The 167433-nt window shown below is 66.3% G+C and carries 147 protein-coding genes, 2 tRNA genes and 3 riboswitches (1 of these 152 cut by a window edge); of the genes, 97 read left to right on the top strand and 52 right to left on the bottom strand.

Annotation, left to right across the window (positions count from 1 at the left end; genetic code table 11):
• Positions 1-290: 290 nt before the first annotated feature.
• Complete coding sequence (locus tag DFO47_RS18335; RefSeq protein ID WP_133832549.1) at positions 291-794, top strand: hypothetical protein; 504 nt, start codon at positions 291-293, stop codon at positions 792-794.
• On the opposite strand, the gene DFO47_RS18330 is transcribed toward DFO47_RS18335, so the two are convergent.
• Positions 791-1831, bottom strand: coding sequence for a LacI family DNA-binding transcriptional regulator (locus DFO47_RS18330; RefSeq protein WP_133832548.1), 1041 nt, complete (start codon positions 1829-1831; stop codon positions 791-793). The two genes, DFO47_RS18335 and DFO47_RS18330, sit on opposite strands and share 4 nt — an antisense overlap.
• 2 nt (positions 1832-1833) lie before the next feature.
• Positions 1834-3564: a glycoside hydrolase family 13 protein gene (locus DFO47_RS18325; RefSeq protein WP_231369876.1), complete on the bottom strand. Its 1731-nt coding sequence runs from the start codon at positions 3562-3564 to the stop codon at positions 1834-1836.
• A gap of 190 nt (positions 3565-3754) precedes the next feature.
• On the opposite strand from DFO47_RS18325, the gene DFO47_RS18320 reads away from it, so the two are divergent.
• The gene (locus DFO47_RS18320; protein ID WP_133832547.1) at positions 3755-5125 is read left to right on the top strand and encodes an FAD-linked oxidase C-terminal domain-containing protein; all 1371 of its coding nucleotides are present in this window, start codon (positions 3755-3757) and stop codon (positions 5123-5125) included.
• Between the two features lie 2 nt (positions 5126-5127).
• On the opposite strand, the gene DFO47_RS18315 is transcribed toward DFO47_RS18320, so the two are convergent.
• The 4 genes from DFO47_RS18315 to DFO47_RS18300 all read right to left on the bottom strand — a co-directional run bounded on the left by DFO47_RS18315 (position 5128) and on the right by DFO47_RS18300 (position 10307).
• Positions 5128-6546: a DUF4032 domain-containing protein gene (locus tag DFO47_RS18315; RefSeq protein WP_109863920.1), complete on the bottom strand. Its 1419-nt coding sequence runs from the start codon at positions 6544-6546 to the stop codon at positions 5128-5130.
• Positions 6547-6676: 130 nt separating this feature from the next.
• Positions 6677-7759: a sn-glycerol-3-phosphate ABC transporter ATP-binding protein UgpC gene (ugpC, locus tag DFO47_RS18310; RefSeq protein ID WP_018762103.1), complete on the bottom strand. Its 1083-nt coding sequence runs from the start codon at positions 7757-7759 to the stop codon at positions 6677-6679.
• 219 nt (positions 7760-7978) lie between these two features.
• Entirely contained in the window at positions 7979-8815 is an 837-nt protein-coding gene (gene otsB / locus DFO47_RS18305; protein WP_018762104.1) for a trehalose-phosphatase, read from the bottom strand.
• Positions 8805-10307: a trehalose-6-phosphate synthase gene (locus DFO47_RS18300; protein ID WP_133832546.1), complete on the bottom strand. Its 1503-nt coding sequence runs from the start codon at positions 10305-10307 to the stop codon at positions 8805-8807. Before DFO47_RS18300 ends, otsB begins: the two co-directional genes overlap by 11 nt.
• 178 nt (positions 10308-10485) lie before the next feature.
• Between DFO47_RS18300 and DFO47_RS18295 the strand changes: the two genes are divergently transcribed.
• From DFO47_RS18295 to DFO47_RS18275, 5 genes are all read left to right on the top strand, one after another.
• Positions 10486-11373 carry a thioredoxin domain-containing protein gene (locus DFO47_RS18295; RefSeq protein ID WP_109863919.1) on the top strand — a complete coding sequence of 296 codons (888 nt, stop codon included), beginning with the start codon at positions 10486-10488 and terminating at the stop codon, positions 11371-11373.
• 150 nt (positions 11374-11523) lie between these two features.
• Positions 11524-11597: transfer RNA gene (locus DFO47_RS18290), tRNA-Thr, on the top strand.
• 118 nt (positions 11598-11715) lie between these two features.
• Positions 11716-12141, top strand: coding sequence for a ChaB family protein (locus DFO47_RS18285; RefSeq protein WP_133832545.1), 426 nt, complete (start codon positions 11716-11718; stop codon positions 12139-12141).
• Positions 12142-12225: 84 nt separating this feature from the next.
• Positions 12226-14397 carry an elongation factor G-like protein EF-G2 gene (locus tag DFO47_RS18280; protein WP_133832544.1) on the top strand — a complete coding sequence of 724 codons (2172 nt, stop codon included), beginning with the start codon at positions 12226-12228 and terminating at the stop codon, positions 14395-14397.
• Positions 14398-14439: 42 nt separating this feature from the next.
• Positions 14440-15693, top strand: coding sequence for an MFS transporter (locus DFO47_RS18275; protein ID WP_133832543.1), 1254 nt, complete (start codon positions 14440-14442; stop codon positions 15691-15693).
• A 114-nt stretch (positions 15694-15807) separates the two neighbouring features.
• Here the strand turns inward: DFO47_RS18275 and mmsB are convergent, their stop codons facing one another.
• From mmsB to chvE, 3 genes are all read right to left on the bottom strand, one after another.
• Positions 15808-17088: a multiple monosaccharide ABC transporter permease gene (mmsB, locus tag DFO47_RS18270; protein ID WP_133832542.1), complete on the bottom strand. Its 1281-nt coding sequence runs from the start codon at positions 17086-17088 to the stop codon at positions 15808-15810.
• A 4-nt stretch (positions 17089-17092) separates the two neighbouring features.
• The gene (mmsA, locus tag DFO47_RS18265) at positions 17093-18622 is read right to left on the bottom strand and encodes a multiple monosaccharide ABC transporter ATP-binding protein (RefSeq protein ID WP_133832541.1); all 1530 of its coding nucleotides are present in this window, start codon (positions 18620-18622) and stop codon (positions 17093-17095) included.
• Between the two features lie 99 nt (positions 18623-18721).
• Positions 18722-19849, bottom strand: a complete 1128-nt coding sequence (gene chvE / locus DFO47_RS18260; RefSeq protein WP_206073960.1) for a multiple monosaccharide ABC transporter substrate-binding protein — start codon at positions 19847-19849, stop codon at positions 18722-18724.
• 269 nt (positions 19850-20118) lie between these two features.
• Between chvE and araB the strand changes: the two genes are divergently transcribed.
• The 6 genes from araB (at position 20119) to DFO47_RS18230 (ending at position 25845) form a co-directional block, all read left to right on the top strand.
• Positions 20119-21867 carry a ribulokinase gene (gene araB / locus DFO47_RS18255; protein WP_133832540.1) on the top strand — a complete coding sequence of 583 codons (1749 nt, stop codon included), beginning with the start codon at positions 20119-20121 and terminating at the stop codon, positions 21865-21867.
• The gene (locus tag DFO47_RS18250) at positions 21864-22592 is read left to right on the top strand and encodes an L-ribulose-5-phosphate 4-epimerase (protein WP_133832539.1); all 729 of its coding nucleotides are present in this window, start codon (positions 21864-21866) and stop codon (positions 22590-22592) included. The genes araB and DFO47_RS18250 overlap by 4 nt, the downstream gene beginning before the upstream one ends.
• Before the next feature lie 26 nt (positions 22593-22618).
• Complete coding sequence (araA, locus tag DFO47_RS18245) at positions 22619-24139, top strand: L-arabinose isomerase (protein WP_133832538.1); 1521 nt, start codon at positions 22619-22621, stop codon at positions 24137-24139.
• Positions 24140-24143: 4 nt separating this feature from the next.
• A complete protein-coding gene (locus DFO47_RS18240) occupies positions 24144-25166 on the top strand; it encodes a LacI family DNA-binding transcriptional regulator (RefSeq protein WP_243835534.1) in 1023 nt (340 codons plus the stop codon).
• A 79-nt stretch (positions 25167-25245) separates the two neighbouring features.
• Complete coding sequence (locus tag DFO47_RS18235; RefSeq protein WP_109863891.1) at positions 25246-25437, top strand: hypothetical protein; 192 nt, start codon at positions 25246-25248, stop codon at positions 25435-25437.
• Positions 25438-25542: 105 nt separating this feature from the next.
• Positions 25543-25845: a DUF4193 domain-containing protein gene (locus DFO47_RS18230; protein ID WP_018762118.1), complete on the top strand. Its 303-nt coding sequence runs from the start codon at positions 25543-25545 to the stop codon at positions 25843-25845.
• Positions 25846-25999: 154 nt separating this feature from the next.
• On the opposite strand, the gene DFO47_RS18225 is transcribed toward DFO47_RS18230, so the two are convergent.
• The gene (locus DFO47_RS18225; protein WP_018762119.1) at positions 26000-27556 is read right to left on the bottom strand and encodes an APC family permease; all 1557 of its coding nucleotides are present in this window, start codon (positions 27554-27556) and stop codon (positions 26000-26002) included.
• A gap of 221 nt (positions 27557-27777) precedes the next feature.
• On the opposite strand from DFO47_RS18225, the gene DFO47_RS18220 reads away from it, so the two are divergent.
• Positions 27778-28257 (top strand): DNA starvation/stationary phase protection protein, encoded by a 480-nt coding sequence (locus tag DFO47_RS18220; protein ID WP_018762120.1) that lies wholly within the window; start codon positions 27778-27780, stop codon positions 28255-28257.
• Positions 28258-28332: 75 nt separating this feature from the next.
• On the opposite strand, the gene DFO47_RS18215 is transcribed toward DFO47_RS18220, so the two are convergent.
• Entirely contained in the window at positions 28333-29892 is a 1560-nt protein-coding gene (locus DFO47_RS18215; protein WP_133832537.1) for an MFS transporter, read from the bottom strand.
• An 83-nt stretch (positions 29893-29975) separates the two neighbouring features.
• Between DFO47_RS18215 and DFO47_RS18210 the strand changes: the two genes are divergently transcribed.
• The 4 genes from DFO47_RS18210 to DFO47_RS18195 all read left to right on the top strand — a co-directional run bounded on the left by DFO47_RS18210 (position 29976) and on the right by DFO47_RS18195 (position 36517).
• A complete protein-coding gene (locus DFO47_RS18210; RefSeq protein ID WP_109863889.1) occupies positions 29976-30512 on the top strand; it encodes a TetR/AcrR family transcriptional regulator in 537 nt (178 codons plus the stop codon).
• Between the two features lie 109 nt (positions 30513-30621).
• Positions 30622-30718, top strand: a riboswitch (glycine riboswitch).
• Between the two features lie 189 nt (positions 30719-30907).
• Positions 30908-33787 (top strand): aminomethyl-transferring glycine dehydrogenase, encoded by a 2880-nt coding sequence (gene gcvP / locus DFO47_RS18205; RefSeq protein WP_133832536.1) that lies wholly within the window; start codon positions 30908-30910, stop codon positions 33785-33787.
• A 71-nt stretch (positions 33788-33858) separates the two neighbouring features.
• Positions 33859-35007, top strand: coding sequence for a glycine cleavage system aminomethyltransferase GcvT (gene gcvT / locus DFO47_RS18200; RefSeq protein ID WP_133832535.1), 1149 nt, complete (start codon positions 33859-33861; stop codon positions 35005-35007).
• Positions 35008-35077: 70 nt separating this feature from the next.
• Positions 35078-36517 carry an L-serine ammonia-lyase gene (locus DFO47_RS18195; protein ID WP_133832534.1) on the top strand — a complete coding sequence of 480 codons (1440 nt, stop codon included), beginning with the start codon at positions 35078-35080 and terminating at the stop codon, positions 36515-36517.
• A 37-nt stretch (positions 36518-36554) separates the two neighbouring features.
• Here the strand turns inward: DFO47_RS18195 and DFO47_RS18190 are convergent, their stop codons facing one another.
• Positions 36555-37097: a TspO/MBR family protein gene (locus DFO47_RS18190; protein ID WP_133832533.1), complete on the bottom strand. Its 543-nt coding sequence runs from the start codon at positions 37095-37097 to the stop codon at positions 36555-36557.
• A gap of 121 nt (positions 37098-37218) precedes the next feature.
• Between DFO47_RS18190 and DFO47_RS18185 the strand changes: the two genes are divergently transcribed.
• The 3 genes from DFO47_RS18185 to DFO47_RS18175 all read left to right on the top strand — a co-directional run bounded on the left by DFO47_RS18185 (position 37219) and on the right by DFO47_RS18175 (position 41319).
• A complete protein-coding gene (locus tag DFO47_RS18185) occupies positions 37219-38352 on the top strand; it encodes a peptidoglycan bridge formation glycyltransferase FemA/FemB family protein (protein WP_133832532.1) in 1134 nt (377 codons plus the stop codon).
• Between the two features lie 128 nt (positions 38353-38480).
• On the top strand, positions 38481-39797 hold the full coding sequence (locus DFO47_RS18180) for a peptidoglycan bridge formation glycyltransferase FemA/FemB family protein (protein WP_133832531.1): 1317 nt from the start codon (positions 38481-38483) through the stop codon (positions 39795-39797).
• A 34-nt stretch (positions 39798-39831) separates the two neighbouring features.
• Complete coding sequence (locus tag DFO47_RS18175) at positions 39832-41319, top strand: threonine/serine exporter family protein (protein WP_018762129.1); 1488 nt, start codon at positions 39832-39834, stop codon at positions 41317-41319.
• Here DFO47_RS18175 and DFO47_RS18170 read toward each other — a convergent pair.
• Positions 41316-42155, bottom strand: a complete 840-nt coding sequence (locus DFO47_RS18170; RefSeq protein ID WP_018762130.1) for a siderophore-interacting protein — start codon at positions 42153-42155, stop codon at positions 41316-41318. The two genes, DFO47_RS18175 and DFO47_RS18170, sit on opposite strands and share 4 nt — an antisense overlap.
• A gap of 9 nt (positions 42156-42164) precedes the next feature.
• Positions 42165-42941, bottom strand: coding sequence for a uracil-DNA glycosylase (locus DFO47_RS18165; protein ID WP_133832530.1), 777 nt, complete (start codon positions 42939-42941; stop codon positions 42165-42167).
• Positions 42942-43070: 129 nt separating this feature from the next.
• On the opposite strand from DFO47_RS18165, the gene DFO47_RS18160 reads away from it, so the two are divergent.
• The 5 genes from DFO47_RS18160 (at position 43071) to groL (ending at position 47636) form a co-directional block, all read left to right on the top strand.
• A complete protein-coding gene (locus DFO47_RS18160) occupies positions 43071-43400 on the top strand; it encodes a DUF3263 domain-containing protein (protein ID WP_018762132.1) in 330 nt (109 codons plus the stop codon).
• 51 nt (positions 43401-43451) lie between these two features.
• A complete protein-coding gene (locus DFO47_RS18155; protein ID WP_018762133.1) occupies positions 43452-44084 on the top strand; it encodes a LytR C-terminal domain-containing protein in 633 nt (210 codons plus the stop codon).
• 162 nt (positions 44085-44246) lie between these two features.
• On the top strand, positions 44247-44453 hold the full coding sequence (locus DFO47_RS18150; RefSeq protein ID WP_123059240.1) for a cold-shock protein: 207 nt from the start codon (positions 44247-44249) through the stop codon (positions 44451-44453).
• Positions 44450-45712: an ABC transporter substrate-binding protein gene (locus DFO47_RS18145; protein WP_133832529.1), complete on the top strand. Its 1263-nt coding sequence runs from the start codon at positions 44450-44452 to the stop codon at positions 45710-45712. Before DFO47_RS18150 ends, DFO47_RS18145 begins: the two co-directional genes overlap by 4 nt.
• Before the next feature lie 289 nt (positions 45713-46001).
• Positions 46002-47636, top strand: coding sequence for a chaperonin GroEL (gene groL, locus DFO47_RS18140; protein ID WP_018762136.1), 1635 nt, complete (start codon positions 46002-46004; stop codon positions 47634-47636).
• A gap of 80 nt (positions 47637-47716) precedes the next feature.
• On the opposite strand, the gene DFO47_RS18135 is transcribed toward groL, so the two are convergent.
• Positions 47717-49027 carry a sugar ABC transporter substrate-binding protein gene (locus tag DFO47_RS18135; protein WP_133832528.1) on the bottom strand — a complete coding sequence of 437 codons (1311 nt, stop codon included), beginning with the start codon at positions 49025-49027 and terminating at the stop codon, positions 47717-47719.
• Positions 49028-49300: 273 nt separating this feature from the next.
• On the opposite strand from DFO47_RS18135, the gene DFO47_RS18130 reads away from it, so the two are divergent.
• The gene (locus DFO47_RS18130) at positions 49301-50416 is read left to right on the top strand and encodes a ribonuclease HI family protein (RefSeq protein WP_133832527.1); all 1116 of its coding nucleotides are present in this window, start codon (positions 49301-49303) and stop codon (positions 50414-50416) included.
• 4 nt (positions 50417-50420) lie between these two features.
• Here DFO47_RS18130 and DFO47_RS18125 read toward each other — a convergent pair whose 3' ends face one another.
• The 4 genes from DFO47_RS18125 to DFO47_RS18110 form a co-directional block, all read right to left on the bottom strand.
• Positions 50421-50708: a WXG100 family type VII secretion target gene (locus DFO47_RS18125; protein ID WP_018762139.1), complete on the bottom strand. Its 288-nt coding sequence runs from the start codon at positions 50706-50708 to the stop codon at positions 50421-50423.
• A 102-nt stretch (positions 50709-50810) separates the two neighbouring features.
• On the bottom strand, positions 50811-52325 hold the full coding sequence (locus tag DFO47_RS18120; protein ID WP_026264691.1) for a HAMP domain-containing sensor histidine kinase: 1515 nt from the start codon (positions 52323-52325) through the stop codon (positions 50811-50813).
• Positions 52326-52327: 2 nt separating this feature from the next.
• The gene (locus DFO47_RS18115) at positions 52328-53038 is read right to left on the bottom strand and encodes a response regulator transcription factor (RefSeq protein ID WP_018762141.1); all 711 of its coding nucleotides are present in this window, start codon (positions 53036-53038) and stop codon (positions 52328-52330) included.
• A 73-nt stretch (positions 53039-53111) separates the two neighbouring features.
• Positions 53112-53612 carry a DUF427 domain-containing protein gene (locus DFO47_RS18110; protein ID WP_133832526.1) on the bottom strand — a complete coding sequence of 167 codons (501 nt, stop codon included), beginning with the start codon at positions 53610-53612 and terminating at the stop codon, positions 53112-53114.
• A gap of 166 nt (positions 53613-53778) precedes the next feature.
• Here DFO47_RS18110 and DFO47_RS18105 point away from each other — a divergent pair, with 166 nt between their 5' ends.
• Positions 53779-54036, top strand: a complete 258-nt coding sequence (locus DFO47_RS18105; RefSeq protein ID WP_026264693.1) for a hypothetical protein — start codon at positions 53779-53781, stop codon at positions 54034-54036.
• A gap of 5 nt (positions 54037-54041) precedes the next feature.
• A complete protein-coding gene (locus DFO47_RS18100) occupies positions 54042-54911 on the top strand; it encodes an FHA domain-containing protein (protein ID WP_109863863.1) in 870 nt (289 codons plus the stop codon).
• Positions 54912-54932: 21 nt separating this feature from the next.
• On the opposite strand, the gene DFO47_RS18095 is transcribed toward DFO47_RS18100, so the two are convergent.
• From DFO47_RS18095 to DFO47_RS18085, 3 genes are read right to left on the bottom strand one after another with little or no spacing between them, the layout of a single operon-like run.
• Positions 54933-56579: a DNA repair helicase XPB gene (locus tag DFO47_RS18095; RefSeq protein ID WP_018762145.1), complete on the bottom strand. Its 1647-nt coding sequence runs from the start codon at positions 56577-56579 to the stop codon at positions 54933-54935.
• Between the two features lie 13 nt (positions 56580-56592).
• Positions 56593-59070 (bottom strand): helicase-associated domain-containing protein, encoded by a 2478-nt coding sequence (locus DFO47_RS18090; RefSeq protein ID WP_133832525.1) that lies wholly within the window; start codon positions 59068-59070, stop codon positions 56593-56595.
• Positions 59071-59080: 10 nt separating this feature from the next.
• Positions 59081-59314, bottom strand: a complete 234-nt coding sequence (locus DFO47_RS18085; protein WP_026264694.1) for a hypothetical protein — start codon at positions 59312-59314, stop codon at positions 59081-59083.
• 223 nt (positions 59315-59537) lie between these two features.
• Here DFO47_RS18085 and DFO47_RS18080 point away from each other — a divergent pair, with 223 nt between their 5' ends.
• Together DFO47_RS18080 and DFO47_RS18075 are read left to right on the top strand one after the other, a co-directional pair.
• Positions 59538-59921, top strand: coding sequence for a cold shock domain-containing protein (locus tag DFO47_RS18080; protein WP_018762148.1), 384 nt, complete (start codon positions 59538-59540; stop codon positions 59919-59921).
• Between the two features lie 6 nt (positions 59922-59927).
• On the top strand, positions 59928-60452 hold the full coding sequence (locus tag DFO47_RS18075; RefSeq protein WP_133832524.1) for a DUF3027 domain-containing protein: 525 nt from the start codon (positions 59928-59930) through the stop codon (positions 60450-60452).
• 75 nt (positions 60453-60527) lie between these two features.
• On the opposite strand, the gene serC is transcribed toward DFO47_RS18075, so the two are convergent.
• Complete coding sequence (serC, locus tag DFO47_RS18070) at positions 60528-61658, bottom strand: phosphoserine transaminase (protein ID WP_109863861.1); 1131 nt, start codon at positions 61656-61658, stop codon at positions 60528-60530.
• A gap of 272 nt (positions 61659-61930) precedes the next feature.
• On the opposite strand from serC, the gene DFO47_RS18065 reads away from it, so the two are divergent.
• The 9 genes from DFO47_RS18065 (at position 61931) to DFO47_RS18025 (ending at position 73124) form a co-directional block, all read left to right on the top strand.
• Complete coding sequence (locus DFO47_RS18065) at positions 61931-62632, top strand: metal-dependent transcriptional regulator (RefSeq protein ID WP_133832523.1); 702 nt, start codon at positions 61931-61933, stop codon at positions 62630-62632.
• Positions 62633-62740: 108 nt separating this feature from the next.
• A riboswitch (cyclic di-AMP (ydaO/yuaA leader) is annotated at positions 62741-62983 on the top strand.
• 10 nt (positions 62984-62993) lie between these two features.
• A complete protein-coding gene (locus DFO47_RS18060; protein ID WP_109863882.1) occupies positions 62994-63815 on the top strand; it encodes a M23 family metallopeptidase in 822 nt (273 codons plus the stop codon).
• A gap of 112 nt (positions 63816-63927) precedes the next feature.
• A riboswitch (cyclic di-AMP (ydaO/yuaA leader) is annotated at positions 63928-64125 on the top strand.
• Positions 64126-64195: 70 nt separating this feature from the next.
• The gene (locus DFO47_RS18055) at positions 64196-64873 is read left to right on the top strand and encodes a C40 family peptidase (RefSeq protein ID WP_109863860.1); all 678 of its coding nucleotides are present in this window, start codon (positions 64196-64198) and stop codon (positions 64871-64873) included.
• Between the two features lie 162 nt (positions 64874-65035).
• The gene (locus DFO47_RS18050) at positions 65036-65803 is read left to right on the top strand and encodes an NlpC/P60 family protein (RefSeq protein WP_133832522.1); all 768 of its coding nucleotides are present in this window, start codon (positions 65036-65038) and stop codon (positions 65801-65803) included.
• A gap of 268 nt (positions 65804-66071) precedes the next feature.
• Positions 66072-66572, top strand: a complete 501-nt coding sequence (locus DFO47_RS18045) for an HNH endonuclease (protein WP_018762155.1) — start codon at positions 66072-66074, stop codon at positions 66570-66572.
• Positions 66573-66614: 42 nt separating this feature from the next.
• Entirely contained in the window at positions 66615-67619 is a 1005-nt protein-coding gene (locus tag DFO47_RS18040) for an NTP transferase domain-containing protein (protein WP_243835532.1), read from the top strand.
• Positions 67616-69058, top strand: a complete 1443-nt coding sequence (locus tag DFO47_RS18035; protein WP_133832521.1) for a molybdopterin molybdotransferase MoeA — start codon at positions 67616-67618, stop codon at positions 69056-69058. The genes DFO47_RS18040 and DFO47_RS18035 overlap by 4 nt, the downstream gene beginning before the upstream one ends.
• Before the next feature lie 50 nt (positions 69059-69108).
• Complete coding sequence (gene fdhD / locus DFO47_RS18030; protein WP_026264696.1) at positions 69109-69993, top strand: formate dehydrogenase accessory sulfurtransferase FdhD; 885 nt, start codon at positions 69109-69111, stop codon at positions 69991-69993.
• A gap of 98 nt (positions 69994-70091) precedes the next feature.
• Positions 70092-73124, top strand: a complete 3033-nt coding sequence (locus DFO47_RS18025) for a glycoside hydrolase family 38 C-terminal domain-containing protein (protein ID WP_133832520.1) — start codon at positions 70092-70094, stop codon at positions 73122-73124.
• A gap of 210 nt (positions 73125-73334) precedes the next feature.
• On the opposite strand, the gene DFO47_RS18020 is transcribed toward DFO47_RS18025, so the two are convergent.
• Complete coding sequence (locus DFO47_RS18020; RefSeq protein ID WP_018762160.1) at positions 73335-74069, bottom strand: hypothetical protein; 735 nt, start codon at positions 74067-74069, stop codon at positions 73335-73337.
• The gene (locus DFO47_RS18015) at positions 74066-74797 is read right to left on the bottom strand and encodes a hypothetical protein (RefSeq protein WP_018762161.1); all 732 of its coding nucleotides are present in this window, start codon (positions 74795-74797) and stop codon (positions 74066-74068) included. The genes DFO47_RS18020 and DFO47_RS18015 overlap by 4 nt, the downstream gene beginning before the upstream one ends.
• A 253-nt stretch (positions 74798-75050) precedes the next feature.
• On the opposite strand from DFO47_RS18015, the gene DFO47_RS18010 reads away from it, so the two are divergent.
• Together DFO47_RS18010 and DFO47_RS18005 are read left to right on the top strand one after the other, a co-directional pair.
• Entirely contained in the window at positions 75051-76712 is a 1662-nt protein-coding gene (locus DFO47_RS18010) for an ABC-F family ATP-binding cassette domain-containing protein (RefSeq protein WP_018762162.1), read from the top strand.
• A gap of 2 nt (positions 76713-76714) precedes the next feature.
• A complete protein-coding gene (locus tag DFO47_RS18005; RefSeq protein ID WP_133832519.1) occupies positions 76715-78628 on the top strand; it encodes an ABC transporter ATP-binding protein in 1914 nt (637 codons plus the stop codon).
• On the opposite strand, the gene DFO47_RS18000 is transcribed toward DFO47_RS18005, so the two are convergent.
• The 3 genes from DFO47_RS18000 to DFO47_RS17990 all read right to left on the bottom strand — a co-directional run bounded on the left by DFO47_RS18000 (position 78625) and on the right by DFO47_RS17990 (position 79603).
• A complete protein-coding gene (locus tag DFO47_RS18000) occupies positions 78625-79047 on the bottom strand; it encodes an NUDIX domain-containing protein (RefSeq protein ID WP_133832518.1) in 423 nt (140 codons plus the stop codon). The two genes, DFO47_RS18005 and DFO47_RS18000, sit on opposite strands and share 4 nt — an antisense overlap.
• Positions 79044-79487, bottom strand: a complete 444-nt coding sequence (locus DFO47_RS17995) for a DUF6314 family protein (RefSeq protein ID WP_133832561.1) — start codon at positions 79485-79487, stop codon at positions 79044-79046. Before DFO47_RS17995 ends, DFO47_RS18000 begins: the two co-directional genes overlap by 4 nt.
• 43 nt (positions 79488-79530) lie before the next feature.
• Positions 79531-79603 (bottom strand) — tRNA-Arg (locus tag DFO47_RS17990).
• An 82-nt stretch (positions 79604-79685) separates the two neighbouring features.
• Between DFO47_RS17990 and DFO47_RS17985 the strand changes: the two genes are divergently transcribed.
• A complete protein-coding gene (locus DFO47_RS17985) occupies positions 79686-80453 on the top strand; it encodes a DUF998 domain-containing protein (RefSeq protein ID WP_133832517.1) in 768 nt (255 codons plus the stop codon).
• On the opposite strand, the gene DFO47_RS17980 is transcribed toward DFO47_RS17985, so the two are convergent.
• Positions 80450-81076 (bottom strand): hypothetical protein, encoded by a 627-nt coding sequence (locus DFO47_RS17980; RefSeq protein ID WP_133832516.1) that lies wholly within the window; start codon positions 81074-81076, stop codon positions 80450-80452. The genes DFO47_RS17985 and DFO47_RS17980 overlap by 4 nt on opposite strands.
• A 32-nt stretch (positions 81077-81108) precedes the next feature.
• On the opposite strand from DFO47_RS17980, the gene DFO47_RS17975 reads away from it, so the two are divergent.
• Both DFO47_RS17975 and pcrA read left to right on the top strand, forming a co-directional pair.
• Entirely contained in the window at positions 81109-81939 is an 831-nt protein-coding gene (locus DFO47_RS17975; RefSeq protein ID WP_133832515.1) for an inositol monophosphatase family protein, read from the top strand.
• A gap of 77 nt (positions 81940-82016) precedes the next feature.
• Positions 82017-84509, top strand: a complete 2493-nt coding sequence (gene pcrA / locus DFO47_RS17970; protein WP_109863849.1) for a DNA helicase PcrA — start codon at positions 82017-82019, stop codon at positions 84507-84509.
• A gap of 57 nt (positions 84510-84566) precedes the next feature.
• Here pcrA and DFO47_RS17965 read toward each other — a convergent pair whose 3' ends face one another.
• Positions 84567-85148: a TetR/AcrR family transcriptional regulator gene (locus tag DFO47_RS17965; protein WP_240617838.1), complete on the bottom strand. Its 582-nt coding sequence runs from the start codon at positions 85146-85148 to the stop codon at positions 84567-84569.
• A gap of 121 nt (positions 85149-85269) precedes the next feature.
• Between DFO47_RS17965 and DFO47_RS17960 the strand changes: the two genes are divergently transcribed.
• From DFO47_RS17960 to DFO47_RS17880, 17 genes are all read left to right on the top strand, one after another.
• On the top strand, positions 85270-85947 hold the full coding sequence (locus tag DFO47_RS17960; RefSeq protein WP_133832514.1) for an NAD(P)-binding domain-containing protein: 678 nt from the start codon (positions 85270-85272) through the stop codon (positions 85945-85947).
• A gap of 13 nt (positions 85948-85960) precedes the next feature.
• The gene (locus DFO47_RS17955) at positions 85961-86962 is read left to right on the top strand and encodes an alcohol dehydrogenase catalytic domain-containing protein (RefSeq protein WP_133832513.1); all 1002 of its coding nucleotides are present in this window, start codon (positions 85961-85963) and stop codon (positions 86960-86962) included.
• A 51-nt stretch (positions 86963-87013) separates the two neighbouring features.
• Positions 87014-87562: an NAD(P)H-dependent oxidoreductase gene (locus DFO47_RS17950; RefSeq protein ID WP_018762173.1), complete on the top strand. Its 549-nt coding sequence runs from the start codon at positions 87014-87016 to the stop codon at positions 87560-87562.
• Positions 87563-87622: 60 nt separating this feature from the next.
• Positions 87623-88300: a hypothetical protein gene (locus DFO47_RS17945; RefSeq protein ID WP_133832560.1), complete on the top strand. Its 678-nt coding sequence runs from the start codon at positions 87623-87625 to the stop codon at positions 88298-88300.
• Between the two features lie 224 nt (positions 88301-88524).
• Positions 88525-89694, top strand: a complete 1170-nt coding sequence (sucC, locus tag DFO47_RS17940; protein WP_018762175.1) for an ADP-forming succinate--CoA ligase subunit beta — start codon at positions 88525-88527, stop codon at positions 89692-89694.
• A 10-nt stretch (positions 89695-89704) separates the two neighbouring features.
• Positions 89705-90607, top strand: coding sequence for a succinate--CoA ligase subunit alpha (gene sucD / locus DFO47_RS17935; protein ID WP_133832512.1), 903 nt, complete (start codon positions 89705-89707; stop codon positions 90605-90607).
• Positions 90608-90780: 173 nt separating this feature from the next.
• The gene (locus tag DFO47_RS17930) at positions 90781-91512 is read left to right on the top strand and encodes a FadR/GntR family transcriptional regulator (protein ID WP_109863845.1); all 732 of its coding nucleotides are present in this window, start codon (positions 90781-90783) and stop codon (positions 91510-91512) included.
• Positions 91513-91725: 213 nt separating this feature from the next.
• Entirely contained in the window at positions 91726-93075 is a 1350-nt protein-coding gene (locus tag DFO47_RS17925) for an MFS transporter (protein ID WP_133832511.1), read from the top strand.
• Positions 93076-93084: 9 nt separating this feature from the next.
• The gene (locus tag DFO47_RS17920) at positions 93085-93861 is read left to right on the top strand and encodes an SDR family NAD(P)-dependent oxidoreductase (protein ID WP_133832510.1); all 777 of its coding nucleotides are present in this window, start codon (positions 93085-93087) and stop codon (positions 93859-93861) included.
• A 118-nt stretch (positions 93862-93979) separates the two neighbouring features.
• A complete protein-coding gene (locus DFO47_RS17915) occupies positions 93980-94669 on the top strand; it encodes a GntR family transcriptional regulator (RefSeq protein ID WP_109863842.1) in 690 nt (229 codons plus the stop codon).
• A 141-nt stretch (positions 94670-94810) separates the two neighbouring features.
• Entirely contained in the window at positions 94811-95809 is a 999-nt protein-coding gene (locus DFO47_RS17910) for a sugar phosphate isomerase/epimerase family protein (protein ID WP_133832509.1), read from the top strand.
• Between the two features lie 42 nt (positions 95810-95851).
• Positions 95852-97573 carry a dihydroxyacetone kinase family protein gene (locus tag DFO47_RS17905; protein ID WP_133832508.1) on the top strand — a complete coding sequence of 574 codons (1722 nt, stop codon included), beginning with the start codon at positions 95852-95854 and terminating at the stop codon, positions 97571-97573.
• Between the two features lie 12 nt (positions 97574-97585).
• Complete coding sequence (locus DFO47_RS17900; RefSeq protein ID WP_133832507.1) at positions 97586-98080, top strand: ribose-5-phosphate isomerase; 495 nt, start codon at positions 97586-97588, stop codon at positions 98078-98080.
• On the top strand, positions 98077-99030 hold the full coding sequence (locus tag DFO47_RS17895; protein WP_133832506.1) for a 3-hydroxyacyl-CoA dehydrogenase family protein: 954 nt from the start codon (positions 98077-98079) through the stop codon (positions 99028-99030). Before DFO47_RS17900 ends, DFO47_RS17895 begins: the two co-directional genes overlap by 4 nt.
• A 28-nt stretch (positions 99031-99058) precedes the next feature.
• Positions 99059-99826, top strand: coding sequence for an SDR family NAD(P)-dependent oxidoreductase (locus DFO47_RS17890; protein ID WP_133832505.1), 768 nt, complete (start codon positions 99059-99061; stop codon positions 99824-99826).
• A 97-nt stretch (positions 99827-99923) separates the two neighbouring features.
• On the top strand, positions 99924-101270 hold the full coding sequence (locus tag DFO47_RS17885) for an MFS transporter (RefSeq protein WP_133832504.1): 1347 nt from the start codon (positions 99924-99926) through the stop codon (positions 101268-101270).
• Between the two features lie 29 nt (positions 101271-101299).
• Positions 101300-102115: a triose-phosphate isomerase family protein gene (locus DFO47_RS17880; protein WP_133832503.1), complete on the top strand. Its 816-nt coding sequence runs from the start codon at positions 101300-101302 to the stop codon at positions 102113-102115.
• Here the strand turns inward: DFO47_RS17880 and DFO47_RS17875 are convergent.
• Both DFO47_RS17875 and DFO47_RS17870 read right to left on the bottom strand, forming a co-directional pair.
• The gene (locus DFO47_RS17875; protein ID WP_018762188.1) at positions 102067-102555 is read right to left on the bottom strand and encodes an SRPBCC family protein; all 489 of its coding nucleotides are present in this window, start codon (positions 102553-102555) and stop codon (positions 102067-102069) included. The two genes, DFO47_RS17880 and DFO47_RS17875, sit on opposite strands and share 49 nt — an antisense overlap.
• On the bottom strand, positions 102552-102932 hold the full coding sequence (locus DFO47_RS17870; protein WP_243835537.1) for a metalloregulator ArsR/SmtB family transcription factor: 381 nt from the start codon (positions 102930-102932) through the stop codon (positions 102552-102554). Before DFO47_RS17870 ends, DFO47_RS17875 begins: the two co-directional genes overlap by 4 nt.
• 142 nt (positions 102933-103074) lie before the next feature.
• Here DFO47_RS17870 and DFO47_RS17865 point away from each other — a divergent pair, with 142 nt between their 5' ends.
• From DFO47_RS17865 to DFO47_RS17830, 8 genes are all read left to right on the top strand, one after another.
• Entirely contained in the window at positions 103075-103479 is a 405-nt protein-coding gene (locus DFO47_RS17865) for a tautomerase family protein (RefSeq protein WP_133832558.1), read from the top strand.
• A gap of 186 nt (positions 103480-103665) precedes the next feature.
• Positions 103666-104685 (top strand): 5-dehydro-2-deoxygluconokinase, encoded by a 1020-nt coding sequence (gene iolC, locus DFO47_RS17860; RefSeq protein WP_018762191.1) that lies wholly within the window; start codon positions 103666-103668, stop codon positions 104683-104685.
• A gap of 11 nt (positions 104686-104696) precedes the next feature.
• Positions 104697-105617 (top strand): deoxyribose-phosphate aldolase, encoded by a 921-nt coding sequence (locus tag DFO47_RS17855; RefSeq protein WP_166651750.1) that lies wholly within the window; start codon positions 104697-104699, stop codon positions 105615-105617.
• 5 nt (positions 105618-105622) lie between these two features.
• Complete coding sequence (iolD, locus tag DFO47_RS17850; RefSeq protein WP_208294430.1) at positions 105623-107596, top strand: 3D-(3,5/4)-trihydroxycyclohexane-1,2-dione acylhydrolase (decyclizing); 1974 nt, start codon at positions 105623-105625, stop codon at positions 107594-107596.
• A 30-nt stretch (positions 107597-107626) separates the two neighbouring features.
• The gene (locus DFO47_RS17845; RefSeq protein ID WP_018762194.1) at positions 107627-109141 is read left to right on the top strand and encodes a CoA-acylating methylmalonate-semialdehyde dehydrogenase; all 1515 of its coding nucleotides are present in this window, start codon (positions 107627-107629) and stop codon (positions 109139-109141) included.
• A gap of 71 nt (positions 109142-109212) precedes the next feature.
• Positions 109213-110124 (top strand): sugar phosphate isomerase/epimerase, encoded by a 912-nt coding sequence (locus DFO47_RS17840; protein WP_133832501.1) that lies wholly within the window; start codon positions 109213-109215, stop codon positions 110122-110124.
• Between the two features lie 57 nt (positions 110125-110181).
• Entirely contained in the window at positions 110182-111195 is a 1014-nt protein-coding gene (locus DFO47_RS17835; RefSeq protein ID WP_133832500.1) for a Gfo/Idh/MocA family oxidoreductase, read from the top strand.
• A 76-nt stretch (positions 111196-111271) separates the two neighbouring features.
• Positions 111272-112729 (top strand): sugar porter family MFS transporter, encoded by a 1458-nt coding sequence (locus DFO47_RS17830; protein WP_133832499.1) that lies wholly within the window; start codon positions 111272-111274, stop codon positions 112727-112729.
• Between the two features lie 63 nt (positions 112730-112792).
• Here the strand turns inward: DFO47_RS17830 and DFO47_RS17825 are convergent, their stop codons facing one another.
• A complete protein-coding gene (locus tag DFO47_RS17825; protein ID WP_018762198.1) occupies positions 112793-113242 on the bottom strand; it encodes a MarR family transcriptional regulator in 450 nt (149 codons plus the stop codon).
• A 172-nt stretch (positions 113243-113414) separates the two neighbouring features.
• Here DFO47_RS17825 and DFO47_RS17820 point away from each other — a divergent pair, with 172 nt between their 5' ends.
• A complete protein-coding gene (locus DFO47_RS17820) occupies positions 113415-114617 on the top strand; it encodes an MFS transporter (protein ID WP_133832498.1) in 1203 nt (400 codons plus the stop codon).
• 36 nt (positions 114618-114653) lie between these two features.
• Here DFO47_RS17820 and iolB read toward each other — a convergent pair whose 3' ends face one another.
• Positions 114654-115547, bottom strand: coding sequence for a 5-deoxy-glucuronate isomerase (iolB, locus tag DFO47_RS17815; RefSeq protein ID WP_133832497.1), 894 nt, complete (start codon positions 115545-115547; stop codon positions 114654-114656).
• Positions 115548-115564: 17 nt separating this feature from the next.
• Positions 115565-116305 carry a GntR family transcriptional regulator gene (locus DFO47_RS17810; RefSeq protein WP_018762201.1) on the bottom strand — a complete coding sequence of 247 codons (741 nt, stop codon included), beginning with the start codon at positions 116303-116305 and terminating at the stop codon, positions 115565-115567.
• Between the two features lie 257 nt (positions 116306-116562).
• Between DFO47_RS17810 and DFO47_RS17805 the strand changes: the two genes are divergently transcribed.
• Positions 116563-117699: an LOG family protein gene (locus tag DFO47_RS17805; protein ID WP_133832496.1), complete on the top strand. Its 1137-nt coding sequence runs from the start codon at positions 116563-116565 to the stop codon at positions 117697-117699.
• Between the two features lie 41 nt (positions 117700-117740).
• On the opposite strand, the gene DFO47_RS17800 is transcribed toward DFO47_RS17805, so the two are convergent.
• Complete coding sequence (locus DFO47_RS17800) at positions 117741-118883, bottom strand: VIT1/CCC1 transporter family protein (protein ID WP_133832495.1); 1143 nt, start codon at positions 118881-118883, stop codon at positions 117741-117743.
• 265 nt (positions 118884-119148) lie between these two features.
• Here DFO47_RS17800 and DFO47_RS17795 point away from each other — a divergent pair, with 265 nt between their 5' ends.
• Positions 119149-119376: a hypothetical protein gene (locus tag DFO47_RS17795; protein ID WP_018762204.1), complete on the top strand. Its 228-nt coding sequence runs from the start codon at positions 119149-119151 to the stop codon at positions 119374-119376.
• A gap of 77 nt (positions 119377-119453) precedes the next feature.
• Here DFO47_RS17795 and DFO47_RS17790 read toward each other — a convergent pair whose 3' ends face one another.
• A complete protein-coding gene (locus DFO47_RS17790) occupies positions 119454-120974 on the bottom strand; it encodes a sodium:solute symporter (protein ID WP_133832494.1) in 1521 nt (506 codons plus the stop codon).
• Between the two features lie 275 nt (positions 120975-121249).
• Between DFO47_RS17790 and DFO47_RS17785 the strand changes: the two genes are divergently transcribed.
• The 11 genes from DFO47_RS17785 to DFO47_RS17735 all read left to right on the top strand — a co-directional run bounded on the left by DFO47_RS17785 (position 121250) and on the right by DFO47_RS17735 (position 135887).
• Positions 121250-121825, top strand: coding sequence for a cupin domain-containing protein (locus DFO47_RS17785; RefSeq protein WP_018762206.1), 576 nt, complete (start codon positions 121250-121252; stop codon positions 121823-121825).
• Between the two features lie 113 nt (positions 121826-121938).
• Positions 121939-123003: an agmatinase gene (gene speB / locus DFO47_RS17780; protein WP_109863824.1), complete on the top strand. Its 1065-nt coding sequence runs from the start codon at positions 121939-121941 to the stop codon at positions 123001-123003.
• Positions 123004-123007: 4 nt separating this feature from the next.
• Entirely contained in the window at positions 123008-124711 is a 1704-nt protein-coding gene (locus tag DFO47_RS17775; RefSeq protein WP_133832493.1) for a thiamine pyrophosphate-binding protein, read from the top strand.
• A 156-nt stretch (positions 124712-124867) separates the two neighbouring features.
• A complete protein-coding gene (locus DFO47_RS17770) occupies positions 124868-125350 on the top strand; it encodes a MarR family transcriptional regulator (protein ID WP_018762209.1) in 483 nt (160 codons plus the stop codon).
• On the top strand, positions 125350-127557 hold the full coding sequence (locus DFO47_RS17765; RefSeq protein WP_133832492.1) for an MDR family MFS transporter: 2208 nt from the start codon (positions 125350-125352) through the stop codon (positions 127555-127557). Before DFO47_RS17770 ends, DFO47_RS17765 begins: the two co-directional genes overlap by 1 nt.
• Before the next feature lie 190 nt (positions 127558-127747).
• A complete protein-coding gene (locus tag DFO47_RS17760) occupies positions 127748-129481 on the top strand; it encodes an ABC transporter ATP-binding protein (protein WP_133832491.1) in 1734 nt (577 codons plus the stop codon).
• Positions 129478-131559: an ABC transporter ATP-binding protein gene (locus tag DFO47_RS17755; RefSeq protein WP_133832490.1), complete on the top strand. Its 2082-nt coding sequence runs from the start codon at positions 129478-129480 to the stop codon at positions 131557-131559. The genes DFO47_RS17760 and DFO47_RS17755 overlap by 4 nt, the downstream gene beginning before the upstream one ends.
• 38 nt (positions 131560-131597) lie before the next feature.
• On the top strand, positions 131598-132014 hold the full coding sequence (locus tag DFO47_RS17750; protein ID WP_018762213.1) for a thioesterase family protein: 417 nt from the start codon (positions 131598-131600) through the stop codon (positions 132012-132014).
• A 66-nt stretch (positions 132015-132080) separates the two neighbouring features.
• Positions 132081-132338 (top strand): PLD nuclease N-terminal domain-containing protein, encoded by a 258-nt coding sequence (locus DFO47_RS17745; protein ID WP_133832489.1) that lies wholly within the window; start codon positions 132081-132083, stop codon positions 132336-132338.
• An 83-nt stretch (positions 132339-132421) separates the two neighbouring features.
• Positions 132422-134653, top strand: a complete 2232-nt coding sequence (locus DFO47_RS17740) for an AAA family ATPase (RefSeq protein ID WP_133832488.1) — start codon at positions 132422-132424, stop codon at positions 134651-134653.
• Positions 134640-135887 carry an McrC family protein gene (locus tag DFO47_RS17735; RefSeq protein WP_243835531.1) on the top strand — a complete coding sequence of 416 codons (1248 nt, stop codon included), beginning with the start codon at positions 134640-134642 and terminating at the stop codon, positions 135885-135887. The genes DFO47_RS17740 and DFO47_RS17735 overlap by 14 nt, the downstream gene beginning before the upstream one ends.
• 11 nt (positions 135888-135898) lie before the next feature.
• Here the strand turns inward: DFO47_RS17735 and DFO47_RS17730 are convergent, their stop codons facing one another.
• Positions 135899-137554: a PAS domain-containing sensor histidine kinase gene (locus tag DFO47_RS17730; protein ID WP_133832487.1), complete on the bottom strand. Its 1656-nt coding sequence runs from the start codon at positions 137552-137554 to the stop codon at positions 135899-135901.
• Positions 137555-137648: 94 nt separating this feature from the next.
• Here DFO47_RS17730 and DFO47_RS17725 point away from each other — a divergent pair, with 94 nt between their 5' ends.
• The gene (locus DFO47_RS17725) at positions 137649-138413 is read left to right on the top strand and encodes a response regulator transcription factor (RefSeq protein WP_208294429.1); all 765 of its coding nucleotides are present in this window, start codon (positions 137649-137651) and stop codon (positions 138411-138413) included.
• Here DFO47_RS17725 and DFO47_RS17720 read toward each other — a convergent pair.
• Positions 138386-138796: an Hpt domain-containing protein gene (locus DFO47_RS17720; protein WP_018762219.1), complete on the bottom strand. Its 411-nt coding sequence runs from the start codon at positions 138794-138796 to the stop codon at positions 138386-138388. The two genes, DFO47_RS17725 and DFO47_RS17720, sit on opposite strands and share 28 nt — an antisense overlap.
• 247 nt (positions 138797-139043) lie before the next feature.
• Here DFO47_RS17720 and DFO47_RS17715 point away from each other — a divergent pair, with 247 nt between their 5' ends.
• Complete coding sequence (locus DFO47_RS17715; protein WP_133832486.1) at positions 139044-140261, top strand: glycosyl hydrolase; 1218 nt, start codon at positions 139044-139046, stop codon at positions 140259-140261.
• A gap of 126 nt (positions 140262-140387) precedes the next feature.
• On the opposite strand, the gene DFO47_RS17710 is transcribed toward DFO47_RS17715, so the two are convergent.
• From DFO47_RS17710 to bioB, 3 genes are read right to left on the bottom strand one after another with little or no spacing between them, the layout of a single operon-like run.
• Positions 140388-140846: a very short patch repair endonuclease gene (locus DFO47_RS17710; RefSeq protein WP_133832485.1), complete on the bottom strand. Its 459-nt coding sequence runs from the start codon at positions 140844-140846 to the stop codon at positions 140388-140390.
• Positions 140847-140864: 18 nt separating this feature from the next.
• Positions 140865-141299 carry a pyridoxamine 5'-phosphate oxidase family protein gene (locus DFO47_RS17705; RefSeq protein WP_026264709.1) on the bottom strand — a complete coding sequence of 145 codons (435 nt, stop codon included), beginning with the start codon at positions 141297-141299 and terminating at the stop codon, positions 140865-140867.
• Entirely contained in the window at positions 141296-142456 is a 1161-nt protein-coding gene (bioB, locus tag DFO47_RS17695; protein ID WP_243835529.1) for a biotin synthase BioB, read from the bottom strand. Before bioB ends, DFO47_RS17705 begins: the two co-directional genes overlap by 4 nt.
• 217 nt (positions 142457-142673) lie before the next feature.
• Here bioB and DFO47_RS17690 point away from each other — a divergent pair, with 217 nt between their 5' ends.
• The 4 genes from DFO47_RS17690 (at position 142674) to DFO47_RS17675 (ending at position 147410) form a co-directional block, all read left to right on the top strand.
• On the top strand, positions 142674-144401 hold the full coding sequence (locus DFO47_RS17690) for a hypothetical protein (protein ID WP_133832484.1): 1728 nt from the start codon (positions 142674-142676) through the stop codon (positions 144399-144401).
• A gap of 200 nt (positions 144402-144601) precedes the next feature.
• Positions 144602-145279, top strand: a complete 678-nt coding sequence (locus DFO47_RS21230; protein ID WP_208294428.1) for a DUF6318 family protein — start codon at positions 144602-144604, stop codon at positions 145277-145279.
• A gap of 470 nt (positions 145280-145749) precedes the next feature.
• On the top strand, positions 145750-146217 hold the full coding sequence (locus DFO47_RS17680) for a hypothetical protein (protein ID WP_133832483.1): 468 nt from the start codon (positions 145750-145752) through the stop codon (positions 146215-146217).
• 122 nt (positions 146218-146339) lie between these two features.
• Positions 146340-147410: an alkene reductase gene (locus DFO47_RS17675; RefSeq protein ID WP_109863813.1), complete on the top strand. Its 1071-nt coding sequence runs from the start codon at positions 146340-146342 to the stop codon at positions 147408-147410.
• 231 nt (positions 147411-147641) lie between these two features.
• Here the strand turns inward: DFO47_RS17675 and DFO47_RS17670 are convergent, their stop codons facing one another.
• The gene (locus DFO47_RS17670; RefSeq protein ID WP_133832553.1) at positions 147642-147959 is read right to left on the bottom strand and encodes a hypothetical protein; all 318 of its coding nucleotides are present in this window, start codon (positions 147957-147959) and stop codon (positions 147642-147644) included.
• A gap of 129 nt (positions 147960-148088) precedes the next feature.
• Here DFO47_RS17670 and DFO47_RS17665 point away from each other — a divergent pair, with 129 nt between their 5' ends.
• Positions 148089-150539, top strand: a complete 2451-nt coding sequence (locus tag DFO47_RS17665; RefSeq protein ID WP_133832482.1) for a Tex family protein — start codon at positions 148089-148091, stop codon at positions 150537-150539.
• A gap of 28 nt (positions 150540-150567) precedes the next feature.
• Here the strand turns inward: DFO47_RS17665 and DFO47_RS17660 are convergent, their stop codons facing one another.
• The 5 genes from DFO47_RS17660 to DFO47_RS17640 all read right to left on the bottom strand — a co-directional run bounded on the left by DFO47_RS17660 (position 150568) and on the right by DFO47_RS17640 (position 154544).
• Positions 150568-151311 carry a DUF2071 domain-containing protein gene (locus DFO47_RS17660; RefSeq protein WP_133832552.1) on the bottom strand — a complete coding sequence of 248 codons (744 nt, stop codon included), beginning with the start codon at positions 151309-151311 and terminating at the stop codon, positions 150568-150570.
• A gap of 100 nt (positions 151312-151411) precedes the next feature.
• The gene (locus DFO47_RS17655) at positions 151412-152191 is read right to left on the bottom strand and encodes an isocitrate lyase/phosphoenolpyruvate mutase family protein (protein ID WP_133832481.1); all 780 of its coding nucleotides are present in this window, start codon (positions 152189-152191) and stop codon (positions 151412-151414) included.
• Between the two features lie 116 nt (positions 152192-152307).
• Entirely contained in the window at positions 152308-152703 is a 396-nt protein-coding gene (locus DFO47_RS17650; RefSeq protein ID WP_018762233.1) for a DUF1622 domain-containing protein, read from the bottom strand.
• A 66-nt stretch (positions 152704-152769) separates the two neighbouring features.
• Positions 152770-153627 (bottom strand): SDR family oxidoreductase, encoded by an 858-nt coding sequence (locus DFO47_RS17645; protein WP_133832480.1) that lies wholly within the window; start codon positions 153625-153627, stop codon positions 152770-152772.
• 2 nt (positions 153628-153629) lie between these two features.
• The gene (locus DFO47_RS17640) at positions 153630-154544 is read right to left on the bottom strand and encodes an MSMEG_6728 family protein (RefSeq protein WP_018762235.1); all 915 of its coding nucleotides are present in this window, start codon (positions 154542-154544) and stop codon (positions 153630-153632) included.
• A gap of 181 nt (positions 154545-154725) precedes the next feature.
• On the opposite strand from DFO47_RS17640, the gene DFO47_RS17635 reads away from it, so the two are divergent.
• On the top strand, positions 154726-155313 hold the full coding sequence (locus DFO47_RS17635; RefSeq protein ID WP_133832479.1) for a hypothetical protein: 588 nt from the start codon (positions 154726-154728) through the stop codon (positions 155311-155313).
• A 164-nt stretch (positions 155314-155477) separates the two neighbouring features.
• On the opposite strand, the gene DFO47_RS17630 is transcribed toward DFO47_RS17635, so the two are convergent.
• Together DFO47_RS17630 and DFO47_RS17625 are read right to left on the bottom strand one after the other, a co-directional pair.
• On the bottom strand, positions 155478-156101 hold the full coding sequence (locus DFO47_RS17630) for a transglycosylase family protein (protein WP_018762237.1): 624 nt from the start codon (positions 156099-156101) through the stop codon (positions 155478-155480).
• 168 nt (positions 156102-156269) lie between these two features.
• On the bottom strand, positions 156270-158885 hold the full coding sequence (locus DFO47_RS17625) for an excinuclease ABC subunit UvrA (protein WP_133832478.1): 2616 nt from the start codon (positions 158883-158885) through the stop codon (positions 156270-156272).
• A 48-nt stretch (positions 158886-158933) separates the two neighbouring features.
• On the opposite strand from DFO47_RS17625, the gene DFO47_RS17620 reads away from it, so the two are divergent.
• The 3 genes from DFO47_RS17620 (at position 158934) to DFO47_RS17610 (ending at position 161600) form a co-directional block, all read left to right on the top strand.
• Positions 158934-159995, top strand: coding sequence for an adenosine deaminase (locus DFO47_RS17620; protein WP_208294427.1), 1062 nt, complete (start codon positions 158934-158936; stop codon positions 159993-159995).
• A gap of 262 nt (positions 159996-160257) precedes the next feature.
• Positions 160258-161190: a glycosidase gene (locus tag DFO47_RS17615; protein ID WP_133832477.1), complete on the top strand. Its 933-nt coding sequence runs from the start codon at positions 160258-160260 to the stop codon at positions 161188-161190.
• 95 nt (positions 161191-161285) lie between these two features.
• A complete protein-coding gene (locus DFO47_RS17610; RefSeq protein ID WP_133832476.1) occupies positions 161286-161600 on the top strand; it encodes an acylphosphatase in 315 nt (104 codons plus the stop codon).
• 39 nt (positions 161601-161639) lie between these two features.
• Here DFO47_RS17610 and DFO47_RS17605 read toward each other — a convergent pair whose 3' ends face one another.
• Complete coding sequence (locus DFO47_RS17605) at positions 161640-165314, bottom strand: TM0106 family RecB-like putative nuclease (protein WP_133832475.1); 3675 nt, start codon at positions 165312-165314, stop codon at positions 161640-161642.
• A 240-nt stretch (positions 165315-165554) separates the two neighbouring features.
• On the opposite strand from DFO47_RS17605, the gene DFO47_RS17600 reads away from it, so the two are divergent.
• Both DFO47_RS17600 and eda read left to right on the top strand, forming a co-directional pair.
• Positions 165555-166574: a PfkB family carbohydrate kinase gene (locus tag DFO47_RS17600; RefSeq protein ID WP_133832474.1), complete on the top strand. Its 1020-nt coding sequence runs from the start codon at positions 165555-165557 to the stop codon at positions 166572-166574.
• The gene (gene eda / locus DFO47_RS17595) at positions 166567-167193 is read left to right on the top strand and encodes a bifunctional 4-hydroxy-2-oxoglutarate aldolase/2-dehydro-3-deoxy-phosphogluconate aldolase (protein ID WP_133832473.1); all 627 of its coding nucleotides are present in this window, start codon (positions 166567-166569) and stop codon (positions 167191-167193) included. The genes DFO47_RS17600 and eda overlap by 8 nt, the downstream gene beginning before the upstream one ends.
• A gap of 25 nt (positions 167194-167218) precedes the next feature.
• Here eda and DFO47_RS17590 read toward each other — a convergent pair whose 3' ends face one another.
• Positions 167219-167433: the end of a TerC family protein gene (locus DFO47_RS17590; RefSeq protein ID WP_133832472.1), read on the bottom strand. 988 nt of this gene lie beyond the right edge of the window; the window shows 215 of its 1203 coding nt (coding positions 989-1203); its start codon lies off the right edge, out of view; its stop codon occupies positions 167219-167221.

Genomic DNA, 167433 nt, shown 5'->3' with positions numbered 1-167433 from the left:
AAGCTAAGACCCACAGCGCCGATGGTACTGCACCCGGGAGGGTGTGGGAGAGTAGGACACCGCCGGACACACACATTGGTCGAGGCCCCAACCAAACGGTTGGGGCCTCCCACATTTAAAACACCACCCCACCCCACCACGCCCGCTCACACCCGACACGTAACCCCGCAACCCCCGCTCACACCTTGCAGAAAATCGATCAGCGTCCGCTCACCCCGGCCATCCAAAGATGCAGCCCGCGCTAATACCGATCGATAACGATCGGGTGCCCGCGGGTAGAGTTGTTGCCCATGAGCAGCATCTTCAGCCATGCCCAGGACCCCTTCGAGGCGGATGGAAAGCCCGGTGCCGATTCCCTGGACCCGGTGGTCAACGCGGTGGTGGTGCCCGGACCCGTCGCCCGGGCATTCGCCGGTTTCACAGACCACACCCACCTCTGGTGGCCGCTGGAGCCGTACGGAGTCTACGGGGCAGGGTCCTATGTCGAATTCGAAGAGAACCTGATTCTCGAGACGTCAGACGACGGACGGACCAGCATCTGGGGAACCCTTGATGACTGGCAGCCGCCGCTCTCCTTCCACGCCACATGGCACCCCGGTACCACTGCAATGTGGTCCACCGAGCTTCTGGTGGCCTTCCGCGCGGTTGACGGGGGCACGGAGGTCCGGGTCGTCCATGACGGCTGGGAGGGCGCCGAGGACCCTGCTGCCGTCAGGGGACATTACCTGCAGGCCTGGCCCGTAATCCTCGACAAGTACGCCCGCTTCATGGGCGCCGCAGACCCAGCAAACTAGTTCAGGGCTGGCGGTACCGCCGTGCTGGTTCGGATCAGGAACTCGGTCGGGTACTCCTGGTCCTGGACCGGTGAAGGCGGCTGGCCGCCGTCGGAATCCTTGCCTGCGTTCAGCAACGCCAGGGCGGTTGTGGCCGCCAGGTTACCTTGCCCGCGCGGATCCTGCTTGATGGTGGTGAGTCCAAACGTCTCGCTGAGATCGTGACCGTCCATACCCACGACCGAGAGATCTTGCGGGATCTGCAGGCCGAAGTCGCGCGCCGCAAGCATAATCCCGATGGCCATCTCGTCAGACGCGGCGAACACAGCGGTGGGTCGTTCCGCCGCTGTCCCCAGGAGCCGGCGTCCCACGGCGTACGCGCCCTGGATGGTGAAGTCCGCATTGACCACCCACTCGTCCCGGACAGGCAGGCGTGCCCCGGCCATGGCTGCGGCAAAGCCTTTCTGCCGGAGTTTGGGAAGCTTGAAGTCCCGGTTCAGCCCCGCGTCCCCGGTGATGTGCGCAATCCGGGTATGGCCAAGCCGGATCAGGTGGCCGGCCGCGTCCCTGGCAAGGCCTTCGTCATCGATGCGGATGGTGGAGGCGCCCCTCAAGACGCCGCCGATGCCCACAATGGGACGATGCACCGCCAGCAGCTGGCCTATTTCATCCTCGCGAAGGACCAACGCCACTGCGATGACGGCGTCCAGGCGCTTGCGGAGCAGGAAGTCGTTCAGGATGCTGCTGCGTCGCTCAGGTTGCTCCCCCACGTTGTACAGGGTGAGGTCGTACCCGGCGTCCAGCAGGGTCTCCGAAACCCCTTCCAGCACGGAAGAGAAATACCAGCGCTGTACGTTGGGCACCACCAGGCCAATATTGCGGTTGCGGCCCGACGCCAGGCTTGATGCGTGGTAAGACGGAACGAACCCCAGCTCCTTGGCCGCCTCCTGCGCCAGCCGGCGGCTCCTTGAGGACACATTGGACTTGCCACTCAGCGCCCTCGAAACGGTGGCCACGGACAGGCCGGCACGGCTGGCAACTTCTTTGATGCCTGCCAACGTCAGTCTGCCGTGGTGGCAGGTCCAAGCTGCAACCAGGCAGTCTCGCCGGATGCGAGGGCATGGCCCGTGGACCCCGGCAGGCTGCGAAGGAGGACGTGGCCGGACGGCATCTCCAGCGGCTCATGGTTCAGGTTCATAAGCACCAGCGTAGTGCCGTTCACATAGCCGAGGGAGGATCCGGTGCACCAGTCCTCTGCCCAGGACAGGGATCCCCGGCCCAGATCGAGCTCCCGGCGCCGCGCCAGGGCTTCACGGTACAGGGCCAGGTGCGACGACGGTGATTCCGCCTGCACGTCACGGGCAAGTTCCGCGAAGGACGACGGAATCGGCAGCCAGGGATCGCTCCCGGAGCCGAATCCCAGGTGCCGGTCGTCGGCCCGCCAGGGCAGCGGAACGCGGCAGCCGTCGCGGCCAAGGCGCTGGCCGTTGGTCCGGGCGAAGGTCGGATCCTGCCGCAGATGGCCGGGGATGTCGATGCCGTCAGGCAGCCCCAACTCTTCTCCCTGGTAGAGGTAGGCGGCCCCGGGAAGCCCCAGCATGAAGAGTGAAGCGGCCGCTGCTCGACGCCGTCCGAGGTCCTCGTCCGGCTGGGGATCGCCGGTACCGATGCCGTCGCCGTCGCGCGGGCCGTGGCCGTTGTAGCCAAACCGGCTGGCATGCCGGACTACGTCGTGGTTTGAGAGGACCCACGTGCTCGGGGCGCCGACGCCGTCCAGGACGGTCAGTGAGTCCGTGATAACCGACCGCAGCCGGTAGACATCCAGTCCGGCGTGGAGGTAGGGAAAGTTGAACGCCTGGTGCATCTCGTCCGGCCGGACCCAGTGGGCCAGCCGGTGGAGGTCAACACTCGCCTCGGCGCACAGAATCCGGTCCGGGCCGTATTGGTCCAGGATCTGCCGCCATCTCCGGTAGATGTCGTGGACGGCGGGTTGACCGAACATGGGTGCCTCATGGCCCGGGTAGCCGTCGCTGCTGCCGCCGTCGGCACGTCCGCCCCATGCCGGCAGGCCCGGTGCTTTGACCAGCGCGTGGGCCACGTCCACCCGGAAGCCGGAGACGCCGCGGTCCAGCCAGAACCGGAGCACCCGTTCGAATTCTGCATGGACCGCCGGGTTGTCCCAGTTGAAGTCCGGCTGGGAGGAGTCGAAGAGGTGCAGGTACCACTGGCCGGGCTCGCCGTCAGGTTCCACCACGCGCGTCCAGGCCGGACCGCCGAAGTGGGACTGCCAGTTGTTCGGAGGCTCCTGGCCTTCCGGGCCGGTCCCGTCCCGGAAGATGAACATGTCCCGCTCGGGGCTTCCGGCTGGCGCTGCAAGGGCTGCCTGGAAAGCCGGGTGCTGGTCCGAGCAGTGGTTGGGTACCAGGTCAACGATGACCCGCAGCCCGAGCCGGTGCGATTCTGCCATCATGACGTCGAAGTCGCCCAGGGTGCCGAAGATCGGGTCCACGTCGCAGTAGTCGCTGACGTCGTAGCCAGCATCGCGCTGCGGTGACCGGTAGAAGGGCGAGAGCCAGACGGCGTCCACGCCCAGGCTTGCCAGATGCGGCAGTTCCTCGGTGATCCCGGCCAGGTCGCCCACGCCGTCGCCGTTCAAGTCACGGAACGAACGGGGATAGACCTGGTAGATCACGGCGGACCGCCACCAGCCGGGAATGGCGTCAGCGGCGTGGATAAGCGTCAATGGACCGGCAACGCTTGCAGTGTCCTGGGTCACAGTTTCGACAGACATGACAGTCAGCATAACGGCTGGAAGCGATTTAAATGAAAACGCTTCCATAACGTCCAGGCGCGCAGTTTAGGGGCTGAAGAGCGCGTAACACGCCATGGTCTGGAAGCGATTTCAAAGCCCGGAATACCGGACCGGTCCGGCGGACGGCGCCTAGACTTGGTGGATGTGTCCGACGACGGGTGGAGGGTTTGTGGGAAGCATTGTTGAGGATCTGGAAGCCGTCTTGGCGCCCGGGCAGCTGGATCGCGGCGAGGCTGCGCTCCACCGCTACGCCATTGACCAGGCACCGGTCTTGGACTTCCAGCTACCCCTGGCCGTCGTGTTCCCCGAGTCAGTGGCCGATGTCCAGGCGGTAGTGCGGGCGTGCGCGGCCGGGGGAGTGGCGATCGTACCGCGCGGTGCCGGTACAGGAGTGTCCGGCGGGGCGCACGCCACCAGGAACTGCATTGTCCTCTCGCTGGAGCGGATGAACCGGATCCTTGCCCTGAGCCCGGACGACGAAACGGCCGTGGTGGAGCCCGGCGTCGTCAATGCCGTCCTCAACGAGGCCGCCGCGGTGCACGGCCTCATGTACGCCCCGGACCCCGCAAGTTTCCGCAGCTCCACCATTGGCGGCAACGTAGCCACCAATGCCGGCGGCCTTCGCTGCGCCAAGTACGGGGTCACCAGGGACTCGGTCCTGGCCTTGGACGTCGTGCTGGCTGACGGCTCCCTGATCCACACCGGCCACCAAACCTTCAAGGGCGTGGCGGGCTACGACCTCACGGGCCTCTTCGTGGGGTCCGAAGGAACACTTGGCATCGTCGTCGGAGTCACGGTGCGATTGAAGTACCTGCCCCGGGAAGTCCACACCGTTGCTGCGTTCTACCCGGACTTCCGGCTTGCCGCCGCAGGGGTCCTGGCCGTGGGCAAGGCGCGCGTCCAGCCCGCCATCATGGAATTGCTCGACGGCGGCACCCTGGCCCAGCTCGATGACATCCACGGATCGGACCTCACGGCACGCGGAAAGTCCCTGCTCCTGGTTCAGACAGACGGGTTTGGAGCTGCCGCCGAAGCAGACGTTGTGCGCCAGGTCCTCAAGGCAGGCGGTGCCACGGTCACCACCGAGGCCAGCGCCGAAGCGGAACGGCTGGTGGAGCTCCGGCGTCACAGCCGGGGCACCGAGGTGGACGATGAATTCCGGGTGGGTGAAGACGTTGCCGTGCCGCGGTCCCGGCTGGTGGACTACGTGGCGGCGCTCGAGGCCCTCGCAGCCACCCAGCGGGTGCACCTCAAAGTGGTGGCGCATGCCGGTGACGGCAACCTGCACCCCACCTTCTGGATCGACCGGCAGGGGGACACTGTTGACGCCGATGCGATGAAACGCCTCCAGGCTGCCTTGGATGAGTCGATCACGGCGGCGTTGGCCATGGGCGGCACCATCACCGGGGAGCATGGCATAGGCCAGTACAAGCTGCGCTGGCTGGGCCAGGAGCAGCCCGAGCCGGTCCGGGAACTGCAGCGCCGGATCAAGGACTTGTTCGATCCTGCGGGAATCCTCAATCCGGGGAAGGCGATCTAGGGTCAGTCGTCCGAGTCCGGGTATTCCTCGTCGGACTCATCGGCACCGTACCGGGATTCCTCGCTTTCCACCTCAAGGATTTTCAACATCTCGGTGTCGGGGTTCAGCATGATGGCGGCCTCGTCCCGCCGGTGCCGGAGGATCGAGTCGATGTAGGACTGTACGGCCTCGGCCAGCGGGATGTGGCGTTCCTGCTTTTCCGACATGTACCAGCGGTGTTCCAGTACTTCGTGGACCACCTCGGCGTGCTCCAGCTTGCCGGAAAGATCGCGCGGGATGGAGCGGACAATGGGCTCGAAGATCTGGCTCACCCACAGGTGGGCGCTGTATTCCTCGTCCATCTCCGGATTGTTGTCCGCCCGGAAGGAGTCCATGTCGTTGAGGAGCCGGCGGGCCTGGTTTTCCTGTGCGTCCAGGCCGGTGAGCCGCAACAGCCGGCGCTGGTGATGCCCGGCATCAACCACTTTGGGCTGCAGTTGGATGGTCGAGCCGTTCTGCGTGGTCTTGATGGCGTATTCCTCGACGTCGAAGCCGAGTTCGTTCAGGCGCCGGATCCGGGCTCCCACCCGCCAGCGTTCGCCGAGTTCGAAGGATTCCTTCTCCGTCAGTTCCGCCCACAGCCGCCGGTAGCTGTCCATGATCAGCTCACTGGTGGCGACCGGGTCCACTTTCTCCTCGATCAACCCGCCATCGAGCAGGTCCATGAGCTCACCAGCGATGTTCACCCGGGCAATCTCAAGGTCGTATTCGCGCTGGCCCGTGGACAGGTCCGGGTAGAGCTCGCCCGTTTCAGCGTCCACCAGGTAGGCGGCGAAAGCGCCGGCGTCACGGCGGAACAGGGTATTGGAAAGGGAGACATCGCCCCAATAGAAGCCGATGAGGTGCAGCCGGACCAGCAGGAGGGCCTGGGCGTCGATGAGGCGGGTCAGCGTGTCCTTGCGCAGCATCTGGGAAAACAGTGCCCGGTAGGGCATGGAGAACTTCAAGTGGCGGGTCACCAGCACCGGATTGAGCGGGCGCCCGTCCGGGGTGGTGCGTCCGGTGATCACGGCCACGGGCTCCACGCAGGGGACGTCCAGCCGGGCCAGCTTGCGGAGCATGTGGTACTCGTGGCGGGCCACATGCTCGGATGTTTCCTTAATGGCGATGACCGAGCCGCCCAGGTGGGCGAAGCGCACGATATGCCTGGAGATACCGCGGGGGAGTGCGGCCAGGTACTGTGCGGGCCACTCCTCCAAGGCAATGTGCCACGGCAGGTCCAGCAGTTCCGGATCGGCCGCTGCGGCCGTGATGTTCAGCGACGACGCTACCGAGGCCGCCTTGTTGTCGTCGGCGCTGGCCGCCACGAACCGCGGCAGTTTACCGATCTGCGCGTAGTCGGTGGGTTCGTCGTGCCACTGGGCGCTGTTTTCCTCGGTCATGGGTCAATTCTTCCGTACGCAGGGCAGGGACGATAAATCTTCGTTAAAGGCCGACGGCGGCCCGCACCTTGATGAAAGGGTGCGGGCCGCCGTCGGTTCCGTGGCTCAGGCCGCTGGGTGCCGGTGGGGACTAGTCGCCCAGGCGCAGGCCGGTCTTGGTGTCGAACAGGTGCACGTGGCCGGACTGCGGACGGACGTAGATGACCTCGCCCTTCATCGGAGGACGGCGGCCGTCGACGCGGGCCACGATGTCGTGGTCCTTGCCGTCGAGCGTGGTGTGTCCGTAGACGTAGGCGTCGGCGCCGAGTTCTTCGACGACGTCGACCTCAACCTTCAGGCCCTCACCCTGCGGAGCGGTTTCAAGGTCTTCGGGACGGGAGCCCAAGGTGACCGTGGAGCCGTGCGCCTCTTCGAGGACGTCGCGCGGCACGGGGTACACGGTGCCGCCGAACTGCACGCCGCCGTCGACGACCGGGAGTTCCAGCAGGTTCATGGCGGGGGAGCCGATGAAGCCGGCAACGAAGACGTTCTTGGGACGGTCGTAGAGGTTGCGCGGGGTGTCAACCTGCTGCAGCAGGCCGTCCTTCAGCACTGCCACGCGGTCGCCCATGGTCATGGCCTCGACCTGGTCGTGGGTCACGTAGACGGTGGTGACGCCCAGGCGGCGGGTCAGCGATGCGATCTGGGTACGGGTCTGGACGCGGAGCTTCGCATCCAGGTTGGACAGCGGCTCATCCATGAGGAAGACCTGCGGGTTACGGACGATTGCGCGGCCCATGGCAACGCGCTGGCGCTGGCCACCGGAGAGGGCCTTCGGCTTGCGGTCCAGGTACTGCTCAAGGTCGAGGAGCTTGGCGGCTTCACGGACTCGCTCAGCGCGCTCTTCTTTGGAGACGCCGGCGATCTTGAGGGCGAAGCCCATGTTGTCCGCAACAGTCATGTGCGGGTACAGGGCGTAGTTCTGGAAGACCATGGCGATGTCGCGGTCCTTCGGCGGCACATCGGTGACGTCGCGGTCGCCAATGAGAATGCGGCCTGCGTTGACGTCCTCAAGGCCTGCGAGCATGCGCAGCGAGGTGGACTTACCGCAACCGGAGGGTCCAACGAGGACCAGGAATTCGCCATCGGCGATGTCGATGTTGAGCTTGTCGACGGCGGGCTTATCTGTGCCCGGGTACAGACGCGTAGCGTTATCAAAAGTAACTGTAGCCACAGTTATCAATCCCTTCACCGGCAGGTACGTGCCGGACGATCCGTTGTGAATGGTTCATGTTTATTCAGTTGTGTTCCAGCAAAGTGCTCCGGGTCATTGCCCGGAGCACCCAATGACGCCGCACGGTGTTTGTGCGCCACATCACATCAAAGAGTATGCCAGAGTGGGCCGTCTTTTGCGTAAATGTTACGAACGTCACATGCGGCGTTGGTCACTGCCCTAGCCGGAGGCGGCTTCGGGGTCTTCTTCAGCCACGGCGATGCTCCGCTCCTGCAGCAGCACCTCCAGCAGTTCGGCGATGTGAACAGGTGCTTCCACCCGGTACTGGGCCTGGGTGAAATCAAGGCCCACCTTGACCCCCACGTCGCCCGGCTCCAACCGGCCGAAAGCGTCCTCGTCCGTCACGTCGTCGCCGGCGAACAGGACGGCTGTGGCCCCGGTGGCCTGCCGAAGGAAGGCGACGCCTTCGCCCTTGGATGCGTTCACCACCGAGGTTTCCAGGACACGCTTGCCCTCCTTCAGGAACACCCCCTTGCGGTCCTGCAGCGACGCCCGGGCGGCCGCAACGGCGTCCTCGGCGACGTCGTCGTCAGCCTGGCGGGTGTGCAGGACGACGCCGGCGGGCTTGTCCTCCAGGGACGTTCCGGGAGCCTCTGCCACGATCTCGGCCAGCACCGACCGGACGTCGGCGAGAAGCGCTTTCTGGTCCTCCTCCAGCGCCAGCTCAGTGGAGCCGGGTCCCAGCCACGCTTCGGCGCCGTGGCTTCCGATGAGAAGGGTGTCCACCGGCGGCGACGCAACCTGCCGCAGGCTGGCGAGGGCACGGCCCGAGATGAGTGCCGTCGTCGTCCGTGGAAGCACCGCAAGGCCGGCGAAGGCTGCTGCCGAGCGTGGCAGCGGCCGCGCGTCCTGTGCGCTGTCCACGATGGGCGCCATGGTGCCGTCGAAATCCATGGCCACCAGCAGGTGTGCGGTTCCGGCGATCCGGCGCAACGCTTCCCTCAACTCGGGGGTCAATGCCAGCTGCCGCTTGGTGGGGCGGCCTTCAGGAGTCATCGCGAACCACCTTTTCGTTCAGCGCGCGCAGGAAGTCCGCGGACCAGTGGTCGACGTCGTGGTCCAGGATCTGGCGGCGCATGGACCGCATGCGGCGCGAGGCTTCCCGGGGCGTCAGTTCCACCGCGTTCATGATCGTGTTCTTGAGCCCTGCGATATCGTGCGGGTTGACCAGGAGCGCCTGCTTGAGCTGGTCCGCTGCACCCGCGAATTCGCTCAGGACCAGGGCGCCGTCGTTATTGTTCCGGGCGGTGACGTACTCTTTGGCCACCAGGTTCATCCCGTCCCGGAGGGCGGTGACGAGCATGACGTCCGCGGCCAGGTAGAGGGCCACCATTTCCTCCACCGGGTAGCTGTGGTGCAGGTAGCGGACCGCGGTGTTCTCAAGGGTGTCGTAGGTGCCGTTGATGTGGCCCACGGTCCCTTCCACCTCCTCGCGGAGCAGCCGGTACTGTTCCACCCGCTCCCGGCTGGGCGATGCCACCTGGATCAGCGTGGCCTCGCCAACGGTGAGCCGGCCGTCCGCCAGAAGCTCTTCGAAGGCCTTCAGCCGGTGGCGGATGCCCTTGGTGTAGTCGAGCCGGTCCACACCCAGCAGGATCGTTTTCGGGTTGCCCAGGTCCTGCCGGATCTGCCGGGCCCGTTCGATGATTTCTGGCCTGGCGGCTAGCTCGGTGATCTGCTTGACGTCGATGGAGATCGGGAAGGCCTGCGCCCGCGCAATGTGCGTGATCAGGCCATCCTGGCCCTTGACGTGCACCTGCTGCTGCTTGACGCTGGCACCGAGGAACCGGCGGGCGGACCGCATGAAGTTTCCGGCGTCGCTGACGCGCTGGAAGCCCACCAGGTCGGCACCGAGCAACCCGTCGATGATGGCCTGCCGCCACGGGAGCTGGGCAAAGATTTCCGGCGGCGGGAACGGGATGTGGTTGAAGAACCCGATCCGGAGATCGGGCCGCGCTTCGCGGAGCATCCGCGGAACCAGCTGCAACTGGTAGTCCTGGACCCAGACGGTGGCGCCGTGGTCCGCGTACCGCACCACGGCGTCGGCGAACCGCCGGTTGACCTTGCGGTAGGCATCCCACCAGGCCCGGTGGAATTCCGGCGGGGCGATGACGTCGTGGTAGAGCGGCCAGAGGGTGGCGTTGGAGAAGCCTTCGTAGTACAGCTCCACGTCGTCCGTGCTGAGCTGTACCGGGACGAGGTCCATCCCGCCATGGCTGAACGGCTTGACGGTTTCGTCAGGTGCTCCGTGCCAGCCAACCCAAGCGCCGTCCGTCTTGGTCATCATCGGTGCGAGGGCAGTCACCAGTCCGCCGGGGGACCGCCGCCAGCCGGATCCGTCGTCACCTCCGTCGGCGGGCGCCATGCGGTCAACCGGCAGCCGGTTCGAGACCACCATGAAGTCGTACTTCGTGTGCGCGGCATGGCTGGAATCCGTACCTGCGGCCTGTGCCGTGCCGGCGGGTTTTTCCTGGACGGGTGTTTGCATTGCGGCCCCCTGGGGTTGCTTGTGCCTCTAAGCCACACTAGCCGGACGGAATCATCGGGGCTATTCGTCCGTTGGTCAACCCGGAGGAATGGTTGAAACCGCAAGCTCCCAGATTTCTCCCCTAAAATGTGGGGGTGCCACCTAGTGGTCCCCCTTCGTCGACCGACCCAAGGAATTCATGAGCCCCGCAAACGAAGTACGTAAGTCCAAGGCTGAGCGAACCGCGGAGGCGCGGGAAAAGGCGCGCCTGATCCGTGAAGCACAGGCAAAAAAGGACAAGCGCAACAAGCTGCTGATCGGCTGGGGCATTGTCGCGGCTGTGGTGGCCATCCTGGTAGTGGTGGCCCTGGTGGTCACCAGCAGTTTGAAGCAGAATGCCCCGATTGCGGATCAGGGGCCCACACCGGCCAACGCCAACATCCATGGCGGCGTTACCCTGCTTGCCAACTCGGATGTGGCCAAGAGCGACCCGGCAACGGTGGACGCCAATTCCGTGGGGGATGCACCGAAGACTCCGCCGGCGGAAGTCGTTGCACCCGGCGCGGAAGCGGAGGCCGGCAAGCCGGTCAAGGTGGTCCTCTACGTCGACTTCATCTGCCCCATCTGCAAGAACTTCGAAACGCAGTACAACGACCAGCTCACGTCCTTGCGCAACGACGGCAAGATCACCGTGGAGTACCGGCCGCTCGGCTTCCTGGACAGCCGGTCCACCACCAACTACTCATCACGTGCGGCGAATGCGGCGGCCTGCGTTGCCAACACGGCTCCGCAGAAGTACGCCGACTACTTCAGTGCCTTGTACGCCCAGCAACCGGCTGAAGGCAGTGCCGGCCTCTCGGACAACGACCTCAAGAAGATGGCCTCAGACATGGGCGTGGACATCGGTTCCTGCGTAGATGACAAGACCTACCGCCCGTACGTGAAGTACGCGACGAAGGAGGCCTCGGCCATCGGTGTCACGGGGACGCCGACCGTCTTCGTTGACGGCAAGCAGTGGGGCAAGGGAGACAGCGCCCAGACGCCGTTCCCGGACTTCCTGCAGGCAGCCATCGCCGCCAAGGGCTAAACGCCGGGAATCCTCGCAAGGGCCCGTTTCGGAACGTATTCGGGGCGGGCCCTTTCGCTGTCCGCTGCCGGTGTGGCGGCGTTTTTACCCCCGGCGGGAGTTGGGCTAACCTTATCTAGCGCCTTGACGGCGCAGGCCCCCAGGGGCCACGCCTCCTTAGCTCAGTTGGCCAGAGCACCGCTCTTGTAAAGCGGGGGTCGTCGGTTCGAATCCGACAGGGGGCTCCGGTGCGACGGCCCCGGTTCGAGGTTCCAGGAACTTCGGCCGGGGCCTTGTCTTTCCCGGGGATTATGCTGGACCCATCCCAATAATCAGCCTGCTGACTAAAGGAGGATGGGTGCCATGCCCAAGACCGGAAAGAATGACCACGCCCGCAAGGAAGAACTCCCTTCGACCCTGCAGCGGTCCGGGCGAAAAGCCCAGGACACGTTCGCCAAGACCTACGATTCGGCCCTCGAGTCCTACGACCATGACGAGGAACGGGCAGCCCGCACGGCGTACGCGGCAGTGAAACACAGTTACGAAAAGGTGGGCGACCACTGGGAGCCCAAGGAAAAACGCGGCCCGTCGGATAATCACGCCGAGGAGGGCGTGCGCTCAACCGAACCCACAGCCGGAGGCGTTGATGCCAACGCGTCCAAGGAACACCTCTACAAACTGGCAAGGGAACTGAACGTCACGGGCCGCTCGACGATGGACAAGGCCCAACTGGTGGAGGCACTCCAAAAGGCGAACACCAAGGCAACCCGCAAAGCCCGCAGCAAATAGTCTCTGCTCTTGCCGTCCCGCCGCCCAAGGTGTCGAATCAGAGGATACGTCCAGTCCGGCCGGCAATGATGCCAGGAGGTTCCCATGTCGGTGAAGAGCACCAAGGAGTCAGTGCGGGCGGCCGGCTTCAAAAGCGGCCCCGATGCACGCCGGGCAGATCAAAACGCCGGCATTGCCGCCTCGGACCCCGGCCGGATCCGCAACGTGGCCCTGGTGGGGCACTCCGGCGCCGGAAAGACGATGCTGATCGAGGCCTTGCTCGCCGCAAACGGCATGATCACCCGCAAGGGCTCCATCGTGGACGGAACAACCGTCAGCGACTCCGACCCGGCGGCTGTGCACCAGCAGCGCTCGGTCACGCTGTCCTTGGTGCCGCTGATGGTGGAGGACGTCAAAGTGAACCTGATGGATACCCCGGGCTACCCGGACTTCATCGGGGAGCTGCGGGCCGGGCTGCGCGCCTCCGATGCTGCCCTGTTCGTGGTCTCCGCGGTGGATGGTATCGACGCCACCACCACCGCGCTGTGGGGCGAGTGCGAACACGTGAGGCTCCCGCGCGCCGTCGTGATCACCCGGATGGACCATCCGCGCGCAGACTACGGGCGGACCCTGGCAGCCTGCCAACAAGCCTTCGGCGACGCCGTTTTGCCACTGTGCGTGCCAGTGCAGGGGGAGGGGGCGGACGCCTCTTTGCTGGGCCTGCTGTCCCGCGAGGTCACCGATTACTCGTCGGGTGACCCATCGCCAGCCACCCGCCCTGCTGACCCTGCCGAGCTCGAGGCAGCAGGGCCGGCCCGCGGAACCCTGATCGAGGGAATCATCGCCGAAAGCGAAGACGAGACGCTCATGGACCGCTACCTGGACGGTGAGGACGTCGACCCGGCAGCGCTCGCAAGCGACCTGGAAACCGCCGTCGCCCGCGGCTCGTTCTTCCCGGTGCTGCCCACATCCGCCGTCACCGGCCTCGGTACCGCCGAGCTCCTGGAACTGTTGGTCAGTGCTTTCCCGCCGCCGGGGGAGCGGAGCCTGCCGGACCTGACCGACCTCGCGGGAGAGCCTGCCGGAACCCTGTCCTGCGATCCGTCCGGTCCGCTTGCCGCGGAGGTGGTGCGGACATCCAATGATCCCTTCCTGGGCCGCATCTGCCTGGTGCGGGTCTTTTCCGGAACCCTGCGTGAGGATTCGCCCGTGCACGTGGGCGGCCACGGCCTGGCCGACCGGGGCCACCAGGACCACGACACCGACGAACGCGTGACCCATATCTACTCGCCACTGGGGGCCAGCCTGCGTCCCGTGCCTTACTGCGTGGCGGGGGACCTCTGCGCCCTGGCCAAGCTGGGGAGCGCCGAAACAGGAGACACCATTTCCGCACGGGACATGCCGCTGCTGCTCGCCACCTGGGAAATGCCGGAGCCGCTGCTGCCGGTCGCCGTGGAAGCGGACTCCCGCAGCGACGAGGATGCGCTGGCCCGCAGCCTGGGCAGGATTGCGGCGGGCGATCCCACCCTGCGGGTGGACCGGAATGCCGAAACGCACCAGCTGGTGCTGTGGTGCATGGGTGAGGCGCATGCGGAGGTAGTGCTCGACAGGTTGCGCGAACAAGGCGTGAAACTTCACACCGTTGACGTGGTGACGCCGCTGCGGGAAACCTTCGCCGCGCCCGCCACAGGCCATGGCCGCCATGTCAAACAATCCGGCGGTCACGGCCAGTACGCCGTATGCGACATCGAAGTGGAACCCCTGGAACGCGGTGCGGGGTTCGAATTCGTGGATAAAACCGTGGGTGGCGTCATTCCGGGAACGTTCATCCCGTCGATCGAGAAGGGCGTCCGGGCACAGATGGAGCGGGGCGTCTCCGCAGGCTTCCCTGTGGTGGACCTGCGCGTGACCGTCGTGGGCGGCAAGGCCCACAGCGTGGATTCATCCGACGCCGCATTCCAGTCGGCGGGGGCCCTGGCGCTCCGCGAAGCTGCGGCCGCGGGAAAGATCCAACTCCTCGAACCCGTGTCCGCGGTGGCCATCACTGTGTCGGACGAGCACGTGGGGACGGTTATGAGCGACTTGTCCGGCCGGCGCGGGCGCCTGACCGGCACCAATTCCTCCGGCCAGGGCCTCACCGAGATCAGTGCCGAAGTTCCGGACCAGGAACTCCTGAGGTACGCGGTGGAACTGCGCGCCTTGACCGCCGGCACCGGCAGGTTCCGCCGGCACTACCTGCGCCATGAACCGGTGCCATCGAATTTCAGCCCCTCCTGATCCCGCCCGGGCAGGAACTTCGCCAAGGAACGCCGGCCGCCCGTGAACGCCGCTACACGAAAAATCCAAAACATCTACCTGACGTTGACGCTGGGCAACACCCTCGCGGCGTCCTTTATCTGGGGCATCAACACACTGTTCCTGCTCGATGCGGGCTTGAACAACTTTGAGGCCTTCGCCGCGAACGCCTTCTTCACGGCAGGCATGGTGCTCTTCGAAGTACCCACCGGGGTGGTCGCGGACAGCTGGGGGCGGCGGGTGTCGTTCCTGCTGGGCACTGTCACCCTGGCCGGGTCCACCTTCCTTTACTACCTGCTCTGGCAGTTGCACGCGCCGTTCTGGTGGTGGGCGGCCGTTTCGGCGCTGCTGGGGCTCGGTTTTACCTTCTTCTCCGGCGCGGTGGAGGCCTGGCTGGTGGATGCCCTGCACTTCACCGGCTACGAGGGCACCCTCGAAGCGGTCCTGGGCCGCGGCCAGATGGTTTCCGGCATCGCCATGCTGGGCGGTTCGGTGGCAGGCGGGGTGATTGCGCAGGCCACCAACCTGGGGGTGCCGTTCCTGCTGCGCGTCGCGGTCCTGGTGGCCATGTTTGCCGCTGCATTCCTTCTCATGCACGACGTCGGCTTCACGCCCGAGCGCTCGGCCCACCCGTTGCAAGCCACCCGGGCAGTCCTCCGGGCTTCGCTCGACGGCGGGCTGAGGAATCCGCCCGTGAGGTACATGATGCTGGCCGCGCCCTTTACCGAAGGCGTGGGCTTTTACGTCTTCTATGCCCTCCAGCCCTACCTGCTGCAACTGTTCGGCGATCCGAGGGCCTACGCCATTGCGGGCCTGGCCGCAGCCATTGTGGCCGGGGCCGACATTGTGGGCGGCTGGCTGGCGCCGCAGGTCCGGAAGCTGGTGCACCGGCGCACCACCGTGCTGATCGGCTCCAACATCATCAGCTCGGTGGTTTTGGTGGTGCTGCTGGCAACCAACGTCTTTTGGCTGGCGCTGGTGCTTCTGGCCCTCTGGGCAGTGGTGGCTTCCGCCGGCACCCCGGTCCGCCAGGCCTACCTCAATGACATGATCGCCTCCCAGCAGCGGGCCACCGTCCTCAGCTTCGCTTCGCTCATGGGCTCAAGTGGCGGGGTGGTGGTGCAACCGCTGCTTGGCAGGGCGGCGGACCTTTACGGCTACCCTGCCTCCTTGGCCATGAGTGGCGTTGTGCAGTTGCTGGCGGCACCATTCATCCTGCTGAGCCGGCGGCGGCGCTCGCCGGCCGATGCCGGGGCGGGCCTGCCGGCCGCGCCCTGACCAGGTTGGGAGGCACACACCGGACGACATGCAGCGAAGGCCCCTGGCCACGGACGGTATGCGTCCGGGGCCAGGGGCCTTCGAAGAACTGCCTGCCGGTGGCAGAAGCCGGTATTACTTGACGCCGGCCTCCACCGGTTCGCTGGCCGCCGGCGTCAGTTTCTCCGCGGTGGGCGGAGGAGTGGTCTTCAGCCTGAACCGTCTTCCAAGGTCGCTGCCGCCGCCGCTGCGGTTCTTGTTGAAGATGTCGAACCCGACGGCGATCAAGAGCACCAGGCCCTTGATCAGCTGCTGGTAGTCCGTGCCCAGGCCCAGGATGGACATGCCGTTATTGAGCACACCCATGATGAGTCCGCCGATCATGGCCCCGGCAACGGTGCCGATGCCGCCGGTGACGGCCGCACCGCCAATGAACGCCGCCGCGATCGAATCGAGTTCGAATCCGGTTCCGCCTGCCGGTTGGGCCGAGTTGAGCCGGGCCGTGAAGACCAGGCCCGCCAAAGCTGCGAGGACGCCCATGTTCACGAAGAGGCGGAACGTCACGGCCTTGGTCTTGATTCCGGACAGCTCAGCTGCATGCAGGTTGCCGCCGATTGCATAGGTGTGCCGGCCAAACACGCTGTTGTTCATCAGTGCCGTGTACGCGATCACCAGGACAGCGAGGACCACCAGGACGATCGGCGTGCCCCGGTAGGACGCCAGCAGGAAGGTGATGATGAGCATCAGCAACGCGGTGAAAGCGGTTTTGATGACGAACCAGACCAGAGGCTCGCTTTCGAGATCGAACTTCTTGCGGATGCGGCGTTCCTTTAGGGCCTGGATCAGGAGTGCCACGGTGGCGCCCACGCCAAGGATGACCGTGAGCCATTCCAGTACTGACGTGCCGCCGGAGATGTCCGGGAGAAAGCCTCCGCCCAGGGCACGCAGCTCCGCAGGGAACGGCGTGATCTGCTGGTTCTTCAGGGTGATGAGCGTCAGGCCGCGGAAGATCAGCATGCCTGCGAGCGTGACGATGAAGGCCGGGATTCCCACGTATGCGATCCAGTACCCTTGCCAGGCCCCGACGAGCGCGCCGACCAGCAGGCACGCAGGGATTGCGGCCCACCATGGCCAGCCCCAGTGCACGATCATGACGCCGGCGACGGCACCGATGAATCCCGCCACGGAGCCGACGGACAGGTCGATGTGGCCTGCGATGATCACCATCACCATGCCGATGGCCAGGATGAGGATGTAACTGTTTTGGACCACCAGGTTGGTGACATTCTGCGGCTCGAGCAGGATCCCGCCCGTCAGTCCTTGGAACAGGAGGACGATCAGGATCAGGGCGACGAAGATGCCAACTTGGCGGAGGCGGCTTGTGAGGAATCCGAGCGACTCTCTTAGGGCTGACATTTCGCTATTCCTTCTCTTTGGTCATGTAATGCATCAGCGATTCCTGGGTGGCCTCGGCGATGGGCACTTCACCGGTGACATGGCCGGCGGCGAGGGTGTAGATGCGGTCGCAGATACCCAGAAGCTCGGGAAGTTCCGATGAAATGACGATGACGGCCTTTCCTTCGGCCGCGAGCCTGGCAATGATCGTGTAGATCTCATACTTGGCGCCGACGTCGATCCCTCGGGTGGGTTCATCAAGGATGAGGACGTCCGGGTCGGAGAACATCCACTTGCTCAGGACCACCTTCTGCTGGTTGCCGCCGGAGAGCTTCCCGGTGATGGCGGCGACGGAGGGTGCCTTGATGTTCATGCTGGTGCGGTAGCCGTTAGCTACCACGGTCTCCTGGTTTTTGTCGACGAATCCGCGCTTCGCGAGCTTGCGCAGCGATGCCAGCGAGATATTGCGCTTGATGTCCTCGATCAGGTTCAGGCCGTAGTGCTTGCGGTCCTCCGTGGCGTAGGCAATGCCGTGCCTGATCGCGTCCGAGACGGTGGACGTATTGATCTCCTCGCCGTACTTGTAAACCTTGCCTGAGGTGGCCGTGCCGTAAGTGCGGCCAAACACGCTCATGGCCAGTTCCGTCCGGCCGGCGCCCATGAGCCCGGCAAGGCCCACGACTTCGCCCTTCCTGACGTGCAGGTTGGCGTTGCTGACTACCATGCGGGCGTGGTCCTGCGGGTGGCGGACGGACCAGTCTTCGATCCGGAGGACTTCCGCGCCGATGTTCGGCTCGCGTTCCGGGTAGAGGCTCTCAAGGTCGCGGCCCACCATGCCACGGATGATCCGCTCCTGGGTGATCTGGCCTTCATCGAGCCGAAGGGTCTCAATGGTCTTGCCATCGCGGATGATGGTGACAGCGTCTGCCACCTTGCGGATCTCGTTGAGCTTATGGCTGATGATGATGCTGGTGACGCCTTGGCCCTTCAAGTGGAGGATCAGGTCCAGCAGGTGGCCGGAGTCCTCATCGTTGAGGGCGGCCGTGGGCTCGTCCAGGATGAGCAGCTTCACTTCCTTGGACAGCGCTTTGGCGATTTCCACGAGTTGCTGCTTGCCCACGCTGATGTGCTGTACCGGGGTGACGGGGTTCTCATCGAGTCCCACGCGGGCCAGCAGTTTTGCTGCCTCCAGGTTGGTCTTCCGCCAGTCCACCCATCCCTTGGTGGCCTGTTCGTTGCCGAGGTAGATGTTCTCGGCGATGGAAAGGTACGGGCTCAGCGCGAGTTCCTGGTGGATGATCACGATGCCCCGCTTCTCGCTGTCCGAGATGCTGGCGAAATTGCAGGGTTCGTTTTCGAACAGGATTTCCCCGTCGAACGTGTTGTGCGCGTATACGCCGGACAACACCTTCATGAGCGTTGATTTGCCGGCGCCGTTCTCACCGCAGATGGCATGGACTTCTCCACGGTTCACATCAAGGGTGACATCCTGCAGCGCCTTCACGCCCGGGAACGTCTTGGTGATTGCTCGCATTTGAAGAATGGGTGTGTTCATCGTCAATTCCCACTGACTGGTCGAATCTTGGCCTTCCTGCTGCTGCAGGAGGTTGCGGGAGGGGCTGCGGCCGGACGGCCGGCCGCAGCCCCCGGCTGTCTACTTGACGTCGGCGTCGGTGTAGTAACCCGAGTCGATCAGTTCCTTCTTGTAGTTGTCCTTGGTGATGATCACGGACTTCAGCAGGTAAGCCGGGACAACCTTGACCTTGTTGTTGTAGGTCTTGGTGTCATTGGTTTCCGGTTCCTGGCCCTTGAGGACGGCGTCCACCATCTTGACCGCCTGGGCGCCGAGCTGCCGGGTGTCCTTGAAGATGGTGGAGTACTGCTCGCCAGCAACGATGGACTTCACGGAGCCCTTCTCGGCATCCTGGCCCGTGACGACCGGCAGGCTTCCCTTGGCGTAGCCGCCGGTGCTGGTGAGGGCCGAGATGATGCCGATGGACAGTCCGTCATAGGGGGACAGGACGCCGTTCAGCTTGGTACCTGAGCTGTAGGCGGACGTGAGGATATCCTCCATGCGCTTCTGCGCCACGGGTGCTTGCCAGCGGAGGATCGCGGCCTGTTCAAACTTGGTCTGGCCGCTGGGGACCTTCAAGGTGCCGGCATCCATGTACGGCTTGAGGGTGTCCATGGCGCCGGTCCAGAAGAAGTTGGCGTTGTTGTCGTCAGGGCTTCCGGCGAAGAGTTCGACGTTGAACGGACCCTTGCCGTCCACTTTCTTGCCACTGGCGTCAAGGAGTCCCAAGCCGGTCAGCAGCGAGGTGGCCTGCTGGACGCCGACCGTGTAGTTGTCGAACGTGGTGTAGTAGTCCACGTTCGGGGTGCCGTTGATGAGGCGGTCGTACGCGATCACTTTGACGTTCTGCTCCTTGGCCTTGGCCAGGACATCGGTCAGGGTGGTGCCGTCAATGGCGGCGATGATCAGCGCCTTGGCGCCCTTGGTCAGCATGTTTTCGATCTGCGAGACCTGGGTTGGGATGTCGTCATTGGCGAACTGGAGGTCTGTCTTGTAGCCAAGGTCCTTGAGCGACTTCTCGACGTTGGCGCCATCGGCAATCCAACGCTCGGATGTCTGCGTGGGCATCGAGATCCCAACCAGCGAGTCGGCGGGCTTCGCCGCGCCGCTGGATTCGGTTGCCGCGCCACGTGAGCCGCAACCGGTGGCGCCCACCGTCAGCGCGAGGACAAGGGCCACCGCGCCCACGATTTTTTTGATTCTCACCATTTTCTCCTTCCGCGGCAGCACTGCCGCGAAGTGTTATTGGACGAGGCAGCAGCGATGCTCCCTGGTCCTGGCCACATTGTTGATGTGTCGGTTCAATATAGACTGATTTGTGAACGCTAACAAGAGGCGGCTATCAAGTGCATGAACCTGCTTCAATTTCATTGACTTCTGCTTTGTTAGCGTTCACACTTGCTGCAGCGCTTAGCTAGACCGTGACCCCTAGACAACCCCGGCAATGAGGCCCCTGCCTCCCGGGCGGAGGCAACCGAATGCCAGATACATCCTTCAGTTCCAACCCTGACCACTGCGTCGTCGGCGTGGATTACGGAACACTTTCCGGCCGTGCCGTGGTGGTGCGTGTCCGCGACGGGAAGGAGCTCGGCAGCGCGGTCCATGCGTATCCGCACGCCGTGGTCACCGACGTCCTGCCACGTGACACAGCGGGCGACGACGGGGCCCGGCTTCCCGGGGAATGGGCGCTCCAGGTGCCCAACGACTACCGGGAGGTGCTTCGCACTGCCGTCCCGGCAGCGGTGGCCGACGCCGGGATCGACCCGGCGGCCGTCGTCGGTATTGCCACGGACTTCACCGCCTGCACCATGGTGCCTGTCATGGCCGACGGCACCCCACTGAACGAACTGCCGGGCTATGCCAACCGGCCGCACGCGTACGTGAAGTTGTGGCGCCACCACGCGGCGCAGGGGCAGGCCGACCGGATCAACCGGCTCGCCGCCGAACGTGGCGAGGACTGGCTTCCCAGGTATGGGGGGCTGATTTCCTCGGAGTGGGAATTCGCCAAGGGGCTGCAGCTGCTGGAAGAGGACCCCGAAGCCTACGCCGCAATGGACCGCTGGGTGGAGGCGGCGGACTGGATCGTCTGGCAGCTGTGCGGCAGGTATGTCCGCAATGCCTGCACGGCCGGCTACAAGGGCATCTACCAGGACGGGCGCTACCCCTCGGAGGACTTCCTGGCCGCCCTGAACCCGGAGTTCAAGGACTTCGTCAGCTCCAAACTCGAGCACACCATCGGTCGGCTGGGTGACGCCGCCGGCACACTGACCGCGGAGGCCGCAGCCTGGACCGGGCTGCCGGAGGGCATTGCCGTGGCCGTGGGAAACGTTGACGCCCATGTGACGGCCCCGGCAGCGAAGGCGGTGGAACCGGGCCAACTGGTGGCCATCATGGGCACCTCCACCTGCCACGTCATGAACGGCACGGAACTGCGTGAAGTACCGGGAATGTGCGGGGCCGTTGACGGCGGCATCGTTCCCGGCCTGTGGGGCTACGAGGCGGGCCAGTCGGGCGTGGGAGACATCTTCGGCTGGTTCACGAAATACGGAGTTCCGCCCGAATACCACCAGGCGGCCGAAGCTGCCGGTCTGGGGATCCACGAATACCTCACCGAACTGGCCTCGCGGCAGGCCATCGGGGAGCACGGGCTGATAGCCCTGGACTGGCATTCCGGCAACCGCTCGGTCCTGGTGGACCACGAGCTCTCCGGCATCGTGGTGGGCCAGACGCTCGCCACCAGGCCCGAGGACACCTACCGGGCGCTTCTGGAAGCCACAGCCTTTGGAACCCGCACCATCGTGGACGCCTTCCGCGACGCCGGGGTTCCGGTCAAGGAATTCATCGTGGCCGGCGGCCTGCTCAAGAACAGGCTCCTGATGCAGATCTACGCAGATGCCACCGGCCTGCAGCTTTCCACTATCGGCTCGGAACAGGGCCCGGCCCTGGGGTCGGCGATTCACGCCGCCGTCGCGGCCGGCCACTATGCGGATATCCGCCAGGCCGCAGCGGCCATGGGCGCCGAACCCGGGGAGGTCTACACTCCAATCCCGGAAAACGTGGCCGCATACGAGGAACTCTTCACGGAGTACAAAACCCTCCATGATTACTTTGGCCGGGGCAGCAACGACGTGATGCACCGGCTTAAGGCTATCCAGCGACGGGCCGCCCAAGTGGCCCGGCCCGGAGCAGGCGTCGCCGCCAAAGCAACCCTGGGGGTGTCCGCATGACCGCCGAAACAGGCGCCGGAACCGGCCTCCTGGAAACCATCGCCCGGATCCGGGAAGACGTATGCGCCCTGCACGCTGAGTTGACGCGGTACGAACTGGTGGTGTGGACTGCGGGCAACGTCTCGGCCCGGGTGCCCGGCACCGACCTGATGGTCATCAAGCCGTCCGGCGTCAGCTACCAGGACCTGACCCCGGAGCAAATGGTCGTGACCGACCTGCACGGCACGCCGGTGAGGGGCACCAATGTTGGTGGCGGCGGCACGGTCGATTGGGGCAACCCGCCGCTCTCGCCGTCGTCCGACACCGCCGCGCACGCCTATGTGTACCGGCACATGCCCGAGGTGGGCGGGGTGGTGCACACGCACTCCACCTATGCCACCGCGTGGGCCGCACGGGGTGAGGCCATCCCCTGTGTGCTCACCATGATGGGGGATGAGTTCGGCGGTTCCATCCCGGTGGGCCCGTTCGCGCTGATCGGCGACGATTCGATCGGCCACGGCATTGTGGAGACCCTGAAAAACTCGAACTCACCGGCGGTCCTGATGCAGAACCACGGCCCTTTCACCATCGGCAAGGATGCCCGTTCCGCCGTGAAGGCCGCCGTGATGTGCGAGGAAGTGGCCCGCACTGTCCATATCTCGCGGCAGCTCGGTGAACCCCTCCCGATCGACGCAGGCCATATCGACTCGCTCTACGCCCGCTACCAAAACGTCTACGGGCAGTAATCCCCAAACCTTTAACAGGAGTACGCATGAACACCGCCGCAAACACCACCCTGGACGGCCACGAGGTCTGGTTCCTCACCGGCAGCCAGCACCTCTACGGGGAGGAAGTCCTCAAACAGGTGGCCGCCCAGTCCCAGGAGATCGCGAACCAGCTGAACGCCAATTCCGCCGTCCCGGTAAAGATCGTCTGGAAGCCGGTCCTGACCGACTCGGATGCCATCCGCCGGACCGCGCTGGAAGCGAACGCCGATGACTCAGTCATCGGCGTGACGGCCTGGATGCACACCTTCAGCCCGGCCAAGATGTGGATCTCCGGCCTGGACCTCCTGCGCAAGCCACTGCTGCACCTGCACACCCAGGCCAACCGCGACCTGCCCTGGGCGGACATCGACTTCGACTTCATGAACCTGAACCAAGCCGCGCACGGCGACCGGGAGTTCGGGTACATCCAGTCCCGCCTTGGCATCGCCCGGAAGACCGTCGTCGGGCACGTCTCCAACCCCGAGGTGGCACGCCAGGTGGGGTCTTGGCAGCGCGCGGCCGCCGGCTGGGCCGCCGTCCGAACCCTGAAGCTGACCCGCTTCGGCGACAACATGCGCAACGTCGCCGTCACCGAAGGCGACAAGACCGAGGCCGAGCTGCGCTTCGGCGTCGCGGTGAACACGTGGTCCGTCAATGAGCTCGCGGACGCCGTGCACGGCGCGGCGGAGGCCGACGTCGACGCCCTGGTGGCCGAGTACGAGGACCTGTACGACGTGGTGCCGGAGCTCCGCGCAGGCGCGGCCAGGCATGAATCGCTGCGGTACGGCGCCCGGATCGAGCTGGGCCTGCGCAGCTTCCTCGAAGCCAATGGCTCCGCCGCGTTTACCACCTCCTTCGAAGACCTGGGGGCCCTCCGCCAACTGCCCGGCCTCGCCGTGCAGCGGCTCATGGCCGCCGGGTACGGCTTTGGCGCCGAAGGCGACTGGAAGACCGCCATCCTGGTGCGCGCCGCGAAGGTGATGGGTGCCGGCCTGCCCGGCGGCGCCTCCCTGATGGAGGACTACACGTACCACCTGGAACCGGGCGCGGAGAAGATCCTGGGCGCCCACATGCTGGAGGTCTGCCCCTCGCTCACGGCGTCGAAGCCGCGCCTGGAAATCCACCCGCTGGGCATCGGCGGCAAAGAGGACCCGGTCCGGCTGGTGTTCGACGCCGATGCCTCCCCGGGCGTCGTCGTCGCCCTGTCCGACATGCGGGACCGCTTCCGCCTGGTGGCCAACGCCGTCGACGTGGTTCCCCTGGACCAGCCGCTGCCCAACCTCCCCGTGGCCCGCGCGCTCTGGCAGCCGAAGCCGGACTTCGCCACGTCCGCCGCCGCCTGGCTCACGGCCGGCGCCGCCCACCACACCGTGCTCTCCACCCAGGTGGGCATGGAGGTGTTCGAGGACTTCGCCGAGATCGCCAAGACCGAACTCCTGACCATCGACGAGGGCACCACCATCCGCCAGTTCAAGAAGGACCTGAACTGGAACGCCGCCTACTACAAACTCGCCGGCGGGATCTGATTCCGTGGCGCAGCCCGGCTACCGGCCCCGGCGGCGGCTGCCAAGGCTTGAGGACGTGGCGGGGCTGGCCGGGGTCTCGCACCAAACCGTCTCGCGGGTGGTCAACAAGCACCCCAACGTCAGCAAGGAGACCCGGCACAAGGTGGAAGCGGCGATTGCCGAACTCGGCTACCGCCGCAATACAGCAGCACGCAGCCTGGTCACCCGGCGCTCGCAGACCATCGGCGTCCTGGGCAGCGAGTTGTCGCAGTACGGCCCGGCCAACACCTTGCTGGGAGTTGAACGGGCCGCGCGGGACGCGGGATATTTTGTCAGCGTCGCTGCGCTGCGGGAAGTCACCAGGGACACCATCCTGGACGCGGTCAGGCACTTCCTGGACCAAGCGGTGGACGGGATCGTCGTGATTGTTCCGCACCTGGCCACGTTGGCGGCCTTGGCGGAACTCGCTATCGGAGTGCCGGTAGTGGCCGTGGGGTCCGACGGGAATGACGCCGTTGGCGGTGTCCGGGTGGACCAGCGCAAGGGAGCCAAACTGGCCGTCCGGCACCTCATAGCGCAGGGCCACCGCCGGATCGGGCATGTCGCCGGGCCACAGGACTGGATTGACGCCGTGGCGCGGTCCGACGGCTGGCGTTCCGCCCTGGAAGCCGCCGGGCTCGAGGCGGATCTCCTGGTCGAGGGAGACTGGAGTGCGGGCAGCGGCTACGCCATTGGCCGTCGGCTGGCTGCTGACCGGCGCGCCACGGCCCTCTTCGTGGGCAACGACCAGATGGCATTGGGGATCCTGCGCGCCCTGAACGAAGCAGGCTTGGAGGTGCCGACGGACGTTTCCCTGGTGGGCTTCGACGACCAGCCCGAATCGGCATACTTCAGCCCTCCGCTGACCGTGGTCCGGCAGGACTTCGAAGAGCTGGGCCGTCGCTGCATGGACATGATGCTCGGGGTACTCGGCGGTGCGGAAGGGCCCAGGACGCTGGTGGTGGAACCTGAGCTCATCCTGCGCAGCAGCACGGCCCCGCCCTGCTGAAGCAGCAGGAAGGCTGGAATTAATCCGGGGGAGACCGCCGCGAAACGTGGCCACAACAATTGCTGCGTAGGTTTCAGGCATGACGGCTACCTTGCTCACCCGGCTCCGCGACTGGGCCATTGCTACCTTTACCTGCGAATCAGAGTCCGAGGCCGCCGGCGCCATGGCCGATGCCACCCGGTGGGGGTGGCTTCCCGCCTTGAGTGGAGTCTCCGTCGGCGCCGACCATGCCCGCTCCGAACACCTGGGAAGGGTGTCCGGCGGCAACTGAATGTCTGCTTGGCCACACTATTGCGCCGGGGCCCGGATGATGCCCTAAACTGCTTCACTGAGGTGCCTGAAATGGCGCTGTGCAGCAACGAAAGTGAACATGCTAATGGCTACCGATTACGATGCTCCACGCAAGCAGGAAGAGGAGTCTCCCGCTGACTCCCTGGAGGCCCTCCAGGCGTCCCGGAGCGGCAACGCGCAGACCGCAGTCATCGATGTCGACGAGAATGACACCGCTGAAGGCATCGACCTCCCCGGCGCCGATCTGTCCAACGAGGAACTCACCGTCATTGTGGTTCCCGAGCAGTCCGACGAGTTCACCTGCTCGTCCTGCTTCCTGGTCCGCCACCGGTCACAGGTGGCCCGCGAAAAGGACGGCCTGAAGTACTGCCGCGACTGCGAAGGCTGAGCCCCACCCGTTCTTCCCGGCGCCGGTTGCCCCTCCGGGGCGGCCGGCGCTGCTGTGTCTCCGGCCGCCGTCGTTACCAAAATACCCCTCCGTGACAACGGAAAAGGTGCCGTGCCCGGTTGGGGGCACGGCACCTTTTCGTGAACGCTTCGCCCTATTCCGGGACTACCAGGGCGGGCGTATCCTTCTTGAGCGTTTCGCCGCGGAAGAAGCCCGGGTGCGTGCGGGACATGACCAGCATGACGACGGCGCCCAGGGCCAGGATGCCTACGCCCAGGATGAACACCAGGCCCACGCCGAAGACCTCGGAACCGCTGCCGAACTCGGGCGCCAGGCTGTCCACGGCGGTCTGGACGAAGACCACGAACAACCCCACGCCGCCCACCACCGGGCAGACCAGCCTGAACACGAAGTGGCGCACGCTGTTGAACAGGCTGTGCCGGAAATACCAGGTGCAGGCCAGTGCGGTGAGGCCGTAGTAGAAGCAGATCATCAGGCCCAGCGCCAGGATGGTGTCGTTCAGGACGTTGTCGCTGACCACATGCATCACCGCGTAGAACCCGGCGGAGACGACGCCGGCAGCAATGGTGGCGAAGCCCGGCGTTGCGAACTTCCGGCTGATCCGGCTGAAGGGTTCCGGCAGGGCGCCGTAGTGGGCCATCGCCAGCAGGCTGCGGGACGGTGACATGAACGTGGACTGCAGGGAAGCAGCCGAGCTGGAGAGCACCGCCAGGGACATCAGGATGGCGAACGGGCCCATGATGGGGGAGGCCAGCGCCGTGAAGATGTTCTCGTGGTTCTCGGCGTTGTTCAAGCCGTTGCCGGTATCTCCCACGCCGGCGAACATCATGGTGGCGATGCTGACCAGGAGGTAGATGGCCAGGACGATGACCGCGGTGAGGGTGCCTGCCACGCCGGCGGTCTTTTTGCCGTTGGCGGTTTCCTCATTAACCGTCAGGCAGACGTCCCAGCCCCAGTACACGAAGATCGACAGGGAGATGCCGGCGGCAACCTGGCCGAAGGTCTCGATTTTGGTGACGTCGAACCAGTCCCAGCTGAACGGGATGGCGGTCTCCGAGGTGGACCAGTTGGCGAATGCCATGGCGACGAAGAGGCCCAGCACCAGCAGCTGGAATCCCACCAGGCTGTACTGCACCATTTTGGTGGTGTGCATGCCGCGGTAGCTGACCCAGACGGCCAGTGCCACGAACACGAAGCACGTGACGACGTTGAGCGCCTTGTTGTCCGCCAGGTCTGCCAGCTCGGCGGAGCCTGTGACCTGGGACAGGAAGAGATAGAAGAAGTCGACGGCGACGCCGGCCAGGTTGGACAGCACGATGATGTTGGCGGCCAGCAGGCCCCAGCCGCCCATCCAGCCGATCCAGGGGCCGAACGCTTTGGTGACCCAGGTAAAGGTGGTGCCGCTGTCCGGGGAATCGGCGTTGAGTTCCCGGTAGGCGAGCGAGACCAGGATCATGGGGATGAAACCGATCAGGAAGATCACTGGCAGTTGGAGCCCGGCTTCGTTGACGGTGGGTCCAAGCGCGCTGGTAAGCGTGTAGGCGGGGGCAATGGTTGAGATGCCCAGGACGACGACGGCCAGCAGGCCGAGCTGCCCGCCCTTGAGTCCCTTGGCGCTGACGCCGCCCGTGGACGGTGCGTGGGCGTGGGGGCCGGATTTGGAGGTACTGGTGCGGATTGTCTCTGTCATGGCACCACTTTCTGAAAGGCTGTGAGACGGAGGTCACTATATGAATGGCGTTCATTTAGTATGAGGGTGCCGGCCCTGTGATGCAAGACGCAATATGAACCACATTCGTTTATGACTGATTTCCACAATTAGTAAGCTCACTGAGAAATTTCCGGATTGCCGGCCGCGGGGCAGCCCACGGCTGGTAGCGTCAGCCATATTGGACCACTTGAGGAGGATGCATGAAAGCTTCACCGACACTGACCAACAATCTGCAGGCAGTCCTGGCCGACCTGATCGAACTCCACATCCAGGGCAAGCAGGCGCACTGGAACATCGTGGGCACCAACTTCCGCGACCTGCACCTGCAGCTCGATGAGATTGTTGACGCTGCCCGCCAGTTCGCCGACGATACTGCCGAGCGGATGCGCGCCCTGCACGCCCTCCCGGACGGCCGCAGCTCCACCGTTGCCGAAACCACCAGCCTGGCCCAGTTCCCTGACGGGCTGATCAGCACTGCGGACGCCATTGAGCGGATCGTTGCCGCTATGGAAGCCGCTGTGGGCACCATGCGCAAGGTCCACGACGAGGTGGATGAGGAAGATCCCACCTCCGCGGACCTTTTGCACGAGTTCATCGCCCGGCTCGAGCAGTTTGCCTGGATGGTGCAGGCTGAAAACATGAAGCCAACCGCCAAGGTGACCACTGCCGACTCCAAGTAGGCCGAGCGTCCCGCACGAGGGCGCCCGGTACCGGAACTCATCCGGCACCGGGCGCCCTTTGCGGTCCCCGTGCGGTCAGGTGGCCTTGGGTACCTTCCGCAGCACGACGGCGGCGAGGACTGCCGCCGTCGCCATCAGTACCAGCCCAATTGCCGCCGTGACGTGCACGCCGGAATCGAACGCCGCCGCCGCGGCGTCCCGGACCGCGTCCGCCAGCGGACCGGGCAGGACGGCGGCCGCTTCCATGGCGCCGGCCAGCGTTTCCCCCGCGTTGTGCAGCGAGGCGCCCGGGAGCATGCCATCCAATCCGGCCGGGAGGCGCAGGTTGTGCTGGTAGGAGGCCGTCAGGATGGAGCCAAGGACGGCCGTCCCCAGCAGTGAGCCCACCTCGTAGCCGGTTTCGGAGATCGCCGCGGCGGCCCCTGACTTTTCCGGCGGCGCGGAGCCGAGGATGAGGTCATTCGAAATGGTCTCCGCCGTCCCCACGCCCAGCGCCAGGACCAGGAGCGCTGCCAGCAGCAGCGCGGGTCCGCCGTCGTGGTTTCCAAACGCCACCAGGGTGTATCCCGTGGCGCTGAACGCCAGCCCCGCCGCCACCACGTAGCCAGGGCGGACCTTGCGAACCAGCGGCACCACCACCAAGCCGGCCGCCACCGTGGCTGCCAGCGCCGGAATCATCGCCACGCCCGCCGCTGACGGGCTCAGGCCCTCAAGGAGCTGGAGGTGCTGGGCAAGGAACAGGATGAAGCCGTTGAAGGAAAACAGGGCCAGGATGTTGGCGCTGATGGCCATGCTGAACACCCGGTTCCGGAACAGCGACATATCCAGCAGGGGGTGTTCCAGGCGGTGCTGGCGCCGCACGAACACCACGCCCATCGCCAGGCCGAACGCCATGCTGCCAAGGCCCGTTAGGCCCGGACCTTCGGTGGCAACATCCTTGATGCCGTAGACCATGGGGACCATCACCAGCATGGACAACAGGATGCTCGGGACGTCCACTCTTCCCGGCGACGGGTCCTTGGATTCCGGGATGAAAGTTCGGCCCAGTGCCAGCAGGGGAACCATCAGGGGCACCGCCACCAGGAACACGGCGCCCCACCAGAAATGCTCCACCAGCCAGCCGCCGAAGATCGGCCCCAAGGCTGCGCCGCCGGAGAATCCGGCAGCCCAGATGGCGACGGCCATCCGTCGGCGGTTGGGCTCCGGGAAGATGTTGCGGATCAGCGACAAGGTGGAGGGCATCAGCATCGCCCCGAAGAACCCCAGTGCGGCCCTTCCGGCGATCAGCCACTCCGCGGAGGGCGCAAAAGCCGTTGCGGCGGACAATCCGGCAAAGCCCGTGCTGCCGATAATGAGCAACCGGCGCCGCCCAATCCTGTCGCCAAGGCTTCCCATCGATACCAGGAGACCGGCCAATACCAGTGGATAAGCGTCAATAATCCACAACACGTGCACGCCGGAGGGTTCCAGGGCGCGGGTGATGGCGGGCAGGGCGAATGTCAGGGCGGTATTGTCCACGGCGACGAGCAGTACCGGGAACATCAGCAGCCCCAGTGCGAGCCAGTCGCGCCGCGGGGACCGCCCGGCCGCTCCGCCGCTGCGTGCAGGCGCCGAGGTCGAAGGGGAAGTCGTCATAAAATAACTATACCGTCCAGACGGTACAGTTTAAAACCTTGCCGTTTCCCTTTTCGACGCCGGCGGAAGGCATGATGGGAAGCATGCCCCGAAAGCCTGTAGCCCGTGATGCGGTCCTTGACGCCTTCGAAACCCTCTTGATCGACGTGGGGGAGCGGGCGGCCACGCTCGACGCGGTGGCCAAAAAGGCAGGCGTGTCCAAGGGGGGACTGCTGTACCACTTCCCCAACAAGGAAGCGCTCATCGAAGTGCTGCTGGACCGCCTGGACGGGCTGGCCAAAGAGGACGCCGACGCCATGGCCGCGGCCGCCGAGGGGGCGGCGGCCTACTTCATCCGCTCCTCCGTCTGGGCGGACACTCCGCTGGACCGGGCCATCGTTGCCGCCACCAGGCTGGCGGAAGTGGCGCACCAGGAAACGCGGCGCCGTTTCGCGGCCATCCAGCAGCGGTGGCTGGACGAGATCGCGGCCGACGTGGGGCCGGGGCTGGCCAAAGCGGTCTTGTATATGGGGGACGGGCTGTATTTCAACGCCATGTTGTCCGTGGGTCCGGCGCCGCAAGGGGGAGCGGCGGCTGACGTGGAGGAACTCCTGGCGGCCCTTGAGCGGCTTCGCAGGTAGCCTCCGCCATTTGCCGGGAAGGGTTGCGGCATAGGACAATGGAATGTTGTGAGGGCTGTCACCGGCCCGCATGATCCAGCACATGGCTGGTTTACAAGTGAATAGCCTTTGATCTGCGGCGGGAGAGTTCTGCCGGTGTACAGGCAGGCGCCGTAGGAGCAAATCCTCCCCAGGAATCTCGCAGGCCCCCGTACCGCCGCGGCGAGGCGCCTCTGGAAAGCAGCAGGCGGTTCCCATGACCCCCAATCGGGGATTCGGAGCCGGTGTGCTCACCGACGGTGCAAGCGGGTCCTGCCAGGCAGGCACCGCGGAAACTCTCAGGTCCAATACAGAGCGGGGAGGAACCCGAATCGCTGTGGCGTACCCTGCGCCGCCTGAGTAAATGGAGTTCCTTCGTGCCGGTTAGCCCAGCCTCCACCACTTTCGTCGACCGCCATATCGGTGCGCGCCGCCAGGCCGACGTCGATACCATGCTCAAAGCCGTTGGCTACGACACTGTCGACTCACTGGTTGACACCGCCGTCCCCAAGGTCATCCGTCAGGAATCTGCCCTTCGTCTGCAGGACGCCCTCAGCGAGGTTGAAGTCCTCACGGAACTGCGGAAGCTTGCCGCCAAGAACAAGACGGCAGTCCAGATGATCGGCCAGGGCTACTACGACACCGTGACGCCGCCGGTGATCCGCCGCAACATCCTGGAATCCCCGGCCTGGTACACCGCCTACACCCCGTACCAGCCGGAAATCTCGCAGGGCCGGCTCGAGGCACTGCTGAACTTCCAGACCATGGTGCAGGACCTGGTGGGACTGCCCATCGCCAACGCCTCGCTGCTGGATGAAGCCACCGCCGTGGCCGAGGCCGTGCTCCTGATGCGCCGCGCCAACAAGTCCGCGGCAGCGAAGGACGGCAAGACGGTCCTGGACATCGACGTTCTTCCGCAGACCATCGCCATCGTGCAGGGTCGCGCCGAGGCGCTGGGCTTCGAGGTGGAGGTCGCGGACCTGTCCAAGGGCCTGCCGGAGGGTGCCATCAATGGCGTCGTGCTGCAGCAGCCCGGCGCCTCCGGCCGGGTGTGGGACCAGTCCGCCGTCATTACCGCTGCCAAGGACCGCGGCGCGCTGGTTACGGTGGCTGCGGACCTGCTGGCCCTGACACTGATCACACCTCCGGGCGAGCAGGGCGCGGACATTGCCGTTGGCTCGGCCCAGCGCTTTGGTGTGCCGTTGTTCTTTGGGGGGCCGCACGCCGCCTACATGGCTGTCCGCAAGGGCCTGGAACGTTCCCTGCCCGGCCGCCTGGTTGGGGTGTCCAAGGACGACGCCGGCGTTCCCGCTTACCGCCTGGCTTTGCAGACCCGCGAGCAGCACATCCGCCGCGAGAAGGCCACGTCCAACATCTGCACCGCCCAGGCGCTGCTGGCCATCGTTGCGTCCATGTACGCGGTGTACCACGGCCCGGACGGGCTGAAGGCGATCGCGGAAACGACGCATGGCCACGCCCGTACCCTCGCCGCGGCGCTCAAGGCCGCCGGCCTGGATGTCCTGCACACTTCCTTCTTCGACACCCTGACGGTCCGTGTTGCCGGCCGTGCGTCAGCAGTGATTTCCGACGCCGAGGCCCGCGGCATCAACCTGCGGCCCATCGACGCCGACACCGTAGGCATCTCCCTCGACGAAACCACGACGCCGGCCATCGTCGCGCAGGTCGCCGACGTCTTCGGCGCCCCGGTTGCCGAGGGACACAGCGAGGGCCAGGGCTTTGGGCTGGAGGCCGGCGTCGAGCGTTCCTCGGCCTACCTGCAGCATCCGGTGTTCAACACGCACCGGTCTGAAACCCAGCTGCTGCGTTACATCCGGAAGCTCTCGGACCGTGACCTGGCGCTGGACCGCACCATGATCCCGTTGGGTTCGTGCACGATGAAGTTGAACGCGACGGCTGAGATGGAGGCCATTTCCTGGCCGGAGTTCGCCTCGATCCACCCGTTCGCCCCGGACTCCCAGACCGAAGGCTGGCGCGAACTCATCGCCGGCCTGGAAGCGGACCTCGCCGAGATCACCGGGTATGACCAGGTGTCCATCCAGCCCAACGCCGGCTCGCAGGGCGAACTCGCCGGGCTGCTCGCGATCCGCGGCTACCACCACTCCCGCGGCGAGCAGCAGCGCACCGTCTGCCTGATCCCAGCCTCGGCGCACGGCACCAACGCCGCCTCCGCCGTCCTCGCGGGCATGAAGGTGGTCGTGGTTGCCACGGCTGCCGACGGCACCATCGACCACGACGACCTGACGGCCAAGATCGAGGCCAACAAGGACGTCCTCTCGGCCATCATGATCACCTACCCCTCCACCCACGGCGTGTTCGATGGGGATGTCCGCGAAGTCTGTGACGCTGTGCATGCTGCCGGCGGCCAGGTCTACATCGACGGGGCCAACCTGAACGCACTGGTGGGGCTGGCCCAGCCGGGCCGGTTCGGCGGGGACGTCTCGCACCTGAACCTGCATAAGACCTTCTGCATCCCGCACGGCGGCGGGGGACCCGGCGTCGGGCCCGTTGCCGCCAAGGCGCACCTGGCACCGTTCATGCCGGGCGATGCGAACAAGGCCGCGCACGAGCCCGGGCACGGGGTGGCGATTTCGGCGTCCAGGTTCGGTTCGGCCGGTGTGCTGCCGATTTCCTGGGCGTACGTGAAGCTCATGGGCGGGCAGGGCCTGACCGAGGCCACCAAGTCCGCGCTGCTGGCCGCGAACTATGTCGCGTCCCGCCTGAACGAGTACTTCCCGGTCCTCTACACCGGCGAAGGCGGGCTGGTGGCGCACGAGTGCATCCTGGACCTGCGCGAACTCACCGCGAAGACCGGAGTCACGGCCGAGGACGTGGCCAAGCGGCTGATCGACTTCGGGTTCCACGCCCCCACCCTGTCCTTCCCCGTCGCGGGCACGCTGATGGTGGAGCCCACCGAGTCCGAGGACCTGGCCGAGATCGACCGCTTCATCGAGGCCATGATCACCATCCGCAAGGAAATTGACCAGGTGGCCAACGGCGACTTCGCCGTCACCGACTCACCGCTGCGGCACGCACCCCACACGGCCGCCGCCGTCGTCTCCTCTGACTGGGACCGCGCCTACCCGCGGGAGCAGGCAGCGTTCCCGGCCCACCACAAGCAGGACAAGTACTTCCCGCCCGTCGGCCGGATCGACGGCGCCGCCGGCGACCGCAACCTCATCTGCTCCTGCCCGCCCCTCGAAGCGTTCGAGGACAGCACAGCCGGGTTCGAGAACTAGACCGCTCCGGTGGTTGAGCCGGCCGGCACCCGGTTTCGACCAGCTCAACCACCGCTCCCAAAGGACTTTCAATGACTGAGAAGTACACCGCGCTCTACGACGAGCATAAAAAGCTCGGCGCCTCCTTCACGGACTTTGGCGGCTGGCAGATGCCGCTGAAGTACAGCTCCGAACTGGCCGAACACCACGCGGTCCGCAAGGCCGCCGGGCTGTTCGACCTCTCCCACATGGGAGAAGTTTGGGTGACCGGCCCCGAGGCCGCCGCGTTCCTGGACTACGCCCTGGCGGGCAAGATCTCCGCCATGGCCGTGGGCAAGGCAAAGTACTCGCTGATCTGCAACGCCGATGGCGGCATCATCGACGACCTCATCACCTACCGCCGGCCGGCAGCGCCGGACGGCACCGACGTCTTCCTGGTGGTCCCCAACGCAGGAAACGCAGACACCGTCGCGGCAGCATTGCAGGAACGTGCCGCCCGGTTCGACGTGAAGGTGGAGGACGCCTCAGCCCGCACGTCACTGATCGCCGTCCAAGGCCCGGCAGCAGAATCGATCCTGCTGCGGCTGGTTCCGGCAGCCCGGCATTCCCTGGTGACAGGGCTGAAGTACTACGCCGCCGTCGAGGTCCCCTTCCTGGTGGGCGGTGCGGGCCTGGACCTGCTGCTGGCCCGGACCGGGTACACCGGCGAGGACGGCTTCGAGATCTTCGTGGACAACGGGGACGCCCCGGGCCTCTGGCAGGCGCTGATCGCCATTGCCGACGAGGGCCAGCTCACCCCCGCAGGGCTCGCGTCCCGCGACTCCCTCCGCCTCGAAGCGGGAATGCCGCTCTACGGCAACGAACTCTCGCTGGACGGCGACCCGTTCGCCGCCGGCCTGGGCGCCGTCGTCGCGCTGTCCAAGGAAGGCGACTTTGTCGGGAAGGCCGCGCTGGCAGCCAAGAAGGAAGCCGGTGCAGGCAGCACCTCCGGCCGCCGCCTCGTGGGGCTCAAGGGCCGGGGACGCCGGGCCGGCCGCGCGCACTACCCGGTCCTGAAAGACGGCGCCACCGTCGGTGAGGTCACCTCCGGCCAGCCTTCGCCCACTCTGGGCTACCCCATCGCCATGGCCTACGTCGACGTGGAGCATTCGGCGCCGGGAACTTCCCTCGAAGTCGACCTTCGCGGTAAGGCCGAACCCTTCGAAGTCGTCGGCCTCCCGTTCTACAAGCGCCAAAAATAGCGCCGGACAGCCGGGAGTTTCGCTTGTCGAAACCCCGCCCCACCACCCGTTTTAGTTAGGAACCAATCGCATGGCTGTTGGCGTTTTTGATCTGTTTTCGATCGGGATCGGGCCTTCGTCGTCTCATACTGTGGGGCCGATGCGGGCTGCTGCCGTTTTTGCGGAGGAACTCAAGGCCTCGGGGGTGCTGGCTCACGTGGCGTCGTTGCGGGTGGATTTGTATGGCTCGTTGGCGGCCACCGGTCATGGGCACGGGACGATGACCGCGATCCTGCTGGGCTTGGAGGGGTTTCATCCGGAGTTGATCCTCCCGGCGGAGGTGGAGGAGCGGCTGGCCGGCATTGCCGGGACCGGGACCTTGAACCTCGCCGGCGCCGTCCCGCTGCCCTATGGGGTGAAGGACATGGTGTTGCGGCCGTTAACCGTCCTGCCGCGGCACACGAACGGGATGACGTTCACCGTCACGGACGTTGACGGTGCCGTGGTGCATACCGCGACCTTCTTCTCGGTCGGTGGCGGGTTCATCGTCCGGGAGGGTGAGGAAGACGCGGCCCGGCAGGAACTGGAGGAGTCCAAGAAGGAGCTTCCGCTGCCGTTCCGGACCGCCGCGGAACTGCTGGAGCACTGCGCAGCGACCGGGCTGGGAATCGCTGATGTGATGCTGGTGAACGAAAAAGCCTCCCGCGGGGAGGAGGAGATCCGGGCCGGGTTGCTGCACATCTGGTCCGTGATGGAAGCCTGCGTGGCGGCCTCGTTGAAGCGTGAGGGGGTGTTGCCGGGCGGCTTGAAGGTCCGCCGCCGCGCCCCTGACTGGTTTGAGCGGTTGAAGAAGGAATGCGCCGACGGGCAGGACACGGACCAGGACGCCGCGTGGGACGCGGGCCCGTTCGATCCCCGGTATTGGCAGGAGTGGGTTAACTTGGTGGCGTTGGCCGTGAACGAGGAAAACGCGTCCGGCGGCCGGGTGGTCACCGCCCCGACGAACGGGGCAGCCGGGATCATCCCTGCGGTGTTGTTCTACGCCCTGCACTTCGCTCCCGGCATGGACAAAGCCACCGGCGCTGACCGCGATGACGTCGTGGTCAAATTCCTGCTCGCCGCCGCCGCCGTGGGAGTCCTTTACAAGGAACAAGCCTCGATTTCCGGGGCCGAGGTCGGCTGCCAGGGCGAGGTGGGGTCCGCGTCCTCGATGGCCGCCGCTGGCCTGGCCGAGGTCATGGGGGGCACCCCGGCGCAGGTGGAGAACGCCGCTGAGATCGCAATGGAACACAACCTGGGCCTGACCTGCGACCCGATCGGCGGGCTGGTGCAGGTGCCCTGCATCGAACGGAACGCGATCGCTGCCGCGAAAGCGATCAACGCCGCGAAAATGGCGCTCTGGGGCGACGGGACCCACCGGGTCTCCCTGGACGAAGTCATCATCACCATGCGCGAAACCGGCAAGGACATGTCCCACAAATACAAGGAAACCGCCATGGGCGGCCTCGCCGTCAACGTCGTCGAATGCTGACCACAGGCGCCTCTTCCCGGAACCCGGCGCCCACTCCCTAGTTGTAGGCGGCGGCCCACCAGTTCAAGGAGGCGGCAAACACCAGCCAGGAAATGTACGGCAGCAGGAGTAACCCGGCGGTCCGGCTGATGGGACCAAAATAGAGAACGGTGACTCCGACGGCGGCAATGAGGGCCAGGATGATGCCAAGCCCAAACCACAGTGCAACGGTTCCAAAAACGGGGTAGAGGGCAAAGAACGCGGGGGTCCAGGCAAGGTTAAGGAGCAACTGGATCCCGTAGGCGGCGAGGGCGCTCCGGGTCCGCTCCGTCCGTTTGCGCCACACCAGCCAGCCGGCAACAGCCATCGCCGTGTAGAGGATTCCCCACACCGGGCCAAACACGCCGTTGGGCGGAGACCATGGCGCCTTGTCCGCCGTTGCATACCAGCCGTTGACGTTGCTGGCCGACGCCAATCCGCCCAGCGCCGCCACCAGCAAGGACGCCATCAGGAAGGCGGCGAGCCCGGCGATTTGGATCCCGGCGCCGTAGGGCCGTCCGCGCTCCGCGGAAGTGCTGCTCTGGTCCCGGTCCGGCCTCATCCTCCAACCCTTGCGGACCCGGGGCAGCCCCGTCAAGGCGCCGCCCCGTGGACGGCCGGCGCCATGCCAGGCATCGCCGGGAGAAAGGCTCCAGCGGCTGAGGCTTTAGACTTGATGCTGCATGTCCGCACGCATCCAGACCCACCGAAACCGCGCACAAACCCGATTGGACACGGCCCCCTTGCGAGAATTCACCGCACGTTTTGCCACAGCCGAGGAAATTGAGAACTGGGACAAGCACGTCACGGCCAACCCCAACGGCGGCAACATGCTGCAGTCCGCCGCCTACGCATCGGTCAAGAACGGGTCCGGCTGGAAAGTCCGCTTCCTTGTCCTGGAAGCCCCGGGAAACTCCAGTTACAACCTGGTCCTGGAAAAGTCATTTCCGGTCCTGGGTCGGCTCTGGTATCTCATCAAAGGCCCTGACGTTGCCGCCGCCGCGGACCTGAAAGCCGCCCTCGAAGCCTGCGCGGCCTTTGCCCGCAGCCGGAAACTGAACGTCTTTACCATCAAGGTGGAACCGGACATCATCGACACCGCCGAGGCGCACCGGGACATCCAGGCCGCGGGCCTTGTCAAAGCCCCCAATATCCAGTCCAACGACTCCACCGCGCTGCTGGACATTTCCGGCAGCAGCGAGGACGTGTTCAAAGCGATCTCCTCGCGCGCCCGGAACGCCATCCGGCGCGCCGAACGCGAAGGCTGCCAGGTGGTACGGCAGGAACAAGGCCCGGAAACCTACCGCGCCCTCTACGACCTGATGGCAGACACCGTCAACGCCAAGGGCTCCATGCCCCTGCGCAGCTACGACTACTACGCCAAGTTCTGGGACGAATTCTGCAACCGTGGCCAAGGCAACTTCTTCTTCGTCTATGAGGATGGAAGGCCCAGCGTCGGAGCCTTCGTGATCAACTACGGTGCCAAGGCAACCTACAAGGACGGCGGGTCCACCCAAAACCGCAAGCAGTACGGCGACTCGCATTTGGTGCAGTGGGAAGCCATCCGCCGCATGCAGGAACTCGGCTGCACCGAATACGACTTTTGCGGCACCCCGCCTGCGGCCCGGATCAAGGACAAAACCCACAACCTGTACGGGATGGGAATGTTCAAGACCAGCTTCACCAAGACCGTCACCGACTTTGTGGGCTGCTACGACTACGTCCTTTCCCCGCTGCGCCACAAGCTCTGGACCAGTGGCGGCGAAAAGGTGCTCCGCCGGATTGAAACCGCCCGGACCGGCCAGCAGTTCTACTGACCGGCATCCCGTGGGATGCATCCACCGCAGCCCACGGCCGGACCGTACGTCCCGTGCAGCCCGCCCCGAACACCGTCCGCCCAGCGCGTGCCCACCAGGCCGCGAAGAGTCCCGAAGAAGGTCACCCCTTGAATCCTGTTTCCGCCGCTACCGGACTTGAATATGCCACGCTCAGCGACGCCGAGTTTGAGGCCTTCGCCGTAAAGCACCCGCAAAACAGCTTCCTGCAGTCCATCGACTTTGCCCGTTTCCAGCGCGCCCGGGGCCAGCAGGTGGAACTCTTCGGCGTCCGGCGCGGCGGCGAACTCGTCGCCGCCGGCAAGCTCAACTACTCGACCACCAGGCTTGGCTACACCATCTGCGAATGCGCCAAGGGCCCCCTCATGGACTACGAGGACCGCAACCTGGTGAGTGGCGTCGTTGAACTCCTCCGCAAGCAGGCCGCCGGCCGCAAAGCCGCTGAACTGCGGATCTCCCCGAACATCAGGTACATCGCACGGGACGCCGACGGCGCCGAGCACCCGGACGTCGAGGACAACCGTCCGCTCGTGGCGGACCTGGAGCGGCTCGGGTTCCGGCACCAGGGCCTGGACATGAACTTCGTTAACGTGAACTGGATGTTCATCAAGAGCCTCGTGGGAATCCAGGACGCCGAAGAACTCATCATGGGCACCAGTTACCGGACCCGGAAGGCCATCCGCAAGGCCGAAAAGAACGGCGTCTTCCTGGAACAGGCCACGCTGGAAACCCTGGACGACTTCTACGGGGCGTTGAGCCGGGCCGGGGACGAAAAGGGATTCACCTACCGCGAGCGCGCCTACTACGAGCACCTGCTCAGGACCACCTCGGCGGAATTCACCAAGCTCATGATGGCCAAGATCGACATCCCCGCGTACCGGAAATCCATCACCGAGCGCCTGGCAGCTGAGTCTGCCACCGCCGCGGAGCTCCGGCGTGAAGTGGAAGAAACGGGCAGCAAGAAGAAAGCCAACCGGCTCAAAGTGGTCCAGGACCTCGTGGACAGCTACGAGCGGAGCCTCAAGGACATCGAGAGGTTCCCGGATTCGGTCGGGACCGCCACCGTGGCAGCCATCCACTTCGTCTGCTACGGCGATGAGGTGGTGTGCGTGATCGGCGGCACCGTCCAGGACTACATCTACTTCAACGGCGCCACCTCACTGTACTGGGGCATGATGCTGCACGCCCTGGAGAAGGAATACCCGCGGTACAACTTCTACGGCACGTTCGGCATCTCCGGACAGGACGAGGAGGGGCACGGCGGCTACGAATTCAAGAAGGGATTCGGCGGCGAAGTGGTCCAGCTGGTGGGCGACTTCACCATGCCCGTACGGCCCGCGGTCTTCCATGCCAACCGGCTGGCCAGATCAGCCGCCGCCGCTGCCCGTACCCTGCTTGGCAAGCTGCCGCTGAAGCGCGCAGCCTGACCGTCCACACACCGCGCAGAGGGAGGAACCGGGCATGACCGACCGGCACGAACGGCCAGGGTCCAGGCCGAAGACTGACGGCCTGCCCAAGACTGAGCCGCTGACCCCTGCCCAGATGCGGCAGGACGCAGCCGCCCGGAGGATGCTGCGGCGCCTGGTGCAGGGCGAGAACCCGCCCACCGCCCCCTTGAGCATCGTGGACCGCCTGGCGGGCAGCCCCTACGCCAACCCCACCATCCAGGTGGGCGGTGTGGACACATCGGCCCGCAAGACCCTGGACTTCGCGCTCCACCTGGCAGAGACCATGTTCCGCTATGGGGCGGGCGCCCTGGAGGTGGAGACCAGCATCATCGCCGTTACGGCCGCCCTGGGCCTGAAGAACATCGAGGTGGACATCACCAACCAGTCCGTGGGCATCAATTACGCCCCCAAGGACCAGACGCCCATCGCCCTGCTGCGCGTGGTGCGGTCCTGGACCAACAACTACGCCGGCCTTGCCAAGGTCCACCAGCTGGTCACGGACATCGTGGCGGGCGGCGTGGGCCGCGAGGAAGCCATCCGCAGGCTCAACGAGGCCATCACCAGTCCCAAACCGTATCCGCGCTGGATGGTCACCGCCGCATTCGGTGTCTTCGCCGCCGTGTTCGTCGGTGTGCTGGGCGGCGGCGTGGTGTCCTCGGCCATCGCGTTCGTAGCCAACATCGGGATCAGCCTGCTGGCCCGGCAACTGGGCCGCTGGCGGGTCCCGGACTTCTTCACCACGGCCAGCTGCTCGTTCGTCGTCACCATCCTTGCCTTGCTGCTCTGGCAGTTCGGCCTCACCGCGTCACCGTCGATCGTGGTGGTGGGCGGCATCCTGCTGCTGCTGCCCACCGGACGGCTGGTCTCGTCCGTACAGGACGCCATCAACGGCTTCCCGGTCACCGCCGCGGGCCGGTTCCTGTCAACCCTGCTGACCTTCGGTGCGATCGTGGCCGGCATTGCCGTGGCCTTCGTGGTGGGGGAGCTGACAGGGTTGCAGCGGATCGACGTCACGCAGACCTTCCCGCCCGCCTACGATCTGTGGGTCCTTATCCTGTTCGTGGCCGCTGCGGTGATGGCCATCGGCATCACCGAGCAGACCACCTGGCAGCTCCTGCTGCCAACGGCGGGAGTGGGCGTGGCAGGCTACCTGGTGCTGCTCGGCGGCGGCCTGCTGGGGATCGGGGACCGCTTCGCCCCGGCGCTGGCGGCCGTTGTCATCGGCCTCCTGGCACGTGTGGTGGCACTGCGGATGGGCGCGCCGCAGCTGGTGGTGGCTGTGCCCGCGGCGCTGATCCTGCTGCCAGGGCTCACCATCTTCCGGTCCATGTATGTGCTCACGGTCGAGGAATCGGAAATCCTGAACGGCGCGGGCGGCATGCTCAGCGCCGGCGCCATCGTGCTGGGAACAGCCGGCGGGATCGTCCTGGGCGACGTGCTGGCCAGGCCCCTGACCCGCAGCCTGGCGAGCAACGAGCGCCGCCGCGCCCGGCGGCGCTAGATTTGCCCTACCGGCAACTTCTTCTCTGCCTGGAACACGTCTTCCACGCGGCCCTGCGCCCAGTACCCGGACAATGACACCTGGCGCCGCTCCAGGCCGCGCTGCTTGAAGAAGACCTCGCGCAGGGACTTCATGTAGCCCCGCTCGCCGTGGGCAAAGACATCCACGGTGCCGGCAGGCCACTCCGCGCCCGCCACGGCATCCACCAGCAACGTGCTCGAGCCCGCCGGGACTTCGCCGCGGACCAGCCACCGGACCTCGAGTCCGGCCGGAGCGTTCAGGGGCTGGATGTCGGCCTCGGCCCCGACTTCCAGGAAGGCCAGCCCCACTGCGGTGGGAGGAAGTGCCTCGATGGACGCGGCAATGGCCGGCAGGGCGGCCTCATCACCGGCGAACAGATACCAGTCAGCCTCGGGATTGGGGTTGTACGCACCGCCCGGGCCGGTAAAGGTGAGCGTCTCGCCGGGCCGGGCGTTGGCCGCCCACGGACCGGCCAGGCCTTCGTCGCCATGGACCACGAAGTCGATGGCGAGCTCCTTGGCCCCGGGATCCACCCAGCGGAGCGTGTAGGTGCGGGTATACGGCCACTGCTCGCGCGGCATGGTTTCCCGGACCGTCCACAGATCCAGGGGGGAGGGATAGTCCACGCCGGGCTGTGGGAACACGATCTTTACATAACGGTCCACGAATGCGTTGTTGACGAAGTCCCTGAATCCGTCCCCACCTGCGATGACCCGGACCATGTGCGGGGACAACTGCTCTTTGCGCAGTACCGTCAGGTTGACCTGGGGGCGGTTGTTTTTCGTAGCGCTGGTGGCGGCGGGGACAGTGCTCATCAGGCAAGCCTAAGCCAGGGGCACCGGCGGGAGCTCCCAGGTTACGTCCGGCGCACCCTGTTCCCGCAGCAGCTCGTTCACACGGCTGAATGGCCGGGAACCAAAGAAGCCGCGCGAGGCGGATAACGGACTGGGGTGCGCGCTGGCGACGACGGGCGCACCGGCAAGGAGGGGCCTTACCCCCTCCGCCTCCTTGCCCCACAAGACGGCTACCAGGGGCGTCCTGGACCCGTCCGCGGCCCGACGTCCGGCCACTGCCGTGACTGCCGCCGTCGTAATGTCCTCCCAGCCCTTGCCGCGGTGGGAGCCGGCGGACCCCGCTCGGACGGTGAGCACCCGGTTCAGGAGCAGGACTCCCTGATCCGCCCAGGCGGACAGGTCGCCGTGGACGCGCGGGGAAATGCCCAGGTCGGATTCGAGTTCACGGTAGATGTTCGCCAGGCTGCGGGGGAGCGGGCGCGTGCGCGCGTCCACGGAAAAGGAAAGGCCGACGGCGTGCCCCGGCGTGGGGTAGGGGTCCTGCCCCACAATCAGGACTTTCACGCCGGCGAGCGGCTGGCGGAACGCGCGCAGGACGTTCGACGGCGGCGGGAGGACCTGGTGCCCGGCCGCCTCTTCGCCGGCAAGGAAGTCCAGCACCGACCGCAGCTTCGCTTCGACGCCCTGCAGCGCCGCCGCCCAGTCAGGCGCCATGAGCTCCGCCAGGGGCAACTTGGCCAGGTCGCTGAAGCGGGTGGCGTCCGCCGGGTCCTGCTGCAGGTCGAACAACGCATCCGATTCAAACATCGGTCCATTCTTGCAGCAGGAGCCCGCCGGTCGGGAAAGTGCGTCGACGGCCGGGCCGAATGACACTCCTGTGATTCGCCCGCTAGCATGGGGGTAAGACATTTACCGTAACCAGCGAAGGAGTGTGCCGTGGCGGAACCGGCCCGGGAACACCTGCCGGAGCAGGATCCACGGAATTCCCTGCTGGCGGATTTTCTGCTCCGTGACTCCTCCCTCACCGAGCGCGAACAGCAGATGCTGGCGCTGGAGCGGCAGTGGTGGAAGTACGCGGGGGCCAAGGAACAGGCCATCCGGGAGCTGTTCGACCTCTCCGCAACCCATTACTACCAGCTCCTCAATGCCCTGATCGACCGCGAGGATGCCCTGGCCCACGATCCCATGCTGGTCAAGAGATTGCGTAGACTACGTACGTCGCGCCACCGTGCACGCACCGCCCGCCGCCTGGGATCCGACGCTTAGCACGCCCCAGGCCGGGACCCTGGCAGCAATCAACAAGGATGTCCTTCCACCATGACCAAATACGCCCGCGATGAATTCGACAAGGTCCCCGAGGCCGCGTCGCGACAAGGTGTCCACCGGACGGCCTCGGCCCCGTCCCGGGTGCGGCTGTGGCCCATCCTCGCCGTGGGCGTCGCGGCGCTGGCGATCGGGCTGGTGTCTTTCCTGATCCTCCCCAAGCTGGGGTTCAACGCCACGGCAACCGAGGCCTCTGCCAGTGTGGAATCCACCGCGTTGGCGGGTACCGGATCCACCCCGTCCACCACGCAGGCAACCACGCCCCCGGCCGCTTCAGAACCTTCGGCCACCGCCGGGCCGTCCCCAAGCGGCAGCCCGGAGCCGACGCAGTCGGCCACCCAGCAGGCCGTCGTCGACCGGACGCAGGCAGTGGCCGTCTACAACGCGGCCGGTACCGCCGGGCTGGCCAGCCGCATTGGCGGAACAGTCCAGGCTGACGGCTGGAAGCTCGGACAGGTAGGCAACTGGTCCGGCGCACCGCAGAAATCCTCCGTGATCTACTACGCCGGTCCCCAGCAACTGGCCAGTGCCCAGGAGCTCGCCGCACTGTTGAACATCCCCACGGTCGTCAGCAGCACCGAGTTCCAGGTGCCGCTCGTGGTGGTCCTGGGCCCCGGGTACCGGTAACCGGCCGGCCTCAGTTACGCCTGCATAACGTTCCCGGCCCGGGGCCTGCCGCAGCCTGCGGCCCGTGGCGGCCTTTGGCTAGAGTGATTCCAGGCCACGGCCCGCGGGGCTGCACGCAACAGCACCGGCCCACCCGGCCGCAACGGAAAAGAGTTGGTCACCATGGCACTGGGAACCGTCAAATGGTTCAACGCTGAAAAAGGCTACGGCTTCATCACCGTTGACGGCTCCAGTGATGACATCTTTGTCCATTGGTCTGCGATCCGGGGCGAAGGCTACCGGGCCCTTGAGGAAGGACAACGGGTGCAGCTGGAGGTCGGCGAGGGCGACAAGGGCCCGCAGGCGGAAAACGTCCGGCCCGCCGAGTGAAGCCGAAGCACCGTCCCGCCGTCCGCACTGCCCTGGCCGTTTCCCTGGCAGCCGTTCTCGGCGCCACAGCCTGCTCCGGGACAGGCGGAAACGCCCGGGTGGAATCCGCCGAGGCATCCGGCGACGGCGTCCTCCGGGTGGGCCTGGTCCTGGACAACACCGGCGGCAACGCTTTCCTGAACCAGCCACAGCTCGCCGCCGCCAAGCTGGCCGTCCAGGACATCAACGCAGCCGGGGGACACAAGGGCCGTCCCGTCGAACTGCTGCCCGCACACCTGGAACAGGACACCGCCGGGCAGGCAAAAGCCCTGCTCGCCGCCAAGGCGGACGTGGTCATCGGACCCACCGACTCCAGCCATGCGGAGGCAGCCGTAGGCGTCCTGTCCGGCGCGCACATACCGCTCATCTCCCCGGCCAACACCGCTGCCGGCCTGACCGGAATGGCCAGCGGCGGCTACTACTTCCGCACCGCGGCGGCCGACGTCGCGCAAGGGCCTGTGTTGGCCAAACTCGCCAAGGACGCCGGGGCTGCCACCGTCAGCGTGCTGTACCAGGAAGGCACCTACGGCAAGGACCTGCAGGCCGCCGTCACGGAAGCGGCAAAGCAGTCCGGGCTTACCGTCCTTCCCGGTGCCGGCTTCACGACCGGGGACGCCGCGGCGGCAAGCTCCATCGCCAAAGCCAAGCCGGACGCCGTCGTCCTGATAGCCCGTGAGGGCGCCCAAGGCGCACTGGCCGCGCTGAACGGTACCGGCGTTGGCGGTTCACGCATCGTCATGAGCGACGGCGCTTTCGCCCGCTACGGCTCAGGCCTCGGTTCCAAGGTCTTGGATGGCGCCCGCGCGGTGGTACCGGGACAGCTGCCTTCCGCCGCCTTCCAGCAAAAACTCCTGGCGGTGGACCCGTCGCTGAAGGACGTCTCCTACGCTGCCGAGACCTACGACGCCGTGACCCTGGCCGCGCTGGCAGCGGCCCGCGCGCAGGACGACGCCGGCCGCTCGATCGCCGCCAACCTGATCCCGGTATCGGGCGGAACAGCGGCACCAGGCGCCGGAACGGCCGCTGCGCCGTGCGTGACCTACAAGGCGTGCCTGGGCGGTTTGGCTGCCGGCCCGGACATCAATTACGACGGCGAGTCGGGCCCCATTGCCTTCGACGCGAACGGGGATATCACCGTGGCGTCCTTCTCCGTCTTTACATACGGGCCGGACGACCTGCCCACTCCGAGCGGCCGGGAGACAGCCGGACATCAGGGCTGATCGCCCTCGGCGAAGCGACCGCCGCCAGCAGCCCCTCCGGTGTCTTTTCGCTTGCACTCTCACCGGGGGAGTGCTAATTATGGAGTTAGCACTCTGACGTACCGACTGCTAAGCAACGCCCGGTTCCGGCCGGCCGCGCAAGGCACCGGTCGAAGAGCGAAAGAAACACCTCACTTCAGTGAGATCCCCAGGCGGAGGCATACAGAGGCCGCTGTCGAAGGATCGTCCGTCGCGGGCACTGCAGCGAAGGTTCATTCTTAACGACTGTCCCGAAAGGACTACTGCCGTTATGGCCAAGATCATTGCATTTGATGAAGAGGCACGCCGCGGCCTTGAGCGTGGCCTGAACACCCTCGCCGACGCCGTTAAGGTCACCCTCGGCCCGCGTGGACGCAACGTCGTCCTCGAAAAGAAGTGGGGCGCCCCCACGATCACCAACGATGGTGTTTCCATCGCCAAGGAGATCGAGCTGGACGACCCCTACGAGAAGATCGGCGCAGAGCTGGTCAAGGAAGTTGCCAAGAAGACGGACGACGTCGCCGGCGACGGTACCACGACTGCGACGGTGCTGGCCCAGGCGCTGGTCAAGGAAGGCCTGCGCAACGTTGCCGCCGGAGCCGACCCGCTGTCCCTCAAGCGCGGCATCGAGAAGGCCGTTGAAGCCGTCACCCGCGAACTCCTGGCCTCCGCCAAGGAAATCGAAACCAAGGAAGAGATCGCGGCCACCGCCTCCATCTCCGCCGGTGACGACGAAATTGGTGCCCTCATCGCCGAAGCCCTGGACAAGGTCGGCAAGGAAGGCGTCATCACGGTCGAGGAGTCCAACACCTTCGGCCTGGAGCTTGAACTCACCGAAGGCATGCGCTTCGACAAGGGCTACATCTCCGCCTACTTCGTCACCGACGCCGAGCGCCAGGAAACGGTCCTCGAGGATCCGTACATCCTGATCGTCAACTCCAAGATCTCCAACGTCAAGGAACTGGTTGCTGTCCTCGAAAAGGTCATGCAGTCCAACAAGCCGCTGCTGATCATCGCCGAAGACATCGAGGGCGAGGCCCTGGCCACCCTGATCGTCAACAAGATCCGTGGCACCTTCAAGTCCGTTGCCGTCAAGGCCCCGGGCTTCGGCGACCGCCGCAAGGCACAGCTGGCAGACATCGCCGTCCTCACCGGCGGCCAGGTCATTTCCGAGGAAGTCGGCCTTAAGCTCGAGACCGCAGGCCTCGAACTGCTGGGCCAGGCCCGCAAGGTTGTTGTCACCAAGGACGAGACCACCATCGTCGAGGGTGCAGGCGACGCCGACCAGATCGCCGGCCGCGTATCCCAGATCCGCGCCGAGATCGAGAACTCGGACTCCGACTACGACCGCGAGAAGCTGCAGGAACGCCTGGCCAAGCTGGCCGGCGGCGTTGCAGTCATCAAGGCCGGTGCCGCCACCGAGGTTGAGCTCAAGGAACGCAAGCACCGCATCGAGGACGCCGTCCGCAACGCCAAGGCTGCGGTTGAAGAAGGCATCGTCGCCGGTGGCGGTGTTGCCCTCATCCAGGCCGGTGCCAAGGCATTTGCCAACCTGCAGCTCTCCGGCGACGAAGCAACGGGCGCCAACATCGTCCGCGTTGCCATTGACGCCCCGCTGAAGCAGATTGCCTTCAACGCCGGCCTCGAGCCCGGCGTGGTTGTCGACAAGGTCCGCGGCCTGCCCGCAGGCCACGGCCTGAACGCAGCCACCGGCGAGTACGTCGACCTGCTGGCAGCCGGCGTGAATGATCCGGTCAAGGTCACCCGCTCTGCCCTGCAGAACGCAGCGTCCATCGCCGGCCTGTTCCTCACCACCGAAGCCGTAGTGGCAGACAAGCCCGAGAAGGCTTCTGCTCCCGCCGGTGGAGACGACATGGGCGGCATGGGCGGCATGGGCGGCTTCTAAGCCCACTGCCGGGACCTGTCCCGCTGACACGAAATGCGGCCCCCTCCTTGGGAGGGGGCCGCATTTTTATGTTCCAAAGGCTACTTCCTGGCGGAAGCCAGCATCCCTTCGACTTCCTTCTTGAAGGCGTCCGCGGCTGCCTGCGGTGTCAGGCGGTCGTACAGTACTTCATCCGTGTAGCGCTTGATGACGTTCTGGACGCTTCCCGCACCCACCGGCGGGACCGGCGGGGCGCCCTTGACGTCCGGTGCTATGTCCTTGAGGAAGCCCACCACCGTGGTGTCGGCCGGCTTGAGCGAGGGAGTAATGCCCGCGACGATCGCACTGTTGGTGGGCACACCGCGGTCCGTCATCAGGATGCCGCCGGCCTCCGGACTGTTCGTGAGGTAGTCAATGAATTCAGCCGCCTGCTGCGGGTGCTTGGACCGGGACGAAGCCGACCAGAACATGGTGGGCTTGTAGTACATCCCGTTGCCGGCCGATGCGCCGCTGATGCTCGGGGCCCGCAGCATCTTGATGCTGCTGCCCGTGGTGGACTCCAGGGAGCCCAGCTGGTTGGTCCACCACCAGGCCATGGCCACCCGGTTGGTGCCGAACAGGCTCTCCTCCAGCCCCGCGCCGGCGTCCTCGGTGGCGACGGTGGCAGGGGGACTGGCCTTTGAGTCCCGCTGGTCCTTGAGCCGTGCCCAGAAGGACGCGGCGGTGGCCGTCTCGAAACCGAGCCCGCCGTCACCCGTGTACAGGTCCTGTCCGTGCTGGCGCAGCCAGATGATCAGGTCTGCTTCGTTGCTGCCGTAGGCGGCGCCGTAGCTCTTCCCGCCACCAGCGGCGCTGATCTTGGCTGCGGTGTCCGTGAAGTCTTTCCACGTCCACGTCCTGTCGTCCGGCAGCGGAATGCCTGCAGCGTCGAACACCTTGGTGTTGGCCATGATGACGTAGGCATTCTGGCCGGTGCTGAGACCATACTGGGCGCCACCGTACTGGCCGGAGGCCAAGGCCTCCTTGTCCAGCTTCGAGGTGTCGATGCCGCTTTGCTTCGACAGGTCCATAAGCGCCCCGCGCCCGCCGTATTCGGCAATGTACTTCTGGTCCATCTGGATGACGTCCGGTGCATCATTGGCAGCTGTCTTCGTGGCCAGTTTGTCCCAGTAGCTGGCCCATTCTCCCGGCTCCGCCTTGATCTTGATATTCGGGTGCGATGCTTCAAACGCGGCGATGACCTTCTGGGTCTGTGCGTTCAGGTACTCGTTGCCCCACCATGCGAACCGCAGGGTCACCTGCCCGTTGTCCCCGGAACTGCCGGGAGCTCCGCAGCCTGTCGCCAGCAGGGAAAAGGCCAAGGCGGCGGCGCCGAGCTGGAAACTGCGCCGGCTGAAGACTGGACTCGTCATTGATGTTCCTTTCGTATTTTGTCGCCGCTGGGTCGATCCCACGTCGTTGCGGGAGCCCGACTCTGCGGGAAAGCGCTTTCTCAGTGTGATTCTGCGATTGTTTCGTGAGCGGAAGGGTTGCGTCAAGAGTTTCGGTAAACGTTTTCTGGGATGGCTTTCGGGCCGGCTGCCCCGGCGCTTGCGGGACCAGCACTTCGTACGGCGTACCGCCGGGCGGCCTTTGAGCCGCTGAGGCGGCGGCCCATTGTCGTTGGCTTCTGGCAGGATGGACCGGTGACGATTACTGCAGCGGCTGACGGTTCGGCCTTGGGAAACCCGGGGCCGGCCGGCTGGGCCTGGTACGTGGATGACAACTGTTGGCGGGCCGGCGGCTGGCCCCACGGCACCAATAACCAAGGGGAGCTGATGGCTGTCCTGGATCTCCTGCGGGCCACCGCGCATCTTCCGGGGGAGGACCTTCGCATCCTCTGTGACAGCCAGTACGTCATCAACTCCATTACCAAATGGATGCCCGGGTGGAAGCGCAAGGGATGGCGCAAAGCTGACGGGAAGCCGGTCCTGAACGTTGAACTGCTGAAGGAACTGGACCGCGAACTGGCAGGCCGGACGTATACCTTCGAATGGGTCAAGGGCCATGCCGGCCACAGCCTGAACGAGGCCGCCGATGAACGCGCCCGGGCCGCGGCAACCGCCTACCAGCAGGGCGTGGCCGCCCGGTCTGGTCCGGGATTTCCGGGGGCGCACCATCCGGGCGCCTCCGGGCACAGCTTTGAGGCGCAGCCTCAGGCCGGCAGTGGCCTCCAGCCGGCCACCCTCGACATCCCCGCCCCTGCGCCCGCCCGCCCGGCCGCCGCCGGCCGCCCGGAGGCAGGCCCAACCCGTGCGGACAGCCGCCCGGCAGCGGCCGGCCAAAAAGGTCCTGCAGCGGGAAACGGCAAACAGCGGGCCATGCCCCAGCCGGTATCGGCTTATGACGAGCTTGACCTGTTCAGCGAATTGGACACGGAAGCCCAGGAGGATGCGGAGGCAGCGCAGCAGGCCGGTGCGGTCGCGCCCGAGGCCCTGGTGGAGCAACTCGAACGTGAACTGCTGGGCCCGCTGGTGCGCGGCGACATTGGCCGGACAGCAGTCCTCCTCCACCCGGACTTCATGGAAATCGGCAGCTCGGGAAGGGTGTGGACCCGGGACGCCATGATGATGGCCCTCGAAGAGGACCCCGGAGAAAGGACCGACATCGAGGTTCTGGGCGCTGAGCGCATTGGCCCCGGTGCTGTCCTGCTGACGTATCGGAGCTTTGCCCGCGCCGGCACCACACTGCGAAGCTCGTTGTGGGTCCTCGACGGCGAACGGTGGCGGCTGCGGTTCCATCAAGGAACCCCGGAAGCCTGACCTGTCAGCTGAACCGCTGCGCGTTGCCCTGCTCGGCCTGGGCATACGTGGCCGCGGCGGAGGCCAGGGCCGCGTTGATGGAGGCCAGCGACGCTTCCACCCGGCCCTGGGTGATGGTCCACTCGGTGACCAGCGCCTGGAAGTTGCTGGCCGCCGCACCGCGCCACGAGCCTTGCAGCTCGTCCAGGCCACGCTTCATGGCCTGGACGTCAGCGCTGATCCTGTCCACGGTTGACTGTACGTTCGCGGACTTCAGCTGCAGTAGCTCGGTGTCGACGGAAATGATGCTCATGGCTATGCCTTTCGGTACGGCGGGAGGCGCCTCCGGCCCGGCGGTTCCGGGCTGATGAGACGAGCCTAGGAAGCCGCGCGGGGCGGAGTCATGGCCTGAGCTCTATATGTGGATAACCGAGCTGCCGCTGCCCGCGCCACGCTGGGCGGCGCCGCCCTCCGCCGCTTCCTCCGCACCCGCTGCGTCATCCGCGGGTGCTTCGTCACGGTGCGGCAGGCTGACCACCAGCGTGGCCCCGCCGCCGTCGGTCTTCTCCACCCGCACTGAACCGCCGTGCGAACCCACGATGGCGGCCACGATGGCCAGGCCCAGGCCGCTGCCGCCCGTCTCCCGGGTGCGGGACGTATCGGCACGGTAGAACCGTTCAAAAACCTTGGCCGCGTCCTCTTCCGAAATGCCGGGCCCGTGGTCCCGTACCTCGATGATGGAACGGGCCTCACCGTTAGTGCTGCGGACTCCCACGGCCAGTTCGATGGGGCTGCCGTCCGGGGTGTAGCGCAGCGCGTTGCCCACGAGGTTGCCCACCACTTGGCGCAGCTTGGCCTCGTCCCCAAGCACCGGGGCAGGCGTGGCCGGGCCGCCGTTGAGGCCGGCCAGCGAGATGGTCCTGGAGCGGTCGCTGGCCTGGGTGTCCACCACGGCGTCGTGGGCGATCAGCTGCAGGTCCACGGGCTTTTGCTGCAACGGCCGCTGCTCGTCCAGGCGGGCCAGCAGGAGCAGGTCCTCGACCATGGAACCCATGCGCTTGGCTTCGCTTTCGATCCGGCCCATCGCGGTGGCCACGTCCTCGTCCGTGGACAGGGCGCCATGGCGGTAAAGCTCGGAGAAACCGCGGATGGTCACCAGCGGTGTGCGGAGTTCATGGGAGGCGTCCGCGGCGAAGCGGCGCATCCTGGCCTCGGACGCGGTCCGGGCCGCAAATGCGGTCTCAATGTGGGCCAGCATGGCGTTCAGTGAGCTGCTCAGCCGGCCCAGCTCGGTGGCAGGATTCTCCACCTCAACGCGGCGGGAGAGGTCACCGGCGGCGATGGCTGCGGCGGTCTTCTCCACCCGTGCCAGCGGCCGGAACGCGCGCGATACTGTCCAGCTCGCGATGAGGGAGGCCAGCAGCAGCGTTAGCAGGCCCACCCCGGTCACCACCAGGGTGGCGTGCTTGAGGACGTCGTCCACGCTCGCCAGGGGCAGCCCGATGACCACCACGGCAGTTGTTTGGCCGTTTTGGACGGTCACCGCCACCACGCGCCAGCTTTGCCCGTCCGTCCCGCGGACCTGGAACGGGGCAAGTTGCCGGGCCTGGGCCTGCTCGACAGTGATGGACGAGATGTCCGGATGGTCGTCGGGGTCGCCGCCGAACGTGTACGGCTGCTCGCCGGGGGCGAAGAGCATCAGCGAATAGTCGGTGGGAATGGGGCTGGGCGCCTGCAACTGCGTGAACGAGCGCTGTTGCCGGGCAGAGTCGACGGCGGCGTTAAGTTTGTCGTCCACCTGGCCCTGGAGGTAGCTGTGCAGCAACGTGAGGGTGACGGCGCCGGTGACCGTCAGGGCCACGATGAGCAGGGCCATGATCATGGCCACCAGCTGCGACCTGAGCGAGGCCGACTTCCACCGCTTCAACAAGGTCAGCGCTTTTCAGCCGTCCGCAGCACATAGCCCACGCCGCGCTTGGTCTGGATCAGGGCCGGGGCTTCGGGATCGATGTCCACCTTCCGCCGGAGGTAGGAAATGTAGGACTCCACGATGGAGGCATCGCCGTTGAAGTTGTACTCCCACACGTGGTCCAGAATCTGGGACTTGGACAGGACCCGGTTGGGGTTGAGCATGAGGTAGCGCAGCAGCTTGAACTCGGTGGGGGAAAGTTCAATGACCGTGCCGCCGCGGCGGACCTCGTGGGCGTCGTCGTCGAGCTCAAGGTCGTCAACCCGGATGATCGCGTCGTCATCCAGCAGGGGCTGGGTCCGGCGCAGCACCGCGCGGATCCTGGCCACCACCTCATCGAGGCTGAACGGCTTGGTGACGTAGTCGTCGCCGCCAACGGTCAGGCCGGTCACCTTGTCTTCCGTGTCGTCCTTCGCTGTCAGGAAAAGGACAGGGAAGTGCTTTCCGGCGGCGCGCAGGCGGCGCGTAACGGTGAACCCGTCCATATCCGGGAGCATGACGTCCAATACGGCCAGGTCAGGCGCCTGGGTGTCCGCGGCGGCGAGCGCGTCGCGCCCGTTGGCTGCGGAGACAACTTCAAAGCCTGCGAACCGGAGGGACGTGGAGAGAAGCTCACGGATGTTGGGTTCGTCATCGACGACGAGCAGCCTGGCTTCGGGACCGTTCTTGTTCATGCTCCCATCATGCTCCCAGTCTCTGGGAGTTGTCTGGATATTCGTTGTGAGCATGATGGTGGTGCGCTTGTGTTCACCAGCCCATCGTTCCCGGCTCCCCTTTGAAGGGGCCTACGATCCGCTGGGTGATCCAGCCGCCGTAAAAGCGGCCTGGCTGCGGAAGCACGCGTTCACCGTCCACCTCGCAGTAATCCATCCTGCCCGCGTAGACGGCCACCCGGCCTGCCAGGGCCTCGAATCCGGACGACGGTTCCGGATAGGACCAGGCGGCCCCCTCGGCTTCCTCCCCGCCGCCGCGCACGGTCAGGTACTCGGCGGACCCCTTGAACTCACAAAAACTGCTGCCTGCCGCCGGTTCCAGCGAGCCAGGCACGAACGCCGACCGCGGCAGGTAGTAGACCGGCGGATGGCTGGTCTCGAGGACGCGCAGCGACTCGGTGGTGTCGGCGATCAGTTCACCGCCCAGGAAGATCCTGATGTGTTCGGTATTGCGTTCGATCCGGGGCGGGCGGGGGTAGTCCCAGACCGATTCCTGGCCTGGCCCGGGGACGGCGGGAATGATGCGTATGCTCATACATCCAGTGTCCCCCGGATCCGTGGCGTGCGGCACACTCCGGCGGGAACCGAAATCAGGGTGAGAACGTTCAGCGCCCGATCTCTTCCGCCGTCAGGGGCTCGGGAATACAGTGTTGATTCCAGGGTTCCATCGCTCCTGACCCATGTGAAGGGGATTGACCATCATGACTGATCTGAGCGCATCTGAAAACACCACATCCACGGACCGCAGCATCCGCGACTGGGCTGACCTGGCGGAGGAAATGTGGTCGTATCTCACCGGCAAGGGTGCTGCCATCAACTACCAGTTCGTGGACATGACCATCGAGGTGCCCCGCGACATTGGTCCTGACGCGCCGCGGGCCACCTGGAAGCTCAACGGCAGCCTGCGGGTCACCACCAGCGACAAGGATGCCGCCGGATCCGATCTGAACCGCGGCTGACAGACATGGCTGAGTACCGGTTGGATGTGGACCTTGACTTCTCCTTCTCGGACGAGTCCGGGGCGGTCACCCGGGGAAGCGCCAAGGCCGCCGGCACGGAGCTGACGGTATCACTCGCGGACCTGGCCCCGTTGTCGGGAGGCGGGCTCCCGTCCCTGGACGAAGTGAAGCCCCTGGCCGAGGTACTGGCCAGGAAAGGCATCAGTGTCCACATCTCCGGTCCGCAGGGCAACCTCATCAGCCTGGGAGCCGTGGAGAGTCCTGCATCGCAGCGGCTCGTCACCAGGTCCCCGCATATCAAGCTCGGGAAACTCGGAACCCTCCTGCCGCTCCTCCGGCAGGGACGGCGCCGGCCAAACGGCATTCCCCTTCTTCCGCCGGCGACGCCGTTGCCACTGCTCCCCACGGTGCGGCGGCGTATTCCCCGCCGCATCACCACCACCCACTACACGCGGGGGAGCGGCCGGCCACGGCTCATCTTTGTCCAGGACGCAACCACCTGGACCGGCCAGATCCCGCGTGAAGTGGCGTTGGCGGGCGAGGTCACCACGATCGGCAGCAGCCCGGAGTCCGATATCAGGCTTGAGGGCTTGGAGGGGCTGCACGCAGAGATCAGGCACGACGAGCAGGATGAGTATGTCCTGGTGCCGCATGGCCCCGTCAGCGGAAGCGTTGCCACCTCCGGTCCTTCCCTGCTCAGGACCGGCGCCCGGATGCAGATGGGCCAATGGTGCCTTGCGTTCTTCCGGGAAGAATTCGCAGACCACGGCCGCCCTTACGGCGGCCGCAGCGGCGGCGAACTGGCCTACGAGCGTCCGCAGTTCGATCCGCGCACTGGAACCATGGAACGCGACAGCTCCTACGGCGTGAGCTGACGGTGTGGAAGCTGCCGGACCCTATCCGGCAGCCTCCACGTCCTTGGCGTCCATGATCCGGTAGGCGTACCCCTGTTCGGCCAGGAACCGCTGGCGCTTCGCGGCGAACTCCTGGTCCAGGGTGTCGCGGGCCACCAGCGAGTAGAACCTGGCAGCCCGGCCGTCCTTTTTGGGCCGCAGCAGGCGCCCGAGCCGCTGAGCCTCCTCTTGCCGGGACCCAAAGGAGCCCGATACCTGGATGGCCACCGAGGCTTCGGGCAGGTCGATCGAGAAGTTGGCCACCTTGGACACCACCAGGGTCTGCAGCTCACCGGCGCGGAAGGCGTCAAAGAGCTTCTGGCGCACCTTCACCGAGGTATCGCCCTTGATCACCGGTGCCTGCAGGCGCTCGCCGAGTTCGTCCAGCTGGTCGATGTACTGCCCGATCACGAGCAGCTGCTCGCCGCTGTGGCGTGCCACCAATTGCTCCACCACCTGCGTCTTGGATTCGGAGGTGGCGCACAGCCGGTACTTGTCGGCGTCATCGGCCATGGCGTAGGCAACACGCTCGTCCTGCGGCAGGTCGACGCGAACCTCGACGCAGTCCGCCGGCGCGATGTAGCCCTGCGCCTCGATGTCCTTCCAGGGCGCGTCGTAGCGCTTGGGTCCGATCAGGCTGAAGACCTCGCCTTCGCGCCCGTCCTCCCGGACCAGGGTGGCCGTCAGCCCAAGGCGGCGGCGGGCCTGGAGGTCGGCCGTCATCCTGAAGATCGGTGCCGGCAGGAGGTGGACCTCGTCGTAGATGATCAGCCCCCAGTCGTGGCCGTCCACCAGTTCCAGGTGCGGATAGATGCCTCCGCGCTTGGTGGTGAGCACCTGGTAGGTGGCAATGGTGACCGGACGGACCTCTTTCATGGCGCCCGAGTATTCGCCCACTTCCTCTTCCGTGAGCGACGTGCGCCTGATCAGTTCGTCCTTCCATTGCCGCGCGGCAACGGTGTTGGTGACCAGGATGAGCGTGGTGGTGGAACCTGTGGCCATGGCCGCGGCCCCCACGAGCGTCTTCCCGGCACCGCAGGGCAATACCACCACCCCGCTGCCGCCCGCCCAAAAGTTTTCGCTGGCCAGTCGTTGGTAGGGGCGCAGCTTCCAGCCGTCCTCGTGGAGCGAAATCAGGTGCGGAGTTCCGTCTACGTAGCCGGCCAGGTCCTCGGCCGGCCAGCCGATCTTCAGCAGCAGCTGCTTGAGCTGGCCGCGCTGGGATGCGTGCACCACCACGGTTTCGCCGTCGATCCGAGGCCCCAGCAGCGGCGCGATCTTCTTGGCCCTGATGACTTCCTCGAGCACGGGGTAGTCATCGGTCCGCATTACCAGACCGTGGCGCGGGTCTTTCTCCAGGCGCAGCCGGCCGTACCGGGACATGGTTTCCGCGACGTCGACCAGCAGCGAATGGGGAACCGGAAAACGCGAGTATTTCAGCAGGGCATCCAGTACCTTTTCCGCATCCAGCCCGGCGGCGCGTGCGTTCCACAGTCCCAACGGGGTCAGCCGGTAGCTGTGCATGTGTTCCGGAGCCCGTTCCAGTTCGGCGAAGGGCGCGATGGCGTGCCGCGCTTCGGTGGCCAGCTCGTGGTCCACTTCGAGGAGGATGGTTTTGTCGCTTTGGACGATCAAGGGTCCGTCGGTCACGCGGGGAAGTCCTTTACTGCCGCAGTTCCTCGGCGGCTTCGATATCGATGATGCGGTGGACGGACAGGACCCGTTCCGTTTCCTTGGCGGGATCGAACACACGGACCCGTCCTCCGCTGACAGACAGCGGAACAACTACTTCCATGCTGGCATTCCCCAGGCTGTCCACCACGTTCATGTGGATCCGCTGCTTCAGCCGGATGGCCCGCTGCAGCGCCTCCAGCCCCAGCTGCGTGGCGGCTTCGCTGCCCGCGGCAGGTCCCTGGGAGTGTCCGACGGCGTCACGCGACTGCCGCAGCAGGTGCAGCTGGGCATCTACGTCCTCCGCCGCAGGCGCCAGCCGCGGAGCGGTATAGACAGGGCGGAGGCTTTCCTGCGCGGAGGGAGCGCGGCGGAGGTGGCCGGCTGGCTCGGTGCCGTCCACCGAGGGGGACAGGCCCAGGCTGCGGAGCGCGGCGGCAACGTCGCGTTGCGGGGCGGAGGACGACACGACGGTGGGGGCAAGCCGGACCAGTCCAAGCTGCGCCGCTTTCGGGCCGGCCAGCAGTCCGGCGAGCATCGCCTCATCGTCGCTCTGGATGAAGCTCGCTGCCTGGCCCACGCGCAGCCTGCCGTGCCGGGAGGCGGTGTCCTCCACCAGGTACTCCAACGGTTGCGGCACTGCGGTGGCCGAGTGCTCACGCAGGAAGCTCAGCAGGGCGGGGGCGTCGTAGCCGTCGTCGAGCGCCCGTTTGATGGACTCGGCGGAGAACCGGTAGATGGTAGCCGGGCCCTGCCCTTCGGCATCGGCCATGACCAGCAGTTTTTCCGTGAGCGCGGGGGCCAGGTAGCCCGGCGCGACGGCGGTAAGGTCCGCCTGCAGCAGCACGTGGTTCAGCGCTGCCGGGAGGTGCTCGCCAAGGATGGCAAGGGCGGCGTCGGGATTGTCTTCGGCGAAAGCGCTTCCGAGCTGGCTCAGCGCGCCGGATCCCACGAGGCCCAGCAGTTCGGCCTCTGCCAGGACGCCGCGGATCAGGGAACTGAACCGCCTTGCCATCCGCGGCTGTGACCATTCCGCCCGCTGGAGGACCGCGGCGGCATCGAGTACCGGGGCGGCGCCGTCCGGGGCGGATGCCTCGCACGTGAGTTCATGCAGGATTTCCAGGATGCGTTTACGGACCACCGGGGCATCGGGCCGCTGCGCTCCGGCGGACAGCGCGGCGATGGTGGTGCCGGACGCGGGCCGGGCAGCAGGTGTGCCGGGCGATGTACTGACCGGTTGGCCCACCATCGAGGGGACGCGCTCGCTGGCCAGCCAGGCGTTGACCAACCACAGCCATTGTTCCTGCCTCGGCAGGAGGAGCCACTCGAGCTGGGGCGGCTGCACCCAGCACGACGAGTCGACGTCGAGGCGGATCAGGCCTGCCAGGCCACACAGTTCAAGAAGCCGCCCCACCGCGCCCTGGTCGATCCGCAGCTGTTCGGAGAGCCGGCGCATTTCGCGTACCCCCACCCCGCCGCTGCGCAAGGTGGCCAGCGGCTGGTCCCGGACGGCATGCAGCAGTTCGGAGACGAGCCTCAGGGTCTCCGAAATCGCGCTCAGGGCCGCGTTCCTTCGCAGCGCTGCGGTGGTCCGGCCGAGCTCGGGGACGGGCGGCGCAAGGGTGAAGTCGTCGATGATGGCACCGCCGCGGAGCGCCAGCCCCACGCTGTGCGGCAATTCGACGTGCGCGGCGTCGAGCGGGACCAGCAGGCCGCGGGCAAGGAGCCAGTCCACCGGGCCGACGTCGGCCGGTTCCGTCAGGACCGAGGCTTTCCGTTGCGCCTGGGGGACGGCACCCATGGCCCAGTTCCGGAACCTGGCGAGCAGCGCCGTCGTCCGTTCCGGGGCTCCGGCGAGGATGTCCCGCAGCCCCTCCGGAGATGATGTCCAGTGCTGGAGGGCCAGTGCCGCGTCCATGGGGGTCGTGGCCTCGTGGACGGCGAAGCCGCTGCGGTGCAGTTCGGCAACCAGCGGTACTGCCCGTTGGGCGAACGCCGGCTGCAGGCGCACCAGTTCCGTGTAGCTGCGGCCCAGTCCGGCCGGGTAGATTCCCACCACGTCCTTGAGGGCGCCGGCCGGGAGGTAGAAGACATGTCCGGACGCTGCGGGCGGGGAGCCGTGCGGTGGTGCGGCCGGGTGCACCAAGGCAAGTTCCTGCAAGGTGCCAAGGATCTGTTGAATGGTGGCCAGGGACGAACCCCGGACCAGTTTTTGCAGGTTTTCCGCGGACGCGCTGTGGCCGGTGTCGGTGTTGGTGCACAGATGCAGGGTTTCGAGCACCTGCATCTGGGGCCGGTTGAGCCGTTCAAGGGCCCGTTGGACGCTGACCCGGGAGCTCGCCCGCGCTGCGAGTGCCGCGAAATCCGGCACCGAAGGGGAGATCAGGTCCGGCCGCGCGGCGAACAGTGCCCGCAACGAATCGTCGCTGCGTGCCTCCAGGTCCTTGCCGAGCGCACGAATGAGGGACATCAGTCCAACGTTACCGCGGCTCCCGCCTTCCCGCCCGCCGCCGGGCGGCCACGCCATCGAGGACCAGCAGGAGCATCAGGATGAAGGCCACCGGGAGGCCGTACAGCGCTGAGTACGTGACCCAGGTGGGAGCGACGGACCCCGCGAAGGCAAGCGCCATGACCGTTCCCACCGCTACCAGGGAAAGCAGGGCAATAACAGCTGCAAGCACCATCAGGGGCCGGCGGAAACGCAAGGGTGTCATGGAGGTAACGCTACAGCGGCGTCCGGCGTGCCGCTAAAGCCCCGGGCTTGCGCCCGGGGCGGAACAGTACGGCCGGAAGCATGATTAGGGCATGCGGCAGGATAACCTTGAAGCATACAGACCAACACGGTTTGCAGGGGCCATACCTTGAACCCGCACAACAATGCGGACGCGGTGGCACCTGGCCGTGTCTCATGACAGCAGAACGAAGAAGGTTGATTACGTGCCTACCGGCAAGGTCAAGTGGTATGACAAGGACAAGGGCTTTGGATTCCTCGCGGGCGAGGACGGCCAGGAGGTCTTCCTGCCCAAGTCGTCGTTGCCCGAGGGTGTAACGGAGCTCAAAGCCGGCACCCGCGTGGAGTTTGGCGTCGCGGACGGCCGCAAGGGCGCCCAGGCACTGGGCCTGCGGGTGCTGGACAAGACCCCGTCCATTGCCAAAGCAAAGCGTCCCAGCGCCAAGGACCTCGCGCCGCTGGTCCAGGACCTGGTGACCGTCCTGGACAACCTGTCCGGGACGCTGTCCAAGGGCAAGTACCCGGACGGCAACAAGGGCAAGGCAATCGCGGCCGCCCTGCGCAAGGTTGCCGACGAGCTGGACGTCTAGGCGCCGATGAACCCCCAAGCTGAACAACCGGGCGTGGCTCCACAGGAGCAGGCTGCCAAGGCTGCGCCAAAGCGCAAGGCCGGGGTTCCGGTATGGCGGACGGGCAAGCCTGACGCGTTCCTGGCAGCAGCCGTCGATGTTGCACGGGCCGCGGTTGAGGGCATCACGCCCGCTGCCACCATCGGGCCGCACCTTGGTGCCAAAAGCGAGGGCGACCGGCTGGTCACGCACTTGTTCGAGTCCCGGCTGGCCGGCTACGGCGGCTGGCAGTGGTACGCGGTGCTGACCCGCAACTCCCGATCCAAGGTGGTTACCGTCGATGAGCTGGGCCTGTTGCCGTCCGAAGAATCGATCCTCGCCCCGGAGTGGGTGCCGTGGGCCGAACGCGTGCGCCCCGAGGACGAGCAGCAGCAGGAACCCGAACAAGCCCGCCAGGAAGAGCCGTCCGCAACGGAGCAGGCGCCCGGGGATGAAGAGGATGCCGACGACGACGCGGAGCCTGCCGCCGGCGCCGCGGAGCCAAAAGACTAGGCAAGAATTTTCCGCCACACGCGAAAGGCGCCGTCCGGGGGTTATCCCGGGCGGCGCCTTTCGCGTGTGCCTGGACTACTTGCGGAGCTCGCCCACCACATAGTCGATGCTGGACAGCAGTGCCGAGACGTCGTCGGGCTCGATGGCGACGAAGGTGGCGATGCGCAGCTGGTTGCGGCCCAGCTTCCGGTAGGGCTCGGTGTCCACGATGCCGTTGGCGCGCAGGACCTTCGCCACCGTTGCCGCGTCCACCGACTCGTCAAAGTCGATGGTGGCGATGACGTTGGAGCGCTCCTCCGGGTTGGCCACAAACGGGGTGGCGAACTCCGAGGCGTCAGCCCAACTGTAGATGCGGCCGGCGGAATCGGCGGTGCGGGCAGAGGCGAAGTCCAGGCCGCCGTTGGCGTTCAGCCACTGGACCTGGGCGTCAAGGGTTACCAGGGTGGACAGCGACGGGGTGTTGTACGTCTGGTTCAGCCGTGAATTGTCGATGGCGGTCTGGAGGTCCAGGAAGTCCGGGATCCAGCGGCCGCTTGCCTTGATGGCGGCAGCGCGCTCCAGGGCGGCGGGGGAGAAGAGGCCGAGCCAAAGGCCACCGTCGGAAGCGAAATTCTTTTGCGGGGCGAAGTAGTAAACGTCGCTTTCGGCAATGTCGACGTCCAGGCCGCCGGCAGCGGAGGTTGCGTCCACCAGGACCAGGGCGTCCTTGTCGGCGCCCGGCACCCGCTTGACCGGGGCGGCGACGCCCGTGGAGGTCTCATTCTGTGGCCACGCGTAGACGTCCACGCCCGCCTCCGCCTGCGCTGCAGGACGGGTGCCCGGCTCAGACTTAATGATCGAGGACGCTTCCAGGAACGGCGCCTTGTTGGTGGCGGAGGCAAACTTGGAGCCAAACTCCCCGAAGGACAGGTGCTGCGCCTTCTTGGACACGAGGCCGAAGCTCGCGATGTCCCAGAACGCGGTGGAGCCGCCCACGCCGAGGACCACCTCGTAGCCCTCGGGAGCACGGAAGAACTGGCTGAGTCCTTCGCGTACGGAGCCCACCAGGTTCTTGACCGGAGCCTGCCGGTGGGATGTGCCGAGGATAGTCTTCGACGCAGCGGACAGGGCATCGATCTGTTCCGGCCGGACCTTTGAGGGGCCGGCCCCGAACCGCCCGTCCTGGGGCAGGAGGTTGGCGGGAATCGTGATGCTGGTGTCGCTCACAGGTGCTCCATTCGGCGGGGACGAAAGCTGTGGTCCGGGTGGTTGGTGGCCGGGAGCCGGCCATGGCTGCAGTGCAAACCTTCCCCAATTCTGCCTGAAGCGCGCAGGGTGGCGGGAGCGGGCGGCGCCAATGTCCAGCCAATGAGACGCCGCAGGCGGCAGGCCCTATTCGGACTAAATCAAAATAGGCTAAACTCTTCCCCGGACTACGTCGCGGGAAGAGGCGATACGGTGGGACAACGCAAGGTACTGCGCTCGAGGAGCTGAGCTGGATGACGGATCTGATCGACACTACGGAGATGTACCTCAGGACCATCCTGGAGCTTGAGGAAGAGAACATCGTTGCCCTCCGGGCCCGTATCGCCGAACGCCTGCGCCACTCGGGGCCTACCGTTTCCCAGACCATCGGCCGGATGGAGCGCGATGGCCTGGTCGTCGTCTCCGGTGACAGGCACCTGGAACTGACCGACACCGGCCGCAAGCGTGCCACTGAGGTCATGCGGAAGCACCGGCTGGCCGAGCGCCTGCTGGCCGACGTGATCGGATTGGACTGGGCCTATGTCCATGACGAAGCCTGCCGCTGGGAACACGTTATGAGCGAACGGGTGGAGCGGCGCATCTACGAGATGCTGGACCACCCCACGGAGTCGCCCTACGGAAACCCCATCCCCGGCCTTGCCGCCCTGGGCGGAGAGCCCGGACCCGGGTTCGGCGACGGCGCCATCAGCCTGGTGGAGGCAATGAAGGCCTACGGGCCTGAATCGGCAGTGACCATCAGCCGGCTGGCGGAACCGATCCAGGTGGAGCCGGAACTGCTGACCCAGCTCGACGAGGGCGGTATCCGGCCCGGCGCGTCTGTCTCCCTGGAACGCGTCGGTGACTACATTTCGGTACGGGTGGCGGGAATCGAGGGCGCGCTGGAGCTGCCTCCCGAGGTGGCGGCACACGTTTTCGTCGCCGTGAACCAGGCCTGACGCCGCGTTTCCATACCCCACCCGGGGGATTCCAAGCAAAGATAACGGAATTGTTACCTAGGGTCTTAAGCCCCTATAGTGGAACCCAGCGTTGATACTTAAGCGTTACCTGATCCGGAGCCGAGCTCTGCCAGCGGGCCAGGTGTACGAGTCGTTACTGGCAGAGGCGGGGGAACCACAACCGGCAGCGGGGGACTGCCTTGGGGTGAAGTCCGTCAGCAGCAAGCCTCTCCAGTGAAGGATTCTTCCGGGAATATCCCTGTGTAGAAGTTTGCCCATGACGGACCGGGTCTTTGATCTCTCTGACCCGAATCCGACAGCTAACTCCGCAGGCTATTCCAGAGAGGAACCCTTCTTGACCATGCAGACCTCCCGGGGCCGCCGTCGCGCGGCGGGCCCCCCTGAGGCACCCCGGGTTGTCGAAGTAGCCGCCGCGGAGCGCCCCCGCGACCCGCAACGGGATGCACGCCGCCGCCGGGGTCCGTTCCGGCAAATCACCGACTTTGCCGCGGCCAGCGGCATCGGCCAAAAGGCTGGCATCGCCCTCGCCGCCACCGGCCTGGTGCTCACGGTGACCATGCCCGCCACCAGCCCCGTTATGGCGACGGATGCGGCCGGAATCGCACCCCAGGCCGCCTCCGCAGTCAGCCCCCAGCCCCAGATTTCCGCGGATGTAGGCGCCCAGATCGACTTCAGCCGCTCAGCCGTCGTAACGCAGGCGGACCCCGACGGGAAGCTGAAGCAACTGCTGAGCGCCCAGTCGGCCGGATCGGTAACGCGTGCGGCTTCCGCCGGGACCCTGGCCGCGCCGCTGGCATCCCTCGTGACCGCGTCGCCCTTCGGCTACCGGGTCAGCCCAATCACCGGCGGCACCGGAGATTTCCACCGCGGACAGGACTTCGTGGCACAGTGCGGGACGTCCGTCCTGGCAGCCGCAACAGGAACCGTGACCTTCGCCGGCTGGCACCAGTTCGGCGGTGGAAACCGGGTGGTGATCGACCATGGCAACGGCCTGGAGACCACGTACAACCACCTCTCGTCCTTCAACGTCAAGGTGGGCCAAACGGTCTCCCGCGGCGAAGTCGTGGCGTTGAGCGGGACCACCGGGGCGTCCACCGGCTGCCACCTGCACTTCGAAGTTCAGGTCAACGGCGAAGTGGTCGATCCGATGGGCTGGCTGTAACCGTTTGATTGCGCACTCCCAGATCGCCGTGACCCGCCGTGACCTGAATGTGACATTGAAGCAAAACTGCTGTACCGTCTAACTCGCGTCAACTTTTCCGAAGTTGACGCTCTTGAGTGGATTGCCTAACTCTGCCACCGCTCAAGGTCCGTTCGCATTTCATCGTCTGGCAGGGGCGGGGGAACCAATTTTGGCCTTCTGCGTTCTGGAAGGCCTTGGGGTTAAGTCATGAGCTTCCCAGGAAGCGAAGTGGCCGGGTGACTCCCATCCGAATCCGACAGCTCACCTCGCAGGCATTGGGAGAGGCTACCTTCGTGTCTTCACGCCATAATTCTGCGCGCCACCGTGCGCAAACGGTTCGCGCCAACCCCTTGGACGCCATGTCCAAGGCCGTAAGCGCCAATGCCGGGACCGTGGGCCGCCAGGCTGCCGTTGTGGCAGCGGCTTCAGGCCTCATCCTGAGCATGGGCCTGCCGGCCAACGCCGCGGACACCACTGCCGGCATCTCGGCCTCCACGGAGTCCGGTTCCGCGCAGACCGCCCTTGCTGTCACCGCGGCCCCCACGGCCACCGTTTCCTTCGAGCGTCCGGCGGTCAAGACCACCGCCGCCCCGAAGGTGGAAACCGTGCGCACCCAGTCCACCGCGTCCGCGGACCGCACCGCCACCACTGCCGGCCAGGAGGCGTCCAAGGCCGGACAGGCAGTGGAAGCCGTTTCGTCCGCAGCCACCTCGGGTATCGCCGCGATCGCCTACACCGGCATCGGCCACCCCTACGTCTGGGGCGGCACCACCCCCAACGGCTGGGACTGCTCCGGCTTCGTTCAGTGGGTCTACGCGCAGGCTGGAATCAGCATTCCCCGCACGAACGCGTGGAGCATCATGACCCCCACCTCCACCCCCCAGCCGGGCGACCTCGTGGTCCAGAACGGCGGCGCACACGTCGGCATCTACGTCGGCAACGGCATGATGATCAGCGCGCTCAACCCGTCGCAGGGAACCATGCTCCACTCTCCCGCAGCCACCGGTACTTCCACGTACTACCACCTGAACAAGTAGTTCTTGGGCTCCACGCTCCAAGGGCTATTTCTTTGCCCAAAGCTTTTTCGCTAGAAACCAACATCCCCGTTCGGGACGCGCCGGCGTACCCCCAAGATGCCGGCGCATCCAACCCCCTCGGACAGGCCACCGCGGTCCAGAGGAAAACGAAAGAGAGAACTGATGACGACTCGTGCTACCGCACGGCACCGCGCCGAGGTCACCAAAACCAACTCGATCGCGATCATTGCCAAGGCTGTCAGCGACAACGCCGGCGGCATGGGCCGCCAGGCTGCAGTAATCGCTGCAGCTTCCGGCCTGGTCCTGACCAGCGGCATCGCAGCCAACGCAGCCGACACCAACGTCAAGCGCGACTCGGCTCCGGCATCCGCCATGGAAGTTGAATCCGCCGTCGACGCTCCGATCTCAGCGGCTTCCACCATTGCCATCAGCTTCGAAAAGCCGGCCGTTACCACCTCTCCGGCACCGGCTCCCGAGCCCGAGGTTGCGGTGCAGGAAGCCGCTCCCGCTCCCGTTGCCCAGGCCGTTGCCGCTCCCAAGGTGACTGCCAAGGTTGCAACTGCCGATGCCACGGCTGCCCCCGCCGCCCAGGTTTCCGCCAGCGGAAAGGGTGCTGCCATCCTGTCCGCTGCCTACGCCCAGCTTGGCGTACACCAGGACTGCACCATGCTGGTGACCAACGCATTGGCTGCCGTCGGCATCCACTTCCACGACTGGCCCGCCGGTTACCTGTCATTGGGTGACAGGGTGTCCGCATCCCAGGCCCAGCCCGGCGACCTCATCTACTACGCCGACGGTGGCGGAGGAATGGCCCACATCGCCGTCTACGCCGGAAACGGGATGGCCGTCCACGGCGGCTTCAACGGCAACGACACCGTTGTGTTCAGCGCCAACGTTGGCTCCGGACCGGTCTTCATCCACGTTCGGTAACCACTGCCGCCCGCCGCACGCGGCGCCGCATAAGATGTGCCCGGAAGGACCCCTGCCCTTGAGGCGGGGGTCTTTTCCCGTTTAAATCCCGCCATTCTGCGTGCATCCCGGCTCCCGCCACCGGGGTGGGGATCCGGCCTCCGCGCATACCGATTACCTGATATTGCAATTCTCTGTTTACTCTTGTGATGTCGATCCATAGCCCGGACATGCCGAGGGCAGCCGGCCCTCGTGCCCCTGACGGGTGCGGCCGTGAAGAGGTACGTGCATGCGCACTCTCGTTCTGAATGCTGGATATGAACCGCTGGCGGTTATCACCTTCCGCCGGGCGCTGGTGCTTGTGCTCACAGGCAAGGCGAGCGTGGTGGCCGAGGGGGATGATCCCGTGGTGGGCCCCACTGACGTCCTGGGCCGCCCGTCCGTGATCCTCCTCAACCGCTACATCCGCCCGCGGTACAACCACTCAACGGCCGTCAGCCGCCGTGGTGTGCTTCGACGTGACGGGCACAAGTGTGCATATTGCGGAAAGGCAGCGCACACAATCGACCATGTCCACCCAAAATCGCGGGGCGGAGCCGATTCCTGGGAGAATCTCGTGGCTGCCTGCCTGCGGTGCAACAACGTCAAGGGTGACCATACCCCCGGCGAGATGGGATGGACCCTGCGCTTCGTGCCGGAGCCGCCGCACGGAACCATCTGGCAGATCAAGGAACTGGAGAAGCCAACCCCCGCCTGGGATCCATTCCTGCTTCCCGAGCGCGCCGCCTGACAAGCGGCTTCCAGGCCGGTTGCTGTTCGCTAGGCTGGGTGGGTGCAAACGGACCCGTTGATCTTTGACGCCCTGATCCTGGCGGGCGGCCGATCATCACGGCTGGGTGGAGTACCCAAGCAATCGTTGGTCCTCCGGGGAAGAACCCTCCTGGCATGGACCCTTGACGCCGCTGCCGGTGCCCGCCGCACGGTTGTTGTGGGCGACGTTTCCGCCGGCAGCCCTCCGTCCCGCGGGGCTGCCGATGAGGCCGGACCCGCCCAGGCCCTGCCGCCAGGCGTCCTGTCCTGCCGGGAGGAGCCGAAGTTTGCCGGTCCTGCCGCCGGGATCTCAGCCGGCCTCGATGCCCTTGCCACCTATGGGGGAGGGGCGCCCTTCACTCTGGTTCTCGCCTGCGACATGCCGCTGGCAGCCCGGGCGGTGGCGATGCTCCGGGACGCGGTGGCAGCTGCGGGCGATGGCCGGGGCGCCGTGGGCCGCTCGGCCGACGGCAGGGAACAGCCGCTGGCAGCCATATATAACACTGATGAGTTAAAAAGATCGTGCGGTGAGTTGTCCCGCCGGGACGCCCTGGTCAACGGCTCCGTGAGGTCCCTCCTTGCTAATCTGGACGTGCAGCTTGTCACAGTCCCAGCCGGGTCCACTGCCGACGTGGATACGTGGGGTGATGCTGCCACGCTGGGGATCGCCGCCGGGAGCCAGCGTGAAGACTTTGACCAAAACGTGCGGAGCCAACGTGGGAGGCAAGTCGTGAAAAGCCAGGACGAGACGCTGGAGGAATGGTGCAGGGCCCTACTCCAGGCATACAAGCTGGAGGACGTCCAGGTGGACGTGAACGCAGTGCTGTCCCTTGCCGGCGTCGCAGCCCACGCCGTGGTCCGGCCGGCTGCTCCACTCACCACGTTCATCGCAGGATTCGCCGCGGGGCTGGCTGCCGCACCGGGCAGGGAAATGGACACGGCGTCCATGGAAGCGGCGATGGCCGTGGCTCGGTCCCTGGCTGCCGACTACGAGAATGAAGCTGCCGCCGGGACCCCCGGCGAATGACGGCAGAACCCCGCGACTGGCCGGAGGTCCCACCTGCCGACGAGCCCGAAGCACCACAGGGGACCGCCGGGCACGAAACACCTGGACCGGAAACCACGGAACCGGAGGCTGAAACCAGCGGGCACCACCTGGCGCACACCTGGGAAGAAGCCCGGCAGGCTGCGTTCGATGCGGCCACCCCGATCCCGGCAGGGCCGGTGCCGCTGCGCATGGCCCTCGGCCGCAGGCTCGACCAGGACATCCTGGCACTCCAGGACATGCCGCACTATGCGTCCTCAGCCATGGACGGCTGGGCGGTCAACGGCAGCGGCCCCTGGATTCCGGTGGACCCCGGGAACCGCCTTGCCCCGCACCAAGCAAGCATCATCGTTACGGGAGGCCTGATCCCGGCCGGAGGCAAAGCGGTCCTGAGGACCGAGAATGCGGTCCTGGCCACGGACGACGAGGGACTCCCGCTGCTGATGGCCGGAGGAAAGGCGCGCCCGGGGGAACCTCGCGCCGGTGAGCACATCAGGAAAGCGGGCGAAGAGGCCCTGGAAGGGGACGTCCTGGTCAAAGCCGGCGTGGACCTCAACCCCGCACACCTGGCACTGGCCGCACTGGCCGGACACGATGAACTCCAGGTTCAGGGAAAGCCCGTGGTGCGCCTCGTCCTGACAGGCTCCGAGGTGGTGGACTCAGGAACCCCCGATCCGGGCAAGGTGCGGGATACCTTTGGGCCCCAGCTGCAGGACGTCGTAGCGATGCTGGGTGGCATACCGGGCGGCCAGCAGCGAATCGGCGACTCCTACGAGGAATGGCTTGCGGCGCTCGAAGACGTTGTGCCGGACGCGCCGGACCTGCCGGCCGACGTCGTCATTACCACCGGAGGAACCGGGCGCTCCGGGACCGACCACTTCCGCCGGGCCGTGGCTGAACTTGGCGGCCGGCTGGTCATCGACGGCGTGGCCATGCGTCCGGGGCACCCCGCCGTCCTTGCCGAACTTCCGGACGGCCGCTTTGTCCTGGGCCTCCCGGGCAACCCGCTCGCGGCCATGATGGCATTGTCCACTGTGGGCGCACCACTCCTCGCAGCGCTGGGCCACGCCGCCATGCCCGCCGTCCAGGAGGTGCCGTGCGGCACCATGATCGAACCGGACCCGGGGCGCACCCGGCTGATGCCGTTCCGGCTGCTGTACGGCATGGCGTCGCCGGCCCAGCACACAGGACCGGGAATGATGCGGGGACTGGCTGCCGCCGACGCCGTCCTGGTGGTACCGCCGCACGGCGTGCAACTGGGGGAGCCGGTGCCGGCCTTCGCACTGCCCTGGGGGCCGCCCCTCCCGCCGCCCGCGGACGCGGCGGCCAAGCCCAAGCCCCGAACCGCCGGACGGACCGGGCAGCCCAAGGGCAAGCCCGCACCCAGCGGCCCCGTCGACTGGAGCGCGCTGCTGGACTGAGCCGGGCGCCGAAAGTGCCATGATGGAGTCATGACGAGGCAGGCTGGAACATGGGACGCGTAACCCAGCGCCGAAAGGTGCACAAATTCGTACTGGATGGATCGCCGGGCGCCCTGGAGTACCCGGTCCGCCACCGCGAAGACGTCCTCGCGGTGGAGGAGCCGCTGGAAATCCGGCTCGGCAGGCTTTCCTACTCGGTGACCATGCGGACTCCCGGGGACGACTTTGACCTCGTGGCCGGATTCCTGGTGTCCGAGGGCGTCATCTGGGCTCCGGAGCAACTGGTATCGCTGCGATTCTGTGCCGGCGAGGACGAGGACGGCGTCCAGACGTTCAACGTGGTGGAGGCCCAGCTGCGGCCCGACGTCGAGGTTCCGGATACCGGGCGTAAGGTCTACACCTCAAGCTCCTGCGGCATCTGCGGAACCGACTCCATCGATGCGGTCCAAAAGTCCTCGCACTTCAGCCCGCAGTCGGATCCGCTGAGAGTCGATGCGGAGGTCCTGGCGTCGCTGCCCGGGCTGCTGCGGAAATCCCAGCGCCTCTTTGACGATACCGGCGGAGTGCATGCCGCGGGCCTCTTCAGGATTGGGGACGACGGCGAGCCGCGCCTCCTGTGCCTGCGCGAGGACGTAGGGCGGCACAACGCCGTGGACAAGGTGGTGGGGTGGGCGTTGCGCGAAGGCCTCCTGCCGCTGACCGGCACAGTCCTGCAGGTGTCCGGACGGGCGTCCTTCGAACTGGTGCAGAAGGCATCCCTCGCCGGGATACCCGTCCTGGCCGCCGTCAGCGCACCGTCGAGCCTTGCCGTGGAGCTGGCCGAGGCCAACGGGCTGACCGTGGCGGGCTTCAGCCGGGGCTCGAGCTTCAACGTCTACTCCGGTGAAACCCGGATCCTGCGACCGGAAGCCGCCGTCCCGCAGGCTCAGGGGTGAACGTCCGGCTCGAGGGGTTGGATGCCGCGAAGCCAACGGGTAGATTTGTCCATCGAATGGACACAATGATCCAGTTCCAAGCTTAAAGAGGACCAATATTGCATGACGACCGCAGGATCACGGAAGTCCGCCTGGCAAGGTTTGTGCGCGAGCGCATCACCCCGGCCGTCTACAGCAGGACGGTTCCGCTTGCCCTGAGCAGCTGGGAAGTTCCCGGCGAGCCGGTCCCTGCGCTGGAAGCGATGCGGCAGCAGTTCCAGCCGCAGGAACACGGCGCGCCCTGGGGCAAGCCATGGGGGACCACCTGGCTGCGGCTTCAGGGCGAGGTGCCGGAATCGTGGGGCGGCGGCCCGGACACCACCCTGGAGGTGGTGGTTGACCTCGGGTTCACCACGGAGGCGCCCGGATTCCAGTGCGAGGGAATCGCCTGGCGTTCAGACGGGTCCATCATCAAGGCAATCTCACCCCGCAACCAGTACATCCCGCTGAAGCTCCTGGGCAGCGGCATGGCCGTGGACTTCTACGTGGAGGCCGCTGCGAACCCCGACATGGCGCAGGGCTGGACCTTCGCGGCCACTCCGCTCGGCGACAAGGCAACAGCCGGCGGAGCGCCGCAGTACCGGCTCGGTACCATCGCCATCGCCGAACTGAACCAGTGCGTGTGGGAACTCCAGCAGGACATCTGGACCCTGTCCGGCCTGATGGAACAGCTGCCCTTGGAACTGCCGCGCCGCCACGAGATCCTCAGGGCGCTGGAACGCATGATGGACGTCATGGACCCGGACAAGGTCGCCGGGACTGCGGCGGCAGGGCGTGAGGCCCTCGCCGAGGTCATGCGCCGGCCGGCGTACGCTTCCGCCCATCAGCTGGTGGCCACCGGGCACGCGCACATCGACTCGGCGTGGCTTTGGCCCGTTCGCGAAACCATCCGCAAGTGCGCCAGGACGTTCTCCAACGTCGTGGCCCTGATGGACGAGAACCCGGACTTTGTCTTCTCCTGTTCCTCCGCGCAGCAACTGGCCTGGATCAAGGAGTACTACCCGGAATTGTTCGGGCGGATCCGCGAGAAGGTGCGCGCCGGCCAGTTCGTTCCGGTCGGCGGCATGTGGGTGGAATCGGATACCAATATGCCCGGCGGCGAAGCGATGGCCCGGCAGTTCGTGGAGGGCAAGGGCTTCTTCCTTTCCGAGTTCGGCATCGAGTGCAGGGAAGCCTGGCTGCCGGACTCGTTCGGGTACAGCGCGGCGCTTCCCCAGATCGTCAAAGCGGCAGGCAGCCGCTGGTTCCTCACGCAGAAGATCTCCTGGAACCAGACCAACAGGATGCCCCACCACACCTTCAACTGGGAGGGGATCGACGGCACCCGGCTGTTCACCCACTTCCCGCCGGTGGACACCTATAACTCGGACCTCAGCGGCCGCGACCTGGCCCACGCAGAACGCAACTACCGGGACCACGGACGCGGCACCGTGTCCCTGGTGCCGTTTGGCTACGGCGACGGCGGCGGCGGTCCCACGCGGGAGATGCTGGCTGCCGCGGCCCGCACCCGGGACCTTGAAGGTTCGCCCAAGGTGCGGATCGGGTCGGCGGAGAGCTTCTTCCGGCAGGCCGAGGACGACTACCAGGGGCTGCCCGTCTGGGTGGGCGAGATGTACCTGGAACTGCACCGCGGCACCTACACCAGCCAGGCGCGCACCAAGAAAGGCAACCGGCGCAGTGAGCACCTGCTGCGCGAGGCGGAGCTGTGGTGCGCCACGGCTTCGGTCCGTACCGGCGGCGACTACGAGTACCCCGCAGCTGAACTCCGGCGGCTTTGGCACTTGGTGCTTCTGCAGCAGTTCCACGACATCCTGCCGGGCAGCTCCATTGCCTGGGTGCACCAGGATGCCGAGCGGAACTACCGGGCCATCGACACCGCCCTCGAAGCAATCATTGGCCAGGCGGCATCAGCCATGCTGGGTGCGGGCGAACAGGAGTTCCTGCTCAATGCGGCTCCGCACGCGCGGCAGGGTGTTCCGGCGCTCGCCGCGGCCACGCCCGTGGCCGCGACGGACGCCGTACAGGCCACCCGGGACGGCGACTGCTGCATCCTGGACAACGGCATCATCCGCGCAGTGGTGGACGCCGACGGGCTGCTGGTCTCCCTCCGCGACCATGCCACCGGCCGGGAGGCCATCGCCCCCGGCCAGCGCGGCAACCTGCTGGAGCTGCACCGGGACACGCCCAACGAATGGGATGCCTGGGACATCGACGAGTTCTACCGCCGGAACGTCACACCGTTGCGGCACGCGGAATCGGTCCGGCTGTCCACCGACGGGGCGGCCGCCGTCGTCGTCGTGGACCGGCTGGCAGGCACCTCGCCGCTCACGCAGCGCATCACCCTGGCGCCCGGCAGCCCTTCACTGGAAATCACCACCACCGTCGACTGGCAGGAGCGGGAGAAGCTGCTCAAGCTGGGCTTCGCCCTGGATGTGAGGGCCGATCGGTCCGCAGCGGAAACCCAGTTCGGCCATGTCTTCCGGCCCACCCACACCAACACTTCCTGGGAGGCCGCCAAGTTCGAAATCTGCGCCCACCGGTGGATCCACGTGGGCGAGCCCGGCTATGGGGTGGCAGTTTCGAACTCTTCCACGTACGGCCTTGATGTGGGCAGGAGCGTCAGGGACACCGACGGGGGAACCACCACGACGGTGCGTTTGTCCCTGTTGCGGGCACCCAAGTTCCCCGACCCCGACGCCGACCGCGGCCGCCACGAATTGACCGTGTCCATCCGCCCGGGCGCCGGCATTGCGGACGCCATCGAGGAGGGATACCGGACCAACCTGGCGCCCCGGCTGGTTCGCGGTGCGGCGCCGGTGGAGCCTTTGTTCACGGTCAGCAATCCTGCGTTGGTGGTCGAAGCGGTCAAGTGTGCGCAGGACGGCTCCGGCGATGTGGTGGTGCGGCTCTATGAGTCCCTGGGCCAGCGCTCAGCCGGGCGTATCACCGCCAATTTCCCGGTTAGTGGAGTGGTGGCCACGGACCTGCTGGAGCGGGCAGGTGACGCGCCGGGAGTTGATCCGGACGGAAGCGGGGCCGTACTCAGCCTGCGGCCGTTCCAGCTGGTCACCCTGCGCTTCACCCGGCAATAGCACCTGCACGGCCGGGTACAGAGCCCTTAAACAGGCTGAGTGGGGGCGGTCCCCAACGATCCGCCACCACTCATCCCCCCAATGTGTGCGAAGGCATCTTGGACGTCCCGGCGATTCAGAATTTATCCCCGTTCAAAAGCGCCTGGCCCGCCCGCCTTCACACATTCATGATTGTGTCACACGCTAATGATTTTGTGAAAGCGGAAAAGGTCACATTTCGGTAGATGTCTTTCGGGACCCCGAATGCCGGTTGACGATCCGGGCTGTCCAGATCAGGGCCAGGCCGACGACGTAGCAGAGGACTGCCGAGTAATTGATGATGAATTCCGCCGCGCTCATCGACGGCGGGATCAAGGGAAAGAGCAGGGTCAGCGCAACGGCCGCCCCGCCCAGTGCCAGCAATCCGGCGGCAATCCGCACCAGGAGGGGCAGGCGTTCCCGCACTGCGCGCACCATCGGCGGAACCAGGGCGAGTGCAACGAACGCGGGGTACGCCCGGCCGGCGGCGCCGTAATACTCGACGAGGGCGGAGTTGCGTCCGCCCTTGGCGGAAATGGCCATCAAGCCGGCGGAGGAGCCCGACGTGTCCATCAGCAGGAACAGGGCAACCATTACGGCGGAGATGGTGAGCAGGACCATGAGCCCGGTCTTTCCCGTGATCAGCCGGTAGGCGCCGTCCGCCCCGAAGCCCCTGGAGACGCGGATGCCCAGGAAGAAGATGGCGCCGAAGACGACGAAGCGCAGCAGCAGGTTGGCCAGGTTGATTCCGCCCATCGCCTGGTCGATGACGAGGTAAGGGCCTTGGATGCTCAAGAGGATGGCAAGCGTCATCAGAGCGAAGATGCCGAACAGGGAACGGTTTTCGCCGCGGAGGGCACTGGGAATGCGTGCTGCGGCGACGAGGCCGCAAATGGCCAGCGTGCTCCACTGGAGAGTCTCGATCATCCCAGGTTCTCCCATATTTTTTCCGTTTGCGCCTGGTCATGTTCATGCCGGCGCAGCACTTTGCCCAGGGCCTGCAGCCGGTCTCCCGCGAGCACGGTGAGTTCACCGTCGGAGAGGCTGTCCAGTGCGGCCTGCCGGGCCCCCGCGGGCCAGCCGGCTTCCTCCTCGGTGACAAGTCCCGTCGCCACCAGGCCGCCCACGGGGCCCACCCCCGCCGCCACGGCGGTGGCCATGGCGAGTTCGGGGGAGAGCCGGTTGGCCGTCAGCTGGGCTGAATAGTTTTGCGGAGCCACCCCGGTGCTGGCCGACACCCGCTGCCGGACCTCGCCGTCGTCGATCGCATCAACCCAGTTCTTCACCGAAGTGGCGTGCGGGGCCGGGCCCAGGGCGGGTGCGGCAGCTCCTGGGGCAGGGTCCATGGCGGACCGGGACAGGAGGGCCCGCAGGAGATCGGGCGTGGAAATCTGGCTTACCAGCTCACACTTCGTCGGGGGGTGGGGTGGGCCGGCCAGGACGCGGTAATCGTCGAAGACGGCCAGCGAAGCGACCGGATTCGCGTGATAGGCGCGGCTGATGCTGACCACGGTGTGGACGGCCACCTTTCCCCGGACCAGCTGCTGGGCGAGGGTGGTGCGCTTGATCCCGGAAACCCGGCAGACGTCCGCAGTGCTGGCATCGGGGGCGATGCTTTGCAGCCAGCGTTGAAACGCCTTGGCGGGAATGGTCATGGAAAGCCCTCTGCAGAACGTATGGTGGTGTGGATAACTTTACCGTGCCGGCCGGCCCGGACCCGTGCCGCGGATTTTGCCCGCGCCCCACATTCGTCTATAGTTGATGGTCGAGCCCGTTGGTCCGTACACCCCCCAAGTCCGGACCAGCGGGTTCTTCTATGTCCTGCAGCCCCAGCGGCGCCGCGGCCCCGTAACCGCTGCTGCGCCGGCCGCATATTGGCTGCCCGGGCAGTGGCGAAAGGACGAATCAATGACTGCAACCCTCGTTGCCAAGGATGTTTCCGGCGGCCACGGCCACCGTGTGCTCTTCTCCGGGCTTTCGCTGACGGTCGCCCCGGGCGACGTCGTCGGGGTGGTGGGAGCAAACGGCGCCGGGAAGTCCACCCTGTTGCGCCTCCTCGCCGGCGTGGACCAGCCGCAGGACGGTTCGATCAGCCTGGCCCCCGCCGACGCCTTCGTTGGCTGGCTGCCGCAGGAGCACGAACGCCTCTCCGGTGAGACCGTGGCCGGCTACATTGCCCGCCGGACCGGCTGCGCGGAAGCGACCCTGCAGATGGAAACCACCGCGGAGGGCCTGGGTTCCGGCGAACCCGGGGCCGACGATGCCTACTCACGGGCGTTCGACCGCTGGATGGCCTCCGGCGCTGCGGACCTCGATGACCGCATTCCGGCTGCGCTCGCCGACCTCGGGCTGGACGCCGGCCCGGATGCGCTGATGACCGGACTGTCGGGCGGCCAGGCCGCCCGGGTCGCCCTTGCCGCGCTGCTGCTGAGCCGGTTCGACGTGGTGCTGCTCGATGAGCCGACGAACGATCTGGACCTCGCCGGTTTGGCCACCCTGGAAAACTTCGTCCAGGGGCTTCGCGGCGGCGTGGTGCTGGTCAGCCACGACCGTGAGTTCCTGGCCCGCTGTGTGACGCGCGTGGTCGAGCTGGACCTTGCCCAGAACAGCGTGGCCGTTTACGACGGCGGCTACGACGCCTTCCTCGAGGAACGCGCCGTGGCCCGACGGCACGCCCGCGAGAAGTACGAGGACTTTGCCGCCACCAAGGCAGACCTGGTGTCCCGTGCACGGACCCAGCGCGAGTGGAGCTCCCAAGGCGTCCGGAACGCCATGAAGAAGAGCCCGGACAACGACAAGATCCGCCGGGCCGCCAGCACGGAGTCCTCGGAGAAGCAGGCCCAAAAGGTCCGGCAAATGGAGTCCCGCATTGCCCGGCTGGACGTGGTGGAGGAGCCCCGCAAGGAGTGGCAGCTCCAGTTCAGCATCGGCCAGGCACCCCGCTCCAGCGCCGTCGTCGCCACGTTGCGCGGGGTGGTGGCCCGCCAGGGGGACTTCACGCTGGGCCCGGTGAACCTCCAGCTCAACGGCGGGGAACGCATCGGGATTACCGGGCCCAACGGCGCCGGGAAGTCGACCTTGTTGCGGCTGCTGCTGGGCACCCAGGAACCGGACGACGGCGAAGCCTCCATGGGTGCCTCCGTCGCCGTCGGCGAAATCGACCAGGCCCGCGGGCTGCTTGACGGTGCCCGGCCCCTGGGCGACGCCGTGGAGGCCGTCCTGGCCGATTGGAACAGCGCCGACGTCCGCACCCTCCTGGCCAAGTTCGGCCTCAAGGCGGACCACACGTCCCGGAGCGTGGATTCCCTGTCGCCCGGAGAACGGACCCGGGCAGCTTTGGCGCTGCTCCAGGCCCGCGGGGTGAACCTGCTGGTCCTGGACGAACCCACCAACCACCTGGACCTGCCCGCCATTGAGCAACTGGAAGAGGCCCTGGAAAGCTACGACGGCGCCCTGTTGCTGGTCACCCACGACCGCAGGCTGCTCGAAAATGTTCGGCTCGACTCACGGTGGCACCTGGAAGACGGCAAGGTCCAGGAGCTCCACCACACTGCAAGCCAGGAGAAATAACCATGAGCATGGACCGCGTGGCCTGGAGCTCGCTCTATAACATCAGCACCGCCAAGAGCGGCTCGAAGCCGTTCTCCAAGGAAACCCTGAAACGGGTGCTGGCCTTCGCCGTCCCGCACAAGGGCAAGCTCATCGCCTTTGTGCTGTCCTCCATCGTCGCGGCGATCCTTGCCGTCGCAACCCCGGTACTCGCCGGCCAGGTGGTTGACGCCATCATCGCCAAGGCCGCCGCCGGCACGGTGATCTGGCTGGCGGTCCTGATTGCCATCGTCGCCGTCGCGGAGGCCGGAGTGGGCCTGTTGACCCGCTGGCTGTCCTCGACCATCGGCGAAGGCGTCATCGTTGACCTGCGCACCCGGGTCTTCGACCACGTGCAGCGGATGCCCATTGCCTTCTTCACCCGCACCCGGACGGGAGCCCTGGTCAGCCGCCTCAACAATGACGTCATCGGGGCACAGTCCGCTTTCGCCGGAACCCTCTCCGGCGTCGTGAGCAACTCGGTGGCGCTGATCCTGACGCTGGCCGTAATGCTCAACCGGTCCTGGCTGGTGACCGTCCTCGCCATGGTGCTGCTGCCGATCTTCCTGATCCCGGCCCGGCGCATGGGCTCCAAACTGGCAGACCTGCGCCGCGAAGCCGCAGCTCACAACGCCGCCATGGGCACCCAGATGACGGAGCGGTTCTCCGCACCGGGTGCCACCTTGGTCAAGCTGTTCGGCCGCCCGGACGAAGAGTCCCGGGAGTTTGCCGCCCGGGCCGGCCGCGTACGCGACATCGGCGTCCGGATGGCCATGCTGCAGTTCACGTTCGTCACGGCCCTGACCCTGGTGTCCGCACTGGCGCTGGCCCTGGTGTACGGCCTGGGCGGCTGGCTTGCCCTTGGCGGACAACTGGCGCCCGGTGACGTGGTGGTCCTGGCGCTGCTCCTGACCAGGCTCTACGCCCCGCTTACCGCGCTGTCCAACGCCCGCGTGGAGGTCATGAGTGCGCTGGTGAGCTTTGAACGCGTGTTTGAAATCCTTGACCTGAAGCCGCTCATCCAGCAGAAACCGGACGCCGTGCCCGTGCCTGCCGGTCCTGTGTCGGTCGAATTCGACAACGTCCGCTTCGCATACCCGTCGGCGGACAAGGTCTCCCTTGCATCGCTCGAAGAAGTCTCAACGCTGGACACCCGCGGCGGCGAGGAAGTGCTGCACGGCATCAGCTTCCGGGTGGAGCCTGGCCAGACGGTGGCACTGGTGGGCTCCTCCGGGGCGGGCAAGTCCACGATCGCCCAGCTGCTGTCACGGCTGTACGACGTCGATTCGGGCGCGGTGCGGCTGGGCGGTACAAGGCCGGGGTCCGGCCTGGACGTGCGGGACACCACCTTCGATTCCCTGCGCGACACCTTGGGCATGGTGACCCAGGACGGGCACCTGTTCCACGAGTCCATCGCCTCCAACCTGCGCCTGGCCCGGCCGGACGCCACCGAGAAGGACATGTGGGACGTGCTCCGGCAGGCGCGGCTCGAAGGCATGATCCGGTCCCTGCCGGACGGACTGGACACCGTGGTGGGAGAGCGGGGCTACCGGCTCTCAGGTGGTGAACGCCAGCGGTTGACCATCGCGCGCCTGCTGATCGCCCAGCCGCGGGTGGTCATCCTGGACGAGGCCACCGCAGCACTGGACTCGACGAACGAAGCCGCTGTCCAGGCGGCCCTGGGCGCCGCGCTCGAGGGTCGGACCGCCGTCGTGATCGCCCACCGGCTCTCCACCGTGCGTGCCGCCGACGCCATCCTGGTGGTGGAAGACGGCCGGATTGTCGAACGCGGAACCCATACCGAGCTCCTGGCCGCGGGCGGCCGCTACTCGGAGCTCTACCGGACCCAGTTCGCCGAAGCCACCGCCGTCGCGGAGGAAGCCGTCCCTGAGTTCTAGCGGCGGAGCGGCCGCGCGGCCAGCACGGGCAGGATGTGGTCCGTGAGCAGCGGTGCGAGGTCCGCCGGGAGGGATGCGCCGTCCCTCCCGGCGTAGTCCAGCCAACGGATCTCGGCGATCTCCGCGGCCGGGTTGGCCTGCCAGGTACCCGGGGCGAGGAAAACGGTTGCCTCGATGTCGGTGGCGGCCTCGTTGGCGGCATCGGCCACCCAGACCCCCATTAGTTCCAGCTCCTGCGGCGGGACCACGATCCCCACCTCCTCGGCCAGCTCGCGGGCTGCGGCTTGAACGGCGGTTTCACCCGGCTCCGGTTTGCCGCCGGGGTGCATGAACATGGCCGTGCCGCGTTTCCGGACGGTCAGGAGCCGCCCGGCGTCATCGAACACACAGACGGCCGAGACCACAATGCGATCCTTCACGGCTCCTCCCGGACCAGGCGTGAGACCAGCAGCAGGTCCTTGCGGGGGCCCGTCACGTCCCAGCTGTAGGTGAAGGAACCAGGGCCAAGGCAGGTGTAGGTCACGCGGTAGGTATCGGGGTCGCACCAGTGCGCGTCCTGGCTGGCGTCAGGGGTAAAGCTCATCCGGTGGAACGGGCGGCCATCCGGAAAGAACACGTCCAGGGCGTCCGGCCGCGGGGACGCCTTCAGCACGTACTCCCGCGAGGCGGGACCGGTGAAAGCAGGCCAGCGCATGGTGCCTTCCTCGCGAAGGGCCAGGCCGTCGTCGTCCGTTGGGGTGTAGAGCACGACGCCGGTAAAGGTTCCGCGGGTGCCGTCCGACCTGTCCAGCAGGTCACGCTCCACCCGCCAGCGGCCCGGCCGCTCCGGGGCGGCGGGACCGTCCGCCGGGGCGCCCAGGAGGTAGGTGCGAAGGCGGGACTGCCGGGAACTGAGGTTCAAGTGCCCTCGATTGGAATCGAACCAACGACACCGGCTTTAGGAGAGCCGTGCTCTATCCACTGAGCTACGAGGGCGGGCATTCGGCAACCGGCGGGGCCGGCTGGTCCGAACACGGTTACAAGCATACAAGGTGCCGGGCCGTACTACGCTCAAAGCATGAGTCCAGCCCCGACTGCCGCTCCCGCTGCCGCCTACCTGCCGGACACCGCGTCCACCCGGCACTACATCGGTGCCTGGTCCGTGCTGAGCGTGCTGCAGTACTTCCTCGCCGAGGCGGTGGTGGCCATCGCCTGGGCCGGCCCGCGTCCGTATGACCTCCGGACCGGCTACATCAGCGACCTTGGTGCGCTGCACTGCGGCGTCCATGCCGGGCGGCAGGTGTGCTCGCCGCTGAACTGGCTGATGAACGGCTCGTTCGTCCTCCAGGGCCTTGGACTGCTGCTGGGTGCGGCGCTGCTGAGCTCGGGGTTGCTGTGCGTCGCGGCACGGCATGGTGCCCGGGTTGACCATGCACACCGGAAGCCGCTGCTGGCCGCCGTGTGGGTGCGGGTGCTGACCGGGGCCGCGGGGGCAGGGACCGTGGTGGTGGGCCTGGTCCCGGAAGACGCCGGTTCACCCTTGCATTACGTGGGGGCCATAACCTACTTCCTGGCCGGCGGGTGTGCCCTGCTGGTCCTGGGCATCCTGTGGCGGCGGCAGACCGGCATGGCGTGGTTCCTGATGGTCTGCGGCGGCGTGTCGCTGGCGGCCGTGGCGACCGGCGGCCTGACCCGCATGGACGTGCCCGAGCCCGGCACGCTGGAACGGCTGATGGGCTATCCGGTGACGGTGGGCATGGCCGCCGCCGGGTTGGTCATTGCGCAGCGGGTGCGGCGGCACCGGAAGGAACGGCGGGCGGCACGCGCCAGGGCAGCAGCTGCCTAACGTTCTTTCCGTTCCCGCCTGTTGAGGAACACGGCCGCGGCCCCGGCCAGGAGGCTCAGCACCAAAAGTACCCAGCCGGCAACGGTGAGGCCGGACGCCAGGCCAACCTGGCCGGCGTCGGGTCCGCTGGAAGCCATCATGGCGTCAATGGCCACGTTGCCGCCCAACCGGACCACCACGAACAGCATGGGCAAAGCCCACAATGCCCAGCGGAGCGCCTTCCGCGCCACGTTGGTGCCGATGAGGAGAAGCCAGGTAAAGCCAAAAATCAGCGGGAAGAGCGTCCCCGCGGTCTTGTGGACGTAGCTCAGCTGGCCCAGGGCGTCGCTGTCCATGACCTCCTGCAGACGGCTGATGTAGCCCGCATCGAAGCCGCCCACCAGAGAATCCGGCATGGCCATCTCCTGGGAGAGCTGCGTCATCTGGGTCAGGGTCAGCAGGTGCAGGTACCAGAACAGGAACAGGCTGGCCACCACGCCGGCAATGACAATGAGGTTGCTGTTGCCTTGCGCCTTCTCCGGCGTGCGCGCGGTGGAGGGGTTGACCACCGGTGGCAGGTGATGCTGCGGCACAACCGCGTTGGCGCCGTGCTTCTTGATCCGCTGGGCAGGGGTTTTGGCCATGGCACCATTATCCCGCCCCATAAACTGAACCCATGACCACTGGCCGACACAGCGCAGCTGTTCTTGACCCCGCATTGGACGACTACGAGCTGGCGGCGGCGCTGGTCCGTGAAGCAGGACAGCTGGCGCTCCTCATGCGCATGGCCGGCCTGGAATCGGAACAGAAGACCTCCGTCTCGGACGTGGTGACTGCGGCCGACCACGCCGCGGAGGCCTACGTGCTGGAGCAATTGCGGCGCTGCCGGCCGGACGACGGCATCCTGGGCGAGGAGGGCGCGTCCGTCCAGGGAACGAGCGGCCGGACCTGGGTGATCGACCCCGTGGACGGCACCTACAACTTCCTGCATGGCTCCACTTACTGGTGTTCAGCCATAGCGCTCAAGGATTCCGCCGACGTGTTGCTCGGCGCCGTCTTCCAGCCGGAGGAGGACAAACTCTGGGTCGGCGGCCGGGACCGGCCTGCCACCCGTAACGGCGAAGCGCTCACCGTCTTCGCCGACGACAGCGGCAAGCGGAACACCACTCCCGTGGCCGAACTCGGCGCCGCCACCTACATCCACCCCACGTGGCTGATGGATCCCCTGTGCGCCATGCCGTGGCACGCCGCGGCAACGTCCGCAGCGTCCCTCCGCATGCTGGGCTCGGGTTCCTGCGACCTTGGCCGGGTGGCGGACGGCCAGTTGGGATGCTGGTTCCAGCACAGCTGCCCGGAGTGGGACTGGTTGCCGGGCAAGGCAATTGTCCGGGCAGCCGGTGGCGCCGTGGACACCGTCCGGGTCAACGGCCTGGAGTGGTTCCTGGCCGGAGGAACGACGGCGGTCCGCGAGCTTCGTGCGGCCCTCGAGTCCGGCTCGGTGGCGTAGCGCCACCGCGGCAACACAGCCCGTAATCCACAGCCTGGAAGGCGGTGTCAGTCCCACCGCCTAGACTTGTAGGCACCATGGATATGTTGTTTGACCCATACTCTGACGGGCCGTTCAAGGCCGCTCCCGCCACCACCGCCCGCACCAAGTCGCCCTCCGAAGGCGCCGTTGCGGTCCCCGGGGGCGGGGGAGGCGTGCGCGCAGGACAGGCACCGGAAGGGCATTCCCGGGGCCACCGCCCGGATGCCGCAGCTTTGCTGGAAGGGTTGAACCCGCAGCAGGAAGAGGCGGTCAAGCACGCAGGCCCGGCGCTGCTGATCGTCGCCGGTGCAGGATCAGGCAAGACCCGCGTGCTCAGTAACCGGATCGCCTACCTGATCGCCACCGGCCGAGCCCACCACGGCGAAATCCTGGCCATTACCTTCACCAACAAAGCGGCCGCCGAAATGCGGGAGCGCATCGAAGCGCTGGTGGGCGGACGCGCCAAGATCATGTGGATCTCCACGTTCCACTCGTCCTGCGTGCGCATCCTGCGGCAGGAGGCGGCCAACGTCGGGCTGAAATCGAACTTCTCCATTTACGACTCCGCCGACTCCCTGCGGCTGGTCACCCAGGTCTCCAAGGCCCTGGATCTTGACCCGAAGAAGTTCGCGCCCAAAGCCATCCAGCACAAGATCTCCGCGCTGAAGAACGAGCTCATCGACGCCGACTCCTTTGCCTCCGAGGCCAACTACAACGATCCGTTCGAGCACGCCGTTGCGGACGTCTACAAGGGTTACACCCAGCGCCTCCGGCAGGCCAACGCGATGGACTTTGACGACCTCATCGCCGAGACCGTTTACATGTTCCGGGCCTTCCCCGCGCTGGCCGAGTCCTACCGCCGCCGGTTCCGCCACGTCCTGGTGGACGAATACCAGGACACCAACCACGCCCAGTACGCGCTGGTACGCGAAATTGTGGGCGAAGGGCCGGGCGCCTCGGAACTGACCGTGGTGGGCGATTCCGACCAGTCCATCTACGCCTTCCGCGGCGCTGACATCCGCAACATCGTGGAATTCGAAAAGGACTACCCCGAAGCCCGGACCATCAAGCTGGAGCAAAACTACCGCTCCACCCAGAACATCCTGAGCGCCGCCAACTCGGTCATCTCGCGCAACCCCAACCGGCCCGAAAAGCGGCTCTGGACGGCCGAGGGCGAAGGCCACAAAATCATCGGATACGTGGGCGAGAACGAGCACGACGAAGCGCAGTTCATCGCCAAGGAGATCGACCGGCTCCAGGACGAAGACAACCTGCGGCCCGGTGATGTTGCCATCTTCTACCGGACCAATGCCCAGTCCCGCTCCATTGAGGATGTGCTGGTGCGCGTGGGCTTGCCCTACAAGGTGGTGGGCGGCACGCGCTTCTACGAACGCAAGGAAATCAAGGACGCCCTGGCGTACCTTCGGGTCCTGGTCAACCCGGACGACGACGTCAATCTTCGCCGGGTGCTGAACGAGCCAAAACGCGGCATCGGCGACCGCGCCGAAGGTGCGGTGGCAGCGCTGGCCGAGCGTGAGCGGACCTCCTTCATGGCAGCCGCCCGCCGCGCCGACCAGGCACCCGGGATGGCCACCCGGTCCGTCAATGCCGTCCTGGGCTTCGTGAAGATGCTGGACGACCTCGCCGAAGTTGCGGTGGGGTCCGGCGCCGCCGCCGCACTCGAAGCTGTCCTGGAGCAGACCGGATACCTGGCCGCGCTGCGCTCCAGCACCGATCCCCAGGACGAATCCCGCGTGGAAAACCTGGCGGAACTGGTTGCCGTGGTCCGCGAATATGAACAGGAGAACCCGGAAGGCAGCCTGGCCGCGTTCCTCGAGCAAGTCTCGCTGGTGGCCGACGCGGATCAAATCCCGGACGCCCCCGGCGCGGACATCGATGCCGCCGTGGCCGAGGCGAAGCGTCTCGGCGTGGTCACGCTGATGACCCTGCACACGGCCAAGGGCCTGGAATTCCCGGTGGTGTTCCTCACTGGCATGGAACATGGATTGTTCCCGCACCAGCGATCCGCCACCGATCCCAAGGAACTGGCAGAGGAACGCCGGCTTGCCTACGTGGGACTCACCCGTGCCCGCAAGCGGCTGTACGTGACCCGCTCAGAGGTCCGCAGCATGTGGGGCCAGAGCCAGTACAACCCAGCCAGCCAGTTCCTCGAGGAGATTCCCGCAGAGCTCCTTGAGTGGAAACGTGAGGGCACCAGCCGGCAGTCGTGGGCGGGCGGCGGTTCCATCGGGTCCGGCCGTTACAGCGGGTCCTTCTGGGGCGCCGGCACCTCCCGCGGAGCGGCGGCGGATTCTTCCGCCGGATTCAATGCCGACGTTCCGGCGTTCCTTGCCAAGACCCGGGTGCAACCGCAGAAGGAAATCATTGCGGTCAGCGTGGGGGACAAGGTCAACCACACCAGCTTCGGAAACGGTACGGTGCTGGCGCTCGAAGGGGCGGGGGACAAGACGGTCGCCAAGGTCAAGTTCGACGTCGGCGAGAAGCGCCTGCTGCTGCGCTACGCGCCGTTGACCAAGCTCGACGCCTAGGGGCGGACGAGCGGGCGGACGCGCGGGCTGCCGCCAAGAGCATCCACCGTTGCGGCGTTAACTGCGGGCCGGGCAGGACTCGGCCACCAGGCGGCGGGCCATTTCCACCGCACGCGACCCATACACCGCGCCGTCCAGGACCGCGGCCGTGGCGTAGGCGCCGTTGAGGACAATGAGGAGTTCTTCGGCGAGCCGGTCAGGTTCCTCGGCCCCCGCCTCGGCCGCCAGGGTGTGGAACCAGTCGCGGACCTGCTGCTTGTGGGCGACCGCGGCGAGGTGGGCCGGGTGCACGCCGTCGGGGAACTCCGTGTTGGTGTTCAGCATGGGGCACCCCCGGTAGCTGCTTCCGGCGCAGTCGGAGGCCAGTATGTCGAACACGGCAATCAGTTTGTCCTGCGGAGATCCTTGCCCGCCGGCGGCCTCACGCATGCGCTCGAACCAGGCGTCTGCCCGGCCCTGGACATAAGCCGTGGCCAGGGCGTCCTTGGTGGGGAACTGGCGGTAGACGGTCGCGTTGCCCACCCCGCACTCCTTGACCACGGTGTCCATGCCCACGGCCCGTATGCCGTGGGCGTAGAACAGCCGCGTGGCCACTCCAAGTACATTGCGCCGGTTTTCCTCAGCCGTCCTGCGCGCCACAATTCTCCTCCAGTGTGCTCCGATACCGACTGACCCAGTTTGACAGACGGAACGATCCGTCACAAACTTGGGAACGATCCGTCACATTGAATGGCGGCCCCGCCATCACCAGGAGAACACCATGAAGACAGCAGTACTTGGAACCGGAATGGTTGGCCGGACCATTGCCGCACGCCTCGCGGAGCTCGGCCATTCCGTCACCATCGGCACCCGCGACCCCGCGGCCGCCATGTCCCGGACCGCAGCTGACGCCATGGGCAACCCGGCCTTTGGGACCTGGGCCGCTGAGAACCCGGCCATCAAGGTGGCACGGTTCTCGGATGCCGCGGAAGGCGCGGGGCTGATCATCAACGCAACCAACGGCGGTGCATCGCTCGACGTGCTGGAGCAGGTCGGCCCGGAAAACCTCGACGGCGCGGTGGTCCTGGACATCGCCAACCCGCTCGACTTCAGCAACGGCATGCCTCCCACCCTCTTCGTCAAGGACACCGATTCCCTGGCCGAGCAAATCCAGCGGGCCTTCCCCGCGGCCCTCGTCGTCAAGGCCCTCAACACCATGAACGCGGACCTGATGGCCTATCCCGGACAGTTGTCCGACCCCGGCTCCGTCTTCGTCTCCGGCAACGACGCCGAAGCCAAGGCCGTGGTCACCGGACTCTTGAAGGACTTCGGCCACCAGGACATCATCGACCTCGGCGACATCACCACGGCGCGCGGAACCGAAATGCTGCTGCCCGTCTGGCTCCGCCTGTGGGGCGCACTCGGAACGCCTGCCTTCAACTTCAAGATCGTCCGCTGACAGGACAACCACCATGAAAGCCGTCCACATCACCGCTCCGGGCGCGAGCCTGCAGCTCGCTGAAACCGATCGCCCGGAAGTTCCCCACGGACATGTACTCATCAAGGTCGCAGCCAGCGGCATCTGCCACAGTGATGCCATGCCCGGAGCAGGTATGGCGTCTTCCTACCCGCGCATCCCCGGCCACGAGGTCGCCGGAACCGTCGAGCTGGTGGGCGACGGTGTGACCCGGTGGGCGCCCGGCCAGCGCGTGGGCGTCGGATGGTTCGGCGGGGCGTGCTTCCAGTGCGACCCATGCCGGCGTGGGGATTTCATCTCCTGCGAGGCCGGAAAAATCACCGGGCTGACTGCCGATGGTGGCTATGCGGAGTACGTCCTTGCCCCGGCTGATGCCCTCGCTGCCGTCCCCGACGCACTCACGCTTGCTGAAGCTGCTCCGTTGATGTGCGCAGGCGTCACCACCTTCAACGGATTGCGCCACAGCGGTGCCCGACCGGGAGACCTCGTTGCCGTCCTTGGATTGGGTGGCCTGGGACACCTCGGTGTCCAGTTCGCGGCCAGGATGGGATTCGAAACCGTCGCCATTGCGCGCGGCGCCGAAAAGGAACCCTTTGCCCGTGACCTCGGCGCCCACCACTACGTTGACAGCCTCAGTTCCGACGTCGCCGCGGAACTGAGGGGCCTCGGCGGTGCCGCCGTCGTCCTCGCCACCGTCACCGACGCCCATGCGATGTCTGCCGCCGTTCCGGGGCTCGCGGCCCGTGGCCGGCTCGTGGTCCTTGGCGTCCCGCACGAACCAGTCCCGGTTGACGCCGGCCTCCTCGTGGGCGGCAGCCGCTCGATCGCCGGGCATGCCTCCGGGACGGCGAAAGACTCCGAGGACGCGCTTCGCTTCGCGGCGATGACCGGGGTGCGCCCCATGATCGAAACCTACCCGCTCGTGCAGGCAGCCGAGGGCTTCAACCGGATGATGTCCGGCCGGGCGCGCTTCCGTGTCGTCCTGACCAATGACTAGGCCCCTGGCGCCGGAACCCGAAGCTGCACCGGAAGGACATACGGACTCTCCATGACCAACCAACGCACCCTTGTCATCGTTGCCCACCCCGATTTGGCAGGATCCCGGGTCACCGCCCATCTCGCCGCCTCCATCGGGGACCTTGATGGTGTCACAGTCCGGGACCTGGCGTCCCTCTACCCTGACCGTCGCGTGGACGCCGAGCTGGAACAGCGGTACCTGCGGGAAAACGACACCATCGTGCTGCAGTTTCCCTGGCACTGGTATTCCGTTCCCGGACTGCTGAAGGAATGGATGGACCAGGTGCTCACCCGCGGTTTTGCCTACGGCGCCGGTGGGGACGCGCTGCACGGGAAGCGCCTGCAGCTTGTCACCTCAACCGGGGGACCGGAATCCTCGTACTCCCCAGCAGGCCACAACCGTTTCACCATGGCCGAGCTGCTGCGGCCCCTGGAGGCCACCGCACACCTCTGCGGGCTGGACATGGCCGAGCCCGTGGTCCTGCACGGGGCGCATGGGGCGACGCCGGAACAACTGGCGGCGCATTCCCGGCGATACCGGGACCTGCTCTCCGCGGTGCCTGCAACAGCAGGCAGCTGAGCGCGCCCCGTCTGCCGGCGGCGGGGCATAATGGAGGCCATGCGACGGACTGCGTGGGGGATGCTCGCTGCCCTATTCCTGATGGCCGGCACCGGATGCTCGGTGACAACCAGCGACCCTTCCTATGTCCCGCCGCCTCCGAAGCCGCCGATGGAGCAGCTGGCGAACGCGCCGCTGGCCGACGCGAAGCAGTTCTCCAGCGGCGGCGATGTCCTCTCCTTCATTACCGCCGACCGGACCGTCGCCTGCTCGCTGACCTCCGCCCGTGGAGAGCACCTGAACCTGCCGTACGAGCAGAACAGCTACAGCAACGCGGCCAACAACAAGCTGCCCATCGTCCCCGTGGCCCACTGTGAATTGGCCGCCTATCCGGCGCCAAAAGCCGCCGATATCAAGGACGATTGCGCAAGAACCCACCTGGGCTACCTCGGCGGCACAGCCCTGCTGGCGCCGGACAGTGCACGCTACGGCGAGTGCCGTTCCGGCGTGACGGCCATGGAGGCAACCTACGGACCCAAGGGAAACAAGGCAGGACCGCTGACGCAGCTGCCCGTGCTTGCCGACGGGCAGAACCTGGAGCGCAACGGACTGCGCTGTTCGGCCTACAACGGCGGTGTGGCGTGCGGAAACGTCTCCGCCGGCGTCGGATTCTTCGTTTCAACTGAACGTTACGAGCTGATTCCCGGACCGGACAAAAGCACCGCCCCGCCGCAGGCAGGGGCCTCAAAAACCCTGTAAATCCGCGGTTTTTCTACGCCCCATAGAATAGTGTGCTTACTCACATAAGAGGTAGTCTGGGACGGCCCGGCCGCTCCAAAGGACTAGAGTTCCCCATGGAGCATTACGCCGCGTGGCTCGTTTCCAGACAGGCCGCCGGTGCGTGCAATCCGCAGCCCGGTCATCGTCCTTCCGATGGTGTCCGACTGTACAGAAACTACTTCGACGTAGAAGGACACTAAACCGTGGACCTGTTTGAATACCAGGCGCGCGATATGTTCGAGGCGCACGGTGTACCCGTGCTTGCCGGCATCGTGGCGTACACCCCAGAAGAAGCAAAGGCAGCTGCCGAGAAGATCGGCGGCGTGACTGTTGTCAAGGCACAGGTCAAGGTTGGCGGTCGCGGCAAGGCCGGCGGCGTCAAGGTCGCAAAGTCTGCCGACGAAGCGCTTGAGCACGCCACCAACATCCTGGGCATGGACATCAAGGGCCACACCGTTAACAAGGTGATGATCGCCCAGGGTGCAGACATCGCCGAGGAATACTACTTCTCCGTCCTGCTGGACCGGGCCAACCGCAACTACCTGGCCATGTGCTCGGTTGAGGGCGGCATGGAAATCGAGCAGCTCGCCGTCGAACGCCCCGAAGCGCTGGCCAAGATCGCCATCGACCCCGCCGTGGGCATCGACCAGGCCAAGGCCGACGAAATCGTCGCAGCCGCAGGCTTCGCCGAGGAACTGCGCGGCAAGGTCGCCGCCGTGATCCTCAAGCTCTGGGATGTCTTCAAGAAGGAAGACGCCACCCTGGTGGAGGTCAACCCCCTCGTCAAGACCGGCGCCGGCGACATCGTCGCCCTGGACGGCAAGGTCTCCCTCGACGAGAACGCCGGCTTCCGGCACGCCAAGCACGCGCAGCTCGAGGACAAGGATGCTGCAGACCCCCTTGAGGCCAAGGCAAAGGCGCAGGACCTCAACTACGTCAAGCTCGACGGCGAAGTAGGCATCATCGGCAACGGTGCAGGCCTGGTCATGTCCACCCTCGACGTCGTGGCCTATGCCGGCGAAAACCACGGCAACGTCAAGCCCGCCAACTTCCTGGACATCGGCGGCGGAGCCTCCGCCGAGGTCATGGCCGCCGGCCTGGACGTCATCCTGGGCGACGAGCAGGTCAAGTCCGTGTTCGTCAACGTCTTCGGCGGCATCACCGCCTGCGACGCCGTCGCCAAGGGCATCGTTGGCGCGCTGGCCGAGCTGGGCCACTCCGCGAACAAGCCGCTGGTAGTCCGCCTTGACGGCAACAACGTCGAGGAAGGCCGCCGCATCCTCACCGAGGCCAACCACCCGCTGGTAACCCTGGCCGCCACCATGGACGAGGGCGCCGACAAGGCCGCCGAGCTCGCCAACGCAGCTAAGTAAGGGACGCACCATGTCTATCTACCTCAACAAGGATTCCAAGGTCATCGTCCAGGGCATCACCGGCGGCGAAGGCACCAAGCACACCGCCCTGATGCTCAAGGCCGGCACCAACATTGTTGGCGGCGTCAACGCCCGCAAGGCCGGCACCACGGTCCTGCACGGCGACAAGGAAATCAACGTCTACGGCACCGTCAAGGAAGCCATGGCTGAAACCGGCGCCGACGTCTCCATCGTCTTCGTGCCGCCGGCCTTCACCAAGAACGCGGTCGTCGAAGCCATCGAGGCAGGCATCGGCCTGGTCGTGGTCATCACCGAAGGCGTTCCCGTCCAGGACTCCGCCGAATTCTGGGCGCTGGCCCAGTCCAAGGTGGATGCCGACGGCAACCAGGTCACCCGCATCATCGGCCCGAACTGCCCCGGCATCATCACCCCCGGCGAAGCACTGGTGGGCATCACCCCCGCCAACATCACCGGCAGGGGCCCGATCGGCCTGGTCTCCAAGTCCGGCACCCTGACCTACCAGATGATGTACGAACTGCGCGACCTGGGCTTCTCCACCGCCATCGGCATCGGCGGCGACCCCATCATCGGCACCACCCACATTGACGCCCTGGCCGCGTTTGAGGCTGACCCCGAGACCAAGGCCATCGTGATGATCGGTGAAATCGGCGGCGACGCCGAAGAGCGTGCTGCCGACTTCATCAAGGCCAACGTCACCAAGCCGGTTGTTGGCTACGTGGCCGGATTCACGGCTCCCGAAGGCAAGACCATGGGCCACGCAGGCGCCATCGTTTCCGGTTCCGCCGGTACCGCCCAGGCCAAGAAGGAAGCCCTCGAGGCCGCCGGCGTCAAGGTCGGCAAGACGCCGTCCGAGACCGCCAAGCTGCTGCGCGAGGTTTTCGCAGCCCTCTAGGGGACTTGCACTCAGCGCGGGGCCACTCCCGCCTGCCCCATCTGATGGGGCGGGCCGGGCAGTGGCCCCGCGTTCGGCGTTTAAGCGGGTCTCGTAACCGACGTCGCCGCACTCCCTGCGTCGAGTAGGGTTGAATGGCAAGAGGGGCCACGGTGCCCAGGCAGGGGAGCAGGATGGCAGAGGCGCGGCGCACGCTGGTTGACGTCGTCGTGGACAAGGTCCTTGAGCACATTCTCAGCGGGGAGATCAAGGCCGACGACGCCCTGCCGCCGGAGGCGGACATCGCCAAGGAATCCGGGGTCAGCAGGCTGACGGCCCGGGAGGCCATGAAAGTGCTGAAGGCCCAGAACGTGGTGTACGTCAAACGCGGCCTCGGCACATTCGTCAACCCGCCCGAACGCTGGACCGGCATGGACGCCATCATGCAGGCGGCCTCCAGGGGAGTAGCCTCCGACCAAGTGGCCCTTCGCCTGCTCGAGGTCCGCCGGATGGTGGAGACCGGTGCGGCGGAACTCGCCGCCTCCCGCCATCGCCCGGCTGACCTTGCAGCCTTGCGGGAGAGCGTGGAGCAGATGGAAGCGGCGCACAATGCCGGAGACGTCGATGCCCTGACCGTGGCCGACATCGCGTTCCATGACACCGTGCTGCGCGCGTCCGGCAACCCGTTTGTCCCCGCCCTGCTGGGCCAGCTTTCCACCCTGTTGTATGCCATGCGCCGCGAGACCTCAGCCTTCCCCGACGTGCAGCGCCACGCCATCCACCACCACAAAATGGTCCTTGCCGCCATCGCCGAGGGCGATCCTGCCACGGCGCGTTCCACCATGGACGCCCACATCACCCAGACCTTCGAGGACTACGAGAACTACCTCGCCGTCTCGAGCCGAAACAGCGCCACGGCCAGCTAGGCACTGCCGGGTGAAACCCGGGTACACGCCGTTTACCTGCCGCCCGCGGGCAGCCTCCCGCATGTGTTGACGCCCACATCTCCCTGTGGCTAGAATCGCAGTCAGACATCAGACATCTGATATCAAATCCCCCGAAATGCCGCCAGCCAAAGGAGTCGTTATGTGCGCGCATTCCCCTCATAAAGGTCCCCACGCCACTGCGGGAGGCCAGCGATGAGCTCCCGTACCGCCGCCCCCGCACTCAGCGAACTGGGCGAGACCACCCTCCGCAAGGTCCGTCGGCGGCTGATGCCCCTGATCGTCCTTCTGTACTTCATCGCCTACCTCGACCGGAATAACGTCGGCTTCGCCAAGCTTGGCATGCAGGGCGACATCGGCCTCACCGAGGCTGCCTATGGCCTGGGTGCCGGCATCTTCTTCCTGGGCTACGCCCTGCTGGAGATCCCCAGCAACGGCGGCATGTACCGCTACGGTGCCCGCAAGTGGATTGCCCGCATCCTGATCAGCTGGGGCATCTTCGCCACGGCCATGTTCCTGGTCAACGGCGAAGCCACCTTCTACGTGATCCGCTTCCTGCTTGGAGCGGCCGAAGCCGGCTTCTTCCCGGCCATCCTCTTCTACCTGACCCTGTGGTTCCCCGCGGCGCAGCGCGTGACTGTGCTTGGCATCTTCATCCTGGCCCAGCCCATCTCCAACGCCCTCGGTGCTCCCGTCTCCGGCATGCTCCTGAACCTGGAAGGCGTCGCGGGCCTGCACGGCTGGCAGTGGCTCTACATCCTTGAAGGCATCCCCGCCATCATCCTGGGCATCATCACGCCCTTCGTCATGACGGACCGCCCGGAACACGCCAAGTGGCTCAAGCCGGAGGAGCGCGAATGGCTCTCTACGACCATGGCCGCGGAACTGGCGGACAAGCAGAAGTCCGGCAACCACAACTTCCTGGCCGGCCTGAAGGACCCGCGCACCATCGCCTACTCGGCGCTGTACTTTGGCCTGGTCTGCGGCATCTATGGCCTGGGGCTCTGGCTGCCCACCATCGTCAAGGCGCTTGGTACGTTCGACTCCACCCAGGTGGGATTCATCGTCTTCGTCCCGTACGCCATCGCAGCCGTGTTCGTCTACTTCTGGAGCAAGCGCTCGGACCGCACCGGCAACCGTGTGTGGCACGCCAGCATGAGCATGGTGCTCGCCGCCGTCGGCCTCCTGGGCGCCGGGTACCTGCTCCCGGTCAACGCCGTGCTGGCCATGGTCTTCCTGACGCTCGCGGCCATGGGGATCTACTCGGCGATCGCACCCTTTCTGGCCATGCCGTCGGCCGCCCTCACCGGCGCTGCGGCCGCAGCGGGCCTTGCCATGGTCAACTCCCTTGGCAACCTGGGCGGCTTCGTGGCCCCCTACATCGTGGGCATCCTCAAGGACGCCACGGGGAACAGCCAGACCGGCCTGGTGTTCCTGGCCGCCTGCCTGGCCGTGACCGCCGCCGCCACCTACCTCTACGCACGCAAGCGGCCCGAAGGTGCCTCCGCCCCCGGAGCCACCGTGCCTGCCCCCGAAACCCACTAGGAGACCCCCATGACCACACAGCACATCTTCCCCGCGGAACGCACCGCCGTCCTGACCGGTGCGGCGTCGGCGCGCGGCATCGGCCGAGCCACGGCTGACCGGCTGGCCAGCGAGGGCTGGTCCATCGCGATCCTGGATATCAATGCCGAGGACGCCCAGGCGGCAGCCGCCGAAATCGGTTCCAGCCGGGCGGTCAAAGCGATCGGCGTGGGAGCCGACGTGTCGGACGAAGCATCCGTGGACCGGGCCATCACGGAGATCGAGCAGGCCCTTCCGCCTATCGTGGGACTGGTCAACCTGGCCGGAATCAGTTCGCCCACCCCCTTCATGGAGACCACCGTGGCGGAATGGGACAAGGTCTTCGCCATCAACATGCGCGGCACGTTCATCGTGTCCCAGCGCGTCCTCAAAGGCATGATCGAACGCGGACTGGGCAGGATCGTCAGCATCTCCTCCATCTCCGCCCAGCGCGGCGGCGGCACCTACTCCAAAGTGGCATACAGTGCCTCCAAAGCAGGAATCCTGGGCTTCACCCGTGCCCTGGCCCGGGAAGTGGGCGAGCACAACATCACCGTGAACGCGATCGCGCCGGGCCCGATCGACACGGACATCATGGGCGGCACGCTGACCGACGAGCGGAAAGCCCAAATGTCGGAGGGCATCATGATGGGCCGCGTAGGAACCAGGGAAGAAGTGGGTGCCCTGATCGCCTTCCTCCTGGGCGAGGACGCCGGTTACATCACTGCGGCCACCTACGACATCAACGGCGGCCTGCAGGTCTCCTGACCGCGCAGCCGGGACTGGTGCCGTGCGGCGTGGCGGCCGCACGGCACCGGCGTGGGTGTGCCCGGGGACACCCGGTTCCGCAGCGTTCCCGCCAGTTCACCGGCTATAGGATTTCTACATGGCAACCAAAAACCAGGCCTCGGGCGGCGTCAGCAGGCAGGTCCTCGCCGACCACGTTTACGAGGCGCTCCTGGGTGCCTTGATGGACGGCCGGCTGGAAGCCGGTACCCCCGTCAGCATTGATGGCATGGCCCGGGAACTGGACGTTTCCCCGACCCCGGTCCGTGAGGCGCTCGCGCGGCTGGAAGCCACCGGTATGGTCCGGCGGATGGCCCTGCGCGGATACCGGGTGGCGCCCCTGTTCTCTCCGGAAGAGCTTGCAGACCTGATGGACGCGCGGCTGGTGATCGAACCGGCCAATGCCTTCATGGCCTGCAAACACGCGGACCAGGAACTCACCGGGCGGCTCCAGCAGGCCATCGAGGACCTCAAAGCGGCGCCCCGCGGCCCATCGTTCGCCGAGTTCCGCGCTTATTGGGAAGCGGACGAACGCTTCCACCGCATGATCGCCGAATCGGCGAACAACCAGTTCCTGCTGTCCGCGTACAACGCCCTTGGTGGCCAGGTGCAGCGTTTCCGTTTCTTCGGGGGCCTGGGCGTCACGGACGCCGACTACGCCATTGCCGAGCACACGGAGATCCTGAAAGCCTTTGAAGCCGGCGACGCCGAGCTTGCCCGGCAGAAGATGATCGACCACATCGAAGGCGTCAAGCAGCGCTCGCAACACGACAGCGAAGTGCGAAACTAGCAGCACCGCCCGGCGCTGTCCTGGCGGCCCCGCGGCCCCCGGTCGCCACCTCATGGCCCATTGGCCTCCACAAGACCCCTTGACAATGCCGTCGAACAGCATAGATCCTATAGGAAATGCGATTCATGATCTGGAGTGACAATGCCGTACACCGCTGAAAACTGGCCCATCGCCGCTGCCCTGCTGCAGTTCCCCGGAACCCGGCCGGACGGAACCGCCGTCCAGGACGCCCCTGCCGGAGACTGGCAGCAGGTCTTCGAAGAAGTCGCCGACGCCGGTTTCACCAATGCCGACCTCACCGACAGCTGGGTCCGCCCCGGCGACCTTTCCAGCGCCCGGCTGGACGAGCTGAAAGCCGCTGCCACGGCCGCCGGCCTCGGACTTCCCTCCATCTCGGCCATCCGCCGCAGCGTGATCGAGGAAAGCAACTGGGAAGAAAACCTTGCCTACACCCACCGCACGCTCGACGCCGCAGCACAGCTTGGCTGCGAGGTTGTCTCGATCGGGCTGCACCAGGCCATTACCCCCGAGCAGCGGAAGCAGCTGTGGTTCTGGACCGTCGAGGGCCACAAAGATCCGGTGGGGGACAAGGAAAGCTGGAACAACGCCGTCACCCGTATCCGCGAAGTGGGCAAGCACGCCGCCGAACTTGGCCTCCTGGTGTCGCTGGAGATGTACGAGGACACGTACCTGGGCACCGGCGATTCCTCCGTGCAGCTGGTCCAGGACATCGACCTGCCCAACGTAGGGCTGAACCCGGACCTGGGTAACCTGATCCGCCTGCACCGCCCCATCGAAGACTGGCGGGAGCTGGTGCACAAGACCCTGCCGTACGCCAACTACTGGCACGTCAAGAACTACATCCGCGATGAAAACCAGGCCCGCAACCAGTACGTCGCCATGCCGGCTCCCATGGAATCAGGCCTCATCAGCTACCGCGAGGCGTTCCAGTTCGCCATCTCCGTCGGCTTCCAGGGCATCATCTGCACGGAGCACTACGGCGGCGACGGCCTGAGCGTCACCGCCGCCAACCAGGATTACCTCCGGCGCCAGGTCCTGCCCAAGCGCGACGGCTATGCCCTGGGCACCAGCCTGGTGGCGCAGGGCCGGCAAAGCCCCGCGGCAGTCCCTGCACGCTAGCCGGCCGGCTCCCAACCGATCCAACGGGTTCAACGAGGAATCATGACAAAGATATTTGACGATCCAGCGCAGTTCGCAGACGACGCCCTCGACGGTTTCGTGGCCGCCAACCGCCAGTATGTGGCGCGTGTCGACGGCGGTGTTGTCCGTTCCACCGAAACTCCAGAGAACCAGGTGGCAGTGGTCATCGGTGGCGGCTCCGGCCACTACCCCGCCTTCGCCGGCCTGGTGGGGGCCGGGCTCGCCGCCGGAAGCGCCTGCGGCAACATGTTTGCCTCCCCCTCCGCGGGGCAGGTCTACCGCGTTGCCAAGGCAGCCCAGACCGGCGGCGGCGTCCTCCTCAGCTACGGAAACTATGCCGGCGACGTCCTCCACTTCGGCCAGGCCCAGGACAAGCTGAACGCCGAAGGCATCCACACCCGGACCGTGCTGGTCACCGACGACATCGCCAGCGCACCGGTCGAAGAAATCGGCAAGCGCCGCGGTATCGCCGGCGACCTCACGGTCTTCAAAATTGCCGGCGCGGCGGCAGAAGCCGGACTGGACCTGGACGAGGTGGAGCGGCTTGCCACCAAGGCGAACCACCACACCCGCTCCTTGGGCGTGGCGTTCGCGGGGTGCACCCTTCCCGGAGCAGCAGAGCCCCTCTTCACCGTGCCCGAAGGCATGATGTCGGTGGGGCTGGGTATCCACGGCGAACCGGGCATCTCCGAGCAGCCGCTTCCCACCGCCAGTGAGCTGGCCAAGCTGCTGGTGGACGGCCTGCTGAAGGACAAGCCCGAAACCGCAAGCCAGCGGGTAGTACCCATCCTCAACGGCCTGGGGACCGTCAAGTACGACGAACTCTTCCTGCTGTTCGGCAGGATCGAAGCCCTGCTCGCCGAGGCCGGACTGGAGATCGTCGAGCCCGAGTGCGGTGAGCTGGTCACCAGCCTGGACATGTCCGGCCTGTCCCTCACGCTGTTCTGGCTGGACGCCGAGCTGGAGAAGTTCTGGGCCGCCCCCGCTGACACGCCGGCCTTCCGGAAGGGCAACCTGGCACGCCGCCGGGCCCGGGCCGTCGAATCCCTGGCCGAGGCGGCAGCCATCACTTCGCTGGCCGCCACCCCGGCCTCAACCGCCCTGGCAGCCACCGCGGTTGACGCGCTGAAGGAGGCCCGCGCCGTCGTCGTCGAACACGAAGACGCCCTGGGAAAGCTGGACGCCATCGCCGGGGACGGCGACCACGGCATCGGCATGCGGCGCGGCGTGGACGCTGCCGTAGCCGCCGCGGAGCAATCCCACGCCGGCGGCGCCGGCCTGGAGGAAGTCCTTGCGGCGGCAGGGGAGCAGTGGGCCGAGCGGGCCGGGGGTACCTCCGGGGCCCTCTGGGGCGCGGCCGTCACCGCCGTCGGCAGGACCCTGGGCAGCAAGGACGCCTACACCGCCGCCGACGCGACCGCGGCCGTCAACGCACTCCGCGACGCCATTGTCACCCTGGGCAAGGCGGAAGCCGGGGACAAGACCATGGTGGATGCGCTGCTTCCGTTCGCCGAAACCTTCGCCAAGGCAATAGACGACGGCGGCAGCCTGGCTGCAAGCCTCAGTGCGGCAGCGGAGGCGGCAGCAAAAGCCGCTGATGAGACAGCCGGCCTCAGCCCGAAGAAGGGCAGGGCCCGTCCGCTGGCCGAAAAGAGCCTGGGCCACCCGGACCCCGGTGCTGTGTCCTTTGGCCTCATCGCCCGCAGGGTGGCCGATTACGCCGCCACCATCGAAAGCCACTGAAGGAGAACCCTTATGACTGAGCAATCCCTAACCGGCTGGCGCATCGTCGTCGGCAATGACGAAGCAGGCGTGGAATACAAGAACGCCCTGCGGGAACTGCTGGAGGCTGACCCCCGGGTTGCTTCCGTGGAGGATGTGGGAGTCGGCGCCGACGACACCACCGCCTACCCCCACCTGGCCGTCGCCGCCGCCCGCAAGGTGGCGGCCGGCGAAGCGGACCGCGCCCTCCTGATCTGCGGAACCGGCCTGGGCGTGGCCATCTCCGCCAACAAGGTACCGGGCATCCGGGCCGTGACGGCCCACGACAGCTACTCCGTGGAGCGGTCTGTGCTCTCGAACAACGCGCAGGTGCTGACCCTGGGCCAGCGCGTCATCGGCCTGGAACTGGCCAAGAAGCTGGTGGGCGAGTGGCTCAACTACCGCTTCGATGAAAACTCCGCATCCGCGGCCAAAGTAGACGCCATCTGCTCCTATGAGGGCGCGTCGGAAGGACTTGAAACCACATGAGCATCCGTAATATCGCAGTCGTCGGTTCCGGCTACATGGGCGGCGGAATCGCCCAGGTCCTGGCCCTTGCCGGGGCCCGGGTGGCGCTCGCCGACGTCTCCGCCGAGATCGCCCAGGGCAACTACGAGCGCCTGCTGAAGGAATCCGACGAATTCGTGGCTGCCGGTCTTTTCCCAGCCAACGCCACGGACCTGCTGAAGGAAAACCTCTGGGCAGCCAAGGACATCGAGGAGGCGGTGGCGGACGCCGAATACATCGAGGAGGCCGTGCCGGAAGTCCTCGAGATCAAGCACGCCACCCTGGGCCGGATCAGCGCCGCCGCGCGCCCGGACGCCATCATTGGCTCCAACACCTCCACTATTTCCATTGCCAAGCTGGCCGATGTGGTGGAGAACCCGGAGCGCTTCCTGGGCGTCCACTTCTCCAACCCGGCACCGTTCATCCCCGGCGTGGAAGTCATTCCGCACGAGGGGACCTCCGAGGCGACCGTGCAGGCCGCCCGCACCATCGTGGGGGAGACCGGCAAGGAAACGGCTACCGTCAAGGATGTCACCGGCTTCGTGCTGAACCGGCTCCAGTACGCCCTCTTCCACGAAGCCGCCCAGGTGGTGGAGGAAGGCATCGCCACGGCCGAGGACGTGGACACGCTGGTCCGTACCACCTTCGGCTTCCGGCTGCCGTTCTTCGGTCCCTTCGCCATCGCAGACATGGCCGGCCTGGACGTCTACGCGTTCTGCTACAAGTCGCTGCAGACCGGCTTCCCGGAGCGGTTCGCCACCCCGCAGATCCTGCAGGAAAAGGTCGACGCCGGCCAGCTGGGCACCAAGACCGGCTCCGGCTTCCTCGACGTCCCGGCTGACCGCACCGCAGCTTTGGTTGCCTATCGGAACAAGGCCTACGTCGCCATGCAGAAGCTCATCGAGGACCTGGGCCCGGCCCCGCTGTCCTAGCCCCTCCCTGAACCAGAAGGAACATTCCATGACAGTTTTCCCCGCAGACCGCACCGTGATTGTTACCGGCGCCGTCTCTGAACGCGGCATCGGCCGCGCCACGGCCGTCTACCTCGCCGAACGCGGCTGGAACATCGGCGTGATCGACCTTGACGACGCCGCCAGCAAGAGCCTGGCCAAGGAACTGGCCGAAAAGCACGGTGTCAGGGCCCACGGTGCCGGCGCCAACATCGGCGACGAAGCCTCGGTCCGCGCCGCCATCGACGAGATCGAAGCCGAGCTTCCGCAGCTGGTGGCGCTGGCGAACATCGCGGGCGTCAGCTCCCCGGTTCCCTACCTCGAGCTCGACGCCGGCGAATGGGACCGGGTGCTCAACATCAACATGAACGGCGTGCACTACGCGACCCGCCGGGCCGCCGAATCGATGGTGAAGAACCGGCTGGGCCGGATCGTGAACATCTCTTCGGTCTCCGCCCAGCGCGGCGGCGGCACGTTCAGCAAGACCCCGTACTCCGTAGCGAAGGCCGGTGTGATCGGACTGACCCGCGCCACCGCCCGCGAACTGGGTGAGTACGACATCACGGTCAACGCGATCTCGCCCGGTCCGATCGACACCGACATCATGGGCGGCACCCTCAGCGAGGAGCGCAAGGATGAACTGGTCAGGGACCTCGTGGTGAACCGGGTGGGCACCACCCGCGACATCGCGGCTGCCATCTCCTTCCTCATCGGCGAGGACGCCGGCTACATCTCCGGCCAGACGCTGAACGTCGACGGCGGCCTGTACATGCACTGACCGCGCCCCCGGCATCACCGACCGGGCGCCACCATAAGCCCCGCAGGCCGCCGGCCTGCCAGGGAATCCCCAACGTCACCACTCGAAGGAGAGTGTTGTGTCAGAAACCACCGCAACATCCAAGGAACTTCTGGGCCGTCCGGTCCTGAAGTCCGCGATTTCCAAGGCGGCCCGCCGGCTCATGCCGATGCTGGTCATCCTGTACGTCGTTTCTTTCCTTGACCGCACCAACGTCGGCTTTGCTGAGGCGGCCCTGGGAGCAGACAAAGGGGTGTCCGCCGCGGCCTTCGCCCTCGGTGCCGGCATCTTCTTCATTGGCTACGCCATCTTCGAAATCCCCAGCAACCTGCTGCTCAAGAAGGTTGGCGCCAAGATCTGGCTGGCACGCATCGCCATCACCTGGGGCATCGTCTCCGCGTGTTTCGCGTTCGTCCAGGGCGAGACCTCGTTCGTTATCCTGCGTTTCCTCCTGGGCGTCACCGAGGCCGGGCTGTTCCCCGGCGTCATCATGTACCTCGCCGAGTGGTTCCCCAACAAGGTACGGGTCCAGATGTTCGCCATCTTCTACCTGGCCCAGCCCTTCTCCCAGATGATCGGCAACCCGCTTTCGGGCTGGCTGATCAACATTGGCGACCAGGTGCCGGGCCTGCGAGGCTGGCAGGTCATGTTCTTCGTGGAAGGCCTGCTGGCCGTCCTGGCCGGCATTGCGGCCTTCTTCTTCCTGATCAACGGCCCGGAAAAGGCCAAATTCCTCAGCCGCGAGGAAAAGTATGCGCTGAAGGAGGTCATGGCACTTGAAGACACCATCAAGGACGAGACCGGGCCCCGCGGCATCCTCGCCGCCATGCGCAACGGCCGCGTCTGGTACTTCACCGTCATCTACTTCTGCCTGCAGGTCGCGGTCTATGGTGTGACCTTCTTCCTTCCCCAGCAGGTGTCCTCCCTCACCGGGCAGAAGGTGGGACTCGCCGTCGGCCTGCTGATCGCCGTTCCATGGTTCTTCGGCATCTTCTCCTGCTACTTCATCGGCAAGGCGGCAGATACCGTGGCCAAGCGCCGGAAGTTCGGCACCATCCTGTTCATCTCCACCGGCCTGTGCATCTTTGGCTCGGCGTGGGCGGGGACCAACCACCAGCCGGTGCTGGGCATGATCTTCATTACCCTGGCAGTCTGCAGCTTCCTGGCCGTTGGCCCCGTGGTGTGGTCGTACCCCACCGCGTTCCTCGCCGGGTCTGCTGCCGCGGCAGGCATCGGGTTGATCAACTCCCTCGGCAACCTGGGCGGCTTCGTAGCACCCATCCTGCGGACCGCAGTCAATGAGGCCACCCAGTCGCCAACGGGCTCCATGGGCGTCTATGCCCTGGGCGTCCTGCCGTTTGTGGCGGCCGCAATGATGTTCGCCACGAGGCGGTTCAAGAACAAGGCCGACGACCTGCTCGACTGAGCGCACCACACCATCCACGCAAGGAAACCATGAGCACCTCCGGCAGCAGCACAGGCAACGGCCCCCTCTACATCGGTGTCAGCACCAAGATGTACCTGGGCTACCAGGAAAGCCTGCGCTGGCTGTCGGAGGTGCGTTCCATCGTGGATGACAGGCCCGGACTCGCCGCCCAGGACTCCCCGGTGCGGGTCTTCGTCATCCCTTCCTTTCCGGTACTGGAACAGGCCGCGCGGATCCTGGCCGGCTCGCCGGTGTTGCTCGGGGCCCAAAACTGCGCATGGGGGGACGGGCCGCTCACCGGGGAAGTCAGCCCCGGCATGCTGGCCGAACTTGGCGTCCGCCTGGTGGAAATCGGACATGCCGAGCGCCGCCGGCTGTTCGCCGAGGACGACGCCGTCGTGGCCCGCAAGGTGCATGCCGTCGTCGGCCATTCCCTCACCCCGCTGCTGTGCATCGGGGAACCGGACAGGCTCGACGCCGGTGCTGCCGCGGACTTTTGCGTGCGGCAGGTCCGGGCCGCGACGGGCGGCGACACGGAGCTGCTGCCCCGCCTGGTCCTGGCCTACGAACCTGTTTGGGCCATCGGCGCCGACGAGCCCGCCGCCCCGCACCACGTCAACGCCGTCCTCGGGCTGATCCGGGCGGCCCTGGGCCCGGGCTGCCCCGTGATGTACGGCGGCAGTGCCGGCCCTGGACTGTTGCCGCAGCTGGGAGCCGCGGACGGACTCTTCCTGGGCCGGTTCGCCCACGACCCCGCGAACCTGGGCCGCGTCCTGGATGAGGCGGTGCTTTTGCTTCAGGCGGGAGCCGTTGCCCCGGCCAGCAATTCTTCCAGCCGCTCGTAACCCTCGGACAGGCCGCCCTCCATGCCGGACTGGGCCATGCCGTCGCGCGCTTCCTGGCTGGGGTAGACGGAATGTCCCCGCAGTCGGGTCCTTCCGTTGCCGAGGTCCTCGAACGTCATGAACTCCAGGCTGACCACATCCGGATATCCGCCGAACTCGAAGGTCTGGATGGCGAATTCGTTCTCGCGGACCGTGTGGAAAATGCCCTTGAACTCGTAGGCGACACCGTCGCGTCCGGTGTGCAGGTAGCTGTAGCTGCCGCCGGTGCGGAAGTCGTAGTGGTCAATGTCCATCTTCATGCCCCGCGGGCCCAGCCACTGGACAATGAGGTCCGGCTCTTTGTGCGCGCGGAACACGTCCGCGACCGGAAAATCGAACTCGCGCTCGTAATCGATGAAGGGGACGCCCTCGGGAACGCTGAGTTTCAGGGAATTGCTCATCTTGACTCCTGGGTGGATAGGTCGCCACTGTGGTGGGCGCCGCCGTGGGCAGCGCCTGATCGAAGAACGGCGTCGAGGCTCCGGAACTGGCCTTCGCGGATCAACCGGTATTGGTCAATCCATGCGGTCAGCGCCTCGAGCCGCGCCGGGTTCAGGTGCACGGGCCGGCGCTGCGCGTCCCTGGTCCGGGTCACCAGTTCCGCCTGCTCGAGTACCTGGATGTGTTTCGAGACCGCCTGCTTGGAGATCTCGAACGGTTCCGCCAATTCGTTCACTGTTGCCGGGCCCCTGCTGAGCCGGGCGATGAGGCGCCTCCGCACGGGATCTGCCAGGGCCATGAAGGCCACGTCCAGGGCCGCGTCATCGGAGATCAACATCATTTCCTTTAATCAACTTTTTTGTTTATCAACCTTGCGGTTGATTAATGGTAGGCACCATCGCGGGTTCCGCGCAAGGGTTTGTTCCCTGATTGCATCACTTGTTAGTATGTCAGGACAAAGCAAGCGAAGGAGAATGAGCATGCCGCTGGTCCGCATTGACGTCAACGAAGGCCGCACCGCCGAAGAATTGCAGGCGCTGAGCCGAGGGGTCCATGAAGCAATCCTGGCCGAGTATGGCATTCCGGAGCGGGACTACTTCCACATCCTGACGGAACACCCCCAAGGCCGGATCATTGCCCAGGATGCGGGCCTCGGATTCGAGCGCAGCGGGGGCGTGGTGATGATCCAGATTTTCACCCAGGCGGGCCGGTCGCAGGAGGCCAAGCAGGGGCTTTTCGCGGCCGTGGCGGAAAAGCTCGCCGGACTGGGGGTCGCCGGCGAGGATGTCTTCATCGGCTATGTGGAAAATGGCGCCGGTGACTGGTCGTTCGGTTTCGGCCGCGCGCAGTACGTTACCGGCGAGCTGGCGGTCCCCAAACACTGACTGCCGGCTCCTACCGGTCGTAGGGGCCGGGTCTGCTGTTGGTTGTAAGTATGTCAGAACAAACTTTTGACAGGACATTCGATCTACGGCAAAGTAGTGCCTGTGGCCCACGCCACGGCCTGCCAGTCCCGGAACTCCTGCCCCTCAAAGGGCCCGGGTTCCACACCAGAAAGGTCCGCGATCACCGTGACCCACGAGCTTCTTACGATCGGGCGCATCAGCGTTGATATCTACCCGAACGACATCGGGGTTGGCTTGGAGGACGTTAATTCCTTCGGCAAGTACTTGGGTGGTTCACCGTCCAACGTTGCTGTTGCCGCCGCCCGCCATGGCCGCCGCACTGCCGTCATTACCCGTACCGGGGATGACCCGTTCGGTGTTTACCTGCACCGCGAGCTGCGCAAGTTCAACGTCGATGACACCTTCGTGACCCCGGTGAAGGACTTGCCCACGGCGGTAACCTTCTGCGCGATCAAGCCGGCAACCGATGAGTTCCCGCTGTATTTCTACGGCCGGTTCCCCACCGCGCCGGACCTGCAGATCAAGGCTGAAGAGCTGGACCTGGACGCCATCCGCCAGGCAGGGATCTTCTGGTCCACCGTGACGGGCCTGTGCCAGGAGCCCTCCCGGTCAGCGCACATCGCAGCCCACGAAGCGCGCCCGCGCACCCGCTTGGCTGAAGGTCAGTTCACCATCCTTGACCTGGATTACCGGCCCATGTTCTGGCCATCCGAGGAAGAGGCACGGGCCGAGGTCGCCAAAGTCCTGCCGTATGTCACGGTCGCTATCGGCAACGACAAGGAGTGCGCCGTCGCCGTGGGGGAGGGGACTCCTGATGAGCAGGCGGACCGCCTGCTGGCTGCGGGCGTGGAGATCGCCGTCGTCAAGCTCGGCGCCGAAGGCGTAATGGCGAAGACCCGCACCGAGCGGGTGGTGTCCGCTCCCGTTCCGGTGGAGACGCTGAACGGCCTGGGTGCCGGCGACTCGTTTGGCGGCGCGTTCTGCCATGGGCTCCTCTCCGGCTGGCCGTTGGCCCAGGTCCTGGACTACGCCAACGCCGCAGGTGCGATCGTCGCCTCCCGGCTCTCCTGCGCAGATGCCATGCCGACGCCGGAGGAGGTCACCTCGCTGCTGGCCGAACGCGGCCGGCCGGTCCCCGGCGACGGTGCCGCCGCGCAGCTTGCCACCGAAGGAGCAGCACTGTGACCCTCACCCCGATGGCTTCCAACCGCACCCTGGACGATGATCCGCGCCGCTATGAGCACCTGAGCACCATCCGCCTTGAGGACCCGGAGGCTGTGGCCCGCGCCGCGAAGTCCCGCCGCCGCCACCCGGGCCTGAAGTCCGGACGCCAGAACTTCATCGTCGCGGCCGACCACCCGGCCCGCGGCGCCCTTGCCGTCGGTGCGGATCCGGTGGCCATGGCAGACCGCCGCCAACTCCTGGACCGGCTCCAGATCGCGTTGGCCAACCCCGCAGTCGACGGTGTCCTGGCCTCCCCGGACATCATGGACGACCTCCTGCTGCTGGGTGCCCTGGATGGGAAACTCGTGTTCGGTTCGATGAACCGTGGCGGCCTGGCCGGGCTGGTCAACGAGATCGACGACCGGTTCACCGGCCACACGGCCGCGGCGCTGGAGGCCCTTGGTGCCGACGGCGGGAAGATGCTGACCCGGATCTGCCTGGGCGACCCGGATACGGTCGCCACCCTGGAGGCGACCGCCCACGCGATCGATTCGCTGGCCGAACGGAAACTGATCGCCATGGTGGAGCCCTTCCTCTCGGTCCGCGAAAACGGCCGCGTCCGCAACGACCTGTCCACCAATGCGGTGATCAAGTCCATTGCGATCGCCGAAGGCCTGGGTTCCACCAGCGCCTACACCTGGATGAAGCTGCCGGTGGTAGCGGAGATGGAACGCGTCATGGCGGCCACCACCATGCCCACGGTACTCCTGGGCGGTGACCCGGACGGCACCCAGGATGAGGTCTTCGCCACCTGGGAAGCAGCGCTGGCGCTTCCCGGCGTCCAAGGCCTCACGGTGGGCCGCACCCTTCTCTATCCCGCAGACGGGGACGTCGCCGGCGCCGTCGCCACCGCCGCCTCGCTGCTGCACCACACCACGGAAGCATCGGAGTAGTCCCCATGGGCACCACAGGAACACGCAGGATGACGGTGGCCCAGGCCGTCGTCGAATACCTGTCCAAGCAGTACACCGTTGACAACGTTGGCGGCGTGGACTACCGGGAGCGGCTCATTCCGGGCACCTTCGGTATCTTCGGCCACGGCAACGTTGCCGGCGTTGGCCAGGCGCTGAAGCAATACCAGCAGCAGGACCCGTCCCTGATGCCCTACCACCAGGGCCGGAACGAGCAGGCCCAGGTCCACCAGGCCGTCGGCTACGCCCGGCACACCCGCCGCCGCCAGACGTTCGCCATCAGCACCTCGATCGGCCCGGGGTCCTCGAACCTGCTGACCGGCGCCGCCTTGGCCACCACCAACCGGCTGCCGGTCCTGCTGCTGCCCTCTGACACGTTCGCCACCAGGGTCGCGGATCCGGTGCTGCAGCAGCTCGAACAGCCGTACGCCCATGACCTCTCGGTCAACGACGCGTTCCGGCCGCTGTCCAAGTTCTTCGACCGGGTCTCCCGGCCGGAGCAGCTGTTCTCCGCGTTCCACCACGGGCTGCGGGTCCTGACCGACCCGGCCGAAACCGGGGCGGTGACTATTTCGCTGCCGCAGGATGTCCAGGCCGAGGCGCTCGACGTCCCGGAGGAATTCCTGGCCGAGCGGGAATGGCGGATCCGCCGCCCCGAGGCGGACGACGACGACATCGCCCGCGCCGCGGCGGCGATCCGCGCCGCCAAGCGCCCGCTGGTCATCGCCGGCGGCGGCGTCCTCTACGCCTACGCCAACGACGAACTGGCAAAGTTCGCCGAGCTGACGGGCATCCCGGTGGGCAACACGCAGGCCGGCGTCGGCGTCCTGCCGTGGGACCACAAGCACTCCCTCGGAGCGATCGGCTCCACCGGCACCACCGCGGCGAACGCTATTGCCGCAGAGGCAGACCTGATCATTGGCATCGGCACGCGCTACGAGGACTTCACCACCGCGTCACGCACAGCGTTCCAGAACCCCGACGTGAAGTTCATCAACATCAACGTCGCCCCGCTCGATGCCTACAAGCACGGCACCAGCCTTCCGATCGTCGCGGACGCCCGCAAGGCGCTGGTGAAGCTGAACGCGGCCCTGGGCGGCTACCGTACCGGCGCAGACCTGGCGGAAAAGGTCGCGGCGGAGAAGAAGCGTTGGGACGCCACCGTGGATCAGGCGTTCGACACCCGGTACACCCCGCTGCCGGCGCAGAACGAAATCATCGGCGCCACCAACCGGGCCATGGACGCGGCGGATGTGGTCATCTGCGCTGCAGGGTCCCTGCCCGGCGATCTGCACAAGATGTGGCGCGTCCGCGACCCGTTCGGCTACCACGTCGAATACGCCTACTCCTGCATGGGCTACGAAATTCCCGGCGGCCTCGGGGTCAAGCGGGCAGTGCTCGCCGAAGCGGCGCGTGCGACGGCGGCAGGCGGGGACCGCGCGGACGTACGGGACGTCGTCGTCATGGTGGGCGATGGCTCCTACCTGATGATGCACACCGAACTGGTCACCGCGGTCGCCGAACGCATCAAACTGATCGTGGTCCTGATCCAGAACCATGGATACGCCTCCATCGGCTCCCTGTCCGAATCCCTGGGCTCGCAGCGCTTCGGCACCCGCTACCGGGCCCTGGACGAGGAGCAGCACAGCTTCGACACCGGCGAGACCCTGCCGGTGGACCTTGCACTGAACGCCGAATCCCTGGGCGTGAAGGTCATCAGGATCGAACCCGGGGAGAAGGTGATCGCCGAACTGGAGCAGGCCATCCGCGATGCCAAAGCCGCCCCTGAGGGCAGCGGGCCCATCCTGATCCATGTCGAGTCCGATCCTCTCCTGGACGCACCATCCTCCGAGTCCTGGTGGGACGTTCCGGTCGCGCAGGTTTCCGAACTGGACTCCACCACGCAGGCCTACGGGGCCTACGCCGACCACAAGTCACGCCAGCGCAAACTGCTCGGCTGACCCACTTTCCCCTACTCAAGGAAGAGTTCCATGACTGCCACCACCACTGAAGCTACCGTGATCAACCACTTCATCAACGGCGCCGAAACCCCGGGCGAGGGCGACCGCACCACGAACGTCTACAACCCGGCCACCGGCCAGGTCACCGGCGAGCTGCGCCTGGCCAACCGGGCCGACTTGGACACCGCCGTCGCCGCTGCCCGCAAGGCCGCCGATTCCTGGGGCGAGACCTCCCTGGCCAGGCGTACCGCAGTGCTGTTCACGTTCCGCGAGCTCGTCGCCGCCCATGTGGATGAACTCGCGGCCCTGGTCACCGCCGAGCACGGCAAGGTCCTTTCCGACGCCAAGGGCGAGATCGGCCGTGGCCTGGAAGTGGTGGAGTACGCCTGCGGGATCCCCACCCTGCTCAAGGGCGACTACTCGGACCAGGTCTCCACCGGCATCGACGTCTTCTCCTTCCGTGAACCGCTCGGCGTGGTTGCGGGCATCACCCCGTTCAACTTCCCCGTCATGGTGCCGCTGTGGATGGCCCCGATGGCGATTGCCACGGGCAACGCCTTCATCCTGAAGCCCTCCGAACGCGACCCTTCCGCCTCCCTGCTGCTGGCCAAGCTTTGGAAGGAAGCCGGGCTGCCGGACGGCGTGTTCCAGGTCCTGCACGGCGACAAGGAAACCGTGGACGGGCTCCTCACCCACCCGGACGTGGACGGCATCTCCTTTGTCGGCTCCACCCCGATCGCCCAGTACGTCCACGAGACCGCCACCCGGCACGGCAAGCGCGTCCAGGCGCTGGGCGGGGCGAAGAACCACGCCATCGTCCTGCCCGACGCCGACCTGGACAATGCGGCGGACCACCTCGCGGCCGCCGCGTTCGGCTCCGCCGGCGAACGCTGCATGGCCATCTCCGTCGCGGTCGCCGTCGGAGACGCCGCCGATGCATTGGTGGCAAAGGTCCAGGAACGCGCCGAAGCCGTGAGGGTCAACAACGGCACCGCGCCCGGCGCCGAAATGGGCCCTGTCATCACCCCGGCCTCCAAGGAACGCATTGTCCGGATCGTCACCGACGCCGAAACCGCCGGCGCCGCCATGGTGGTGGACGGCCGCGACCTGGTGGTCCCCGGCCACGAAAACGGCTTCTGGGTAGGCCCCACCGTCCTCGACCATGTCAAGACCGAAATGACCGCCTACACGGAGGAAATCTTCGGTCCCGTCCTGGTGGTGGTCCGCGTCGATACCCTCGAGGACGGCATCAAGCTGATCAACGCCAATCCCTACGGCAACGGCACCGCCATCTTCACCTCCTCCGGCGCGGCCGCCCGCACGTTCCAGCGCTCGGTAACCGTCGGCATGATCGGCATTAACGTGCCCCTTCCGGTACCGGTGGCCTACCACTCCTTCGGCGGCTGGAAAGCCTCCCTCTTCGGCGACAAGCACATGTACGGTCCCGAAGGCGTCTCCTTCTACACCCGCGGCAAAGTGGTCACCTCCCGCTGGCCCGAAACCCACCACGCCTCCGGCGCCTCCTACAACTTCCCCTCCAACTAGTCCCCATCCGGTTTCGGCACGTTCAACCACCGGTGGTTGAACCTGCCGAAACCCTCCAAAGGAACAGGCACATGACTGAGAACAAGCTGATCATCGGCACGGCACCGGACTCCTGGGGCGTCTGGTTCGCGGACGATCCCCAGCAGACCCCGTGGGAACGCTTCCTCGACGAGGTGGCCGAATCAGGCTACAAATGGATCGAGCTGGGCCCCTATGGCTACTTGCCCAACGATCCCATCCGGCTTGCCGAAGAACTGAAGCAGCGTGACCTCAAGGTCACCGCCGGCACCGTATTCACCGCGTTCCACCGCGGCCTGGACCAGTGGGAAACCGCCTGGGAACCTGCCCGGAAAGTCGCTGAACTGACCGCCGCCATGGGCGGAGAGCATATGGTGGTCATCCCGGCCATGTGGCGCGACGACGTCACCGGCGAAGCCGTGGAGAGCGGGACACTGAGCGAGAAGGGTTGGCGCGACCTGTTCGCCGGCCACGACCGCCTGGGCAAGACCCTCCTGGAGGACTTTGGCCTGCAGCAGCAGTTCCACTCCCACGCAGACTCGCACGTGGGAGCCCAGGAGGACATTGAAACCCTTCTGAACGCCACGGACCCGAAATACCTGAACTTGTGCCTGGACACCGGCCATGCAGAATACTGCGGCGCCTCAAGCCTGGAACTGATCAAAAACTACCCGGACCGGATCGGCTACCTGCACTTGAAGCAGGTCAACCCGGAGATCCTGAAGAAGGTCAACGACGAGAACATGACCTGGGCCGCGGCGAACCTCGCAGGAGTCATGACCGAACCGCCGAACGGGCTGCCCGACCTGCGTGCGGTCATCGACGCAGTGGAAGCCTTGAACCGGCCCATCCTCGGCATCGTGGAGCAGGACATGTACCCCGTGGCCTTCGACGTTCCGATGCCGATCGCCAAGCGCACCCGAAACTACCTGCTGTCCTGCGGCTCCCGCACCACTGTCAATTGACGGACCAGGACAGGCGGACTGCACCTCCCTTCCCTCCAGAACCAGAAGGACTGAACAATGACTGAATCCCTCCGCGTCGCCGTTATCGGGGCAGGCCGCATGGGCGCAGACCACATCCAGCGCCTCAGCAAGCGCATCCACGGAGCAGAAGTTGCCGCCGTCGTCGACGTCGACCTTGCCCGCGCGCAGGCCGCCATCGAAGGCATCCCCGGTGCCGTTGCCCTCACCGACGCCGAGGAAGCCCTCACTCACGGTGGCGTCAACGCGGTGCTGATCGCCACCCCGGGGTTCCTCCACCAGGACATCCTGCTCAAAGCGCTCGCCAAGGACATCCCTATCCTCTGCGAAAAGCCGCTCACCCCGGACGCCGAATCATCCTGGAAAATCGTCGAAGCCGAGGTTGCCCTGGGCCACCAGCGCATCCAGGTGGGCTTCATGCGCCGCTTCGACGCCGAATACGCAGCCCTTGGCTCGATCATCCGGAACCAGGAATTGGGTGAGCTGCTGATGCTGCACCATCAGCACCGCAACCCCACCACCCCCGAAGGCTTCACCAACGAGATGCTCATCAACGACTCCGTCGTCCACGAATTCGACGCCATCCGCTACTTCACCGGTGAGGAAATCACCAGCGTCCAGGTCCGCCTGGGCAAGGCAACCAGGACCGCGCCCAACGGCCAGCACGATCCCCAGCACGTCCTCATTGAAACCGAGTCAGGGGTCCTGGCCGACGTCGAAATCTACGTCAATGCCAAGTTCGGCTACGAAGTGGCTACCCAGGCCACCTTCGAGGACGGCATCGTCAGCATCGGCGGGGACACCGGCCCTTACACGCGCAGCGCCGGCCGTTGGGGCGGCAACGTCACGCCAGGGTTCGAGGAGCGTTTCGGAGCCGCGTACGACGTCGAAATCCAGTCGTGGGTGGACGCGGCACTTAAGGGCGGGATCGGCGGCCCCTCCGCCTGGGACGGGTACGCCACCGCCGCGTGCTGCGAAGCGGGCGTCGAGGCGCAGAAGAACGGTGAAAAGGTGGCCGTGAAGTTGGCCGCAAAGCCGGACCTGTACAAGTAGGACAGGAGGGGGACGGGCCGGCCATCCGTCCCTCTTTTGTGTCCGCATCCCTGCTGGTCCACAATGGAGTGTTTATGTGAAATCCACTCCTGACCAGCATGCGTCGCACGGGCTGCAGCACGCCACCATCCCGCCGGGCAACCACAGGCGGGCACTGCGGACTGCCACCATCATCGCCACCTTGGGCGGCCTGCTCTTCGGCTATGACACCGGTGTAATCAACGGGGCACTGCCGTACATGCAGGAGGACCTGGGCCTGACACCACTGACCGAGGGCCTGGTCACGTCGTCCCTGCTGTTCGGTGCGGCCTTCGGTGCATTGTTCGGCGGACGCTTGGCGGATCGCCACGGCCGGCGGCTGATGCTCATGGGGCTGGCCGTGATCTTCCTGGCGGGCACCCTTGCCTGTACCTTCTCGCCGAACACCGGGGTGATGGTCGCCGCCCGGTTCGTCCTGGGGCTCGCCGTGGGCGGGGCGTCCGTTACGGTCCCTGTGTATCTGGCCGAGGTGGCGCCGGGAAACCGGCGCGGCCGCATTGTCACGCGAAACGAACTCATGATCGTCACCGGGCAGCTGCTGGCGTTCACCTTCAACGCCTGCCTGGGCAACACGTTCGGCGGGTCGCACGGCATTTGGCGCTGGATGCTGGTGATCGCCACGCTGCCGGCCATCGCTTTGTGGATCGGGATGAACTTCATGCCGGAGAGCCCCCGGTGGCTGGCGTCCACTGGCAGCTTCGGCGAGACGCTCAGGGTGCTGCAGCGGATCCGATCGCAGGAGGAAGCAGCCAGGGAGTTCGAAGAAGTCAAAGCCATGGCCCTGGAAGACGGCAAGTCCACGATGGGCTCGTGGAAGGACCTCGGCATCCCATGGCTCCGGCGCATCTTCTTCGTGGGACTGGGCCTTGCCGTGATCCAGCAGATTACCGGCGTGAACTCGATCATGTACTACGGAACCCAGATCCTCTCCACGTCAGGCTTTGGCCGCGAGGCCGCCTTGACGGCCAATATCGCCAACGGCGCCATCTCGGTGCTTGCCACGTTCGTGGGCATCTGGCTGCTGGGCAAGGTGGGCCGGCGCAGGATGCTGATCACGGGACAAATTGGTACCACGACGACGCTGCTGCTGATCGGCCTCTTCTCGCTGATCCTCCCCGAAGGCCCGGACAGGGGCTTCGCCATCCTGGCCCTGACCGTGACGTTCCTGGCCTTCCAGCAAGGCGCGATTTCACCGGTGACGTGGCTGATGCTCTCGGAAATCTTTCCGTTGAAGATCCGGGGGCTGGGGATGGGTGCTTCGGCGTTCCTGCTGTGGACCGTCAACTTCCTGGTCGGTTTCGGATTCCCGCAGCTGCTGGCCGTCATCGGGATCTCCAACACCTTCTTCGTGTTTGCCGGCTTGGGCATCGGTGCCATCGGCTTCGCCGCCAAGTACGTGCCGGAGACCAAGGACAAGAGCCTGGAGGACTTGGAGCACTACTTCAAGAACGTCGCCGCCGGCCACCCCACGGACGCCGCGGCCAAGGTTCCCTGACCCTCCCCGTCCGTTACCGCGCAGGAAGCAGCAGCCCGCGTGCTGATCCTTCCGGGGGCTGCTTTATGCCGGCGCGTGCAACCGGGGCAGGGCGTCCACCAGCGGCGCCAGCTCCGGGACAGCCTGGGCCTGGTCCAGCGCACGCTCCAGGGTGGCATCGTGGACCGGCCGGGCCTCAGAAAGCAGGTTGATGCCGCTGCCGGTCAGCTCGGTGTAGATGCCGCGGCGGTCGTCGTCGCACAGGATCCGGGTCAGGAGGCCGCGGTCCTCCAGCCGGTTCACCAGCCGGGTGGTGGCGCTGGGGCTGAGTGCCGTGGCGCGGGCAAGTTGCTGCATCCGCATATGCCACCCGTCCTGCCGGCTGAGGGCATCCAGCACGGTGTACTCCACCACAGAAAGCCCCGACTCGGCCTGCAGGGAACGTTCCAGCTCACCTTCAATCAAGCCATGCAGGGCCGCCAAGGTGCGCCACCCCTGGGCGCGTACCTCAACGGCGTCGTCCTTGATGCCCATGGTTGCTCCTTCACCACAATGGCGCCAAACGGGCGGCCATCGATCATTGAACGCAGATAGTTGCTTGCGCGGTATATTTGCATGTGCAACAATAAATACCGCGCCTGCAACTATCTTAGGCGCCTTCCCTTCCACGGGACAACCAACCCCTGCAACTCGAAGGAGCATTTCCATGCCTGTTGGCCTGATAGCCCTCGCCCTCGGCGGCTTCGGAATTGGACTCACCGAATTTGTCATCGCCGGCCTGCTTCCGCAGGTGGCCGCGGATTTCGGCGTCAGCGAGGCCTCCGCCGGATGGTTCATCTCCGGCTACGCTCTCGCCGTCGTGGTGGGCGCGCTGGGCCTCACCGCAGCCGTGACGAGGTTTGAACGCAAGCCGGTGCTGGCTGCCCTGCTGGTCCTGTTCATCGCAGGAAACCTGCTCTCCGCCACCGCCGGCGGATATTGGCCCATGATGCTGGGCCGGATCATCGCCGCCCTGTCGCACGGTGCCTTTTTCGGAATTGGCGCCGTGGTGGCCGCGGGCATGGTTCCGCCCAGCAAGAAGGCCGGTGCCATTGCGCTGATGTTTACCGGACTCACCGCCGCCAATGTCCTGGGCGTTCCGTTCGGCACGCTGTTGGGCCAGGCCGCCGGATGGCGGGCTACGTTCTGGGCCATCACGGTCATCGGGGTGGCCGCCCTCGCCGGCATCCTTGCCCTGGTGCCCCGGCAGGCCGGTGAAGCCGACAAGGCGGGCAGCCTCCGCTCCGAGCTGCGGGCCTTCCGCTCCGGGCAGGTTTGGCTGTCCATCGTGGTGACCATCCTCGGCTTCGGCGGAATGTTCGGCGCGTTCACCTACATCGCCTACACGCTGACCGAGGTGTCCGGCTTCGCCGCCTCCACCGTGCCATGGCTGCTGATTGTCTTCGGCGTGGGACTCTTCGCCGGCAACACGCTGGGCGGAAAAGCGGCAGACCGCAACGTCGACCGGACGCTGTTGGTGGTGCTCGCCATCCTCGCCGTGGTCCTGGTGGCCTTTGCCGTCACCGCCGCCAATCCGGTGCTCACCGTCATCTCACTGGTCCTGATGGGCGGCTTCGGCTTCGCCACCGTTCCCGGGCTGCAGATGCGGGTCATGAAGTATGCCCCCGGCGCTCCCACGCTTGCCTCCGGGGCGAATATCGGTGCGTTCAACGTGGGCAATGCCCTGGGCGCCTGGCTGGGTGGCGTCACCATTACTGCGGGATTCGGCTATACGTCGCCCATCTGGGCCGGGGCTGTCATCACCCTTGCGGGAGTGGTGGTCATGGCGTTCGCAGCGGCGGCCGCCAAGCGCGGCGAACAGCGGACGGCCGGCGAGGTGCAGGCGGCGGAACCGTTGGCGGTCCGCTAGGCCGCCGGGCCGGGAAAAGAAGCGCCCGGCCTTTGGTTAGGCCCCGAAGGGCAGCCGGGGATCGATGTCCTGGCCCTCCCAGGCCTGCCGTACCCAGCCATGGTGCGGGTCGTCGCTGATCAGCCATTCGCGCACCGGCCCCGGGCCCGCCATGACGTTCAGGTAGTAGAGGTCGTATCCCGGGGCAGCCATGGCGGGGCCGTGCCAGCCGTAGGGCACCAGCACAACGTCGCCCGTGCGGACTTCTGCCGAGACATCGATGGGCCGCTCGTCCGAAGCGTAGACGCGCTGGTATCCAATGGCATCCACATCGGCAGGTGCCGCGCCGCCGGCCGCTACCTGGGTTTCGAAGTAGTAGATCTCCTCCAGGGAGGTCTCGCCGTCCGTCTCCTCGTCATGTTTGTGGGGAGGGTAGGAGGACCAGTTGCCGGCCGGGGTGAGGACTTCGCAAACGATGAAGCGGTCCGCCTCGAGTGCTGCCGGTGTGCCGAAGTTGTGGACCTGGCGGGAGCAGTTGCCCGCACCACGCAGTTCCACCGGGATGTCGGTGGCGGGCACCACCCGGGTGGGGTACGAGGCCCGGGCCGGGGCGGTGGCAACGGCCACCCGCCCGCCGTCGGCTGACGTGATGCGGACGGTGCGTCCGGTGCCGGAATAGAGTACGTCGGTGGGGCCGGCGAAAACGGCCGGGCGGCCGGCCAACGGGTATTCCGTGCCGTCCACTGTCACGGTGAACGATCCGCTGAGGGGCACCACGATCCGTTCCTCGCCTGCGGCGGGAAGGTCGACGGCGGCGCCCGCCGGCAAGGTGGCCACCTTGAGTCCCGTGTGTGCCCAGCCCTCCACGGAGAGGGAGGAGTCGGACGTGCCGATCGAAACGTCCCATTTTCCGTCCGCGGCTGTGCCCAGGGGATAGACCCAGTTGGTCATGGCGGTGTTCCTTTGCGCTAGCGCTGTACGAGGGTCATTTCAAAGCTGTATGAATCGGCCCGGTAGACGTGGTGCCCGGTCTCGACGCGGCGGCCGGTGTCATCCACGGCCGTGCGTTCCATGGTGACCAGGGCGGAACCGGCGGCTGTGTCCAGCATGGATGCCTGGTAGTCGTTGGCATTCACGGCGCCGATGCGCTGGTTGGCCAGCCGGAAGTTCACGCCGCCACGGCGCAGGATCGAGTACAGGCCCTCGGCCCCCAGCATGGCCTCGTCCATGTCGGCGATATCGTCGCGCACCCAGTTCTCCATCAGGGCCAGCGGCTTGCCGGCCACCTTCCGAAGCCGGGTGAAATGGTAGACCTTGGAGCCGGCCGGAAGCTGGAGCGTGGTGAGGGTGGCGTCGTCCGCCTCCACATGGGAAAAACTCAGGACCTCGGTAGTGGGCTTTTTGCCGTTGTTGGTGAGGTCGTCGTAGAGGCTCGAGAGCTCCAGCGGGCGGCGCACCTGACTGGACACCACCTGGGTTCCCACACCGCGCTTGCGCACCAGGAGGCCTGAACGCACCAGTTCGTCCATCGCCTTGCGCATGGTTGGCCGGGAGAGGTTGAGCTGGGCGGCCAGGTCGATTTCGTTGTCCAGCCGGCTGCCGGGTTCGAGCACCCCGCTGTAGATTGCGGCTTCGATCCCTTGGACCACTTGGTGGTACAGGGGTACGGGGGAGGAACGGTCGATGTTCAGTCCCAGGTTGTTCGCCACGGTGCGGTCCCTCGCCTTTGGTGTCTGCGCGGCAGTCGGTCCGGGCGGCGTGCCGACGTACCGAGCGCCTATATGTTCTCTTGATAGGACATACTATCCTGCTCGATCGTAGCAGGCGGGTTCCGGGCGTCAAGGGAAGTCGCGGCTGGTGGCCGGACGGGACAGGCCCGGCGCCCATCGCGCCATGCGGCAGAGCCCCGCCGTGCACCTGCGGTGCCCTAGGCTGGCTCCATGACCAGGACCGGAGGGCAGCAACCGTGAACTTCGCCGGCAGCCTTGGCCCCCGTCCCCGCAACCTCGAAGTCCAGGACCTGGCCAGCTTCGACCGGTTGGTTGCCGGCGGCGCCGTCAACCTGCATGGCTGGCACGCCCAGTCGCTGGACCTCCGGGGGCGGGCCGCGGACCTAAAGAGGGTGGATGTTGAGGGGGCCATGTTCCTTGGCTGCCTCTTCGACGACGGCATGGAGGCCAACCTCCGCAGCCGTGGCGCGCTGATCTTTCCCCGGCTCGAAGGCGTCCCGTTCGACCCCTACCGCGCCACCCTGTATTCCCCGGCCGAGCTCTACGACGGGCTGGCTTCCTCTCCCTACGAGGAACTTCCCGATGCCCGCATCTACCACTGGAGCATCCAGGCCGGCCAGCGCCATCGCGTGGACGCGACCCTGGCCTCTGCCCTGCACGACCACGCCATCGGCGATGCGCTCGACGAACTCACCCGCTCCGCGCCCTGGAACCGCCGGTCCATCGTCGGCGTGATGGGCGGCCATGCGGCGCCCCGCGGCAGTTCGGGGTTCGCCCAGGCGGCGCGGCTGGGCAGGCTGCTTGCCCGCGACGGCCATGTTGTGGCCACCGGCGGCGGACCCGGCGCCATGGAGGCGGCGAACCTGGGTGCGTACTTAAGCGGGGCGTCCGACGACGACCTGCAGCGGGAGCTCACGGCGCTCGCCGCCGTCCCCGGGTTCCGGCCCTCGGTCTCGGCCTGGGCACGCGCGGCCGCCGCCGTCGTCGACCGCCACCCGGGCGGGACTCCGTCCCTGGGGATCCCCACTTGGTTCTACGGGCATGAGCCGCCCAACTACTTCGCCACGCACATCGCAAAATACTTCGCCAACGCCATCCGCGAAGCCATCCTCCTGCAACTGTGCCACGGCGGCATCGTGTTCCTCCCCGGAGCCGCGGGCACGGTCCAGGAGATCTTCCAGGACGCCTGCGAAAACTACTACGGTGCCCGGGAAAAGGTGGCTCCCATGGTGCTGGTGGGGCGCCGGCACTGGGAACAGGAATACCCGGCATGGCCCATGCTGGCAAGCTTGGCCGCCGGGCGCACCATGGCCGACTATATCTTCCTGGTGGACACAGTGGACGAAGCAGTGGAGGTCCTCCGGCGCCGCTGAACGGCGCCCGAAGACCTCCACGGAGTGTGGGCAGATGGCGGCTAGCCCACCGCCGTGCCGAACAGCAGGCCCAGCAGGTAGGTGATGACGGCGGCGCCCAGGCCGATGGCCAGCTGGCGCAGGCCGCGGGTCAGCGGGGACGTGCCGGACAGCAGGCCAACAGCGGCGCCGGTGGCCAGGAGGGAGATGCCCACCAGGGACCCCGCCACCACGAGGGCGGCAACGCCGGTGAGGCCGAACAGGAACGGCAGGATGGGAATGATGGCGCCGGATGCGAAGAAGCAGAAGCTGGAGAGCGCGGCACCCCATGCGGTGCCTACTGCCTCATGCTGATCCTCTTCCTCCGGCAGCTCCGGCTGCAGCGACAGGCTCGGGTCGCAGTCGCAGGACAGCAGGCCCGTGCGCTCGGCCACCCGGTGTTCGGCTGCCTCCCGGGACATCCCACGGGCCAGGTACACCAGCAGGAGTTCGTTGTGTTCGAGGTCAAGCTTGGGCGCAGCCGCCAGGGTGACCTGGGTGGGGCGCGTGGCTGCCAGCAGTTCCCGCTGGGAACGAACGGAAATGAACTCGCCGGCCCCCATGGACATGGCGCCGGCCAGGAGCCCGGCGATGCCGCTGAGCAGCACCACGCTGCTGGCCACTCCGGACGCCGCCATGCCCATCACCAGGGAGAGGTTGCTGACCAGGCCGTCGTTGGCACCGAAGACGGCGGCGCGGAACGTGCCGGCCAACCGGTTGCGGCCGCGGGTTGCCAGTCCCCGGACCACCTCCTCATGGATCTGTTCGTCGGCCGCCATGGCCTCGGTGGCATTGGGGTCCTTGGCGTAGGGGGAGCGGCCCTCCGCCCGCTGGGCCAGGGCCAGCACGAAGACGGAGCCGAAGTGCCGGGCCAGGAACCCCAGGAACCGGCTTCGGGCGGATGCCCGTTTCGGCTTGCCCGCGTGCTCGCCCAGCAGGGCCAGCCAGTGCGCCTCGTGCCGGCCTTCGGCTTCAGCCAGGGCCAGCAGGATGGACCGCTCTTCCCCTTCGCGGTTCTGCGCCAGGTCGCGGTAGACGGCGGCTTCGGCGCGCTCGTCGGCGAGGTACTGGCGCCACCGTTTGATGTTCGACGGCGAGGGCTGGCTCCGGGGGGTCGTGGCGGCCTCCGGGACGGCATGGGATTCGGACTGGGCGTGCTGCGACACTGGTACTCCTGGGTTTGGAAAGGGCATGGTTGCGGCGCCTTTGCCCTGCCAGCGTACTGCGATTTTCCGCGGTTTTTTGGCTGGCAAACCTCGCTGGGGAGTTTCGGTTTACCGTAAAAAACACCCCGTATTTCCTGGATTCCGCGGCCTTTGATGGTGCCGCCGCGGCCCTTGACCCCCAGCCCCGCCGGTGCTGTGATGAAGGGGTGGCGCGGCCTTCGCCCGTCCCGAAAGAGCACGCCAGGCGAAACACGGAGGTTGGATCATGGGCACCACCGGACAGCACCCCGACATGCCGCACCTGGACGCCGTAGAAGCGGACCCCGCCTACGATTACGCCGAGGATGCCCCGGTGGACGATGCCGGCTGGGACGCGGAGGATGAATTCCTGGACCAGGAAGAGCCCGTGGTCAAGGCCCCTCCGGTCGTCATCGACGCCGAGGACCGCGAGGTCCCGCTGGATGATGACGAGCTCCGCGGCGAAGGGGAGTAGGACCAACGACGATGGCGCCTCCTTCCGCCTGGAAGCGAAAGGAGGCGCCGTCGTCGTGCGTTGAAGCCTGTGTCCGGTCAGTGGCCGGCGAGGATTTCCTCGGAAGCTTCCTTCGGCTCCTGCCCGGCCACGCGGCGCTGCCAGGCCTGCATGACCAGGGGGTCGGTGGGGCGGGTGAGCAGCGAGGCGGCGACGTAGACAATGGCCGAGGCGATCAGGCCGTAGTAGATGGGCTCGTTCGCGTAGATGCCGTCCAGTGGCGCCTTGGCATTGACCTCCAGGATGATCATGGTGCCCAAGGTCACCACGGAGCCGACTGCCATGGATGCCGCTGCTGCCAGTCCGGTGCCGCGCTTCCAGACGAGGCCGCCCAGGATGGCCACCAGGAGGCCGCCCACCAGGATGTCGTAGGCAATGGTCAGGGCCGCAACTACGTCCTTGGTGATGATGGCGATGACAATGGCCACAATGCCCAGCGCGAGGACCCACACCCGGTTGGCCTTGACGTCGTGCTCCGGGTTCTCGGAATCGCCGGTGGAAACCTCCTTGCCGAACCAGCCGGCGACGAACGGCAGGACATCCGCCCTTGCCACGGTGGCGGCGGCGATCAGTGCGCCGGACGCGGTGGACATCATGGCAGCTACGGCGGCGGCCAGGACCAGGCCGCCGATGCCGACGGGCAGGAGGTTTTGCGCCACTTCGGCGTAGACGTCGTCCTTGGCCGCGATCTTGACGTTGGACAACGCCACGTTGGCGGCCATGCCGATCAGCGCACCGGCCACACCGTACAGGATGCAGTAGACGCCGGCCGTGGCTCCGCCCCAGCGGGCCACCTTGGGCGTCTTGGCGGTGAAGACCCGCTGCCAGATGTCCTGGCCGATCAGCAGGCCCAGCGTGTAGACGACGAAGTAGGTGATGATCGTCTGGACGCCGATCCCGTCAATCTGGAAGAAGCTGGCATCAACGCGGCTGCGGATGCCGTCAAGGCCGCCGGCGGCGTTAAGGGTGAAGGGGAGCATCAGGAAGAAGATGCCCACGGTCTTGATCACGAACTGGACCTGGTCCGCCAGGGTGATGGACCACATGCCGCCAATGGTGGAGTACACCAGCACAATGGCTCCGCCGATCGCGATGGCGAGGGCCCGGTCAAGCCCGAACAGGACCACGAAGATGGTGGCGTACGCACCGGTGGAGGTGGCGCAGAGCATCAGGGTGTAGGCGAGCATGACGATGCCCGAGGCCTCCGTTGCCCGGCTACCGTACCGGAGGGTGAGCATCTGGGACACGGTGTAGATTTTCAGCTTTTGGATGGTGCCGGCGAAGAGCAGGCTCAGCAGCAGGACCCCGGCGCCAATGGCCACCACGAGCCACATCCCGGAGATGCCGAACTTGTAGCCAAGTCCCACGCCGCCCACGGTTGACGCGCCGCCCAGGACCACCGCGGCCATGGTGCCGGTGTACAGGAAGGGGCCCAGCCGGCGGCCGGCAACCAGGAAGTCACTGTTGTTCTTGGTGCGGGACTTGCCCCACCAGCCGAAGGCCAGCATTGCGAGCAGATACACCACCACGATGGCGATGTTGATGGCACTTGCATCCATGTGAAGGGCTCCTTGGAGCTGTTGGGCGCCGGGTATGGGACCGGGGGCGAGGGCCCGCGGAACCGCCGCGGACGAACGGAGGGGATTCCAGTATTGGGGATTCCAGTATTGCCTTATAGGCAACAGGAGTTTTCAAAGCCTAGGATGTGACGGCCGCAACAGTCAAGAACAATCGCGCCGCGCGGCCCGGGTGTGGCATGCGCGCGTCACAAAAGCGCCGCGGATTAGGATGGCTCGAGAGTGGAGCCGGGCTGCCGGCCATGAAAGGTTCGTAGATGAAGGCACTGCCAGTTGAGCCCAGCAACGTCCCGGTCGCCATCGGTTCCAGGATCCGGGCCGCCCGGCAGTCCCAGCGGCTCACCATCGAGCAAGTTGCGGACGCCACCGGGCTGACCAAGGGGTTCCTCAGCCGGGTGGAGCGCGACCTGACCTCACCGTCCGTGGCTTCACTGGTGACACTTTGCCAGGTGCTTTCGATTTCGATTGGCGACCTCTTCGCTGCGCCGGAAACCCACCTCACCAAGCGCAATGACGGCCCGCGCATCTCGCTCGGCGGCCAGGGCATCGTAGAGCGGCTGCTGACCGCCCGTTCGGAACGCCGGGTCCAGATCATCCAGGCCGTCATTGAGCCGCACGGCCGCGGCGAGTCCGAACTCTACGCCGTGGACTGCGATGTGGACGTGCTGCATGTGATCAAGGGGTCCATCAAGCTGATCCTCACCAACGAGGAATACGACCTCAGTACCGGCGATACGGTGACGTTCCCGGGGCGGGAGCCGCACACGTGGATCAATCCCTCGGATAAGCCGGTCGAGGTGCTCTGGGTCCTGGTGCCCGCCGCCAGCCGCTGACTGCTCCTCAGGGTCCCGGGGTCGGTTTGGTAAACACCTGATGCTCCAAAGGAAACAGGAGTGTATGATGGCAGTCACACAATCCCCTCAACTCCTCGAAGGAGAGGCCTCCATTGGAAGAACTGCGCATCGAAGCCAACGGCAACCTTGGCCCCATCGATTCATCCCGGATTCCGCGCTACGCAGGTGCCGCCACCTATGCCCGGCTGCCCCGCCTGGACCAGGTGGCCAAGGCTGACGTCACGGTGGTGGGTGTCCCCTTCGATTCCGGAGTTTCCTACCGGCCCGGCGCCCGCTTCGGTGCCAACCACGTCCGCGAGGCCAGCAGGTTGCTGCGCCCCTACAACCCGGCCTGGGACGTCAGCCCGTTCGAGAACATCCAGGTGGCCGACGCCGGGGATATGGCGGTCAACCCGTTCAACATCAACGAGGCCATCGAGACCATCCAGCAGAACGCACTGGACCTGACCGCGGCCGGCAGCAAGCTGCTGACCCTGGGCGGGGACCACACCATCGCGTTGCCATTGCTTCGGGCGGCCGCCGAGCGTGCCGGCGGCCCCATCGCCATGCTGCACTTCGACGCCCACCTGGACACCTGGGACACCTACTTCGGCGCCGAATACACCCACGGCACCCCGTTCCGCCGCGCCGTTGAGGAGGGCATCCTGGATACCGAGGCGATCAGCCACATCGGCACCCGCGGCCCGCTTTACGGCAAGAAGGACCTCGACGACGACCACCGCTTCGGGTTCGGCATCGTCACCTCCGCCGACGTCTACTACCAGGGCGTCCTGGAGACGGTGGCCAAGGTCCGCGACCGGATCGGCAGCCGCCCGCTCTACATCTCCGTGGACATTGACGTCCTGGACCCCGCGCATGCGCCTGGAACCGGCACGCCGGAAGCCGGCGGCATCACCAGCCGCGAACTCCTGGAAATCATCCGCGGCTTCCGCGGCATGAACCTGGTGGGCGCCGACGTCGTCGAAGTGTCCCCGGCCTACGACCACGCCGAGATCACCGGCGTCGCGGCCAGCCACGTCGCGTACGAGCTGGTGACCCTGATGGCGGACAACGCCGTTCCCGGGGACCGCTTCGGTGCGGCAAACGGCTACGAGGCCCAGGCGCTGGGCCGGGAGGCCCACCGGCCCGCCGGTTTCGCTGCCGCCGCCAAGGAGTAGATCCATGACCGAACCTGTACACCCCACTCCTGCCGGCGCCCCCGGGGGAGGCGCGCGCAATGGCGGGGATCTCGTCGTCGAAACGCTTGAAGCCCTGGGCGCCAAGACGGTGTTCGGCATTCCGGGCCAGCACGCCTTGGGACTCTTTGATGCGATGGGCCGCGGCAACCTGCAGTTCGTCTCCTCGCGGGTGGAGAACAACTCTGCCTTCGCCGCCGACGGCTACTCCCGAGCCACGGGAGAGGTCGGCGTTCTCTTCCTCTCCACCGGCCCCGGCGCGCTGACGTCCCTGGCCGGGCTGCAGGAGGCCTATGCCACCGGCGTGCCGATGGTGGTGGTGGCAAGCCAAATTCCGCTCGAAGGCCTCGGTGCCCGCCGCAAGGGCATGCTGCACCAGCTCGATGACCAGAAGGCCTCGGCCGCCAACGTCACCAAGAGCCAGCGGCTGATCCAGCACGCGTCCGGCATCCCCTCGGCCATCCAGGACGCCTGGACCGAGGCGATCTCCTCGCCGCAGGGCCCGGTGTGGCTCGAAATCCCGCAGAACGTCCTGCTGGATCCCATCATGGTGCCGCCGGTGGAGGATGCGCTCGCCGAGGCCGCGGACAACCCGCCGCGCGTTGAACTGGTCCGCGAGGCCGTGTCCTGGCTTTCGGAGGCGAAGCGCCCGGCGATCATTGCCGGCGGCGGCACCCGGCGCGGCCGCGCGGAAAAGTCCCTGCTGTCCCTAGCCGAGAAGCTCCGCGCCCCGGTGATCTGCACGCCCGGCGGCAACGGCGCGTTCCCCTGGAACCATGAACTCTCACTCCAGTCCTGGATCGAGGACCAGTACATGACGGAGCTGCTCGAGGACGCCGACGTGCTGGTGGTCATCGGCTCTTCGCTTGGCGAAGTGACCTCCAACTACTTCACGTTCGAGCCGCGCGGCCGGATCATCCAGATCGACGCCGAACCCCGCGTGCTCGAGTCGAACCGGCCGGGCCTGGGCATCCGTGCCGACGCCGGCCAGGCGCTGGCGGCGCTCGACGGCGCCCTAACGGAGCCGCGCGGGGAACAGGCGGACTGGCACGGCACCACGCCCGAGGACCTGGTCAGGGACACGCTCGCCAAGGTCAAGGCCCGGCTCGAGTCCCAGGACCTCGGCAAGGAACTGAAGTTCATGGCGGACATCCGTGAGGCAGTGCCGGCGGACATGCAGACGTTCTGGGACATGACCATCAGCGCCTATTGGGCCTGGTCCTGTTGGGACGCCCGCCAGGGCCAGTTCCACTCGGCCCAGGGCGCCGGCGGGCTCGGTTTCGGCTTCCCGGCGGCGATCGGCGGTGCGGTGGGACTGGAAACCACCGGCAAGGGCGCCAACGCCGCCCGGGTGCTGGCAGTGTCCGGGGACGGTTCGGCGATGTATTCCATTGCCGAGCTGGCCACTGCCAAGCAGCACAACGTGCCGGTCACCTGGCTGATCGTGGACGACGGCGGCTACGGCATCCTGCGCGAGTACATGGTGGGTGCCTTCGGCAAGGCCACGGCCACCGAACTGGCCCGCCCCGACTTCGTGAAGCTGGCGGAGTCCTTCGGCGTGCCGGCAACCCGGGTGGCCCCGGAGGATGTGGGGAACGCGCTCAAGGCAGCGTTCGCCGCAGACGGCCCCAACGTCGTCGTGGTTGAAACGCTCCTGAAGATGTTCGCGCCCACCCATCTGGACCGCTGAACCCAAGGCTTCTGCGCATACGCTCCCTTACGCGCCGGCAACGGCTGCGTGGGGGAGCGTATGCATTTAAGCGACATCCACGACAATAACTTCGTTTCCCTAAGCAACCTTTTGCTGGTACAGTTGCTTGCAGCAACTAATTCTTTAGGGAGGATCATGTCTGTCGCACCGGCCACCGCAGCCGACCTCGTCAGCCATATCTATGACCTCCAGCGCGCGCTGCGCTGCGTCACCATGGTCAACGTCAAAGGTCAAGATACGGGCATCGCACTCCAAGGCGTGCTCAAGTTCATTGGCGAAGGGGAAACCCGTGCCGCGCACCTCGCCGAACGGCTGGGGGTCAGCGCTCCGGTCCTCAGCCGGCACGTCGCGGAACTGGCGGACGCCGGCCTAGTGCTTCGCACTCCGGACCCCGACGACGGGAGGGCCCAGCTGCTGGCCCTCTCACCCAAGGGAAAGGAAAAGCTCGCAGAGCTGGTGCGCCACCGGGCAGAAACCCTGCAGGGCTACCTCGCCGACTGGAACGAGGACGACGCCGTTGCAACCGCCGCGATGCTGAACAAGCTCACCGCATCCCTGAAGAATTCCATCCGGGCAAGGGCGGCCGGAACCACCAACGAACACGCAGGAGTCAACTAATGGCCAACGTCACCGCCGCCGCGGACCAGGAGCAGGAGCGCCAGCGCCAGCGCTCCGCTAAACAGGAATCGCGGCAGTCCAAGCGCCACGAACCCGGCGCACCCATGAACCACCGGCAGATCATGGAAGCCCTGACCGGCCTCCTTGCCGCCTTCTTCACCGCCATCCTCAGCAGCACCATCGTGGCGAACGCGCTGCCCACCATCATGTCCGAGCTCAAGGGCACCCAGACCGACTTCGCCTGGGTCATCACGGCCGCCCTGCTGGCCAACGCTGCCACCACCCCCATCTGGGGCAAGCTCGCCGACCTCTTCGACAAAAAGGTCCTGGTCCAGCTGAGCATCGTGATCTTCGTTGCCGGCTCGGTCATGGCAGGTTTCTCCGAAAACATTCCGTTCCTGCTCACCGCCCGCGTGATCCAAGGCATCGCCATGGGCGGGCTGACCGCCCTGGCGCAGGCCATCATCGGCTCCATCATCCCGCCGCGCGAGCGCGGCAAGTACTCCGGCTACATGGGCGCCGTCATGGCTGTCGGCACGGCCGGTGGCCCGCTGCTCGGCGGCTTCATCGTGGACAGCCCGCTGGGCTGGCGCTGGACCTTCTTTGTCTGCGTGCCGCTCGCCGTCGTCGCCCTGATCCTGCTCCAGATCACGCTCAAGGTTCCGCACATTAAGCGCCCCGCCAAGATCGACTGGCTCGGCGCCATCCTGCTCACGTCCGGCGTCAGCCTGCTCCTGGTCTGGGTTTCCTTCGCCGGCAACCCCGACTACTACGACTGGTGGTCCTGGCAGACCGCGGTAATGGTGGGCGGCGGTGTCCTCCTGCTGGCACTGCTGGTGCTGGTGGAATCCAAGGTGTCCCAGCCGATCATCCCGCTCAAGATCATCTCCGAGCGCACCACCGCCCTGGCCATCGTTGCGTCCGTGGCCGTTGGCGTGGCCATGTTCGGTTCCTCCACCTTCCTGGGCCAGTACTACCAGGTGGCCCGCGGCGCCACGCCCACCGAGGCTGGCCTGCTGACCCTGCCCATGATCGCCGGCAACCTGGTCGGTTCCGTCGTGTCCGGCCAGCTGATCAGCCGCTACGGCAAGTGGAAGCGCTTCCTGATCGGCGGCACCATCATGTTGATCGGCGGCCTGGCCCTGGCCGGGACCATGGACCACACCACCGAACTTTGGCTGACCGGCCTCTACACCGGCATCTTCGGCCTCGGACTGGGCATGCTGATGCAGAACCTCGTCCTCGCCGTGCAGAACACCGTGCAGGCCAAGGACATCGGTTCCGCCAGTGCCTCCGTCGCGTTCTTCCGCTCGGTGGGCGGCGCCATCGGCGTGTCCGTCCTGGGCGCCGTCATGGCCAACCACGTCAAGGATTTGGCCACCGACGGGCTCGCAAAAATCGGCATCCAAGCCGGCGGCAGCAGCGGTGCCACGCTGGACCTCAAGGACTTGCCCGCGCCGATTGCGGACATTATGCGCGCGGCCTACGGCGACGCCACGGCAGGCATCTTCATGATCACTGCCATTGTCAGCGTGGTGGCCCTCATCGCCGTCATCTTCATCAAGGAAAAGCCGCTGCGAAGGACCGTGGACATGACCCCCGAGGCGACCTTGCAGGCCAATGCCGCCGGTGAAGCGGGGATGACCGCCATGACCGGCCAGCTGCCGGTGGTTGCTGCCGCCGGGAACGGGCCCGTCCCCGGCGGACTGGGAACCGCGGCACGGACTTCTACGCATGCCGGTGCCGCAGTTGCCCCTGCCAAGACGTACGACGGCGGTGCTGGCGCCGCGGCGGCAGCGTCCGGAAGGGTTGCCACGGAGGACTTCGAGGAAGTCTTCGCCAGGAGTTTCCGCTCCGACGGGCTGGACTTGCGGTCCGCCGACAGCGTCGACAAGGCCGCGGACGCCGTGGCCAGCGCCGCTGACACGCTCCGGAAACTGCAGGACACCCAACAGCTCCTGGCCCGCCAGCAGGTGGAACTGGGCGGTCTGGTCCTGGATGTCCAGGAGCAGCTGCGTTCGCAGCGGGAGGTTGCAGCCAAGCAGGCGGCCACGGCCGCTGAGCTCAGCAGGGTCCAGCGCAAGCTCCTGAAGGAGCGCAAGCTGCAGGCTGCGGCCGCGCTGTACCTGGCAGGCCACGGCAAGCACAGTGCCGCCGCCCCCTCGCAGTCTCGCGCCGACCGGCCGGAATCCGTACAGGGAAGCTAGCCCGCCGCCGGCGGACCAGCCAAGGCCCCCTTCCCGCCGACCTATTGCCGCGGACCCAATGCCGCAGCCCGCGCCCGGAGCACCCTCCGGGCGCGGGCTGCGGCCTTTCCATCTGGTCATGGACCACTTTGGGGCAGAAAAAGCATTCATGCCCGGCGTCAATGTCAGTGGGGATCGCTAGAGTGAAACCATGCTCCTGACCCTCATTCGGCGCTACTCCAAACCGTACGCGCCGTACATCCTTGCTGTCGTCGTTTTCCAGCTTGCATCCACCATCGCCGCGCTCTACCTTCCCAGCCTGAACGCGCAGATCATTGATGAAGGGGTGGCGCGCGGAGACACCGATTTCATTTGGCGTACCGGTGCCATGATGCTCCTGGTGGCCTTCGCCCAGGTGGGTGCGGCCATTGCCGGCGTGTATTTCGGCTCCCGCACGGCCATGGCGGTGGGCCGGGACCTGCGGCGCGCGGTGTTCCGTAGAGTCACCAGCTTCTCTGCCAAGGATGTCAACGGGTTCGGAGCCCCCACCTTGATCACCCGAGGCACCAACGATGTCCAGCAGGTGCAGATGCTCCTGCTGATGGGGCTGAACTTCATGGTTGCCACCCCCATCATGTGCGTCGGCGGCATCATCATGGCGCTGCGCGAGGACCTCAACCTGTCGTGGCTCGTCTGGGTATCGGTTCCGCTGCTGGCAGTCGTGGTGGGGTACCTGGTGGTCCGGCTCATGCCGCTGTTCCGCACCATGCAGCGCAAGATCGACCGGATCAACGCCGTGCTGCGGGAGCAGATCATTGGCATCCGGGTGGTCCGGGCCTTCGTGCGTGAACCGTTCGAAACCGAACGTTTCGGCGGCGCCAACAAGGAACTTACGGACGTCTCGCTCCGGATTGGGGCACTGTTTGTCCTGATGTTCCCGGCCATCAGCATGATCCTGCACCTGTCCACCGCCGCGGTGCTCTGGTTCGGCGGCCAGCGGGTGGACGCCGGGGCCATGCAGGTGGGATCGCTGACGGCGTTCCTGCAGTACCTGCTCCAGATCCTGATGGCCGTCATGATGGGCACCTTCATGGCCATGATGATCCCGCGCGCCTCCGTCTGCGCCGACCGCATCGGCGAGGTGCTCGGCGTGGAACCCTCCATCCACGATCCCCAGGACCCGCAGGCCCCGGCCTCGCTGGCCGGCGTGGTGGAGTACCGCAACGTCACCTTCGCCTACCCGGGAGCTGAGTCTCCGGTGCTCAGCAACATCAGCTTCACGGCCCGGCCCGGACAGACCATTGCCATCATCGGGTCCACGGGTGCGGGCAAAACGTCACTCCTGTCCCTCCTCCCCAGGCTGTACGACCCCGTGGAGGGCCAGGTACTGCTGGACGGCGTTCCGGTGGACCGCATGGACCGTGCCGAGATCACCAAACGGGTGGCCCTGGTGCCGCAGCGTCCGTACCTGTTCTCAGGGACCATCGAGCACAACCTCCGCTTCGGCAAGACCGAAGCCACGGACCAGGAATTGTGGGAGGCGCTCCGGGTAGCCCAGGGCGAGTCCTTCGTCCGGGAGAAGAAGAACGGGTTGGAATCACGGATCGCACAAGGTGGAACCAACGTATCCGGCGGCCAGCGGCAGCGCCTCTGCATTGCCCGTGCGCTGGTGACGAAGCCCCGGGTCTACCTCTTCGACGACTCCTTCTCGGCCCTGGACGTGGCCACGGACGCCCGGCTCCGGGCCGCCCTCAAAGGCACAACCTCGGACGCCACCGTCATCATCGTGGCCCAGCGGATCTCCACCATTACCGACGCCGACCAGATCCTGGTGCTGGACAACGGCAGGATCGTGGACCGCGGCACCCATGAGGAACTGCTGGAAACGTCGCCTACATACCAGGAAATCGTCGAATCCCAGCTGAGCGTGGAGGAAGTGGCATGAGCGCCCGCAAGAAGGACTCCAGCCCCATGGAAGAAACCCCGCTGCCCGCCCAGCCGGCGGCAGGCGCCGGAGAGGTCCCGCCCGGGCAGCCCGGCGACGAGGACTTCGTCGAGGAGGAGTTCACGCCCACCGAAGCGGACGGCGGCATGTTCGGTGCCATGCCCGCCAAGAAGGCCGAACACTTCTGGCCATCGGCCAAACGCCTCATGGGCCTGCTGAGGCCCGAAGCCGTTGGCATCTACGCCGTGGTGGGCCTGGTGGTGGTTTCCGTGGTCCTCAACGTCATCGCCCCCAAGATCCTCGGCCAGGCCATGGACGTCATCTTCGCCGGGGTCGTCGGCAAGCAGCTGCCCGCCGGGGCGAGCAAGGAGCAGTTCGTCGCCGGCCTTCGCCAGCAGGGCCAGGACAACTTCGCGGACATGGTGTCGCGGATGGAACTGGTACCCGGGACCGGCATCAACTTCGACAAGCTCACTACGCTGATCGCCGTGGTCCTGCTGATGTACTTCGTTGCAAACATCTTTATGTGGCTGCAGGGGTACGTGCTTAACCGCATTGTCATGAAGGTCATCCGGCGGCTGCGCGACGACACCGAGAGCAAGCTCAACCGCCTTCCGCTGAACTACTTCGACACCCGGCAGCGCGGCGACGTGCTGTCCCGGGTGACCAACGACGTCGATAACATCCAGCAGGCACTCCAACAGGCCTTTGCCCAGTTGGTCAACTCCGTGCTGACTGTGGTGGGCATCGTGATCATGATGTTCATCGTGTCCTGGCAGCTCGCCCTGATCGCCTTGATCGCCCTCCCGCTCTCCGGCGTGGCCGCAGGCATGATCGGGGTTCGAAGCCAGAAGCTCTTTGCGGCCCAGTGGAAGAACACCGGAACCCTTAACGGCCAAATCGAGGAGTCGTTCTCCGGGCACGACCTCGTCCGCGTGTTCGGCCGGGATGCGGACATGCTGGAGCGGTTCGAGGAACGCAACGAAGCACTCTACAAGGCAAGTTTCGGAGCGCAGTTCGTTTCCGGGATCATCTTCCCCGTCATGCAGTTCGTGTCCTACCTCAGCTACGTGGGCATCGCCGTGGTGGGCGGCCTGCGGGTGGCCTCCGGCGCCATGTCCCTGGGCGATGCGACGGCGTTCATCCAGTACTCCCGCGAGTTCACCCAGCCGCTGGGGCAGATGGCCGGCATGGCCAACATGCTGCAGTCGGGCGTGGCGTCCTCCGAGCGCGTCTTCGAATTCCTGGACGCCGACGAAGAGGAAGCGGAAACCGCCACCGAGCACCTGCCCGCCAAAACCGACGGCCATGTGGACTTCAAGAACGTCACCTTCAGCTACACCCCTGACAAGCCGCTCATCGAGGACCTGTCCTTTACGGCCGAGCCTGGAAACACCGTCGCGATCGTCGGGCCCACCGGGGCAGGCAAAACCACCTTGGTGAACCTGGTCATGCGGTTCTACGAGCTCAACTCCGGCTCCATCATGCTCGACGGCGTGGACGTGACCCACCTCAGCCGGGCGGAGCTGCGCTCCAAGGTGGGCATGGTGCTCCAGGACGCCTGGTTGTTCGGCGGGTCCATTTACGACAACATCCGGTACGGCAACCTCGAAGCCTCCGAGGAACAGGTCATGGCAGCGGCGAAGGCGACCTTCGTGGACCGCTTCGTCCGCGCGCTCCCCGAGGGCTACGACACCGTGATTGATGAAGAAGGAAACAACGTCAGTGCCGGCGAGAAGCAGCTGATCACCATCGCCCGCGCCTTCGTGGCCAACCCCTCGCTGCTGATCCTGGATGAAGCCACCAGCTCCGTGGACACCCGCACGGAACTGCTGGTGCAGAAGGCCATGGCGGCACTGCGCAGCGATCGAACCAGTTTCGTGATCGCGCACCGCCTCTCCACCATCCGTGACGCGGACACCATCCTGGTCATGGAGAACGGACGAATCGTCGAACAAGGCAACCACCAGGTGCTGCTCGCGGCCGGGGGCGCCTACCACCGCCTGTACATGTCCCAGTTTGCCGGTGCGGATGCGGGCGAGATGCCGGTGGATGATTCGACGGCGGTGCACAGCTGAGCGCGCACGGGGGCGGCCGGATCGAAGTCCTGGTGCCCATGCGGTGGGGCGACATGGACGCCTATGGCCACATCAACAACGTCCAGATCGTACGCATGCTGGAGGAGGCGAGGATCGCAGCCTTCGGACCGCCCCGGGGCGCCGGCCTGCCGGGCATCGAGCCGCACGTGTCCCTCTTCAATGACCTTCCGCCCGGAACCTTGGCCCTGGTGGTTGACCATAAGATCCGGTACGTACGGACACTTGAGTACCGCAACGTCCCGGCCGTGGTCCAGGTATGGATCGGCGCCGTCAAGGGGGCCAGTTTCGACATCCACTATGTCCTCCAGGACCCCGTCAGCAGGGAGGACTGCGTGAAGGCCAGCAGCCACCTGGCGTTCGTGGATGAAGCCACCGGCAGGGTACTGAGGCTCACCCAGGAACAAAAGGACCGGATGGCCCCGTACAGGCACTAAGCCCCTGTACAAGTCCGGCCCGACCCATTGGACTGGACCTACGACGGACAGCGAAAGGAAACCCTGATGGCCAGGACTAAGAACCGTGCCGCGCGGAAGAAGAAGACATGGAAGGAGATGTCACCTTCCAGCAAGGCGGGCACCATCCTGACGGCGATTGTGCAGGTGTCCCTGCTCATTGCCGCCCAGCGGGACATCTCCCGCCGGCCTGCGGAGCTCATCAACGGGCCGAAGGCTGCCTGGCGGGCGGCCTCGTTCGTCAACTTCATCGGACCCATGGGGTACTTCGTCTTTGGCCGGAAGCGGTCTGCCGGCGGCGCCTAAACCGGCAGGCGGGAACGGCAGGCGGAGACGGCAGCCAACCGGCGTGGAGCCGCCGCCCAGCTTGACCCTGTAAATTTGAGGGCATGACCCCCACCGCCATTGCTGCCATGACCCGCGCCCTCGGCATCTCCAGGGAGATCGAAGACGCAGCGTGGTTTGTCCTGGGCCCCGGCCTGCAGGGAAAGGCGTCGCCGCTGGACGGGCGAACCCGGACGTGGTCGGTCGCGGCGGCTTCAGAGCTTCTGGACCGCCTGGAGCGGGGTATTCCGGACGCCAAGGCGCCGATGATGACCAACCTCCGCGAGAACCTGGGCGGCGCCACCCGTGGAGCCAAGCAACTGGCGGTGGAGCTGCTCTTCCTGCAGTCCCTGCCGCTGGCCCACGAAGTGAAATCCCTCAAGGTCAAGCGCGCCCGCGTCGCCGAGGCCGCCGGCTGGCTGGAGCCGCCGCTTGAGCTTCCCGAAGAGCTTTACGCGGGCATGACGGACCACGGCGTGATCCGCGACCGGACGGCTGAATTCAACTGGACCATCTGGGACCACCTCAAGTGGCTTTGCCGGTTCGTCCGGAACGTCGCACAGCGGCCCGCCGCCGTGGTGCAGGCCGCCATCAAGGATCCCCTGCAGTTCCACCGCCTTGCGGCCTCCACGCCGGATGACCAGCCTGCCATCCGCCGCAGCATCGAATTCCTGGCGTGGCCCAGCTACTTCGAGCCCGTGGTGGCGGATGTGGAGCGGCAGGAAATCCGTGACGCGTTCGCCTCGCTCGTGGGCGGGGCCAACGGCGACAGCGAAGAGGACATCACCGCGGACATCCACCGCATCCGCCTGCACCTGGACGAGCAGGCGGGCCAGCGCATCGACTGGTACTCCCGGCAACTGGTCAGCCAGTGGCGCAAAGTCGGGGACCCCGGACGGCGGGCCTGGCTGCTCCGGACCCACGGCGACCACCCCGAGCTCCTCACAGCCTGGCACGCGGAGGAGAAAGTGACCCTGGACGTCGAACATCTCCGCCCCCTGGAGCCGGGGGTCAGTGCAGGCGTGGTCCAACACGCCGTGGACGAGGACTACAAGCACCTTGGCTACGTGGAGCGTGAGGACACCAAAACCGCTGCCCTGGCGTTCCTTACCGTCATGAAGCCCGGGGACCTGGTGCTCTACCAGCACGCCGGTACGGTGCGGCTGGGTGGCGTGCTGGGGGAGCCGGAGTACAACGACGACAACCGCCGGCTGCGGCGCAAGGTGCGCTGGTTCGACGTCGGCCACGCCACCACCAGCCTGCCCCGCCACGTCCAGCGCCAGCTCAGCACGCCCGGCATCGTCGTGGACGCCACCAGGGTGGTGCAGGCGCTGCAGGCGCTCCTGCCCGCAGAAGCGGAGACCGAGCCAGACGCCGAAACCGAAGGCGCCGCCGTCGTACCCCCCGTCCAGGAGGGCTTCCGCGCACTGACGCCCGAGTTCGCCGCGTCCCTGCACATGGAGCTGGAACCGCTCCAGGAGATCGCCGAGCTGCTCGAGGAAAACCGCCAGGTGGTCCTCTACGGTCCGCCCGGCACCGGCAAGACCTACCTGGCCAAGCACCTCGCGGCGGAGCTGGCGGATGACACCACGGACGAACGCGTCAAACTGGTCCAGTTCCACCCGTCCTACGCCTACGAGGATTTCTTCGAGGGATACCGGCCGGACAAGACCGACGACGGACAGGTCTCCTTCAAACTGGTGGCCGGCCCCCTGCGCCGGCTGGCGGAAGAAGCCGCGAAACCCGGGAACGAGAAGAAGCCGTACTTCCTCATCATTGACGAGATGAACCGCGCCAACCTGGCCAAGGTGTTCGGCGAGCTGTACTTCCTGCTGGAATACCGCGATGACCGGATCTACCTGCAGTACAGCCCCAACGAACCCTTCACGCTGCCGGACAACCTCTACATCATCGGCACCATGAACACCGCGGACCGGTCCATCGCCATGATGGACGCCGCCATCCGGCGCCGTTTCTCCTTCATTGAGCTGCACCCGCAGACGGAGCCGGTGAAGGGGTCCCTGCTCCGGTTCCTGGCGACCCGGCAGCTGGACACCACCCCGGCTCTGTTGCTGGATGCGCTCAACGGTGCCATCGACGAATGGGACCGGGACCTGATGATCGGGCCGTCCTACTTCATGAAACCGGCAGCCCAGACCCCGGCCGGGCTGCGCCGGATCTGGAAATACGAGCTCATGCCGCTGCTGGAGGAGCACTACCATGGCCAGCTGACCAGGGCCCAGCTGGAGGAACGTTTCGGGCTGGACCAGCTGCTGGGACGCCTTGCAGCGCGCTGACCCCCGGGCGTCCGTCCGGCACCTGGTCCTGGACGAGCTGTCCGGCGGCATGGTGGAACGGCTGGACGCACCAAGCGCGTCCTTCCTGAACGCCAGCGGCCTGGCCAGGGCCTCGCCTATGGGCATGGGGTTGTACCGGATCGAGCCGGTGGGCAAGGTGGGCTCCGTGCGGACCCCAACGGTGCAGCTCGACGTCCGGCCCAAGGACCGGCTAGGTCTGGGCAGGCTCCTGTTCCTGCTCAGCTACGCGGGGGAACAGGGCTTTCGCCCGGACGCCGTGGCCGCCGACGAAGAACGCGACCTGTGGAGTGCGCTGGCGGAATCCCTGGCGCAATTGGCCGAACGCGCCTTGGGCCGCGGCGTCCTGCAGGGCTACCTCACGGTGGACGAATCCTTGCGGACCGTCAAGGGGCGGATCCGGATTTCGGACCAGATCTCACGCCGGCCGGGAATGCTGGTTCCCTTGGAGGTCTCCTACGACGAGTTCACCGAGGACATCGCGGAAAACCGGATCCTGCGGGCGGCCCTGGAACGAATGGGGCAGGTGCCCGGCGTGCGGCCGGAGGTGCTGGGCCGGCTGCGGCAGCTGAAGGGAAAGCTCGACGCCGTCACCCGCCTTCCGTCCGGGGCGCCGGTTCCGCCGTGGAAGCCAACCAGGATGAACCTGCGCTACCACGCCGTCCTGCGCCTGGCCGAGCTGATCCTGCGCAACGCCTCCGCGGAATCAGGCGAGGGCAAGCAGCAGACGGCCTCATTCGTGGTGGACATGGCGCAGGTGTTCGAGGATTTTGTGGGCACCGCGTTGCGCAGCGCGATGGCCGCCTACCCGGGGGAGCTGCGGCTTCGCTACAACGCCCTGCTCAGCGAGGCCGTGCGCGATTCCGACCGTTTGTCCGTCCGTCCGGACGCCGTGCACCTGCTGGGTGGGCGCCCGGTGGTGGCCTACAACGCCAAATACCGGGCAGCCTCCGACGCCGGTGCTTCCCTGACCGCTGACCACTACCAGATGCTGGCGCACTGCACCGCCCTTGCGGTGCCTACCGCCTGGCTCGTCTACGCCGGGAAGGGCGAAATGAAACTCCGCCGGATCCTGAACACGGACATCGACATTGTGGAGTTCCCGCTGGACCTCAGCCAGCCGCCGTCGGACATCCTGGACTCCATCCGGGACCTTGCCCGGCAGTCCTGGGGCGAAGTCTCCCGCGTTTCGGCAAGCTCAACCACCGGTGGTTGAGCCGGTCGAAGTCAGACCGGCACCCGGAACGTAAACGTCGTCCCCTTCCCGAGCGTGCTGTCGACGTCGATGGTCCCGCCGTGGGCCTCGACGATCGCCTTGCTGATGGGCAGGCCCAGCCCCACCCCGGGGATCGCGGTGCGCCGGACGTTGCTGGTGCGGAAGAACTTGGCGAAAACCTCCGACGCGTCTTCCGGGCTCATGCCCATGCCCGTGTCCGATACCCTGCAGGCCAGGTGTCCGTCCTCCTGCGCCAGCGAGACCACCACCTGGCCGCCGTCGGGGGAATACTTGATGGCGTTGGACACCAGGTTGTCCAGCACCTGCGAGATCCGGGCGCTGTCCACGTGGGCCTCGAGCTGCGGCGGAGTTTCGGCACGCAGTTCCACCCCGGCCGCGGCAGCCCGCGGCATCGCCGAGGACACACTGCTTTGCACCAGTTCGGCCACGTCAACGGTGTGGGGTGTGACGATCAACTGGCCGTTCCGGCTGGACAACAGGTCCGAGACCAGGGTCAGGAGCCGCTCGGAATTGCGGTGGATGATCTCCAGCATCTCCCGCTGCGACTGGTCCGGTTCGTCGGCGAGCAGGATCTCGACGTAGCCCAGGATGGACGTCAGCGGGGTGCGGAATTCGTGCGAGACGCTGGAGACGAAGTCGTCCTTGGCGGCGAGGGCGTTCACCAGGTCCGTGACGTCGCTGAAGACGATCACGGAACCGGCGAAGCGGCCGTCCGAATCCTTCATGGGCCGGGCTGTGGTCACCAGGGCCCGTTGTTGGCTTCCTTCACCCAGCCACACCAGGTAGTCGGTGAAGGTTTCCCCCAGGACGGCGCGGCGGACCGGACGTTCCGCCACGGGGACCAGGGTCTTCCGGTCCGGGCCGAAGACCAGGAGCTGGGACTCGTTGGGGTCCGCAATATCCTTTGGCCGTGCCAGCTCGTGGTTGGCCCGTTGCTTCCGGTTCATCAGCACGTCGTGGCCGTCGGCGTCCACCGCCAGGACACCAAGGTGCACGGTATCCAGGACGGTGTTCAGCAGCGACTCCTGCCGCTTGCTGGTGCGCAGGCTGGCCCGCAGTTGCTCGTCCTTGTCCTCCAGCTGGTTCTGCTGGCGCATCATGCTCAGCGTCAGGACGCTCACGGACACTCCAATCCCCAGCATCATGACGGGCAGCAGGAGGGACCGGGCGAAGTCCTGCGGGGTGTAGTTGCCTTTCAGGAGCAGCGGCACCCAGATGATGGCCAGTGGACCCAGGAAGGAGAACCACAGTGCCGCCTTGGGGTAGTACCCGGAGGCGCAGAGCCAGATGACGGGGAACACGGCCAGCAGGCTGATTCCGGTAAGGCTTTCCTGGCCGCCCTCCCGGCCTGCACCAATAGAGATGAAGTCCAGCACCGGGATGGCCAGGAAACTGGTGTACGGCAGCCGGTCCCACGGGACGGCGTAGCAAAGCGCCATGAGCACCAGCTGGGAGATAAGGAACGTGACGAACAGGGGATTGCCCATGGTGTCCGGGAAGAACGCCCACACCAGGAATGCCGTGAGGAGAGTGGTGACGAACAACGGCATCTGGCTCAATGCCACCCGGTCCGTCAGCCGGTATTCATGGAAGGGCCGCTTGAAAAACCGCAGCCGACCGGATGACCAGGCCGTCGGGGCGCTCATCGTTCGGTAGACGCGGAAGTCGGAGTGTTCGAGACCATACCAGCAGGATATCCGCAGCCAGCTATACTTCTGACGTTGGCACTGAGGGGGCTCTATGAGTGAGGCACGTGTGGGTCTGGTCATCGAAGATGACCACGACATTCGGGAACTGGTTCGCACTGTGCTGACCCAGGCTGGATTTGACGTTACCGTCGCCAGTGGCGGCGCTGAGGGCGTCTTGATGGCCAAGAGCCTGAATCCTGACGTTATTACGCTGGATTTGGGACTGCCGGACATTGACGGCTTTGAAGTTTCCCGGCAGATCCGGGAGTTTTCGGACGCCTATATCGTGATGTTGACGGCGCGTACCGAAGAGCTGGACACGTTGATCGGGCTCGAATCGGGTGCGGACGACTACCTCACCAAACCGTTCCGGCCCCGGGAGCTCCGTGCCCGGGTCGCGGCCATGATGCGGCGCCCACGGTCCGTTCCGGACCCCGGCGACGTCGCGGTGGACCCGTCGTCGGACGGCGCCGCCCACCCGGAGCGTGGAAACTTCAGCCACAACGGCCTTGAGTTGAGCTACGCGTCCCGTACCGTAACCGTCGACGGCACGGAAATGAACCTGACCCGCACCGAATTCGAGCTGCTGTACGCGCTCCTCGAGGCGGGCCGCACGGTCCGGACCAAGTCGGACCTGGTGCGCCGGCTCCGGGACGAGGATTACGACGTCGGCAGCTACATCAGCGAGGCTGACGAACGTTCCGTCGAAGTCCACATGGGAAACCTTCGCAAGAAGCTGGGCGACTCGCCGCAGCAGCCGCGGTGGCTGCAGACAGTCCGCGGGGTCGGTTACCGGTTGGCGCCGGGACAACACTGAGCCTGTAACCGGTGGATGGTTTGCCGGCTGCACTGGGTGATGGGCCGCAGGAACGTCGCCGCCAGCCTCGGCAACGCCACCGACATGTCAGCGTGGCGGGCCTCGGCCCTGATTTCGGCTTCCAGGTCCTGGGCCATGCCCGCCAGCCGTTCAGCACCGACCATTTGGCTTGCCGTCTTCAGGCTGAGGACCGCGTCCATTGAACCTTCCAGGTCACCCGTGGTGAGGGCGAGCCTCAGCTTTTCCAGCCGCTCCGGGAGGTAGTCGATGAAGTTGGCCACGAAGACCCGGCCGTAGCCCTCTTCCTCCTCAAGCTCTTCCCGCAAACGGTCCAGGACCGATGGGTCCACCAGCGGTCTGGGTGCATCATCTGAGGTGCTCATGACACTCCTTTCGGCTGACACTGCGGACTCTGGAACCACGTGAAATTGCGGACTCTGGAACCACGCGGTTAGGCGTGGGAACCGGTGTTTGTTCAGGTTAGGACTGTTCCCGGGCGGCATTCGGGGTTGGGAAATTAATTGCGGGTTTCTTGATGAGATTGCGGTTTTTGGCCCTATCATCAAGCCAGTGCTTTTCGCGCTACCACACAAGCGGCCTGGCCGCCTTCAAATCTGGGGATAGATTGCCGTGTTTCGTTCGCTGAAGATTCTTGTCCTGGCTTTGTTGGTGGCCTCCGGATTGGTGGTGGCCGCGGTCCAACCAGCCAGCGCGGCCACCTCGCCTCAAATCACCCTCAACCCGGCGTCCGGTCCGGCCGGTTCGGCAGTGACGGTGGCTGGAACCGGGTTCAAGGCCTCCACTACCGGGACGGTGATTGTGGGTTCGGCGACTTTCGCGTTCCAGACCAGCTCCACCGGGGCGTTCAGTACCGGCATCACCATTCCTGCCGCGTCCACCGGAAGCATCACCATTACCGCCAAGACCTCGTCCATCAAGGCATCCGCCACGTTCGTGGTGCAACCGGCGCCGGCCCCTCCCACCGTCAGCAGCGCGGCCCTTCGCTTCGGGGTGGCCAACCCCGGGGGGCCGTTGGCCGGCAGTGAGTTGGACGAGGTAGCCACCCTTGCCGGGGAAAGTCCGTCCATCCTGATGATCTACAAGGATTTCCTCCAGGCGCCTCCGGTGGCTGAGATGGACGCCGCCCGCTCCCGGGGTGCCACCCCGTTGGTCACCTGGGAACCGTGGGCGTGGGGTGGTGGCGTGAACCAGCCTGCCTACGCTTTGGACCGGGTGGCCGCCGGCGATTTCGACGCGACCATCACCCAGTGGGGCCAGTCAATCGCTGCCTGGGGCAAGCCGGTGATGTTGCGTTTCGCCCATGAAATGAACGGCAACTGGTACCCGTGGGCGGAGGGCGTCAACGGCAACCAGCCAGGCGACTACGTGGCCGCCTGGCGGCATGTGCACGACGTCGTCGCCGCCACGGGTGCCGCCAACGTCCAGTGGGTGTGGTCGCCCAACGTGCCCTACTGGGGGTCCACGGACTTGGCAGGTTTGTACCCGGGCGCGGGATACGTCGACGTCGTGGCCCTGGACGGCTACAACTGGGGAACGTCGCAAACCTGGAGCAGCTGGGTTTCACCCGTGGACCTCTTTGCCCCCGGCATCACCCAGCTCCGTTCCCTTGCCCCGGGGAAACCGGTCCTGATTGCCGAGACCGCCTCCAGCGAGCTGGGCGGTTCCAAGGCGACGTGGAACACGGACCTGGTGTCCTACCTGGCCGCGCAACCAGACGTTATGGGCTTCGTCTGGTTCCACATGCAAAAGGAAACCGACTGGCGCATCAACAGCAGCGCGTCGTCGGCCACCGCGTTCAAGTCAGCCTTGTTGGCCCGGAGGAGCTAGGGGATAGGGGCACTGCTCCGGAACGACGGGTGGCGGGCTGCCGTATCCCGGCAACCCAATGATCTTGTCCTGTCCGGATCAAGGACGGCGGCGGAAACAACCAAAGATTGCCTCAAGATTGCGGTGTCAGGGGCGGGCATCGAGGAACTCGAGCAGGTGCGTTTCGAGCGCTGAACGGTCCTTCAATTCGCACTCCCAGACGGTCAGCACCTTCCAGCCGGCGCTTTCCAGTTGGCGGAGTTGATCGGCGTCGCGTTCACGGGTGCGGGTGCGTTTTGCCTTCCAGAAGTCCGCATTGGCCTTGGGTGCGTGTTGACCCACCCGGCAGGTATGGAAATGCCAGAAGCAGCCATGGACAAAGATCACTTTGTGGCGCCCGGCGAAAACCAGGTCCGGATTGCCCGGGAGCTTGGTGCCGGCGGAGGTGCCGTGCAGGCGGTACCTGTAGCCCTTGGCGTGCAGGAGCCGGCGCACCAGCAACTCCGGTTTGGTGTCCTTGCCGCGGATCCTGGACATGTTCCAGCTTCGCCTCTCCGGGGAGAGCTTGTCCGCGGTGGGTTCGGCCGCGCTGGAGGTGCCTGGCATCTTTCCAGTCTAGGAGTGCTAGATCTCGCGCTCCGGCTGTTCGCCAAAAACGAAGTGCCTGCCGCTCACGGAGGAGGGGGTGATCTCCACGTAGAAGTCTTTGAGCGTGGGAACCCAGGTTTTCAGGCCGAGCTCTTCAATGGCGGCCAGCTCGTCCGAGTTGCTCAGCACGCGCGCCGTGCCCCGCAGCACAACGGACCACGCCTCAGCGGACAGGATGCCATCGGTCTCAAAAAGGACCCGGGCGTTGATGGTCAGCTGCGCCAGTTTGTTCCCTGGTGCCGTCCGGAGATAGACCTTCCGGTTCGACGTCACGTAATTCACCGGAAAAATATCGGGTTCGCCCGCAACGGAAACCACCAGCCGGCCATGTTGCGTGGCCGCCAGAAGCCGCCAGGACTGCTCATCGTCGAGTTCCAGGACGGGATTGCCGTCCGCATGTTCAAACATCATGCCGCCATTGTTCTCGTCCGGCTGGAAACGCACCAGAGTCCGGAGTCCCCTTTACGAAGCATGCAATCCGTGCCGGGAGCAACTGGCCCACCAGCCCAGCGGGGAAACCTGGACCCGGAGCCGGCGGCCGCACGACGCGCAGAAGCGCGGCGGCTCCAGCTGGAGAAGGTCCGCGCACCTGTTGTGGTGGTACGACGGCGGTGCGTCGCCGCCGTCGTCCTCCTCCTGCTTGGGCGCGTTCTCCTCCGCGGGCGCGTTCCCGTGCAGGGAACGGGGCTGCAGAGGAAGCCGAGGGTGAGTTCGCGGCCGCCGGCGTAGCGCAGCACGGTACCGGGCATGGCCAGCCGGAAAGCCGCGATTGCCCGCAGGGCGTCTTTGCCGTCCATGAGCGGCTGGTCCTGGAGCGGCGTGCCCGGCCTGGGGTTGAGGAAGTTGAGCGGAACCTCGTGTGGTCCAAGGGCCGCCAGTTGCGCGGCGAGTTCGGCCCTTTGCTCGAGGGTTTCACCCATCCCGATCAATGCCCCGCAGCACAGCTCCATGCCGGCATCCTTGATCATGGCGCAGGTTTCCAGCCGTTCCTCGTAGGTGTGGGTGGTGACCACCTGCGGGAAAAAGCTGCGGGCGGTTTCCAGGTTGTGGTTGTAGCGGTGGACGCCCCAGCCGGCCAGCTGCTCCACCTGCCGGCGGGTCAGCATGCCCAGGGAGCAGGCGATATTGATGTCCACTTCCTGCCTAATGCGGTCGATGGCGAACTTGACCTGGTTCATGAGTTTGATGTCGGGGCCGCGGACAGCAGCCACGATGCAGAATTCCGTAGCGCCGGTGGCTGCGGTTTCCTTGGCGGCCTTAACCAGTTCCGGTATGTCCAGCCATACGCCGCGGACCGGGGAATCGAACAGCCCGGATTGGCTGCAGAAATGGCAGTCCTCGGGGCAGCCTCCGGTCTTGATGGAGATGATGCCTTCCACTTCCAGGTCTTCGCCGCAATGCCTTAACCGGACGTGGTGGGCCAGTTCCAGGAGCTCCGGGAGTGCCTCGTCAGGAAGGCGGAAGACTTCCAGCAGCTGTTCCCGGGCCAGGCCGGCGCCCTGTTCAAGGACCTGCCGCCTGGCCGTTTCCAGGATGGAGTGGTCCTGCAAGGGAGGGGAATTCGTCATTGCTGTCCTTTGGCTCGCCGTCATGTCCTTTCCTTTCCGACGCTAGTTCGGTGCGCGCCTGCTGTTTTTGTGGACCGCATACAAGGCGGGATCACGGACTTTGTTGACACCTGCAGTCAATACTTAACGCCGCCGAAACAGTTCCGTGACCGCCCTGTCGTTTCGGCTGGATAGCGTCGCTTCGAGACGTTCCCCTCCCATCGAAAGAGACAGGCATATGAGCCAGGACCTGGATACCCAGCAGTTGCTGGAACCCGCTGCACCCGCCGGGGCCGCCGTCGTCGGACATCCTCCGGCGACCACGACGGCGGGCAACACCGCCGCCCTCAACGCCACCAAGGAAAGCCTCGAGGACTACACGCTCCGGTTCGCGCCGCGCTCCTACCGCAAGTGGAGCGCCGGGGTGGTGGCCACCAGCGCGCTGGGCGGCATCGCGTATCTTGCAGACTTCTCGATCGGCGCAAACATCGGCATTTCCTACGGAACGGTCAACGCGATCCTGGGGATTCTGGTGGCCGCCGTCGTCATCTTCGCCACCGGATTCCCGCTGGCCTACTACGCTGCCCGCTACAACATCGACCTGGACCTGATCACCCGTGGCTCCGGTTTCGGCTACTACGGGTCCGTGGTCACCAACGTCATCTTCGCGACCTTCACCTTCATTTTCTTCGCGCTGGAAGGCTCCATCATGGCCCAAGGCCTGGAGTTGGGGCTCGGAATTCCGCAGTGGATGGGCTACGCCGCGTCCACCATCATCATCATTCCGCTGGTCATTTACGGGATGAACACCCTTGCCAAGCTGCAGGTGTGGACCACTCCGCTCTGGCTGCTCCTGATGGTGGTGCCGGTGGGGTACTTGCTCTTCTCCCACCCCGAGAGCATCGACAGCTTCTTTGCGTACACCGGCGCGTCCGGGGACGGCGGCCCCAACCTGGCATCCGTCATGCTTGCCGCCGGGGTGTGCCTGTCGCTGATGGCGCAGATCGCTGAGCAGATCGACTACCTCCGGTTCATGCCGCCGCGTACGGAGGCCAACAGGGGAGCCTGGTGGCGGGCTGTCATCCTGGCCGGTCCGGGCTGGGTGATTTTCGGTGCCATCAAGCAAATCGTGGGGCTGTTCATTGCCATCTACCTGATCGCCACGCTCGACCCCGCCGCTTCGGCAACGGCCAACGAGCCGGTTCACCAGTTCCTGGGCGTCTACCAGGAAATGATGCCGGCCTGGCTGGCCATGACCCTTGCGGTGGTGCTGGTGGTCATCTCCCAGATCAAGATCAACGTGACCAACGCCTATTCAGGCTCGCTGGCGTGGACCAACTCTTTCACCCGGATCACCAAGACCTACCCGGGCCGGATGGTGTTCGTGGTGGTGAACCTGCTGATCGCCCTTGTCCTGATGGAAGCGAACATGTTCGATTTCCTCAACACCATCCTCGGGTTCTACGCCAACTGCGCCATGGCCTGGGTGGTCACGGTGGCGTCCGATATCGCTATCAACAAGTACCTGCTCAAGATCTCGCCCAAGGTGCCGGAGTTCCGCCGCGGCATGCTGTACGCCGTGAACCCGGTGGGGTTTCTGTCGATGCTGGTGTCAGCCGGTGTTTCGATCGCTGTCTTCTTCGGGGCGTTCGGGGCCGCCATCCAGCCGTACTCGCCGATCTTCGCCGTGGGCCTGGCGCTGGTCCTTCCTCCGGTCCTCGCGGTGCTCACCCGGGGGAGGTACTACCTGCGGCGCACGGATGACGGCATTGAGCTCCCCATGTTCGACGCCGACGGCAACCCCAGCGACGCCAAGCTCCTCTGCCACGTGACCGGGATGGAATTCGAACGGCCGGACATGGTGCGCTCAGCTCAAGACGCCCCCGACGGCGGACCGCAGTACGTTTCGTCGCTCGCCTTGTCCACCGACAAGACAGGCGAACTGGTGCTGCCGGCCGCGAAATAGCAGGGTTCATTCTTTTCTTAGGAAGGAAGCCGGCGCCGGATGGCGCCGGCTTCCTTTATGACTTTTCTGTGCTGCGGGCTGGTGGTAGAACCGAGGACGTTGGCCTGTGGATAAGTCTTAGCGCCACATTGTGACCTGGGCTACCCTTAAGTCACTGTTCGGAGCAAGCCGTCTTGAAACTACTGGGGGAATAGCGGCCCATGACACTACAGAAGCCTTTTACGTCGCGCATTTTTTGGTCCCGTCCGCAGCGGTACACCGCGGGGGCCCTTGTGATTGCGGGCTCGCTCCTGCTGGCCGGCTGCGCGGGCTCATCCCCCGCAGATCCAGGCACAACCTCGCCGGCTGCATCGGAGAGCGCCACGCCAAGCGCCGCGGCCACCCCAACCTCGACGCCCAGCGCCGTCTACAAGCCGGCCGACGCATCCGGCCCCGCCCAGAACGTCCCGGTCCCCGTGCTTCCTGACGTTGCGAAGACGGAGACGAAGGAAGGGCTCGAGGCGTTTGCTAAGTACTGGTACGCCACGCTTGGATATGCCTACGAAACAGGTGAAATGGGACCTCTCGAGGCTGTTTCAGATTCGTCATGCTCAAGCTGCCTCAGAGTCAGGAAAGAGGTTACGGACTGGCACTCCAGTGGTCGTTGGCTGGAAGGCGGCCGTGTGAGCGTTGAGGCTGTCGACAGTAATTTTGTACAGAGCCAACCGTCCACATATCAAGCCATTGCACAGGTGAAGCAGGAAGCGATCATTTATCACCTGTCTGATGGAGCCGTGAAAGGGCGATTGGATGCACTGCCAACAACGCCGGACATCCTCGTGGCTAAGTTCGTTGGAAACGAATGGAAAGCTCAAACGGTCGAACACATGGTGAAGTAATGTGGTCACTTCTGCGTGGCAGGCCTTCGATCGTGGGACTTCTTGTGTGCTTGATATTGAACCTTTCCCTGACCACGGCGGCAGCGGACGATTCCCCGTCCATCGGCTCGGGATGGTCTGGCAATGGTGCAAACGTGGGTGGCGGTTGGCGCCCAAACCCGGCGACCGGCGTCTTCGAACAGACTGAGGACGGTGCTCCTGAGGCTGACCCGTACCAGTACAAGTATGAGTACCAGTGCGACCTCGATGGGGGCGAATTTGCTACCCCTTGTTTAGGTCGGGACCTCGCATGTAAAGGCGGACCTGAGGGCGAAGATGGTATTCCCGTCGTTTGGTACCGGGCCCCGGCCGGTATAACGAATCCAACGTGGACTTACCATTCTGGGCCTACCTGTTTCTTTGATGCCAAACCGGAGGATCTCCTGCCACGGATCGCTGCGGACATTCAACGGCAATTCCAGAACCTGCCTGTGAATGCGGGCATCGTCGTGGCCCAGCCCAGCCCCAATACTCTGCGTGGCGCCGAAACCAATTTCTACGCGGAGGCCGTCGAGCAGCAGTTCGACATCACCATGTTCGGCCAGCAGGTCCATGTCGTGGCAACACCCGTCCAGTACACCTGGAACTACGGTGACGGGACTGTGTTCGGCCCCCAGCCGTCTATGGGCGGTCCCCTCCCGCAGGATCGGTGGGGAGAAAAGACGCGGACCAGCCACGCCTACGCCGCAACCGGGGATTTCCAGGTGGTGCTGACGACGTCCTTCCAAGGCACGTACTCGGTGAATTCCGGTCCACCATTGCCCATCCCGGGCCAAGGCCAGTTCAGCGCCCCGCCGGAAGGCATCAGCGTCTGGCGTTCGCTCACCCGCAACTACGCGGACGACTGCAACGCCAACCCCCAAGGCCAAGGTTGCCCAGGTGCCGTGACACCGCGCTGAGCCCGCTCCCGGATCCGAACGCCCAAAGTCCAAGAATGTGATCCCGGTCCCAGAAGGAATAGTTGCACGCGCCCTACAGTTGGCATGGACAGTACGTCTCCAGCCTTCGAAAGGAACTGCGCATGCTGTTTTCCCCCCTCACCCTCGGCGAACTCGAACTTCCCAACCGCCTGGTGATGGCGCCCCTGACCCGCCTCCGCGCAGGCGAAAAGGGCGTCCCGGGCCCGCTCCTGGCGGAACACTACCGCCAGCGCGCTTCCCTGGGCCTCATCGTCAGCGAGGGCACCTACCCCACTCCCGCCGGCCAGGCATACCCCGGCCAGCCCGGAATCGTCACCGAGGAACAGGTCGCCGGCTGGAAGAAGGTAACGGATGCCGTCCACGCCGAGGGCGGCCACATGTTCGCCCAGATCATGCACGGCGGACGGGTTTCCCATTCGGACATCACCGGGGGCCTGGAAATCGTCGCCCCCAGCGCGGTGGCCATTGACGGCGTCGTCCGCACTCCCGAAGGCAAGAAGCCGTACCCTGTGCCGCACGCGCTGACCACCGACGAACTCCCCATGGTCATCCAGGAATTCGTCAACGCCTCACTGAACGCCATCGAGGCAGGCTTCGACGGCGTGGAACTGCACTCGGCCAACGGCTACCTCCTGCACGAATTCCTGGCCCCCAATTCCAACGTCCGCACTGACAGCTATGGCGGATCACCGGAGAACCGTGCCCGCTTCGTCATCGAAACCGTCAACGCCGTGGTGGCAGCCCTCGGCGCCAACCGGGTGGGCCTGCGCATTTCCCCCGAGCACAACGTCCAGGGCATCTCCGAAACGGATGCAGCGGATGTCCGTGACACCTACGAGGTCCTGGTGGACAGCATCGCGCCGCTCAACCTGGCGTACCTGAGCATCCTGCACCACGAGCCCACCGGCGAACTGGTCCAGGACCTCCGCGAACGCTTCGGCGGCCCCTTCCTGGTCAACACCGGCTTCAGCGTGATCACCACGAAGGAAGAAGCCGTGACCCTGGTGGCCGACGGCCACGCGGACGCCGTGGTGGTGGGACGCCCGGCCATCGCCAACCCGGACCTGGCCCGCCGCTGGAAGGAAAGCCTTCCGCTGAACGAGCCGGACCCGTCCACCTTCTACGCAGAAGGCGCCACCGGCTACACGGATTACCCGGTGTACCAGGGCTAGGCATTTCCCCGGCCAACCCGAATCAAACGACGACGGCGGCACCCAGCGTGGGTGCCGCCGTCGTTGGCTGTCAGGGGTGCTGGTCCCGGGCAGCAATGCCGCGAGGCCATCCGACGGCCTGCGGCTGAGAATTTATGTGGCCCGCCGGACTCCCTCGGAAGCCGGCGGTGATCAGATGATACTCCAACGAATGGACTCCTGCCAGAGCCACTTTGTGAGTCGGCATCCGGCTCACATCACGGCCTCACGGCCAGTGCCCTCCCGCATCAGCAGCCTGCCGTCCTCAATGGAGACCAGCACGCTTTTGGGCCTGCCGCTGACCTTGGTGATGGCCTTGAGCCCGCGGTTGGTGACTTCAACTCCCACCTGGGCGCCCTTGGCCGGAAGCTCCACCGAAACTTCAGAGGCGATGCCCAGCAACGGATTGGTGGAAACATCCGTGTCCCTGCGCACGACTTTGCCGTTGACCGTCACGGTGATGTTGGCTTCTTCAAACCCCTCCTGAAACACGACAAGCAGTTCCCGCATGGTGGCCTCTTCCTCGAGCATGGGTGCCAGTGACTGCAAGACCACTACAGCACTTTGCGGGCCCGAGTGGAATACTCGCTTTTGCTGGCGCTTGCCGGTCGGTGCCGGGCCCCGGTGGAGCCATGCGGGCCGGTAGGGCAAGATGTTCTGGTGACCCAACAGCCTGTGCCTTCCCCCGCTTCCAACCCCTCAGCCGTGACCGCCGAGGACCCCATCTACGGCCAGATCGCCGATGAACTGGGGGTCAAGGCCTGGCAGGTGAAGGCGGCGGTAGGACTGCTTGACGCCGGGTCAACCGTCCCCTTCATCGCCAGGTACCGCAAGGAAGCCACGGGGACGCTCGACGACACCCAACTCCGCGACCTCGACGAACGCCTCCGCTACCTCCGCGAACTCGAGGACCGGCGTCGAACAGTGCTTGAAGCGGTTGAGGCGCAAGGCCAGTTGACGCCGGAGCTCCGCAGGGCGATCCTGGCGGCGGACACCAAGTCCAGGCTGGAGGACATCTACCTGCCGTTCAAGTCCAAGCGACGCACCAAGGCCCAGATTGCCCGGGAAGCCGGACTGGAACCGCTCGCGGACGCGCTGCTGAAGCGCCCGGACCTCCACCCTGAACGGGAGGCCGCAAAGTACCTCAATACTGAGCACTCCATTGACGATGCCGCCGCGGCGCTCGCTGGTGCCAGGGCCATCCTGGTGGAGCGGGTGGCCCAGGATCCGGACCTTGCCGCCACCCTGCGGGACCGGCTGTGGAGCCAGGGCCGGATGGTGTCCCGCGTCAAGAAGGGCAAGGAATCCGAGGGCCAGAAGTTCTCTGACTACTTCGAATTTGCGCAGGCCCCGGACCGGATGCCGTCCCACCGGGTGCTGGCGCTGCTTCGCGGCGAGAAAGACGGCATCCTGGACCTGGATCTCACCGAAGCCGACCCCTCCGACGACGCCGCGCTGACCGCCGCCCGCGCACGCTACGAGTCCGCGGTGGCCAGGTTCCTCGGCGTCGCCGACCGTGGCCGTCCCGCCGACGCCTGGTTGCTGCAGACCGCCCAGATGGCATGGCGTTCCCGCGTCCTTGCCCGGCTCACCGCCGACCTCCGGGGCCGGATGTTCGCCGCAGCGGAGGACGAAGCGGTGCGGGTGTTCGCCGCCAACCTGCGCGACGTCCTCCTGGCCGCCCCCGCAGGGAACCGTGCCACCCTGGGACTGGACCCCGGGCTGCGGACCGGAGTGAAAGTCGCCGTCGTGGACGGTACCGGCAAAGTCGTCGCCACGGACACGGTGTACCCGCACGCGCCGGCGCGAAAATGGGACGAAGCCCTAACCACCCTGGTGCACTTGGCCCGCCGGCACTCGGTCGAACTCGTGGCGATCGGCAACGGGACCGCGTCGCGCGAGACGGACAAGCTCGCCGCGGAACTGATCAAGCTGCTGCCGGACGTGGACCGAAAGCCACAAAAGCTCGTCGTGTCGGAAGCCGGCGCCTCGGTCTACTCAGCGTCGGCGCTCGCAGCCGCCGAACTCCCGGGGATGGACGTTTCGCTCCGCGGCGCCGTGTCCATTGCCAGGCGCCTGCAGGATCCACTCGCCGAACTCGTCAAGATCGATCCCAAGTCCATCGGCGTGGGCCAGTACCAGCATGACGTGACAGCGTCCAAGCTGGACCGGAGCCTTGACGCAGTGGTGGAGGACTGCGTGAACGCCGTGGGCGTGGACGTCAACACAGCTTCACCCGCGCTGTTGAGCCGGGTGGCCGGCGTCGGACCGTTGCTGAGTGAAAACATCGTGGCGTACCGCAATGAACACGGGCCCTTCTCCAAGCGTACCGACCTGAAGAAGGTCCCGCGGCTGGGCGCCAAGGCGTTCGAGCAATGCGCCGGCTTCCTCCGGATCACCGGGGGAGCGGAGCCGCTCGACGCCTCAAGCGTGCACCCGGAATCGTACGCCGTGGCGAGGAAGATTCTGGTGGCCGCCGGGTCGGCGCCCGCGTCATCCCTGGACCCCCGGAACTTCGTCGACGATACCTTCGGGCTCCCCACGGTCAAGGACATCCTGGCCGAGCTGGATAAACCCGGCCGGGACCCACGCCCCGCCTTCGCCGCAGCCACCTTCTCGGAGGGGATCGAGAAGATCTCGGACCTCAAGCCCGGCATGGTCCTGGAGGGGACGGTGACCAACGTTGCGGCGTTCGGGGCGTTCGTGGACGTGGGAGTGCACCAGGACGGACTGGTTCACGTTTCGGCCTTGGCCAACCGGTTCGTCTCCGACCCCCGCGAGGTGGTCAAGTCCGGGCAAGTGGTGCGCGTCAAAGTCTTGGAGGCTGATCCGGAACGGAAGCGGATTTCGCTGACCCTAAGGCTCGACGACGAACCGGCCGACGGCGGGGCAGCTTCGGGGCGGCGCGGCCCGGGCGCCGGTAAGACGGAGCGGACCGGAAAGCCTGAGCGCGGCGGAAAACCTGACCGCGGCGAGCGTGGTGACCGCCCCGACCGCCAACAGCCAAAGCAAGCGGCCGGAGCGCCCGGCTCTGTCCGGTCGGCTCCCAAACCCCAGCCCGGCAGCAATACGGCCATGGCCGAGGCGCTCCGGAAAGCCGGCCTGGCTTAGCAGCCTTGCGGTGAGCCCGGACACGCTGTTATCCGGGCCCACCGATCATGCGCGGCCGTCCGAACCTGGTCCCGACTCCCGGCGAATAGAGCACTGAATCCGGCGGCCCGTCAACAGTGATCCCGGCAGCTCCAATCAGTCCATCGGTTAGCTGCCGCACCTCCGCGTGGAAGAGCGGCCACGCCTGGTGGGTGTTCGGCACGTAGGCGGTCCGGCCCAAAAAGCGGCCGTGCATCCCGAACCTCGCGGTCAGGAAGACAGACAGGGAATCAGTGGCCGGCTCCCGGAGCTTGGGGACGACCACGAAGTCGCTCCGTGCTCCCGTGCTGCCAAACCGGCGCACGGTGTAGCCGACTGGAAATTCATCAGTGGACCCGGCAGCGTCTCCGCCGGGATGCTGTGTTCGGCTCCTGGCGTCCGGAAAGGGCGGACGTTGCCGGATACGCGACCAGACGTAGGGGATGCCAGCCGCCCGTGTGGCCAGGACCACCGGCAGCCGGTTCGCATCCAGGCTCAGGAACACCACTCCGCGGGTCCCGTCCGGCTCACGGGAGTACAGCCGGACGTTCACCTCGTTGAAGCTGCCCAAGTACGGAACGCCTGGGCCGCGCCCAAGCCCCGCCTGCTCCATGCGAAAGCCGATCAAACCCACCCAGGAACTGCCGTCGAACACGTCCGGCCGGATTCCCTCAGGCATGAACGCCGCTGCCTCCGCCTCCGGGATACGCCAGTGAAGGAAAACGGCCTCAAGCCAGCGTTGGTCGGAGAACACCGGCGCAGGAAGTTCCGGAGGCCGCGGCCACACTCCTGCCGCACTTGCACTTCCGGTCACAGTCAATCGACTCCTTCGCTGGGCACGGCCGCCGACGCTCCTAGTTCAAGGGACGCGTGTTCTCGGGAAGCTGTCCGCCGGCGAGCAACGCGGCCGCGGTGTCGGCCAGTGCGGTCAGTGCCACGCGCTGTGTCCACGGACCGTAGGAGATGCGGGCAACGCCCAGTTCCTGCAGCCGGGCCGGGGGAAGGGACCCGGGGACGTTGATGACGGAGACCTTGTTCCAGCCAATACCCTCGACCAACGCGGTGACGGTAGGCTCATCCAGCAGCCCGGGCACGAAGACTGTAGTGGCACCCACGTCCAGGAAGGCCCTGCCGCGGGCGATGGCGTCCGCCAGCACCTCGCCGGCGTCCCGGTCCTTGCCCTTGAGGAAGGCGTCGGTCCTGGCGTTAAGGACGAAATCGATCCCTTCCGTTGACGCGGCGTGCACCACTGCTGACATTTGGTTGACCGCATCCGCCAGCGGCCTCATCTGGTCCTCGATGTTTGCCCCGACGATGCCGACGCCGATGGCCTTGCGGGTGGTCTCCCCGGGGTTGCCGTAGCCGGACTCCAGATCGGCACTGACGGGAAGATGCGAGGCGGCGGCGATGCGGCCAACGGCGGCGATCATCTCGTCGACGGGAATGTTCTCGCCGTCTTCGTAGCCCAGCGAGGCCGCGATGGAGTGGCTTGCCGTGGCGAGGGCGGTGGTGCCCGGGACGTCCGTGATGACTTTGGCGGTGATGGCATCCCACACGTTGACCACTTGAAGGATCTCAGGGGCCTGATGGAGTCGGAGCAGTTCGGACGCTTTGGTGCGAAGAGTTTCAGCCATGGCTGAAGCCTAACGGACGTTGCAAGGGTAACGGCGGGGCGTAGCGCAAACCTGTATTCCCAGGCGCGGATTAGCCCCTGCCAGGGATGGGCCCGACGGCGCGGTCCCAGGCGCCCTTATCCGGCAGGGGCGGAGGCTCCGGGGTGGGCTGCCGCCGGGTCCTTTTGCCAAGGCCAGCGACCCGTGATCTCAAGCTCCAGGGAAAAGCTGAGGAAGGTCCTGATCAGCACAATGACGGCCAACACCCCGACGCTTTCGAACGTCGGAGTGACCGCGACAGTGCGGATGATGTCCGCAGCGACCAGTAATTCAAGGCCCAGGAGGATCGAACGGCCCAGCGACTGGCGGTAGGAGCGGTAGAAGCTCAGTCTCTTCGCCCCGGCCGGGACCTGCCGGGGCTGGTAACCGCGGATCGCCAGCGGGAGGGACACCAAGGCCCCAATCACCATGACCGCAACCCCTGCAAAATCGACCAGCTGGCCGGTGGCTTCAATGATCTGCCTGAATTCCATTCCCTGCCTTACTTAGAGCCTGGCATGTGCCGCCCGACGTGGAACCGACTGGGGCACGGGGCCGGGCTACGGATGGCGGCTGCCGTTTCCTGCGATGACGTCCCTGTACCCTTCCCGGAAGGTGGGAAACGTGAAGTTGAACCCGGTGCTTCGGAGCAAGTCGTTCCGGCAGCGCTTGTTGCCGCCGCGGGCGGGACCAGCATCGCCCGCCTGGGGTTCGGGCAGCCCGAGTTCGGACGCCAGGAAACGCAGTACGGCACCCAGATCGGCCGGTTCGTCGTCCACACCGACGTAAACCGGAGCAGGGACATCCGCCATGGTGGCCAGGTGCACGATCGCCGCCGCGGCGTCATCCCGGTGGATCCTGTTGGTGTAGCGCACATCGTCCGGAATGACGGCGGAGCCGCTCCGCACCTGGTCGATCAGCCTGGTCCGGCCGGGTCCGTAGATGCCACCCAGCCTGAGGGCCGTGGTGGCGCTCCTGCCGGAAAGCCGGCCGTGCAGGAGCTCCTCGGCCTCAAGCAGCACCTTCCCGGAGAAACCACCCGGGTTCGGCTCCGTGGCCTCATCCACCCAGCCGCCCGCTGCGTCCCCGTACACCGCCGTGGAAGACACAAAGAGGACGCGTTCCGGTGTCACGCCGTCCCGCTCCAGCGCATCCAGCACATGTGCCACGCCGCGTACATACGCAGCACGGTATGCCTCCTCTGAGGGGGCATCAGCCGCAACGGCGATGACGACGGCGGTGGTGTCCGCCGGGATCGGCGGCAGGTCTGCGGATCCCAAGTCTGCCGCGGCTCCCTCGATGGCTGCCGGCAGTTTTTCGGGGGACCGCCGCCACCCTATGACCCTGTGGCCAAGGGCGGCGAACCGCAGGCCCGCCTCGGTGCCCAGGTCGCCGCACCCTGCCAGCAAAACAGTCATGGCTACGGGGCCTCGACCGGAAAGAACACCCGGGGGTCCTGCAGCAGGGCGGGGTAGGCGAATGCCGAACGGTCCATGATCTCCAAAACCTCGAAAGTCCTGCCAAAGCGGCCGTCATCGAGGTTGATCGGACGGCCCACTACCTGGCCGAGCGCGAACTTTGCCCCGTGTTCCAGCGGGACAGCGACGGGCGTCTTCCCTGGGAGGGTGCGGAATGCCTCCTCCTGCGCCTGCCGTTTGCGGGTGGGCTTCTTCACCTGGGGCCTGGGCGGCGCCTTCTTCGGGGCGCGGGACGGACGTCGGGAACCGTCGTCAACATAGACCGGGGCGTAACCATCGTCCCCGGCTGACGCCGCTGCGGAGGCGTTCCGGTTCACCGGCGGAAGTGCCACCGTGGTGAGCGACTGCGGGTCGACGTCGTCGTGAGGGTCGCGGAGGATCCACAACAGGTCTCCGTCCGGCTCCTGCGGCAGGAATTCGTGCCGCGGCTCCGGCCAGACGTAGTCCATTGCCGGAATGGCGTCCGGGAAAACGGAGGCGTAGAACTTGGGTTCCTTGTGCACCAGCTTGGACCGGTGGCTCAGGTGGAAGTCGGGCTCCCCGAGCCACGGCGGCATGATGATCTTGGCGGCGTAGTCCGGGTGGGCTGCCTGCGGCGCGAACTCGGCGATGTTGGCCCGTGTGTTATCCGGGTGGCCCCGTTCCATCCACTCGTCCACCATCGCGAGCCCATACATGGTGAGGGCAGGAACGTGGCCCATCCACATCCGGATCGCCGGGTGGGTCTGCCAGCCGTATTCGGGGATCACCAGGGCACGGAGGGTTTGCAGCGCTTCAACCCGCTGCTTGCCCAGCCGCGCGGTGTCCAGGGCTGCGGCGCTTTGGCGGAAGTCAGGGTACGGGAGGAAAGTTTGCATCCATTCAGTCTGACGGCAGCCGGCGGAAGTGCCAATTGCTGTGCCGGCGGCCACATCCCCTGGCCGGCCCGTGGCGCGGTCTCCGCCACCAAGCTTGTCCAGATATTGGACGCATACATACGGCTCCCAGGTTAAACCACTAAGATCTCGGCAACCACCCCAGCGTTTTGGAAGCTCACTCATGACATCTACACCTGAAAAGTCCACAGCCGCCGCCCGCCCGGCGCTGCCCCGCTACGGACAGATGCTCGGCCCCGAAGCCCAGGGCATCCTGGTCCTCGACGAGTTCACCATCGATCCCGCAGCCGCCCGGAAGGACCAACACCGTTTCCGCGACGGCATGGCCGCCGTCGCCCGGACCGTCCGCCGGATAGCCGCCCTGCGCGTGGTGATCGCGCTGGTCGCCATCGGAAACCTGCCCCTGTTCCTGCTCTCGAGCGGATGGTGGATCTACGCCGTCTCGCTCACCCTCGTCGTCGCGGTACACAGCGCCGTGACACTGCTGAACCGGCACGAGCCCCGGCTCAAGCAGCGCTCCGCGCTGGAACTGCACATGCATCGCGAACGCAGCGCCAACTACCGCAAGGTTCGCGACGCCGTGAAGTACATGATCGACACCCCCAGCCGCATGAACGAGCACCTCTACCTGGAACTGCTGGCCGTCAAGCGGGTGGCATTGAACCTGGCGCACGGAACGGTGGCGCTGCTGGATACCAGCGACGAGTCCGCCTGGAAGGTGCGGATCGTCCGCGAACTGCCCGCCGCCTGACTGACCGGCGCGTCCCCGCCGCGGCAGCGGACACCGGCTTAAAAAGAACGACGCCGGCACACCCCTTGTGGGGGCCTGCCGGCGTCGTCTTTGGTCAACGGAATTTGTCTATCGCCGACCTGTCTGTGGCGCCTTGGGAGGCGGTGCGGCCAAGGCCGCTGCCGTTACGCGGGGAGCTGGATGACCTGTCCTTCGAACACCAGGTTCGGATCGGAAATGGTATCCAGGTTGGCGTCGGCAAGGTGCTGCCAGCCGCCCTGGATCCCCAGCTTCTGGGCAACGATGCTCAGGGTGTCGCCGGCCTGCAGGGTGTAGGTTTCACCGCTGAGCGGAACGGACGTTGCGTGCCGCGGTGCCTGCTGCACAGGAGCGCTCTGCACCTGCGTGGCCTGCTTGACCGGGGCGCTCTGGACGGGCGCGCTCTGCACCGGTGCACCGCCCCCGCCGCTCAGGCCGAGCTGCGACGCGCAGGAGGGCCATGCGCCCCAGCCCTGGGAAGCCTGGACCCGTTCGGCCACCGCGATCTGCTGTTCGCGGCTGGCGTCCGCCGGCGAGCCGGTGCCGCCGTAGGCAGCCCACGTGCTTGAGGTGAACTGCAAACCGCCGGAGAAGCCGTTGCCGGTGTTGGTGGACCAGTTGCCACCGCTCTCGCACTGGGCCAGCGAGTCCCAGGTGGAGGTGGGGGTTGCCGCGTTGGCGGCGGTGGCGGAGAGGGCCAGGCCTGCCGCTGAGACGGCGGCAAGGGTGATTCCACGGCGTGCGGCAGTACGGAATTTGGTGTTGTTCATGATGTGATGCTCCCGAGGGCCACCAGCGCTGGTTCCGTCCCCGGAGATCGTCGCGCTACTGCCCACCCCTGACAAATAGAGGTCAACGTCGGTGGCTGCCGCTGGGCAGTTCTGGTGGAGGCAGCACCGGGCAATCAAAAAGCCCGCCAAACGGGCATGCATTTCACGCTAAGACATAGCCTTGGCGTTATCAAATCGGGACTGGGCCGGGTGTTGGCTGGCAGTTTCCCGGCCGAGTGCGGTTGCCAGGTAGGGAGCGCTCCGGCTTTCCACGGACTGCGCGACAGCCGCAGGTGTGCCCGCGGCCATGATGCTGCCGCCTTTGTCCCCTCCGGACGGCCCAAGATCAATGACCCAGTCAGCACCGGCCACAACGGCCATATCGTGTTCAACCACCACCACGGAGTTTCCGGCGTCCACCAGGCCGTGGAGCTGTGCCATCAGCAGCTGCACGTCCGCAGGGTGCAGCCCGGTGGTGGGCTCATCGAGCAGGTAGAGGGTGTGTCCGCGCTGCGCCCGCTGCAGTTCTGTGGCGAGCTTGATCCGCTGCGCCTCGCCGCCGGAAAGCTCCGTGGCGGGCTGTCCCAGCCGCAGGTAGCCCAAGCCGACGTCGCGCAGGCTCGTAAGGCTCCTCGCCGCGGCAGGAACGTCCGCCAGGAACTCGGAGGCGGCGTCCACGGTCATGGCCAGGACCTGGGCCACGTTCAGGCCGTGATATTCCACCTCAAGGGTTTCGGGGTTGTAGCGGGACCCGCCGCACTCCGGGCACGGGCCGTAGCTGCCGGGCAGGAACAGCAGTTCCACCGCCACGAACCCCTCGCCCTGGCAGGTCTCGCAGCGTCCGCCGGCCACGTTGAAGGAGAACCGCCCGGCGCCGTAGCCGCGGGCCTTGGCTTCATCCGTGGCGGCGAAGACTTTCCGGACCGCGTCGAAGAGCCCGGTGTAGGTGGCCAGGTTGGAACGCGGCGTCCGTCCGATCGGTTTCTGGTCAACTTTTACCAGCCGGTCGATGTGTTCCAGTCCGGACACCGGGCCGACGCTGAGCGGGGCGCTGAGCTCCCCTTCGTCCACTCCGCCGTCGGCTGCGCCCGTGGAAACGGCGCCCGGCCCGTCGGGACGCAGCCAGCCTCCTGCCACCTCGGCCAGGACCTGGCTGACAAGCGTGGATTTGCCGGACCCGGAGACGCCTGTGACAGCGGTCAGGACACCCAGGGGGAACTCAGCGTCGAGGCCTTGCAGGTTGTGGCGGCTGATGTCCCGCAGCTCCAGCCAGCCTGCCGGTTCGCGGTCACGGCCCGGGGCGTCGTCGTCCGCTTCCTGACCGGAGAGATCCGGGAACAGGTACGGCCTGGTGACCGAGTCCTCCACTCCGGCCAGCCCGTCCACCGGACCGCTGTAGAGCACCTCGCCGCCGCCCTCGCCGGCGCGCGGACCCACGTCCACCAGCCAATCGGCGTGGCGGACAACGTCCATGTTGTGCTCCACCACGAACACCGAATTGCCGGAAGATTTCAGTTGCTCCAGCACCTCCAAAAGGGGCTCTGCATCGGCAGGATGGAGCCCTGCAGAGGGCTCATCGAGCACGTAGACCACGCCGAACAGCCCGGAGCGCAGCTGGGTGGCGATCCGCAGCCGCTGCATCTCGCCGGGGGAGAGCGTGGGCGTGGAGCGGCCCAAGGCCAGGTAGCCCAGCCCCAGGTCCAGCAAAACGGTGACGCGCTGGAGCAGGTCGCGGGTGATGGCGACGGCCACCTCGTTGGCTTCGCCGGAAGACTGCTTCCTGGACGCCGTCCCGGCTGAGGCCAGCTCGGTGGTGGGGCGGATGATGCCCGCCAGCTCTGTCAGTGGTACCGCGTTGAGCTCGGCGATCGTCCGCCCCGCGAACGTCACTGCCAAGGCCTCAGGCCGCAGGCCGCTGCCGCCGCACAGGGGGCACGGACCGGATTCCATGTATGCAAGCACGCGTTCGCGCATGGACGCGCTCTGCGAATCGGCCAGGGTGTGGAGGACGTAGCTCCTGGCGCTCCAGAACCGGCCCTTGTACGGTTTGGCCACGCGGTCGCGCTGCGGAGTGACTTCCACCACCGGCTGCTCCTCCGTAAAGAGGATCCAGTCCCGGTGCTTCTTGGGCAGCTTCCGCCAGGGGATGTCGACGTCGTAGCCCAGGTGGGTGAGGATATCCCGCAGGTTCTTTCCCTGCCAGGCGCCGGGCCACGCGGCGATGGCACCCTCGCGGATGCTCAGCGACGGGTCCGGGACCAGCGAGGCTTCGGTGACGGTGTGCGCCACACCCAGGCCGTGGCACTCCCTGCAGGCACCCGCGGCCGTATTGGGGGAGAAGGCATCCGAGTCCAGCTGTGGGCTGCCCTCCGGGTAGGTGCCGGCGCGCGAGAAGAGCATCCGCACCGAGTTGGAGAGCGTAGTGACGGTCCCCACCGTGGACCTGCTGCTGGGGGCGCCGCGGCGTTGCTGGAGTGCGACGGCGGGCGGCAACCCGCTGATCAGCTCCACCTTGGGGTTGTGGCCCTGCTGGATGAGGCGGCGGGCATACGGGGCGACGGATTCGAAGTAGCGCCGCTGCGCCTCGGCGTAGATGGTGCCAAACGCCAGGGACGACTTGCCCGAGCCCGAGACGCCGGTGAACGCCACGATCGCGTCACGGGGGACATCCACGTCGACGTTCCGGAGGTTGTTCTCGCGCGCTCCCCGGACCCGGACAAACCCGTCCGCGGCGGGGCTGGGAGCCGGGTCCTGCAGGTCATCAGTGTGCTTGGCGTTCTGCATTGGTTTGACTCTAGTGGTGATTCGGCCGCCGGGCATTATCCTGTCCGGATGGAAACCTACGCCGGCGGCAGCACCATGCCCGAATCCGAAGGGGTCCCCGCGGAACCCGCGGTCCCCACCAAGCCCCTCCCGGTGGCCGAACTGCACCTGCATATCGAAGGTACGCTTCAGCCCGAGCTCATCTTTGCCCTGGCCGAGCGCAACGGCATTGTCCTGCCTTACTCCGGGTTGGAAGAACTCCGCGAAAAGTACGAGTTCACGGACCTGCAGTCATTCCTGGACCTCTACTACGCCAACATGGCCGTGCTGCGTACCGAGCAGGACTTCGCGGACATGACCCGTGCCTACCTTGAGCGGGCGGCCGCCGCCGGTGTCCGGCACGCCGAAATCATGATGGACCCCCAGGCACACCTGTCCCGCGGCGTCCCGCTGGAAGCATGCGTCAACGGCGTGGCCTCGGTCCTGGCCACGTCCCGGGAGGACTACGGCATCTCCACCATGCTCATTGCCGCTTTCCTCCGGGACCTTCCGGAAGACTCGGCGTTGGAAGTCCTGGAGGGGCTGCTGGCCATGGACGCTCCCATCGGAGCCATCGGCCTGGACTCGGCCGAGGTCGGAAACCCGCCTTCCAAGTTCGAGCGGCTTTATGCAAAGGCCCGCGCGGCCGGCCTCCGGCTGACGGCGCACGCAGGGGAGGAAGGCCCGGCGTCGTACATCATTGAGGCCCTGGACCTCCTGGGCGTGGAACGCATCGACCACGGTATCCGCTGCATGGATGACGCCGACCTGGTGGAGCGCCTGGTTGATGCCCGGGTTCCCCTCACCGTCTGCCCGCTGTCCAACGTGCGGTTGAGGGCAGTGGACACGCTCGCTGACCATCCCTTGCCCGCCATGCTGGCCGCGGGCCTGAACGTCTCGGTCAATTCGGACGATCCTGCGTACTTCGGCGGTTACGTGGATGACAACTTCGCCCAACTGACCGCGGTGTTTGAGCTGTCCGACTTTGACAGGGCCCGCTTGGCGGCGAATTCCATCCACTCTTCCTTCGCCTCGGAGGAGCGGAAAGCGGAGCTGCTGGAGGAATTGAACAGCCGGGAAGCCACCGCCTGAGCACCCGCTGTGCCGCGGGCAACAGTGCGGCTCCCGGGCCGGTAAACTGGGAGCCGCAGGCGTGTCTGGGGAGTGCAAGGCAGCACCCATGTCAGCGCTTGAGGGTTATGCAGCCGGCCCTTACCCGAGACCTCCGCCTCACTTGCGGGACTATCCGCTTCATAGTCGGTCACGACACGCAGAGTTAACCAATTAAAGTCGCGCGATTTAATAGGCAGTTGGCAAGATGCCTAAGACCGATCGCTTTTATATAAGGGGAATCATGGCCAAGTCCACCGCAGAAAACACCTATCTTCGTCTCAAGACCGTCCTGGATGTCCTGACCGAAGGCGTGTGGTCCGGCGATGCACTGAATGCTGGCCAGGTCCTGGCGGAAGCAACGGCCCGCGTGCCTTTCAACGAGCACGAAGCCGAACTCCTCAGCGGCGGAATTCCCCGTGGCCACAAGACCCTCACCTCGGCGACCGCCAAACTGGTCAAGGCCGGCTGGCTGGTCAAGGGCCGTACCGGCTGGACCATCACCGAGGACGGGATGCGCGCCACGGTTGCCTTCCCTGACGCGGTTTCCTTCGCGTCAGCGCTCGACGCCGGCACGCCCGTCCCTGCCGACACGCCGGTCCCCACCGCTCCCGAAGGCTTTGTCCGCCCGGTCTCCGCAGCTGCTTCCGTCCTGGAAGTTCCCGCCAAGGATGACGCCAAAGCGGCGAAGAGGGCTCCCGCCAGGAAAGCGCCGGCCAAGAAGGCGGCCGCCGCTGTGGGCAAGACCGCCAAGGCCATCGAAGACGCCGTGGAACCTGTGGTGAAGGCTGTCCGGAAGAAGGCGCCGGCGAAGGCCAAGGCCGAAACCGCGGTGCCCGCAACCGAACCGTTCGAGGGTCCGGATGTCGAAACCCACCCGCAGCCGGAGGCCGTGGCACTGGCCGGCGACTTCAACACCATCCTGGGCGCACCGGAGAACTGGGCGCCGCAGTACGACGAAGCGCAGATGGAGTTCGACTTCCTGGACCAGCTCTGGAAGAAGAGCGCCGAGCTTCCTGCCGGTTACTACACCTTCAAGATCGCCCTGAACCGCTCGTGGGACGAAAACTATGGTGCTTTCGGTGCGTTTGACGGCCCCAACCACGAACTGCACCACGCCGGCGGCACGGTGACCATCCGCTACAACCACGCCACCCGCGACATCACCATCAACTAGCCGGTATCTCCTCCCGGCCCTGGCAGGAAGCCGCGCCTTCAGTGCGTTAGGTGCCGCGGCCGGGAGGAAGTTGGCCGGTCCCGAGGAGGAACACCATGGGCAGGCACGCAGGGACACCGAAGGACGGTTCGGCTGGGGATGCCGTGCGGCTGGATGCCCGGGTGCTCGGCATGGTCCAAGGTGTGGGCTTCCGGTACTGGACCATGGCCAAAGCGGAGGAACTGGGATTGTCCGGTGAGGTGGCCAACCGCGACGACGGATCGGTGTCAGTCGTGGCCGAAGGACCCGAGCCCAAGGTCCGGCAGCTCCTGGAGTGGCTCAACTCCGGCAGCACCCCGGGCCGGGTGGAACGGGTGGACGGGTCAACGTCCCGGGCCGGGGGACACTTCCGCGGTTTCCGGGCGCACTGACCGCCCCGTCCCAAGCTTGCGCCCCGGCGCCCGCCGCGACTACTCCCGCGGGCTGAGGCCGATGAAGGCGCCGAGTTCCTCCAGTGCCGCCGGTTTGTGCGGCATATAGCTGGTGAGTTCGGGGGAGCGGATGATGACGGCCCGCCACTGCCCGCGCGAGACTGCCACATTGATGCGGTTCCGGTTGAGCAGGAATTCCGCGCCGCGCGGAGCCTCCGCTACCGCCGAACACGCCATGGAGACGAACACTACCGGGGCTTCCTGGCCCTGGAACTTGTCCACCGTGCCCACCTTCACCTCCGGCAGCCCGGCTTCGGCCAACGCCCTCCGGACCAAATGCACCTGGGCGTTGTAGGCGGCCACCACCATCAGGTCCTGCTGCTCCAGCGGCCGTGACCCCGCGTCCGGGCCGGAGGTCCACTTCAGGCCGAGGTGGCGGCGCGCCTGCCGCACCACTTCCTCCGCCTCTTCCTTGGACGCTGTGGCATTGCCACTGTGGTTGACGAACACCGTCTCCACCCCGGGCGGCAGCCCATCGAGTTCGCGCTGGCCCGCGGCCGGTGCGGACTGCAGCTTGCCGTCGTAGCTGAGGTTCGAAACTGCCCTGCACAGCTCCGGGTGCATCCGCCAGGTATCGGCGAGGAAGTAGCCCAGGCTTGCGGGGAGGGTCGCATGCCCCGCGGCGAGCCAGCCCAGGGCTGATTCGTCCACTGGTTCCGGATGTGCCCCTTGGGTGACCTGGGGGAGCTGCTGCGGATCGCCCAACAAGAGGAGGCGTTTCGCCGCGCGGGAGACCGCCAGGGTGTTGGCCAGCGAGAACTGGCCGGCTTCGTCGATCACCAGCAGGTCCAGGGACCCGGCGGGGACTTCCTTGCCGGTCATGGTCCATGCGGTGCCGCCCACCAGGCAGCCGCCGGGTGCGGCCAGCATGCGTCCCACATCACGCTCATCCGTTGCCGTCCACGGGACAGAGTGGGGCGCGGCGAGCTTTTTGGCCACAAGCGAAGGGTCCACGCGGCCCGCCTCGACGGCTCGGCAGAGGAGGTTTTCCACCACATTGTGCGACTGCGCAACCACCCCCACCTTCCAGCCCGCCCGCACCAGCTCGCCGATCACATGCGCGCCGATGTGGGTCTTGCCCGTTCCCGGGGGTCCTTGAACGGCCAGGTATGAGGTATCGAGGTCCCGCAGGGATGCGGCAATGGCTCCGGCGTAGTCGACGGTGCCGTCCGGCAGGTGCCGGACCCCGGCCGGGGCGCCCATGCTGCGGAACCGCGGAGGCACCTTGCGCAGGATGTCCAGGCCCGGCTGTGCGGGCAGTCCGGGCACGGTGGAGCCGACAGTCCTGGCAAGTTCCGCGATGGCGGCCTCAATGTTGTCTGTTGGGATGGGGGTGTCCTCGGTCAGCGCTATGGGAAGGTGCGGGTACGCGGCCACCTTTCCGGATTCCCGCTCCGAGATAGTGATGATGGTGTGCTCCGGGTTGTCCGGCGCCGCCGCGAGGTCGTGGATGCGGGTCTTGAAGGCATAGGCCTTGGCCTGTGGTGTTGCATTCGGGGCAGCCATGCCCTCAGGCCCGGGGGCTTCATAGAGCCGGCACCAGTTGGAATCGACCCGGAAATCTGAACCTTCCGTCATGGTGCCGCGGAGCTGCAAGACCCTGGTCCGCATCCGTTCCCGTGGTTTGGCGAGGGCCCAGTCCGAAATGACCTCCGCCGATGACACTGTGAACACGTTCCGCTGGTCCGCCCAGTTCTCCACAGGCGCTTCGACGCGGTCGAAATGCTGCCACCAAAACTGTTTCCGCTCACGCCGGTGGTAGCCGGTGGCCGCTGCCACCATGGCGACGGCCCGCTCATCATCGGTCCAGGGCCGGTCATCGGGAAGGGCCGAGAGGTACCCGCGCAGCTGCAGTTCCTCGGGGGTTTCGTCCGGCGCGTCCGGGAGGTCGTCGGGCGGGGGATTTCCGATAGGCGTGGTGGCGGCCGGCGGGCCACCGGCCCGTGCCGGTTCCGCGGTGTTCACCGGCAGCCGGGCGGACCGGGTGTCTGGGACCGCCGTCGGGGCGATCTCCAGCAGCCAGTCCCGGAGCCGCAGGGTGGAAAGGCAATCGTATCGGTTGTAGTCCGAAATGGACGCCAGGACGGCATCGGCTTCGTCCCGGCGGCCGGCATCACGGGCGGCACAGTAAGCGGCATATGCCACCACGGAGGCGCCGGCATCCTTGACGTCCCCGGACCGCAGGTTGTCTCCCATATACAGCGGTTCCAGCTTCTTGATGGAATACGAGGCCTCGGAGATCCGGATGGAATGCTTGACCGTGGCGTAGAGGTCCACCAGCAGTCCTTGCCGAAGCCAGTCGTCCACCGTGTCCTCGCCTGCCTGGTGCACCAGGGAAAGATTCCGCAGGGCTGTCTTTTCGTAGGCGGCGTAGTGATAGACGTGCATGTCCGGGTACGTCGCACGCCGCTTCTCCACGTAGTCAAGGAAAGCCAGGAAGGCGCGGCGTTCACCGGCGCGGGAATGCGCCCAGAACGGACGGAATGCGGGCTCCTTGGCGGGGTCCGTCCCGGGGGCCTCGATGACCCCGAAAAGGTACTCGATTCCCCAGGCACCGGTGGCTGGATCCTGCCAGAGCGGATCGCCTTCGAAGTCGAAGAAGATGTCTCCGGCGCTCGGAGCGGGAAGCGAACCGACGGCGTGGTCCGCAAGGACGGTATAGGAGACCGTATGAGGCTGCCCGTCCTTCATGAACGTGCGGGATCCTGCGGCTGTGTCCAAGCCCAGCTGCATCCGGGCTTGCGCGCGGAGGCGGGTCAGTGACCCCTGTGCATCCGGGGCGGGCATGGCCGCGAGCTGGTCAACGGTGGTGACTCCGGCGGCATGAAGCTTCCGCCGTTGGACGACGGACATCCCGGCGACCATCAGGAGGTCCCGGTGGCGGGTCACCTGCTCGGCGCAGTAGTCGCAGCGGCCGCAATGCACGATGCCGGGCTGTTGCCACCGCACAGGGGCATCTTTGGCGCGGTGGCCGGCCGTCAGGTACCGGAAACGCCGGCGCCGTTCGCGGAAGACCGGAAGCAGGTCCGGCAGGGAATGGCTGCTTCGGAGCCAGTCGTCGCCGACACGGGTCCCCAGCACCAGCGTGACGACGGGGGAGGGATCCAGCCCCATCCCGAGAAGCTGGTCGCCGTAGGCAGCCAGTTGCAGCAGGGCCCCCACCTTGGCGTGCCGGGCAAGCTTGGTGTCCCAGACCTCGTACCGGCCCGGGTTTCCGGTGCCTGCGGCCTCGTTGACCAGGAAGTCGGCGTAGCCCAGGAACTCGCCGTCGAAGAAAGTTGCCTGGAACACCACATCGGCCCCGGAGCGAAGGGCAAGTTCGGTTTCAGCATGTTTTGCCTGCAGCTCACCGCGCAGGTTCAGGCCGCGTTCCAGGGAGTAGACACCCGAACCCCGGCTGGCATCCCACGGGCCATACTTGGCCACCAGGCTGGCCAGCACGGTTTGTTCATGCCGGTCGCCCAGTTCGCCGGCCCGCTTCTGCATCTCGTCCACGGGGAACTCCGCCTTGGGAGCACGACCCAGCTTTTCGTCCAGGATCCGGAGTGTGCGGTACTCACATTCGGAGGCCGCCACAAGGTCGCTGGCGGAGAAGACCAGGTCCGGCGGCGCGTCGGATCCGGCATCATGACCGGCAGCGTCCAGCAGAAACACGGGGCCTCCCCAACTGTTTGCGGGCCCGGAGTCGGTTCCCCCGGCCTGGAATCAAACCTAGCAAGGAGGGCCGACAAAAAGGGCTGCGCGCTTTCCAGCACCTTGACGGACAGGTGCATGGACCCGGGCGCGGCCCGCCGGGCTGGGCGTAGAGTTCAAAGGGGGCGCCTCCGCGCGGTTTCCCTTCGACCCCAAGAACGCGCCTGTCAACCGGCGCCTGGACGGATCGGTGTACGACTGGTGAACACTGCAGCCTTTGAATCCTTTGACGTGGTGGTGATGGGGGAGATCCTCATCGAAGTCGCCACCGACCAGCCCTTCGGCCATGGCGTACCAGCACGGCTGGGCATCTCCGGAGACGCCCTCAATGTCGCTGCAGCCGCCGCAGCAGCGGGTGCCCGCGTGGGCCTGCTGTCCGTGCTCACGGACGACGACCTGGGTCAGGCCATCGCGGCCCGGATCGCCGAGCTGGGGATCGTCACCGACCAGTTGACGTTCCGTCGCGGGCAGCAGGGCGTCTACCTGGTGCACAGCGACCCCGACGGCGAACGCGAATTCACCTACGCCCGCAGCGGCAGCGTCGGGTCCACCCTTGGGCCGGACGATGTCGACCCGGACGTCTTCGGCGCGGCCGGCGCGGTGGTGGCGGGCGGCATCACCTGCGCCATTTCGACGACGGCGCGCGCCGCCGTCGTCAAGGCCGCGTCCGCAGCCAAACGCTTTGTCTACGACCCCAACTACCGGCCCCGGCTCACCACCGCTGTGGACGCGGCGGCGGCACTGACCGAACTTGCCACACAGGCCTTCCTGGTGACGCCCTCCTTCCCGGGCGAGACGGCAGCCCTGCTGGGAGTTTCCTCGCCCGAAGCATCGGCCGCGAAGCTGCGCTCGATGGGGGCCGCCAACGTAGCTGTCACCTGCGGCGCCAAGGGCGTCCAGCTCGAATGGTCCGGCGAAACCGGCGTGCAGTCCGCGTGGGTACCGGCCATTCCGGCGCCCGCGGTAGTGGACCAGACCGGCGCCGGGGACGCGTTTGTGGGCACGCTCACCGCACGCCTGGTGCTGGGCGACGACTTCCCGACGGCGGTCCGGTATGGTGCGGCGGCTTCCTCGCTGGTGGTCGGAGGCAAGGGCGGCACAGGCCTCATCCCCACGTTCGAGCAGACCTCTGCCCACGCCGCAGCCACCTTCCCTGAGGACTGCCGCATCATCGAAACCAACGGGCCGGACGGCCTGGGAAATGAGATCCACCATGGCTGACGCATCAGGCGTCCTCCGCGTGTCACCTGTCATCCCGGTGGTCACCATCGACGACCCCCAGGATGCGGTGCCCCTGGCCCGTGCCCTGGTGGACGGCGGCGTGAAGATCATTGAGCTGACCCTGCGCACGGACTCCGCACTGACCTCGCTGAAGCTGATCGCCCAGGAGGTGCCGGACATCCTGGTGGGCGCCGGCACCATCCTCACGCCGGGGCAGGCGGACGCCGCAGTCCAGGCGGGGGCCACGTTCCTGGTAAGCCCGGGTGTCACCCCCGCGCTGCTCACCCACATGCTGTCCCTGGACGTCCCGGTGCTGCCCGGCGTCGCCACTGTCGGGGAGGTAATGGCCGTCCTGGAGGCCGGTTTGGATGCGATGAAGTTCTTCCCCGCCGGGCCTGCAGGCGGGCCGTCCTACCTGGCCGCCATCGGGGCGCCCATCCCGCACGTCCGGTTCTGCCCCACCGGCGGCATCAGCCCGGGCACCGCGCCGGACTACCTCAAGCTGCCCAACGTGGCCTGCGTCGGCGGCAGCTGGCTCACCCCGGCAGACGCCGTCGCGGCCAAGGACTGGGGCCGGATCACCAGCCTGGCAGGCGGCGCGGCTGCGCTGGGCCGGTAATCCGCCCCGCAGCGGCGGCCCTGGTTCAGCTTTCGGCCGCGGCCGCCCTGACCTGGGCCTTGTCGTGCTCCTCATGGGCGCTGCGCAGCAGTTCCAGGAACTCCGTTTCGTGCCGGACAAGCCGCTTGTACTTTTCCGGAAGCTTGCGGATCTGGTCTTCTTCGCGGCACATCTTGGCGAAGATCTTGTCCCGTTCCGCCATGTCGGTCTCGTAGTTGAGGTCAAGGTACTCGACGGCGT

The organism is Arthrobacter sp. AG258 (assembly GCF_004364695.1).
Lineage (GTDB): Bacteria > Actinomycetota > Actinomycetes > Actinomycetales > Micrococcaceae > Arthrobacter.
The sequence above is the reverse complement of the archived record's forward strand: the minus strand, read 5'-3'. Positions and strand labels throughout refer to the sequence as shown.

Coding starts and splice junctions, on each gene's coding strand:
- DFO47_RS18175 (WP_018762129.1), top strand. CDS start 39,832: ATGACCGACCGGCACGAACGGCCAGGGTCCAGGCCGAAGACTGACGGC.
- DFO47_RS18010 (WP_018762162.1), top strand. CDS start 75,051: ATGACTGCAACCCTCGTTGCCAAGGATGTTTCCGGCGGCCACGGCCAC.
- araB (WP_133832540.1), top strand. CDS start 20,119: ATGCCAGATACATCCTTCAGTTCCAACCCTGACCACTGCGTCGTCGGC.
- DFO47_RS18085 (WP_026264694.1), bottom strand. CDS start 59,314: ATGACACCCTTGCGTTTCCGCCGGCCCCTGATGGTGCTTGCAGCTGTT.
- DFO47_RS18100 (WP_109863863.1), top strand. CDS start 54,042: ATGGCTGAGTACCGGTTGGATGTGGACCTTGACTTCTCCTTCTCGGAC.
- DFO47_RS18190 (WP_133832533.1), bottom strand. CDS start 37,097: ATGAGGCCGGACCGGGACCAGAGCAGCACTTCCGCGGAGCGCGGACGG.
- DFO47_RS18035 (WP_133832521.1), top strand. CDS start 67,616: ATGACGGCAGAACCCCGCGACTGGCCGGAGGTCCCACCTGCCGACGAG.
- DFO47_RS17745 (WP_133832489.1), top strand. CDS start 132,081: ATGGCCAGGACTAAGAACCGTGCCGCGCGGAAGAAGAAGACATGGAAG.
- groL (WP_018762136.1), top strand. CDS start 46,002: ATGGCCAAGATCATTGCATTTGATGAAGAGGCACGCCGCGGCCTTGAG.
- DFO47_RS17615 (WP_133832477.1), top strand. CDS start 160,258: ATGGCCAAGTCCACCGCAGAAAACACCTATCTTCGTCTCAAGACCGTC.
- DFO47_RS18050 (WP_133832522.1), top strand. CDS start 65,036: ATGACGACTCGTGCTACCGCACGGCACCGCGCCGAGGTCACCAAAACC.
- DFO47_RS17875 (WP_018762188.1), bottom strand. CDS start 102,555: ATGAGCAATTCCCTGAAACTCAGCGTTCCCGAGGGCGTCCCCTTCATC.
- DFO47_RS18045 (WP_018762155.1), top strand. CDS start 66,072: ATGCGCACTCTCGTTCTGAATGCTGGATATGAACCGCTGGCGGTTATC.
- DFO47_RS17740 (WP_133832488.1), top strand. CDS start 132,422: ATGACCCCCACCGCCATTGCTGCCATGACCCGCGCCCTCGGCATCTCC.
- DFO47_RS17655 (WP_133832481.1), bottom strand. CDS start 152,191: ATGGCTGAAACTCTTCGCACCAAAGCGTCCGAACTGCTCCGACTCCAT.
- DFO47_RS17905 (WP_133832508.1), top strand. CDS start 95,852: ATGACAAAGATATTTGACGATCCAGCGCAGTTCGCAGACGACGCCCTC.
- DFO47_RS18210 (WP_109863889.1), top strand. CDS start 29,976: ATGCCCCGAAAGCCTGTAGCCCGTGATGCGGTCCTTGACGCCTTCGAA.
- DFO47_RS18185 (WP_133832532.1), top strand. CDS start 37,219: ATGTCCGCACGCATCCAGACCCACCGAAACCGCGCACAAACCCGATTG.
- sucD (WP_133832512.1), top strand. CDS start 89,705: ATGTCTATCTACCTCAACAAGGATTCCAAGGTCATCGTCCAGGGCATC.
- DFO47_RS17855 (WP_166651750.1), top strand. CDS start 104,697: ATGGCTTCCAACCGCACCCTGGACGATGATCCGCGCCGCTATGAGCAC.
- DFO47_RS18015 (WP_018762161.1), bottom strand. CDS start 74,797: ATGACCATTCCCGCCAAGGCGTTTCAACGCTGGCTGCAAAGCATCGCC.
- DFO47_RS17870 (WP_243835537.1), bottom strand. CDS start 102,932: ATGTTGATCTCCGATGACGCGGCCCTGGACGTGGCCTTCATGGCCCTG.
- DFO47_RS17765 (WP_133832492.1), top strand. CDS start 125,350: ATGGCCAACGTCACCGCCGCCGCGGACCAGGAGCAGGAGCGCCAGCGC.
- DFO47_RS18125 (WP_018762139.1), bottom strand. CDS start 50,708: ATGAGCATCATTTCCGTCGACACCGAGCTACTGCAGCTGAAGTCCGCG.
- DFO47_RS17835 (WP_133832500.1), top strand. CDS start 110,182: ATGACTGAATCCCTCCGCGTCGCCGTTATCGGGGCAGGCCGCATGGGC.
- DFO47_RS17775 (WP_133832493.1), top strand. CDS start 123,008: ATGACCGAACCTGTACACCCCACTCCTGCCGGCGCCCCCGGGGGAGGC.
- DFO47_RS18170 (WP_018762130.1), bottom strand. CDS start 42,155: ATGAGCACTGTCCCCGCCGCCACCAGCGCTACGAAAAACAACCGCCCC.
- DFO47_RS18335 (WP_133832549.1), top strand. CDS start 291: ATGAGCAGCATCTTCAGCCATGCCCAGGACCCCTTCGAGGCGGATGGA.
- DFO47_RS17925 (WP_133832511.1), top strand. CDS start 91,726: ATGAGCTCCCGTACCGCCGCCCCCGCACTCAGCGAACTGGGCGAGACC.
- DFO47_RS18235 (WP_109863891.1), top strand. CDS start 25,246: ATGACGGCTACCTTGCTCACCCGGCTCCGCGACTGGGCCATTGCTACC.
- DFO47_RS18005 (WP_133832519.1), top strand. CDS start 76,715: ATGAGCATGGACCGCGTGGCCTGGAGCTCGCTCTATAACATCAGCACC.
- DFO47_RS18225 (WP_018762119.1), bottom strand. CDS start 27,556: ATGACAGAGACAATCCGCACCAGTACCTCCAAATCCGGCCCCCACGCC.
- DFO47_RS17945 (WP_133832560.1), top strand. CDS start 87,623: ATGCTCGCTGCCCTATTCCTGATGGCCGGCACCGGATGCTCGGTGACA.
- DFO47_RS17955 (WP_133832513.1), top strand. CDS start 85,961: ATGAAAGCCGTCCACATCACCGCTCCGGGCGCGAGCCTGCAGCTCGCT.
- mmsB (WP_133832542.1), bottom strand. CDS start 17,088: ATGTCAGCCCTAAGAGAGTCGCTCGGATTCCTCACAAGCCGCCTCCGC.
- DFO47_RS17670 (WP_133832553.1), bottom strand. CDS start 147,959: ATGCTCGAGGAAGAGGCCACCATGCGGGAACTGCTTGTCGTGTTTCAG.
- gcvT (WP_133832535.1), top strand. CDS start 33,859: ATGACTGAGAAGTACACCGCGCTCTACGACGAGCATAAAAAGCTCGGC.
- DFO47_RS17625 (WP_133832478.1), bottom strand. CDS start 158,885: ATGCAGAACGCCAAGCACACTGATGACCTGCAGGACCCGGCTCCCAGC.
- araA (WP_133832538.1), top strand. CDS start 22,619: ATGAACACCGCCGCAAACACCACCCTGGACGGCCACGAGGTCTGGTTC.
- DFO47_RS17785 (WP_018762206.1), top strand. CDS start 121,250: ATGAAGGCACTGCCAGTTGAGCCCAGCAACGTCCCGGTCGCCATCGGT.
- DFO47_RS17635 (WP_133832479.1), top strand. CDS start 154,726: ATGACATCTACACCTGAAAAGTCCACAGCCGCCGCCCGCCCGGCGCTG.
- DFO47_RS17825 (WP_018762198.1), bottom strand. CDS start 113,242: ATGGGCATCAAGGACGACGCCGTTGAGGTACGCGCCCAGGGGTGGCGC.
- DFO47_RS21230 (WP_208294428.1), top strand. CDS start 144,602: ATGACACTACAGAAGCCTTTTACGTCGCGCATTTTTTGGTCCCGTCCG.
- DFO47_RS18155 (WP_018762133.1), top strand. CDS start 43,452: ATGACCAAATACGCCCGCGATGAATTCGACAAGGTCCCCGAGGCCGCG.
- DFO47_RS17620 (WP_208294427.1), top strand. CDS start 158,934: ATGGAAACCTACGCCGGCGGCAGCACCATGCCCGAATCCGAAGGGGTC.
- DFO47_RS17795 (WP_018762204.1), top strand. CDS start 119,149: ATGGGCACCACCGGACAGCACCCCGACATGCCGCACCTGGACGCCGTA.
- iolD (WP_208294430.1), top strand. CDS start 105,623: ATGGGCACCACAGGAACACGCAGGATGACGGTGGCCCAGGCCGTCGTC.
- DFO47_RS18075 (WP_133832524.1), top strand. CDS start 59,928: ATGAACCCCCAAGCTGAACAACCGGGCGTGGCTCCACAGGAGCAGGCT.
- fdhD (WP_026264696.1), top strand. CDS start 69,109: ATGGGACGCGTAACCCAGCGCCGAAAGGTGCACAAATTCGTACTGGAT.
- DFO47_RS17730 (WP_133832487.1), bottom strand. CDS start 137,554: ATGAGCGCCCCGACGGCCTGGTCATCCGGTCGGCTGCGGTTTTTCAAG.
- DFO47_RS17675 (WP_109863813.1), top strand. CDS start 146,340: ATGCTGTTTTCCCCCCTCACCCTCGGCGAACTCGAACTTCCCAACCGC.
- DFO47_RS17760 (WP_133832491.1), top strand. CDS start 127,748: ATGCTCCTGACCCTCATTCGGCGCTACTCCAAACCGTACGCGCCGTAC.
- DFO47_RS17645 (WP_133832480.1), bottom strand. CDS start 153,627: ATGACTGTTTTGCTGGCAGGGTGCGGCGACCTGGGCACCGAGGCGGGC.
- DFO47_RS18325 (WP_231369876.1), bottom strand. CDS start 3,564: ATGTCTGTCGAAACTGTGACCCAGGACACTGCAAGCGTTGCCGGTCCA.
- DFO47_RS17975 (WP_133832515.1), top strand. CDS start 81,109: ATGACCACTGGCCGACACAGCGCAGCTGTTCTTGACCCCGCATTGGAC.
- DFO47_RS18315 (WP_109863920.1), bottom strand. CDS start 6,546: ATGACCGAGGAAAACAGCGCCCAGTGGCACGACGAACCCACCGACTAC.
- DFO47_RS17640 (WP_018762235.1), bottom strand. CDS start 154,544: ATGCAAACTTTCCTCCCGTACCCTGACTTCCGCCAAAGCGCCGCAGCC.
- DFO47_RS18285 (WP_133832545.1), top strand. CDS start 11,716: ATGCCCAAGACCGGAAAGAATGACCACGCCCGCAAGGAAGAACTCCCT.
- DFO47_RS18135 (WP_133832528.1), bottom strand. CDS start 49,027: ATGACGAGTCCAGTCTTCAGCCGGCGCAGTTTCCAGCTCGGCGCCGCC.
- DFO47_RS17980 (WP_133832516.1), bottom strand. CDS start 81,076: ATGGCCAAAACCCCTGCCCAGCGGATCAAGAAGCACGGCGCCAACGCG.
- DFO47_RS18165 (WP_133832530.1), bottom strand. CDS start 42,941: ATGTTTGAATCGGATGCGTTGTTCGACCTGCAGCAGGACCCGGCGGAC.
- DFO47_RS18250 (WP_133832539.1), top strand. CDS start 21,864: ATGACCGCCGAAACAGGCGCCGGAACCGGCCTCCTGGAAACCATCGCC.
- DFO47_RS17910 (WP_133832509.1), top strand. CDS start 94,811: ATGCCGTACACCGCTGAAAACTGGCCCATCGCCGCTGCCCTGCTGCAG.
- DFO47_RS17820 (WP_133832498.1), top strand. CDS start 113,415: ATGCCTGTTGGCCTGATAGCCCTCGCCCTCGGCGGCTTCGGAATTGGA.
- DFO47_RS18220 (WP_018762120.1), top strand. CDS start 27,778: ATGAAAGCTTCACCGACACTGACCAACAATCTGCAGGCAGTCCTGGCC.
- DFO47_RS18230 (WP_018762118.1), top strand. CDS start 25,543: ATGGCTACCGATTACGATGCTCCACGCAAGCAGGAAGAGGAGTCTCCC.
- DFO47_RS17845 (WP_018762194.1), top strand. CDS start 107,627: ATGACTGCCACCACCACTGAAGCTACCGTGATCAACCACTTCATCAAC.
- DFO47_RS18300 (WP_133832546.1), bottom strand. CDS start 10,307: ATGCAAACACCCGTCCAGGAAAAACCCGCCGGCACGGCACAGGCCGCA.
- DFO47_RS17950 (WP_018762173.1), top strand. CDS start 87,014: ATGACCAACCAACGCACCCTTGTCATCGTTGCCCACCCCGATTTGGCA.
- DFO47_RS17750 (WP_018762213.1), top strand. CDS start 131,598: ATGCGGTGGGGCGACATGGACGCCTATGGCCACATCAACAACGTCCAG.
- DFO47_RS17630 (WP_018762237.1), bottom strand. CDS start 156,101: ATGAACAACACCAAATTCCGTACTGCCGCACGCCGTGGAATCACCCTT.
- DFO47_RS17705 (WP_026264709.1), bottom strand. CDS start 141,299: ATGATGTTTGAACATGCGGACGGCAATCCCGTCCTGGAACTCGACGAT.
- DFO47_RS17755 (WP_133832490.1), top strand. CDS start 129,478: ATGAGCGCCCGCAAGAAGGACTCCAGCCCCATGGAAGAAACCCCGCTG.
- DFO47_RS18115 (WP_018762141.1), bottom strand. CDS start 53,038: ATGAACAAGAACGGTCCCGAAGCCAGGCTGCTCGTCGTCGATGACGAA.
- DFO47_RS17865 (WP_133832558.1), top strand. CDS start 103,075: ATGCCGCTGGTCCGCATTGACGTCAACGAAGGCCGCACCGCCGAAGAA.
- DFO47_RS17890 (WP_133832505.1), top strand. CDS start 99,059: ATGACAGTTTTCCCCGCAGACCGCACCGTGATTGTTACCGGCGCCGTC.
- DFO47_RS18060 (WP_109863882.1), top strand. CDS start 62,994: ATGCAGACCTCCCGGGGCCGCCGTCGCGCGGCGGGCCCCCCTGAGGCA.
- DFO47_RS18090 (WP_133832525.1), bottom strand. CDS start 59,070: ATGTCCCTCATTCGTGCGCTCGGCAAGGACCTGGAGGCACGCAGCGAC.
- pcrA (WP_109863849.1), top strand. CDS start 82,017: ATGGATATGTTGTTTGACCCATACTCTGACGGGCCGTTCAAGGCCGCT.
- DFO47_RS17915 (WP_109863842.1), top strand. CDS start 93,980: ATGGCAACCAAAAACCAGGCCTCGGGCGGCGTCAGCAGGCAGGTCCTC.
- DFO47_RS18195 (WP_133832534.1), top strand. CDS start 35,078: ATGGCTGTTGGCGTTTTTGATCTGTTTTCGATCGGGATCGGGCCTTCG.
- DFO47_RS17610 (WP_133832476.1), top strand. CDS start 161,286: ATGGGCAGGCACGCAGGGACACCGAAGGACGGTTCGGCTGGGGATGCC.
- DFO47_RS17650 (WP_018762233.1), bottom strand. CDS start 152,703: ATGGAATTCAGGCAGATCATTGAAGCCACCGGCCAGCTGGTCGATTTT.
- DFO47_RS18105 (WP_026264693.1), top strand. CDS start 53,779: ATGACTGATCTGAGCGCATCTGAAAACACCACATCCACGGACCGCAGC.
- DFO47_RS18280 (WP_133832544.1), top strand. CDS start 12,226: ATGTCGGTGAAGAGCACCAAGGAGTCAGTGCGGGCGGCCGGCTTCAAA.
- DFO47_RS17920 (WP_133832510.1), top strand. CDS start 93,085: ATGACCACACAGCACATCTTCCCCGCGGAACGCACCGCCGTCCTGACC.
- DFO47_RS17985 (WP_133832517.1), top strand. CDS start 79,686: ATGAGTCCAGCCCCGACTGCCGCTCCCGCTGCCGCCTACCTGCCGGAC.
- mmsA (WP_133832541.1), bottom strand. CDS start 18,622: ATGAACACACCCATTCTTCAAATGCGAGCAATCACCAAGACGTTCCCG.
- DFO47_RS17900 (WP_133832507.1), top strand. CDS start 97,586: ATGACTGAGCAATCCCTAACCGGCTGGCGCATCGTCGTCGGCAATGAC.
- DFO47_RS18110 (WP_133832526.1), bottom strand. CDS start 53,612: ATGAGCATACGCATCATTCCCGCCGTCCCCGGGCCAGGCCAGGAATCG.
- eda (WP_133832473.1), top strand. CDS start 166,567: ATGGCTGACGCATCAGGCGTCCTCCGCGTGTCACCTGTCATCCCGGTG.
- DFO47_RS17720 (WP_018762219.1), bottom strand. CDS start 138,796: ATGAGCACCTCAGATGATGCACCCAGACCGCTGGTGGACCCATCGGTC.
- DFO47_RS17960 (WP_133832514.1), top strand. CDS start 85,270: ATGAAGACAGCAGTACTTGGAACCGGAATGGTTGGCCGGACCATTGCC.
- chvE (WP_206073960.1), bottom strand. CDS start 19,849: ATGGTGAGAATCAAAAAAATCGTGGGCGCGGTGGCCCTTGTCCTCGCG.
- DFO47_RS17770 (WP_018762209.1), top strand. CDS start 124,868: ATGTCTGTCGCACCGGCCACCGCAGCCGACCTCGTCAGCCATATCTAT.
- DFO47_RS17690 (WP_133832484.1), top strand. CDS start 142,674: ATGAGCCAGGACCTGGATACCCAGCAGTTGCTGGAACCCGCTGCACCC.
- DFO47_RS17840 (WP_133832501.1), top strand. CDS start 109,213: ATGACTGAGAACAAGCTGATCATCGGCACGGCACCGGACTCCTGGGGC.
- bioB (WP_243835529.1), bottom strand. CDS start 142,456: ATGACGAATTCCCCTCCCTTGCAGGACCACTCCATCCTGGAAACGGCC.
- iolB (WP_133832497.1), bottom strand. CDS start 115,547: ATGACCAACTGGGTCTATCCCCTGGGCACAGCCGCGGACGGAAAATGG.
- DFO47_RS18065 (WP_133832523.1), top strand. CDS start 61,931: ATGACGGATCTGATCGACACTACGGAGATGTACCTCAGGACCATCCTG.
- otsB (WP_018762104.1), bottom strand. CDS start 8,815: ATGACTCCTGAAGGCCGCCCCACCAAGCGGCAGCTGGCATTGACCCCC.
- DFO47_RS18020 (WP_018762160.1), bottom strand. CDS start 74,069: ATGATCGAGACTCTCCAGTGGAGCACGCTGGCCATTTGCGGCCTCGTC.
- DFO47_RS17790 (WP_133832494.1), bottom strand. CDS start 120,974: ATGGATGCAAGTGCCATCAACATCGCCATCGTGGTGGTGTATCTGCTC.
- DFO47_RS18295 (WP_109863919.1), top strand. CDS start 10,486: ATGAGCCCCGCAAACGAAGTACGTAAGTCCAAGGCTGAGCGAACCGCG.
- DFO47_RS17930 (WP_109863845.1), top strand. CDS start 90,781: ATGGCAGAGGCGCGGCGCACGCTGGTTGACGTCGTCGTGGACAAGGTC.
- DFO47_RS17710 (WP_133832485.1), bottom strand. CDS start 140,846: ATGCCAGGCACCTCCAGCGCGGCCGAACCCACCGCGGACAAGCTCTCC.
- DFO47_RS18055 (WP_109863860.1), top strand. CDS start 64,196: ATGTCCAAGGCCGTAAGCGCCAATGCCGGGACCGTGGGCCGCCAGGCT.
- DFO47_RS17895 (WP_133832506.1), top strand. CDS start 98,077: ATGAGCATCCGTAATATCGCAGTCGTCGGTTCCGGCTACATGGGCGGC.
- DFO47_RS17725 (WP_208294429.1), top strand. CDS start 137,649: ATGAGTGAGGCACGTGTGGGTCTGGTCATCGAAGATGACCACGACATT.
- DFO47_RS18215 (WP_133832537.1), bottom strand. CDS start 29,892: ATGACGACTTCCCCTTCGACCTCGGCGCCTGCACGCAGCGGCGGAGCG.
- DFO47_RS18150 (WP_123059240.1), top strand. CDS start 44,247: ATGGCACTGGGAACCGTCAAATGGTTCAACGCTGAAAAAGGCTACGGC.
- DFO47_RS17880 (WP_133832503.1), top strand. CDS start 101,300: ATGAGCACCTCCGGCAGCAGCACAGGCAACGGCCCCCTCTACATCGGT.